The 230,686-nt window shown below is 54.3% G+C and carries 188 protein-coding genes, 2 tRNA genes and 2 riboswitches (2 of these 192 only partly in view); of the genes, 89 read left to right on the top strand and 101 right to left on the bottom strand.

All coding sequences use genetic code 11. From position 1 onward, the window contains the following. The 9 genes from LF95_RS13465 to catB all read left to right on the top strand — a co-directional run. On the top strand, nt 1–115 hold the 3' end of the coding sequence (locus LF95_RS13465) for a tetratricopeptide repeat protein (protein WP_073955566.1). The gene continues 1,604 nt to the left of window position 1, outside the view; only the last 115 of its 1,719 coding nucleotides appear in the window; its start codon lies beyond the left edge, outside the window; its stop codon occupies nt 113–115. Nucleotides 116–140: 25 nt separating this feature from the next. Continuing rightward, complete coding sequence (locus LF95_RS13460; protein ID WP_143182040.1) at nt 141–1,031, top strand: 4-(cytidine 5'-diphospho)-2-C-methyl-D-erythritol kinase; 891 nt, start codon at nt 141–143, stop codon at nt 1,029–1,031. A 134-nt stretch (nt 1,032–1,165) separates the two neighbouring features. Next, a tRNA-Gln gene (locus LF95_RS13455) sits at nt 1,166–1,240 on the top strand. A 188-nt stretch (nt 1,241–1,428) separates the two neighbouring features. Next, entirely contained in the window at nt 1,429–2,919 is a 1,491-nt protein-coding gene (locus LF95_RS13450; RefSeq protein ID WP_073955565.1) for a type I restriction-modification system subunit M, read from the top strand. Next, the gene (locus tag LF95_RS13445) at nt 2,909–4,150 is read left to right on the top strand and encodes a restriction endonuclease subunit S (protein ID WP_073955564.1); all 1,242 of its coding nucleotides are present in this window, start codon (nt 2,909–2,911) and stop codon (nt 4,148–4,150) included. Before LF95_RS13450 ends, LF95_RS13445 begins: the two co-directional genes overlap by 11 nt. Continuing rightward, on the top strand, nt 4,143–4,874 hold the full coding sequence (locus tag LF95_RS13440) for a hypothetical protein (protein WP_073955563.1): 732 nt from the start codon (nt 4,143–4,145) through the stop codon (nt 4,872–4,874). The genes LF95_RS13445 and LF95_RS13440 overlap by 8 nt, the downstream gene beginning before the upstream one ends. Beyond that, complete coding sequence (locus tag LF95_RS13435; protein WP_256359954.1) at nt 4,864–7,863, top strand: type I restriction endonuclease subunit R; 3,000 nt, start codon at nt 4,864–4,866, stop codon at nt 7,861–7,863. The genes LF95_RS13440 and LF95_RS13435 overlap by 11 nt, the downstream gene beginning before the upstream one ends. A 9-nt stretch (nt 7,864–7,872) precedes the next feature. Continuing rightward, nucleotides 7,873–8,616 carry a M48 family metallopeptidase gene (locus LF95_RS13430; protein ID WP_215905684.1) on the top strand — a complete coding sequence of 248 codons (744 nt, stop codon included), beginning with the start codon at nt 7,873–7,875 and terminating at the stop codon, nt 8,614–8,616. 203 nt (nt 8,617–8,819) lie between these two features. After that, entirely contained in the window at nt 8,820–9,455 is a 636-nt protein-coding gene (gene catB / locus LF95_RS13425) for a type B chloramphenicol O-acetyltransferase (protein WP_073956274.1), read from the top strand. Nucleotides 9,456–9,517: 62 nt separating this feature from the next. Here the strand turns inward: catB and LF95_RS13420 are convergent, their stop codons facing one another. From LF95_RS13420 to coxB, 25 genes are all read right to left on the bottom strand, one after another. Then, the gene (locus tag LF95_RS13420) at nt 9,518–10,225 is read right to left on the bottom strand and encodes a copper homeostasis protein CutC (RefSeq protein ID WP_252509760.1); all 708 of its coding nucleotides are present in this window, start codon (nt 10,223–10,225) and stop codon (nt 9,518–9,520) included. Between the two features lie 20 nt (nt 10,226–10,245). Beyond that, on the bottom strand, nt 10,246–11,175 hold the full coding sequence (locus LF95_RS13415; RefSeq protein WP_073955562.1) for an ROK family protein: 930 nt from the start codon (nt 11,173–11,175) through the stop codon (nt 10,246–10,248). A gap of 371 nt (nt 11,176–11,546) precedes the next feature. Continuing rightward, nucleotides 11,547–12,806 carry a M16 family metallopeptidase gene (locus tag LF95_RS13410; RefSeq protein ID WP_073955561.1) on the bottom strand — a complete coding sequence of 420 codons (1,260 nt, stop codon included), beginning with the start codon at nt 12,804–12,806 and terminating at the stop codon, nt 11,547–11,549. A gap of 52 nt (nt 12,807–12,858) precedes the next feature. Then, nucleotides 12,859–14,259, bottom strand: a complete 1,401-nt coding sequence (gene thrC, locus LF95_RS13405; RefSeq protein ID WP_073955560.1) for a threonine synthase — start codon at nt 14,257–14,259, stop codon at nt 12,859–12,861. Nucleotides 14,260–15,044: 785 nt separating this feature from the next. Further along, nucleotides 15,045–15,461, bottom strand: coding sequence for a hypothetical protein (locus LF95_RS13400; RefSeq protein ID WP_073955559.1), 417 nt, complete (start codon nt 15,459–15,461; stop codon nt 15,045–15,047). Continuing rightward, nucleotides 15,458–15,772, bottom strand: coding sequence for a hypothetical protein (locus tag LF95_RS13395; RefSeq protein WP_073955558.1), 315 nt, complete (start codon nt 15,770–15,772; stop codon nt 15,458–15,460). The genes LF95_RS13400 and LF95_RS13395 overlap by 4 nt, the downstream gene beginning before the upstream one ends. 298 nt (nt 15,773–16,070) lie before the next feature. Further along, a complete protein-coding gene (locus tag LF95_RS13390) occupies nt 16,071–16,487 on the bottom strand; it encodes a hypothetical protein (protein WP_073955557.1) in 417 nt (138 codons plus the stop codon). 818 nt (nt 16,488–17,305) lie between these two features. Continuing rightward, a complete protein-coding gene (locus tag LF95_RS13380) occupies nt 17,306–17,587 on the bottom strand; it encodes a hypothetical protein (RefSeq protein ID WP_073955555.1) in 282 nt (93 codons plus the stop codon). Between the two features lie 477 nt (nt 17,588–18,064). Then, on the bottom strand, nt 18,065–18,481 hold the full coding sequence (locus LF95_RS13375) for a hypothetical protein (RefSeq protein WP_073955554.1): 417 nt from the start codon (nt 18,479–18,481) through the stop codon (nt 18,065–18,067). A 478-nt stretch (nt 18,482–18,959) separates the two neighbouring features. Next, a complete protein-coding gene (locus LF95_RS13370) occupies nt 18,960–19,376 on the bottom strand; it encodes a patatin-like phospholipase domain-containing protein (RefSeq protein WP_073955553.1) in 417 nt (138 codons plus the stop codon). Continuing rightward, the gene (locus LF95_RS13365) at nt 19,373–19,570 is read right to left on the bottom strand and encodes a hypothetical protein (RefSeq protein ID WP_143182039.1); all 198 of its coding nucleotides are present in this window, start codon (nt 19,568–19,570) and stop codon (nt 19,373–19,375) included. Before LF95_RS13365 ends, LF95_RS13370 begins: the two co-directional genes overlap by 4 nt. 476 nt (nt 19,571–20,046) lie before the next feature. Then, on the bottom strand, nt 20,047–20,460 hold the full coding sequence (locus LF95_RS13360; protein WP_073955551.1) for a hypothetical protein: 414 nt from the start codon (nt 20,458–20,460) through the stop codon (nt 20,047–20,049). Then, nucleotides 20,457–22,355 (bottom strand): hypothetical protein, encoded by a 1,899-nt coding sequence (locus tag LF95_RS13355; protein ID WP_073955550.1) that lies wholly within the window; start codon nt 22,353–22,355, stop codon nt 20,457–20,459. Before LF95_RS13355 ends, LF95_RS13360 begins: the two co-directional genes overlap by 4 nt. Continuing rightward, nucleotides 22,324–23,697: a DUF4123 domain-containing protein gene (locus LF95_RS13350; protein WP_073955549.1), complete on the bottom strand. Its 1,374-nt coding sequence runs from the start codon at nt 23,695–23,697 to the stop codon at nt 22,324–22,326. Before LF95_RS13350 ends, LF95_RS13355 begins: the two co-directional genes overlap by 32 nt. Before the next feature lie 364 nt (nt 23,698–24,061). Next, on the bottom strand, nt 24,062–24,691 hold the full coding sequence (locus LF95_RS13345; protein WP_073955548.1) for a hypothetical protein: 630 nt from the start codon (nt 24,689–24,691) through the stop codon (nt 24,062–24,064). A gap of 212 nt (nt 24,692–24,903) precedes the next feature. After that, nucleotides 24,904–25,308: a cyclic nucleotide-binding domain-containing protein gene (locus LF95_RS13340; protein ID WP_073955547.1), complete on the bottom strand. Its 405-nt coding sequence runs from the start codon at nt 25,306–25,308 to the stop codon at nt 24,904–24,906. Nucleotides 25,309–25,419: 111 nt separating this feature from the next. Then, nucleotides 25,420–26,907 (bottom strand): carboxypeptidase M32, encoded by a 1,488-nt coding sequence (locus tag LF95_RS13335; RefSeq protein WP_073956272.1) that lies wholly within the window; start codon nt 26,905–26,907, stop codon nt 25,420–25,422. Nucleotides 26,908–27,056: 149 nt separating this feature from the next. Continuing rightward, on the bottom strand, nt 27,057–27,779 hold the full coding sequence (locus LF95_RS13330) for an SURF1 family protein (protein WP_073955546.1): 723 nt from the start codon (nt 27,777–27,779) through the stop codon (nt 27,057–27,059). A gap of 11 nt (nt 27,780–27,790) precedes the next feature. Continuing rightward, on the bottom strand, nt 27,791–28,159 hold the full coding sequence (locus tag LF95_RS13325) for a DUF983 domain-containing protein (RefSeq protein ID WP_073955545.1): 369 nt from the start codon (nt 28,157–28,159) through the stop codon (nt 27,791–27,793). A 58-nt stretch (nt 28,160–28,217) separates the two neighbouring features. Next, a complete protein-coding gene (locus tag LF95_RS13320; protein WP_073955544.1) occupies nt 28,218–29,018 on the bottom strand; it encodes a cytochrome c oxidase subunit 3 in 801 nt (266 codons plus the stop codon). A 69-nt stretch (nt 29,019–29,087) separates the two neighbouring features. Then, nucleotides 29,088–29,732 (bottom strand): cytochrome c oxidase assembly protein, encoded by a 645-nt coding sequence (locus tag LF95_RS13315; RefSeq protein WP_168173704.1) that lies wholly within the window; start codon nt 29,730–29,732, stop codon nt 29,088–29,090. Nucleotides 29,733–29,814: 82 nt separating this feature from the next. Continuing rightward, entirely contained in the window at nt 29,815–29,958 is a 144-nt protein-coding gene (locus tag LF95_RS22975; protein WP_168173688.1) for a hypothetical protein, read from the bottom strand. Continuing rightward, entirely contained in the window at nt 29,955–30,881 is a 927-nt protein-coding gene (locus LF95_RS13310; protein ID WP_073955543.1) for a heme o synthase, read from the bottom strand. The genes LF95_RS22975 and LF95_RS13310 overlap by 4 nt, the downstream gene beginning before the upstream one ends. A gap of 78 nt (nt 30,882–30,959) precedes the next feature. Then, the gene (gene ctaD, locus LF95_RS13305) at nt 30,960–32,549 is read right to left on the bottom strand and encodes a cytochrome c oxidase subunit I (protein ID WP_073955542.1); all 1,590 of its coding nucleotides are present in this window, start codon (nt 32,547–32,549) and stop codon (nt 30,960–30,962) included. Between the two features lie 11 nt (nt 32,550–32,560). Next, a complete protein-coding gene (gene coxB / locus LF95_RS13300) occupies nt 32,561–33,412 on the bottom strand; it encodes a cytochrome c oxidase subunit II (protein WP_073955541.1) in 852 nt (283 codons plus the stop codon). Between the two features lie 1,145 nt (nt 33,413–34,557). Here coxB and LF95_RS13295 point away from each other — a divergent pair. Further along, on the top strand, nt 34,558–35,373 hold the full coding sequence (locus LF95_RS13295) for a hypothetical protein (RefSeq protein WP_073955540.1): 816 nt from the start codon (nt 34,558–34,560) through the stop codon (nt 35,371–35,373). Nucleotides 35,374–35,542: 169 nt separating this feature from the next. Next, nucleotides 35,543–35,992 carry a DUF1801 domain-containing protein gene (locus tag LF95_RS13290; protein ID WP_073955539.1) on the top strand — a complete coding sequence of 150 codons (450 nt, stop codon included), beginning with the start codon at nt 35,543–35,545 and terminating at the stop codon, nt 35,990–35,992. A gap of 188 nt (nt 35,993–36,180) precedes the next feature. Here the strand turns inward: LF95_RS13290 and LF95_RS13285 are convergent, their stop codons facing one another. Continuing rightward, complete coding sequence (locus LF95_RS13285; RefSeq protein WP_073955538.1) at nt 36,181–36,759, bottom strand: YqgE/AlgH family protein; 579 nt, start codon at nt 36,757–36,759, stop codon at nt 36,181–36,183. A gap of 256 nt (nt 36,760–37,015) precedes the next feature. On the opposite strand from LF95_RS13285, the gene LF95_RS13280 reads away from it, so the two are divergent. After that, the gene (locus LF95_RS13280) at nt 37,016–39,277 is read left to right on the top strand and encodes a protein-disulfide reductase DsbD family protein (RefSeq protein WP_083607679.1); all 2,262 of its coding nucleotides are present in this window, start codon (nt 37,016–37,018) and stop codon (nt 39,275–39,277) included. Nucleotides 39,278–39,403: 126 nt separating this feature from the next. Further along, nucleotides 39,404–39,886: a peroxiredoxin gene (locus LF95_RS13275; RefSeq protein ID WP_073955537.1), complete on the top strand. Its 483-nt coding sequence runs from the start codon at nt 39,404–39,406 to the stop codon at nt 39,884–39,886. Between the two features lie 207 nt (nt 39,887–40,093). Here LF95_RS13275 and LF95_RS13270 read toward each other — a convergent pair whose 3' ends face one another. The 7 genes from LF95_RS13270 to LF95_RS13240 form a co-directional block, all read right to left on the bottom strand. Further along, a complete protein-coding gene (locus tag LF95_RS13270; protein ID WP_073955536.1) occupies nt 40,094–40,504 on the bottom strand; it encodes a hypothetical protein in 411 nt (136 codons plus the stop codon). A 215-nt stretch (nt 40,505–40,719) separates the two neighbouring features. Further along, nucleotides 40,720–41,670: a protein phosphatase CheZ gene (locus LF95_RS13265; protein ID WP_073955535.1), complete on the bottom strand. Its 951-nt coding sequence runs from the start codon at nt 41,668–41,670 to the stop codon at nt 40,720–40,722. A 216-nt stretch (nt 41,671–41,886) separates the two neighbouring features. Beyond that, complete coding sequence (gene gcvPB / locus LF95_RS13260) at nt 41,887–43,389, bottom strand: aminomethyl-transferring glycine dehydrogenase subunit GcvPB (RefSeq protein WP_073955534.1); 1,503 nt, start codon at nt 43,387–43,389, stop codon at nt 41,887–41,889. After that, nucleotides 43,386–44,741 (bottom strand): aminomethyl-transferring glycine dehydrogenase subunit GcvPA, encoded by a 1,356-nt coding sequence (gene gcvPA / locus LF95_RS13255; protein ID WP_073955533.1) that lies wholly within the window; start codon nt 44,739–44,741, stop codon nt 43,386–43,388. The genes gcvPB and gcvPA overlap by 4 nt, the downstream gene beginning before the upstream one ends. After that, the gene (gene gcvH / locus LF95_RS13250; RefSeq protein ID WP_073955532.1) at nt 44,741–45,118 is read right to left on the bottom strand and encodes a glycine cleavage system protein GcvH; all 378 of its coding nucleotides are present in this window, start codon (nt 45,116–45,118) and stop codon (nt 44,741–44,743) included. The genes gcvPA and gcvH overlap by 1 nt, the downstream gene beginning before the upstream one ends. A 68-nt stretch (nt 45,119–45,186) precedes the next feature. Further along, the gene (gcvT, locus tag LF95_RS13245; RefSeq protein WP_073955531.1) at nt 45,187–46,302 is read right to left on the bottom strand and encodes a glycine cleavage system aminomethyltransferase GcvT; all 1,116 of its coding nucleotides are present in this window, start codon (nt 46,300–46,302) and stop codon (nt 45,187–45,189) included. Nucleotides 46,303–46,474: 172 nt separating this feature from the next. Then, nucleotides 46,475–46,578: riboswitch (glycine riboswitch) on the bottom strand. A gap of 122 nt (nt 46,579–46,700) precedes the next feature. Then, the gene (locus tag LF95_RS13240; protein WP_073956269.1) at nt 46,701–47,255 is read right to left on the bottom strand and encodes a hypothetical protein; all 555 of its coding nucleotides are present in this window, start codon (nt 47,253–47,255) and stop codon (nt 46,701–46,703) included. Nucleotides 47,256–47,620: 365 nt separating this feature from the next. Here LF95_RS13240 and ispH point away from each other — a divergent pair, with 365 nt between their 5' ends. From ispH to LF95_RS13220, 4 genes are all read left to right on the top strand, one after another. After that, nucleotides 47,621–48,568, top strand: coding sequence for a 4-hydroxy-3-methylbut-2-enyl diphosphate reductase (gene ispH / locus LF95_RS13235; protein ID WP_073956268.1), 948 nt, complete (start codon nt 47,621–47,623; stop codon nt 48,566–48,568). A gap of 14 nt (nt 48,569–48,582) precedes the next feature. After that, nucleotides 48,583–49,557: a homoserine kinase gene (locus tag LF95_RS13230; RefSeq protein ID WP_073955530.1), complete on the top strand. Its 975-nt coding sequence runs from the start codon at nt 48,583–48,585 to the stop codon at nt 49,555–49,557. Between the two features lie 3 nt (nt 49,558–49,560). Further along, nucleotides 49,561–50,004, top strand: a complete 444-nt coding sequence (gene rnhA, locus LF95_RS13225; protein WP_073955529.1) for a ribonuclease HI — start codon at nt 49,561–49,563, stop codon at nt 50,002–50,004. 227 nt (nt 50,005–50,231) lie between these two features. Further along, on the top strand, nt 50,232–52,652 hold the full coding sequence (locus tag LF95_RS13220) for a putative bifunctional diguanylate cyclase/phosphodiesterase (RefSeq protein ID WP_252509759.1): 2,421 nt from the start codon (nt 50,232–50,234) through the stop codon (nt 52,650–52,652). 130 nt (nt 52,653–52,782) lie between these two features. On the opposite strand, the gene LF95_RS13215 is transcribed toward LF95_RS13220, so the two are convergent. Further along, nucleotides 52,783–54,855, bottom strand: a complete 2,073-nt coding sequence (locus tag LF95_RS13215) for a methylmalonyl-CoA mutase family protein (RefSeq protein WP_073956266.1) — start codon at nt 54,853–54,855, stop codon at nt 52,783–52,785. 252 nt (nt 54,856–55,107) lie between these two features. On the opposite strand from LF95_RS13215, the gene ccrA reads away from it, so the two are divergent. From ccrA to LF95_RS13200, 3 genes are all read left to right on the top strand, one after another. Then, a complete protein-coding gene (gene ccrA / locus LF95_RS13210) occupies nt 55,108–56,388 on the top strand; it encodes a crotonyl-CoA carboxylase/reductase (RefSeq protein WP_073955528.1) in 1,281 nt (426 codons plus the stop codon). 229 nt (nt 56,389–56,617) lie between these two features. Continuing rightward, nucleotides 56,618–58,285 carry an acyl-CoA dehydrogenase family protein gene (locus LF95_RS13205; protein WP_073956265.1) on the top strand — a complete coding sequence of 556 codons (1,668 nt, stop codon included), beginning with the start codon at nt 56,618–56,620 and terminating at the stop codon, nt 58,283–58,285. 177 nt (nt 58,286–58,462) lie between these two features. Then, nucleotides 58,463–60,571: a methyl-accepting chemotaxis protein gene (locus LF95_RS13200; RefSeq protein WP_073955527.1), complete on the top strand. Its 2,109-nt coding sequence runs from the start codon at nt 58,463–58,465 to the stop codon at nt 60,569–60,571. Between the two features lie 89 nt (nt 60,572–60,660). Here LF95_RS13200 and LF95_RS13195 read toward each other — a convergent pair whose 3' ends face one another. From LF95_RS13195 to LF95_RS13175, 4 genes are all read right to left on the bottom strand, one after another. Then, nucleotides 60,661–62,001: a ferredoxin reductase family protein gene (locus LF95_RS13195; protein WP_073955526.1), complete on the bottom strand. Its 1,341-nt coding sequence runs from the start codon at nt 61,999–62,001 to the stop codon at nt 60,661–60,663. A gap of 194 nt (nt 62,002–62,195) precedes the next feature. Next, entirely contained in the window at nt 62,196–62,648 is a 453-nt protein-coding gene (locus LF95_RS13190) for a hypothetical protein (protein ID WP_073955525.1), read from the bottom strand. A gap of 43 nt (nt 62,649–62,691) precedes the next feature. After that, nucleotides 62,692–63,858 (bottom strand): adenosylhomocysteinase, encoded by a 1,167-nt coding sequence (locus LF95_RS13185; RefSeq protein ID WP_073955524.1) that lies wholly within the window; start codon nt 63,856–63,858, stop codon nt 62,692–62,694. A gap of 273 nt (nt 63,859–64,131) precedes the next feature. After that, nucleotides 64,132–64,485 (bottom strand): hypothetical protein, encoded by a 354-nt coding sequence (locus LF95_RS13175; RefSeq protein WP_215905683.1) that lies wholly within the window; start codon nt 64,483–64,485, stop codon nt 64,132–64,134. A gap of 247 nt (nt 64,486–64,732) precedes the next feature. Between LF95_RS13175 and LF95_RS13170 the strand changes: the two genes are divergently transcribed. The 8 genes from LF95_RS13170 (at nt 64,733) to xylB (ending at nt 72,070) form a co-directional block, all read left to right on the top strand. Next, entirely contained in the window at nt 64,733–65,365 is a 633-nt protein-coding gene (locus tag LF95_RS13170; protein ID WP_073955521.1) for a hypothetical protein, read from the top strand. Nucleotides 65,366–65,696: 331 nt separating this feature from the next. Beyond that, nucleotides 65,697–66,446: a hypothetical protein gene (locus LF95_RS13165; RefSeq protein ID WP_215905682.1), complete on the top strand. Its 750-nt coding sequence runs from the start codon at nt 65,697–65,699 to the stop codon at nt 66,444–66,446. A gap of 287 nt (nt 66,447–66,733) precedes the next feature. Next, complete coding sequence (locus LF95_RS13160; protein WP_073955519.1) at nt 66,734–66,931, top strand: twin transmembrane helix small protein; 198 nt, start codon at nt 66,734–66,736, stop codon at nt 66,929–66,931. A 65-nt stretch (nt 66,932–66,996) separates the two neighbouring features. Further along, nucleotides 66,997–67,575: a cob(I)yrinic acid a,c-diamide adenosyltransferase gene (locus LF95_RS13155; protein ID WP_073955518.1), complete on the top strand. Its 579-nt coding sequence runs from the start codon at nt 66,997–66,999 to the stop codon at nt 67,573–67,575. A gap of 234 nt (nt 67,576–67,809) precedes the next feature. After that, nucleotides 67,810–68,559, top strand: coding sequence for an electron transfer flavoprotein subunit beta/FixA family protein (locus tag LF95_RS13150; RefSeq protein WP_073955517.1), 750 nt, complete (start codon nt 67,810–67,812; stop codon nt 68,557–68,559). A 15-nt stretch (nt 68,560–68,574) separates the two neighbouring features. Continuing rightward, nucleotides 68,575–69,510, top strand: coding sequence for an electron transfer flavoprotein subunit alpha/FixB family protein (locus tag LF95_RS13145; protein WP_073955516.1), 936 nt, complete (start codon nt 68,575–68,577; stop codon nt 69,508–69,510). A 35-nt stretch (nt 69,511–69,545) separates the two neighbouring features. Next, the gene (locus LF95_RS13140; protein WP_073955515.1) at nt 69,546–70,433 is read left to right on the top strand and encodes a 3-hydroxybutyryl-CoA dehydrogenase; all 888 of its coding nucleotides are present in this window, start codon (nt 69,546–69,548) and stop codon (nt 70,431–70,433) included. Nucleotides 70,434–70,597: 164 nt separating this feature from the next. Further along, complete coding sequence (gene xylB / locus LF95_RS13135) at nt 70,598–72,070, top strand: xylulokinase (protein ID WP_073955514.1); 1,473 nt, start codon at nt 70,598–70,600, stop codon at nt 72,068–72,070. Between the two features lie 20 nt (nt 72,071–72,090). Here xylB and LF95_RS13130 read toward each other — a convergent pair whose 3' ends face one another. Continuing rightward, the gene (locus LF95_RS13130) at nt 72,091–72,645 is read right to left on the bottom strand and encodes a TlpA disulfide reductase family protein (RefSeq protein ID WP_073955513.1); all 555 of its coding nucleotides are present in this window, start codon (nt 72,643–72,645) and stop codon (nt 72,091–72,093) included. A gap of 33 nt (nt 72,646–72,678) precedes the next feature. Between LF95_RS13130 and argH the strand changes: the two genes are divergently transcribed. The 3 genes from argH to LF95_RS13115 all read left to right on the top strand — a co-directional run bounded on the left by argH (nt 72,679) and on the right by LF95_RS13115 (nt 78,372). Further along, nucleotides 72,679–74,094, top strand: coding sequence for an argininosuccinate lyase (gene argH / locus LF95_RS13125; RefSeq protein ID WP_073955512.1), 1,416 nt, complete (start codon nt 72,679–72,681; stop codon nt 74,092–74,094). A 151-nt stretch (nt 74,095–74,245) separates the two neighbouring features. Further along, nucleotides 74,246–75,511 (top strand): diaminopimelate decarboxylase, encoded by a 1,266-nt coding sequence (lysA, locus tag LF95_RS13120; RefSeq protein WP_073955511.1) that lies wholly within the window; start codon nt 74,246–74,248, stop codon nt 75,509–75,511. Between the two features lie 158 nt (nt 75,512–75,669). Then, complete coding sequence (locus LF95_RS13115; RefSeq protein ID WP_073955510.1) at nt 75,670–78,372, top strand: DUF4175 domain-containing protein; 2,703 nt, start codon at nt 75,670–75,672, stop codon at nt 78,370–78,372. Between the two features lie 136 nt (nt 78,373–78,508). Here LF95_RS13115 and LF95_RS13110 read toward each other — a convergent pair whose 3' ends face one another. Continuing rightward, nucleotides 78,509–79,339 carry a DUF3426 domain-containing protein gene (locus LF95_RS13110; protein WP_073955509.1) on the bottom strand — a complete coding sequence of 277 codons (831 nt, stop codon included), beginning with the start codon at nt 79,337–79,339 and terminating at the stop codon, nt 78,509–78,511. 354 nt (nt 79,340–79,693) lie between these two features. On the opposite strand from LF95_RS13110, the gene ftsE reads away from it, so the two are divergent. The 4 genes from ftsE (at nt 79,694) to LF95_RS13090 (ending at nt 83,306) form a co-directional block, all read left to right on the top strand. Further along, on the top strand, nt 79,694–80,407 hold the full coding sequence (gene ftsE, locus LF95_RS13105) for a cell division ATP-binding protein FtsE (protein ID WP_073955508.1): 714 nt from the start codon (nt 79,694–79,696) through the stop codon (nt 80,405–80,407). A 63-nt stretch (nt 80,408–80,470) separates the two neighbouring features. After that, complete coding sequence (locus LF95_RS13100; protein WP_073955507.1) at nt 80,471–81,373, top strand: cell division protein FtsX; 903 nt, start codon at nt 80,471–80,473, stop codon at nt 81,371–81,373. 191 nt (nt 81,374–81,564) lie between these two features. Continuing rightward, nucleotides 81,565–82,374, top strand: coding sequence for a YdcF family protein (locus LF95_RS13095; RefSeq protein ID WP_252509756.1), 810 nt, complete (start codon nt 81,565–81,567; stop codon nt 82,372–82,374). A 119-nt stretch (nt 82,375–82,493) separates the two neighbouring features. Then, nucleotides 82,494–83,306: a lysophospholipid acyltransferase family protein gene (locus tag LF95_RS13090; RefSeq protein ID WP_073955506.1), complete on the top strand. Its 813-nt coding sequence runs from the start codon at nt 82,494–82,496 to the stop codon at nt 83,304–83,306. A gap of 123 nt (nt 83,307–83,429) precedes the next feature. On the opposite strand, the gene LF95_RS13085 is transcribed toward LF95_RS13090, so the two are convergent. The 6 genes from LF95_RS13085 to LF95_RS13060 form a co-directional block, all read right to left on the bottom strand. Beyond that, nucleotides 83,430–84,383, bottom strand: coding sequence for a DMT family transporter (locus LF95_RS13085; RefSeq protein ID WP_073955505.1), 954 nt, complete (start codon nt 84,381–84,383; stop codon nt 83,430–83,432). A 97-nt stretch (nt 84,384–84,480) separates the two neighbouring features. Then, nucleotides 84,481–85,056 (bottom strand): gamma-glutamylcyclotransferase, encoded by a 576-nt coding sequence (locus LF95_RS13080; RefSeq protein ID WP_073955504.1) that lies wholly within the window; start codon nt 85,054–85,056, stop codon nt 84,481–84,483. A gap of 55 nt (nt 85,057–85,111) precedes the next feature. After that, a complete protein-coding gene (locus LF95_RS13075; RefSeq protein WP_252509755.1) occupies nt 85,112–86,008 on the bottom strand; it encodes a DMT family transporter in 897 nt (298 codons plus the stop codon). 225 nt (nt 86,009–86,233) lie between these two features. Beyond that, complete coding sequence (locus LF95_RS13070) at nt 86,234–87,235, bottom strand: prephenate/arogenate dehydrogenase family protein (RefSeq protein WP_073955503.1); 1,002 nt, start codon at nt 87,233–87,235, stop codon at nt 86,234–86,236. A 1-nt stretch (nt 87,236) separates the two neighbouring features. Beyond that, a complete protein-coding gene (gene hisC, locus LF95_RS13065) occupies nt 87,237–88,334 on the bottom strand; it encodes a histidinol-phosphate transaminase (protein ID WP_073955502.1) in 1,098 nt (365 codons plus the stop codon). 37 nt (nt 88,335–88,371) lie between these two features. Then, entirely contained in the window at nt 88,372–89,262 is an 891-nt protein-coding gene (locus tag LF95_RS13060) for a chorismate mutase (protein WP_073956263.1), read from the bottom strand. A gap of 164 nt (nt 89,263–89,426) precedes the next feature. Between LF95_RS13060 and LF95_RS13055 the strand changes: the two genes are divergently transcribed. The 4 genes from LF95_RS13055 (at nt 89,427) to LF95_RS13040 (ending at nt 92,548) form a co-directional block, all read left to right on the top strand. Then, nucleotides 89,427–90,584: a homoserine O-acetyltransferase MetX gene (locus LF95_RS13055; RefSeq protein ID WP_073955501.1), complete on the top strand. Its 1,158-nt coding sequence runs from the start codon at nt 89,427–89,429 to the stop codon at nt 90,582–90,584. Between the two features lie 4 nt (nt 90,585–90,588). Beyond that, the gene (gene metW / locus LF95_RS13050) at nt 90,589–91,263 is read left to right on the top strand and encodes a methionine biosynthesis protein MetW (protein ID WP_073955500.1); all 675 of its coding nucleotides are present in this window, start codon (nt 90,589–90,591) and stop codon (nt 91,261–91,263) included. A 72-nt stretch (nt 91,264–91,335) separates the two neighbouring features. Next, entirely contained in the window at nt 91,336–92,217 is an 882-nt protein-coding gene (locus tag LF95_RS13045) for a hypothetical protein (RefSeq protein WP_143182036.1), read from the top strand. Nucleotides 92,218–92,257: 40 nt separating this feature from the next. Beyond that, nucleotides 92,258–92,548 (top strand): hypothetical protein, encoded by a 291-nt coding sequence (locus LF95_RS13040; RefSeq protein WP_073955498.1) that lies wholly within the window; start codon nt 92,258–92,260, stop codon nt 92,546–92,548. Between the two features lie 21 nt (nt 92,549–92,569). Here the strand turns inward: LF95_RS13040 and LF95_RS13035 are convergent, their stop codons facing one another. The 7 genes from LF95_RS13035 to LF95_RS13005 form a co-directional block, all read right to left on the bottom strand. After that, nucleotides 92,570–93,019, bottom strand: a complete 450-nt coding sequence (locus tag LF95_RS13035) for a molybdenum cofactor biosynthesis protein MoaE (protein WP_073955497.1) — start codon at nt 93,017–93,019, stop codon at nt 92,570–92,572. 19 nt (nt 93,020–93,038) lie between these two features. After that, entirely contained in the window at nt 93,039–93,590 is a 552-nt protein-coding gene (gene pgsA / locus LF95_RS13030) for a CDP-diacylglycerol--glycerol-3-phosphate 3-phosphatidyltransferase (protein WP_073955496.1), read from the bottom strand. A gap of 170 nt (nt 93,591–93,760) precedes the next feature. Continuing rightward, nucleotides 93,761–95,074 carry a uracil-xanthine permease family protein gene (locus LF95_RS13025; RefSeq protein ID WP_073955495.1) on the bottom strand — a complete coding sequence of 438 codons (1,314 nt, stop codon included), beginning with the start codon at nt 95,072–95,074 and terminating at the stop codon, nt 93,761–93,763. A 628-nt stretch (nt 95,075–95,702) separates the two neighbouring features. Further along, nucleotides 95,703–97,619: an excinuclease ABC subunit UvrC gene (gene uvrC / locus LF95_RS13020; RefSeq protein WP_083607678.1), complete on the bottom strand. Its 1,917-nt coding sequence runs from the start codon at nt 97,617–97,619 to the stop codon at nt 95,703–95,705. A 435-nt stretch (nt 97,620–98,054) separates the two neighbouring features. Beyond that, nucleotides 98,055–98,480 (bottom strand): dihydroneopterin aldolase, encoded by a 426-nt coding sequence (gene folB, locus LF95_RS13015; RefSeq protein ID WP_073955494.1) that lies wholly within the window; start codon nt 98,478–98,480, stop codon nt 98,055–98,057. A 69-nt stretch (nt 98,481–98,549) separates the two neighbouring features. Continuing rightward, entirely contained in the window at nt 98,550–99,320 is a 771-nt protein-coding gene (locus tag LF95_RS13010) for an SDR family oxidoreductase (RefSeq protein WP_073956261.1), read from the bottom strand. Nucleotides 99,321–99,404: 84 nt separating this feature from the next. Then, nucleotides 99,405–100,367, bottom strand: a complete 963-nt coding sequence (locus LF95_RS13005; RefSeq protein ID WP_073955493.1) for a calcium/sodium antiporter — start codon at nt 100,365–100,367, stop codon at nt 99,405–99,407. A 456-nt stretch (nt 100,368–100,823) separates the two neighbouring features. On the opposite strand from LF95_RS13005, the gene LF95_RS13000 reads away from it, so the two are divergent. Next, nucleotides 100,824–102,587: a cation:proton antiporter domain-containing protein gene (locus LF95_RS13000; RefSeq protein ID WP_073955492.1), complete on the top strand. Its 1,764-nt coding sequence runs from the start codon at nt 100,824–100,826 to the stop codon at nt 102,585–102,587. Between the two features lie 123 nt (nt 102,588–102,710). On the opposite strand, the gene phoB is transcribed toward LF95_RS13000, so the two are convergent. The 6 genes from phoB to LF95_RS12970 form a co-directional block, all read right to left on the bottom strand. Beyond that, complete coding sequence (gene phoB / locus LF95_RS12995) at nt 102,711–103,409, bottom strand: phosphate regulon transcriptional regulator PhoB (protein ID WP_073955491.1); 699 nt, start codon at nt 103,407–103,409, stop codon at nt 102,711–102,713. Nucleotides 103,410–103,413: 4 nt separating this feature from the next. Continuing rightward, the gene (phoU, locus tag LF95_RS12990; protein ID WP_073955490.1) at nt 103,414–104,145 is read right to left on the bottom strand and encodes a phosphate signaling complex protein PhoU; all 732 of its coding nucleotides are present in this window, start codon (nt 104,143–104,145) and stop codon (nt 103,414–103,416) included. A 20-nt stretch (nt 104,146–104,165) separates the two neighbouring features. Continuing rightward, nucleotides 104,166–104,972 (bottom strand): phosphate ABC transporter ATP-binding protein PstB, encoded by an 807-nt coding sequence (gene pstB, locus LF95_RS12985; RefSeq protein ID WP_083607677.1) that lies wholly within the window; start codon nt 104,970–104,972, stop codon nt 104,166–104,168. Nucleotide 104,973: 1 nt separating this feature from the next. Next, nucleotides 104,974–106,320 carry a phosphate ABC transporter permease PstA gene (gene pstA / locus LF95_RS12980; RefSeq protein WP_073955489.1) on the bottom strand — a complete coding sequence of 449 codons (1,347 nt, stop codon included), beginning with the start codon at nt 106,318–106,320 and terminating at the stop codon, nt 104,974–104,976. Then, nucleotides 106,313–107,692: a phosphate ABC transporter permease subunit PstC gene (gene pstC, locus LF95_RS12975; RefSeq protein ID WP_073955488.1), complete on the bottom strand. Its 1,380-nt coding sequence runs from the start codon at nt 107,690–107,692 to the stop codon at nt 106,313–106,315. The genes pstA and pstC overlap by 8 nt, the downstream gene beginning before the upstream one ends. A 143-nt stretch (nt 107,693–107,835) precedes the next feature. Continuing rightward, complete coding sequence (locus tag LF95_RS12970; RefSeq protein WP_073956259.1) at nt 107,836–108,867, bottom strand: PstS family phosphate ABC transporter substrate-binding protein; 1,032 nt, start codon at nt 108,865–108,867, stop codon at nt 107,836–107,838. 515 nt (nt 108,868–109,382) lie between these two features. Here LF95_RS12970 and LF95_RS12965 point away from each other — a divergent pair. Beyond that, on the top strand, nt 109,383–109,712 hold the full coding sequence (locus tag LF95_RS12965) for a hypothetical protein (protein ID WP_073955487.1): 330 nt from the start codon (nt 109,383–109,385) through the stop codon (nt 109,710–109,712). Nucleotides 109,713–109,770: 58 nt separating this feature from the next. Here the strand turns inward: LF95_RS12965 and LF95_RS12960 are convergent, their stop codons facing one another. From LF95_RS12960 to pyc, 4 genes are all read right to left on the bottom strand, one after another. Continuing rightward, a complete protein-coding gene (locus LF95_RS12960) occupies nt 109,771–111,240 on the bottom strand; it encodes a heterodisulfide reductase-related iron-sulfur binding cluster (RefSeq protein WP_073955486.1) in 1,470 nt (489 codons plus the stop codon). Further along, a complete protein-coding gene (gene glcE, locus LF95_RS12955; protein ID WP_073955485.1) occupies nt 111,241–112,512 on the bottom strand; it encodes a glycolate oxidase subunit GlcE in 1,272 nt (423 codons plus the stop codon). A gap of 93 nt (nt 112,513–112,605) precedes the next feature. Beyond that, the gene (locus LF95_RS12950; protein WP_073956258.1) at nt 112,606–114,090 is read right to left on the bottom strand and encodes an FAD-linked oxidase C-terminal domain-containing protein; all 1,485 of its coding nucleotides are present in this window, start codon (nt 114,088–114,090) and stop codon (nt 112,606–112,608) included. Between the two features lie 12 nt (nt 114,091–114,102). Beyond that, complete coding sequence (pyc, locus tag LF95_RS12945) at nt 114,103–117,570, bottom strand: pyruvate carboxylase (RefSeq protein ID WP_073955484.1); 3,468 nt, start codon at nt 117,568–117,570, stop codon at nt 114,103–114,105. Nucleotides 117,571–118,025: 455 nt separating this feature from the next. On the opposite strand from pyc, the gene LF95_RS12935 reads away from it, so the two are divergent. From LF95_RS12935 to LF95_RS12925, 3 genes are all read left to right on the top strand, one after another. Further along, nucleotides 118,026–119,429 carry a cache domain-containing protein gene (locus LF95_RS12935; protein WP_083607676.1) on the top strand — a complete coding sequence of 468 codons (1,404 nt, stop codon included), beginning with the start codon at nt 118,026–118,028 and terminating at the stop codon, nt 119,427–119,429. A 118-nt stretch (nt 119,430–119,547) separates the two neighbouring features. After that, entirely contained in the window at nt 119,548–120,222 is a 675-nt protein-coding gene (locus LF95_RS12930; RefSeq protein WP_073955482.1) for a response regulator, read from the top strand. Between the two features lie 152 nt (nt 120,223–120,374). After that, nucleotides 120,375–121,100: a Crp/Fnr family transcriptional regulator gene (locus tag LF95_RS12925; protein ID WP_252509754.1), complete on the top strand. Its 726-nt coding sequence runs from the start codon at nt 120,375–120,377 to the stop codon at nt 121,098–121,100. Nucleotides 121,101–121,131: 31 nt separating this feature from the next. Here LF95_RS12925 and LF95_RS12920 read toward each other — a convergent pair whose 3' ends face one another. The 3 genes from LF95_RS12920 to LF95_RS12910 form a co-directional block, all read right to left on the bottom strand. After that, on the bottom strand, nt 121,132–121,836 hold the full coding sequence (locus LF95_RS12920; protein WP_073955481.1) for a hypothetical protein: 705 nt from the start codon (nt 121,834–121,836) through the stop codon (nt 121,132–121,134). 320 nt (nt 121,837–122,156) lie between these two features. Beyond that, nucleotides 122,157–122,465, bottom strand: coding sequence for a hypothetical protein (locus LF95_RS12915; RefSeq protein WP_073955480.1), 309 nt, complete (start codon nt 122,463–122,465; stop codon nt 122,157–122,159). Nucleotides 122,466–122,614: 149 nt separating this feature from the next. After that, nucleotides 122,615–123,721, bottom strand: coding sequence for a hypothetical protein (locus tag LF95_RS12910; protein ID WP_252509753.1), 1,107 nt, complete (start codon nt 123,719–123,721; stop codon nt 122,615–122,617). A gap of 534 nt (nt 123,722–124,255) precedes the next feature. Between LF95_RS12910 and LF95_RS12905 the strand changes: the two genes are divergently transcribed. From LF95_RS12905 to LF95_RS12890, 5 genes are all read left to right on the top strand, one after another. Further along, nucleotides 124,256–125,998, top strand: coding sequence for an ABC transporter substrate-binding protein (locus LF95_RS12905; RefSeq protein WP_252509752.1), 1,743 nt, complete (start codon nt 124,256–124,258; stop codon nt 125,996–125,998). Between the two features lie 45 nt (nt 125,999–126,043). Next, nucleotides 126,044–128,410 (top strand): ATP-binding protein, encoded by a 2,367-nt coding sequence (locus LF95_RS12900; protein WP_073955477.1) that lies wholly within the window; start codon nt 126,044–126,046, stop codon nt 128,408–128,410. Nucleotides 128,411–128,480: 70 nt separating this feature from the next. Continuing rightward, complete coding sequence (locus LF95_RS22820) at nt 128,481–128,720, top strand: hypothetical protein (protein ID WP_143182035.1); 240 nt, start codon at nt 128,481–128,483, stop codon at nt 128,718–128,720. Beyond that, nucleotides 128,693–128,908: a hypothetical protein gene (locus LF95_RS12895; protein WP_073955476.1), complete on the top strand. Its 216-nt coding sequence runs from the start codon at nt 128,693–128,695 to the stop codon at nt 128,906–128,908. Before LF95_RS22820 ends, LF95_RS12895 begins: the two co-directional genes overlap by 28 nt. A gap of 195 nt (nt 128,909–129,103) precedes the next feature. Next, nucleotides 129,104–129,337 carry a hypothetical protein gene (locus LF95_RS12890; RefSeq protein WP_073955475.1) on the top strand — a complete coding sequence of 78 codons (234 nt, stop codon included), beginning with the start codon at nt 129,104–129,106 and terminating at the stop codon, nt 129,335–129,337. A gap of 149 nt (nt 129,338–129,486) precedes the next feature. Here LF95_RS12890 and gltB read toward each other — a convergent pair whose 3' ends face one another. Beyond that, complete coding sequence (gene gltB, locus LF95_RS12885) at nt 129,487–134,037, bottom strand: glutamate synthase large subunit (protein WP_073955474.1); 4,551 nt, start codon at nt 134,035–134,037, stop codon at nt 129,487–129,489. A gap of 31 nt (nt 134,038–134,068) precedes the next feature. Next, complete coding sequence (locus LF95_RS12880) at nt 134,069–135,502, bottom strand: NAD(P)-dependent oxidoreductase (RefSeq protein WP_073955473.1); 1,434 nt, start codon at nt 135,500–135,502, stop codon at nt 134,069–134,071. A 266-nt stretch (nt 135,503–135,768) separates the two neighbouring features. Between LF95_RS12880 and LF95_RS12875 the strand changes: the two genes are divergently transcribed. From LF95_RS12875 to LF95_RS12860, 4 genes are all read left to right on the top strand, one after another. Then, nucleotides 135,769–136,599, top strand: coding sequence for an undecaprenyl-diphosphate phosphatase (locus tag LF95_RS12875; RefSeq protein ID WP_073955472.1), 831 nt, complete (start codon nt 135,769–135,771; stop codon nt 136,597–136,599). Between the two features lie 160 nt (nt 136,600–136,759). Continuing rightward, a complete protein-coding gene (locus LF95_RS12870) occupies nt 136,760–137,077 on the top strand; it encodes an ArsR/SmtB family transcription factor (protein WP_073955471.1) in 318 nt (105 codons plus the stop codon). Then, nucleotides 137,074–137,460, top strand: a complete 387-nt coding sequence (locus LF95_RS12865) for an SRPBCC family protein (protein WP_215905681.1) — start codon at nt 137,074–137,076, stop codon at nt 137,458–137,460. The genes LF95_RS12870 and LF95_RS12865 overlap by 4 nt, the downstream gene beginning before the upstream one ends. 40 nt (nt 137,461–137,500) lie before the next feature. Then, nucleotides 137,501–138,115 (top strand): ATP-dependent Clp protease proteolytic subunit, encoded by a 615-nt coding sequence (locus LF95_RS12860; protein ID WP_073955470.1) that lies wholly within the window; start codon nt 137,501–137,503, stop codon nt 138,113–138,115. A gap of 79 nt (nt 138,116–138,194) precedes the next feature. Here the strand turns inward: LF95_RS12860 and LF95_RS12855 are convergent, their stop codons facing one another. The 4 genes from LF95_RS12855 to LF95_RS12840 form a co-directional block, all read right to left on the bottom strand. Continuing rightward, nucleotides 138,195–138,548, bottom strand: a complete 354-nt coding sequence (locus tag LF95_RS12855; protein ID WP_073956254.1) for a VOC family protein — start codon at nt 138,546–138,548, stop codon at nt 138,195–138,197. Nucleotides 138,549–138,598: 50 nt separating this feature from the next. Continuing rightward, complete coding sequence (locus LF95_RS12850; protein WP_073955469.1) at nt 138,599–138,874, bottom strand: DUF3572 domain-containing protein; 276 nt, start codon at nt 138,872–138,874, stop codon at nt 138,599–138,601. A 9-nt stretch (nt 138,875–138,883) separates the two neighbouring features. Continuing rightward, a complete protein-coding gene (locus LF95_RS12845) occupies nt 138,884–139,375 on the bottom strand; it encodes a phosphatidylethanolamine N-methyltransferase family domain-containing protein (RefSeq protein WP_252509750.1) in 492 nt (163 codons plus the stop codon). A gap of 436 nt (nt 139,376–139,811) precedes the next feature. Next, nucleotides 139,812–139,900, bottom strand: a tRNA-Leu gene (locus LF95_RS12840). Nucleotides 139,901–140,159: 259 nt separating this feature from the next. On the opposite strand from LF95_RS12840, the gene LF95_RS12835 reads away from it, so the two are divergent. The 3 genes from LF95_RS12835 to LF95_RS12825 all read left to right on the top strand — a co-directional run bounded on the left by LF95_RS12835 (nt 140,160) and on the right by LF95_RS12825 (nt 142,719). Continuing rightward, on the top strand, nt 140,160–141,551 hold the full coding sequence (locus tag LF95_RS12835) for an autotransporter domain-containing protein (protein ID WP_143182034.1): 1,392 nt from the start codon (nt 140,160–140,162) through the stop codon (nt 141,549–141,551). Nucleotides 141,552–141,704: 153 nt separating this feature from the next. Beyond that, complete coding sequence (gene bluB, locus LF95_RS12830) at nt 141,705–142,421, top strand: 5,6-dimethylbenzimidazole synthase (RefSeq protein ID WP_073955466.1); 717 nt, start codon at nt 141,705–141,707, stop codon at nt 142,419–142,421. 52 nt (nt 142,422–142,473) lie between these two features. After that, nucleotides 142,474–142,719, top strand: a complete 246-nt coding sequence (locus tag LF95_RS12825) for a hypothetical protein (RefSeq protein ID WP_073955465.1) — start codon at nt 142,474–142,476, stop codon at nt 142,717–142,719. 26 nt (nt 142,720–142,745) lie between these two features. On the opposite strand, the gene LF95_RS12820 is transcribed toward LF95_RS12825, so the two are convergent. The 3 genes from LF95_RS12820 to mutT all read right to left on the bottom strand — a co-directional run bounded on the left by LF95_RS12820 (nt 142,746) and on the right by mutT (nt 144,387). Next, nucleotides 142,746–143,081 (bottom strand): hypothetical protein, encoded by a 336-nt coding sequence (locus tag LF95_RS12820; protein ID WP_073956253.1) that lies wholly within the window; start codon nt 143,079–143,081, stop codon nt 142,746–142,748. Nucleotides 143,082–143,129: 48 nt separating this feature from the next. After that, nucleotides 143,130–143,891 carry a competence/damage-inducible protein A gene (locus LF95_RS12815; RefSeq protein ID WP_073955464.1) on the bottom strand — a complete coding sequence of 254 codons (762 nt, stop codon included), beginning with the start codon at nt 143,889–143,891 and terminating at the stop codon, nt 143,130–143,132. Between the two features lie 64 nt (nt 143,892–143,955). Then, complete coding sequence (gene mutT, locus LF95_RS12810) at nt 143,956–144,387, bottom strand: 8-oxo-dGTP diphosphatase MutT (protein ID WP_073955463.1); 432 nt, start codon at nt 144,385–144,387, stop codon at nt 143,956–143,958. Between the two features lie 132 nt (nt 144,388–144,519). On the opposite strand from mutT, the gene LF95_RS12805 reads away from it, so the two are divergent. Continuing rightward, nucleotides 144,520–145,392, top strand: coding sequence for an alpha/beta hydrolase (locus LF95_RS12805; RefSeq protein WP_073955462.1), 873 nt, complete (start codon nt 144,520–144,522; stop codon nt 145,390–145,392). Between the two features lie 82 nt (nt 145,393–145,474). Here LF95_RS12805 and secA read toward each other — a convergent pair whose 3' ends face one another. After that, complete coding sequence (gene secA, locus LF95_RS12800; protein WP_073955461.1) at nt 145,475–148,195, bottom strand: preprotein translocase subunit SecA; 2,721 nt, start codon at nt 148,193–148,195, stop codon at nt 145,475–145,477. Between the two features lie 316 nt (nt 148,196–148,511). On the opposite strand from secA, the gene LF95_RS12795 reads away from it, so the two are divergent. The 7 genes from LF95_RS12795 to LF95_RS12760 all read left to right on the top strand — a co-directional run bounded on the left by LF95_RS12795 (nt 148,512) and on the right by LF95_RS12760 (nt 157,570). Further along, complete coding sequence (locus tag LF95_RS12795) at nt 148,512–149,642, top strand: hypothetical protein (protein ID WP_073955460.1); 1,131 nt, start codon at nt 148,512–148,514, stop codon at nt 149,640–149,642. A gap of 40 nt (nt 149,643–149,682) precedes the next feature. Beyond that, a complete protein-coding gene (locus LF95_RS12790) occupies nt 149,683–150,774 on the top strand; it encodes an EF-hand domain-containing protein (protein ID WP_073955459.1) in 1,092 nt (363 codons plus the stop codon). Nucleotides 150,775–151,010: 236 nt separating this feature from the next. Further along, complete coding sequence (locus LF95_RS12785) at nt 151,011–151,850, top strand: peptidylprolyl isomerase (RefSeq protein WP_073955458.1); 840 nt, start codon at nt 151,011–151,013, stop codon at nt 151,848–151,850. A 173-nt stretch (nt 151,851–152,023) separates the two neighbouring features. Further along, nucleotides 152,024–153,253, top strand: a complete 1,230-nt coding sequence (gene argJ, locus LF95_RS12780) for a bifunctional glutamate N-acetyltransferase/amino-acid acetyltransferase ArgJ (protein ID WP_073955457.1) — start codon at nt 152,024–152,026, stop codon at nt 153,251–153,253. Nucleotides 153,254–153,566: 313 nt separating this feature from the next. Next, nucleotides 153,567–154,787, top strand: coding sequence for a response regulator (locus tag LF95_RS12770; protein WP_073955455.1), 1,221 nt, complete (start codon nt 153,567–153,569; stop codon nt 154,785–154,787). Nucleotides 154,788–154,814: 27 nt separating this feature from the next. Continuing rightward, nucleotides 154,815–156,131 (top strand): HD domain-containing phosphohydrolase, encoded by a 1,317-nt coding sequence (locus LF95_RS12765; RefSeq protein WP_073955454.1) that lies wholly within the window; start codon nt 154,815–154,817, stop codon nt 156,129–156,131. 5 nt (nt 156,132–156,136) lie between these two features. Further along, nucleotides 156,137–157,570: a two-component system sensor histidine kinase NtrB gene (locus LF95_RS12760; RefSeq protein WP_083607674.1), complete on the top strand. Its 1,434-nt coding sequence runs from the start codon at nt 156,137–156,139 to the stop codon at nt 157,568–157,570. 42 nt (nt 157,571–157,612) lie between these two features. Here LF95_RS12760 and LF95_RS12755 read toward each other — a convergent pair whose 3' ends face one another. Together LF95_RS12755 and LF95_RS12750 are read right to left on the bottom strand one after the other, a co-directional pair. After that, the gene (locus LF95_RS12755; RefSeq protein WP_073955453.1) at nt 157,613–157,930 is read right to left on the bottom strand and encodes a YnfA family protein; all 318 of its coding nucleotides are present in this window, start codon (nt 157,928–157,930) and stop codon (nt 157,613–157,615) included. Between the two features lie 100 nt (nt 157,931–158,030). Beyond that, nucleotides 158,031–159,035 carry an asparaginase gene (locus LF95_RS12750; RefSeq protein ID WP_073955452.1) on the bottom strand — a complete coding sequence of 335 codons (1,005 nt, stop codon included), beginning with the start codon at nt 159,033–159,035 and terminating at the stop codon, nt 158,031–158,033. A 236-nt stretch (nt 159,036–159,271) separates the two neighbouring features. Here LF95_RS12750 and LF95_RS12745 point away from each other — a divergent pair, with 236 nt between their 5' ends. Further along, nucleotides 159,272–160,114: a hypothetical protein gene (locus LF95_RS12745; protein ID WP_073955451.1), complete on the top strand. Its 843-nt coding sequence runs from the start codon at nt 159,272–159,274 to the stop codon at nt 160,112–160,114. A gap of 85 nt (nt 160,115–160,199) precedes the next feature. Here the strand turns inward: LF95_RS12745 and LF95_RS12740 are convergent, their stop codons facing one another. Beyond that, nucleotides 160,200–160,673, bottom strand: coding sequence for an Lrp/AsnC family transcriptional regulator (locus LF95_RS12740; RefSeq protein WP_073955450.1), 474 nt, complete (start codon nt 160,671–160,673; stop codon nt 160,200–160,202). Nucleotides 160,674–160,836: 163 nt separating this feature from the next. Between LF95_RS12740 and phhA the strand changes: the two genes are divergently transcribed. Beyond that, nucleotides 160,837–161,787: a phenylalanine 4-monooxygenase gene (phhA, locus tag LF95_RS12735; protein WP_083607673.1), complete on the top strand. Its 951-nt coding sequence runs from the start codon at nt 160,837–160,839 to the stop codon at nt 161,785–161,787. 104 nt (nt 161,788–161,891) lie between these two features. Here phhA and LF95_RS12730 read toward each other — a convergent pair whose 3' ends face one another. Further along, on the bottom strand, nt 161,892–162,311 hold the full coding sequence (locus tag LF95_RS12730) for a response regulator (protein ID WP_073956250.1): 420 nt from the start codon (nt 162,309–162,311) through the stop codon (nt 161,892–161,894). 505 nt (nt 162,312–162,816) lie between these two features. Continuing rightward, nucleotides 162,817–162,931, top strand: a riboswitch (cobalamin riboswitch). Nucleotides 162,932–163,041: 110 nt separating this feature from the next. Between LF95_RS12730 and LF95_RS12725 the strand changes: the two genes are divergently transcribed. The 3 genes from LF95_RS12725 to meaB all read left to right on the top strand — a co-directional run bounded on the left by LF95_RS12725 (nt 163,042) and on the right by meaB (nt 168,409). Continuing rightward, a complete protein-coding gene (locus LF95_RS12725) occupies nt 163,042–165,096 on the top strand; it encodes a methylmalonyl-CoA mutase family protein (RefSeq protein ID WP_073955449.1) in 2,055 nt (684 codons plus the stop codon). 2 nt (nt 165,097–165,098) lie between these two features. After that, complete coding sequence (gene scpA / locus LF95_RS12720; RefSeq protein ID WP_073955448.1) at nt 165,099–167,255, top strand: methylmalonyl-CoA mutase; 2,157 nt, start codon at nt 165,099–165,101, stop codon at nt 167,253–167,255. A gap of 113 nt (nt 167,256–167,368) precedes the next feature. Then, nucleotides 167,369–168,409, top strand: a complete 1,041-nt coding sequence (gene meaB, locus LF95_RS12715) for a methylmalonyl Co-A mutase-associated GTPase MeaB (RefSeq protein WP_252509749.1) — start codon at nt 167,369–167,371, stop codon at nt 168,407–168,409. 9 nt (nt 168,410–168,418) lie between these two features. On the opposite strand, the gene LF95_RS12710 is transcribed toward meaB, so the two are convergent. After that, nucleotides 168,419–169,198, bottom strand: a complete 780-nt coding sequence (locus LF95_RS12710) for a hypothetical protein (protein WP_143182033.1) — start codon at nt 169,196–169,198, stop codon at nt 168,419–168,421. 464 nt (nt 169,199–169,662) lie between these two features. Here LF95_RS12710 and LF95_RS12705 point away from each other — a divergent pair, with 464 nt between their 5' ends. From LF95_RS12705 to LF95_RS12695, 3 genes are all read left to right on the top strand, one after another. Further along, nucleotides 169,663–170,160, top strand: a complete 498-nt coding sequence (locus LF95_RS12705; RefSeq protein ID WP_252509748.1) for a P-loop NTPase family protein — start codon at nt 169,663–169,665, stop codon at nt 170,158–170,160. Between the two features lie 97 nt (nt 170,161–170,257). Next, a complete protein-coding gene (locus tag LF95_RS12700) occupies nt 170,258–171,556 on the top strand; it encodes an SDR family oxidoreductase (protein ID WP_073955446.1) in 1,299 nt (432 codons plus the stop codon). Then, a complete protein-coding gene (locus LF95_RS12695) occupies nt 171,553–172,020 on the top strand; it encodes a DUF2269 family protein (protein WP_073955445.1) in 468 nt (155 codons plus the stop codon). Before LF95_RS12700 ends, LF95_RS12695 begins: the two co-directional genes overlap by 4 nt. Nucleotides 172,021–172,073: 53 nt before the next feature. On the opposite strand, the gene LF95_RS22970 is transcribed toward LF95_RS12695, so the two are convergent. Further along, the gene (locus LF95_RS22970; RefSeq protein ID WP_168173703.1) at nt 172,074–172,226 is read right to left on the bottom strand and encodes a hypothetical protein; all 153 of its coding nucleotides are present in this window, start codon (nt 172,224–172,226) and stop codon (nt 172,074–172,076) included. A 490-nt stretch (nt 172,227–172,716) separates the two neighbouring features. Here LF95_RS22970 and LF95_RS12685 point away from each other — a divergent pair, with 490 nt between their 5' ends. Beyond that, nucleotides 172,717–173,712 carry a tRNA dihydrouridine synthase gene (locus tag LF95_RS12685; protein ID WP_073955443.1) on the top strand — a complete coding sequence of 332 codons (996 nt, stop codon included), beginning with the start codon at nt 172,717–172,719 and terminating at the stop codon, nt 173,710–173,712. A 22-nt stretch (nt 173,713–173,734) separates the two neighbouring features. Next, complete coding sequence (locus LF95_RS12680; protein WP_073955442.1) at nt 173,735–174,196, top strand: GNAT family N-acetyltransferase; 462 nt, start codon at nt 173,735–173,737, stop codon at nt 174,194–174,196. 64 nt (nt 174,197–174,260) lie between these two features. Here LF95_RS12680 and fdhA read toward each other — a convergent pair whose 3' ends face one another. The 4 genes from fdhA to LF95_RS12515 form a co-directional block, all read right to left on the bottom strand. Next, a complete protein-coding gene (gene fdhA, locus LF95_RS12675; protein WP_073955441.1) occupies nt 174,261–175,451 on the bottom strand; it encodes a formaldehyde dehydrogenase, glutathione-independent in 1,191 nt (396 codons plus the stop codon). 511 nt (nt 175,452–175,962) lie between these two features. Continuing rightward, nucleotides 175,963–199,047 (bottom strand): M10 family metallopeptidase C-terminal domain-containing protein, encoded by a 23,085-nt coding sequence (locus LF95_RS23540; protein ID WP_143182032.1) that lies wholly within the window; start codon nt 199,045–199,047, stop codon nt 175,963–175,965. Between the two features lie 245 nt (nt 199,048–199,292). After that, nucleotides 199,293–200,597 (bottom strand): HlyD family type I secretion periplasmic adaptor subunit, encoded by a 1,305-nt coding sequence (locus tag LF95_RS12520; protein WP_073955440.1) that lies wholly within the window; start codon nt 200,595–200,597, stop codon nt 199,293–199,295. Further along, the gene (locus tag LF95_RS12515) at nt 200,594–202,942 is read right to left on the bottom strand and encodes a type I secretion system permease/ATPase (RefSeq protein ID WP_073955439.1); all 2,349 of its coding nucleotides are present in this window, start codon (nt 202,940–202,942) and stop codon (nt 200,594–200,596) included. The genes LF95_RS12520 and LF95_RS12515 overlap by 4 nt, the downstream gene beginning before the upstream one ends. Before the next feature lie 634 nt (nt 202,943–203,576). On the opposite strand from LF95_RS12515, the gene LF95_RS12510 reads away from it, so the two are divergent. The 3 genes from LF95_RS12510 to LF95_RS12500 all read left to right on the top strand — a co-directional run bounded on the left by LF95_RS12510 (nt 203,577) and on the right by LF95_RS12500 (nt 205,990). After that, nucleotides 203,577–204,449, top strand: a complete 873-nt coding sequence (locus tag LF95_RS12510; RefSeq protein WP_083607671.1) for a M48 family metalloprotease — start codon at nt 203,577–203,579, stop codon at nt 204,447–204,449. A gap of 181 nt (nt 204,450–204,630) precedes the next feature. Beyond that, a complete protein-coding gene (locus tag LF95_RS12505; RefSeq protein ID WP_073955437.1) occupies nt 204,631–205,389 on the top strand; it encodes a MarC family protein in 759 nt (252 codons plus the stop codon). A gap of 55 nt (nt 205,390–205,444) precedes the next feature. Further along, nucleotides 205,445–205,990, top strand: a complete 546-nt coding sequence (locus LF95_RS12500; protein WP_168173702.1) for a GNAT family N-acetyltransferase — start codon at nt 205,445–205,447, stop codon at nt 205,988–205,990. Between the two features lie 80 nt (nt 205,991–206,070). On the opposite strand, the gene LF95_RS12495 is transcribed toward LF95_RS12500, so the two are convergent. Beyond that, entirely contained in the window at nt 206,071–208,371 is a 2,301-nt protein-coding gene (locus LF95_RS12495) for a transketolase (RefSeq protein ID WP_252509807.1), read from the bottom strand. A 615-nt stretch (nt 208,372–208,986) separates the two neighbouring features. On the opposite strand from LF95_RS12495, the gene LF95_RS12490 reads away from it, so the two are divergent. Further along, nucleotides 208,987–210,033, top strand: coding sequence for a hypothetical protein (locus tag LF95_RS12490; RefSeq protein WP_073955435.1), 1,047 nt, complete (start codon nt 208,987–208,989; stop codon nt 210,031–210,033). Between the two features lie 85 nt (nt 210,034–210,118). On the opposite strand, the gene LF95_RS12485 is transcribed toward LF95_RS12490, so the two are convergent. Continuing rightward, nucleotides 210,119–211,363, bottom strand: a complete 1,245-nt coding sequence (locus LF95_RS12485) for a methionine gamma-lyase (RefSeq protein WP_073955434.1) — start codon at nt 211,361–211,363, stop codon at nt 210,119–210,121. 223 nt (nt 211,364–211,586) lie between these two features. Here LF95_RS12485 and LF95_RS12480 point away from each other — a divergent pair, with 223 nt between their 5' ends. The 8 genes from LF95_RS12480 (at nt 211,587) to LF95_RS12445 (ending at nt 219,152) form a co-directional block, all read left to right on the top strand. Beyond that, nucleotides 211,587–213,215, top strand: a complete 1,629-nt coding sequence (locus tag LF95_RS12480) for a sigma 54-interacting transcriptional regulator (protein WP_073955433.1) — start codon at nt 211,587–211,589, stop codon at nt 213,213–213,215. 198 nt (nt 213,216–213,413) lie between these two features. Then, nucleotides 213,414–214,196, top strand: coding sequence for a 3-hydroxybutyrate dehydrogenase (locus LF95_RS12475; protein WP_073955432.1), 783 nt, complete (start codon nt 213,414–213,416; stop codon nt 214,194–214,196). A gap of 105 nt (nt 214,197–214,301) precedes the next feature. Next, nucleotides 214,302–214,580 (top strand): helix-turn-helix transcriptional regulator, encoded by a 279-nt coding sequence (locus LF95_RS12470; RefSeq protein ID WP_168173701.1) that lies wholly within the window; start codon nt 214,302–214,304, stop codon nt 214,578–214,580. A 1-nt stretch (nt 214,581) separates the two neighbouring features. After that, nucleotides 214,582–215,886 (top strand): type II toxin-antitoxin system HipA family toxin, encoded by a 1,305-nt coding sequence (locus LF95_RS12465; RefSeq protein WP_073955430.1) that lies wholly within the window; start codon nt 214,582–214,584, stop codon nt 215,884–215,886. A 70-nt stretch (nt 215,887–215,956) separates the two neighbouring features. After that, nucleotides 215,957–216,382, top strand: coding sequence for an MbcA/ParS/Xre antitoxin family protein (locus tag LF95_RS12460; RefSeq protein ID WP_073956243.1), 426 nt, complete (start codon nt 215,957–215,959; stop codon nt 216,380–216,382). Further along, nucleotides 216,379–217,095 carry an RES family NAD+ phosphorylase gene (locus LF95_RS12455; protein ID WP_215905680.1) on the top strand — a complete coding sequence of 239 codons (717 nt, stop codon included), beginning with the start codon at nt 216,379–216,381 and terminating at the stop codon, nt 217,093–217,095. The genes LF95_RS12460 and LF95_RS12455 overlap by 4 nt, the downstream gene beginning before the upstream one ends. A 426-nt stretch (nt 217,096–217,521) precedes the next feature. Next, nucleotides 217,522–218,058 carry a hypothetical protein gene (locus tag LF95_RS12450; protein ID WP_073955429.1) on the top strand — a complete coding sequence of 179 codons (537 nt, stop codon included), beginning with the start codon at nt 217,522–217,524 and terminating at the stop codon, nt 218,056–218,058. Further along, complete coding sequence (locus LF95_RS12445; RefSeq protein ID WP_073955428.1) at nt 218,055–219,152, top strand: DUF262 domain-containing protein; 1,098 nt, start codon at nt 218,055–218,057, stop codon at nt 219,150–219,152. Before LF95_RS12450 ends, LF95_RS12445 begins: the two co-directional genes overlap by 4 nt. Here the strand turns inward: LF95_RS12445 and LF95_RS12440 are convergent, their stop codons facing one another. Continuing rightward, nucleotides 219,153–220,028, bottom strand: a complete 876-nt coding sequence (locus LF95_RS12440; protein ID WP_073955427.1) for a LysR substrate-binding domain-containing protein — start codon at nt 220,026–220,028, stop codon at nt 219,153–219,155. A gap of 124 nt (nt 220,029–220,152) precedes the next feature. On the opposite strand from LF95_RS12440, the gene LF95_RS12435 reads away from it, so the two are divergent. The 3 genes from LF95_RS12435 (at nt 220,153) to LF95_RS12425 (ending at nt 223,295) form a co-directional block, all read left to right on the top strand. Beyond that, a complete protein-coding gene (locus LF95_RS12435) occupies nt 220,153–221,292 on the top strand; it encodes an S-(hydroxymethyl)glutathione dehydrogenase/class III alcohol dehydrogenase (RefSeq protein ID WP_073955426.1) in 1,140 nt (379 codons plus the stop codon). Between the two features lie 60 nt (nt 221,293–221,352). After that, entirely contained in the window at nt 221,353–222,204 is an 852-nt protein-coding gene (gene fghA, locus LF95_RS12430) for an S-formylglutathione hydrolase (RefSeq protein WP_073955425.1), read from the top strand. 179 nt (nt 222,205–222,383) lie between these two features. Continuing rightward, on the top strand, nt 222,384–223,295 hold the full coding sequence (locus LF95_RS12425) for a hypothetical protein (RefSeq protein ID WP_073956241.1): 912 nt from the start codon (nt 222,384–222,386) through the stop codon (nt 223,293–223,295). Between the two features lie 3 nt (nt 223,296–223,298). Here the strand turns inward: LF95_RS12425 and LF95_RS12420 are convergent, their stop codons facing one another. From LF95_RS12420 to ureC, 12 genes are all read right to left on the bottom strand, one after another. After that, complete coding sequence (locus LF95_RS12420) at nt 223,299–223,907, bottom strand: energy-coupling factor transporter transmembrane component T family protein (RefSeq protein ID WP_073955424.1); 609 nt, start codon at nt 223,905–223,907, stop codon at nt 223,299–223,301. Then, nucleotides 223,904–224,578 carry an energy-coupling factor ABC transporter ATP-binding protein gene (locus LF95_RS12415; protein ID WP_073955423.1) on the bottom strand — a complete coding sequence of 225 codons (675 nt, stop codon included), beginning with the start codon at nt 224,576–224,578 and terminating at the stop codon, nt 223,904–223,906. Before LF95_RS12415 ends, LF95_RS12420 begins: the two co-directional genes overlap by 4 nt. 73 nt (nt 224,579–224,651) lie before the next feature. After that, entirely contained in the window at nt 224,652–225,197 is a 546-nt protein-coding gene (locus LF95_RS12410; protein ID WP_073955422.1) for a biotin transporter BioY, read from the bottom strand. Between the two features lie 161 nt (nt 225,198–225,358). Beyond that, complete coding sequence (locus LF95_RS12405) at nt 225,359–225,691, bottom strand: hypothetical protein (RefSeq protein ID WP_143182030.1); 333 nt, start codon at nt 225,689–225,691, stop codon at nt 225,359–225,361. A 53-nt stretch (nt 225,692–225,744) separates the two neighbouring features. After that, nucleotides 225,745–226,179, bottom strand: a complete 435-nt coding sequence (locus LF95_RS12400) for a hypothetical protein (RefSeq protein ID WP_073955420.1) — start codon at nt 226,177–226,179, stop codon at nt 225,745–225,747. Nucleotides 226,180–226,423: 244 nt separating this feature from the next. Next, entirely contained in the window at nt 226,424–226,675 is a 252-nt protein-coding gene (locus tag LF95_RS22810) for a hypothetical protein (RefSeq protein WP_143182029.1), read from the bottom strand. Nucleotides 226,676–226,938: 263 nt separating this feature from the next. Beyond that, nucleotides 226,939–227,184, bottom strand: a complete 246-nt coding sequence (locus tag LF95_RS12390) for a hypothetical protein (RefSeq protein ID WP_073956240.1) — start codon at nt 227,182–227,184, stop codon at nt 226,939–226,941. A 226-nt stretch (nt 227,185–227,410) separates the two neighbouring features. Then, nucleotides 227,411–227,929, bottom strand: coding sequence for a hypothetical protein (locus LF95_RS12385; RefSeq protein ID WP_143182028.1), 519 nt, complete (start codon nt 227,927–227,929; stop codon nt 227,411–227,413). A gap of 134 nt (nt 227,930–228,063) precedes the next feature. Next, nucleotides 228,064–228,681, bottom strand: coding sequence for an urease accessory protein UreG (ureG, locus tag LF95_RS12380; protein ID WP_073955417.1), 618 nt, complete (start codon nt 228,679–228,681; stop codon nt 228,064–228,066). Then, entirely contained in the window at nt 228,678–229,400 is a 723-nt protein-coding gene (locus LF95_RS12375; RefSeq protein ID WP_073955416.1) for an urease accessory protein UreF, read from the bottom strand. The genes ureG and LF95_RS12375 overlap by 4 nt, the downstream gene beginning before the upstream one ends. Beyond that, the gene (locus LF95_RS12370) at nt 229,390–229,998 is read right to left on the bottom strand and encodes an urease accessory protein UreE (RefSeq protein ID WP_073955415.1); all 609 of its coding nucleotides are present in this window, start codon (nt 229,996–229,998) and stop codon (nt 229,390–229,392) included. Before LF95_RS12370 ends, LF95_RS12375 begins: the two co-directional genes overlap by 11 nt. 12 nt (nt 229,999–230,010) lie before the next feature. Further along, nucleotides 230,011–230,686 carry the 3' portion of an urease subunit alpha gene (ureC, locus tag LF95_RS12365; protein WP_073955414.1) on the bottom strand. The gene runs 1,034 nt beyond the window's last position, so 676 of the gene's 1,710 nt are visible here — the last part of the coding sequence; its start codon lies beyond the right edge, outside the window; the stop codon is at nt 230,011–230,013.

The following is a 230,686-nucleotide window of genomic DNA, read 5'->3' as shown; positions in this document are numbered from 1 at the left end:
GGAATTTCAATGGCGACGGTCGCTGTCATTTGATCCATCTGCGGACCTGCGCAAGGAAGTTCTGGCAAAACTGAATGGCAAAAAACCCGCAACCGGTACGGCTGCAACCAATTAACCTGTTATAGAAAATGGGCAGGGCCATGCACAACCAGTTGATCGAACCGGCACAGGCCAAGATTAACCTTTTCCTGCATGTCACCGGCAAACACGACGATGGCTATCATACCCTCGATAGCCTGGTCTGTTTTGCCGATTGCGGCGATGCCATTCGCGCCCGCCCGGCCGATGACGATACCCTCACCCTTGCCATCACCGGGCCAATGGCCCCCGCCCTGGCCGATGCCAGCACCGCCGATAACCTCGTGATGCGCGCAGCCACCCTGCTGCGGGATCGTTTTGGCATTCGCCAGGGGGCGGAACTTATTTTGGAAAAAAACCTGCCCGTGGCCTCGGGCATTGGCGGGGGATCGGCCGATGCCGCCGCCACCCTGCGGGTTTTGTGCCAGTTATGGGGCATTCCTGCCCGCCCGGCGGATCTCGCCCCGCTGGCGCTGGAACTTGGGGCCGATGTGCCGGTCTGCCTTGAAGGCGGCACGGTATTAATGCAGGGCATTGGCGAACAGCTTATCCCGCTGGCCCCGCTGCCCGGTTTTTCGCTGGTGCTGGTTAATCCCGGCAAGGCGGTTTCGACCCCGGCAATTTTCAACGCGCGGGATGGCGACTTTACCGAGGGGGATTTGTGGGCCAGGGACCAATCCTTTGCCGATGTCACGTCGCTGGCCGATGCCCTGCGCGACTGCCGCAATGATTTGACCCTGCCTGCCGTCACCCTGCTGCCGGAAATTTGCGATGTGATGGATGCCCTGGCCCGCGCCGATGGCTGCCTGCTGGCGCGCATGTCGGGCAGCGGGGCGACCTGTTTTGGCCTCTATCCCGATGCACAAATGGCTGCCAGTGCCGCCAGCGCCATTGCACATGCCAATCCCGGCTGGTGGGTCAGGGATTGCAAAATTGCGCCCGCGCAGGGTTAAGCCCCATACATCACCCCCGCCAAACCCCTGAAAACGCAGCCAAAGCAAAAAAATCCGCCGCAAAGAAAAAAGGATCAAAATAGAGGGTTGCACTTGGCGGAATAGGACGCTATTTTCCGCGCCACACACGCTGATGGGGCGTGGCCAAGTGGTAAGGCATCGGTTTTTGGTATCGTGTACCGTAGGTTCGAATCCTACCGCCCCAGCCAAGACAAACCCCTTTGAGGTTTTCCTCAAAGGGGTTTTCTTTTGCCGATATCTTTGCACAATCTTTGCCCGAGCAAGGCTGCAAAATCCCCATCCCTCGCCTACCTAACCAATTGCGAAAAAACCGCTATGCGCTATGGTGTTTCCCTAAACTTTTAGCGTGCCTTAGTTGCAGGGAAATAGCGGTTACATGTCTCAGTTGACACTTCAGGAACTTGAATCACACCTTTGGGGGGCGGCCAATATTCTGCGCGGCTCCATCGATTCAGGGGATTTCAAACATTACATTTTCGGCCTTTTGTTTTACCGCCGTCTTTGTGATGTCTGGGAGGAGGAATATGAACGCAAACTGGGCCAGTATAGCGATAGCGACCTTGCCGCCGACCCCGACGAGCACCGTTTTCACATTCCCGAAGGCCATTTCTGGCGTGATGTGCGCCAGCACACCACCAATATTGGCGAACATTTAAACGCTGCCTTCCATGCCATCGAAGACGCCAATTTGCGCCTGCGCGGCGTGTTTCAGGATGTGGATTTCAACAATAAACAGCGTTTCCCCGATGCCACCCTTGAAAAACTGTTGCAGCATTTTGAAAAGCACCGCTTTCGCCATGCCGATGTCGAAGCCGATATGCTGGGCAATGCCTATGAATATCTGATTGCGCAATTTGCCGATGATGCGGGCAAAAAGGGCGGCGAATTCTATACCCCCAAGATGGTCGTGCGGCTGATTGTCGAATGCCTCAAGCCCGACGAAGGCATGTCGGTCTATGACCCGACCTGTGGCTCGGGCGGGATGTTGCTGGAATGTTTTCATCATCTGGAACGCCAGGGCAAGAACCCGCGTTCCCTGTCGCTCTATGGTCAGGAAAAGAACCTCAATACATGGGCGATCTGCGCCATGAACCTGTTCCTGCATGACATTGATGATGCCTTTGTCGAACGTGGCGATACCTTACTTGATCCCAAGCATCTGGTGGGTGATGGCACAAAGGCGATCCGTACCTTTGATCGTGTCCTTGCTAATCCACCATTCTCCCTGAAAAACTGGGGACATGATGTCTGGTCAACCGGGGACAAGTTCGGACGCGATACCTATGGCTGCCCACCGCAATCCTATGGTGATCTGGCCTTTGTGCAACACATGCTCGCCAGCCTCAAGGAAGAGGGCATGTTGGGGGTGGTTCTGCCGCACGGCATTCTGTTCCGGGGCGGGGCAGAGGCGAAAATCCGCAAAGGACTTCTGGAAGATGACCTGATTGATGCAGTGATCGGGCTGGGACCGAACCTGTTTTATGGTGCGGGTATTCCGGCCTGTATCCTGATCATTCGCAGGAATAAACCAGCAGAACGCAAGGGCAAGGTTCTGGTGATCAACGGCACTCAGGAACTCGTTGAAGGCAAAGCCCAGAACCACCTCTCGGACGCCAATGTGAAGCGTTTCGCCGATGCGTTCACTGACTTCAAGGATGAAGACAGGTTCGCCCGCGTGGTGGGCCTGGATGAAATCCGCGAGAACGACCACAATCTCAACATCTCGCGCTATGTCAGCACAGATGAAGACGAGGACGAGATCGATGTTGCAGCAGAAGTCGTTAAACTGAATGCTCTGCGCCAGCAGCGTGATGAAGCCGAAGCCAAGATGATGGGTTTCCTCAAGGAGCTTGGCTATGACGCATGAAGTTCCTGAGGGGTGGGAAACAAGTTCGTTTGGTAGCCGTTGTCGCGTCCAGTCTGGTTACGCCTTCAAGAGTGCTGACTTCGTTGATGAAGGGGCGAATACGGTTCCCGTTATAAGAATGAGCAACTTAAAATCAGGAACGATTACACTTGAAGATTCAAAATATGTTGATGTTGCCAAAGTTTGGGGATTAGAGAACTTCCGCTTGAGCCAAGGGGATTTTCTCTTTGGCATGTCAGGCAGTATCGGCAACTATGGTGTTGTAACAAAGCAGGCTGACGGTTCGTATCTGAACCAACGGGTCGGGAGGTTGATGGTTCAGGATGGCTTCCCCCAGTTCTTTCAATATCTCTATCTGTCGCAAGGTTTTCAAAATATCCTGAAGGGAAAGGCAGCGGGGAACGCTCAGGTAAACATTAGCTCCAAGGATATTCAGGCCATTGAGGTGACTATCCCCTCCCTTCCCGAGCAGAAGAAAATCGCTGAAGTTCTGTGCAGCGTTGACGAGGCCATTGCCGCGACCAAAGCCGTCATTGACCAAACCAAACAGGTCAAAAAAGGACTGCTTCAAACCCTCCTCACCAAAGGCATCGGCCACACCAAGTTCAAACAAACCGAATTGGGGGAGATTCCTGAGAGTTGGGAGGTCAAGAAACTCTCAGAGATTGCGAGAGTTATTGATTGCAAACACCGGACGCCAAAATATTACGACGAAGGCTTTCCTATAGTTCGCCCGAGGGATGTGAAAGAAGGGCCTCTCGAACTATCCAACTGCATCAAAACTAGCAAAGAAGAATACCTAGACCTCATAGAACCACATAAACCTGAGCAAGGAGATATCGTTTTCAGCAGAAATGCAACTTTTGGTATTGGTGCTATTGTCGAAAGCGAACAGACTTTTGCTATTGGTCAGGATGTCTGTATCATTCACGGGCAGACTTTGAGCGGTTCACTACTTTTTTACATCATTAACTCGCCGGTGGTCCAAAATCAGCTAAAAAAACTCTCATCCGGATCAACCTTTAAGAGAATAAACCTCAAAGATATCCGCAATCTATTGTTGCCTGAAGTCCCTCCTAAGGAGCAAGACTACATCGTCAAAAGATTACGTGCCATTGACAACTTCTCAATGGCAGAGATGAGTAAACTGAAACAGCTTGAGATTGTAAAATCTGGCCTCATGTCTGATCTGCTCTCTGGAAGCAAACGCGTGGAGCTACCAGATGCCTGAAGAAAACCAACATCCACCGCTTGGAGACACATCAACCGCCAAAGCGTTGAGGATTGGAGCAAGTGCAGCGGGTGCAATGCCATTTGCTGGTTCAATCATCCAGACCGTTCTGACAGAAACTATCCGAAATGTTCGCGCCGAAAGGGCCGAAGACTATATCCGATATCTTCAAGACCAGATTGACGAACTCAAGCTGAAGATCGCATTGGATAAACCCGAAGGGCTCGACCTTTTTGAAGAGGGACTCTGGCAATCTGCCCGTGCGTTAAGCGATAATCGTAAAAAGTACATCGCCGAACTGGTTACAAAAGGACTTCAGGAGACGGGCCTTGAACAACAAGAAACGCGACACTTTATGCGTATTCTGGAACAGCTTGATGATCGTCAGATCATTCTTTTGGCAGAGTATCATCCTGCGAGTTCCCCAACCGTTGGAAACGAGCAAGGCACAAGGTTTCATGAGGTAAACCGAAATGTGGTGCAGCCGGGTCATACTGTTGAAGACATCGTTGATCATACTGGTCGAGAAGAAGCCCAAAGAGGTTCAAGACTAAACGAAATAATGCGTAGACACCTTTCTTCTCTTGGCCTACTGGAGAGAGACCAGATGTTTATTAGCATCGAAATACAGCCAAGTTCTCAACGTTACCTAATTAGTGAAGCAGGTAAGGACTTTTTGAGGTGCATTGGCGCAATATCATCCGGCGGTGACAATGGGCAGTGAATGGCAATTGGCGGAAAAGCCAACAATCCAAGCCTTGAAAGGGATGGGCTACACAATCGTGACCAAGGCAGAGCACGAAGCCCTGCGCGATGGCGATAACCAAGTTCTGTTCCGCCCGCATCTGGTTGACGCCATCAAACGTTTGAACGGCTTGTCCGATGAAGATGCCCAAGCTGCCTATGTCGAACTGGTTGGCAAGACTGACAATGAGGAATGGCTGCATATTTTGCGCGGTAATTACAGCCGCAAGGTGCAGGGCCAGGCAGAGCACAAGACCATCCGCGTCATTGATTTTCTGCACCTGGAAAAAAACCATTTTGCTGTGACCAACCAGCTTTATGTGAAGGCGGAGAAATCGCGCATTCCTGATATTGTGGTATATATCAACGGTATTCCCGTGGTGGTGATCGAGGCGAAATCGCCGATCAATGCCAAGGACAAAACCGGTGAAGCGTTTGAGCAGATCAAACAATATGAACGCGATATTCCCCGGCTGTTTTTTGCCAATTGTTTTAACATTCTGACCGATGGCACCAATTGCCTGTATGGCACCACCGGCAGCCCGTCGCGATTTTATGGATCGTGGGGCGACCCGTGGCCGCGCCCGGAAGGCGATTTTACCAATAAGCTGGACAAGGGGTTATGGTGCCTGCTGTCGCCCGCGCGCCTGCTGGATTTAATTGCCCATTTTATTGTGTTCGAGAAGGCCGATGTCGGCAAAATCAAGAAGATGTGCCGCTATCAGCAGTTTCGCGCGGTCAATAAAATTGTCGAACGGGTGGTTGAAAACACCCATCGCAAGGGGCTGGTCTGGCATACGCAGGGGTCGGGCAAATCGCTGACGATGGTGTTTGCCGCCCTGAAGCTGAAAACCCATTTGACCGAGGCCTCGCCAGAGCTGGCAAACCCCAACCTGATGGTGCTGACCGACCGGATTGATCTGGATGACCAGATCAGCGGGACGTTTCAGGCCTGCGGCCTGCCCAACCCGGTGCGGGTGGAGAAAGTGGACGAGCTACACAAGCTGATTGGCAGCGGCATTGACGGCATTACCGCCCTTTCGACGATTTTCAAATTTCAGGGGTCGAAAAAGCCTGTTGCCCATTCGCAGAACTGGATTGTGATGGTGGATGAATGCCACCGCACCCAGGAAAAGGATTTGGGCGCCTATTTGCGCGCAACCCTGCCCGATGCGCGCTTTTTTGGCTTTACCGGCACGCCGATTAAAAAATCCGACAAGAACACCTATAAAAACTTTGGCATTGTTGGCGAGGGGTATCTGGACAAATACGGCATTGACGATGCCGTGGCCGATGGCGCAACGGTGCCGATTTATTATACCGGGCGCAAAACCGACTGGCATATTGACGAGGCCAAGATCGACATTCTGTTTGATCAATGGTTTGCCGACCTGCCCGATGACAAGCTTGAAGAGCTTAAAAAACGCGGTGTCAGCTTTGCCGATCTGGTCAAGCATCCGAAACGGGTGGATTTGATTGCCTATGACATCTGGACCCATTTCAGGGAACATGCTGCGCCGGACGGGTTTAAGGCGCAAATCGTTGCCATCGACCGCGAGGCGGTGATTTTATATAAACGCGCGCTGGACCGGGTGATTGCCGAGGATTTGATCTCGCAAGGATTATCGCCCGAAGATGCGCAAAAGCAGGCTACGTTAAAATCGGCCTGTGTTTATTCAAAATCGCAGGAAGACAACAAACCATCGGAAGATGCGCATATTGTTAAATTGCGCGAGGGACTAGAGACATATTTTCTGGACCGCGATGCCGAAACCGCCGTGAAGCAGGCCTTTGGCAAAAAGGGACAAAACCCGGATTTTCTGATTGTCTGTGACAAGCTTCTGACCGGGTTTGACGCGCCGATTGAATCGGTGATGTATCTTGATAAACCGCTTAAGGAACACACGCTGCTTCAGGCCATTGCGCGCACCAACCGGGTTGCCGATGCCAACAAGGAATATGGCCTGATTGTCGATTATATCGGTGTGTCGCAAAATCTGGATAATGCGCTGTCATCCTATCGTGCCGATGATGTGCAAAACGCGATGCAGGACCTTGATAACCTGCGCTCGCAACTCCATGCCGCCCACGCCACCGTGCTTAAAATGATGAAGGGCCTAAAGCGCAATACCGGCGATATAAAGGCCGAATATGATGCCTTTGTCGAGATGCTCAAGGCGGAAGACCAGTGGCTGACCTATCGCGCCTGCGCGCGGGAATTTATTTCCCTTTATGCCGCCCTAAGCCCCGATAAATCGGTGCTGGATTACACAAAAGACCTGAAATGGATCGCAAGTTTTTTACAATATGCCACCCAGGCGATTGATAAAAAGGAAGCCCTGGACCATCGCGAATACAGCCAGAAGATCCGTCAAATGCTTGAAGAGCATCTTGATGCCACGGGCCTGAGTGTCACGGTAAAATTGCGCGGCATTACCGACCCGGATTTCTGGCAGGATTTCGAGATGGAAGACAAACCGGAAAGCGACATTAAGACCGCCGCGATCCGCAAGGGGACGGAGCTTCGCAAAACCGTTTATGAAAAGCTTGATGATAATCCGCACCAATATGGCAAATTCTCGCAGCGGTTAAAGGAACTGCTGGAGAAAATGGATGATGCGCAGTTTTCCTGGGCCGATAAACTGAGAATGGCCGAAGACCTTGCGCGCGACCTTGAGGCGGAATCCAAAGCCCATGAAGATACGGCCATGTCACAGGCGGCCTATGGCATTATGAAGGTTCTTGAAAGCTATCAGCCAGATGATATTTCCGCCGGGGATTTGGTGGAACTGGCGGTTTTTATGGAAGGCATTTATGCCCAAACGCCGCCCCATTGGCACGAAAAGACGGAGCTTCGCAAAACCCTGCGCCAGCAGGTCCGCCAGAAGCTTCATGCAATGGGCTTTGGCAGCCTTAAACTTGTTTCCGAGGAAGTCGAAGAGTTCGCGCTTAAAGCTTTTGCAAAGTAACGATGTAAGATGATGCGCAGCCTGATCATTGGTAATACTGAAATACCCTATGCGCTAAAACGGACCGGCAGCAGCGAAAAGGCGCGCATTACCGTCACGCCTGATTTTGTCGAGGTGGTTGTCCCGCCCCACGCCACCGATGCGCAAATTGACCAGGCGATAGACCGGCGGCGACGCTGGATTTTTGAACAAACCCGCAAAATGCGCAATATCGCGGAAAATGCGCCCGCCATTTCGCGCTTTGTTAGCGGGGCGAAAATACCGTTTCGCGGGCGCATGATGCGGCTCAAGGTGGTTTCCACCGATGACAGCCTTGTCCATGTCTCCTACCGCAATGGCTTTTATATTGAATATCCCGCCTCGGCCGCCGCGCAGTCTCAGGATATGTTGATCGAGGATGCCTTGCGCCTGTGGCTTAAAAAGCGGTTGCGACAGGATGTAGACGACTTCATTCGCCATTATGGCCCCAAATACGGCCTTGTTCCCAAATCCTGGCATATCAAGGACCAAAAGCACCTGTGGGGCAGTTGCGGCAATGATGATCGTATTCATATCAACTGGCATCTGATCTTTGCGCCCAAAGCCGTGCTGGAATATGCCGTGGTGCATGAACTTTGCCATCTGCGCCACCGCAACCACGATAAACCCTTCTGGAATCTGGTGGGCTCGATCCTGCCCGATTATTCGGCCCGCAAAACCTGGCTGGATCAAAACGCGCATATGCTGGCAATCAACCGGGTGGAAACACGCTAAAGCGGCTGGACAGAATCCCGCTCTCTTTTTATGCTGACCTGACAACATAAAGTGCAGTCATAACAGGCTTTTCCATGAAATCTGCGGACCGAACCATCTGAATAGCGCCCTGGCTTTTGTGCCGGGGCGGGCGCGTGATGTGCTTTGCCATCGCGCCCTGTTGTGTTGCGCAAAAACAGCCTTTATTCAGAGAATCGCTTATCATGACCAACTATTTCGCAAGCCCGTTTCGCGGCGAAACCCTGGACCATCAAATTTCCAATCCCAATATCATCGTCGGTCGCTACAGCTATTATTCCGGCTACTATCACGGCCACCGTTTCGAAGATTGCGCCCGCTACCTTTTGCCCGATGACGGGGTGGACCGCCTGATCATTGGCAGTTTCTGTTCCATCGGCTCGGGCGCGGCCTTTATCATGGCGGGCAATCAGGGCCACCGCCATGACTGGATCAGCACCTTTCCCTTTTACTGGATGGCGGAAGTTCCGGCCTTTGCCGGGGCAGCCAATGGCTATGAACCCTCGGGCGACACCGTGATTGGCAATGATGTCTGGATTGGATCGGAAGCCATTATCATGCCCGGCATTAAAGTGGGCGACGGGGCGATTATTGGCACCCGCGCCCTTGTCACCCGCGATGTGGAACCCTATGCCATTATCGGCGGCAACCCGGCAAAAACCATTCGCAAACGGTTTGACGCGGGGCAAATCGCCCTGTTGCTGGAAATGCAATGGTGGCATTGGGACGAGGCTGCCCTGGCCCGCGCCATGCCGCTTCTGACCAGCGGCGACGTCGATGGGCTTTATCATTATTGGGCCGAAAATATCCGCCAGGCATAACGGCAGATCTGTGCGCCCGCTCCGTTCCCCGACAGGAGCGGGCGTCTTTTATTTCCCGAAAATCAGTGATCCATCGCCCGGCGCAGGGCCCGCACCGCTTTGGCATCGGTGGCAACACGGCCTTCTTCGCCCGCGCCCGCCTCGGCAATATGCTTGCAGGACGCATGAAGCTGCGAGGCCCCGGTTTTGGCCCGCAGCGTGCTGGCATTGGCCGCCGTCACACCACTGCCGGGCAGGATGATGATGCGCCCGCCCGCCCTAGCGATCAGATCGGCAATCAGGGCACAGCCTTCCTCGGCGGTTGGTTGCTGGCCCGATGTCAGGATGCGGTCAAAGCCCAGCTCCACCGCCGTTTCCAGCGCAGCAAAGGCATCAGGTGTGATGTCAAACGCGCGATGGAGCGTTTTTGCCAGGCCACCTGCGGCATCACACAGCAATTTCAGCGCCTCACCATCCAGTCTGCCATCGGCTTTACTGGCGCCAAAAACCACCCCTTGCGCCCCGGCATCGCGGGCCAGGGCGATTTCGCGGGTCATGGTTTCCAGCTCGCCAGCACTATACACAAAATGGCCCGGTCGCGGGCGGATCATGGCAAAACACGGCACCGGAATATCACGCATCCGCGCCAGTGCGCCCGGTGTGGGCGTTAAACCACCCACCGCCAGGGCCGAACAATATTCAATCCGGTCTGCGCCATTTTCAGCCGCAATCAGTGCGTCTTCAAAACTTTCAACACAGACTTCCAGTGTCATATGACTGATACGGGTCACAGGACTATTCCCTTCATTTTTCAGGCCGGCACATCATGCAGCAGGGCCGCCCCGCGCAGGCCGCCATCGGCAAAAAACTGCCCCGGCACCACCAGGGCATGGTCATATCGGCCCAGCACATTGGCCCGCACGGCGGCGTCAATCCGGGCGATCAGGCCCTGTTCGGCGGCAAGCCCGCCCCCCACCGGCACAATATCCGGGTCCAGCACATTGACCATCAGGCGCAATTGCCCGGCAACCAGATCAACAAAAACATCAATGGTTTTAAGGGCATCGCCATTGCCCGCCCGCCAGGCCGCCGTAATATCCTGACTGGGCAAATCCTTGCCATGCAGGGCGCTATGAATGCGCTCCAGCCCACGCGCAGCCCCCCAGGGGTCCAGGCAGGATGCCCCGCCACAGCCACACTGGCGCGGCTTGATGCCGTGGCGCATCAGGGGGCCGGAAATATCATTGCCATGCCCCCATTCGCCGCGTATGCCGCTGCGCCCGCCAATAAACTGCCCATCGACAACAATGCCACCGCCCACACCGGTGCCGAGGATAATGGCAAACACCGTGCGCTTACCCGTCCCCGCGCCCAACCGGGCCTCGGCCAGGGCAAAACAGTCCGCATCGTTTTCCACCCGCACCGCACGCTTTAAAATATCGCCAAGACCGCGTGTCATGGGCCAGCCCTTGATCGGCGGGATATTGGCCGAAATCACCGCGCCCGTTTCCGGGTCCAGCCCCCCGGCAAAGCTGATGCCAACCGGCGGCGGCGTGTCAGCATCCGCATCACACCCCGCAAACCGGGCATCCGCTTCCGCCACCAGCCCGGCAATCACGCTGGTAAAATCGTCGCGGTTCTCAAGCGGGGTGGCGACCTTTTGCCGATGCAGGATCCCGCCCTGATCGTCAAAAACGCCAAATTCTATTTTTGTACCGCCAATATCAAATGCGTATTTCATTGAACCTTGCCTTGCGATCCCGAACCATGCCGGGCCAACTGCAATCATCGAAGGGTATTTCCCGCCCAAGCCGCCCGGGTTCCAGCCAGAATTACCCTTTCACACAGCGCCAAACAGGCGACTTTGGCAAAGGGCACACTAAAACATGAACGGGGCGAGATATCAGACCGGGAGGGATGACAGAAAGAATGCGCACCCAAAACAGAATGCCCCACCATCTTCCCGCATTTCCCCCTTTGCAGACAAGGCACTATTTCAAAAAAAGCCAGATTATCGCTGTGCTTGCGACCGCGCCGATTATCTGCAAATACAAAAAAGGCGACTATCAATACATAGCCGCCTTTTTTTCATTTTTATCAATCAAAGTCAGATCAGGCGCAGAGCCGATCCACCAGCGTATCGTATTCCGGCATCTTGGCGACGGGGCCAAGGGCGGTGACGGTAGGTTTGCCGGAAATCAGGGCTTCGCCTGCGGCAATGACACGTTTGAGGTCGACTGCCTCGATCTTTTCCATGATTTCGGGGATGGTTTGCGGGCCGCCATGCACCTGGATCTGCCGGGCCAGCGTTTCGCAGCGGGCCGAATTGCTTTCCATGCCCATCACAACCATCGCCTTAAGCTGGGCGCGGGCACGGTTAACTTCTTCCTCCGTCAAATCGACGGTGGCGCGTTTCAGCTCGTCGCACATCACCGGCATAAGTTCGCCGAGGTCATCGGGCCCGGTGCCGGCATAGATCGAGAACAGGCCGCCATCGACATAATGCGACGAGAAGCTGTAAACCGAATAGACCAGCCCGCGTTTTTCGCGGATTTCCTGGAACAGGCGCGAGGACATGCCCCCGCCCAGTAACATGTTGAAAACCTGCACGTCATAGAAGGCATCATCGGCATAGGGAACCGTGGGCAGGCCAAAAATGACATGAGCCTGTTCAAGGTCGCGATTTTCAATGCGCTGGCCGCCTTCATAGCGCAGCTTTTCCATGTCGTGGTCTTCGTGGGTCGGCAAATTGGTGAATTTGGATGCGACCATATCGACCACATCATTATGATTCACATTGCCCGACGCCGAAAACACCATGCGTTTGGCGCTGTAGCGCCGTGACATGAAGTCAAACAGATCATCGCGTGTCAGACTGGACACATTTTCCGGGCTGCCCAGAATGGACCGGCCCAGCGCCTGATTGGGCAGGGCGGTTTCCTGGAAATAATCAAACACGATATCGTCGGGCGTGTCATTTGCCTGGCCGATTTCCTGCAGGATCACCTGGCGCTCGCGCTCCAGTTCTTTGGCATCCAGCGTCGAATTTTGCAGGATGTCGGCAATCACATCAATCGCCAGCGCCTGGTCTTCGTGCAGAACCTTGCAATAATAGGCGGTATTTTCACGCGAAGTATAGGCATTCATCTGCCCGCCCACCGCTTCGATTTCCTCGGAAATCTGAAGGGCGGTCCGTTTGCGTGTTCCCTTGAATGCCATGTGTTCGAGCATGTGGGAAATGCCATTGATTTCGGGCGTTTCATTCCGCGCCCCGACATCCACCCACGCACCCAACGCCACCGACTGCACATGTTCCAGGCGGTCCGTGGCGACAATCATGCCATTGTCAAGCTCGGTCAGCTCGACTGTCATTCAGATATTCTCCTGTTTAAACAATATGACCCCTTTCGCCATCTGCCCGGTATCAGGCCGCACGCCGGTTTTTCCGAACATGCGCCATCAGGGTATTGGCATCGTTGGCAATGGGTTCAACTTTCTCTGGTCGCTCATATAGGTCGGACAGGCGTTCGGGCAAGTCCGGATAAATGCCGCTGGCCTGTTTGACCGCATCGGGGAACTTTGCCGGATGTGCGGTTGCCAGGGCAATCATGGGAACCGAACGGTCCCGGTTGCACGCCCGCCCGGCGACAATGCCAATCACGGAATGCGGGTCCACCAGTTCACCGGTTTTCTGATACACATCCAGAATGCCCGCACGGGTCTGGTCATCATCAAGGCGATAACCGTCAAAATGTTCGCGCGCCCGGTCAAACTGGCCCTGCGACATTTCCATAAGACCGGTTTTGCGGAACTCGGTCATCAGATCGACAATCGCGGCACCGTCACGATCATACAGATCAAACAGCAAACGCTCAAAATTGCTGCTGACCTGAATATCCATCGACGGGCTGATGGTGGGGTGAACCCCATCCATTTTCATCACACCCTTGTCAAAAAACCGCGCCAGAATGTCGTTGGAATTGGCCCCCACGACAAACTGTTTGATCGGCAGGCCCATTTGCAGGGCGGCATAACCAGCATAAACATTGCCAAAATTGCCCGACGGGACCGAGAAGGAAACTTCGCGATCCGGCGCGCCAAGCTGCACACCGGCCCAGAAATAATAGGCGATCTGGCACATGATGCGGGCCCAGTTAATGGAATTCACCGCCGAGAGGCCAACTTCATCGCGGAAGGCATGATCATTAAACAGGGCCTTGACCAGGTCCTGGCAATCATCAAACGAGCCTTCGACCGCAAGGTTATGGACGTTATCGGCGATCACCGTGGTCATCTGGCGGCGCTGGACTTCGGAAACACGCCCGGCCGGATGCAGGATGAAAATATCGACATTTTCACGGTCCCGGCAGGCCTCAATCGCGGCAGAGCCGGTATCGCCCGATGTTGCCCCCACAATGGTAATGCGTTGACCACGCTTTGCCAGCACATGGTCAAACAGACGCCCAACCACCTGAAGGGCGTAATCCTTAAACGCCAAAGTCGGACCGTGGAAAAGTTCTATCACCCAGTCATTGGCCCCCAACTGCTTGAGCGGGGCAACGGCAGTGTGATTAAATCCGGCATAGGTTTCATCAAGAATGGTTTTCAGCGCATCATCATCAACAATACCGCCAGTCACAAATGGTTTGATGACCGCAAAGGCGACTTCGGCATAGGTCATGCCGCGGAACGATTTGATCTCGTCCGCTGTAAATTGCGGCCAGGTTTCGGGCACATACAGCCCGCCATCACGGGCCAGACCCGCCAGAAGAACATCATCGAATTGCAAGACGGGGGCACTACCCCGCGTGCTGATATAACGCACTTGAATGCTCCTGATACAAACATACGGTCATCAGGCAACGGGACGCGCCACGTCTTGTCAGGTTGGCGGCAGCATCACCATTTCCACAGAATATCGAGTTAGTGCGGACTTCCCCCGCCATAGTCAAGGATGAATAGCGGGCAGGAGGTCTGCGCAATTCAAAAATCCGAGAGAAGTTGAACGATAACAGGAAATTACAATTCTGTTCTGTTATCCTGACAAAGGAAAGACCAGATGAAGAACACTGATATCGTTCAGCGCGGGAATAGCGGGATTGACGAAGACATCCAGGCAATTTGACGGACGGCAAGTGGGCGTGGATCAAACCACTTCTTCCGACTGACAAACGCGGGCATCTGAAGCCGAAGGGCAGATTTATACGAGGTGATGAATACCATCCCTTGTATATAGAACGCCCTATATGATCGCCGAGATATGCCGTTAGCGAAATCCTCTCGGAGGAGGCGTTTCTTCAAAGGCGCCAAGCCATGACTGCCATTCCTCCAAATCTTCGCCTTATACGATCAGAAAGCAGGGTGGCATAATGCGCTACAAACTATCGAAAACGGAAATTTTATAATTCAGCAATCCCCACGCTACCAGAGGCGAGGCTGGATGAGGCACCCAGGACACAAAATTCAGCTTTACGACGCGTCTGGCACGGCCAATAACACCTGCCCCAATAGACCGTAGCCTGTTTTATATCTTGTCAGAAATTTATCTGAATTAATTGTTTCCGATTTAAAATTAAATTTTAAAATAATTTACAAAAATTAAACTTCTATCTATCTTGTTCCCATCGGAGGACTCGCTTTGAAGGCACTTATCCAGGATTGCCACTCATCCAGATCATCTCCAAAATCTTCATTTGCGATTCTCTCGAGACGCTTTATTATTTCTTCTCTTGTATAAAACTCCGTTACTAACATTCTTTTTCTAAGATGAGGTACAGGTCTGGTAACCAACACACTATATTTCCCGTTCGAATCAGGAGTGTCGTTCACAAGAGCTGAAATCATTGCATCTGCCTCATCCAAACAAACTCGAATGCGGTGTAATGTTGTTTCAGGATAAGTTTCCTCTAAAACTTCATATGGAACTTTTGACAACCCCGGAAAGGAAGGTGATGAAATAAGTTCATCAAATTGTTTTTTGGTCTTCTTACGTATCCGGTCTTCATAATATGAAGCGTCCTTTTTCATTGTCCCGACCTCCTTTTGTAAACACTTATATACTCGTTGGAATCTTCCAGGGCTTCGTCAAAAAGCTCTTTCAACCTGTCCGCCTCATCCATATTCCCATACTGAAACTCCTGGGCAATTCGAGGTTCGACAATCTTTCGTGTCCAATCTTGCGCTCTTGTTTCTACAATAAACTCTTCCTTATCATAGCCCAAGCTATGAGGTTTCACCCTTTTCAAATAATCATCGGCATTTCTCCCGGACTGCACCCATTGCTGAAATCTTTGTGCATGAGTTAATTCACAAGAAATTTCAGTCTTTGAAGTGAGCACCCGCAAAAGCAGTCTTGTCAGGTTTTCTCAATGGGGGAGCCAACAGTGCATCTCGAGCCCTGGAAATTGGAGACAATACGATCATGAGATGAAGAAGATGAGGAAGAGGCAAAATGCGCTAAAACGGAAGTTTTATACCCCCGACAATCGCCACTCTGGCAGAAGAGAGGCCGGATGAGGCATCCCGGATACATAATTCGTACCCCATACAGCTAACTTGAATGACGTCACCGGCAAAGCCAAGAACAACAGACCAATAAATTTAATTTTACTTAATACCAGAAAAATACTATTACATTCACTTATATCGCATTGGAGGGTTAGATTTAAAGGCTCTTATCCATGATTGCCATTCATCCAAATCATCCCCAAATTCTTCATTCGATATCCACTCAAGTTTTTTTATCATTTCTTCTTTTGTGCGTGACGCCGTCATCCGCTTACTATCTTCGAAATAAGACTTGAGGCTCACCCATGAAAAACTGTATTTCCCATTCACATCAGGAGTATCGCTCACAAGAGCTGAGATCATTGCTTCCGCCTCGCGCAAAAATATTTTAATCCGGTATAATTTCGTTTCAGCATAAACCTCCTCTAAAACTTCCTCCGGAATCTTTAAAAACTCCTGATCAGAAAGACCGGAAGTAAGTTCCTGAAGCCTTTCCCTCTCCTTCTTATATAATCTATCTTTATAGTACAATTCATCTTTATCCATCCCCCAATCTCCTTTTGTAAATACGTATATACTCGTCAGAATCCTCCAAAGCTTCGTCAAGAAGATCTCGCAACCTGCGCGCCTCATCCATATTCCCATATTTTAATTCTTGGGAAATTCGAGGCTCAACAATCTTCCTTGTCAAATTCTGAGCTGCTGTTTCTACATGGAATTCTTCCCGATCATAACCCAAGCTGGGGCGCCTCACCATTTTCCAATAATCATCGGCATTTCTCCCGGACTGTACCCATTTCTGAAATCTTTGTGCATGAGTTAATTCACAAGAAATTTCAGTCTTTGAAGTGAGCACCCGCAAAAGCAGTCTTGTCAGGTTTTCTCAATGGGGGAGCCAACAGTGCATCTCGAGCCCTGGAAATTGGAGACAATACGATCATGAGATGAAAAAGATGAGGAAGAGGAAGAGGCAAAATGCGCTAAAACGGAAGTTTTATACCCCCCGATAATCGCCATTCTGGCAGAGGCGAGGCCGGGGTGAGGCACCTCGGACACAAAATCCAGCATCGCTGTGCGTCCGGCACGACCAACCTGAATGGCGTCTCCGGCAAAGCCGATAACACCAGCCCAATAGAGTTAATCTAATTTTATATAATCATAAAGATTGATTTACTTTTTATTTTTTAAATTAAACTTTGCGTTGAGTTTAACCGACGTGCGAACATACATTCACCTATATCTCAATGGAGGATCCGCTTTGAAGGCACTTAGCCATGATTGCCATTCATCCAAATCATCTCCAAAATCTTCATTTGCGATTCTCTCAAGGCGTTTTATTATTTCTTCTCTTGTGTATGACTTCGTCACCAGTGTTTTTTTTCGAAATAATTCCCAGGCTTTATCCACGATAAATTGTATTTCCCGTTCAAATCGGGAGTGTCGTTCACAAGAGCCGAAACCAATGCATCCGCCTCATACAAACAAACATTAATGCGATATAATATTGTTTCAGCATAAGTTTCTTCTAAAACGTCATCTGGAATTTTTAAGAACTCCTCATCGGAAAGACCGGCAGTAAGTTCATCAAATTGTTTTTTGGTCTTCTTACGTATCCGGTCTTCATAATATGAAGCGTTCTTTTTCATTGTCCCGACCTCCTTTTGTAAATACTTATATACTCGTTGGAATCTTCCAGGGCTTCGTCAAAAATCTCCTTCAACCTGCGCGCCTCATCCATATTCCCATATTGCAATTCTTGGGTAATTCGAGGCTTAACAATCTTTCGTTTTCATTTTTGCGCGGTTTTTCTACAATAAATTCCTCCTGATCACAGCCTAAGCAAAATTGAAGCTTATACGACCAGAAGGAAGGGTGTCATAATGCGCTACAAACTGGTGAAAACGGAAGTTTTACAATCTAGAAATCCCCACGCTACCAGAGGTGAGGCTAGATGAAGCACCCAGGACACAAAATCCAGCTTTACGGGGCGTCTGGCACGGCCACTAACACCTGTCCAATAGACCGCATAACATCTTATATATTTTTATAATTTTTCCTAAATCAATTACTAATAATCTAAAATTCCAATTTTAAACATTTTAGAAAGGCAGCAAAATCGGCATTTATCTTGTTTCCATTGGAGGATCCGCCTTGAAGGCACTTATCCAGGATTGCCATTCGCCCAGATCATCTCCAAAATCTTCATTCGCGATTCTCTCAAGACGCTTTATTATTTCTTCTCTTGTATAAAATTCCGTTACTAGCATTCTTTTTCTAAGATGAGGCACAGGTCTGATAACCGACACAATATATTTGCCGCTCGAATCAGGAGTATCATTCACAAGAGCTGAAATCATTGCATCTGCCTCATCCAAACAAACGCTAATGCGGTGAAATGTTGTTTCAGGGTAAGTTTCCTCTAAAACTTCATATGGAACCTTTGACAACCCCGGAAAGGAAGGTGATGAAATAAGTTCATCAAATTGTTTTTTGGTCTTCTTACGTATCCGATCCTCATAATATGAAGCGTCCTTTTTCATTGTCCCGACCTCCTTTTGTAAATACTTATATACTCGTTGGAATCTTCCAAGGCTTCGTCAAAAAGCTCCTTCAACCTGCGCGCCTCATCCATATTCCCATACTGCAGCTCTTGGGCAATCCGCGGTTCGACAATCTTTCGCGTTCAGTTCTATGCTGTTTTTTCTATAATAAATTCCTCCTGATCACAGCCCAAAAAAAAATTGAAGCTTATACGACCAGAAGGAAGGGTTTCATAATACACTACAAACTGATGAAAACGGAAGTTTTATAATTCAGCAATCCCCACGCTACCAGAGTTGAGGCTGAATGAGGCACCCAGAACACAAAATCCCGCTTTACGGCGCGTCTGGCATGGCCAATAACACCTGCCCCAATAGACCGTAGCCTGTTTTATATTTTGTCAGAAATTTATCTGAATTAATTACTGCTGATTTAAAATTAAATTTTAAAATAATTTACAAAAAAGTAAATTTCTATCTATCTTGTTCCCATCGGAGGACTCGCTTTGAAGGCACTTATCCAGGATTGCCATTCGTCCAGATCATCTCCAAAATCTTCATTTGCGATTCTCTCGAGACGCTTTATTATTTCTTCTCTTGTATAAAACTCCGTTACTAACATTCTTTTTCTAAGATGAGGTACAGGTCTGGTAACCGACACACTGTATTTCCCGTTCAAATCAGCAGTATCATTGACAAGAGCTGAAATCATTGCATCTGCCTCATCCAAACAAACTCGAATGCGATGCAATGTTGTTTCAGCATAAGTTTCCTCTAAAACGTCATCCGGGATTTTTAGGAACTCCTCATCGGAAAGACCGGCAGTAAGTTCATCGAATTGCTTTTTTGTCTTCTTACGTATCCTGTTTTCATAATACGATGCGTCTTTTTTCATTTCCCCAATCTCCGTTTATAATGATTTATATACTCACCAGAATCTTCCAGGGCTTCATCAAGAAGCTCCTTCAACCTGTCCACCTCATCTATATTCCCATATTGCAATTCTTGGGCAATTCGAGGTTCGACAATCTTTCGTGTCCATTTTTGCGCCGTTGTTTCTACAAAAAGCTCTTCCTCATCATAGCTCAAGCTTGGACGTCTCATCATTTTCCAATAGTCATTGGCACTTCTTCCGGACAGCACCCATTGCTAAAATTTTTGTGCATGAGTTAATTCGTGAAAAATTTTAGTCTTTGAGGTAAGCACCCGCAAGCGCAGTCTTTTTAAAACTTCCCAATGAGGGAGGCTGACAGCACGCCGCGAGCCTTGGAAACTCAAGACAATACAACCAGAAGCGGAAGAGGCACAATGCAGAAAACTGATGAAAACGGGGGTTTTATAACCCGAAAATCGCCACTCCGGCAGAAGCAAGGCTGGAGCGATATAACCCGGATACAAAATCCAGCGTTACGACGTGTTCGGCACGGCCAACCTGCATGGCATCTCCATGCAGAAACAGTAACACAGGAACAATCAAACCCAAATTATTACATACATCCAAAAAATTATTTAAATCTTTTTAATTCAATTTTTTATTTGAAGAAAAATTGAAAATATCGTGCCATTTACTTTCTATCAGACAACAATTCTTTGAAGGCATTTATCCAGGATTTCCATTCATCGATGTCATTACCAAAATCCTCATTAGATATCCATTCGAGACGTTTTATTATTTCCTCCCTTGAGCGTGAATCAGTCACCAACGCTCTTTCTCTAAAATAAGACTTGGGTCTTATCCATGAAAAATTATATTTTCCGTTCAAATCAGGAGTGTCATTGACAAGAGCTGAAATCATTGCATCCGCCTCGCGTAAAAAAACTCTAATTCGATTCAACGTTGTTTCAGGATAAGTTTCCTCTAAAACTTCATCCGGGATTTTTAAGAACTCCTCATCGGAAAGGCCAACAGTAAGTTCGTCGAATTGTTTTTTTTTCTTCTTACGTATCCGATCCTCATAATATGACGCGTCTTTTTTCATTGCCCCAATCTCCGTTTATAATGTTTTATATACTCGCCAGAGTCTTCCAGGGCTTCGTCAAGAAGCTCCTTCAACCTGTGCGCCTCCTCCATATTCCCATACTGCAGCTCTTGGGCAATTCGAGGTTCGACAATCTTTCGTGTCCATTTTTGCGCCGTTGTTTCCACAATAAACTCTTCCTTATCATAGCCCAAGCTATGAGGTTTCACCCTTTTCCAATAATCATCGGCATGTCTCCCGGACTGCACCCATTTCTGAAGTCTTTGTGCGTGAGTTAATTCGTGAAAAATTTCATTCATCGCTATAAATTCGTTGTAGTCTCCAATTGCTGCACGACGAAGATAACGCGCCATGCCAATATCGCCGGAAACTCTAAGATTAAGCCTCGCGTTGAATGCGCTCAATTGTCCAGCACTGCCAAGAGTAATTTCCGAGATAATTTCGTCCGTCATTCTCCGGCTCATCCCCATATGGGCGGCAACCTGATAGACAAGATTTTGCGCATCCTCCAGAGAGGACACCCCACCACGCAGAGCGATGAGACCGGCTTCCCCCGCGCCCAGCTTAGCGGCCCGTTCCTGAATGAAGGACCGGTTTGAGGTGAACAAACGCAAGCGCAGTCTTGTCAGGCTTTCCCAATGGGGCGCAACAGCGTGGCCCAGGCCCTGAAAATTGAAGACAATTCGACCAGAGGGCAGGGAAGCGTAATGCGCAACAAACTGGCCAAAGCGGGCGTTTTTGACCCCGACAATCGCCATTTTGGCAGAGGCAAGGCCGGGGTAAGGTACCTCGGACACAAAATCCAGCGTCGCTGTGCGTCCCGCACGGCCAACCTGAATGGCGTCGCCAGCAAAGCCGATAACACCGGCCCCACCAAGAGTGAGGCCCAGCATTGTGAAGGCCCAGTAGCGATTGAAAGCGGCGACATCGTCATCTTCGAGAACACCAAACGCGTTCATCATGGCAAATGCGCCATCACCGAGCCACCCCGAGCCATGCGAGACTTCGTCCGGGGTGCGCCACATGTCGATGCCCTGGGTGATGGCCTCAAATCCCGCAAGGGTCATGGTACCACCCGCCACAATTCCAACCGCACTTGTACCGCCGGTTACGGCAGTCCCAACCGTTGATCCGGCGACAAGGACAACACCGCCAACAATATCGGCGGCACCGAAAACAACATTCAGGCCACCCCAAACCACCCTTGAGCGCCAATTATCTTTGAATTCTTCGTCAGCTGAGGCTCCGGGTATTCCCGAACGCACCATCCAGTCGCCCATGACGGCATTGAGCCAGTCTGCACCTTCCTCACTGGTTGGAAAATAATTCAGAAGACTTTCGTCATCTCCGAAATAAGTGGTTTCATCGATATTCCTGTCTATTCTGGACAGGATGATGATTTTGTTATTTTCAATCCGCCAATGTTTTAACTGTGATATTTTCTCATATAGACGTGACCTCTCCTCTCTTTGCCGTGCCGAATACATCGGTGTATTTGCCCCCCAATCCGCGGGGCGCATTTCCCTAAGTTTTCGCCGCAAAGCGTCAACTTCCCTGTCGGGAAACTCGTGCCATTCAACCTGATAGCCTTCCTTTTCGATCAGGGCGCAAAGAAGTTGCGCCCGTTCGGGGTATTTACGCGCAAAGCAGTCCATAACCCCATCCAGGGTCATTGGGGCCCCATCATATATCAAGGGGAAAAGCTCATCCGTGAGCGGATAACGATCAATGTTCGCCAGGCCCAAATCACATTGAATATCTGCATCACTTCCGACAAAATCGGCATCAAGTGCAGTGTTGCCAATTTGCTGGGGCACAAAAACCCCTTCGCCCGGGCAGCTTCCGCCCGCCGTGCAGTCATCGTCAGGCAGATAAAGCTCTGTTTCTTCTTCCACGATAATTCCTTACTTTACTGCCATGAAGACGCTTGATTTCGCGTGCCATCATCACAAAACGGTCTGAAACGGGCGAACGCAAATCTTCTGATATTTCTTTGATTTCCGGTGTTTCAAAATCACCATCAAGAGCGGCTGACCAATACACAAGACTTCCGATATGATAGCTGCTTTTAAATCCCAGTTTATAGTATCGACCAGCTATGGTGAGAGCCTGTTCCATTTTGGCAGCATATTCTTTACCTGATTTTGGTTTTCCTTCCAGTTCAAGATAGTTTTCCAGAAATTTCCTTACGCTTGCTTTCAAAGCCAAAAATTCAAGTACGTTCACATCTGCGATACTGGCATCCGCATTCTTAATATCCGGAGTTTTATTTACGAGAATTTTTGATGAACCGTGAGGCGACAAAACATAAAAACTGCTCACCATCATTGCGCCACCTTTTATAAAAAGATTATACGCTTTTGACGGGTCATCCTTTTCGGTCAAAGTCAGATAATCTATAAGATTGCGGCCTTCCCAAAACCTCCAAAGAAACCAGTTTCCTTTCGCTCCCTGAATACGTGTGAATTTTCTAAAGTGCCTCCAAAGCACATCAAAATCCAATCGTGAACGAATATAGATACCCGGCTCTTTATGCCATAGATGTACCGTTGTCATGAGTTCGGACATATCGGGGATGTGGGTGAACAAACGGCGCGTGAAAGGCTTATTCTGCTCAAGCTCGAAAAGATATGGCGCAGCATCTTTCAGTTCTTCCGCTGCGTCTCCTTTGAACAGACAGCGAAATGGCATGTCGCACTCTTCAAACTCGCTCAACCCAAACTGGAACTTGGCGGCATCCAGGATGGCGTAGGTCTTCATTGGCGGAACAGCCTCCGCGCTGCCGTAGTGCGTGATTTCGAATTCGGTGGGTTCCGGTTGCCCGAAAAGTGGTTCCAACAGAACGTCAGGTACGAACTTGACTGGCCAGACACCCCGCTGACCGTCCAATGGCTCTATGTCTTCGATCTCCTCGACAACCAGAAAGCTTTCCGACCTGACAGAGCTGTTGACCGCTATATCCCGTATCGGACCGAGTTCGACCGTGTGTCCGGGATGCACAGCCTTTGCCAAAGTACCGATCTGACGGTATTGCGCACTATTGCGAGAAAGGTATTGCGAAGCAGGAAGGACTTCTTCGAGCCAAAAAATTGAATAGCCAAGACGTTCAATATGGGCCAACAGAGTTGCATGGAAGCTGGTGTAATCGCATGCCCAAACAGCCACCTGACAGCGATATTCCGCATCATCAGTTTGCCGCAAATGGCAATCACCAATCCATGCTTCAAAACTGCTCATACCAAAATACCCGGTAAACCCTTGTCTTCCCTTAAAGCTCGCCTAAAAAGAAGTTGAACAATATCAATCAATACTGATCCTCCTTCGGTATCCCGGCAAATGGAAGATCAGATGTCGTGAGCAGATAACAACCTTGGCGAGCATATCCCGATAGATTTGAGATATACAAGCGATTTGCGGACGGAGAATAAATTTTCTGCGCAAGCATCCGTATAGTCCAAGACGCATCGCAAGATGTTGCTCACATTCATAAACGCTTGAAGCTGCCCCTTCCAAATAGGGCAACCCGGTCAACGAAAGGCCAATCCCCAAGCATATATCACTTAAAAACGCGCCCCCAAAAAAGCAGAGCAAACAATAAACACTACGCTGGATCGGGAGAGAACACGCTGTTCACACGCTCCATGGCTTGACCGGGGTGCAAGAAGAGCTCAAGAGCCTGAATTGCTTTTGGCTCCGCTCGTTCAGAGATTTCCCATGTCAGAATAAGTCGTTCAATAGGAACTTCATATCCTCCTTCAGAAAGATCAGGCGCGACTTCCCAATATATTCCTTTCTCAACCCAAATCATCGCAGGTTTTATCAAAGAATTTTCCTGTGCCTCCAGAACCGCTTCTTCATAAGTTATGCCATTGCGTGCAGTTTCATCGAGGACGAAATCGGGGCCAAACACCTTTTTCTGCTCAGCATACTCTTCTTCGGAAATAGGTTGATTTTCCTTCATGAGCATATTGGCGTCCCCAAGAACGCTGTAAGTTTGCAGGTTTATTTCTTTTTTTAACTTGAGAGAAATAATATCAACGACCTTTCCAAGATACATATCTTCTTCAAGCTCGATCGGACGCACTCTTGGTTTCCAATCACTTTCCACAAAACCTGACACAGATCGCAAAACGCGAAGCCAATATTGCGTCGCCGATATGTGCTGATTTACGCTTTCAAAGTATCTTTCAAACGGAAAATCAGGAACTGACGTGAATTCGTCAAGTATCATTATACATCTCCAGATGCACGCCCGGCATATATCTCCGAATCAACACGAGGCGCATTTTTCCGGCAACAAGACCGGGCGTGAATTTCCCTTCGGAATTTTCCAAACCCTTTCTCATAACCTGCGCAAAACCATTCGGGAAAGTGCTGTTTTCAGCTCTGACAGAGCTGAAAACACTTAGCCTGGCGGACCGGCCCCTACCATTATGACGGCAATCAATCCTCGAACGGAATGCCGTGTTTGCGCAACAGGGCTTCCATTTTGACGGAGCGACGGGTGATCTGGCGGTAGTTTGACAGCAAAATGCGCAAAATGGCGCGAATGAAGCGGTCGGAGGCGTTGAGTTTATGTTCAAACTGACGGCGGGAAATCGCAATCACCACAGTGCGGTCGCGGGCCCGGGCGGAGGCCATGCGCGGGGCGTCATCGATCAGGGACAATTCACCAAACAGGCCACCTGCCTCGATATGGCCCAGCACAACGTCTTCGCCGCCAGAGGTGGTTTTATAAATCTCGACAGACCCTTCCTGCACCACATAAGCCGCACCACCGGGCTTGCCCTCGCGGAAAATAATTTGTCCCGCCGCGAAAACCTGACGGTCCATTACCTTAGCTGACATCTGCGTTTCTGGTCCTGTTCGATGTATAAACGAGCCGCTGCGGCCACGGATTTCAGTAAATTGCCAAATATTATTACCCAACCGATGGCAGAAAAAACCGCTTTTCCCGTCTTATTCCCCGTAACGGGTTTGCAAATGGGTGATAAAGGCCGTGGTTTGCAAGGGCGCGCCGGTTGCACCTTGCAAAATTTCATCCGTCGTCGCACTGGAACCCCTGCCATGCACATTGGCCCGCAGCCAGGCCATCAGGGGGGCAAAATCCCCGCGTGACAGATTTTCCATCAACCCCGGCACCTGATCCCGCGCACTTGCAAACAATTGTGCCGCTGCCATGGCCCCCATCGTGTAGGTCGGGAAGTATCCCCACGCCCCGGACGGCCAGTGAATATCCTGCAAACAGCCATCGGCATCATTGGGCGGGGTGATCCCCAAAAGCGATTGCATCATGTCGTTCCAGGCGGCTGGCAAATCGGCCAGTTTCATATTGCCTTCGATCAGCGCCCGTTCAAGACGATAACGCAAAATCACATGTGACGGATATGTAACCTCGTCGGCATCCACACGAATGAGGCCCGGTTCAACCCGGGTATAAAGCCGATAAAGGTTTTCCGCCTCCCATGCCGGCCCATTGCCGTTAAAGGCCTTTTTGAACACGGGTGCGGCATAGGTCAGAAATTCCTGCGACCGGCTGGCCTGCATTTCAATCAGCAGAGACTGGCTTTCATGCAGGCTCATGCCGCGTGCCTTGCCGACCGGCTGCAAACGCCAGTCCGCGGGCAGGCCCAGCTCATACATGGCGTGCCCGGTTTCATGCAACACGCCCATAATGGCACTGGTAAAATCGGCCTCGTCATAGCGCGTGGTCAGGCGAACATCATCGGCCGTCCCGCCACAAAACGGGTGGTGTGAAATATCAAGACGGCCGTGGTCAAAATCAAATCCCACGGCCTTCATCAGCTTAAGGCCAATCGCCTTTTGCGTTTCAACCGGAAACGGCCCGTCGGGCAGCAAAGCCGGAGCTTCAGCCTTCTGCCGTTCAATCACACTGGCGGTAAAGTCCGGCAGGAAGGCTTCCAGATCGGCAAACAGCGTGTCGATCTTGGCACAGCTCATGGAGGGATCATACTGGTCCAGCAGCGCATCATAGACCGAACAGCCCAGCGCCTCGGCCTTTGCCGTCCCCGCCTCGATCGACAGGTCCAGCACGGTTTGCAATTTGGGCAACAGACCGGCGAAATCGTTTTCGGCCCGTGCCGTCCGCCAGGCCACCTCGCAGGCGGTTGAGGCCCGTGACATCGCCTCGACCAGATCGCCGGGCACGGCATTGCCATGCACCCATTCGCGTTTCATTTCATTGAGGTTGGCGCGCTGCCAGTCCGACAGGTTTTCCGTTTCGGCCTCGGCCAGAAGGTCCTTTAATGCCGCATCCTTGATCAGTTCATTGGACATGACATCCAGGGTGGCAAGCTGTTCGGAGCGGGAAGGTGCGGCCCCATCGGGCATCATCGTCGCCATATCCCAATGCAACATCCCGCCAATATCCGCCAGAACGTTCATACGGCGAAAACGGCTTTCAAGCGCAAGATAGGCTTTGGTCATGGTGACGGCTCCAATCGGTTGGCGGAAAACAGGGCAGGCAGACAGGGCCCGACCAGACAAAGGCCATTTGCGCATGTTAACTGCGCAAATGGCCGTTGCGATTCACAATCAGATTGAAAAATAGTCTGCCAGCGGGGCGCGCCGCAAGCTCATTTCGTCGAAGAATGGGGCGGACGGCGATGATAAACGACAAAAATAACAACCAGCGCAACCGCAAGGCAAAACCAGGTAATGGCATATTGCAAATGGTTGTTGGGCAGCATCACGCGGGCCTGCCCGCCAATCGGCAACCCACCCGGGTTAGGCGTGGCATCGGCTTCCAGATAATAGGGGCTGGCAAGGTCGCCCCCGGCCTCCTCGGCCATATGCGGGGGATCAACATAAAACCACTGGTTTTTAACCGGGTCATTTTCGGGTTGGGCCCAGTGGCGCGGGCGCGCAATCTGGATAACGCCCGTAACTTCGACCTTGCCTTTTATCTGCCCTTCGGGGCGGGTGGCGGGGTCGCGTTTGTCATCGGGCACCCAGCCACGATTGACCAGAATGATACGGCCATCGGCCTGTTCTAGCGGGGTGATCACCTGATAACCCACACTACCCTGCATGGTGCGCGCCATCAGATACATTTCCTGATCATGCAGGAAACGGCCATGCGCAATGGCAGCGCGAAAGGCCATATCAGGGTTGATTTTATCAACATCAACCGGAAATTCGATGGGCGACAGGGCCGAGCGGGCCTCGCGTTCCGCAATCAGGTTTTCTTTCCAGAACAGCCGTTCGATCTGCCAGACGCACAGCGCCATCAAGACAAGAAAAGCCAAGCCAGCCGTAATTGAAATTGCGACCGTGGGCCGCGATTTTAAAAGCGCCATAACGAACGGGCCTAATCCTGTTGCGTGGTTGACCGGTGACGGTATTGCAGCGCAACCATCACCCCTTTGAGGGGCCGCAACAGCACAAGGGTCAAACCGATAACGGTTGGAAACCACAGCAGCACATGCAGCCACAAAGGCGGTTGGTACGTCAATTCCACCCATAAGGCAAGGGGCACCACCAGAAACCCCAGGATGAAAATGATGAAAACCGCCGGGCCATCCCCGGCATCGTGGTTGCGCATGTCCAGCCCGCACACTTCGCAGGCTTCGCGCACCGTCAAATAACCCGAAAACAATTTTCCCCCACCGCAGCGCGGGCACTTGCAGGCAAGGCCGGTGCGAATGGGGGAAAGAGGTGGATAATAATCCAGCGTCATAGGGTGCGTTTACCAATCAGGCCAAACAGCCATTTTGGAGCCTTGGGGCGGGGCAACGTTATTGGCCGCCCCAGATGTAAACCGAGAAAAACAGGAACAGCCACACCACGTCGACGAAATGCCAATACCAGGCCGCCGCCTCAAGGCCAAAATGATGATCCGGTTTAAAATCCCCGCGGTTGGCACGGTAAAGGCAAACCGCCAAAAACACCGTCCCGACAAACACGTGGAAGCCGTGAAAACCCGTCGCCATATAGAAGGTGGAGGGATAAATCCCGTCATCAAAGGCAAAGGCCGCATGATGATATTCATAGGCCTGACAGGCCAGAAAGGCGATGCCCAGCAACACGGTCAGGGTCAGCCCCTTGACCATATTGTTTTTATCCCCCTCAAGGCAGGCATGGTGCGCCCAGGTCAGGGTACACCCCGACAGCAGCAAAACCAGCGTATTGAGGAAGGGCAGATCCCACGGATCAAGCACTTCGATCCCGGCGGGCGGCCACTGGGTAATGGCAGGGTTGAATTCCAGAAGCGCGCTTTGGAAAAAAGCCCAGAAGAACGCCACAAAGAACATCACCTCGGAGGCAATAAACAGCGACATGCCATAGCGCAGGCCGATCTGAACCACCTGGTTATGATAGATGCGCGATTCCCGCACCACATCGCCCCACCAGCGGAACATCACAAACAAAATACCGGCAATGCCAATGGCTGCCAGCCAGAAGTCGGTCAGCACCCGGTCAGAATGCATGAAATACACCATGCCTCCGGTAAACAGGCCCGCCGACAGCGATGCAACCAGCGGCCACGGGCTCGGGTCTACCAGATGGAACGGATGTTTCTGAGCATGATCACTCATTCCTCGCCCCCTCAATCCTTGAATAAATTAATTGTCAAACCACTCTCGCGCGGATGCCGCCCCACCGGATCAGCCTCCACCTGTCTTGGACCTGGCTTCTGCGTCCCTTTGCGCCGTAACGGCATAAAAGGCAAAAGACAGCTTTATTTCCGTCAATCCACGTAATGCCGGATCTTCGGTAATCGCCGGATCAACAAAAAAGCTGATCGGCATATCCACATTCTGCCCCGGTTCCAGGCGCTGCGCATCGAAACAGAAACATGCCAGCTTGCTAACATATCGCCCTGCCGCGACCGGGGTGACGCTATAGGCCGCTTCGCCGGTCACAACCCTGTCCGACCGATTATGCGCGGCATAAAATGCCAACCGGTTTTCCCCCAGCGGCACCATCATCGCGGCCTGCTCCGGGGCAAAATCCCAATCCATTGACGGGTCTGACGTGCCATCAAAGGATACTTTTATCTTCCCTGCACCAATGGCTGCATCATCGCGCGCCGTGGCCTTTTCATTCGTTTTATCACGGGCCAGGATCACCCGGCCCATTGCCGCCCCATCCACAACCGGACCGGCCGCAAGCAGGGCATTTGCCCCAATATTGTTTCTGTCCGCCCCGGCCATTGCCCCTTGTGCATCAAGCAGGACCGGATTGGCCCCGGAACCGCCATCAAACAGCCCCGGAACCAGTGCAAATTTATATCCGGCAAATCCGCCCATCAGGATCGCAGCGCAACAAAAGATCCATATCCAGACCTTTCCGCGATTTTCCTGATTTCTGCGTTTTCGCCGCCCCATGTTTTCAACCACTCATTTTCAAAATGGTGATCACAAAAAACAGAACCGCAAGTCCCGTCAGGATCGCCAGAAGAACCCAGTTTTTACGCTTGCGATTGGCATAAAACGCGGCAAGTTCCTCTTTGCTCATTTTGGGCTGTTCGGTCATGTAATAAAGCCCTCAAGCCAGATATCGGCCACCATCGCGCCAAACAGCACAAACAGATACAGAATCGAATAACCAAACATCTTTTGCGGTGCCTTTTCCTCGGCGTTGCGCAAAACACGCCAGGCATGACGCAAAAACCACAGGCCCGTCATCGCGGCCGTTGCGGCATAAAACACGCCCAAAAGCCCGGTGAAATACGGCACCAGCGTGACCGGCAACAGCAGGATGGTGTAAAACAGCATCTGCTTTTTGGTCGCCACATCACCGGCCACCACCGGCATCATCGGCACCCCGACCTTGGCATAATCCCCGCAGCGAAACAGGGCCAGCGCCCAGAAATGCGGCGGTGTCCACATGAAGATGATCATGAAAAGCGCCATCGAGTTCAGATCAACGCCACCCGTTACCGCCGCCCAGCCGATCATGGGCGGAAAGGCACCCGCCGCCCCGCCAATCACAATGTTTTGCGGCGTGCGGCGTTTCAACCACATGGTATAGACAAAAACATAAAACCCGATTGAGACGGCCAACAGGGCCGCCGCCGCCAGATTAATCGCAACCGCCATCACGGTGACGGAGACAATCGACAATAAAATGCCCAGCGACAGGGCTTCATCGGCCGGCACGCGCCCCGCCGGGATCGGGCGGTTCATGGTGCGTTTCATATGCTGATCAATATCGCGGTCATACCACATATTGATCGAGGCCGCCGCACCACTGGCAACGGCAATGCAGGCAATGGCAACCAGGGCCAAAAACGGATGAATGTGGCCTGGCGCAATCAGCAGGCCAACGGCACCGGTAAATACGACAAGCGTCATCACGCCAGGCTTCAGCAGCGTGAAATAGTCACGCACGGTGGAAACCGGCATGGCAGGAACGGTGTCGATGGTCAGTGTCTGATCAAGTGCGGTCTTGCTCATGACAGGGGCGGTCTTCTTTCTGGCTTTGGTGGTTGTCTTTCGCCGGATTATCCCGGCGAAAGACAAAAGATCGCATGGTTACTTGATGCGCGGCAGTTCATCAAAAGTATGGAACGGCGGCGGCGAGCTGACAGTCCATTCCAGGGTGTCGGCATATTCGCCATACGGGTTTGCGGCCGCTTTCTTACCACGAATAAAGGCGTGTGCCACCACACCAAGGAAGAAAATCGTCGCCGCAAACGAGATATACGCACCATAGGATGAAACAAGGTTCCAACCTGCAAACGCATCAGGATAATCGGCATAGCGACGCGGCATGCCAGCCAGCCCGAGGAAGTGCTGCGGGAAGAAGGTCATGTTCACGCCGATGAAGAAAAACCAGAAATGGATCTTTCCGCCCAGGTCGGAAATTTCGTAACCGGTCATCTTGCCAAACCAGTAATAAAAACCGGCAAAGATCGAGAACACAGCGCCGAGCGACAGCACATAATGGAAATGCGCCACCACAAAATAGGTATCGTGCAGTGGCAAATCCATGCCCGAATTCGCCAGGATCACCCCGGTCACACCGCCAACGGTAAACAGGAAGATAAAACCGATTGCCCAGAGCATCGGGGCACGAAGCTCGATCGAACCGCCCCACATTGTCGCAATCCAGGAAAAGATTTTAACCCCGGTCGGAACGGCAATCACCATCGTTGCAGCGGTGAAATAGGCCCGGGTATCCACATCCAGGCCAACAGTATACATGTGGTGCGCCCACACGATAAAGCCGACCACACCAATGGCCACCATCGCATAAGCCATGCCCAGATAACCGAAAATCGGCTTGCGCGAAAAGGTGGAGATGATGTGGCTGATAATGCCAAAGCCCGGCAGAATCATGATGTAAACTTCGGGATGACCAAAGAACCAGAACAGGTGCTGATACAGGATCGGGTCCCCGCCCCCGGCCGGATCAAAAAAGGTCGTGCCAAAGTTACGGTCGGTCAACAGCATGGTGATGGCACCACCGAGAACCGGCACAGCGAGCAACAGCAGGAACGCCGTAACCAGCATCGACCAGGCAAAAAGCGGCATTTTATGCAGGGTCATGCCCGGCGCGCGCATGTTGCAAATTGTGGTGATGAAGTTAACCGCGCCCAAAATGGAACTGGCACCCGCAAGGTGAAGGGCAAAAATCGCCATATCGACCGACGCGCCCGGATGACCCAACACACTGGAAAGCGGCGGATAAACCGTCCAGCCCGTGCCGGCACCAGCCCCGATGGTTGCCGAGAGCATCAGCAACAGAAAGGCCGGAATCAGCAGCCAGAAGGAAATATTGTTCAGGCGCGGAAAGGCCATATCGGGTGCACCAATCATGATCGGCACAAACCAGTTGCCAAAACCGCCAATCATGGCGGGCATGACAACAAAGAACACCATGATCATGCCATGTGCGGTCACAAGCACGTTAAAAAACTGGTGATCTTCGATAATCTGTGTTCCGGGATGGGCAAGCTCCATGCGGAACCAAACCGAAAACGCCCCGCCAATCAAGCCGGCCACCAACGAGAAAATCAGATAGAGCGACCCGATATCCTTGTGGTTGGTGGACAGAAACCAGCGGCTGAAAAATCCCGGCGTATGATCGTGATCATGCGCATGTGTATCAGCGTGAGCCATTGAACTCTCCCTCACTCGGCCGAAGCAACCGAAACAGCCTTCGGCAGTGTTGCCGATGCAAACTGTTCCTGGGCCTGCTTGACCCAATCTGCATATTCTTCCTTGGTCACGGCCTTAACCGCAATCGGCATAAAGGCGTGATTGACACCGCAAAGCTCGGAACACTGACCATAAAACGTGGTCCCGGCATATTCGGCCGGAATGCGGGTCCAGGTTTCGTTTGTACGCCCCGGAACAGCATCAAGTTTAATGAAAAGCGACGGCATCGCCCAGCTATGAATAACATCTTCGGAGGTCATCAGCAGGCGAATATCGGTGTCGACCGGCAGAACAACGGGATTATCCACATCCAGCAGGCGTTTTTTGCCTTCGGCAACGGCGGTATCCTCGTCAAGCATCAGCGAATCAAAGGTGAAATCACCATTGTCGGGATATTCATAGGTCCAATACCACTGCTTACCGATGATTTTCAGCGTCATGTCGGCATCTTCAACATGGTCTGCATAATACAGCAAACGGAAAGACGGGATGGCAATGATCAGCAAAATCAGGACCGGCACCACCGTCCATGCCACTTCAAGCAGGGTATGGTGCGTGGTTTTGGACGGTTGCGGATTGCGTTTTCTGCTGAAGCGAAACAGCACATATAACAGCAATACCAAAACGACGACCACAATCGCGGTCATCAACCAAACCAGCAGGGTAAAGAATTTTTTCCCCTCAACCGCCACTGGCGAAGCTGCGTCCTGAAGACCCAACTGCCAGGGCTCGGGCTGGCCTACTGCGGCAACCGCAGACGAATCCAGTCCCGTCAGAACTGCCAATCCCAGCAACAAAATGGGAAACAGCATCTTGATCGACATGCGAATCTGCCCCCTCGCATTACAACTCAAGGCATTAGTGCCATTTTCGGCAAAGCCGAACAGCGTGACATCTTTGCAATCGGGAAGACCCGATCTCTCCCCGAAAATGACCCGCCATGACATTGGACCGCGGATCGGTCCCGGATATCAAAACGATAAACGAATTAGACAAGACTAATTCTATTATTCCGTCCTGCCAAGCATATCGGCATGCGTGGCAAATAGCTCATCTTTTCAACCGGTTCCACAAAAAACCTTGCTGCGTTGCACAAATAAAATTTGTGTTTCCTCATAGGGTTTTAGCCAACTTCACGATTTTTCCAAACTTAAGCCTATGGATCAAAAGGAATATTTTCAACCAGACAACCCAACCAGAACGACCGCACCGCAATGTCGCCCTGCAATAGATACAGGATATAAAACAATGTGCGCAGGGCGTTTAACGCAACACAACTTAAAAATTTTTCTGAAATTATTTAATTCACCCTTGAGGCGTTTTACCGTGTCGCAACCTGAAATTGGCATATTTTGGTATTACTTTGCCGGAATACGCACAAAATCCTCGCGAATCGTCCGGCATTTTTCCCGTCACATCGTTAAATCGGCATTCATCACATATCACAACGCACGCAGGCCCTTCCGGCAGGGCTTGTCCAGGTGCGATTTCATCTGCACATATCAGGCGGCAGAACGTGCGATAACCACCGCTATTCCGTCCTCCTTTCGCACGCAACAACCGCTTTGATGACAGTTGAATGTCTTTTTGCCGCGAAAACATCGCGTCGCATGTTTGAACGGTATAAATGTGATATAAGCACAGTAAGTTGTGAGGGGGAAAAGCCGCGTTCCCCGGCGAAACGACCCTGCCGGGTAAATCGGGGGCCGGTATAGGGTTTAATTGGGCGTTTCAAGACCCGATTGTAGGTATTTTTTGTAAAAATTACAGGTAGTGAGCTCTTTACTTGTCGCCAGCTTTCCCCATTATCAAAGCATGGCAGGCAGTAAAGCCCGGCTTGTGCCCCTGGAATGCACAGGGGAATGCGCAGGAAAATGCACTGGCGAAACCCTGTCCTGAAGCTTTCGCACCCCGCGCTTAGGTATAGTAAAGTATAGTTAAGACAGATTTCCGCTATTGAGGTTTGCCTATGGCTCGTCAAAATCAAAAGAAGCTGTTCACCGCCGAAATGCGGCTGTTAAACAAGCTGGAACATATGAGCGACATCGTATCGCTGCCCGAACCGGCAAATTATGGTGGCGGACAGGCACCGGGAGCCACGCCAGATCTGTCGTCGCTACATAACGCGATTGAAGATTTAAAACTGGAACTGCTCTCTGACATCAAGATCATGATCGAAGAGCAGAAAAAGCTCGTGCGTGAACCTGAAGAGCAGGATGATGCCCGCAACGAATTGCGGATGCTGAAAACCGAAATTCGCGCCCTTGCCAATTCGATCCAGGAAACAAAAAAAGAAATCGCCGCCCTTTACACGGCCCCCGACGATACCAGCGGGACACGCCTGAACATCGTCAAGGGCGAGCTTGATTCCATCGTGGAAGCCACCGAGGAAGCCACGGCAAACATCCTGGAAAATGTCGAAAATATTGATACTGTCGCCCACAATATCCGCTCCAGCGCAACAGACGATTACGTGCAGGGCCTGGCCGACGATATTGTCGAACTGGTGGTCAAGGTGTTTGAATCCTGTAACTTCCAGGATTTGACAGGACAGCGCATCACCAAAGTCGTCAATACCATGAAATATATCGAGGAACGCGTGAACCGCGTCATCGAGATTTGGGGCGAGGAAGATTTCGAGGATTTCGATCTGCCGCCTGACCCGAAGGGCCTCGACAATCTCGACAAAACCGTTACCCGTGCCCCGGCCAACCAGGAAAAGAACAACCAGACGGAAATCGACCAGATTTTCTCGCAGGACGAAATCGACGCCCTGTTCGACTAAGCGAAAATCCGACCGATCAAGGCAGCGTTCCCCTAGCCGGGCGCTGCCTTTTTAGTGTCTGCAAGCCCGCCACCCTGGGCTGAAAACGCAGAGTCTGGAATATCACCAAACTTAACAGCACATGCCAGATGGCTTAGACTTTGATCAAATTGCCCAGGAGCCTGCACATATGTCGATCCCAGCCCTGCCCGCTGCACTAAGCGAAACATTTGCGCACTATCGGGCAGATGTGAACGCGCGGTTGCTGCAAATACGCAGCCTGATTTTTACAACGGCAGCGGATATGCCCGACGTTGGCCCCCTGACAGAAACGCTGAAATGGGGTGAAGCCGCCTACCTGACCGAAGCCAGCGGCAGCGGCACCACCATTCGACTGGGCACGACCAAATCGGCACCCGATTGCTGTGCGGTGTTTGTAAATTGCCAGACCACCCTGATCAGCGATTTCCGTAGCCATTTTGCCGATGATTTTATATTTGAAGGCAATCGCGCGCTGATTATTCCAGCCCATGCGCCGCTCCCCAAAGAGCCACTGATTTTATGCCTGCGTTCCGCCCTAACCTATCACCAGCACAAGAAACAAAAGGCAAAAGCAACAACCGCCGGGCTAACAGCGTAACAGGCAAAAAATTACGAGCCGTTACTGACAAATCATAGCTGTCCAGTACGCACAGGCTGACGGATCAAACGGCACATGGGCCGCTGCACGCAAACCGGTCTTTCCGGATTATCTGGCACCAAATAATGCCTCTCGAATAACAAAACGAAATCATGTCTCGCCAATGCGGTGGCACCCGAATAATCCGCTTATGCGTGCCCGGCCTCACCCGAAAGAAGTTCAGGCGCAAAGCCCAGCTTGGCAAAGGCGCGCTGCCATTTGTCCTCGCAGTCAGTGGCAAACAGCAATTCCGGGTCGGCATCGACATGAAGCCAGCCATTGGCGCGAATTTCGGTTTCAAGCTGCCCGCTGCGCCAGCCTGCATAACCCAGGGCGAGGATGCTGTTATGCGGGCCTTTATCGAGCGCGATATTTTCCAGAATATCGACCGTTGCCGTCACCGACACATCCCGGTCCACCTGCAGGGTGGCGTCATTGCGAAAATCGTTGGAATGCAGCACAAAACCACGGCCCGATTCCACCGGCCCGCCGAAATGCACCTGGATATCCGAAATGGTGGATGCCGGGCGTGCAATACCCAATTGTTCAAGCAGTTCGGGGAAGGTAATGGAATCAATCAGCCGGTTAACGACAATGCCCATCGCACCGTCTTCGTTATGGGCGCAAAGATACACCACACTTTGCGCAAAGCGTGGATCACGCATTCCGGGCATTGCAACCAATAGCTTGCCCGATAGATATTCTCCGTCGTTGCCTGCAATTGCCATTTTACGCCATCCTTGTTCCCGGTTACCCAACACTACCCTTTTAACGCGGTTTCCGCCATGCAGGGTTTCAAATTATTCGTGCGCCCTGTTCTTAATCAAAGCTGTTTGATTTTCATATGGGTATAATTCGCACGCTGCACCAGTGACCCCATAACGCGCCAGTCAGGCTAACAGGCTGGTAACATGTTCGTGGGTTGCATTGAAACAAACATCGTCGTACCCCTGCGTGCCTGACAATTTTTCGGGAATAACTGTCGTGATCAAGCGTATTCTGACCCTGTTGATCGTCATCCTGCTGCCGCATCTTGCGCAGGCCGCCCCTGCCGCAAGCGCCTGGCAGGACGAGGATTTTGCATCGGTAAGGGTAATCAGCGCACGCGACGGCGTTAAAGACGTACATACCCTGCGGCTGGGGCTGGAATTTGCCTTAAAACCGCATTGGAAAATTTACTGGCGCAGTGCTGGCGATGCTGGTTTTCCCCCCAGCATCAACTGGCAGGGATCGGAAAATATCGATAGCGCCACCGCCACCATGATATGGCCCGCTCCCATCCGCTTTTCCATTTTCGGGCTGGAAACCTTTGGCTATCAGGACCGGGTGATTTTACCCATTGATGTTCCGGTCCAAAACAGCACTGATCCTGTCGTGCTGAAAATGGCTGTCGATTATCTGGCCTGTAGCGATATTTGTGTGCCGGCAACCGCCAATCTGACGCTGGATTTACCGGCGGATCAGGGCAATATTTCCAATCATGCTCACGAAATTGAAAAATTTGCCGCCAAAGTCCCGTTAAAGGGACACAACCTGCCGATTGGCGTTTCCAACATTTGGGAAAGCAGCCAGGATAAGAACAATTTCCTGAACGTTACCCTGCGTGACATCCCCGAGGGGGTGAAACCCGATATTCTGGTCGAAGGCAAACCGACTGACAGCTTTGGTGCCCCGGTCGCGACCGGCCAAAGCCTTGCGGGTACCCCCATTTATCAGTTGGCCATTCACAACAATGCCGAGGCAGAGACCCTGGCGGGGCAAAATGTGACCGTTACAGTCCTGGCGGGCGACCTTGCCGTTGAGCAGCCTGTGACCATTGGTGATGCCCCGGCCGATGGCATGGTTACGGGGACGTTAGCACCAGCCGCCAATGAAAATGGACCCCATGATGAAGCCCAAAGCGGATTTGTCGGCCCGTCAAAAACTGCCTGGTGGGTGATTGGCGGCCTGGCATTGCTGGGTGGGCTGATTTTGAATGTGATGCCCTGTGTCTTGCCAGTGCTGTCCATCAAGGTGATGGGCGCCATTCAGCTTGGCGCGCAGGACCGTCGCGGCACACGGCGCGGATTCCTCGCCAGTGCGGCGGGCATCATGGTGTCTTTCTGGATCATTGCCGGGGCCCTTGCCATTTTAAAGCTGGCGGGCGGGTCGATCGGCTGGGGCATTCAGTTTCAGCAACCGCTGTTTTTAACCACCATGACCATCATTGTCGTACTGTTTGCCTGTAACATGTTTGGCCTGTTTGAAATTAGCGCCAATCATCTAAACAATCTGGCAAATAATGCCATTGATCAGCAAAACAGCCGGGCTGCGCAGGCTCCGGGCAATGCTGACACCCCGTCAGCACAGCACCAAAGCATGGGCGGGCATTTCCTGACCGGGATGTTTGCCACCCTGTTGGCAACCCCCTGTTCGGCCCCGTTTTTGGGAACGGCCGTCGGGTTTGCCCTGGCAGGCAGCATTTTTGATATTTTTTGGGTGTTCAGCCTGCTGGGGTTGGGGTTTGCCGTGCCATACCTGCTGATTGCGGCGCGCCCAGAAATCGCCCGCCTGTTGCCCAAACCAGGCCGCTGGATGGCAATTGTCAAATTCGTGTTGGGGCTGGCTTTGCTGGGCACGGCAATCTGGTTGCTTAGCATCCTTGCCAATCAGATTGGCCTATCAGGGGCGATTGTCGTGGGTCTTGGCCTTGCCTTGGCAAGCGGGCTGATCTGGTGGCGGCATGTCACATCACAGCAACGGCGCAAACCCGTGTTGGCCGGGCTGGCGACACTGGCCGTGCTGATGGCCCTGTTTGCACCGGGATTTTCGCGCCCGCCATCCCATGCAGCGCAAACCGCCAGCACAACTGATACACCAAACGACAATGCTCTGCCCTGGCAACCATTTGCCCCCGATAAAATCAGCCAACTGGTTGGCGAGGGCAAAACCGTACTGGTCGATATTACCGCAGACTGGTGTGTCACCTGCCAGGTCAATAAACGCCTGGTGATCGATACCGATGCGGTCCGATCCGCCTTGCAGGCCGATAATGTGGTATTGATGCAGGGCGACTGGACCCGACCGGACCCCGAAATTGCGGCCTTCCTGGCAAAATATGACCGCTATGGCATCCCGTTTAATGCCATTTATGGCCCGCAGGCCCCAGGCGGCATTTTGCTTTCCGAACTGTTAAGCAAGGATCAGGTTATTTCCGGCTTGAAGGCCGCCCAACCAAAAGAAGGGCTTGCGAACAACCAGGGTTAAGTCCACCTGTTGGGAAGCTGCTGGCATTGAATGATTTTTTAAGTCATTCTAGCCACCACATCTTCCTGCCGGAGGTATGCCGGTAATGACGGCCGCAAAGCGCGGCGTAAATTTTGGAGAATTGCCATGACCATTGCTGTAGGCGAAACACTGCCCGACGTCGTATTGCATCGCGCAACCCCCGATGGCCCGGAAGCCGTGCAAAGCAAAGAGCTGTTTGCCGGACGCAAGGTCGTTCTTTTTGCTGTTCCGGGCGCGTTTACGCCGACCTGCTCGATCAAGCATCTGCCCGGCTTTATCAACAAGGCCGACGAAATTGCAGCCAAGGGCGTTGATGAAATTTTCTGCCTTGCCACCAATGACGCCTTTGTCATGCAGGCATGGGCAAATGCCGAAAATGTTGGCGACAGCGTTACCATGCTGGCCGATGGGGATTTGAATTTCACCAATGCCACCGACCTTAAGCTGGACCTGCGCGGCAAGGGGCTGGGTGAACGCGCCAACCGTTATGTGATGGTTGTTGAAGACAACAAGGTGACCCACCTTGCTGTCGAAGAACCGGGTGCGTTTGAAGTTTCCAGTGCCGAAGCTGTCCTGGGTGCTCTCTAAAAGGGCCTCATAACCGTTAGACTGAAAACAAAACAGGCCGCCTCTGCATCCGATAGATGAGAGGCGGCCTGTTTTCATCCGTGGTGCCGTAACGCGCCCTGTTAAACATTGCCCTCTGCCCTGTCTGGCGACGGCCCCGCGACCGAAAAGCGCATTAAAGGCAAAAGGCTTGTAAAGGCGGCGACGACAGCACGATGCCTTGTGGTCTCAACGGGGCAGCAAGACAGGAATGGCGTCTTGGCTGCTGTTGAAATCGCATTCAAATACCGGCTTGATGCTGCGGGCCAAAAAGTGGACCACGCCATCGCGAAACTCGGATTTGATGGGCGACCAGCTGATGAAAACTTTGCCCCGACTTTCATAATCACGAATGTCACGATCTTCGAGCAAATCGCGAAAAACATCGCCCAGATCGTCAGCACTGCCTGCCAAAAGCCACTCTGGCTTCACGCCGCCGTGCCAAACCAGATAAACCCCACCAACGCCGTCAACATTCAATTCGCTAACATCATCTAGCATGAAAAGGCGGAAATAATCACCCCGAGGGCCTGCGCGCCACTTGATATCCTGTGCCTTGGCCTGGGTCGCATTGTTTTTTGTTGTTGACCAGAATGCCATTTATTTAGTCCTCCTGAACCTCCGGATGTGTCCCGATTGTCCATAATTTTCATACATGCGTAAGAGTGCCGCCTGTCTGGCAACATCACACACATGGCAGTTTTATAACGGTGATCTATTATAAAACTATCCTTAAGAAGGATATGTCTAATTAAGATATTGGGCGTTACATCCGGAAATAAAAGAGTAAAAAATGCTCCCGGTGTATTTTTTTGCTAATCGAACAGCTTGTCGATGTCGTCCTGGCTGATCCCTTCGCCTTCCATTTGCGGCCCATTCAACAAATCCGAATCTTCTGCCTTGGCTACGTCTTCTTCTTCCTGGGTCATCGGCAGATCGGCAAAGGCATCCTCGCCCCAGATCAAAATCATGTTGTGAACGCGTTTTTCAACGAATTCCAGGGTCTTGACCACTTTATTGATGCGCTGACCGGTAATGTCCTGAAAGTTGCAGGATTCAAAAATCTTGGTGACGATAAAGGCAATCTGTTCCACATGATCGGCGACAAAATCGCTGGTGGCAGAGTTTTTCAATGTCATCGCCAGATCGTCGATCTGTTCGGCCGATTCCAGAATGGTATGGGTTGCCATTTCGGTATCTTTGACGATGGCATCAAGCTCGCTGGCCGCTGTGACCAGGCGATCATCGGTCGCCTTGGGATGGCGCAGGGCCGCAATCTGGATTTTGGCCTTGTGGATATGTTCGTTCATTTCCTCGATCTGACCACGGATCAGTTCAAGGTCATCGCGGTCCGGCTCGCTGGCACCAGGGCGATTGGAATGCGATGGCCGGCTTGAAACCGGTTCTGGCAAAATGTCGAGCGGTTCCGATTTTGCCGGTTCAGCCAGGGCTGATGGCATATCCTCGCTGGCATGGCCCTGCCCGCCATCGACGGCAACGGCAGCACCATTTGCAATGGCATTGCGCAACTGTGCCATCTCGGCCCGCATGGCGCGAATTTCATCCAGTATTTCCTGGTTGCCACCCCCTCCATGAGGCGGAAGCGCAACCGTAGCCGGGGCGGAAGGTGCAGTTCCTCCGCCTGCCCCCATGCCTGTTTCAAGCGACGGATCAAAAAAGGAATCCGACCAGTCTTCAACAACAGCCCCCTGACGTTCACGCAAACGTCGTTCGGCTGTAAAAACTTTCTGCACGGGACGCGTCATAACAGTCATATACCTCCACCGCGGACAAAATGCCCTGGTCTCCCACTCTTGCATTCAAGGGTGCAGTCTCCCCAATTGGACCGACCAATACAAATGCACCCGGATTATAAGGGGCCAGATTGCGACGAGTCCAACGGGTTTCAAGATCAAGCCCTTGAAAAAGAACACCCCGGCCTTCCGACCGGGGTGTAAAAAATCGTGCTGCCGCATTGCGGATCAAGCGTTTGACGGGCTCCAGCGCAAAATTGGTTTGCGCGCTGCTGCCGTTTCATCCAGACGCCGGCGCGGGGTCAAATAGGGTGCATTTTTGAAGAATTCCGAATCACCCGCCTCTGCCTTGGCAACCAGTGACAGTACCGCGTCGCAGAACTGGTCAATCGATTCCTTGGTTTCGGTTTCGGTCGGCTCGATCAAAAGCGCCCCATGCACCACCAGCGGAAAATACATGGTCATCGGATGGAAGCCTTCATCAATAATCGCCTTGGCAAGGTCCAGCGTCGAAACACCGGTCCCTTTCAGGAAATCATCATCAAACAGGGCCTCGTGCATGCAATAGCCCGGAAACGCGACACTGAGTTTGGTTTTAAGGCGTGCCAGCAAATAGTTGGCATTCAAAACCGCATCCCCCGATGCCTGGCGCAACCCGTCGGCCCCGTGGCTTTTCATATAAGACAGGGCGCGCACAAACATGCCCATCTGCCCATGAAAGCCCTTCAGGCGGCCAAACGGCTTTTTACCGTCTTTTTCCTCGGCAGTTTCCACCAGATGGAAGCCATCTTCGGTTTTGACTACATAGGGAATCGGCGCAAACGGTGCCAGCGCATCCGAGAACACCACCGGCCCGGAACCCGGCCCACCGCCGCCATGCGGGGTGGAAAAGGTTTTGTGCAGGTTGATGTGCATGGCATCAATGCCAAGATCAGCCGGGCGAACACGGCCAACAATGGCGTTGAAATTCGCGCCATCGCAGTAAAAATAGCCACCAGCGGCATGAACCAGATCGGCGATCTTGCGAACGTCGCGTTCAAACAACCCGCAGGTATTGGGATTGGTCAGCATGATGCCAGCCACATCGTCGCCCAGCTTGGCTTCAAAGGCGGCCAGATCAACCCGGCCATCTTCGGTGGCCGGGATCGAATCGACCGTAAAACCACAGGCAGCAGCCGTTGCCGGGTTGGTCCCGTGAGCGGATTCCGGCACCAGCACACGACGGCGGTTTTCGCCGCGGGCATCGAGGGCGGCACGAATGGCCATCATGCCACACAGTTCGCCCTGTGCGCCCGATGCAGGCGACATGGCAACGGCGGGCATGCCGGTCAGAACCATCAGCCAGTGCGCGCACTGGTCGATCAGTTCCAGCGCACCCTGAACGGTGCTTTCAGGCTGCATCGGGTGCAAATCGGCAATGCCGGGCAACCGGGCGACCTTTTCATTCAAGCGCGGATTGTGCTTCATGGTGCACGAACCCAGCGGGAAGAAACCGGAATCGATCCCGAAATTCTTCTGGCTTAAGCGGGTGAAGTGACGCACCACCTGCGGTTCGGACAGGCCAGGAAGGCCAATTTCGCTGTTTTCATCGCGGGCAAGGCCGCCCAGGCGGCTTTTGACCGGTGCCGGGTCCGGCAGGTCAACGCCGCTACGGCCTGGCTCACCCTGTTCAAAGATCAGCTTTTCTTCAAGCACAAGGCCACGATTGCCGGTATGGGTCTGAAACGTCATGCCAGCACCTCCTTTAAGGCAGCGGCAAGGGCCGCAATATCGTCATCGGTGTTGGTTTCGGTTACAGCCACCAGCATATACTGGCCCAGATCATCGCGGTTCGGATACAGCCGCGACAATGGCACGCCAGCCAGAATACCGCGTGCCACCAGGGCTTCGACCACTTCGGCGGCCGGTTTTGAGAGCTTCACGGTAAATTCGTTAAAGAAGCTGTCATTAACCACCTCAACACAGTCAACCGCATCCAGCGCATCAGCGGTGGTCACGGCGCGTTCGTGGTTGATAGCGGCCAGCTTGCGATAGCCATCCTCGCCCAGCAGGCTCATATGCACGGTAAAGGCCAGCGAACACAGGCCCGAATTGGTGCAGATGTTCGATGTCGCCTTTTCACGGCGAATATGCTGTTCGCGGGTGGACAGGGTTAATACAAAACCACGCTTGCCGTCCTGGTCCACCGTTTCACCACACAGGCGACCGGGCATCTGGCGGACAAGTTTGCTGGTGGTGGCAAACAGGCCCACATACGGCCCGCCATAACCCAGCGCGTTACCAATCGACTGGCCTTCGCCACACACGATGTCGGCGCCAAAGCTGCCCGGCGATTTGATCGCGCCAAAGGCAACGGCTTCGGTAAAGACAACAACCAAAAGCGCGCCCTTGGCATGGCAGGCTTCGGCCAGTTTGGTGTGATCGGCCAAACGCCCAAAAACATCCGGATACTGCACAACAACACAGGCGGTCTGATCATCGATCAGATCATCCAGTTCGTCGGCCGTGGCCTGGTGTTCCGGGTGACCATCGCGACCGGCAACCTCGGTATCGCTATATTGGCAATAGGTTTCGGTGACTTCACGGTAATGCGGGTGCAAACCACCCGAGAGAACCGCCTTTTTACGGCGGGTCGCCCGGCAGGCCATCAGCACGGCTTCGGCACAGGAGGTCGCACCATCCCACATCGAGGCATTGGCAACATCCATTTCGGTAATGGAGGCCACCTGGGTCTGGAATTCAAACAGGTACTGCAAGGTGCCCTGGGCGATTTCCGGCTGATAGGGCGTATAAGCGGTTAAAAACTCGCCACGCTGGATGATGTAATCCACCGTTGCGGGAATATGGTGGCGATAGGCCCCTGCGCCAAGAAAACTGGGGGCGGATGCCGTTCCCATATTTTTGGCAGCAAGTTGCGCCATATCGCGTTCAACCTGCATTTCACCCTGATGGTGCGGCAGATCGACCGGTTCCTTGAGCAACGCCCCTTCGGGCACGTCGCTGTAAAGTTCATCGACCGAGCCCGCCCCGATGGTTTCCAGCATCGAAGCACGGTCAGCCTGGGTCAGCGGAAGATAGCGCATCAGTCCTCCAGACCTTCAACAAACGCCTTATAGGCCGCTTCGTCCATCAGATCATCAAGCTGGGAAGCATCAGACAATTTGATTTTGAAAAACCAGCCGTCATTTTCCGGCGATTCGTTGACCAGGGCCGGGTTGGCATCAAGTTCTTCGTTGGCTTCAACCACTTCGCCATCCACCGGCGCATAAACGTCGCTGGCCGCCTTGACCGATTCGACAACGGCAGCATCACCATCCTTGGCAAGCTTTTTGCCAATTTCCGGCAGTTCGACATAAACGATGTCGCCCAGCGCCTGCTGGGCATGGTCGGTAATGCCGACGGTTGCCACATCGCCGTTAATTTCCAGCCATTCATGTTCTTTGGAGAATTTTTTAGCCATTTTGATTTGTCCCTGCAAATTTGGTTGTCTGCTTAATTCTGGGTGTGGTTCGGGGCGATATCGCCACCTTAACCACGGAAATAGCGATGCGGGGCGAAAGGCAGCGCGACGATTTCCGCCGGGCGGGCCTTGCCACGGACCATCAGGTCCACCTTGGTGCCGGGCTTGGCAAATTCGATTGCGACATAGCCCATGGCAATCGGCGCATCCACGGTGGGGCCAAAACCGCCACTGGTGATTTCGCCAATGTCGTATCCATCCTTGTTAAGCACCATCGTATGTTCACGGGCGGGTGCCTTGCCTTCGGGTTTAATCCCGACGCGTTTACGGTCTGCCCCGTTGGCAAGCTGGTCGAGAATAATATCTGCACCCAGAAAGCCACCTTCTTCGCGGCGACGCTTATTGATAATCCAGTTCAGGTCCCCTTCGACCGGGGTGGTCGTGGTATCGATGTCGTTGCCATACAGGCACAGGCCCGCTTCCAGACGCAGCGAATCGCGTGCACCAAGGCCAATGGCCTCGACCTCGTCCTCGGCCAACAGCAAACGCGCCAGCTTTTCAGCATCTGCATTTGGCACGGAAATTTCAAACCCGTCTTCGCCGGTATAACCAGAACGGGTCACAAAGCACGGAATCCCGGCAATGTCGATTTCGCCAAAGGACATGAATTTCATGGTCGCAACGTCCGGGGCAAACCGGGCCAGAACATTTGCGGCTTCCGGCCCCTGAAGGGCCATCAGGGAACGATCGGTCAATTCAACCAGTTCCACACCATTATCAAGGTTGGCCCGCATATGAACAATATCGTCATCCTTGCAGGCCGCATTGATGACCAAAAACAGGCTGTCGCCCGCATTGGTGATCATAAGGTCATCAAGGATGGTACCGTCATCATTGGTAAAGGCGGAATAACGGGTACGGCCCTGCTTAAGCAGGGCGATATCACCGGGCACAAGCTTTTCCAGCTCTGCCACACGGTGTTCACCAATCAGGCGAACCTGGCCCATATGCGAGACGTCAAACAAACCGGCCTTGGCACGGGTATGAAGATGTTCGCCTTTTACACCCAGCGGATATTGCACGGGCATGGCATAGCCAGCAAAGGGCACCATTTTGGCACCCAGTTCCACATGCAGATCATAAAGGGCTGTTTTAAGAAGGTTTTCAGCGTTTGGGTCCGCCATCAGGCTCTCCGTGACAGTCGTTGAGAAATATAGCCGACCAGTGGCCAACCACATCCCCCTCTGTCTTGGAGCCTGAAAGAATCACCGTTCCGGTCGCAAAGGCGCGCCCGGCAACAGCTTACATCTTCGGCGAGGCGCACATAAATAACATGCCGCCTGCTTTCCAGAGTCCCATCTCCCCGCGGTCCATGATGCCTGAGAGTTTCCGGGGTGGTTGCTCCTTCGGCGTCCGCGCATCACTGTGAAACGATCGCGGAACTCTCCCACGGGGATCACTTGGGTATGGCCCCTTATACGGACAACAGAACCATTGCACCAGTCAAAACATTAGAAATGCGTCGCTGGATTAAACAAATTCCAAACTTCCTGTTGCCGGTCAGCGCGGCCTCAATCGCCCATCACTTTTCAAAACGACGATTATAATCCAGTTGGTCGTGGTTTAACTGGAACCCCATGTAAATTTCGTAATTGGGGCCATAATTGACATCCGCCAGCGGCACATGCAGGGCCACCTGTTCGTCGGTGTAGCGCACGCGATTGGCGTCCTTCGGGAAGGTCAGGTTCACATCAAAGACCGATTTTTGCACAAATTCGCCCGCCGGATTTTTAAGCGCCACGAAATACTGCAAATGCTGGGTCCGATCCTTTGCCGCCGGGCCCATCTGGGCGGTAAATTGCGGGCTGATCAGAATATCCAGTTCCTTGTCCTCAAGGTCATAGCTGCATTCGCCTTTGTAACCTTCCATTTCGGCGGCCAAAACCACATCGGTCAAGTCCCGGCCTTTGGGGCTGAACTCGGTAAGCTGTGCGGTATCACTTGGCAAAAAGGTCCGCGGACAGGACGGAACCGGTGTTTCACCGAACGGGTCCGAACCACAGGCAGCCAAACCGGCAGTCGCCATCAGAACCACACCAAGCGCACTTGCGCGCCGCAGATTGCATGCAATCGTCATCAAAGCCTCATTGATCAGACACGCCGAAGTCAGCACCCGGCACCGGTAGTTTGGCGCAGTCTATGCTGTTGATCTTTCCGGCACAACCCGTTGCAGCAACAATGTGCCGTCAATATATATTGCGAAATATCACCTGCGGCCGGGGATCGGGAACACCGATGATAAACACCCAATCGCTTTTTACTGCACCACCCCCGTCATAGGCGGCAAAACAGCCCGATTTACCGGCACATTTGCCCATATTCCCCCCATATTAAAACGTCGTATCATTGCACCTTTGGCACAGGCGCGTTATGTAACGCAAAACAGCTTTCAACCCGATGCCGGTCGTTGCCCGGCATCCCCGACCATTCGAGGCGGACCCCATGCCCGACAAACCAGACCTGGATATTCTTCTGGCCAACCCGCGCGGCTTTTGCGCCGGGGTGGACCGTGCCATCGAGATTGTCGAAAAGGCCCTGCAAAAATACGGCGCGCCGGTTTATGTCCGCCACGAAATTGTCCATAACAAGTTTGTCGTGGACCGCCTGCGCGACATGGGGGCTGTATTTGTTGACGAGCTTGATGCCGTGCCCGATGGCGTACCCGTCATTTTTTCGGCCCACGGCGTGCCCAAATCTGTGCCGGAAAATGCAGACAAACGTGCCCTGCATTACCTTGACGCCACCTGCCCGCTGGTTTCAAAAGTGCACCGCGAGGCCGAACGCCACCACGGCGAAGGCAAGCATATTTTGCTGATCGGCCATGCCGGGCACCCCGAAGTGGTTGGCACCATGGGGCAATTGCCCGAGGGCAGCATGACCCTGATTGAAACGGAAGACGATGCCCGCACCGTGGCCGTTGCCGACCCTGAGAATATTGCCTTTGTCACCCAGACAACCCTGTCGCTGGATGACACGGCAAAGATGATTGCCATTTTGCAGGAACGCTTCCCGGCCATTTCCGTGCCGAAAAAGGAAGACATTTGTTATGCCACCACCAATCGCCAGCACGCGGTCAAAATGATTGCCGAGCGCGCCGATGCGATTTTGGTTCTCGGTGCACCCAATTCGTCAAACTCCAACCGCCTGGTCGAAGTTGCTCGGCGCGAGGGCTGTGCGATTTCGGTTTTGGTCGAACGTGCGCGTGACATCGACTGGTCCAAGCTGGAAAATATCAAGACCCTGGGCATTACCGCCGGGGCATCGGCCCCCGAAATTCTGGTCGAGGAAGTGATTGATGCCTGCCGCGAACGGTTCAATGTCAGTGTTGAAACCATTACGCTGACCGACGAAAACGTCACCTTCAAACTTCCCCGCGAACTTGCCAGCTAAGGAATTGCCCGCTTATGGCCGTCTATACCGATGTATCCGATGAAGATATCGCCCGTTTCGTGGCGGAATATGACATCGGCAAAGTGGTCTCGTTCAAGGGCATTGCCGAGGGGGTGGAAAACACCAACTTCCTTTTACATACCGATCAGGCACCTTTCATCCTGACCCTGTATGAAAAGCGCGTAAACCCGGATGACCTGCCGTTTTTTCTGGGCTTGATGGATCATTTATCATCAAAAGGCCTGAACTGCCCGACCCCGATTCATGGCACCGATGGCGTTGCACTTCGCCGCCTGTGCGGTCGCCCGGCAGCCATTACGTCGTTTTTGCAGGGCATGTCACCCCGCCGTGTTTTGCCCCATCACTGTGCGGGCCTGGGCGATGCACTGGCACAATTGCATCTGGCCGGGCTGGATTTTGAAAATTATCGGGCCAATGCGTTGTCGGTCAAATCCTGGCGGCCATTATTTGCCAGTTGTGGAAAGGGTGGCGATGACATTATGCCCGGTCTTTCCGACATGATTGCGGCCGAACTGGATTATCTGGAAACCAACTGGCCGGCAAAGCTGCCGGCCGGGGTCATCCATGCGGATCTGTTTACCGACAACGTCTTTTTCTTTCCCGGGCAGGACAAGGTTTCGGGGTTGATCGATTTTTATTTTGCCTGCAATGATCTGCTGGCCTATGACGTGGCGATCTGCCTGAATGCCTGGTGTTTTGAACCTGACAACAGCTTTAACGTCACCAAAGCCCAAAACCTGCTGGCCCATTACACCCGCACCCGTCCCCTGGGCGCGGATGAAATTGCCGCCCTGCCGATTCTGGCGCGCGGGTCGGCATTGCGGTTTTTGCTCACCCGGCTTTATGACTGGATCAACACGCCCGAAGGCGCGCTGGTCACACCGAAAAACCCGCGCGAATATGTCAGCAAGCTGCGCTTTCACCAGAAAGTAACATCACCAGCCGCCTATGGCATCGGAGATTTGTAAGCCATGAGCCAGGATGACACCCATATCGTCAGCATCTTTACCGATGGTGCCTGCAGCGGCAACCCTGGCCCCGGCGGCTGGGGGGCCATTTTACGCTATAAGGGCGTTGAAAAGGAAATGTCGGGTGGTGAAACGGAAACCACCAATAACCGCATGGAACTGATGGCGGCGATTTCCGCCCTTGAGGCGATCAAACGCCCCTGCCAGGTCGAAATTTATACCGATAGTTCCTATGTGCGTGATGGGATTACCAAATGGGTTTTCGGCTGGCAAAAACGCGGCTGGAAAACCGCCGACAAAAAACCGGTCAAAAATGTCGAATTGTGGCAACGGCTGCTTGAGGCTGCCCGCCCGCATAAAATTGAATGGCACTGGGTCAAGGGCCATGCCGGCCACCCGGAAAACGAAAGATGTGACGAACTGGCCCGCATGGCGGTTCCAAGATAGATTTCCAAGCCGAAATTTTTCGCCTTTTGATTGAAAATTTTACATAAATACAATCATATATCCTGAATTGGGGAACTTTTTTTATTCGTAAGATTGAATTATATGTCTAAAATCAATCTTGTGTTTCACCAGCAAACAGGATTGAGATAGAACAATCTACGGATGTGTATGGTATATACGTCCAAATCGGGGGGACTACTGACCAAAAGGTCAGGCAGGAGGGATAATTGCCGTACGGGTCGCATGGCTTTTTGCAGCGTAAATCGCTTAGTAGCAGGCTGCTATTTATCGCCCTGCCGCTCGTGACCCTATGCTGTTTGATCCTGTTTATGATTTTCGGGTATGCCAGCTATATCGTGCTGCGCGACGACCTGAACGAAAAAATCGAACAGACCGCCGATATCAATGCCCGCGTGCTGGCAACACCGTTCTGGTATCTCGATGTTGATAACATCGAATCCGCCCTGAACGCCATGAGCCGCGACCGCGATATTGTTGCCGTGCGCGCGCTGGGGGCCGATGGCACCGAATTTGCCCGTACCGGGGCCTCCCAGGCCGAACTTGACGATACATTGCGCCTGTCGCGCCGGGTGTATTTTGAACGCAACAATGTGCGCCACGATGTGGGCGAACTGATCATTTATTTTACCGAAGCCCGCGTGCGCGAATTGCTGTGGCGGCGCATTGTCATCGACCTGATCCTGTTTGGTCTGCTGATCGCGGTTGTTACCGCCAGTCTGCTGATTGCCAATCAACGCTCGATCAAGGAACCGCTCTCAAGGCTTTTGCATTCCATCCGCATGACCAAACATGGCCGCCTCAGGCGCCCGGTGGAATGGAACAGTGACGATGAGCTGGGCCTGCTTATTCGCGAATATAACGAAATGGTCACGCTTCAGGGCCAGGCCCAGGAAGAAGCCCAGCGCAAACAGGCCCTTCTCGAAGCGACCCTTCATAATATCGGCCAGGGAATATGCCTGTTTGACCAGGATTTGAACCTGATGGTGTGGAACGAACGCTATATTGAGCTTTTGAACCTGCCGCGCGACCTGGTGAAAGAAGGAACGCCGCTTTCCGATATTTTGCGCTTTAATGGTGAACGGGGCGAATATGGCGAGGTGAGCATTCCCGCCCTGATTTCCGACCGGGTTGCCATTGCCAGACGGCGCGAACCCTATCGCATGGAACGCACCCGCCCCAATGGCCGGGTGGTGCAGGTGGACCATAACCCCATGCCGGGTGGCGGCTATGTTGCCACCTATACCGACATTACCGAACGCAAACAGACCGAAGCGCGCATGCGCCACCTTGCCGTGCATGACGTGCTGACCAGCCTGCCCAACCGCACCCTGTTTCTGGACCGTTTGCGACAGGCTCTTCTCTCCGCCCGGCGGTTTCAGCGGGGTGTTACGGTATTGTTTGTCGATCTGGACCGGTTCAAGGACATCAACGACCATTTCGGCCATGATGTGGGCGATTTGATGATCCAGGAAATGGGACAGCGCCTGTCACGGATCATTCGGGATTCCGACACGGCAGCCCGTTTGGGTGGCGACGAATTCGCCATTATCCAAACCGATGTACAAAATATCGAAGACACCATCGTTCTGGCCCAGCGCATCATTGACGAACTGGCCTATCCCTTTGACTGTCGCGGCATTCGCCTGCATTCGACCGCCAGTGTTGGCATTACCCTGTTCCCCGAAGATGGCGACAACCCGGAACAGTTGGTTAAAAACGCCGATATGGCGATGTATGCTGCCAAGGCCGAAGGGCGCAACAATTACCGTTTCTTCCTGCCTTCCATGCACGAGCGGGTCAAGGAACGCAAAACCATCGAAGAAGACCTGCGCAACGCGCTGGACCATAACCAGCTTGAACTGTTTTACCAGCCAAAGGTGGATTGCCTGACCGAACAGGTTGTTGGTGCGGAAGCCCTGGTTCGCTGGCGACATCCGGAACGCGGCCTGATCCTGCCTGGCGAGTTTATTTCGGTTGCCGAAGAATGCGGCCTGATCAACAAGCTGGGGGCCTGGGTGCTGCGCGAAGCCTGCCGGCAGACACAGATCTGGCGGGAAAACGGTATGCCCGATTTACGAATTGCGGTGAACCTTTCGCCCGCACAGTTTCAGGATGCCGAACTGGTTCAAACCGTAACCCAGACATTGAAAAGCACAAAACTGCCAGAAGGCACGCTGGAGCTTGAAATTACCGAATCGATCCTGATGAACAACCCGGAAAAAGCTGTTTCAACCCTGAAAGAGCTGAAAAGACTGGGTGTCAGCATTGCGATTGACGATTTTGGCACCGGTTATTCATCGCTGAATTACCTAAAAAGGTTCCCTGTCACATCGATCAAGATCGACCGTTCCTTTGTCAATGACATCAATGTGGACGAAGATGACAAAGCCATTGTCGATGCCGTAATCGGCCTGGGCCATAGCCTGCATCTCGATGTAGTGGCCGAAGGGGTGGAAGAGGTCGAACAGCTTCAGTATCTGCAAAACAAGGGCTGTGACTTCATTCAGGGCTTCCTGTTTTCACGCCCCCTTCCCGTTCCCGTCTTTGAAGACTGGTTCATGGAACGCGCAAAAACCCGGCCCCGCCTGGGCAACCCGATAAACGAACCTTCTTCGCCCCAGGAATAACCCAACGGCGCAAAACCCGCCGGGTTCATTACCACCCCTCAAATTTACCAGGGGCACGGCAGCTTAAAGCCATGTCACTCTGATCAGACCTATGTGCCTATGTGCCTATGTGCCTATGTGCCCACGCAATTCAGTAAATTGCGACTTCATCATTGGTGGAAGGCGCCTGGTCAGCCGATTGACCGGAGCGATATTGCCCTGCCCGGTCACCCACCATGCGCACCATATCGGCCATAATGCCAACCAGCTGGTAATCCTTGGGCGTATAAACCGCCGCAACGCCCATCTGGCGCAAGATCAGCATGTCTGCCTCGGGAATGATACCACCCACAACAACCGGGATATGCCCGGCCCCGGCATCGCGCAGGCCCCGCACCACATCGCGTACCAGTGCCACATGCGAACCTGACAAAATCGACAGGCCGACAATATGCGCCTTGCGCTTCAGGGCATTTTGCACCAGATCATCGGGCGTCCAGCGAATGCCGTCATATAAAACGTCAATGCCGGCCTCGGTGGCCTTCATGGCAATCTGTTCCGCCCCGTTTGAATGGCCATCCAGGCCCGGTTTGCCCACCAGCATTTTCATCCGCGTGCCCAGCTTTTGCGAAACGGCATCCACCTTGCCGCGCAGATCGGTCATTTTTTCATCCGCACCGTCATCTTCGCCCAATACCAGCGAGGTTACACCGGTTGGCGCGCGATATTCACCAAATACATCGCGCAACACCTGCGACCATTCCCCCGTTGTCACCCCGGCATGGGCACAGGCAATGGACGGTTCCATGATGTTGTCGCCCGTACGGGCAGCACTCGCCAGGTTTTCGAGGCTTTGCTTGACCGCATCATCATTACGTTCGGCACGCCATTGCACCAGCTTGGCAATCTGGTCCTGCTCTGCCATGTCATCGACCGTCATGATCGACTGAATGCCCTCTGCCGTTAACGGCGAGGGTTCGGTTTCGACATAGGCATTCACCCCCACAATGCGGGTGATGCCATTTTCAATATCAAACAGCCGTTTGGCATTGGCACGTACCAGTTCGCCCTTCATATAGCCGCTATCCACGGCGGCAATCGCTCCACCCATTGCATCAATTTTACTCAGTTCGGCCCGTGCGCCTTCCTTCAGGGTGGCAACCTTGCGTTCAATCGACGGGTTGCCATCAAACAGGTCTTCATATTCCAGAAGGTCGGTTTCATAGGCCATGATCTGTTGCAGGCGCAGGGACCATTGCTGGTCCCACGGGCGCGGCAGGCCCAATGCCTCGTTCCAGGCCGGAAGCTGCACGGCACGCGCCCGGGCATTTTTGGACAAAACCACCGCCAGCATTTCGATCAGGATGCGGTAAACATTGTTTTCAGGTTGCTGTTCGGTCAGGCCCAGCGAATTGACCTGCACGCCATAGCGAAAACGGCGGTATTTTTCATCGGCAATGCCATAACGGTCACGGGTGATTTCATCCCACAATTCGCAAAAGGCCCGCATTTTGCAAATTTCGGTGACAAAGCGAATACCGGCATTCACAAAAAACGAAATCCGCCCCACCACCTTGGCAAAGTCATCATCGGGTACCTGGCCCGAGCTGCGCACGGCATCCAGCACGGCAACCGCCGTTGCCAGGGCAAAGGCCAGTTCCTGTTCCGGCGTCGCGCCTGCTTCCTGCAAATGATAGGAACACACATTCATCGGGTTCCATTTGGGAATTTCGCGATAGGTAAAAGCGGCAACATCGGTAATCAGCTTCAGGCTGGGTGCTGGCGGAAAAATATATGTCCCGCGCGACAGATATTCCTTGATGATGTCGTTCTGGGTGGTGCCCTGCAAATCGGCACGCTTTACGCCCTGCTTTTCCGCCACCGCAATATATAACGCCAGCAACCAGGCCGCTGGGGCATTGATGGTCATGGAGGTGTTCATTTTATCAAGCGGGATGCCGTCAAACAGGGTTTCCATATCGCCCAGATGCGATACCGGCACGCCAACCTTGCCCACTTCACCGCGCGCCAGCACATGGTCCGAATCATAGCCTGTCTGTGTGGGCAGATCGAACGCCACCGAAAGCCCGGTTTGGCCCTTTGCCAGATTTTGCCGGTACAGCGCGTTGGACGCACTGGCCGAACTGTGCCCGGCATAGGTGCGAATCAGCCAGGGGCGGTCGCGTTCCGGCGATGTTGCAGTGCGTGTGCGTTCAGATGACATGGCGGCCTCGCGTACATTTGTTACCAGAACGCTTTCCAAATATTTCACAAAAACGTTCTTAAATTACCCACTGGACATTTACTGGGTAATTATATAACAATTTGTGCATCGCGATAAAAGAGAAATTACGCAAGACAGAAAAACCAACGCGTTAGACACCGCAGTTCTCGAAGACTCGCCCGCGTGTCAATGCGCCCAAACCGGCAAGCCGCCATCCCGTGCCCTACGCGGCCCGAAATAGGAGTGAAGGCCATGAATACAGCCGCTGAAGTCATTTCATACCCGGGGGGACCGGACGTCAAAGACCTTTATGAAATCGGCGAGATTCCGCCGCTGGGTCACGTTCCCAAACAGATGTATGCCTGGGCGATCCGCCGCGAACGCCACGGCGACCCCGATACCGCGATGCAGTGCGAAGTGGTGGATGTTCCCACCCTGGATTCGCACGAGGTTCTGGTGCTGGTGATGGCAGCAGGTGTGAATTACAACGGTGTTTGGGCGGCCCTTGGCAAACCGATTTCGGTTTTTGATGTGCACAACGAACCATTTCACATCGCAGGGTCGGATGCGTCGGGCATTGTCTGGGCGGTTGGGTCGAAGGTGACACGCTGGAAGGTCGGCGATGAAGTTGTCATTCACTGCAACCAGGATGACGGCGACGACGAGGAATGTAATGGCGGCGACCCGATGTTATCGCCCACCCAGCGCATTTGGGGCTATGAAACGCCCGATGGCTCCTTTGCCCAGTTTACCAATGTGCAGTCCCAGCAATTGATGCCGCGCCCCAAACATCTGACCTGGGAAGAAAGTGCGTGCTACACCCTGACTCTGGCAACGGCCTATCGCATGCTGTTTGGTCATCGCCCGCATATTTTGCGACCCGGCCACAATGTGCTGGTTTGGGGCGCCTCGGGCGGTTTGGGGTCAATGGCGATCCAGTTGATCACCACTGCCGGTGCCAACGCGATTGGCGTTATTTCCGATGAAAGCAAACGTGATTTCGTGCTGGGCCTGGGGGCCAAGGCCGTCATCAACCGCAAGGAATTTGACTGCTGGGGCCAGCTTCCCACCGTTAATGGCCCGGAATTTGGCGCCTATATGAAAGAAGTACGCAAATTCGGCAAGGCAATATGGGACATCACCGGCAAGGGGGTGGATGTGGATATTGTTTTTGAACATCCCGGGGAACAAACCTTCCCGGTATCGTGCAATGTCGTCAAACGCGGCGGCATGGTGGTGTTTTGCGCCGGCACCACCGGCTTTAACCTGACATTCGATGCGCGTTTTGTCTGGATGCGGCAAAAACGCATTCAGGGCAGCCACTTTGCCAACCTCAAGCAGGCTTCGCAGGCCAACAAGCTGGTGATCGAACGGCGTATTGACCCCAGCATGTCGGAAGTCTTTTCATGGGACGATATTCCGCGCGCTCATATGCAGATGATGCGCAACCAGCACAAACCGGGCAACATGGCCGTGCTGGTCCAGGCCAAACGGCCGGGCATGCGCACCCTTGAAGACGCGGTCGAAGGATAATCCCACAGGCGGGGATGTGGCTTTCCCTCTGGCTGCATCCTGATGCCCCTTCGATTGTGACAGGCGTGATCCTGCCTGACATTCGCCCAATTCAGGCAGGATCACCCGACCACTTTGACTGTGACCGTCTCTTAAACAAAGATACCATTCGATGCTGCTTGATGCCGCTCGAGGAAAGCCCCAACCCGCATCGTCCATGCGCGCCAGACAGGATAAAGCCATGAATGCCATGACCGACAATGCCCTGATCCCCGATTTGAAAACTCTTTGCGCCGGGGCGCTTGGCGCACTGGAGCCGCTTTATGAGGTCACGCGCGATGCGGTGAAAAATACCGTATGCGAAAACGGCAAAGTTGATGCCGGGCGCATGGAAGACCACCAGTTTGCCGCCCACGGCTTTGCCTGGTTAGCGACCTATACCAATGCACTTCGGCAAATGAATGCCTGGGCCATCCGCCTGGAGGAACAGAGACGATTGGGACGATTGGAACAATTGATCACCCAGGCGGCGTTTGGCGAATATCTGGCGCAAATTTGCGGTGGCATTTCCATGTCGCAAGGTGAAATTATCCGCCTTGGCGCACTGGGTACACCCGACGACGCAATTGAAAATTTTGCCAAAAATGCGGCTGTCAAAGCCCTGATTGCCCAGGGCAACAGCGATGCCACCCGCCGCGCCATTGCCGAGGAAATCAATGACAGCCTGTCCAGCGGCCGATTTGGCGATAGCGGCATGGAAGACGACACCCTGGATATGGTGCGCGACCAGTTCCGCCGTTTTGTCGATGAAAAAGTCACCCCCCACGCCCATGGCTGGCACGAACGCGACGAGCTGATCCCGATTGAAATTGTGAATGAAATGGCCGAACTGGGCGTATTTGGCCTGACCATCCCCGAAGAATTTGGCGGGCTTGGCATGGGAAAAACCGCCATGTGCGTTGTGACCGAGGAACTCTCGCGCGGATATATCGGTGTAGGGTCGCTTGGCACGCGGTCTGAAATTGCTGCGGAGCTTATTCGTCTGGGCGGTACGGATGCGCAAAAGGAACATTACCTGCCCAAGCTGGCATCGGGTGAGATATTGCCCACCGCCGTGTTTACCGAACCCAATAATGGCTCAGACCTTGCCAATTTGCGTACCCGTGCGATTCGGGATGGCGATACCTACAAGATAACAGGCAACAAAACCTGGATCACCCATGCGTCGCGGTCTGATTTGATGACGCTGCTGACCCGCACCAATCCCGACGAAGCCGGATATCGCGGCCTTTCGATGTTGCTGGCGGAAAAACCGCGCGGTACCGACGCAACCCCGTTCCCGGCGGAGGGCATGAGTGGCGGCGAGATTGAGGTTTTGGGCTATCGCGGCATGAAGGAATACGAGCTTAGCTTCGATGGTTTCACCGTTCCGGCAGAAAACCTGTTGGGTGGGGTGGAAGGCCAGGGCTTTAAACAATTGATGGCAACCTTTGAATCCGCCCGCATTCAAACCGCCGCCCGTGCCGTGGGTGTGGCGCAAAATGCGCTGGAAATTGGCATGCGCTATGCGCAGGAACGGGTGCAATTTGGCAAACCGCTTTATGCCTTTCCGCGGGTTTACGGCAAAATCGCCTGGATGGTGGTGGAAACCATGATCGCCCGCCAATTGACCTATTTTTCTGCGGTGGAAAAGGACCAGGATATCCGCTGTGATATCGAGGCCGGTATGGCAAAGCTGCTGGGCGCGCGCGTGGCGTGGTCCAATGCCGATAATGCCCTGCAAATTCATGGCGGCAACGGCTATGCCACCGAATACCAGATCAGCCGGATTCTGTGTGATGCCCGTATCCTGAATATTTTTGAAGGGGCTGCCGAAATTCAGGCGCAGGTCGTAACCCGCGGATTACTTGGCCGCTGACGCGCCAAAACCGAACCGGGGCCAACTGGCCCAGCCTTGCGGGTGCCAGGTATTGGCACCCGTTTTTTTACATGCCCCTAAAGTTCAATATGACTTTGGCCCCCATATGGGGCTAGGCTACATGACAAGAAAATGAATTACCGGGCCAAACCGGTAAATCAACAGGAGACGTTCCTCATGGATATTCGTCAGGCATCCCCCGGTGCTGCTTCCCAAGCCCATGCTCTTGTCGCTTTTGACATTGTTTCGCCCCACCTTGACCAAATCGCACAGGAATTTTGCGATACCCTGCGCGATTCCGGCAATTCTGCCTCGCCGGACCTTGGGGCTGAAATGGCGCAATACTGGCAAAACCTGCTCAGTGCCAGTGGCCCGGAAACCATTGCCCGCGACCTGGGTAAAAACCCGCTCGCAGGTCTGTCACATGCACCTTCTGCCACAAAAATTCTTGCCGCCTATGACGGGGTTATTGCCAATGCACTGCGCTTGGTGTCCACCCGCTTGCGCGCCAGCAAGGCACAGGCCTGCTGTGATGCGCTGCGCACCACTCTCTGTACCGATATGGGGGCGCTTTTGGGGCGCCTATTGGCGCAAAATGGGGGCGAAAACCGCGCACACAGCGAAATACAGGCGATTTCCGAAATCATTGAACGCGAAACCGACAATATCATTTCCGAGGTCGGTTTTCAGGCTGGCCGGATGAAAGACGTTTCCCTGACAATGGAAACCGACTCGCGCGAATTATCCCAGTTGGTGGAACGGATCACCGAAACCACCGGCATTGCCACCGGCAATATCGCCACGGTGGCCTCGGCGACCGACCAGTTGCAATCCTCCAGCCAGGAAATCGCCCAGCGCATCCATCGGACCAGCGATATTTCAAGCCAGGCCGTATCGCGCGTTGAAGAAACAACCAGCACAATGGCAAGCCTGTCAACCACCGCCGATGAAATTGGCAAGGTGGTTGATATCGTCAAACGCATATCCGACCAAACCAAAATGCTGGCCCTAAACGCCACCATCGAGGCCGCCCGTGCTGGCGAAGCCGGAAAAGGCTTTGCCGTGGTCGCCAACGAGGTCAAAAACCTGGCGACACAAACGGAAAAGGCCATTTCCGACATCAATGACCAAATTCAGGCCATCCAGCGGGCAACATCCAGTGCCGTTGGCGCGATCGAGGGTATTGGCGGCTCCATTGACGAAGTCAATCGCCTGTCGATTGACATTTCCGACGCCATCCAACATCAAACCACCGCGATAGAGGACATTTCAGCCAGCGCCAAAGAAGTTTCCAGCCACATGCAGGGCATTACCGATGATATTGGCACAGCCCATATCAAGGCCCGCAATGCCCGTGACACATCGGAAAACCTCCGTGGCCTTGCCTCCACCATCCGCCAGGATGTAACCGAAATGGATGAACGTTTTCGTGCCGTTCTGCGCACAACCAACGCAACAGAACAATCGAAAAACACATCGGGAACCACAATGCACCAGCGTGTGCCAATTGCGGTTGATATTGAACTGGATTTTGGCAAAGGCGACCGCCGCACGGGGGTTACGGCCGATATGTCAACCGCAGGCCTTCTTGCCCGGATTGACGCCAACGAGAAAGATGCCGGAAAACCGGTTGCCATTACCCTGGAAAAGGACACTCACCTGCATGGCAGGATCAAGGCTGTTTCAAGCCTGGGCGCGCATATCCAGTTTGACCAGCTAACTCCAGAGGCCCACAGGGTGATTGACGGCATGCTGGTCAAAACCCGCGCCCATGACGAAAAAATAGCCGAACTGGGCAAACCGCTGGCGCAACAACTGGGCAAACTGTTTGACGAGGCCGTGCGCAAGGGCGATCTGAAACTTGAAGATTTGATGCGCCCGAAATACCAGCTGATTGACGGTACCGACCCCAAACAATTTACCACACCGTTCCTGGATTTTACCGATAGCCGTTTTGCCCCACTGCAAGAAGCCGCCCTGGGCAAGGACCCACATGTCGTATTTGTCGCCGCTGTAGACCAAAATGGCTATCTTCCCACCCACAACAAGGCCTTCAGCCAGCCACAGCGCCCCAATGACCCGATGTGGAACATGGGCAATGCCCGCAACCGCCGTATTTTTGATGATCGCGCCGGGCTGATGGCGGCGCGCAATACCAAGCCGGTTTTACTGCAAACCTATTTCCGCGATATGGGCGACCGGGTGGTTTTCATGAAGGAATGCGACGTGCCGATCATGGTTAATGGCAAACATTGGGGCAATCTGCGAATCGGTTACCGCGCCTGACACCAAGCCCCGTCTTGACTCCCTCCAAAAACCAAACAGGCAGCAAAGCCGGAATGCTTTGCTGCCTGTTTTTATGCACTCAGCCGGTTCTAGCGGAACTCGAACAGCTCCTGATGGAACCGCTTGGATGGCAGGCCATTGCCCGTCAAATCACGATAAAGGGCATTGCCAAACTGACGCGGCCCGCAAAACCAGAAACTGGCACTTTTCCAATCCGCAACATCACGACGCAATCTTGCGCCGGTCAATAAATCATCCCGTCCATCAATGATGACATGCAATGTCACTCCTGCTTGCCGGGCCAGCATTTTCAGGCGGGCCGACAGAGTTTCATCCTCCACCGGGATCGCATGATAAAGGTCGATATTCTGGCGTTGTTCGACTGGCAGTTCGGCCAGTTCCTTCAGGCGGGCCAGAAACGGGGTGATGCCGATGCCACCACCAATCCAAACCTGACGTTTTCCCGGTGCATCAAAGGTAAAGGCACCATAGGGGCCTTCGATCCGCGCACGGGTACCAACCTTTACATGGTCGGGCAAGGTGCTTGTGTAATCACCCAGGGCCTTGATCAATATGGTAAGACGACGGTCACCGGCATTCCAGGGTGTTGCGATGGTAAAGGGATGTGCGCCTTCCTGCCGATCAAAGGTAACAAAGGCAAACTGCCCGGCCCGATGCCCCTGCCATCCCTGATCCACCTTCAGGGTTACTTCCAGCGATTTGATGGCCGGGAAATAGTCGGTTTTCTCAAGTGTCGCAATCGCGGTGGATTTACGCCCGACACGGCCTGTCAGCACCAAAACGGCACTATAGGCCCCTGCTGCTAAAAACACGGACAGCAACACGCCACCTAGCCCGGCCCAATCGTCAAAGTTAAACAAAACCACCGCATGAAACACCAGGGCCAGATAGGCAAACGCAATGAATTTATGGGTTTTGGCGAACCAGCGATACGGTACCAGTTTGACCAGCGCGATCACCATCAATGCCACGGCAATATAAAAGCTCCATTCGCCAATCCCCTCGGCCAAATGACGCTGCGATGCCAGGAATTCCTGTAACGGGCTCCAGCCTTCCTGCGAGGGGCGCGGGGGACGCCTGAAATCCAACAGTCCGAGTCCCTTTAGCCATTTGGGCCCCTCTTTCCACAGCCAATGAATGACCGCCAAACTCAACGCGGCAATACCCAGCCATTTGTGCAAGCGATATGTTTTATCCAGCCCGCCTACATAGGGTTCAAGCCATTTGGGCCGGGTCGCGAGGATCATGATCAGGCTCATAACCGAAATTGCCATCACGCCGCTTAGCTGCAAAAACTGATTGCGCAGCAAAATGACATTGTCTTGCGCCCAAAATTCAGGGTGTTCCGCCACCCACAGACCGCCAATGCCGACCAGAAAAAACCAGAAAATCCATTTTATCGCACGCATGATGGTGTCCTTTGCCTCTAAACGGCCAACTCGGCGGGCCTTTGCCCATAGGCCGGTTAAACCACATCATGGTCGCAGAACTATGCCGGATTACGAAAAAATTGTAAGAAAATGTATCAACCAAGTATCTGATATTGCGACTGTTTTTAAGACACATTCCAGTCTTGGCGTGAAGCTGTATCACCGCATCACATTCAGGCGATTTCGCCAACATCAACCCGGTCAACATCGCGTTGCAGAACCCGTTTATAAGCAATCAATTGTGACCGGGCCATAACCGGAAGGGTGCAATTGGCAACACGCCGCCATTCTGCCGCGGCATAGTCAATGGTCAGCGCACACCATTCGCCCGTCGCGCCATTTTGAATAAGCGGACGGTCATCGCTGCCAATTTCGATTTTAATGCCGTCATAAACTAGCTGCACATAGGTCAAATCCCAGCCTGCTTCGCGCTGGCGAATGGCGGGTTTACGAATGTAACGGTGCAAATTATCGACCAGCGGGACGAAATCGGCCGCCGGGATAAACAGGTCGATATCATTTAGCGGACGCGTCCCGCCATAGGCCTGCACGGCCAACCCACCACAATAAAGCCGCAGGCACCCGGCATGGCGGAGTCTTTCTTCGATCCATTCCAGTGCTTTCATCGGAAACCTGCGGCCTTTTACGTATGTTTTGCGGTGATCTGGCCTAACTGTGCGATGCCAAAATTCGCTGGGCGATTTCAACTTCCAAATCGGCAGGGTAATCCCAGAAACCAGGCTTGAACGATGCCGCCCCACCAGATGCCAGCCAGTCAATGCCGCGCAGCAAAATGGCCGAGAACGGATCAAACAAATCCTTGCCCGAGCCGCCCATGCCCGGTGCAAGGTTAAGCAGGCTGCCGCGATTTAACAGGTAAACCTGTTTGTTTTCATCAAGATCAAACCGTTCAATATGGCGGCGCATACGGGTGCGCGGCAGGGTATCAAGCCAGGCCACATCAATTTCGGTGTTGGAATGGCCGACATTGACCAAAACCGCCCCGCGCCGCACCTGTGAAAGCTGCGCCTTGCCCAAAATGCCCGAAAGACCGGTCGCCGTTACAATGATGGCATTGTTTTTAAGGCCGGTTTCCAGGTCCACCACCGCACAACCATGATGCTGGGCTTCAAGCGCACGGACCGGGTCGCGTTCGGCAACCGAAACAACCGCACCCAAATTGCGTGCCCGTTCGGCCACCCCGCGCCCGACCGGGCCAAAACCAATGACCAGCACCGTACGGCCATACAGGGCCAGACCGGTTACATTGGAAAAGACCGGCCACATTTCCTGGGCGACATGGTGGCGGTTATGCAGGCGGTCCTTGATCGCAATATCGTTCCAGTTAAACACCGGAAAATTCAAATCCAGCTTTTCCACCCGGTGCACACCGGTTGTGGTGGCTTCCAGCGCACCTTCCACCTTGTGGCCCTTTTTCACAAAGGCCTCGATCAGCTCGCCGCCCATATCGGCAATGATGTCAGCGGGCTCATCGCTTAAAATATCAATGCTTTTGGCATATTCGTCGGGGGTCATGCCGGAAAAGGCATGAACCTCCACCCCGTTTGCCGCCAGATAGGCCGCTGCCGCATCATCCGTGCTATCGGGGTTACAGGCTCCAAGCTTTACCTGCGCCCCGGCCTGCACAAAAGGCAACAGGGTGGGAATGGTATCTTCCAGCACATGCTGGAAACTGACGATGGTTTTGCCCCGCAGGTCACGCTTGGCAACATAACGACCATAGGCCGCCGTGACCGGGCAAATCACCTCGCGCCAGGCAAGGGTTTCGGGGGTGATATTGGCTGCCAGGGCAGCATCCTTAATGCGGCTGGTCATGGTGTGGGGCCCATATTGAAATTGATCCTGCCGTCTTGGTAATCGCTCCGCACCGGAATGAAAAGCATCCAGATCATATCGGGCTGAAAATCAACCGGCCCACAACCGGCATTTTACCAGATCATCCCTCAAAGGGGCATGCCGCCCTTTGCCGATCCAGCCTTTCACGCGCATCATCAGAATCGCGACATGCAAAACGCACCAAGGCAGAGCCGTTTCGCGACACTGTTGGCAATGACCCGCTGCGCGGCCGGATCATTGCCCAAGCCACCCCTATCCCCGATTGACGCTGAAAATATTGGTCAGCGCCCGACTGGACAAGCCATAAGTCTGACGGATTTCTTCGCGGTTCATGCCCTTGGAATAATCGCCCATAATCATGGCCCGACGAATGGATTCCGACACCCCCCACGGTGACGGAATTTCGACATAGCCACTGCTGCTGGAAAAATGCAAAATCCGGTCATGCAACCTATGCGAGATATCCAGGTCCATTTTCCGGGCCAGATCGGCACGATCATTCTTCAGATAAATCTTGCGCCCTCCGTGCTTGTAAATAAATTCCAGTGCCACCCGAAACCCGAAATCCTCGATCAGCTCCGACACCAGCCACGGCATTGAAGCCATTATCAATGAACGGTTTTGGTTAAATAACTGCTCCAGTTTCGCAAACGCCACCTGATCGTAAATAGGAAAACCCTTAAACATATAACGGTCCATTTTACTGCCCTTGGTTATGGTTTCCACCTCCGACACACTAGAAGTATTCAGAGCTTAAACTCAGTGGAACAGTTCCCGTTATACGCGAAATTGGTTAATGCTATTTCTGTCGGCGAGCAAAATGCTCAGACAATAAATTTTTCAGGAGCACATCATGGATTTCACCCTTACCCTCAATTTCGACCCAAAAGACCTAGAAGTCATCAATGGCGCACAGCAGAAAGTTGCCCTGGCAAAACCGGTCAGCAATTCTTCGGCAAATGTGATCTGGGTGGCTTTCGACCCGTTTGAAAGCAATTCCATTCAGTGGTCGGAAGAATACTGGATTTATGCCTCGACCGCATCGGCCGGGAAAAACGGCGAAAAGATCACCAAATTGTCCGAAGTCCAGCCTGGCCCGGCCATGACCGGGTCAATCTACACCTTTGGTCAAACAGCAACCTTTGGCGAGCCGGTCAAAAATCCCACGATCGGTTCCGGGACTTTCGCCGCCCAAAACGACATGCCCTATGACAAATATCCCAGCCTGACCTTTGGTCTGTCACAGACAGCCCAGGTCAACCAGCAAATCCAGGATCGCAAACCGATTTCAGCCACATCGGTCCTCGCCACCCAGCAGATCCAGGCAACCCCTTACACCTACGTCTATATCTGGCTGGAAGGCCATTTCGAAAGCTCCACCATTGTCACCGACGTGACGGGCAAACAGACGGTTGCCAAATTTGGTGGCGGCGTGACGGAAATCGACATGTCCTATGACGGAAAAAGCGGCCTGTTTCATCAGTAAATAACAGCCTGACCGTTTCTGCCGATAAACCGGGGCCTCCCCTGCCCCGGTTTTGGCAGACCGACCATGTCTTCGTCATGAAAACATAAGCGAACAAACCTGAAGCCAGCGAACCCCGCGCTGGCTTCTTTTCTGTTTTTGCATGCCAACGTTTTTATTCTGGTTGACGCAAAACCCACAACTCAACCCAAGGTTACATAAAACTTGATCATATAGACGTACTGGTGCACGCTTTATGCCCAACTAACACTTAACGAACGACGAGACGAAGCAGGCATCATTTCGATCAACAGACAATTGCGTAACGACCGCACATCTGAACCAGAAAATCATGTTCAGCCCCCCCAAACGCAGGCCGGCTTCAACGTCTTTACGTCCAATCTGCAATATTACTCAGACAATAAATTTCTCAGGAGCCATCATGAATTTCACCCTCACCCTCAATATTACCCCCAAAGACCTCAACGTTATTTTTGACGCACGGCAGAAAGTCGCCCTGGCGAAACCAGTAAGCAATTCGTCAGCAAATGTGATCTGGACTGCCTTTGCCCCCTTCGAGCACAATTCCATTCAGTGGTCGGAAGAATACTGGATCTACGTTTCCACCTCATCGGCCAACAAAAACGGTGAACAAATCAAAAAAATGTCCCAAACCCACCCCGGACCCGCCATAACCGGGTCTATCTACACTTTTGATCAGAAGTCAGGCTTCAGTCAGCCAGTAAGAGATCCCAATGTGGGGGCCGATACCTTTGCCGCGCAAAACGACATGCCTTACGATCAATATCCCAGCCTGACTTTTGGCCTCGCACAAAGCGTTCTGGTCAACCAGAAGATTGAAGAACAAAATCCGATTTCGGCCGCCTCTGTGCTGGCCACCCAGCAGATTCAGGAAACCCCTTGCTCCAATGTATATATCTGGCTGGAAAGCGATTTCGGAAGCGGCACCATCATCACCGCTGACACTGATGCCAAACGCCTCAAAAACGTCAATGGCAAAAAGTCTGTTGCCAAATTTGGCGGCGGCGTGAACAAAATCGAAATGACCTACGATGGCAAAAGCGGCCTGTTTCTTCAATAAGCCACACCTCTAAGCCCGCGCCCGGCGCCAGCTTTTTTATGCCATCCATAATGCGGCAAAAATGCCAACTGCCCCACCAATGAATGCAGGTGAATGCAGGAATTTTTGCCTTCCCGTCACAGCAAACCTTGCCCTGCCCGACAGATTGACGCAGCATACCCGACCGGTTCCCAACCAGATGGGATATGGCGCACGCCATATCCCTGCAGCATCCTGTAACTGGCTAGGCACCTTGCTGAAATACCGTGCCAGATTACATGTCTGGCAGGTTTTAACGGAGAAGGAAGATGGCAGCGTTTTTGCAAATCGGTGTTTTGCTGGCGATGGCGGCTGTTGGCATCATTCTGGTGCTGGGCATTGTCACAATGGCCCGGGGCAAAAGTGCACGCACCTCCAATAAACTGATGCAGTGGCGCATCATCGCCCAGGCCGGCGCGATTGTCCTTCTGCTAATCCTTTCAGCCCTTGCCATCGGGCATCACTAGGGCAGAATGCTTCCTTCTGCCGGTAACGGGTTCGTCCACAAATCAACGGAAAACAATCCCACAACATGGTTCAGCTTACACGCATTTACACCAAATCAGGCGACAAGGGCAAAACCGCCCTGGGCAACGGAAAACGGGTTGCCAAAAACCATATTCGCGTTGCCGCCTATGGCACGGTGGATGAAACCAACGCCATCATCGGGGTTGCCCGCCTGCACAGTGCCAATCATGCCGACATCGATGCCATGCTCGCCCGTATTCAAAATGACCTGTTTGATCTGGGCGCCGATTTATGCACACCGGGTGACGGCAGCGATGACAGCCCCGACCAACCGGCCCTGCGCATTACCGCCCGCCAGACAGAACGGCTGGAGCAGGAAATTGATACCATCAATGCCGGGCTGGAACCGTTAAAATCCTTTGTCCTTCCCGGGGGAAGCGCCCTGGCCGCACAATTACATGTTGCACGAACGGTCTCGCGCCGGGCAGAACGCCTGATTGTCGAACTTTCCGAAATGGAAACCATCAATCCCGAAGCGGTCCGATATATCAATCGTTTATCGGACCATATGTTTGTCCTCTCGCGCCACGCCAATAATGGCGGCGAAGGCGATGTTTTGTGGCAACCGGGCCTGACACGATAGTGAAAAAGCTGGACGAAATCTCTGTTCAAGCCGGATTTTGTCCCTTATCAAGATGGGCAAGCGTTAAGTATTCCCAGTAAAGAAGTTACCGTTAACGTTAACCCCTTTACGTAAATTGACAATCCTGTGGATGGCAATTATTGTGCATCGCAGGGAAAACAGTAACACCGGGCGTATCAGGCCATTAAGGTTGATATGCTCATTGGTTAGACAACAAAAACGAACAGGTCTGTCATGAAGGTTCTTGTCGCCGTTAAGCGCGTTGTGGATTACAACGTCAAGATCCGTGTCAAACAGGACCAGTCAGGCGTTGAGCTTAGCAACGTCAAGATGTCCATGAACCCGTTTGACGAAATTGCCGTTGAAGAAGCCGTCCGCCTGAAGGAAGCCGGTACCGCCACCGAGGTGGTCGCCGTATCCCTGGGTGTGAAGCAGTCCCAGGAAACGCTGCGTACCGCCCTTGCAATGGGTGCGGACCGCGCCATTCTGGTCGAAAGCGACGATGAATTGCAGCCGCTGGCCGTTGCCAAGCTGCTGAAGGAAGTTGTGGCCAAGGAAAGCCCGGATCTCGTGATCCTGGGCAAGCAGGCCATTGACGATGATGCCAACCAGACCGGCCAGATGCTGGCGGCGTTGCTGGGTTGGCCGCAGGGTACCTTTGCCTCCAAGGTTGCTGTTGCTGATGGCAAAATGGATGTCACCCGCGAAGTTGACGGTGGCCTGGAAACGGTGAAGCTGGACCTTCCGGCGATTGTCACCACTGACCTTCGCCTCAATGAACCGCGCTATGCCTCGCTTCCGAACATCATGAAAGCAAAGAAAAAGCCGCTTGAGACCATGACACCGGCCGATCTTGGCGTTGAGACGGCACCGCGCCTCAAAACGCTGAAGGTGACGGAACCGCCAGTGCGCGAAGCAGGCATCAAGGTTGGCGATGTTGCCGAACTGGTCGACAAGCTTCGTAACGAAGCCAAAGTAATTTAAGCGGGGGCAGGTCCTATGAGCATTCTTGTTATTGCCGAACACGACAATACCGAATTGAAGGGCGCGACCCTTTCCACCATCGCGGCGGCCAAAAAAATTGGCGGCGACATTACGGTTCTGGTTGCCGGTGAAAACTGTGCCGCCATCGCCGACACGGCGGCCAAGGCCGAGGGCGTTTCCAAGGTTCTGCTGGCAGACAATGCCGCCTATGGCCACGCGCTGGCGGAAAACCTGGCAGGCCTGGTCATGGAACTGGCCGGTGATTACAGCCACATTCTGGCGGCATCATCGACCACCGGTAAAAACTTTATGCCGCGTGTTGCCGCCCTGAAAGACGTCGCGCAGATTTCCGACATCATCGATGTTGAAAGTGCCGATACCTTTGTCCGCCCGATTTATGCGGGCAACGCCCTTGCCACCGTGCAGTCCTCCGACAGCCTGAAACTGATCACCGTGCGCACCACGGGCTTTGATCCGGTCGCGGGCGAAGGCGGTTCGGCCAGCGTTGAAAACGTCTCGATTGCATCCGATTTTGGCAAATCCAGCTTTGTTGGTCAGGAATTGACCGAGTCGGAACGCCCGGAACTGGCGGCAGCCTCGGTTGTGATTTCTGGTGGCCGCGGCATGGGGTCAGCCGAAAACTTCCATCTGATCGAGCCGATTGCCGACAAACTGGGCGCAGCCATTGGCGCATCACGCGCTGCGGTTGATGCGGGCTACGCCCCGAACGACTGGCAGGTTGGGCAAACCGGTAAAGTTGTTGCACCGCAGCTATACATTGCGGTAGGCATTTCAGGTGCTATTCAGCATCTTGCCGGCATGAAGGACAGTAAGGTCATTGTCGCGATCAACAAGGACGAAGATGCGCCGATTTTCTCGGTCGCCGATTATGGCCTTGTTGCGGACCTGTTCGAGGCCCTTCCCGCACTGGCGAGTGAACTCGACAAATAGTCATATCCTTTTTGGATAAGGATGAGTGGGGAAACATGGCTTCATTGGAAGATATCAAAACAATCGGCGTAATCGGTGCCGGTCAGATGGGCAACGGAATTGCCCATGTGGTCGCACTGGCCGGTTATGACGTCCGCCTTCTTGACGTATCTGAAGAGGCGCTTGAAAAGGCGCTGGGTCAGATTGGCAAGAATATGGACCGTCAAGTCAGAAAAGAGATGATTTCAGAAGCAGACAAGGAAACGGCCCTGTCCCGGATTACCACCGGGGTGGAATATTCGTTCCTGTCTGATTGTGATCTCGTTATTGAAGCCGCGACCGAAAACGAAGAGATCAAAAAGCAGATCTTCAAGTCGCTGTGCCCGGTCCTGGGGCCGGACGCGATTATTGCGACCAACACATCGTCCATTTCGGTCACGCGTCTCGCATCCTATACCGACCGCCCGGCGAAATTCATGGGCATGCACTTCATGAATCCGGTGCCGCTGATGAAGCTGGTTGAACTAATCCGTGGCATCGCCACCGATGAGGCAACCTACCGCACCATTCATGAACTGACGAAGAAACTGGGCAAGGACACGGCAAGTGCCGAAGACTTCCCGGCCTTTATCGTCAACCGCATCCTGCTGCCGATGATCAACGAAGCCGTCTATACCCTGTATGAGGGTGTGGGCAATGTGCAATCGATCGACACCGCATTGCGCCTTGGCGCAAACCACCCGATGGGCCCGCTGCAACTGGCGGACTTCATTGGTCTGGATACCTGTCTGTCGATCATGCACGTCCTGCATGATGGCCTGGCCGATACCAAATATCGTCCGTGCCCGCTTCTCGTCAAATATGTCGAAGCTGGTTGGCTGGGCCGCAAGGTGGGCCGCGGTTTCTATGATTATTCCGGCGACGAACCAGTCCCGACCCGCTAATCTGGGCACACAAAAACATCAAAGGCCATCGTTCCCCGGGACGATGGCCTTTTTCATTTTGCCTGCCATCGGCATCATTGCCGAACTTTCACAATCAAAGAGGTTGATATTACGGGCTAAAGTTGTACTCCTGTAAGCAATAAAACCAGCGGGAGGCAGACCTCATGTTCATGGGAATCGATGTTGGGACATCAGCGGTCAAGGCGCTGCTGATGGATGACACCTCGGCCATCGTCGCCGAGGCCGATATGACCCTGCCGATTAGCAATCCGCAGCCATACTGGAGCGAACAGAACCCCGCCGACTGGTGGGAGGCCACCCTGCAGGCCATTGACCTGATCATGAAGGACAATCCGGCGGCCCTGGCAAAAGTCCGCGCCATTGGCCTTTCCGGACAAATGCACGGTGCCGTGGTTTTGGGGGCCGATGATACCCCGCTCCGCCCCGCCATTTTATGGAATGATGGCCGCGCCAAGGCCGAATGCGACGAACTGGAAACCGCCCTTCCCGGCCTGCCTTTGCGGGCTGGCGTGGTTGCCATGTCGGGCATGACCGCACCCAAAATCATGTGGCTGCGCAAGCACGAACCCGATGTGTTTGATGCGATTCGCACTGTCCTGCTGCCCAAGGATTATATCCGCCTGTGCCTGTGCGGGGAAAAGGCCACCGAAATGTCCGATGCGGCAGGCACCCTGTGGCTGGACGAGGAAACCCGCACCTGGAACGATGATGCCATTGCCGCCACCGGGCTTAACCGGGACCAGATCCCGGCCCTGTTTGAAGGCAGCGACCCCACCGGCACGCTGCGCACCGACCTTGCCGAACGCTGGGGCATGGCAAAGAATGTCATCATTGCCGGGGGTGGTGGCGACGCGGCAACCGGCGGCATGGGGGCCGGGGCCGTGACGCACGGGGCGGGCTTTATTTCGCTTGGCACCTCGTCACAGCTTTTTGTCGCCTCCGACCGCTATCGCCCAAAACCGGAATTGCTGCTGCACAGCTTTGCCCATGCCATCCCGGATCGCTGGTTTCAGATGGCAGTGCTGTTAAACGGGGCCAGTTGCCTGGCCTGGATTGCGAAAATTCTGGGTGAGACCGATATCGGCGACCTTCTGACCCGCACCGAGGCCCAGCATAAAAAACCATCCGACCTGATGTTTTTGCCTTATCTGAGTGGCGAACGCACCCCGCATAACGACCCGTATGCGCGCGGTGTTTTCTTTGGCCTCGGCACTAACACCAACCGCGAACATATGGTCCAGGCCGTGCTTGAAGGTGTTGCCTTTGCCCTGGCCGATGCACAATCCTGCCTGCATGCGGCGGGCACCTATTGCGAATTGCCCGGCGTCATTGGCGGGGGCGCGCGCAGCCTGTATTGGACGCAAATGATAGCCGATATTATGGGAACACCCCTTGCCCGCTATCAGGGTGGGGCCAAGGGCCCGGCCTTTGGTGCAGCAAGGCTGGCGCGGCTGGCCCTGCGCGATGGCACGATCGCGGAAATTTGCACCCCGCCCGCCATCGAAGACATTTTAACGCCCGACCAAAACCGCCACGCCCAATATCAACCCCGGCTGGCAAAGTTCCGCCGCCTGTATAATGCCCTGCGCGACGAATATCAGGACAACGCGGTTTAAACCGCGCTGTCCCCACACCTTCAATCCTCTGTCAGACGGGTGAAATAATCCACCACCGCCGGGTCGGTCCAGGGGGCAATGCCTTCGATATAACCGATGATATTGCCATCCCGCCCGATCAGAATGCTGGTGGGTAAACCGCGCACCTTAAAGGAACGTGCCATCACGCCTTTGGGGTCAAGGGCGGTGCTGAGATTATGGATGTCGTTTTCTTTATAAAACGTCTGTACATCCTTCGCCCCGCCCCGATCCTGGCTGATAGCAAGCACCCGAAACGGTTTATTGGCCATTTTATCGGCCAGCTCGTTCAAATCGGGCATTTCTTTTACACACGGGGCACACCATGTCGCCCACAAATTGACCAAAAGCACAGTGCCCCTGAAATCTTTCAGGTCGTGTATATTGCCGTTTTCATCGCTAAACGCCGTTTTATCGGGTAACGGGCCCGCATGTGTTTGGCTGTCAAGTTTGGAAAGTTCATCAGGGACATCCACATTGGCAAAGGCAGGGCTTGCATAAATGGCAGATATGGCGACAATCACGCCAAGTTTCATATATTGAAGCAGTGGCTTCACAACAAACACCTTTCAGACCAAAGCGAAAACAACATGACCGACCAGACCTCTGCCGACCAGAAAAACGCCAACGCCCTGTGGGGCGGTCGCTTTGAAGCAGGCCCTTCCGCCATCATGGAAGAAATCAATGCTTCGATCGGGTTCGATAAACGCCTGTATGCCCAAGACATTCAGGGGTCAAAAGCCCATTGCGCCATGCTGGTCAAACAAAACATCATTCCGGCTGAGGATGGCGATAAAATCATCGAAGGTCTAGACCGCATTCTTCAAGAAATCGAGAGCGGCCATTTCGTCTTTTCAACCGCACTTGAAGATATTCACATGAATGTCGAAAGCCGCCTGCGCGACCTGATTGGTCCGGCGGCAGGCCGCCTGCATACCGGCCGGTCACGCAACGACCAGGTTGCCACCGATTTCAAGCTTTGGGTACGCGACGTTGCCTTAAACGACCTTGAAGCCGGCCTTGCCGGGTTGCAGGAAGCCCTGATCGGCCAGGCGGAAAAGCATGTTGATACCGTGATGCCGGGCTTTACCCATTTGCAGGCAGCCCAGCCGGTGACCTTTGGCCATCATATGCTGGCCTATGTGGAAATGTTTGGCCGGGACCGCTCCCGCGTGGCGGACTGCAAGGCCCGCATGAACGAAAATCCGCTGGGCTCCGCCGCCCTTGCCGGAACCCCCTATCCGATTGACCGTCACTTAACGGCAGAAACCCTTGGCTTTGACCGTCCGACCGCCAATTCGCTGGATGCCGTATCGGACCGGGACTTTGCCCTGGATTATCTCAACGCTGCCTCCATTACCGCCATGCACCTGTCGCGCCTGGCCGAGGAAATGGTGATCTGGTGTTCGGCCCAGTTCAAATTTATCGGCATGTCCGATAAATTCTCCACCGGTTCGTCGATCATGCCGCAAAAGCGTAACCCCGATGCGGCCGAACTGATCCGTTCCAAAATCGGCCGGATTGTCGGCTGTTATAACTCGCTGATGCTGTCGATGAAGGGCCTGCCGCTGGCCTATTCCAAGGACATGCAGGAAGACAAGGAACCGGTGTTCTTTGCCCATGACCATTTGGGGCTGTGTGTTGCCGCCATGACCGGCATGGTCGCCGATATGAAGGTTTTTGCCGATAACATGCGCAAGGCTGCCGGCGCCGGTTACATCACCGCAACTGACCTTGCCGACTGGCTGGTGACCGAACTGGGCATGCCGTTCCGCGATGCACACCATGTGGTGGGGGCCACCGTGAAACTGGCCGAAACGCTGGGCTGTGATTTGGACCAGATCCCGCTGGAAGAACTCCAGAAGATCGAGCCGAAAATTACAGCAGCCGTTTTTGATGTGTTGACTGTGGAAGCATCGGTTGCGGCGCGCAAAAGTTTTGGTGGCACCGCCCCGGAACGTGTACGCGAGGCAGTTGCTGCGGCAAAGGAAAGGTTTTTAAAATGAAAGATCTGAAAATGACCCGCCCGGGCACGCGCGCGCTAATTTTGGCGCTGACAGTGACCATGGGACTTGCTGTTGCCGCATGTGGCAAAAAAGGCCCACTTGAACCGCCAACGGATGCTGGCAAAGATTATCCCCGGAGCTATCCCAGCCAATGAACCATTTTGACTATATTGACGGTGTTCTCAGCGCCGAAGGTGTTTCGATTCCTGACCTGGCAAAGCAGGTCGGCACCCCGTTTTATTGCTATTCCACTGCAACGCTTGAACGCCATTACAAGGTGTATGCCAGCGCGTTTGACGGGCTGGATGCCACGGTGTGTTATGCGCTGAAGGCCAATTCAAACCAGGCCGTGATCAAAACACTGGCAAGGCTGGGGGCCGGGGCCGATGTGGTGTCGGTTGGTGAAATGCGCCGGGCATTGCGCGCCGGTATTGCGCCGTCCAAGGTGATTTTTTCGGGCGTTGGCAAGGCCGATGCCGAAATGCGCGAAGCCCTGGAAGCAGACATTGCCCAGATCAATGTCGAATCGATCCCTGAATTGATCGAACTAAACCGTGTTGCCCTGGATATGGGCAAAAAGGCCCGCATCGCGCTGCGCATCAACCCACATGTTGATGCCAAAACGCATGAAAAAATCGCCACCGGCAAGGCCGAAAACAAATTCGGCATCGACTGGACCCGTGCGATTGAGGTTTACCGCGATGCAAACGCGATGGATGGTATCGAAATTACCGGCATTGCCATGCACATTGGTTCGCAATTAACCGACCTGACCCCGTTCCGCGAGGCCTTTACTCGCCTGGCTGGCCTGGTCGAGGAACTGCGCACCCACGGGATCGAGATTAAAAACCTGGATCTTGGTGGCGGGCTGGGCATTGCCTATCAGGGCGAAACACCCCCTCTGCCCGATGCCTATGGCCAGATGGTCCGTGAAACGGTGGGCCATTTGGGCTGCCATATCACGCTGGAACCGGGCCGCCTGATTGTCGGCAATGCCGGAATTCTCGTGGCGCGCGTCATGTATATCAAAGAAGGCGAAGCCAAGCGTTTTGTCATTCTGGATGCCGCCATGAATGACCTGATCCGCCCGACCCTGTATAATGCCTATCACGAAATCATCGCCGTGAACAAAACCGGCGACGGTGACGAGATGGCGACCGTCGATGTGGTCGGCCCGGTTTGCGAAACCGGCGATACCTTTGGCAAGGACCGTAAATTGCCCGATAACCTGCAACCGGGTGATCTGGTGGCAATCTGTTCGGCCGGGGCCTATGGCGCGGTCATGTCATCGACCTATAACACCCGCGCCTTAACGCCGGAGGTTTTGGTAAGTGGCGAGAAATTTGCCGTTATCCGCGAACGCCAGTCCATCGACGAACTGATAGGCCTGGATAAAATCCCGGGCTGGCTGGATTAAGGGCACCTTGCGCGACATCCGCCAAACAGCATGAACCTGACAAAGGACCGTGATTTCCGCGGTCCTTTTTCTATCTGCTCACACTCTCTTTGCTTGACCTTGCGTATTACCTGTCCACACTGTGAAGCAGGATCCACGACAGGACCGTATGCGTGAATATGTTGGTCACTTCCGCCCGGCTGGAACGCCGCCTGACGATTGCACGTCATATTCTGACGTGGGAAAAGGTATGGCCACGCCTGATCCCCGTACTGGCGGTCATGGCGACTGTTTTCGGTCTGGCCCTGACCGGTATTCTTGCCCTTCTGCCGCCGCTTGTTCATATCGCCCTTCTGGCCGTGGCCTTGATCGGCATTATTGTCGGCGCTGTCTTTGTCTGGCGGGCATGGCAAGCCCCCACCGCGTTTGAGGTAATGGCACGCCTGGAAGCTGCCAATCATTTGGCCCACACCCCAATCCAGAACCAGCGTGATACCATTTTACCATCGGACGATACGCTGACATCCTATTTATGGCAGCGGCAATTGCGCACAAACGCGGCACGAACCCAAAAACTGCATTTGCCGCGCCCGCGTGCCGTTCTGGCAAAAATGGACCCATTCGGGCTAAGTGTTATTCCGGTTTTATTGTTGTTTGTTGGAATCCTTAGCGCCAATGGCAAATATGGCGAACGCCTTAGCGCCGCCTTTGACCCGATCGGACGCCTTGGTACAGCCCAGTTTAGCGCCAAGCTGTGGGTAACCCCGCCAGCCTATACAGGTAAAATCCCCCGCACCATTAATCCGGCCACCGAAAACAACATCACCTATTTCACCGCCAATGACACCGGTTTTACTGCCTCCCGCACAACCGGCGGCGCAGCCGGTTCACGCTGGAACCAAAACCCAGCGCCATCAAACGAATTATCCGCGCAAAAGCGGGTTTCTTCATCTGGTGAAATCAATTACGGCTTTGGCACCTTGCGGGGCAACAACAACGCCAATGACAACCCCGATAACGCCAGGAACACAGATGCCAGCAACTCCAATCGGCATGTCCATTTGCGCGTTCCTGCGGGGACCCTGCTATCGGGCAATATTGTCAGTGCCTGGAAACCTACCCTGATCGCGCCGGACGGACATGAACGCGCCCTAGGGGAAGAAAGTGGCAATCATACCTATAGCGTGGCGACACCGCTGAATGTGCCGGGGGACTGGAATGTCACGGTTTGGGGTACCAGCCGCCTGACACTCAGCGTTGACATCATTCCCGATATGCCGCCAGTACTGGCATTTATCGCCCCGCCCACGGCAACCAAACGCGACCATGTGCATCTCGATTACATCGCCAATGATGATTATGGGATGCGCAAACTGGAACTTGTCGTCCGCCCGCGATTTGAGGCCACACCATCCGCCCTTTATGGCCGGACCGACGCCATCACCATCGACCTGACAGGGCCGCGTGCCGAAGATGAGAGCGATGATCGCATCGCATCAGACAATAGCGGGACGGTGACGGCCTCTGCTGTGGCTGGTACTGCTCCCGCGCCGGCCGCGCGCGAAGAATATTTGCCTGCGGTCAACAATTTACACGGGCCGTATTTTTTAAATCTCGTCGCGCATCCCTGGGCCGGGCTGCCGGTTAATTTACAACTGGTGGCGACCGATAATGCCGGACAAACAGCCAAAAGCGACATTCAGTCCATCGTTTTACCAGAACGAAAATTTACCCATCCCGTTGCCCGCAAGCTAATCGATATTCGCAAATTACTACTGCGCTATCCTGGCCGGGTCCGCGAATGGCGTAATAGCCTTTACCCCGTTTTGAACGCCCCGCAGGCTTATGGGGGTGATATTGGCATCTTTCTGGGGCTTTCGGTGGCAACAGCCCGTTTATCCGCGCATCTTGATGATATTGTCTATCAGCAGAATGTCGGCGAGCTTTTATGGCACATTGCCGAACAAATCGAACGTGGACAATATGGCCAGGCCGAACGCAACCTGATCGAGGCCGAAGAAAATCTGCTAAAGGCTCTGTCCAACCCAGACATCAGCGAACAGCAAATTTCCGACCTGATCGAACGCTATCGCCAGGCCCTGAATGAATATATGTCGGCCCTGGCCCAACAGGACCAGCCCCAACAATCGCAAAACGCCCCGCTTGGCAAAATGATCGAACAGCAGGACCTGTCGCGCGTGATTGACCAAATCGGCGATCTGATGCGTTCGGGGGCACGCAACGAAGCCCGCAACCTGATCGAACAACTTCGTCAGTTAGTAGAAAACATGCAAGTCAGCCCTGAAGGCCAGGGGGAGGACATGGCCCGCCCGCTGCGCCAGATGCTTGATGGCATGCGCGACCTGGCACGACGCCAGCAGGACCTGATGGACCAGGGCGACCAGCGCAGCAATGACGCCCCCAGCAGCCAAAGCCGCGCACGCAGCCAGCAACAGCTTTCAGATGACGCCAACGCCCTGACACAAAATGAAAGTTTTGACCGCTTTGGGCAGAGCAGCGGCCTGCAAAGCGCGATTGATGCCATGAAACGCGCCACCGAGGCCCTAACACACGGGCGCCAGCACGAAGCCCTGCAACAGCAACAACAGGCTCTGCAAAACCTGCGCAATGGCATCGGCACGCTCGGCCAGGCGCTTGAAGGTCTAAGCAAGATGATGCCGATGCTTGATGAAATGGGTACATCGGGCCAGCGCGACCCGCTGGGACGCCCGGTTGATGGCGGCAATGGTGTGCGTATCCCCGATGCCGACACCCTGAACCGGACCTGGCGCATCCTGCAGGAATTGCGCCGTCGCTCCAGCGATCCACAACGCCCTAAAATCGAACATGACTATATCGACCGGCTACTCAAGCGGTTTTAATGCGATTTGCCTTTAACAGCAAAAACCCCAAAGCATTGTCCCGGCAAGACGCTTCCCTGATAGACAAGATAAGGCAAAACAAAACAGGCGGCCCTGATACAAGGCCGCCTGCCGGTAATCTGCCCGATTAAAAACCTTATTGATCAACCGCCTCGCGCGGGTCAAGGAAGGTAACTTGCAGGCGTGTTGCTGTCGGGTTCGGTTTGCGAATTTTGGTTTCCACATTCAGGGTTTTGCCAACCGGCAAAATCTGTTCCTGAATTGGTGCACTCGGGTCGCTCTGAACCGCACTTTTATCATAAATCAGGGCAACTTTTTTGCGTTGCACCACACGGTCCAGCGGATCAAGCAGCTCGATCAGCAAATAGGGCAAAGGCCGGTCGATGCTACTGACATTGACGATTTCCGCCCGCACCACCAAAACATCGACACCGTCTTCCTCTTCACGGGTCGGGGGCATTTCCTTGATATCAAGGCCCTCGCCGACATGAGGCACATTCAGCCCTACCATCGAATAAACCTTGGCAATCGGCGGCCACAGATTGATCAACGTATCCTTGGCAAAAAAGGCACCGGCCCCGACACCGGCCAAAACCAGAATCAGAATGATCCAGCCGATAATGCCCTTTTTCGATTTCGGGGCAACATCGTCGTTATTTGCCAATTGGCGCGGAAAGGGTGGCGGATCAGGAATGCGGTCCGCCCCGTCAAAGCCGGCATCCACATCACCATCATACTGCGAACTGCCCGCATCACCGGTTTGCGACATGGCATCCTCAAAGGACGATGGCGCGCTTTCCTGTGCCGGGGATGGCGCAGGTGCGACCGGTGCCGCCGGTTTTGCACCGGGCGGGTCCTGATGCCAGCTATTGCCGCAATTCTTGCAGCGCACTGTTCTGCCTTTCGGGCCAATTGACTCGGCCTTTACAGAGTATTTTTTAGAACATTCTGGGCAAGTTATGATCATTGCAAACCTGGCATAAAGCTGTCAGCAGCTGGAATTCGGACGCAAGGGATACAGTAAAAACAGCCGACGAACACCCCCCGCTTTTCGTCGCCCTATACTATATGTAAATAGCGCCGATTTAACAGACTGTTAAGTAAAGATAACAGAAGCTCGCCCCGGCGGGGAATAATCTGCGCTTTAAATCACCTCACAGAGGGGCAAAACACGCCTTCGGGTACTCTTTTTTTATGTTAAAACAGGGCCATACCGTCTTTTGCAAGGCCTGGCTTTGCAAATCCACGCATTTTTAAGGCATTTTCAGATATAAGGCTGTTTGTGCCATGATCGCGGGTTGCCCCGCCACAAACGACCGGGATGATCCCATTCGCAGTCAGGAGGACGCAGGTGAACGAAGTTGTCAGTTTTCGCAATGTCGGGGTCCGTTATGAATCGGGACCGGAAGTTCTGCGCGAACTGAATTTTTCCCTGACACGCGGCAGCTTTCATTTTTTAACCGGGGCCTCGGGTGCGGGCAAATCCACACTGATGCGCCTGCTTTATCTGGCCCTGCGCCAGACACGCGGCGAAATCAGCATTTTTGGCCGCGACAATATTCGCATCCCGCGCGACGAATTGCCCGCCATCCGTCGCAAAATCGGTGTGGTCTTTCAGGATTTCCGCCTGATCAACCATTTAACCACCTTTGAAAATGTCGCCCTGCCCTTGCGTGTGGCCGGGGTGGAAGATTTGCAAATCCGCAAAAACGTGACCGAGCTTCTGGAATGGGTAGGCCTTGGCGACCAGATCAACGCCGTGCCGTCGCGCCTGTCGGGCGGGCAGCAACAGCGCGTTGCCATTGCACGCGCCGTGATCAGCCGCCCGGCCCTGCTATTGGCGGACGAGCCCACCGGCAATGTCGATGACCGCATCGCCATGCGCCTGTTATACCTGTTCGAGGAACTTAACAAACTGGGCACGACCGTTCTGATTGCCACCCATAACCGCAACCTGATAAGGCGTTTCGGGCACAAGCACTGGCTGCTTGAGGGGGGCACCCTTCACGACCTTGACCATCGCCCGCAGGCATAAACCAACACAACGCCCTGCAGGCGCGAACCGATAAAGACCCCAAACAGGATATAACCAGGCATTATGGCATTCCGTTCACGTCCATCGCATTTGCCCCTTGAGAACGACTCCTCAGGCCGGTTTTTGCCCAGTATCGTTGCGCTGATGGTCGCATTGCTGACATTTTCCATTGTCGGCCTTGCGGTGCTGCACGATACCGTGGGGCGCTGGACCAGCCAGATTGACGGCAGCCTGACCATTCAGGTCCCGCCAACCGGATTAACACAACTCGATCCCAAAGACCGGGAAGCTGCCCTGGAAAAACGGGTACAATCCATCATTGATACCGTATCAGGCCAACCGGGCATTGCCCGCATTGCCGAACTCAGCCCCGATAAAATGGCCGAATTGCTGGAACCCTGGCTCGGCCCCAATGAAATGATCAGCGACCTGCCAATCCCGCGCATCATTGAAATCACCCCCAAAAGCGGGTTTGATTTCAGCGTGCTGGAAGCAACCGTTTCGCGCACCGCCCCCGAAGCCGTGCTGGATGACCATCGCATCTGGCTTGAACGCATCAGCGATGTTGCCGTCTCGGTCGAAATGGCGCTGGTTGCCCTAATTGGCGTTTTATTTGCCGCAACGGTTCTATCGGTATTTTTTGCCACCCGCTCCGGCCTCTCAATTCATCGTTCCATCATCGAGCTGTTACACCTGATTGGTGCAGCGGATAGTTATATTGCCAAACAATTTGCCCGCCATTCCATGCGGCTGGCATTTTTGGGCAGCCTGATTGGCATTGCCATCGCCCTGCCGGTTTCGATCATGATTGGCTATCTTGGCCTGCGCGCCGGATGGCAAATTCCCGACAACCTTCATTTACCGCTGTTTTTCATCCTGGTTCTTATGGTGCCGGTGGCAATTTCGGCAGTGGCCTGGTTAACAGCAAAACGTACTGTGCTGCGGGTTTTGCGAAAAATGTTGTAAGCACAGCATTGATTTCAGGGTGTTTTACCCTCTACACTTCGCCCGCAAACCTGCCTGGCACCGCTAGACAACCCCACCCTGAATATGCGTAAAGTGCACATTCGCGCTCAGGCGACCAAAATGTGTTCTGCAATTAGTAATGGGAGACCCAAGATGCGGCTGCGTCCCGGCGCCCATAAAGGCACACCGGAATGAAAAAAAACCGTACTGCCCCCCGGTCGATCCAGAACCGTCGCCGGTCGCGCCGCGTGCGTTTCCTGTTTTCGACGCTGATCATGCTGGCTGTTGTGTGGTCATTCGGCTTTTTCTGGTTTGTTTCACAAATTCCCGACCGGGTCGCCAATCCGTTTCAAAAAACCGATGCCATTGTCGTGCTGACAGGGGGCAGCGAACGGCTGAGCGAAGGCCGCCGTCTTCTGACCCGGCATTTGGCCAGAAAACTATTCATTTCCGGGGTTTATCGTGGGGTGGAGGTTGACGAGCTTCTAAATGCCGGTAATGCGGACCCCAATTTGGTGGCCTGTTGTATCGTTTTGGGTCATATCGCGGAAAACACCCGTGGTAATGCCATTGAGACCGCCACCTGGGTTTATAAGCATGGCTATCGCAGCCTGCGCATTGTGACGGCCAATTATCATATGCCGCGCTCGCTGCTGGAATTTCATAACCTGATGCCCGATGTCGAGATTGTGGCCCACCCGGTCTTTCCGGAAAATGTCAAAGTCGATGACTGGTGGCGCTGGCCCGGCAGTGCCGCGCTGATTGCCAGTGAATATAACAAATATCTGTTTGCGGCCCTGCGAAACAAAATTCTTGAATGGTTCCCGGCAACGCGGCGAAGCCTCCCACCCGCCCCCGACATGCCCGCAGATGACAACCAGCTTTCGGCGGGAAACCCGATGTCGCCCGCCAATAGCCCGGCTGCAGCCCCCGTCATCCCTGCTGAACCGGAAGAAATACCCACCCCGGCACCGTCTTTAAATGACGCAGGCCGGGGATAACAGGCCAGGGTGCTTTGCCCACTTTGCCAACGTCATCGATGTGAAGCATTTGTTTCACATTACGAAGAAAACCCCCTAAAAGACCAAGACGCAATGTATCTGGCTTAAAGGACGTAAAGATGAGCACAGTTCGTGCCCTGATTTTCAACATCCTGTTTTTTGGCGGCACCGCAGTCGAATGCCTGGTGTTATGGCCCTTCCTGTTTTTTGGCCCCAAAATTGGTCAGAAAACCGGTCGATTTTGGTGCAAATGGGTGCAATGGCTGCTGAAGGTAACGGTCAAACTTGAACCGCGCGTGGTGGGTGAACAGCACCTGCCCGAAGGGCCGTGCATTCTGGTTTCCAAACACCAGTCAGCCTGGGAAACCCTGACCTTCCACACCCTGCTGCATGACCCGGCCTATATCCTGAAAAAGGAACTGATCAGCATCCCCGTCTTTGGCCTTTTTCTTAAATATTCCGGCCAGATCCCGGTGGACCGCTCGGCGGGGGGATCGGCCCTTAAGGAAATGATCAAGGGAGTGGATCGCGCCCTGAAACGGGATGCCCGTGTGGTGATTTTCCCCGAAGGAACGCGCACCCCGCCGGGGTCCGACACCCCCTATCACCCCGGTGTTTATGCCCTTTACAAGGCATTCCCCAATGTTCCCATGATCCCGGTTGCGCTGAATTCCGGCATGTTCTGGGGCCGGGCAAAATTTATGAAATATAGCGGCAAGGTGACACTGGAATATCTTCCGCCGATGGAACCGGGCCTGGATCGCAAAACATTCATGCGCGAAATCAAAAGCCGAATTGATGATCGCACCCGCGAGCTGGAAAAACTGGCGCAGGTCGAATTCAACCTGCCTGCCCCACCACCCACACCGGGCATTGACGATGATGCCAAGGCAAACACCGGCAAAGACGCCCAGGATCGCAGCACAGCATAAAACACCCAAAACCAGATACAGCAAAGGCCGGTCAGAAACCCCTGACCGGCCTTTTTCTCTTCCTTTCCATGTCCGTCTGCTGCGCCACACGAACGGCGCAGCAACACAGGCACGTACTTACTGTTATTTTGCAGGTGCGGGCACTGCTACACGCTTTGTCGCCCGCCAAATCCCCACCGCAATCAGGGCGATGCCGCCCAGATGATACAGATGCAATTCTTCGCCCAGGAAAATAACGGCCAAAACACTGGCAAAGGCGGGCATCAGATACAGGAATACCCCGGCATTGGCCGCCCCCACCATGCCAACCCCGCGATTCCAGAACAAATAGCCCAAAAAGGCAGGCCCCGCGCCAATATAGGCAATTTTCAGCATGTCCGGCCAGGCCGGGTCCTGCCAGGTAAAATAGGGGTCGCTATTGACCACAATGCTCCATAGGTAAATCGGGGTCAGATACAACATCCCGACCATGATGGAGCCGAAAATAAGGCTAAACGGATGAATGCCGCGCGGGGCGTATTTCAGCAACATGGAATAGGCCGCCCAGATCATGGCCGAGATCAGGGCAAACAAATCCCCGGAGACAAAGTTCATTTGCAACAAGACGTTCATATCGCCCTTGGCAATAATCACCGCCGTTCCCAGACCCGCAACCAGAACCCCAATCCATTGCTGCAGACGGGGTTTATCGGCTGTCAACAGGGCGGCAAACAGCAACACCCAAATCGGGGTGGTGGCATTCAAAAGGCCGGTATTCACCGCCGTGGTATTATAGGCCGCCAAATAAATCGCAATGGTAAACAGGAAGGTGCCGGTCGTACCGATTACAAAGATGATTTTCCAGTTCTGCCACAACACGGCCCAGTCACGGCGCAAATAGCACGCACATACCGGTGTTAACAACATCAAAGCCACCATCCAGCGCCAGAAAGCGAGCGCGGGCAAAGGCACGCTGGCATTCACACCGCGCGCCACCACATGGTTGGACCCCCACATCAATGCGCAGGCAATCAACAGGATATAGGCAATAACGGGAACACCCCCGGCCTTGCCCGTCGCTGTGCTAACATGTGACATTCCGTCCCCCAATTTTCCCGGAAAATGTATTTCGGGTGTTTCCCCGTCAGTCCGGGTTTGTTTATTGCATCTGGTCCACCCTAAAATCAGGGGCAGATCAAATACCGGCCCCCATATTCAGTTCGCCATATTCACGGCGCACCAAGTCCATCAGATCGTGCAGGGGCGGGTCAACAATGCCCATTTCGTCCAAATGGTGCACGGTATTTTCCAGATATTCCAGATTGGGGCCAATACTGCCATGTGCCGCGACAATAATTTCAACGGCCTCGCGCACTGGCAGGGTCCCCGCATATTGCTGATGGGTGGGATCGGCAACATAGGTGTGCGCAATCACATGTCGGCCATCGGCCAGCTTCACTTCTACATCGGCAGGGATATAAGTGTTTGTCACCAATTCGCGTTCATCCAGATAGGCTTTAACCTCGGGCCATTTTTCCGGCGCGATGCGAAAGGCATTGCCGACACATTCCCCCCCGGCATTCAGGCCCAGCACCAGCCCCGGATTTTCCGGCGTCCCGCGATAATGATGCGAATAGATACAAAAAGACCGGTGATAGCCCCGCAGCAATGCCTGTGCACGTTCGACAAAATCAAAACCCGGCCGCCATAACAGCGAGCCATAACCAAAAACCCATTTTTCCTGATTTTGTATCTGTGTTTCGTCTGCCAACTGGTTTTCTCCGGTCCTGGTCTGGCCGCGTTTGAAAGGGTCTATAAATTGCAACCTAACGCTTTGCCATCACCAATGCCACCCCAAGTGCGGCAACAGCAAAACCCGCCAGGCCGATAAAACCAATATGTTCGTCAAACAGCAACCACGCCAATGAGGCCGCCGTTGGTGGCACCAGATAAAACATGCTGGCGACCCGGGTAGCTTCGCCCTGTTTGATCAACACCATCAACAGCATGATCGCACCAATCGACAAAACCAGCACCAGCCACCCCATGACCAGCACAAATTCCGTTGTCCAATTAATCTGGAAACTTTCCCCCGACATCAGGGCAAACAGAAAGACAACAATGCTGGCCGCAACATATTGAATAACCGTGCCGGTACGCAAATCCATACCGGTGCAAAACCGTTTTTGATACAGCGTACCTGCCGTCATCCCGAATAATGCGCCCACAGCCAGCAAAATGCCAACCGGCGTAATGCCTGAACTGCCACCAATTTTGGGCCCCAGCACCAGCCCCACCCCGACCAGGCCCAAAGCCAGCCCCATCCATTGTCGGCGGGTCACATGTTCGCCCAAAAGCGCCCCCACGACAGAGGCGGTTAAGACCGGCTGCATCCCGACAATAAGGGCCGATAACCCGGCAGGAAGCCCCTGGGCAATGGCGGCAAAAACCCCACCCAGATAAATGCCATGTACCAGCATGCCCGCCACGGCAATATGCAAGGCATCACGCAGGCGGATGGGCCATTTGGCCCCCAACAGCCACACCACCGGCAACATCAGGGCAATAACGATCAGAAACCGTGCCAGCAAAAAAACAAATGGTTCCGCATAAGGCAGACCAAACTTCGCACCAACGAACCCCGTGCTCCAGAGAAACACAAAGACAAACGGCATGAAGCGGGCAAAAGCCGGATGACTGGAAACATTTTTGGCAAACGCCATAACACAATCCTGCTGGAATAGAGGAGCAATGGCACAAGCGGCCACAAGATATGGATATAGATCGGGCCCTGAACCAAAAAGACGGTCAAAACCAGAGGCAGATCCCGGCCACAAACCCCAAATCAGGCTAAAGGCCATTTAAGGGGACATACATGCCGCAAAAACAGGCCAGAACACCCCTTGGCAAACCGGCAAGGGGTGTCCTTTACCTGCATATCTTTGGTTCTATTTATCTGGCGTCGCGGCTGCTTCTGCGCCTGCTTCTTTCGGTTTCTTGCTGCCCGTCTGGTCCGACTTGCGGTCTTCACCCTCGGCCGAAAAATTGGTGAAATACTGCCCGGCATCGACGATACCACGGCGAACTTCGCGGGTGCGCGAAAACAGGTCAAACAGCTTTTCACCCTCGCCCCAGCGAATGGCCCGCTGAAGCGCCATCAAATCTTCCTGAAAACGCCCCAAAACTTCCAGCACGGCTTCGCGATTGTTTAAAAACACGTCACGCCACATGGTCGGGTCGGATGCCGCAATACGGGTAAAATCACGAAAACCCGATGCGGAAAACTTGATCACTTCCTGACGCATCGCATCTTCAAGGTCGGTTGCCGTGCCCACAATCGTGTAAGCAATCAGGTGCGGCAAATGCGAGGTAATGCCCAAAATACGGTCGTGATGATCCGCATCCATACATTCCACGCGCATCCCGCAGGCTTCCCACAGGGCCTGAACTTTGGCATTGGCTTCGTCGGGAACACCGGGGATCGGTGTTAGGATACACCAGCGCCCCTCAAACAATTCGGGAAAACCCGCATCCGGGCCGGAATGCTCTGTCCCGGCCAGCGGATGGCCGGGCACAAAATGCACCCCTTCGCCCAGATGCGGGGCGATATCGCGAATAACCGCCTGCTTGACCGAGCCCACATCCGAAACGATGCAGCCCGGTTTCAAGTGGCCTGCCAATTGTGCGCCAACGGTTTCATTCACCCCCACCGGCACACACAGCATAACAAGGTCCGCATCTTCAACGGCTGATGCAATGTCACAATAGGCATAGTTGGCAATGCCCAGTTCCAGAACCCGGTCACGGGTGGCTTCGGAACGCACGGCACAGCTAATGGAACCCGCCAGGCCATCGCGGATCATGCGGCGCGCCATAGAGGAACCAATAAGGCCCATGCCAATGAATGCAACTTTGTCAAACAGCGGGGTCGTCGATACGGAACTGGTCATTTTAATTCGCTATAAAATCTTTGATTGTTTGCAGACAGATCTGCATTTCTTCCTGGGTGCCAATGGAAATACGCAACATGTGCGACAAACCATAAGCGCCGATTTTGCGCGGAATCACCCCACGCGCCATCATGAATTCGTTCGCGGCATCGGCGTTTTTACCCTCAACCTTGGGGAATTCAACCAGCACAAAATTGCCATAGGACGGATGCGCCGTAAGGTCCGCAAGTTTGTTGATTTCCTCGCGGAACCATTCGCGGGTTTCAAGGTTATGGCGCACACAGGCATCAAAAAAATCGTCATCTTCAAGGGCGGCAACACCTGCTTCCTGCGATGGCAGGCTGACATTAAACGGGTTGCGCAAACGCTGCAGCACATCGGCAATGGCAGGCGGCGCATAACACCAGCCCAAACGAATCCCCCCAAGACCATAAATCTTGGAGAATGTCCGCGTCATGACGGTATTGTTACCCGCGGCCACCAGTTCGGCCCCGGCACTGTAATCTTCCTGACCGGTCATAAATTCGGCATAGGCGGCATCCACCACCAGCACGATATCTTCGCGCAGGCCTGCACGCAGGCGGGCCACTTCATCGGTGTTAATATAAGTCCCGGTCGGGTTGTTCGGATTGGCAACAAGAACAATTTTGGTTTTGTCGGTCACGGCCGCCAGGATGGCATCGACACTGGTGGTCATGTTGGTTTCGGCCGCCGTCACGGGCACCGCCCCCACACCCTTGGCGACAATCGGATACATCAAAAAGCCATGCTGGGAATACAAAACCTCGTCACCCGGCCCGGCATAGGCCCTGATCAAAAGCGTGATCAGTTCATCCGAACCGGCACCACACACAAGCTGGTCAAATTCCAGATTATATTTTTCCGCCAGTTTCGCGCGCAAAACATCACACCCGCCATCGGGATATCGATGCAGCCTGCTCGCCGATTTTTGCAATGCCTCGATGGCCTTGGGGCTGGGGCCAAGCGCGCCTTCGTTTGACGAAAGCTTGATCACACGGGCAGCACCCGCAGAGCCAGATTTGCCGCCAACATAAGGGGCGATATCAAGAATACCGGGACGAGGGGTGGGCGCAGTCATAACAGGAAACTCCCTGGGGAAACAGTCGTATGGTCGTTTACATTTCGTCAGCAGGAATGGGCACACCATAGGCCCCCAATACCCGCACATCACCACATTTCAAACCATGATCCAAAAGGGTGTGTCGAAAAATTTCACCCTGATTACAAAGGAATCCGGGCACATCAACAAGGACAAAACAGTGATTTTCGCCCTCGGGCGCAAAAACGCCAAGGATTGCCGAACCGGGGCAGGCTTTGGCAAAATCTTTGCGCAAGGTGTCGGTTTCTATGGGCTGATCCACCCGAACCACAAACAGGGTGCGGTCATCACCACTTTCTTCAAGCTCGATCGCGGCCAGAACAAAACCTTCGGTATCCTCTCCACGCCCGACCGGGCGGCCGCCAAAGGGCAGCTTTGACACCACACGCACCGCGCTATCGGGTTCGATTAACGGCCACCAGGAATGGCCTTCACCCGGCACTGGCGCGGGGAAAACCCCCACGGCCGCCCGGCCATCTTCCAGGGCGTGAATGGCATCCAACTGAGTATCAAATTCGATAATTTCGTTCAGGCAGCCAAAATTAAGGCGTGCGAGTTCCCAGCAATCCTGCCCGTCGGCATCGCGGCACAGGGCAACGGTATAGGGGGCTTCCAGGCGGGTCCCTGCGGCAATCAATTCCCGCCAGATCTGGATCAGGGCGGTTTTGGGAAAAGCCCCTTCATGGCTGCGCACCAGATTACGCATGATCCGTGCTTCACGCGCCGGGCGATAGGGCACATGGACCTTGCTGCCCTGTGCAATTTGCCGGTCCTTGAACGCGCCAACCGCCTGCACCACACGGGTACGGCGAATGATCAGGTCGTGCATGGCGCGGTCGATTTCATCGATTTCCGCCCGCAACCCGTTCAGGTCAAGATTTGCCAATTTTTCGTCGATTTGCGCCATGATCCACTCTTTTGCCAAACGGGGCTCAGTTTTAGGGAACTGCCCGGCATTTGCAAAGAAAAGATTGACTAAAAGCATGCCTGTTCCTAACTGGAACAGTCAAAAAAACAGGCGAAGCCGCAATTTGGAACTTCACCGTTGCCCTACAAAGGAATACAGCGTCCATGTCCAACCCTGTCCCACATTCTCGCCGCGCCCTGCCTGGCCATCAGATTGTGCTGGGGGATCGCGACAAATTGCGCCTTGATAGCGGCATTGAATTTGGCCCCTTTACCCTGGCCTATCAAACCTATGGCGAACTGAATGCCGATAAATCCAACGCCATTCTGGTGTGCCATGCCTTAACCGGCGACCAGTATGTTGCCGATGATGTGCACCCCATTACCGGCAAGGAAGGCTGGTGGCGCGCCATTGTTGGCCCCGGCAAAATCATTGATACCGAAAAATATTTCATCATCTGCACCAATGTGATTGGCGGCTGCCTTGGCAGTACCGGGCCCAAAGAAATCAACTCCGAAACCGGCAAGCCCTGGGGGCTTGATTTTCCGGTCATCACCATTGGTGACATGGTACGTGCGCAAACCATGCTGATTGACCATTTTGGCATCGACAGCCTGTTTGCCGTGATTGGCGGGTCAATGGGGGGCATGCAGGTTCTGGAATGGTGCAAAAGCTATCCTGAGCGCGTTTTTGCCGCCGCCCCGATTGCCACATCCTATCGCCATTCCGCGCAAAACATTGCCTTTCACGAAGTCGGCCGCCAGGCCGTGATGGCCGACCCCGACTGGTGCGGCGGCAATTACCTGCTGGAGGGTAAAAAACCCGCCCGTGGTTTGGCCGTGGCCCGCATGACCGCCCACATCACCTATCTGTCCGAACCGGCCCTGCATCGCAAATTTGGCCGCAAGCTGCAAAATCGCGGCGGCATTACCTATAGCTTCGATCACGACTTTCAGGTCGAAAGCTATTTGCGCCATCAGGGCAAATCCTTTGTCGACCGGTTTGATGCCAACAGTTACCTCTATATCACCCGGGCCATGGATTATTTCGACCTGTCCGTCGAATTTGATGGCCGCCTGGCCGAGGCCTTTCGCGGCTCCAACACCCGGTTCTGCGTCATTTCGTTTTCATCGGACTGGTGCTTTACCACCGCCGAAAGCCGCCGTTTGGCCCATGCCCTTAATGCGGCATCGTGCAATGTCAGTTGTGTGGAAATTGAAAGCGACAAGGGCCACGACGCCTTTTTGCTCGACGAACCCGATTTCCACATGGTCCTGAGCGGCTTTATCGAGGGGGCCGCCGAAGCGCGCGGGCTGAAATAACATCATGACACAGACACCCACCCAAAAAGCCGCCACCGTCGCCACCGCAACAGCTGCGGCAACACCGTCAGATCGTATCCGCGTTGATTTGCAATTGATTGCCGACATGGTTGAACCGGGCACCCGCGTGCTCGATATTGGCTGTGGCGACGGGGAATTGCTGGCCTATCTTAAACGCACCAAAAATGTCGATGGTCGCGGGCTTGAACTGTCCAACGAAGGGGTGCGCAATTGCGTGGCCCAGGGCCTGCCCGTCATGCAGGGCGATGCGGATCGCGACCTGCTGGATTACCCCAACGGGGCGTTTGATTATGCGATTCTCAGCCAGACTCTGCAGGCCACCAACCGCCCACGCGATGTTTTGGGCGAATTGCTGCGCATTGGCCGCAAGGCGATTGTCTCCTTCCCCAATTTCGGCCATTGGCGGGCACGGTTTGATTTGATGTTTCATGGTCGGATGCCACAAAACCCCAACCTGCCAATCATGTGGTACGAAACCCCCAATATCCATTTCTGCACCGTGCGCGACTTTGTGGCCCTGTGCAAAGACATGGACCTGGTGATCGAACGCTCGATGGTCCTGAATGAAAGCGGCTCCAAGGTCAGCCTCGGCAGTCATTCCGCCCTTGCCAATTTCTTTGGCAACCAGGCTTTGTTCATGCTGCGCAAAAAGGGATAAGGCCCCCTTTCGCATCACAAATTTCCCCGCGCCCCGTCTGCAAGGCAATGAATGCAAACCGGGGAGATCAGGGTGCAACACACGATCCTCAAAAAAGGCGGCCAGCGCGGCATTGTACTGCTTATGCTGGGCCTGCTGGCGGCCTGTGCGCAAAAGGCGGATGCAATTAAACTTTCCGCCCATCAATTCAGCCTGGCAGCGGACAGGGCAATTACCTCGCTGGATGACATGCGCACAGCCGAATTTGCCGCAACTGTGCAAAGCAAGGATGCACAGGAAGCGGAATTTATCGCCAACCTGAACGATTTTACCGGCATATTAACGGCGAACAATATTCCGATCCTGATAAATCCCGATACCATCACCATTGACCCGGATGTGAATGCCAAATGGCAGCAGGATATGGCGAACCTGCGCCATCAATATCAGCAGTTCGCCGTCATCTTTAACGATATGGGCGAAGACACCCTGTTTGGCATGGGCGCGATCCACAAGGCCGGGCCGATTTTGCAAAAACTGCGCCGCCAGCTTGCCACGCTGGGCCAGACATTGGGTACAAGCCCACCGGTTTTTCTGGTGCGGCGTGATGCGCTGGTGGCGGCTATCAACAAAATCCACGATGACAAATCCACCCCTGCCGATACCCGCACCGGCCAAATCAAGGCCTGGTGGCAACAATGGCAGCAATTGCAGGCCGATGAACAGCAAAGCTATCACACCGCCCTGCAGGACTTTGTCATTGCAGCGCAATTGGGCGCACAGCTTCAGAACCAAATCGCCAATTACAGCAAAATCAGCACGCAATCGGTGCTGAAAGACATTGAAGATGGCCTGACCTTTGTTGCCGAAAATCAGGGACTTGGCATGAAGCAGTTAAAACACAAGGCAGACAGCATGATTTTGCAAACCCTTGCCGGTCAAAGCGATACGGGGCCTACCACAACGACCAAATAACCCGCCCTCACCGCGCTTTTATCTGACGAACGGAGCCCCCATGTCTGATCTGACAATGCTGATCGCGGCGGCCATTTCCGCCTTTCAGGCGATTGACGCAAAATATTACAAGGCCGACATGAACACCAGAGCCACATTGGCAGATGACCGCAACAAGGCCGCCAATGCCGTGCTTAAATTGCGGGACAAACAGATCGAACTCGACACCACCATCAATGCCGCCGACATTGCGGAAATGAACAAGCTGGCGGCAGATGTAAAAGACGGCGCTGACCTGCAAGGCGACATCACAAAACTTATGGGAATTTTGGCAAAATACGTTCCGGTTTAGGGAAGGCACACCGGCAAAATATTACCAGCGATCTAAATCAGCCTCGTCACTTTGCTTGGCGGCAACCCATTTTTCGCCGCTATCTGTTTCTTCGCGTTTCCAGAACGGCGCACGGCTTTTGAGAAAATCCATGATGAAATCGCAGGCTTCAAACGCAGCCCGACGATGGGCGGACAGAGTAATGACCAGCACAATCCGCTCCCCTGCCAGCAAGCGGCCATAACGGTGAATGATGCGCACATCATCAAGCGGCCAGCGTTCGGCAGCATCCCTGGCAATTTTTTCAAGCTGGCGTTCGGTCATGCCGGGATAATGTTCCAGCGTCATCGCGCTGACGGCTTCCCCCCCGGCGATATCGCGCACCAATCCCACAAAGCTGACGGCCGCGCCAATATCAGTTCGGCCCTCGGTCAGGGCAGCAAGCTCTGCACCGGGGTCAAAATCGTTTTCCTGGACCGTAATATGCGCCATATGCGCCCCTGAAAATGGATCAGTCGAGATGTTTAAGCCCGGTCCGCAGATAAATATAACCCGTCTGTACTGTCACAATACCGGCAATCCACAGCAAAATATCCCCAATCAGGATCGACGGGATGATATCAGGCGAGGCATCGCCAACCAGCAAAAAGCCAATCGCCAGGATCTGGGCCGTGGTTTTCCATTTGGCAAGCACCGTCACAGGCAACGGCACCTTGAGCTCGGCCAAATGTTCGCGCAGGCCGGACACCATGATCTCACGACACATAATAATCACGGCGGGCAACACGGCCAGACCGGAAATGCGCCCAAACGCCACCATCATCATCAGGGCGGCAGCAACCAGAAGTTTATCGGCAATCGGATCCAGGAAGCGCCCCAGTGGAGACACCACATTCATGCTGCGCGCCAGATAACCATCGAAAAAGTCCGTCACCCCGGCAAAAGCAAACAGGGCAAACCCGATCCAGTTCCCCACCGGTCCGTCGATATAAAACGACAGCACCAGTGCCGGGATCACAATGATGCGCGACAAAGTCAGCAGATTTGGAATCTGGTTTTTCATTAACGGGCCTGTATACGGGTATTTGGGATGCTTAACTGGGTGATCGTCATCAATTCGCAGGGTCATGCGACCCCAAGACGCCCAATTAGTAAAGGCTTGTGCGGGCAACCACAAGGGCCGTGTTGATTTGCCATAAAACGAAAACACGACCCTTGTAGCGACAGATAAATTTAGTCCTCTTTTGCCGCCTGCGCAGCCGCACGATCCACCTTGCCACGCCCGATGCTCAGCACCTGATAGAGAATAATCGCCGCCAGGGTTGCGGTCCCGATTCCGCCAATGGCAAAGCCTCCCACCTTGACGGTAAAATTCCCGGCCCCGAAAATCAGGGTGATGCCCACGGTGAACAGATTGCGCGGATCGGAAAAATCAACCCGGTTATCCACCCACAAACGCACCATTGCCGCCGCAATCAGGCCAAATACAGCCACACCAAGACCGCCAAGAACGGGCGCAGGAATGGTATGCAGCAACGCGCCAAATTTGGGCGAAAAACCCAGCAGGATGGCAATCACGGCTGCAATCACAAAAATCAGGGTCGAAAACACACGGGTGACGGCCATAACACCCATATTTTCCACATAGGTCGTCACACCCGTGCCACCGCCAGAACCTGCCAGCATCGTTGCCAGACCATCGCCGATAAAACCACGGCCGATATAACGATCCATGTTTTGTTTGGTCATGCCGCCGATGGCCTTGATATGCCCCAGATTTTCTGCCACCAGAATGAACGCCACTGGGGCAATCATCACCATAGCCGAGCTTTCAAAGCGCGGCGCAACAAAATTGGGCATCCCCAACCAGGCGGCTTGCGACAATGCGCTAAAATCAATGGCGGGCATCAGACCCAAACCATTGCCCAGGATCAAAACCAGTACATAGCCCAACAAAATACCGGCCAAAATCGAAACCCGGCGCAAGGCAATTGGCGCATAAACCGATACCAAAGCCACCGATAGCAGGGTTAACAGGGACACCAGCATATGAATGCCATCGCCGGAAATGCCATTGATCCCAACCGGTGCCAAATTAAGACCAATCGCGGCACCAACGGCCCCGGTCACAGCGGGTGGCATCAGTTTTTCGACCCAGCCAGTCCCCGTCGCCATCACAATTACGCCAATCAGGACATAAAGCGCACCTGCGGCAATAATCCCGCCCAGTGCCCCGCCGATATCAGGATTGGGGCCTGTGCCCGCATAGCCGGTGGCGGCAATGACCACCGCAATAAAGGCAAAGGACGAGCCCAGATAACTTGGCACGCGCCCGGCCGTGCAGATAAAGAAAATCAGCGTGCCGATACCGGAAAACAGAATGGCCAGATTGGGGTCAAACCCCATCAGCAACGGACCCAGAATGGTGGAACCCGACATCGCCACAAGATGTTGCAAGCCCAGCGGAAACATGGTTCCCCACGGCAGGCGTTCGTCAGGCAATACAGTTGAAGACCGGGTCAAGGACCAGGAAGGAAAATAGCGCATCTTTGATCAGCCGATATTTATGTATGTTTCGCGCGAAGCCGCCCTGCCACGGCAGCAAGACGCATCGGGTATCGCGCCCCTGAGCGAAAAAAGCAAGGTGAGATAAGGTGTTATCTTTGGTGTTTTTTACCGTTGGCGCGCCCAAAAGCGAAATATTACGCCCAACGGATCAATCAGAAGGCCCTCCGTTTGGCCCCCGGCAACACCGGCCACATCGGCTACATCGGTTACGCAACGCAAAACGCGTTTGCCGATCTGCTTCATCGTTCTGTTTAAGGAACGCACAGTTGCCACATTACCGGCTATGCCCTGCCCGCCCCAATCGGTAGGTTAGGAACATAAGCAAGCCCATCTAACGAAACGAAGGAGGCTGCCCTTGAAAATACTTAGGAATGCAATGTGACAACCCCTTGCGGTATGTGCCCATGTGCTGCTTTGGTTGATTTCCCCGCATTGCCACTTCCCTGAACGTTTTCTCTTTCCTTTTTTGTCGTGGTCAACTTCCCCTCCCCCGACCCCGCGACCACGGCAGATACAAACGGTCCCCTTCCTCAGGGGGGCCGTTTTTCTTTGGGAATTCATGCCGCAAAAAGCACTGCGCATCACCACGCTTGTGCCTTACATTCCCTTAATTGTCGCCGTGGAAATGGTCATAGATTTTTTTGGCAATCGCCGCACTGATGCCATCAACGGCTTCCAGATCAGCCAGGCCCGCATCGGCCACCCCACGGGCAGAGCCAAAATGATGTAGCAACGCCTTTTTGCGTGCCCCGCCAATGCCCGGTACGGCATCAAGCACACTTTTGCCAATCTGTTTTGACCGCTTGGCGCGGTGCGTGCCAATGGCCCAGCGATGGGCCTCGTCGCGCAGGCGCTGGATGAAATACAGGATCGGGTCTTTCTGGTCCAACCGCACCGGCGGCTTACCGGGAATATGCAACACTTCCTTGCCCGCGTTACGGTCCACCCCCTTGGCAACGCCGACCAGCATCACATCTTCAATGCCCAGATCTTCCAGCACCTGTCGCGCCACACCCAGCTGGCCCAAACCACCATCGATCAGGCACAGGTCGGGCCAGGTGCCATTTTCGCGGTCCGGGTCTTCTTTTTGCGCACGGGCAAACCGACGGGTCAGGACTTCGCGCATCATGGCAAAGTCATCGCCCGGGGCGATGTCGCCCTTGATGTTGAATTTACGATAGGCGTTTTTCATAAACCCTTCCGGCCCGGCCACTATCATGCCACCCACCATGTTGGTTCCCTGAATATGGCTATTATCGTAAACCTCAATGCGTTCCGGCGGGCTATCGAGGTCCAGCTTGTCGGCCAGGCCATCCAGCAATTTACGCTGGGACGCGCTTTCGGCCATGCGGCGGCCCAGTGCCTCGCGCGCGTTGGTCAGGGCATGGTCCACCAGCTTGCGCTTTCCGCCGCGCTGGGGCACCAGTAATTCCACCTTGTGGCCGTTATTGATGCACAGGGCTTCCTCTACCAGTTTCTGACCTTCGATCTCATGGCTTAACAGCACCTGGCGCGGGGCAGGCTTGTTGGCGTAAAACTGCCCGACAAAGGCCGACAGAATTTCCGGGATTTCCGCCGACTGTTCATGCCGGGGAAAATAGGACCGGTTGCCATAGTTCGAGCCGGAGCGGAAAAAGAATACCTGCACGCAGCTTTGCCCGCCTTCGTGATGCAGGGCAATCACATCGGCTTCTTCCAGCCCTTCCAGATTGATATCCTGATGTGACTGGATTTGCGACAGGGCGCGAATACGGTCGCGATACATGGCCGCCTTTTCAAATTCCATCTGCTCGGAGGCATCGAGCATGCTGGCTTCGAGCTGCTTAAGAATGGCCTTGCTGCGCCCCGACAGAAAATCGCGGCAAATATCCACCAGCCCGTCATATTCGGGTTTGGAAATGCGATCCACACACGGACCAGAACAACGCTTGATTTGATACAACAAACACGGGCGGGACCGGTTAGCAAAAACCGCATCGGTGCAGGACCGCAGCAAAAAGGCGCGTTGCAAATGATTAATCGTGTTGTTCACCGCCCAGGCCGAGGCAAAGGGACCAAAACAGCTGCCATCCTTGGCCCGTGCCCCGCGATGTTTGACAATGCGGGGATAGCCGTGATCCTCGGTGATCAGAATATAGGGAAAGCTTTTATCGTCACGCAGCAGGATGTTGTAACGCGGCTTGAGCTTCTTGATCAGGTTTGATTCAAGCAGCAGGGCTTCGGCTTCGGTATGGGTCGTGATAATTTCCATACGGACCGTTTGCGCCACCATCCGCGCGATGCGTATCGCCAGGCGGGAAATATGGGTGTAGCTCGTCACCCGCTTTTTCAAATTCTTGGCCTTGCCGACATAAAGGACCCGGTCCTTTTCATCGATCATGCGATAAACGCCGGGCGATCCTGGCATGGTTTTAAGCGCATGTTTGATTGCCGTAACACCACGTCCCGCTTTTCCGTCATGAAGATCGTCCAGCGACAGCTCAATATCGCGCGGTGTGGAAGAGGGCGTTGCCGGGGAAGTCATCAAAGCATCCTGGATTGTTCAAGAAACAAGCAAACACGGCTTGTCTGCATATTTTTCTATACGATGGTCTAGCCGAATCTAATTAGAAAATGACAGTTTCATGAGGGAATCGCCCCCGGGAAAAGTTTCCACCAAGCCTGTGGATAAGTATGTGGGTAATAGGGGGGCTGAACTCTAGACCCGTTGAGAGTCTTAACGTTCTGTGAATTGCCCATATTTTAAGCACAAACACTAAGTTGTTGATTTTATTTGGTAAAAATACTGTCAACCTGAAAACAATCCGTAACCTTAACGTAAAATATCTTTTTTCCTCTTTGTTTTTGCCAATAAGAATGCTTGTGCATAAACGGCCCAAACGATTCGCCCCAAGGGAATCACAGATTCGCCATGATAATGGGCCTCTTATCGAAATTTATTCACTTCCAAACCGCGATATCACCGCGCGAGATTAAAGCGTTCGATTTCGACCCCGACCGCACCGACATCTTCAAACACGTCGAGTTTTTCAACCCGCACACACACCCTGCGCACCCGTCGGTCGGTCAGGCACATGGCAGCTATGTTTTCACTGAGTGTCTCGACAAGGTTTACGTGGCCATCTGCACAAATTGCGCGCACCCCTTTGACCAGTTCCTCGTAGCACAGCACATTATCAAGGTCGTCATTCTTGGGGCCTTCACCCTCGACAACGGAAAGATCAAGATTAATGCGCACCCGTTGCGGGGCTTCTTTTTCAAAATCATAAACCCCGATTGAGGTATTGATCACCATGTCGCGCACAAAAACGCGCCGCAAGCTGCCTGCCTGATCGGCATAAGGCAGGGTGGTAATATTATCGTCCTGTTTCAGACCTGCGGTCATATTATGAGTATCCTTCGTGCTGTGCTGTGAGGGAACAACTGGCATCAACCACCAGCCATCGGTGGTCGGTTATTCGACAGGCAAATCGTCTCTGTCGGCGGGGGCCCAATTCATATGTTGTCCACCATCAAGGGCTAACATTTGCCCCGTGACGGCCGGTGCTGCAAGGAAAAACCGTATCGCGTCGCAAATCTGCTGCGGAGATGTCCCAATGCCCAACGGGGTTTTACGGCACTGGGCATCGAAATCTTCCTGGCTTTGCCGTACACTGGGCAATACCGGCCCCGGACCAATGGCATTGACCCGGATGCGCGGCGCAAGCCCCAGCGACAGGGTTTGCGTCAGGGTCCACAAGCCGGCTTTGGACAGGGTATAAGTGGTAAAATGCGGTGTTAGGTTCCAGACACGCTGATCAATAATATTCACAATCAGCCCGGATTGGTCTTCTGGCAGCAGACGGGCAAATTCCTGCGACAGAACAAACGGTGCGCGCAAATTGACATCCATGTGAAAGTCCCAGCTTTCACGGGTCGCCGATTTGACATCGTCATATTCAAAGGTGGATGCGTTATTGACCAATAATCCCACCGGCCCCAGGGCGTCGGTCGCCTCGGCCACGATACCGGCCATTGCGGTTTCGCTGGCAAGGTCGGCACACACCACATGGCATTGACGCCCCATTTCACGAATGTCACCGGCCAGTTCTTCGGCCGCCCCGCGTGACCGGTTGCAATGCAGAACAATGTCATGCCCCCTTGCAGCCAGATCAAGTGCGATAACCCGGCCGATCCGTTTGGCTGCCCCGGTGATCAGGGCTGTTGCGGGCACATTTTCAGTCATACTGTCACCATCCGTTTCCTGCGAAATCCAGGTGCCGTCCTGCACAGTCGCATGACGGCACCTGGATTTTCGTTGTGAGTATTTTTAACCGGCAAACAGCGCACCGATATAGGCGGCATAGACCGCCATGAAAACAACACCGGCAATGCGACCAATACGCCGCGCACAATAAGCCACAACCAAAAGCGCCACGGTCACGCCCAGCATCATCCAGATATCAAACGCGGCAATTTGTTCGGGCACGATAATGGGTGAAATAACCGAAACACCGCCAATAATTGCCAACAGGTTCAAAAGGTTCGAGCCCAGAACATTGCCCAGCGCCACATCGGAATGTCCACGAAATGCGGCCACCATCGATGCTGCCAGTTCGGGCAATGACGTGCCAACAGCCACCAGCGTCAAACCAATCACGGCCTCGGACACACCAAATTCGCGTGCCACCGTCACACCGCCCTCAACCAGAAGGTCTGCCCCATAGGTAAGAGCGACGATACCAACAACCGTTACAATAACCGGTTTGATCCATCCCACCGGGGTTTCGCCCACTTCCTCGGCCTCGCTTTCATGCAGCGCACTTGCGGCATCCGGGCTGTTTTTATCGTGTTTATAGGTCAAATACCAGATCACCACCAACACCACGAGCATCAACGCACCTGCCCAGCGCTCGATCACCCCAAACTGACAAAGACCGATAAACAGCACCGCGCCCAGCAGCATCGCCCCGCCATCACGCACCGTGGTGGTGCGGCTGGCCGCGATCGGCTTGAGAATGGCCACAGCCCCCAGAATAAGCAGGATATTGGCAATATTGGACCCCACGACATTGCCCATCGCAATATCGCCCGACCCGGCAAGGGCGGCATTTAACGACACGACAAATTCGGGGGCCGATGTGCCCGCAGCAACAATCGTCAATCCGACGATCGCCTTGGAAATCCCCATTAACAGGGCCAGGCCGACTGCGCCCCGCACCATAAATTCGCCCCCGGCCGTTAAAAGAACAAGTCCGCCAACGATTTGCAAATAGGGTATAAGCTGTTCCAAAATTGGTCTGCCATTGATGATTTAAAAATACGCCCTGCCTATGCGAGAGAGCATTACCGCGCAAGATGGCAGTGCGCCCTGTTAAACGCAAGCGATCTCGCCCCAAATAATGCGACGAAAGCCGTCTTGCAAAGGGGCATATTTGCCTATTGTTATCCAAGACACAGCCAGGAGACAAAGGATATGCCAATAGATATCGGGAGTGAGACCGCATGCAATGCCAATCACGGGTGCTTTCCACTTATCCTGTCACACACTGTCCTGTCCCCGCATCAAATACCAAAAGGCCTCATACGCATTCGTCCCCCGACGATTATGAAGACAAACCGTTTTTACCGCTCCATAACCATGCCCAAAGTCAGATTCGCATCATGTCTCCACCCTATTGCGCTATGGTCGCAATAACCGGGAACGTGTATGACTGGCCCTAAAGTTAACGCCCCTGGATGAAACCTGATGCCCCATAGCACTGTGCTCTTCGAGCTATTCCTGATCCTGAGTGCTGCCGTAATTGCCGTGCCAATTGCGCAGCGATTAAAGGCCAATTCCATCATTGGCTTTCTGATTGGCGGCCTGGTGATCGGACCCTTTGGGCTGGGACTTATTCCCGATAATCGCGATATTTCCACCGTTGCCGAACTGGGTGTTGTCTTCCTGCTTTTCATGATCGGGCTGGAACTATCGCGCGAACGGTTGCGCGTAATCGGCGGCAAGTTTGCCGCTTTGGGGGTTTTGCAAATAACCGTGACGCTGGGCATTGGTTTTGTCGTTCTGATGGCCATCGACCTGCCCTTGCCCAGCGCGCTGGTGATTGCCGGGGCCCTGGCCCTTTCGTCCACCGCGATTATCCTCAAGCAGCTTTCAGACGAACGACAGCTTCACACCCGTTTTGGCCGGGCCGCCCTGGCAGTTTTGCTGCTTCAGGATGTGGCGGTTGGCCCCTTTCTGATCATGGTACAGGCGGCGGGCAATACCGCCAGCACCACCAGCCCGTGGGTCAGCATCCTCGCCGGTGTGGGGGCCGTTGCCGTATTGCTGCTGGCCGGGCGCTTTTTGCTGCGGCCCATGTTTCGCGCCATTGCCGCCCTGCATAACCCGGAACTATTTGCCATTGGCACCCTATTTGCCGTGCTGGCCGCCAGCACCTTGACGGAAATGGCCGGTCTTTCGATGGCATTAGGGGCGTTTATCGCCGGGGTGATGCTGGCCGAAACCGAATTTCGCCATCAGATCGAAGCCGACATTGCGCCATTTCGCGGCGTGTTTTTGTCCCTGTTTTTCATGTCGGTCGGCATGTCGGTGGATGTCGGGGTGGTTTATCATCATGCGCTGACCGTCATTTTGGGGGTTTTGGCCCTGTTGCTGATCAAGGGGGCGATTTTGTTTTTACTGTCCCTGGCAACACGGTTTGACCGGGCGGTATCGATGCGCATTGCCCTGGGGCTGGCGGGCGGCGGTGAATTTGCCTTTGTGATGTTTTCGCTGGCCGCGCAAAATGGCGCAATCACCCCGCAACTGGCGGCTATTCTGGTGCCGATTGTCGCCATTTCAATGGCCCTGACCCCCAGCATGATTGGCCTTGGCAAAAAGCTGGAGGATATTTTTCATCCACGCGAAACTGACCAACTCGGTGAAATCGAGGCCCATACCGATGGGGTCGCCCATCATGTTCTGATTATCGGCTGTGGGCGTGTGGGCCGGGTATTGGCCCGTTTGTTAAGAACCCGCAACATTCCCTTTATCGTTCTGGATTCCGATGCCCAGCAGGTGGCGCGTGGTCGTGCCGAAGGCCTGCCGGTTTATTTCGCCGATGGGTCCCGACCGGAAAGTTTCCGGGCCGCCCACACCGATCAGGCACATGTTGCCGCCGTTGCGATGGGTTCGCCGCATGAAACCGAGAAAACCGTAGCCTTGCTGCGCCAGCATTACCCGCACCTGAGAATTTTTGCCCGTGCCCAGGATATTTCCCATATCGGCGCGCTGTCACGCAGCGGGGCGAATGCCGCCATCCCCGAAGTGCTGGAAACAGGCTTGCGCCTGTCGGACCATGTGCTTTCCGCCTGCGATGTTCCACAAGATGAAATTGATAGCGAGATTGCCAAATTCCGCCGGGCCGACATGCTGCTGATGAATGAGCTGGCCCCACGTTCGCCTTCTCATTCATCCGCCTCCGCAACGAAACCGGCTTCGGCAACCAACGAACCGGAACACAAGGCATAAAAGGCATTGGCAAAGCCCGCCTTCCACACCGCATAAAACAAGGCCCTGCCATTATGACAGGGCCTTGTATTTTCAGTGTAAATTGCGAATTTCTGTCACAATTTGACGAAATAAAAAAGCCGCTTACGCCGCCGCATCGTCATCCAAAGCATAACCCGCGGCACGCACAGTGCGGATCACATCCTTGGTGCCTTTAACGTCATTCAGGGCCTTGCGCAAACGGCGGATATGCACATCCACCGTGCGGGTTTCGACATAGATATTCGGCCCCCAAACAGCGTTAAGGAGCTGTTCGCGCGAAAAAACCCGGCCCGGATGTTCCAGGAAATACCGCAAAAGACGAAATTCCGTCGGCCCCAAATGAATGGGTTTGCCGCTGCGATTGACACGATGTGCCGCCAGATCCATTTCGATATCGGAATAGATCAACTGCCCCTGTGGTTGCGCCGGACCCGACCGGCGCAAAAGCGCACGGATACGGGCCAGCAATTCGCCAATGGCAAAGGGCTTGGTCACATAGTCATCCGCCCCGGTATCAAGGCCGCGAATGCGGTCGCCTTCTTCACCACGCGCTGTCACCATAATCACCGGCAAATCGCGGCTTTCCGGTTTACGGCGGATCTGACGGCATACTTCGATCCCGGACATGACCGGCAGCATCCAGTCCAGCAGGACCAGATCGACATGGGTTTCAGCCATGATTTTCAGGGCTTCGTCCCCGTCACCGGCTTCCACAACATTCATGCCTTCCCGTTCAAGGTTGTAGCGCAACATCGTGACGATGGCGGCTTCATCCTCGACAATAAGAACCGTAGGATCCATCCTGTTATTCCCCTGCCTCGTTGGGTTCAATCACGGCAAAATTGGCAGCATCGTTTTTGGGACGGCCATCCACCGGCAGATCCTCGCCCTTGATGCGGTAATAGATCGTTTCGGCAATATTGGTGGCATGGTCGCCGATGCGTTCGATGTTTTTGGCAATGAACAAAAGATGGGTCGATGCGGTAATGTTGCGCGGGTCTTCCATCATGTAAGTCAGCAATTCGCGGAACAGCGAATTGTACATATCATCCACTTCCTGGTCACGGGCCCACACGCGCTGGGCTTTTTCCGCGTCATTCTCGATATAGGCGTCCAGAACATCCTTGATGATTTCCTGTGCCAGACGGGCCATGTTAGGAATGACCTGAACCGGGCGGATCGGCGGGATCTGGTTCAGAACCTGGGCGCGCTTGGCGATGTTTTTGGCAAGATCACCAATGCGTTCCAGATCATTTGACAATTTAAGCGCGGTTACAACCTGGCGCAAATCATCGGCCATTGGCTGACGCAGGGCCAGAACACGCACAGCGAAATCCTGAACTTCCTGTTCCAGCTTGTCGATGCGCAGGTCTGAAACAATGACCTGTTCGGCCAATTCGGAATCGCGCTTGGAAATCGCGCGGATCGCCGAAATCAGCTGGCTTTCGGCCAGGCCGCCCATCTGGGATATGATATTGTTCAACCGGGTCAGTTCTTCGTCGAATGAACTGACAATATGGGTTTCTTCTTTTCTCATGGAATTACCTCCTGCCCGGATTAACCGAAGCGACCAGTGATATAACCCTTGGTCCGTTCATCTCTCGGGTTGGTAAAGATTTGGTCCGTTTCGCCGACTTCCACAAGTTTACCCAAGTGGAAAAAGGCCGTGCGCTGCGACACACGCGCGGCCTGCTGCATGGAGTGTGTGACGATGACAATTGTGTAGTTCGAACGCAGCTCGTCGATCAGTTCCTCGACCTTGGCGGTCGCAATCGGATCCAGCGCGGAACACGGTTCATCCATCAAAATAACTTCGGGGCTGACCGCAACCGCACGCGCAATGCACAGGCGCTGCTGCTGACCACCGGAAAGACCCGTCGCCGGTGATGCCAGACGGTCTTTGACTTCTTTCAGAAGGCCAGCCTTTTCCAGCGAGGTCATGACGATTTCGTCAAGTTCGTCGCGGGAATTGACCAGACCATGAATGCGCGGGCCATAGGCCACGTTATCGAAAATCGATTTCGGGAACGGGTTGGGTTTCTGGAACACCATGCCGATGCGCGCCCGCAACTGCACCACGTCGATTGATTTATCGTAAATGTCGCGTTCATCCAGTGTGACCTTGCCATTGATGGTCACGCCATCAATGGTGTCGTTCATGCGGTTAAGGCAACGCAGGAAAGTGGATTTGCCACAACCCGACGGACCAATCAGCGCGGTGACTTCACGTTCAACAACATCCAGATTGACATCATAAAGGGCCTGATTGTCGCCATAAAACAGGTTGAGGTCACGGGCCGCCATTTTGGATTTGCCGCGCGTTTGCGAAGCGTTTGTCATTGCGTCAGCAGTTACAACAGCCATTTTACCACTTCCGTTCAAATTTCTTGCGCAGGAACACAGCCAGCCCGTTCATCAGGATCAGGAAGGCCAGCAATACCATGATCGCCGCAGAGGTTTTTTCAACAAAGGCACGCTCGGGGCTATCTGCCCACAGATAGATCTGCACCGGTAAAACCGTTGCCGCATCCATCGCACTGCCCGGAATATCAACAATAAAGGCCACCATACCAATCATCAAAAGCGGTGCCGTTTCACCCAGTGCCTGGGCCATGCCAATAATCGTCCCGGTCAAAATACCCGGCATGGCCAGCGGCAGCACATGATGGCTAACCGTTTGCACCGGCGACGCCCCCAGGCCCAAAGCGGCCTGACGAATTGACGGCGGAACCGCCTTGATCGCGGCACGGGCGGCAATGATGATGGTTGGCAGGGTCATCAAGGCCAGGGTCAAACCACCCACAACCGGGGCAGAACGCGGCAGGTGCATGACATTGAGGTAAAGCTCAAGGCCGAGCAAACCAAACACGATGGACGGCACCGCTGCCAGATTGTTGATATTGACCTCAATAATCTGGGTCAGACGGTTTTTCGGGGCAAATTCCTCAAGGTAAATGGCAGCAGCCACCCCAATCGGAAAGGACAGGATCAGTGTGACAAACAGGGTATAAAAAGAGCCAACAGCCGCCCCCCATATACCGGCCAATTCCGGTTCGCGGGAATCGCCGTTGGTGAAAAAGCGGGTATGGAACCGTTTTTCAATTGCCCCGCTATCGGTTAATGCCTGAAACCACGAGATCTGGTCGTCATCAAGGCGGCGGCTCGATTCTTTGGTATCAGCACTGATATAGCCCTTGTTGAGCATATCAAAATCATCGCCAGCAATCAGCCAGACCTTGCGGGTCTGCCCGATCAGGGAGGGGGTTTCCATCACCCGTTCGCGCAAATCATAGGAAGCACCGCTTGAAACGATGTCATATAGCTTGCGTTTTTCTGACCGCGACGTGACATCTGGAAACTGCTTGCGCAGGGCTTCCTTGATCAGCGCATCAAAATTCGCCCGGCCAATAACCGCCGGATCACGGGTTCCATCCGGGTCGATGACTGCCGGATCAAACGTAACCTCAAGCTGCACATAAGTCTGGACAAAGGCGCTATAGCCCTTGGACACAATCGAATAACCCAGCATAAGCAGTGCCGACAGTGCCAGCAGAATCGCAACCAGACCATAGGTCTTAAATCGCCGTTCGGCAGCATAGCGTTTTTTGACATTGCGGGTAATTTCGGCACTGTCCCAGTCAACCGGCTTACGCATGTTGGCAGCATCGGAACCAGCGGCGCGATCTTCCATAAGAGATGCCATATCAGTCATATTTCTCGCGATACTTCTGCACAACCTTCAGGGCAAAGACATTCAACCCCAGGGTAACAAGGAAAAGAACCAGACCAAGAGCAAAGGCCGACAGGGTTTTGGCACTGTCAAATTCCTGGTCGCCGACCAGCAGGGTCACAATTTGTACCGTAACCGTAGTTACAGCCTGAAGCGGATTTGCCGTCAGGTTTGCGGCAAGACCAGCGGCCATCACCACAATCATGGTTTCACCAATTGCCCGGGAAACCGCCAGCAGGATGGCCCCAACAATACCGGGCAAGGCCGCCGGAAAAATGACCAGACGAATGGTTTCCGACTTTGTCGCGCCCAAACCATAGGAGCCATCGCGCAGCGACTGGGGCACCTGCGACATCACGTCATCCGACAGTGAGGACACAAACGGAATAATCATGATGCCCATCACCAGGCCCGCCGCCAGCGCACTTTCCGAACTGACACTCAGCCCGAGAACGGCACCGCTATCGCGCAGGAAGGGGGCAACCGTCAGGGCCGCGAAAAAGCCGTAAACCACGGTTGGCACACCGGCGAGAATTTCCAGGGCCGGCTTCGCCCAGGCCCTAAAGGTCGATGACGCATATTCCCCCATATAAATGGCGGAAAACAGGCCAACCGGAACCGCTACCAGCATCGCAATAAAGGTAATCAACAGCGTCCCGGCAAAAAGCGGGATCATGCCAAAGGCACCCTCGGACGCCACCTGGTCGGCGCGGATCGCGGTTTGCGGGCTCCATTCCAGACCAAACAGGAAATCAACCGGGCTGATTTTGCTAAAGAAATGCAGGGCTTCAAACAACAGCGAAAACACAATGCCAAGCGTTGAGAGAATGGCGATGGCCGAACAGCCGATCATGAGATACCGCACGATCCGTTCGACATTGTTGCGCGCCCGCATGTCGGGAAAAATACGGCGATAAGAAAGGGTCAAGCCCAGCAATGCAACCGACAGCAACACCACAATCAGTGCGCTGTTGGAAATGGTGTGCAGAGTTGCCAGCCGCTGCCCGGCTTCAACAACTTCGGGGGCAACATCCAGATGGGCGGCATTGTCGGCCGCGATCAGGGAAATGGCATTCAGCGCCAAAGACAACTTGCCCGGATCCGAGGTGATGTCGGCTGGCAGATCACTGACGATCAGCGCCTGTACCACGGAGCCCTGCAGCGCATACCACACAAACAGCAAGGCAAGTGCGGGCAGACCACACCACAAAGCGGTATAGGTGCCATAATGAACAGGCAGCGAATGCAGGTTGCTATAGCGTCCGCCGGAAAGGGCGACGGCTCTCTGTCGTCCAAAGACAAAAGAGAGCGCAGAAAGCAGCGCAATCCCCAGCAACAAGAAAGTCAAAGACATTATGTTATTCCATTTGCCTGAAGGAAACCGTCCCGGAATGGGCATTCCCAGTGCGTGTGGGCAAAATAGTCAAAAAATACAGTTTTTAAACAAAGAAACCGGCGGCAGCCCAAAACAAGGGCCGCCACCGGCAGGATATCAAATTACATGCTGAGCGGGGTCAGGTTTTTCGCAGCTTCGCGAACCTGTTCACGTTCAGCTTTTTCCATCGGGATCAGGCCACGATCCGCAAGGTAGCCTTCATCGCCCCAGGCTTTGTCCGAGGTGAACTGGGCGACATATTCTTCCATGCCCGGAATGGTGCCGACATGGGCGTTCTTGACATAGAAGTACAGCGAACGCGAAACCGGGTAAGACCCATCGGCAATGGCTTCAAAGGTCGGCGAAACGCCACCAATTTTGGAACCATGCAGCTTGTCGCCATTCTGGTCGAGGAACGAGAAGCCGAAGATGCCCAGAGCAACCGGGTTGGCTTCAAGTTTCTGAACGATCAGGTTGTCGTTTTCACCAGCTTCGATATAGCCACCGTCTTCACGTACACCGCCACAAACGGCTTTGTGCTTGGCTTTGTCGGCTTTTTTCAGCTCGGCAATGACCGGGAATTCGTCACAGGCTTCTTCAAGTACCAGCTCGGTAAAGGCATCGCGGGTACCGGAGGTCGGCGGCGGCCCGAGGACTTCGATCTTTTCGTCCGGCAGGGACGGATCGATTTCTTTCCAGTTGTTATACGGGTTTTCGATCAGTTCCTTGCCATCCTTGGACGGAACGATTTTCGCCAGCGCCAGGAAGATCTGTTCCTTGCTCAGTTCAAACTGCGGTGCAGCTTTGGAGTTGGCAAGAACGATGCCGTCATAACCGATTTTAACTTCGGTAATCGCTTCAACGCCGTTTTTGGCGCAGGTTTCAACTTCGGACTTTTTAATGCGGCGCGAAGCATTGGTGATGTCGGGTGCCTGTTCCCCAACGCCTGAACAAAACAGCTTCAAGCCACCGCCGGAACCGGTCGATTCAATAACCGGCGTTTTGAAAGAAGTGGTCTTGCCGAATTCTTCCGCGACAGCGGTTGCGAACGGAAACACAGTGGACGAGCCAACGATACGAATCTGATCGCGCGCATGTGCGGCGCCGGTCAAGGCAACGCTCGCGAGTGCTGCAATAGCGAGTGTCTTCTTCATGTAAATCCCCATTTGTGTGTTCCATCAAGGAACGGTGCAACGATCTGCGAGGCGGACTTTACAGTTATGCTCTTACCGTATTGCGTCAGTTTTATTAAGGTTATGTTACAGTGATTCAGAACCGCAAAAACCGGTATTTTTATATTTAAAAACAAATCATTAACCACGCCCCAAAACCGCCGGAAAACTGCGTCTCCCCCAAATTCCCGCGCACACAAATGGTTGTATGACATCAAATGTGACAAAGCATAAACTCAACCAAAAGATCATGCGCTCTATGAGTCGCCCACCTTTTAATTAAAATCGCCACTCTCCCCCACAACCGCCCAACCATTTTAAGCCGTGTCAGCTTCTTACCGGAATGGGCAATTTTCGCGCAAAAGAGCCAAAAAATTTTATCGCAATCGTTGTATTCGGATATATTGCCCAGCAGGGACAGCCCGACAAAAAACAGGGCAAGCAAAAGCAACAATAACGACCAGGCCGCAGAGCCCATTCAGGACAGGGAGAGAAACGTGACTAAGCAGCTTGAGGCGCTAAAGGAAAGCGTCGATAAATTGTCGGACGAGATGGGCGAAATGTCCCAAATGGCGGCCCGGCATTTTGATGAATTGCATAATGCGGTCAATAATGTCGCAAGCCATACCGTGGCAATGGAAGCCATCATTTCGGCGATGCTTGCCAGAATCGAGGTTGACCCACAGGCGGTTAGCAACTGGATACGGGCCAAAACAGCCGAATTTTCGGTCCCTGAACAAGGTGAATCTGTTGCCGAATCCATTGCCCGCGATTTTCTGAACAATAATATGGCATCAACCCGCACCAGCACCCCGAACATGCCCTAAGCTGCAGGAACCCAAGTTTCCCCAAGGACATAGGGGAGCATCGGCCCTGCTTGCACCTTTATTGCGAAAGCTTTAGCGGGCGCGGCCCGCCGGTCGCCCAATCGAGAAGCTGGACAGTGTGAATAACCTTCAGGTCATCGGTTTCAAGCTGGATCATGCAACCAATATTGCCGGTTGCCACGATGTCGGGTTTGGTATTGCGGATATTGGCCTGTTTACGATCACGCAACTGGGCAGAAATTTCAGGTTGCAGCAGGTTATACACCCCGGCAGAGCCACAACATAAATGCGCCTCGGCAATTTCAAGCACTTCGAACCCGGCCTTACGCAGCAAATCACGCGGCGGATGAATAATTTTTTGCCCATGCTGCATCGAACAGGCGGAATGATAGGCAACCCGCCATTTTCGCGCTGCGACAGGAGCAGACGCGGCCGTCATCTTCCCGCCGGAAGGCGATGAAACATCACGAACCGCCCCCTCCAAAACCGAGGCGGGCGCAGGCGATGGCGCGGTTTTCGGCATCGATATCTGCTCGTTTGCCAAATGATGCTCAACATCAACTGCCTCGGTCGTGTGGAGTGGCGAGATCAAATGAGCCGGAAGATCAATCCGGGCAAGATATTCGGTAATATCGCAGGCAAGACCGGCAATTTTGGCCGCCTTTGCGGCCCATTGGCTATCCTGGGCCAGCATGGTGCCGTAATCCTTCACTGTCGTGCCACAGCCCGAGGCGGTAATCACAATCGCATCCAGCCCCTCGCCGCCCGCTTCGGCCAGTTCGCCATGCCATGCAGCAATATTGGCAATCGCCTGGGCGTGGGATTGCGCCTCGCGGCCCATATGATGCACCAGCGACCCGCAACACCCGGCCCCCTTGGCCACCACAATTTCTATCCCCAACCGGGTCAGCAGCCGAACCGTGGCCTCGTTAATTTCGGTTTCCAAAACCTGCTGGGCACAGCCGGTTAAAATGGCGACACGGCCCTTGCGCGGCCCCTGTGCAGGAATCACCTGTGGCCTATCCACCCAACTGGGCGGCGGCAAGGGACGCGCGCCCATCTTAACCATACCGCGCAAACGCCCCGGCATCAGGCCCGCAAAGGGGGCCGCCAGTTTCGCGCCCAGCAGAGAGATGCGAAACAGCGACGGACGCGGCACCACCCAGGCCAGAAGTTTGCGCAACCAGCGATCGCCAACCGGGCGCCGATAGGTTTTTTCAATATGGGCGCGGGCATGGTCAATCAGGTGCATGTAATCCACCCCCGACGGGCAGGTCGTCATGCAGGACAGGCAGGAAAGGCAACGATCGAGATGCCGGACAACACGCTCATTGGCCGGTTTGTCATTTTCCAGCATGTCCTTGATCAGGTAAATGCGGCCCCGCGGGCTATCAAGCTCGTCGCCCAGCGTAACAAAGGTGGGGCATGTGGCGGTACAAAAACCGCAATGCACACATTTGCGCAAAATCTGTTCGGACTGGGCCATCGCCGGATCGGCAAGCTGCTGAGACGTAAAATTCGTTTGCATTTATGCCCCCGCGCCCTGATGTGCTGGTGCCATGCGCCCGGGATTAAGAATGCCGAACGGATCAAAATTTTCGGAAATTTTTTGGTTAACACGCACAATTTCAGGTGAAAGCGGCTGAAAAACCGGAATTTCCCGACGTATATCCTCTGGCGCACGCACCAGCGTGGCATTGCCACCCGCCTGTTGCACAATCTCGCGGATGTGCGCCGCCATTGACGCATCGCATTGTGCACATTCTAGCCAAACCAGCCCCCCGGCCCAATCCAGCATCACATCCAATTGCCCCAAACCAGCCAGCCTCCGCAATGCCCCAACCACAGCAGCCCCGGATGCGGGCGGAACGGATATACGCCATAAAATGCCATCACGCCCCTGCAAGGGTGTTACATCGGCAATCGCCTGCCACAGGGGCAGACTATCGGCCACCGGCAAAATGGCATGCTCCCCGATCGTGCCCAATAACCGCGACAGGGCATCTGCCCGCCAATTCACCGACTGCTCCGGTCCTTCCAGTCGCAAGGCAAGGCAGTTTTGCGACTGTGCCGCAATTTCCAGAATGGCCGCATCCTTGCAGTCATCAGCAATTTCAGCAATTAGGGACGCTGGCACCCAGGCCGCCCCCGAGACTTCGTTTTCGCTGCCCATTGCCGCCGTCATTGCCTGCCCGGCAGATGAAACATCATCACAGGCAATAATGACCGTGCGGGTTGTTTCGGGCTGCGGCATCGCCTTTAGTGTTATGGTGTGCATGACTGCCAGTGTGCCAAACGACCCCGCCATCAATTTGGACAGGTCAAAGCCGGTCACGTTCTTCATCACCCGGCCACCGGATTTAAAATCTTCCCCCCGGCCACTGATAGCGCCAAAACCCAAAACATGGTCCCGCGCCGCCCCCACCTTTAACCGGCGCGGGCCCGATAAATTGCAGGCAACCAGCCCGCCCAATGTCCCGGACCGGGAACCTGCCCCATCGCCCAGCAACAAAGGAAAATCGCCCGGTTCAAACTGGAATTGCTGGTTATTTTCAGCCAATACAGCGGCAATTTCGGCAAGCGTTGTGCCAGCATGGGCGGAAATTACCAGTTCTTCGGGCTGGTAAAACAAAATGCCGGTCAGCTTTGAAAGGTCCAGTACATGCGATGCCGCAACCGTATGACCATAAGCACGTTTGCTGCCCTGCCCGATAATTTCCAGCGGCACTTTGTCCGCGACGGCCCAGGTGATGGCCTCTCGCAATTGCACCGGGCTGGTCGGGGTGATTGTTTCAGCCATATCGGCTTCCTCTCCTGGGACGCGATGCCGGTTTTGCGGGGCCGGGCACGGCGTTTTTGGCGTTTATTATGCGTATTTCCGGCTTTGTGCCGGTTAAAATCGCGGAATATCGGGAAATTTTGCCGCAACAGACCGGGCATGCAGGGTTTTAAGCTCCCCACAGCCATGCAGAACCGGAAAAACCTTGCCGGGATTAAGCAACTGATCCTCGTCAAAGGCCAACTTCAGGCGCTCCTGATGTTTTAAATCATCCTCGGTGAACATTTCCGGCATCAGGTCACGTTTTTCAATGCCAATGCCATGCTCGCCCGACAGGCAACCACCAACCTCGACACATAATTTCAAAATATCGGCGCCAAAGGCCTCGGCCCGTTCCAACTCGCCGGGCTGGTTGGCATCAAACATGATTAACGGGTGCAAATTGCCATCCCCGGCATGAAACACATTTGCCACCCGCAAGCCATGCCGTTGCGCAAATACCTGCATTCCAGCCAAAACATCGGACAATCGCCCACGCGGAATAGTTCCGTCCATACAGATATAGTCCGGCGAAATACGACCAATCGCAGGAAAGGCATTTTTACGGCCCGACCAAAACAGGGCGCGTTCTTCCTCGCTTTCGGAAATGCGCGAATAAACGGCACCACATTTTTGCGCGATGTCGCCCACCCGCCCGATCAGATGGTCCACCTCAATTACCGGGCCATCCAGTTCCACCAGCAGCAGCGATTCCACATCTAGCGGATAACCGGCATGGACAAAATCCTCGGTCGCGCGGATGGCGGGCGCATCCATCATTTCAAGGCCGCCGGGGATAATGCCGCTGGCAATGATTTTTGCCACGCAATCCCCACCGGACTGATTATCGGGGAAACCCAGCAGCATGGCGCGTGCGGTTTCGGGTTTGCGCAAAATGCGCACGGTAATTTCGGTCACAATGCCCAAAAGCCCCTCGGACCCGGTAATGATCCCCATCAGGTCATAACCCGGTGTATCAAGGCCCTTGCCGCCAAGGCGCAAAATGTCCCCTTCGACGGTGACCATTTCAAGACCCAGCACGTTATTGGTGGTCAGCCCGTATTTCAGGCAATGCACCCCGCCGGAATTTTCGGCGATATTGCCGCCAATGGAACAGGCGATCTGGCTTGATGGGTCCGGGGCGTAATAAAACCCGCGATGTTCCACCGCACGGGTGATACCCAAATTCGTCACACCGGGCTGAACGACACAGGCACGATTATCCCAGTCAATATCCAGCACCCGGTTGAATTTCATCATGCTAATCGTAATGGCATCGGCCATGGGCAGGGCACCGCCCGAAAGGCCGGTGCCAGCCCCGCGCGGTACCACGCGAATTTTGTTTTCATGGCAATATTTCAAAATTGCCGCGACCTGCCCGGTATTTTCGGGCAGCACCACAATCATCGGCAATTGGCGATAGGCCATAAGCCCATCGCATTCATATGGCCTGAGCGCATCTTCCTCGGCAATAACCGCACCGGATGCGGGCACAATGGCCCGCATCGCTGCGATAATTTCCTTGCGCCGGGCAAGAACGGATTGGTCCGGCTCAGGCATTTTCAGCATCGATTACTCCGTCAGTTCAACCAGCAGGTCCTTGCTATCGACCTGCGTGCCCGCCGGGGCGTGAATTTTCGCCACCGTCCCGTCTTTTTCGGCATGCACGGCAGTTTCCATTTTCATCGCTTCCAGCGCGCAAATCACATCGCCCGCCTTCACCTTCTGTCCTTCGGTCACGGAAACCTCAACCACCAGGCCCGGCATCGGGGCTGCGATATGCAGGCCATTGCCATCTTCGGCCTTGGGCCGTGATTTGCCCGAAACTGCCAGTTTGTTATCCGCCACCTTCACGGTACGCGGCTGACCGTTCAGCTCGAAAAACACGGTGCGCTGGCCTTCATCGTCGCCAAATTCCGACGTTGCCAGATAGCGAATGACAAGGGTTTTGCCCTTTTCGATATCGACCGAAATTTCTTCGCCCTGGCTCATGCCATAGAAGAAAACCGGGGTTGGCAAAATCGATACATCGGCATTGTGGCTGCGATGTTCGGCATATTCCAAAAACACCTTGGGATACATCACATAGGATGCGACCTCGGCATCGCTGATATTGCGATGGGTTTTCTTTTCGATCTCGGCCTTGGTGGCGGCGAAATCAACCGGCTTCATATGCTTGCCCGGCCGGTCCGTCAGGGCTTCGCCGCCCTTTAGCACCTTGCGCTGCAAGGCTGGCGGGAAGCCCCCCACAGGCTGGCCAATTTCACCGCGGAAAAATGAAATCACGCTATCGGGGAAGGCGATGTCCTTTTTCGGGTCCAGCACATCCTCCTCGCTCAGGCCCGATGTCACCATCATCAGGGCCATGTCGCCCACCACCTTGGAACTTGGCGTGACCTTGACGATATCGCCAAACATCTTGTTGACCTTGGCATAGGCCTTGGAAACTTCGGGCCAGCGTTCCTCAAGCCCCACTGCACGGGCCTGATGGCGCAGGTTGGTATATTGGCCGCCCGGCATTTCATGAACATAAACATCGGACGTACCGCTGCGAATGTCGCTTTCAAAGCCGGTATAATAACGGCGCACCTGTTCCCAATAGGTCGAAACCTCGCGCAGGGCCTCGTAACTCAGGCCCGGATCACGTTCCATGCCGCGATAGGCTTGCGCAATCGAACCAAGATTGGGCTGCGATGTCAGGCCCGACATGGAATCAAGCGCGCCATCAACCGCATCAACGCCCGCATCAATCGCCGCCATCACGGTGGAGGCGGCAATACCGCTGGTGTCATGGGTGTGGAAATGAATTGGAATATTGACCGTATCCCTGAGCGCCTTAAACAGCGTGGTTGCCGCCGCCGGGCGCATCAAACCGGCCATATCCTTGATGCCCAGAATATGCGCGCCGGATGCCTCAAGCTCCCGGGCCATTTCAAGGTAATAGTCCAGGTTATATTTCGACCGGTCCTTGTCAAAGATGTCGCCGGTATAACAAATCGCCCCTTCGCACAGCTTACCGGTACGCAGCACAGACTCCATCGCCACCTTCATGTTTTCAACCCAGTTCAGGGAATCAAACACGCGGAACAGGTCCATGCCATGTTCGGCGGACTGCTTGACGAAATAATCCACCGCATTATCGGGATAGTTGGTGTAGCCCACCGCGTTAGACGCCCGCAGCAGCATTTGCGTGAGGATATTGGGGACCTTTTCGCGCAGCTTGACCAAACGGTCCCACGGGTCTTCTTTCAAAAACCGCATGGCCACATCAAAGGTCGCCCCACCCCAGCACTCAATCGAAAACAGGTCCGACAGGCCATGGGCATAATAAGGGGCGATTTTCAACATATCGAAGGTCCGCATGCGTGTTGCAATCAGGGACTGATGAGCATCACGCATGGTGGTATCGGTCATCAAAACGCGCTTTTGGTCCTTCATCCAGCGCGCAAAACCTTCCGGCCCCAATTGATCGAGCTTTTGTTTGGTACCGGGGCGGATTTCCTTAAGGTCGATGGATTTGGGCATGACCGGCGGGTTGAAATTGGCCGGTTCGGCCCGACCTGCCACCTCGGGATTACCATTGACGCTGACTTCGCCAATGAAACGCAGCAGGCGGGTTGCACGGTCGCGGCGACGGGCGAATTTGAACAGTTCCGGCGTTTCATCAATAAAGCGGGTGGTATAATCACCGGCGCGGAATTTGGGATGGTTGATCAGGTTTTCAAGGAAGGCGAGGTTGGTTGTCACCCCGCGAATACGAAATTCGCGCAGCGCACGGTCCATACGGTCCACCGCTTCGCGCGGGGTACTGCCCCAGGCGGTGACTTTTTCCAGCATCGAATCATAAAAGGGCGTAATGACTGCGCCGGAATAGGCCGTGCCGCCATCCAGACGAATGCCAAAACCATTCGCCCCGCGATACACCTTGATCCGCCCGTAATCGGGGACAAAGCTGTTTTCCGGGTCTTCGGTCGTAATACGGCATTGCAGGGCGTGGTCACGCAGCTTGATTTTTTCCTGCCACGGAATACCCGTTTCGGACGGGAAGCCAATACGCCCGCCCTGCGCGATCAGGATTTGCGCCTTCACCAGGTCAAGACCGGTAACGCATTCCGTCACGGTGTGTTCCACCTGAATGCGGGGGTTAACCTCGATAAAATAAAACTTGGATGTATCCACATCCATCAGGAATTCGACAGTGCCAGCATTGACGTAATTTGCTGCCTTGCCCAGGCGCATCGCGGCTTCGCACAGCTCGGCCCGCTGGTCTTCATCCAGATACGGGGCCGGGGCACGTTCCACCACTTTCTGGTTGCGGCGCTGCACCGAACAGTCACGCTCAAACAAATGCACCAAAGTCCCGTGAGTATCGCCCAGCATTTGGACTTCGACATGGCGGGCCCGGCGGATCAGTTTTTCAAAGTAAATTTCACCATTACCAAAGGCGGCTTCGGCCTCGCGCCGTGCGGCCAGCACTTGCTTTGCCAGATCCTTGCCATTTTCAATAACGCGCATGCCGCGGCCACCGCCGCCCCAACTGGCCTTGAGCATAATCGGATAACCGACCTGCTTGGCAATTTTGGTGACTTCGTCCATGTCCTCGGGCAGGGCAGCCGATGCCGGCATCACCGGCACACCGGCCTTTTCGGCCAGGTTGCGCGCGGCAACCTTGTTACCCAGGGTGCGCATCACTTCGGAATCCGGGCCGATAAAGGTGATCCCGGCATCGGCACAGGCATCGGCAAAATCGGGGTTTTCCGATAGAAAGCCATAACCCGGATGAATGGCATCCACCCCGGCATCGCGGGCAACGCGCAAAATATCCTCGATATCCAGATAGGCACGAATGGGTTTGTTACCCTTGCCCACGCCATAGGATTCATCAGCTTTGAACCGATGCAGGGCAAAACGGTCTTCATCAGAAAAAATTGCGACTGTGCGTATGCCAAGTTCGTTGGCGGCACGTAAAACGCGAATCGCAATTTCACCGCGATTGGCAACCAGAAGTTTACGGATTTTCTTGGGTGCTGGACGTGACATTTACGACCGGACTCCTACCAGATATGAATGGCAAAAGCGGCCCTGAACGCCCCTGCCGAAAGCCAAGAGATACGCCACGATACGGTCCTGTAACGTGTTGCGGTGCGGAAACCCGGCAACACCGTATCCTGAGTGGCGAACGCAGATATGAATGAACGTTAAACGCGCATTCCATACCCGAAGTTCCTGGCGCCTGGTGGGCAGGCGACGCTTTTGATATATGCCCATTGCCCGGCCTCTGTCAAAACAGTTATTTCAATTGGTATTACCAATTTAACATTTTCAACGCCACAAGCTTTCCACGATGTGAAAACACCCTGCTGCAAAAACCGCAAAAAACGAGCATTTTATGACGTTTTTGCATTCTCGCACACAGACATGGCCTGCTTTTATGCTATTGTCTCGCCGCTTTGAGGGAGCCTTTCCATTATTCTTTAGTTGAAAACCGCCCAACCATGCCCAAGCTGAATTTGCGCCTGAAGTTTTTGTTGCTGTCAATTTTGCCATTGCTGTTGGCAGCAAGTGCAATTTCCGGGCTGGTCTTTGCCCAGGCGGAACGGTTGGCCAAGGCCGAAACCCGCACCTTTGAGCGCAACATTGTGGAAGCGCGCAAAGAAGAAATCAAAAGCTACATGCAATTGGCGATGGCGTCGATCAACCACATTTATTCGGTGGCAAGCCCGCTTGATGCCGTGTCAAAGGAGCGTGTCAAAACCATCATTGGCGACCTTTCCTATGGCAAAGACGGGTATTTTTTTATCTATGACAGCGACGGTACCGCGCTGGTGGACCCGCCAGAACCGTGGCATGTTGGGAAAACATACTGGAACCTGCGCGATATCAACGGCAATCTGGTTATTCAGGAACTGCTGAAAAATGCCGAAAATGGCGGCGATTTCCTGCGCTTCATCTGGGACAAACCCTCGACCGGCAAACCGGCCGAAAAGCTCGGCTATTCGCTGATGCTTGATAAATGGGGCTGGGTGATCGGCACCGGGATTTACATCGACGATATTTCCCAACAGGTCACAGAAATCGAAACCGAGGTCGCCGCCCATATCCGCGAAACCACCATTTCCATCATCGGCATTACGGTGCTGGCGGTCTTGCTGGTGGGCATTTCCGGCACGGTTGTCACCCTGTCCGAACGCAAACTGGCCGATGCGAAACTAAAAGAACTGGCCCATCGCGTGGTGGATGTGCAGGAAGAAGAACGCCTGCGCGTCTCGCGCGAATTGCATGATGGCATCAGCCAAATACTGGTGTCGGTGAAATATTCCATCGAACTTGCCAGCGACCGCATGCGACAAAACAAGGCCGATGCCGCCACCCACATCGAAAAAGCCGCCCAACGGTTAAAGGATGCCATACAGGAAGTGCGGCGTATCTCGCGCGATTTACGCCCCGCCGTGCTTGATGACCTGGGCCTGAAACCAGCGATTGAAAGCATGTGCACCGAGCTACAGGACCGATCCGGTATCCAGATTATGGTGAAATGCGACCCGGTTGAAAATGCGCTCACACCCGCCAAGAAAACCACGCTGTACCGTGTATTGCAGGAAAGCCTGACCAATATTGAACGCCATGCCGATGCCACTCATGTCAATGTGCGCATTCGCCGCGATAATGGCAGCGTGGTGATGACAGTTGCCGACAATGGCATTGGCTTTGAAACCAAAAGCTTTATTCGCAATCGCGACCCGCGTGCGGGCATCGGGCTTCGCAATATGCGTGAACGCATGGAATTTCATGGTGGCGGCCTGAGTGTGACATCCGAACGCGACGATGGCACAACCGTCACCGCCTATGTCCCTGTAACCCCCGGCACACCACCTTTGCCGCCAGCACTAAGGGCATAAGAAGCATTTTTTTGGCATTTTGCTGCTGCACCGCGGGCAATTTTATGCCTAATTGAATCTTCCCCGGTAACTTCGTCACGAAAACGCACCAACATACCGACAGGGACCGACACCAAAAATGGCACAAGACACTATCGTTTTTTCTTCGGAACGCCCGATCCGCATTTTGTTATGCGACGACCATGCCCTTGTGATGGATGGCATCCGGTCGCGCCTGGAGTGCTACGACCATATCTCGATTATCGGCGAAGCTGGCAACGGGCAACAGGCCCTGGAAATTGCCGGCAAGCAGCACCCCGATATCGTGCTGATGGATATTTCCATGCCAATTATGAACGGCCTTGAAGCCGCCGAACGTTTTCGCGAAACCCTGCCCGATATCAAGGTCATCATGCTGAGCATGCACGAAAACCCGGAATATCTGCGCACGGCAAAACAGGCCGGTGTGCGGGGTTTCATCCTTAAGGATGTTTCGTCAAACGATATGGTCCGTGCGCTTGAAACCATCGCCAATGGTGGCGAAGCCTATAGTCCGTCTTTTGATAAAATCGACATTACCGAAGAAATCAGCGAAGACGGCACGCCTTTAACCACGCGCGAACGCACTGTGCTGCGCCTGCTGGCCCGTGGAGCCAGCAACAAACATGTCGCCCGCGAACTTGATATCAGTGTCCGTACGGTTGAAACCCACCGCCGTAACATCAAACGCAAGCTCGATATCGACAGTTCGGCCGGCCTTGTTCGCTATGCCATCGAAAAAGGCCTTGTGACCCTTGATAGCGCCGCAGGATGATAAACAGCCCGGTTTTTGGCAGCCGTCTCTGAACTGTTATGAAAAACGGGCGATTGAATTTGATTTAACTAATGCTAAATAGTACAGCAGATTGAAGTGATTTCGTCAGTCTATCAGATCAGGGCTGACCTTGGCCCGAAAGGGGGGTATTCGTGTCCCAGAACGCTTTTCCCAAGCCCAAACCCGACATGCTGCGCTGTAAAAGCTGCGGAGTGCGACAACTGGCGCTGTTTACCGACCTGACAGACGAGGACTTTAAACTGGTTCACCAACCGGTTGATGAGGTTCGGGTTGCCAAGGGTAATGTTCTGTATCATGCCGATGACCGGGCCGACTGCCTGTTTACCCTGCGTTCCGGCCTGATCAAAATCACGCATTATTTGGTGGATGGTTCCCAGCGTGTCGTCCGGCTGGTGCGCCCCGGCGGCACCCTTGGCCTGGAGGCATTGGTTGCTGGCAGGTTTGCGCAAAATGCCGAAGCCCTGCAGGACAGTATTTTATGCCGCATTCCGGTTTCGGTTGTCGAAAAACTGGACCGCGAAAGCCCGCGCCTGCACAAACAGGTGCTGACCCGCTGGCACCAAACCGTTATGGATTCCGATCAATGGTTAACCCGGATGTGCACCGGGTCGGCACGCGAACGTGTGGCACGGCTATGCCTGTTCCTGGCCGAAGATGATAATGGCGAGCCCAGTGCATGCCATTTACCCGGGCGCGAAGACATTGGCGCCATGCTGGGCATTACAACCGAAACCGCCAGCCGCGTGATTGCAGATTTTCGCCGTCAGGGATTGTTAACCACGCATTCGCGCCGCGAATTCTCGGTTAATTTGGCCAGCATGCGCGATCTTGCCGGGGTTGAGGATTGGGCGGCATAATTTTCAGCCGTCAAAATATATATGCCGGGGTCTAACGGCGCATCGCGGCAGGCAGTGTTGTCTGAAATGCGGAATTTGGGCCGCAGGCATGGGACAATCGGCCATATTCCTCGGCGGTATCGATTTTGGCATGATCACGCTGGCGTCTGGCATCGATCTTTGCCAGCAAGGCCTTAAATTCAAGGCCATATTTCGACAAAAGACTGCGAATACGCGAGGATGCCATTTGAGCCGACAGAGGTGACATCCGGTCAAAATCATCGGTCACCTGATTTAAAAAATCCGGCAGTGCCTGGCGAATATCCAGCTCCATATGCTGATTAATCGCAACATGCTGGCCTTCATGGGCATAAACCACATCATATTCACAACTGCCCTTTTCAAGTTCGCTGGCAATGTAAACCAGATGCTCTGTCACGCTGACCGTCGGATGAATTAGCGCGGGTTGCAGGCAATAACGACCATTTCCAAGCGGAACCGGTTCGATGCGCATTTCAAATCGCGCCTGCATGGCATAACTGGTCAACCCGGTCACAAACCAGTTGGTATTGTGCGCATGTTGGCTGTTCAGCCAGCGCACCGAACGATGACGGTCCAGCTGTGGTGATTTTGGCTCAAAATCAAAGGCGATTTTGGGCGGTGTGACCGCAGGACAAGTGGCCGCATGCGCGGCCTGCCTGCCCGCCAACCCCTGCATCACCGTCATCAACAGGGCAAGAAGGCAGGCCGTCATCATAGACTGCCCGGTCTGAGGTCTTCTATTGGCACGGTCTCGCAGGCCCCTGTGTGCCCGCGATTTGCGGGCAGGTTTGGACCATAATCGATACAACAAAGCACTCACCCCGGCCAACCCCGTCCTCTCTGGCTGATAATGATCGGATGCAGCCCGCAAAAGCGGTTTAAGCCAACACATGACAGAAGCGCGCCTGATAACAATCCCCTTCAGGCCCGTGGCCACATCACAACAGAAAAATAAAGATGGGAACGATACCGGATATAACAATGCCCCAGCCATGCGCGAAACGATGCGCAATCGGGTAAAATAAGGCAAAGGGTTTAGGATTTCTCGTTCAGCCAGCGTCGCAACACCGCAATAACGCGGTCAGGTTCGGCATCAACCAGGGCACTGGCCCGTTTAACCAGATTTTGCTCTATACGGCCCTCGATACCATCCAGTGCCACGGTCACGGCGGTATCGGCATTGGCATCAGGCATGAGAGCAGACGGCGTACCCGGCGCAATCGACCTGCCCGGCCCGGCCACAGGCGTTAAAAATGGGGCGCGCCCAGGCAATTCGCGCGGCAGGGGCGGCGCGGGTTTGGCGGCCAGGGGCATAACCGGCCTATCGTCATCATCGCGGTTCATAAATGATTGTTGCGCCGATACCCGCCCAAAACAAGTGAATTGTCACGCATGGGAGATACTGCCAAACCGTTTGACACCCCCGAAAACCAGCCATCGTTACGCCTGAACCCCACTTTGCGCGCAGGCGTAACGACTGGTCGGCAGCCCTCTTAATGCAGGGTATGGCGGCGCTTTTTACCCGACGCACAATCACCGCAGGCGGCAACCAGCTTTTCCATTGCGGCGTCGGCTTCGTCATCATCAAGGTGATGCGACTTCATATTTTTCTGGATCTTGCGGCACAGTGACGGGCCTTCAGGGAAGGTTTCGTCGGTCCAGAAACATTTGGCCGGATCAAAATAGCCAATCTCGTCGAGGAACGAGACACCGTAATAATAGGCCGCCCCGACCGAGTTATAAAAACTGGTATCGTCGATAAAGCCGCCGTCGGCCGTCATCGACACATTCAGGCACCAGTCAAGCAGGTCGCCAATATCGGTGCTGGCCTGCTGGTGGGCCGCATCATCAACATGGGGCCAGCCCTGGGCAAAAATTTTGGCAACATCATAATTATTATGGTTATTGAAATCGCCGTTATGCTTCCAGCCATAAGGATATGTGCCGTCGCGCAACGCCAGAGTCGTGGCAAAAATCTGCGGCCAGCAGGCAACCTTGCCATGCTGATAGGAAATATTGTGGAAGGTCAGGCTCAAATCGGTACTTTTAACCAGCGGCCCGTCAGCCTGTTCAAACCAGGCGCCCCAATATCCGGTTTCGGAATCCTGCCAGTCATCCAGCCAGGCCTTATAAGCCGCGATATAGGCGTCGCTCAGGTCAAAGCCCTTCACATACTGGCGAAAATAATCGCGAATTTCACTTTTGAAGCACATCTCGGACAGGGCTGCCGTGACAGCTCCCAGCGCATCGCGCCGGTCCAGGCCATCGGCGTAAATCTTCGACGTCCGCTGATCATTGAGCCAGCTTTGCATCTTTTCAACAGTGGCGACCGGGGCCATAAAATCAAACGGATATTGCGGGGCAATGCCCTCGTCCGCCAGTTCATTAACCGCATCGATCATGGCATCGACCTTTAAAAACCACTGCGTATAACAAGGCCCCCATGATCCATCGACAGAGGATTGCCCTTCGGCCCAGTCCTGGTCGGTGTTCTTAAGCGACTCGGAAAGGCCCACGATGGCTTCTTCCAGCCCTTTCCAGTTTGCCGTGTATTGCAGCAGCCATTTACACTCTATCATCCTTTGGTCTGATGCTGCCATGCTGTTTCCCCGCGCCTGAAGGTCAGAAAGCTTCTTTTCCAAGGGTGACAGCCGGGCAGCATATTTTTTTTGTTCTGAAATATAACTTTGATCAAAAGCACAAAACTGCTTATTAATCATATCGTTGCAATCTATCATCTTAACTCGTCCTTAAATGGTGTTGCCCGCCAAATAACCGGCACATGTCGTTTCCAGACGCCACTTTTATAAAAACATTCCAGACATCTTTTCGCGAACACAATCGATTGCGTAACATCAAAACTTTACCCTGCGGCACTTTTTCTGTATTCACCACTTATGGATAGTCGGTACAATACCTAGCCGAATTTTGCGATACAAAAGAATAAATTAGTGGAGCCGCATGTGCCTCGAATAAAGTTGCCGAACCACATTTTAGTAATGGCAGTGGCACTCGCATTTGTTGCTGGCGCAAAAAGCAGCCAGGCCGCAAAGTTTGGACAGGCGCCTCAATTTGAGGCCGAAGTACAAAACCATCATTTGCCCCCAACGGAAAACCGCCTGCCGGTTATCCCGATGATTGTCTCCCCCGTAGACAGCCTTGGTCACTATGGCGGCACATGGCATATGGCGCAGCTAGCAAAGCGCGACTATGCCCTTTTGATCAGAACAATCGGCTATGAACCCCTCTTGCGCTGGACCCCGCAATGGACGGGGATCACACCAAATGTTGCGCTTTCCTATGACACAAACAGCACTGCAACCGATTTCACATTCCGGTTACGGCCAGGCATGCGCTGGTCTGACGGGGAACCTTTTAACGCTGACGATATTATGTTCTGGTACCAGGACATTTTGCTTAATCCGCAACTAAGCCCGCGCATTCCCGACTGGCTAACCAGCAAAGGCGAGCCTGTCGAGGTGGAAAAAATTGACGATACGACCGTCAAGTTTCATTTCACAGCCCCCTATGGCTTGTTCCCGACATTTCTTGCGCAACCAGAAGGTGTAGAACCGGTGTCCTATCCGGCACACTATCTGAAAGAATACCTTCCGAAATACAACCCCGATGCGGCGGCAGAAGCCGCCAAATTGGGCTACAAAAGCTGGCAGGAACGCTTCTTTGCCGTCTTTGGTCATCCTGGCAGCATTGACGAACCGTCGCGCTGGATGAACCCCAAGGTCCCGACGCTGAATGCCTGGGTTATGACCGGTGCCTATGGCAAACAGGACCCGTTAATTGCGGTACGCAATCCCTATTACTGGAAAATTGACCCGACCGGACGCCAGCTTCCTTATATCGACAGGGTTTCCTTCAAACTGGTCGACAGCAAATCCGATGCTGTCAAACTGGCGATGGAAGGCAAAATCAATATGCAGGAACGCCATATCAGCAACAGCGCCGAAGAAATTTTGGCCGTTCGCAAGGATATGTCCTCCTTCACCCTGATTGAAAGCGACATGAACAAACTGACCCTGTCGCTTAACCTTAATCATCAAAACAACGTCTTGCGGCCCCTGTTCCAGGACAAAAACTTCCGGATCGGCCTATCCCATGCCTTTGACCGCGATGCCATCATAGACCAGTTCATGCCCGACGCCGTGCCCCACCAGGCAGCACCGCGCCCGGAAAGCCCGCTTTTCCATGCGGTACTGGCACGACAATATATCACCTATGACCCCGACCTTGCCCTGGACTATTTCGCCAAGGCTGGCCTGACCAACCGGGATGCGCAGGGTTTTCTGCTCACTTCTGACGGGCACAGGGTAACGTTTAGCATCGATACAGTCGGTTCAACCCGCTTTGATACATTACAGGCAGTCGTGGCCTATTGGCGGGAACTTGGCATTGATGCGACGGCACGCGACCTGCCGCGGGACCAGTTTTATCAGATCCGCAAAAACAACCGGTTTGATGCCACCGCCTGGGGGGGCGATGGCGGATTGGATGCCATGCTGTTTCCCGTAAATTATCTTCCAATTTCAAAGGATTCGTGGTTCGCACCGGGCTGGGCGGCATGGTATGGTGATCACGATAGCAAAGACGCCACTGTGCCGCCGCAAATTGTGCAAAAACAGATGTCGTTTTACGACCGACTGAAATCGACTGCAGCCCCGGAACAGCAAAAAAGCCTGATGCGGGCGATACTCGACATCAGCGCGGATCAGTTTTATGTTATGGGGGTTGCATTACCGCCAAATCGCAAAGGTATAGTTGCGAACAATTTTAAAAACGTACCGAAAGTAATGCCTGCCGCCTGGAGTTTTGCCACACCGGCACCAACAAACCCGTCGCAGTATTACATTGAGGAAAAGTGATCAAGAATCGCCGGGGGACGACCGGATCAGGGCGTAGAGGGTAGCTTGAAAAAACTGTTCGACCGGCTGTTTGGGAGTCTGGCGTTCAAAATCGGTTTTGCAATTGTCATTGTCGAAACCATTTTTCTGGGTCTGTTTGGTGGATATTACATCCAGTATTTCGGGGCGGAAATTGATCGTCGCACAGCAGAGCAAATCAGTGCTCCTGGAAGGTTAATCCAGGAAGAGCAGCTCAAGATTTCCATTATCAGCGACAAGGTACAATTGCGCCGGTTGCTGGGCCCGCATGTCATCGATGCAATGGCGGTTGGCTTTGACGGAACCATTTATCATGCAATGGACCCAGGCCTGATTGGCAAAAACATTGCCAATCTCAAGGACTTTCCGACCGACTGGTTTGGCCCCGACCTTGTCGAACCCCGGCTTTTTACCATTAACGATGCTGGCGGACGCCAAATGGTCAGCATCACCCCGCTTTTCAGCCTCAATGCGACCCAGCCCTTCATGTTTGTTTATTTCAAGGTCTCCACCGTTGGCCTTGAAGAAAGCCAGCAACGCATGCAGTCGGTCCTGTTGATCGGGTCTGTCATGTGCCTGATTCTGACATCAGGGCTGATCTTTTTGCTGATGCAACAAACCGTTTTACGCCGCCTGAGCACGATGGCGCATTTTGTCAGCGATATTCAGTTTGGCAAAATCGGTGCGCGGTTGCGCCCTACCAGCCGCGATGAAGTCGGCGCGCTGGAATGCGGCCTTAATTCGATGGCCGAAAGCCTGGAGCGACGCACCACCCAGCATCAAACCGCACAAGACGCCCTGCGCGACAGCGAAGAACGGTTTCGCGATTTCACCCTGTCCTCGGCCGACTGGTACTGGGAAATGGGCCCAGACCTGCGCATTACCTTTGCCTCGTACAAATTTTACCAGTTGATCGAGGAACTGCATGGCTCCCCCCAAGGGCAGCGGTTTGATACACTGGGCCTGACGGCACGCGACCATGAAAGCTGGGGCGTGCTGATGAGCCGCCTTGAAAGCCACCTTGCCTTTCAGAACTTTGAATTTTCCTGGCAGGGCAAAGACCGCGAAACCCATTTTGGCCGCATTAACGGCGTGCCGGTTTTTGACATTGACGGCGGCTTTAAGGGCTATCGTGGCACCGGCAGCGATGTGACAGCCCAGCACAAGGCCACCGAAGAACAGCACGCCTTGCAGCGCCAGCTGGCCACATCGCAAAAACTCGAAGCTGTCGGCCAAATGGCCGGGGGTGTTGCCCACGAATTCAACAATTGCCTGGCAGGTATTCTCAGCTTTGCCGAGGTCGCCCGCGCGCGTATCGACGATCCGGCCCGTGTCGAAGAATATATCAATCACATTATTTCACTTGGTGAACGGGCCACCAGTGTTGCCGACCAGCTTTTGATGTTTTCACGTCGCAAGGTGGAACAGCCAACTGTGGTACAGGTCAACGAAGCTGTTCTGGAAATGGAGAAGCTGCTGACAACCCTGCTGGAACACCGCATCGAGCTTGAAATCTGGACCAGCGAAACACCGCTTTATACCCGCGTTGACCCGACCCAGCTTTCGGCCTGCATCCTCAATCTTGCCATCAATGCCCGCGATGCCATGCCGCATGGCGGGAACCTTCAAATAAGCTGCTCCTACGGCACTGTGCCCGCCCTTGACCAGCGCGACCCAATGGACGAAATCACCTATCCCGATTGCAAACCGGGTGATTATGTCGTCATCACGGTACAGGATACCGGAACCGGCATTCCTGACGAGATTCTTGACCATATTTTCGAGCCCTTCTATTCCACCAAGGAACCGGGCAAGGGTACGGGGCTGGGTCTGTCCATCGTTCACAACTGGGTCGAAGAATCCAATGGCTGCATTGATGTGGAAACGGTCGAGGGGGAAGGCACAACCTTCTCCATCTATCTGCCACGTTGCGAGGCTGGCACGGCAATAACCCCGACCATCAACAGCATCAGCTATCACCCGGGCAATGGTGAACGGGTTTTGATTGTCGATGACGAACCGTCGCTTAGAACCACGGCAAAGATCATTCTGGAAGATGCCGGCTTTAACGCCGTTTCGGCCGAAAATGCCGAAGCCGCCCTAAAAATTCTTGCCGCCCAAACAGATGGTGAGAAAATTGACGTTATTCTAAGCGATGTTGTGATGACCGGACTAAGCGGGCCGCAGCTTGCCATTGAAGCATTACGCCAATACCCGCATCTTAGCATCGTTTTCATGTCCGGTTATCCTGCCCGCACCCGCCAGGAAATGGAAAAAATGCTGGGCGAATATATTTTCGTCAAAAAACCATTCCGGCCAGCACAATTGCAAAAGGCCATTCATGAAGCCCTGGTGCAAAAGGCGGAACGCCGCCGGGATTTAAAGAGTAACTGATCACGCTGGCTCCATCCGCAGATGCAAAACGGCATAACAAACAGGCCGCGTCTTGAAACGGTGCAGCCTGATGCCCGTGCATTTCGATGAAAACGGGCCTTTTCGCCTCAAAATCAGCCAAACAGATTTTTCTTATACTTTTTCTTATACCTTTGTGACCGCCGTCACTTTAAAATGGTTAAGAAAGCCTTATATTCATTATAAAGCATGGCATTGCCCGCAAGCCGCTTTGCAACAAATTTCAAACGGCTTTACAGGGCAACGAATTAGGAAGCGCACAAAATGGTTAGTTCAATTGGTTCAGGTTTGAATTCTGCACAGCAGGCATTGTCTGACAGAGTGACACCGCAACGCGCCGAAGGCGCGCCATTGAGCTCCGCCGGTGCGTCGATGAAAAAGGCTGAAGGCCTCATGGAAAGCATCGCCTCGATCGTCACGGATTATCAGCCGCTTGAAACCAGCGGTCCTCGCGGAACACGCGTGAATATCGTGACATGACATCCCCGTTTCATGACCTCCCTCCCCGTTGGCTTCCACTGGGACAGCGTTAGGCGCTGTCCCTTTTCTTTTTAACCGCGCCGTTTTTCTGATCGTCTTCCGCGCGCCATATACAGAAACATGCCCGGCAAACTGAATGGTTCAGATTTTAATCAAAATCCCCTAGAATGAACCAAAGACAACAAGGGAATGAGAATGGCGTTACCCCCACTTGGCAGTTCACGCACCAGTACTGGCGACATTGCCGAAGCCCCGAACCGGTCCGGTCCGGGACGCACGGTCACGCCCGGCGCAAGACGTGCCAGTGTTGACCGCCCGTCAAGCGAGCTTGATATTCTCAGCCAGCTTGCCCGGTTACGCAATCTGATCGCCGCCGACCAGATCGACCATTCCGCCCGCCGTGGCACCTATCTGGATTTGCTGCTGTAAAGGCTGGCTGCAGAGCGCACTCAATCCTCGCCCTGTACACAATTCCCAGAAACAAAGCCCCAAAAAAGAAACCCCGCACCAAGATGCGGGGTAAGTTGGTTTGTCCGGGTGTTTGGACAAGGGAGCTTACGCAAGCTGCGTGATCGAAATCACGCAGTTGCCTGGTCTTCGCTCTCGGAGCGAATGGGGTGTTCCAGCTTGTCGACGATTTCTTTTGGCACAACCTGCCAGAAATGCCCGCGCTCGCGATCCCAGTTATCAAGGATGTTACGGGCGAAACCACTGTCGGTTTCAGCAACATGTTCCTCGATCAGGCTGCGGCACACATCGTCCCAATGCTGGGTTTCAATACGTTGATACAGAACCGACCCGTCATTGACGACGTCACCAAAGCTGTTTTCACGGTCATAAATAAAGGCCATGCCACCGGTCATACCGGCACCAAAGTTTTCGCCAACAGCGCCCAGGATAACAGCGGTACCGCCGGTCATATATTCACAACCGTTGGAACCACACCCTTCGACCACCACCGTCGCACCGGAGTTACGCACACAGAAGCGTTCCCCCGCCTGACCGGCGGCAAACAGCTTGCCCGCCGTTGCCCCGTAAAGAACGGTGTTACCAATGATGGTGTTTTCGTTGGTCTTGAGCGAGCTTGACGGACGCGGACGCAGAACAATGGTCCCGCCCGAAAGACCCTTGGCGACATAGTCGTTGGCATCGCCATGCACTTCGATTTTAAGGCCCTGAACCGAAAACGCACCAAGGGACTGACCGGCCGAGCCGCGCAGACGCACATGCAGATGCCCGGGTTTCAGGCCAAACATGCCGTATTTCTGCGTGATCAGGCTGGAAATGCGGGTGCCAATGGCACGCTGCGTATTCTGAATATTATACTGCAGCTGCATTTTTTCGCCGTCATCCAGCAACGGACGGGCATCCTTGATCATTTGCGCATCAAGGGTATCCGGCACTTCATTGCGGCCTTCGGTGGTGCAGTAACGCGGGTGCCCTGCGGCATCGGCCTGTGCCAGAAGCGGGTTCAGGTCAAGGTCAACAAGGTCCTTGGCCCCACGGTGAACCTGCTGAAGCAGGTCTGAACGGCCAATCACATCCTGCAGGTTGTCATAACCCAGTTCCGCCAGCACATCCTTGACCTCTTCGGCCATGAAGGTGAACAGGTTGACCAGCTTGTCTGCCGTACCGTTGAATTTGGCACGCAATGCCGGGTCCTGGGTACAAACGCCCACCGGGCAGGTATTGGAATGGCACTGACGCACCATGATACAGCCCAGCGCGATCAGGGAAGCCGTACCGATACCGAATTCTTCGGCACCCAGCATGGCGCCAATCACAACGTCACGGCCGGTTTTGAAACCACCATCGACACGCAGCTTCACGCGGTGACGCAGGTTGTTAAGCGTCAGAACCTGGTTGACTTCGGACAGGCCCATTTCCCAAGGAATACCGGCATATTTGATCGAGGTTTGCGGGCTGGCCCCCGTACCCCCGTCATAACCGGAAATCAGGATCACGTCGGCCTTTGCCTTGGCAACACCCGCGGCAATCGTGCCCACACCCGAACGCGACACCAGCTTCACGCACACGCGGCAACGCGGGTTGATCTGCTTAAGGTCGTAAATAAGCTGGGCCAGATCTTCGATGGAATAAATATCGTGATGCGGCGGCGGCGAAATCAGGGTCACACCCGGCGTTGCATGACGCAGCTGTGCAATTTCAACCGTGACCTTAAAGCCCGGCAACTGCCCGCCTTCACCCGGTTTTGCACCCTGGGCGACCTTGATCTGAATTTCTTCGCAGTTATTCAGATATTCGGCCGTCACACCAAAGCGACCCGATGCCACCTGCTTGATCGAGGAACGGGCATTATCACCGTTGGAGCGCGGACGGAAACGTTCACGCGATTCCCCGCCTTCACCGGAATTCGATTTCGCACCGATCCGGTTCATGGCAATAGCAAGGGCCTCGTGGGCTTCGGTCGAAAGGGCACCATGCGACATGCCGGGCGTAACAAAACGCTTGCGGATTTCGGTGATGCTTTCGACTTCTTCCTGGCGGACCGGTTTACGATCAGAACGGAAATCCAGCAAGTCACGCAGATGCAGCGGTTCGCGCTGGCGCAGACCTTCGCTGAATTTGCGGAACGTATTATAGCTGCCGGTGGTGACAGACGACTGCAGCGTATGGATCAGCGGACCGGTCCAGACATGGCGTTCACCACTGCGGCGATATTTATACAGACCACCAACCGGCAGGCTGACAACATTACCGGCAAAGGCATCCTTGTGCTGGGCAATGGTGCGGCGCTGAATACCCTGAAGGCCGATCCCCGAAATACGCGAGGGCATACCCGGGAAAAACTCTGCCACCAGCGAACGCGACAGCCCAATGCTTTCAAAGTTATAGCCGCCCCGATAGGAGCTGATGATCGAAATGCCCATTTTGGACATGATCTTGAGCAGGCCCTGGTCAATCGCGGTTTTAAACCGTTGCATGACTTCGGCAGTGCTGTGGATGTTGGGGAACAGGCCACGGGCATAACGATCCAACAGGCCTTCCTGTGCCAGATAGGCGTTTACCGTGGTCGCCCCCACACCGATCAGAACGGCAAAATAATGCACATCCATACATTCAGCCGAACGCACGTTGAGCGAAATATAAGTACGCAGCGAGTTTTTAACCAGGAAGCTGTGAACGCCGCCAACTGCCAGCACCATCGGAATGGCAGCATGGTTTTCGTCAATGCGCTCGTCGGTCAGAATAACGTGCAGGGCACCGCCACGCACGGCGTCTTCGGCTTCTTTCTGAATGCGGGTAATCGCATCGCGCAGGGCCGACGGACCGGCATTGATGTCAAAGGTAGTGTCGATTTCAACCGCACTATCGCCCATATAACCGCGCATGGCTTCATATTCGCCGGTGGTCAGAACCGGGCTGTCAAGCTGCAACAGGTCACACTGGTTTTCGTCTTCTTCCAGAATGTTACCCAGGTTGCCCAGGCGCGTTTTCAGGCTCATAACGCGGGCTTCGCGCAAGCTGTCAATCGGCGGGTTTGTCACCTGCGAGAAGTTCTGGCGGAAGAAATGGTGCAAACCGCGATAACGGTCCGACAGGATCGCAAGCGGGGTATCATCGCCCATTGACCCAATGGCTTCCTTGGCGTCCTCGGCCATCGGATGCAGGATGAGTTCCAGGTCTTCATGCGAAAGACCCATTGCCTTTTGCATCCGCAAAAGCTGTTCTTTGCTGAAATTGGCCGGTTCGGATTTTTCCGGTGATACCAGATCATCCAGAACCTTGGTCCGGCCCACCCATTTCGACCAGTCGCGACGATGTGCGAGCTTATCCTTGAGCTCGGTATCGTGGTACAACTTGCCTTCTTCCAGGTTGACCGCAATCATCTGGCCCGGCCCAAGGCGGCCTTTTTCAATGCAGCTTTCCTCGTCGATATGCACCATGCCGGTTTCCGACCCTGCAATCAGCAGACCATTGCCGGTAACGGCATAACGCAGCGGACGCAAACCATTACGGTCCGTCCCACCCAAAAGCCATTTGCCACCATAAGCCGCCAGTGCCGCCGGGCCGTCCCACGGTTCCATCACCGCGTTGCAATAGGCATAAAGGTTTTTATAGCTGTCGGGCGTGCTGGCCTTTTTCGACCAGGCTTCGGGCACCATCATGGTTTTCACCATCGGCAGGTCACGACCGGCCCGCACCATCAGTTCAAACACGGCATCAAGAGCGGCCGAGTCCGATGAACCAGGCTGAATAACCGGTTTGACATCCTCGATGGTGCTGGAGAATGCCTCGTGCCCCATGCGGGCCTCGTGGCTTTTCATCCAGTTGACGTTCCCGCGCAGCGTGTTGATTTCGCCGTTATGGGCCAGCACACGGAACGGCTGTGCCAGCGGCCAGCTGGGGAAGGTGTTGGTCGAATAACGCTGGTGATACACGCAGAAATTGGAAACAAAGCGTTCGTCGCGCAGGTCTGGATAGAAAATATCAACCTGTTCGGCAAGGAACATGCCCTTGTAAATGATCGACCGGCAGGACAGCGAACAGATATAGAAGTCCTTGATCGATTCCGACATCACCGCCTTTTCGATGCGGCGACGAATGACATACAAATCGACTTCAAACTGTTCTTCATCGATGGTGGCAAGACCACCGACCAGTACCTGTTCGATTTCAGGGCGGGTGGCATTGGCCTTTTCACCAATCACCGACACATTGACCGGCACCTGGCGCCAACCCAAAATCGAATAACCCATTTTCAGGATTTCGGTTTCCACAATCGCGCGGCAGCGCTCCTGGGCGGCCATGTCGATACGCGGCAGGAAAACCTGGCCCACGGCAATCATGGAATCCGGGGCTTCCTGATTGATCAGTTTCAGGTGCGCCTTGAAAAAGTCCTGCGGGACCTGCAGGTGGATCCCGGCACCGTCGCCGGTTTTGCCATCGGCATCAACAGCCCCGCGATGCCAGATCGATTTAAGCGCCTCGATACCGGCCTCGACAACTTCGCGGCGCGGCTTGCCATCGATGGCACCAATCAGGCCAACGCCACAGCTGCTGTGTTCGTCTTCCACATCATACAGGCCGGTTGCCGAAAGGTGTTCGGCGTTCCGCTCGAACCGGGCGATTTCCTCGGCACCGTGATCCTTGATCATTTCGTTCATGGCTTTGTCTCTCCAAAATGCGGCAGCGGGCTTAGGCGGCAGCTTCTTTCCGCGCCAGCAAATATTCGTCAATGCGATCGGCAGCATCGCGACCATCACGGATCGCCCAAACCACCAGCGACGCACCCCGTGCAATGTCCCCAGCGGCAAAAACGCCATCCAGGTTGGTCATCATCGAACGGAAATCGATCTTCACGGTACCCCAGCGTGAAACACCCAGTTCCGGGGCTTCAAACAGGGTCGGCAGGTCTTCGGGTTCAAAGCCAAGGGCGAGGATCGCCATGTCGGCTTCCATCGTATAGCTCGACCCTTCAATAATTTCCGGGCTTTGGCGACCACCGGCATCGGGTGCCCCCAGGCGCATTTTCACGGCGCGCACACCGGTAATTTTGGTGTCATCACCGACAAAGGCTTCCGGGTTGGTCAGCCAGACAAATTCAACACCTTCTTCCTCGGCATTGGCTACTTCGCGCTGCGAACCGGGCATATTGGCGCGGTCACGGCGATACAAGCACTTCACCGACTTCGCCCCCTGGCGGATCGCAGTACGCACGCAATCCATTGCGGTATCGCCACCGCCAATGACAACAACATGCTTGTCCTTGGCATTCAGCGTGCCGTCTTCATAAGCCGGCACACTATCGCCCAGGCCATGACGGTTCGACGTGGTCAGATATTCCAGCGCCGGATAAATGTTTTTAAGGCCAATACCCGGCACCTTAAGGTCACGCGCCTTGTAAACGCCCGTTGCGATCAAAACACTGTCATGTTTACGGCGCAGTTCCTCTAACGAGGCATCCCGGCCCACCTCAAAATTGGTGTGCATGACAATGCCAGCTTCCTCAAGAAGCTTGATGCGGCGTTCAACGATATGTTTTTCCAGCTTGAAGCCCGGAATACCATAAACCAAAAGCCCGCCCATACGGTCATAACGGTCATAGATATGGACTTCATATCCTTTAATGCGCAGCTGTTCGGCTGCCGCCATCCCGGCAGGGCCACCACCGATGATGCCCACCGACATGCCGTTTTCCTTGCCCGGCACCGGGGCCTTGACCCAGCCCTTTTCAAAGGCGGTATCGGTAATGTATTTTTCAACCGAGCCGATGGTCACGGCCCCGTGCGTGGATTGTTCGATCACGCAATTGCCTTCACACAGGCGGTCCTGCGGGCAAATTCGGCCGGTAATTTCCGGCAGGTTGTTGGTTGCCGATGAAATGGCATAGGCCTCTTCCATCCGGCCTTCGGTGGTCAGGCGCAACCAATCGGGAATATTATTATAAAGCGGGCAATGCGCCTGGCAGAACGGAACGCCACACTGCGAGCAGCGCGCGGCCTGATCGGCTGCAGCCTCGGGCTCGAAACCGGAATAAATTTCGTCAAAATCCGTCCGGCGTTCAGCAGCTTCACGCTTCTGAGGATATTTTTGTTCAAGATGGACAAATTTGAGCATCTTTTCTGTCATTGAGGTCCCCAAAAAAGCTGTTTTGTTGCGGGAGTGGGCTTTTATATACCTGCCGACGGAAAGAGAATCCAGCACAAAATTCACGATAGGTCAATATTATTGACCAATTTAACAAAAAAGCCTGACAAATGCTAGGGTTTTACGGTCCCTTCCGGCTGTCTCAAAAGTTTAATTAGTACCAAAATGGTACTAATTCAGTTATTCGCCTAGAGAAAACAAGCTGCTATAAGCACAATCTCCTTTCAAAAATCAGCACCGAGGCAGGTGTGACTCTTCAGCACATAATCCTTCTTGCAGTCGTTCAGGGTATCACTGAATTCCTGCCCATCAGCTCATCTGGCCATCTTGTTCTGACCCCCGCCATTACCGGCGCCGCCGATCAGGGCCTTTTGCTGGATGTTTCTGTTCATGTCGGAACGCTGCTTGCGGTTCTGATCTATTTCTGGCGCGATGTTCTGGCCATGATCATTGGCTTTTTCCGCCTGTTTACCGGCCGCATGACGCCGGGCGCCCGCATGGCATTACATATTATTGTCGCGACCATTCCAGTGGTGGCGGTTGGCTTTTATCTCAAGGAATCCGGCATCGAAGAACAGATGCGCTCCGTCGAGATCATCGCCTGGACCACCCTTGTTTTTGGTATCATCCTGTGGGTGGCCGACAAGGTCGGCATGACGATCAACCGGATCGAGCATATGGGCTGGGCCAGTTCCATTGTTATTGGCTTGGCACAGGTTATTGCCCTGATCCCCGGTGTCAGCCGGTCGGGCATCACCATGACGGCAGCTCGCTTCATGAGCTATGAACGCTCCGACGCCGCGCAGTTTTCCATGCTGATGTCGATTCCCGTCATTCTCGGGGCCGGTCTTCTGGCCGGGCTGGACCTGCATAAGGCCGGCAATATGCAGCTGAACCGCGAAGTCATGATGGCGATCGGGTTTTCCTTCATTACCGCGCTAATCACGATTGCGGTGCTCATGTCCTGGCTTAAGCGCGCCAGCTTCACGCCCTTTGCCATTTACCGCATCATCCTGGGCGCGGCCCTGCTGGTGTGGGTTTATGGCTATGGCACAGCACCGCTTGATACCCTGTTTTAGGCAAAATCACCTGCCCGTTACCGGGTAAAAGATATCGCAGAAGCGATTTCGGGCGCGAATCCTTTGGGTTCGCGCCTTTTTCATGTCCTGCTGACGCGCCATGACACGGGTATCATAAATTGGCTTGGACAAACACATAAGTGTGTGCTTATGTGTTTGCATGATGGAAAATCACATATTCAAGGCCCTCGCCGATCCGACCCGGCGGATCATTTTTGAAAAACTCGCCAATGCCAATGGCATGAATGCCAGTGCGCTTCGCGAAGGCATCCCTATAAGCCAGCCTGCCATGTCACAACATCTGGCGGTATTGCGCGATGCCAGGCTTGTGCAGGAAGAACGCCGGGGACGGTTCGTAAACTACCGGATCACCCCCGAAGGACTGGACATGATTGTGCAATGGGTGGCCCGATACAGCACCTTCTGGCCGGACCGGGTGGACGCGCTGCGCAAAACCCTAAAGGAGATGGACCAGTGACTGACCACAAAAACAGCAAAAGCAACACATCCAAAACCGAAAAACACGCCTCGGCGCACCGTCTGGAGCTGGAATACAGCCTTGATGCACCAAGCGAAAAGGTCTGGCGGGCGATCAACATTGCCGAAATTCGCGAAAGCTGGCTACCGGGAGAAAATTTGCGCCATGCCAAACCGGTGCGAGCCATTCCCGGCAAGGAAGTCACCTATCAAATGCGCGACACCGCCCCACCCTACCTGAACAGCATTGTCACGTTCCGCCTGACACCAACAGGGGAAAACAGCACGCATCTTCGCATCATTCACGACCTGACGGATGCAAGATTCACCCCAATCCCCAAAGCCGCCAACAGCAATATGCCTGAAATGATGTGTGCCGCCTGATCCCACTTAGTCCACCCTGCCCTAAACCCGGAGCCCGGACATGTGTAACATGATGCAGTTAATCCCGATGGTGGTTGAACAAACCAGCGCGGGCGAACGATCCTTTGATATTTATTCCCGCCTGTTGCGCGAACGCATCATCTTTCTCAATGGCGAAGTGAATGACACGATCTCATCGCTGATCTGTGCACAGCTTTTGTTTTTGGAAGCGGAAAATTCCCAAAAACCAATCCACCTTTACATCAATTCTCCGGGCGGGGTCATCACAAGCGGCATGGCAATGTACGACACCATGCGCTACATCAAATCGCCGGTTCATACCCTGTGCATGGGCACCGCGCGGTCAATGGGATCGTTCCTGTTAATGGCGGGTGAACCGGGCCATCGGGCCGCCCTGCCCAATGCCAGCCTGCATGTCCATCAACCCCTGGGCGGCTTTCAGGGCCAGGCATCGGATGTGCTGATCCATGCTGAAGAAATGCGCCTGACCAAACAGCGCGTGATTGCCCTTTATGCCAAACATTGCGGCCGCAGCACTGGGGAAGTTGAACGCACGCTTGACCGCGACCGCTTTATGACCGCCGAACAGGCGCTGGAATGGGGCCTGATTGACCAAATCCTGGAGCATCGTGGCGCAAATGATGATGCGCAATAAAACAGGATAAAACAGGGCAGCCGGTGCCCGACTGGCTACCTTCTTACCCCGGCAGGCATCAAAAGCAAGAAGCGGCTGTCTAACCGGCGTGCGACAAAATATTGAGCAAACGACCAAACGGGTCGCGGACAAAGAACCGGCGCACGCCCCAGCTTTCAGTCACCGGCCCGTATTCCGGCACAATACCGGCAGCACGAACACGGCGCTCGGCTTCCGCAATATCGTCAACCTCAATGGACAGGTCGGGAACCGGGGTGCCAGCACCCCCTTCGCTTGCGATGCTAAGCTGCACCGTCATACGGGCCTGATTGCCAAATGTCACGATCCAGCCGTGATCCATCAAAATATCCAACCCCAGAATATCACGATAAAAGGCCGCAGCCTTTTCCAAATCCGGTGAGGCAATATTGGCAACGATGCGACGTACCTGCATGGCGGTCCCCATTCTGGCTCTTGGCGCGAAGGCCGCAAAACAAAGCAGGTTTAATCCTGCCAGATCGGCCCGCCGGACAAAACCATATGCGCCTGTGCCGGCATTTCCGGGCGGCAATCAATTGCCTCGACCAGGCGCATTAAAAACGGTTCGTGGGATAACAAAAATTCCAGCACGCCACGCTGCACATCGCGGTTGCCAATCCCGGCGCGCAAATCGTTCAAATCCATGCCGGTCTGCATCAACAGCCCCTGTAACAATTCTTCATCGCCCGCAACGAAGGCAATGGCCTGAATGGCAAGGGTTTCGGCTGCGTCACTATTCATTCTTCTCGCCTATTTCAACCAGTTGGCCTTTGCCAGCGCCCGCCAGATCACAAGCCCGGCCACCAGAATAACCCCGGCAGCCACAAACCCCAAACGGGTTCCCGCCAACAAGACCAGGCCCCAAAACCCGATGGTGCCAAACCCGATAGCAAGACTTAGGAAGGCGGCCTTGGCCAGGCTGTCCTGTCCTTTTTGGGCGGCCTCGGCCCGTTTGATCTCATCAACAACTTCATACCATGCCAATTGTTGCCAGCGGGTATATTTCAGCCCGCTTTTGGGGCCTTTGCGTAAAAAATCATCCAACTGGCGCACGACATTGGTCGCCCGTTCTTCGGGCGCAACATATTTGCCAAACCGTTCTTTTTTACGCAGCTGATCGTCGTCATTTTCCGCCATTGTCGTGTCGGCACCCCTGTTATCATCCCCTTTTCCCGGCACAGTGACGCGCAACGCCTTTACATCCGGTAAATCTGCCACACTTGCAAAGTGGGGCGATTGCAACTTTCCGCATCGCGACATATCTGTTAATTTGCAAATGAACCGAATAAACCCGGTTTGCAACCTGCAAGGTACCGCATCGGTCCTTGCATCATGTGGTGTGGAAAACAATGCGTTCCAGGGGGACCGTGCTCCGCCGCCACATTTGCCTGTCAATGGCGGGCGCAAATAATCCCGCCACGATAAAGCCGCCATTGCAGATGGCGCACAATAATATAGGCAGGCAATTTTTGGGAAGAAACCGTCGCGTTGGCGTTTCGATGAAACCGCCAAACGCGAAATTTGTGTGTCCTGTGCAGACCCGCAAACGATTTTGGGAATGCTCAGTCACATGCCCCCGGATCAGCCGGAGCACCACAAAAACCGCGAATCGGCCCAACAGCCAACAGGCGTTTTATCCAAAGGAGACGGTAAAACCAGCGACGGGAAGAAAAAAAGATGGTGCGGGCGGCCGGACTTGAACCGGCAAGGTCTGTTAGGACCGGCGGATTTTAAGTCCGCTGCGTATACCAATTTCGCCACGCCCGCAAGAACTTGGCAGAAAAGCCAGGGGACGAAACGCCCCAAAGACAGGACAGGTTTCTAGCGCGCCTTTGCGCAGGACGCAACATTCTATTGCAGGGATTTATCATTCGGTAACTCCCCTAAGCTATCACCAAAATGATAGCAGCTATCAAAATGGGGCAAAGACCCCAGACAATTTCAAGAATTTCGCTGCCAGAACCAACCGGCAGCACCAATGACGGGCGGCATTTTGCCGATAACCGCGAGCCGAGACACAAAAACAATGACACTGCGCTGGAGCATCATAGCCATCGGCACAGCCTGCTTTGCCGTTTCAACCCTGTCGCCCGACAGGGGTGTTCCGCCGTGGATCAATCGCGCCTTTGCCGCCCAGGACAAAAACCTGCGCACCATCGAATCCCCGATCCTGCGCACCGAAACCATGACACGCACGCAAAACCGGCTGGGGCATCTTGACCGCCTGTCCGACCGGCTGGACGGCACTCTGGTCAATAACACCCTGCAACCGCTGTTTCTTGATGACAGCAAACCCGCCAGCGAACAGCCGCCCGGCGCCCTGGCAATGGGCACCGAGGTCGCCTCTCAAATCGAAAGCTACAGCGGCCGTGATGCGCTGGGGTCCCTTGCCGAACGAATTGACTTTGACAGCGCCAATGGCTCTTTCCCCACGCAGGATCGGGCCACCGAACGGGCCATCAGCATCTGGGTGCATGGCACACGTCAAAACATTGATAACCGCGTTGCCGATGACGGCTTTAACCCCGGGCTGAATGGTGATGTGATTGCCGTTGATACCGGGGTGGATTACCGGGTTGATACATCGACCATCATCGGCCTTGCGCTGGGCTGGGGCAGCACCGCCAGCGACATTGCCGCCCGCCAGACGCTGTATCGGGAAAACAATGTCACCTTTTCCCCCTATTTTCTCACCCGCATGACGGACTGGCTGAAACTCAATGGCAGCCTGGGCATTGGCAGCAGCGACATCACCCGCACCGGCCTTGCCAGCAGTTACGAAAATACCAGCTCCAGCATGACCTATTCCGGCTCACTTGGGTTTGATGCCGAACAGAATTTGGGCCAAACACCCCTAAGCCTGCGCCTAAAGGGCAATTTGATCAGCGCACGCGAATCTTATGGCAAGCATTTCTCGCCAAATGGCGAAATTGTCTCGGGCCATGTTGCAACATCAACCCTGTTTGATTCCGAGGCCGAAGCCCGCTATCGCATCGAGATGGGTGAACATATCTTTACCCCCTTCTTTGGCGAAAACCAGACCATGTCGGTTCTGAATGAAGGCTTTGGCCGCGATCAGACCCGGCGCTATTATACTGGCACCGACTATGCCTTTAGCCCGTTTTCGTTAAATGCGTCCTTACAGGCATTTCGCGAATTCAACCCGGGAACAGACCCCTATGAAGGGGTTAAGGGAGAATTGAGATTTTCCACCACCCTGCCGCGAGACTACGGCACCATTCAGCCTTTCCTTAATACCGAACGCGATAATGATGCCGTCAAACTGGGGGGGGGATTTGATCATTACTGGACGGACTTTGCTGGTCATGTTGGCCTGGAAATCAATCAGACGCTGACCTTTGATCAAACCGACAAAGACCCGCTTTCTGGCCTTGTCACCATCAGTTTCAATATGTAAGTCACCAAAGCCCGCTCGTTATCCATGCCATTCTAACGACAAAGCTGTGAAATGGATGGCACGGCTGGCGATAAATCGAAACTCACGGCTTCTCATGACGGGCAAAAGCCCCTAGGGTGCGACAAGACATGATTTACCCTTTAGGTATCCTGCATGACCGAAACCGAAAGCACTAAAATCCCACACGATTCGGCCAGTAGAGCAGACGCCAACCCCACAGGCAGCAACCAGCTCACACCGCCGGTCTTTGACCAGTCCTTTCAGCAGCAATTTATTGATTTGCTGTTATGGCGGCGCGACGTGCGGCGCTTTCGCACCGATCCGATCCCCGAAGCCGATATTGACGGCCTGATTGCCGAAGCCTGCCTGGCCCCCTCGGTTGGCAATTGCCAGCCCTGGCGTTTTGTAAAGGTCAACACCCCCGAACGCCGCCGCGCCATTCGCGACAGTTTTGAACGCGCCAACCAGCAGGCGCTGAATGATTATGAAGGCGAGAGGGCAAAACTTTACGCCTCGCTGAAATTGCAGGGCATGGACCAGGCCCCGGTGCAGCTGGCCGTTTTTGCCGACGAAGAAACCGAAGCCGGCATGGGCCTTGGCCGCAAAACCATGCCGGAAATGCTGGATTATTCCGCCGTTGCCGCCGTGCAGCTTTTATGGCTGGCCGCAAGGGTCAAGGGCATTGGCATGGGCTGGGTCAGTATTCTGGAACCCAATGTGGTGCAACAGGTGCTTGATGTGCCAGAACACTGGCGGCTGATTGCCTATTTGTGCATCGGCTACCCGGAAGAGGATAATGTCGTACCCGAACTGGTGCGCCACGGCTGGCAGGACCGCATCAACCCGCGCGACGTCACGCTGGACAGATAACAGATAACCGCCAGCGCGACTTGGCGTCTTTAAAACATCAGGGAAAGACAAAATGACAGGCGAACCGGCCGGACAAAAACCCGACACCCAGGACAAGAAACTGCCAAACGGCCATTATTTCAAAATCATGGGCTATCTGCTAACCGCGTGCTGGGTGGGTTATATCGTCATGATCACCCAAGGCGACACCAGCGACCCGATGTTTGACTATATCTTTTCCGTACCGCTGGTCTGCTGGATTGTCGGCATGGTGATTGCCCATTTCGTCCGCAAAAAGGCCGGTGGCGACCGCCCGTAACAGGCACATAAAATGACGCAAACACATCAGTTTGCGTCGTCATCCTTGTGATTATAACGACGTTCATCGTCATAGTCGTCATTGTCGGAAAAACCACCCAGCATCATCACCCCGGCCCCCATGCTGATACCGCCAAAGGTGATGAACATGCCAAAAAACAGCAAAAAGATAAAAATCAGTGTATCGCGCGAGGCGGATGCGAGAGTCCAGATGCCGCCAATATCGAAATAAAGCACCAGCACCCCAAAAACGACCGATCCAACACCGCCATACATCATGTGGGTCAGCATGAATTTGACGATTTTCCATTCATCGCCTGGTTTTTTCGACCTCTGCCCGAAACCGGGCTTTTCCTGTATCATGCTGCAAACCTCGCTGATGCCGGACAGGCCAATCACGCCCCCGGGCGGTTATGAGGCATCGTCTTCGGCAATCACTTCACGACCAAAACCAATAATCGCATCGGTAATCCGCACAATGGCGGCATCGACATCCGCCTGTTCCTCGCCCCGTACCACCAATGTGGTCCCAAGCCGGCCCTCCCGCAAGAAGGGATAAGACCCTATATCAGTATTTTTGAATTCATCCTGAATTTTGCCCAAAGCCTCGGCAATGGTGCCTTCGGGAATATAACCGCCAACGGAGCGCGACATCATCGGGCGGCCGCCCACAAGCTGGTGTTTAATGCCCTGGAACATGGCCTGCATGATCATGGGCACACCAGCCATGACATAAACATTTTCCATGCGATAGCCCGGCGCCTTGCTGACCGGGTTATCAACCAGTTCTGCCCCGCGCGGGATGCGTGCCATGCGCAAACGGGCTTCATTCAGGTCCACATCCGGGTTGGCATAATTGCTGCGCAGCAATTTGACGGCTTCATCATTCAAATCCAGCGGCACGCCAAAGGCTTCGGCAATACAGTCGGATGTAATATCGTCATGGGTCGGGCCAATGCCGCCCGTGGTGAAAACGTAATCAAACTTTGCCCGGCATTCATTCACCGTATCGATTATGATTTGGGCAATATCGGGAATAACCCGTGCCTCGGCCAGGCGAATGCCCAGGTCGTTTAACTGTTCGGCCAGATAGGGCAGGTTTTTATCATGGGTGCGGCCCGACAGGATTTCATTGCCAATAATCAGCAAACAGGCACGAACGGTTTTGGACATAACACCCTCATTCTATGAAAATCACCATGCCGGGACCAGCGCAGCACAGCAGACAAGACAAACCTTACAAAAAGTCGCGCAGCATCGCCACCAGGGGCACATCGGCCGGTGGCATCGGATAATCGCCCAGGCGTACCGGACGCACCCATTTCACCTGCTGGCCTTCCATCGGGCGAATTTCGCCTTTCCAGACACGGCATAAATAAAGCGGCATCATCAGATGAAAATCGTCATAGGTGAAAGAGGCAAAGGTAAAAGGGGCCAGGCAGCTTTCGGTAATGTCAATATTAAGCTCTTCTTTCAGCTCGCGCACCAGGGCCATTTCCGGGGTTTCACCGGGTTCAACCTTACCCCCGGGAAACTCCCACAGCCCGGCCATGGATTTGCCTTCCGGACGCTGCGCAATCAGCACACGGTGATCAATATCAACCAGTGCCACGGCACTGACAAATACGGTACGTTCAGGAACGCGGCCCTGACGCAAATCGACTGACATGCAGCCGCTATCTGGTTTTTGAACTGTCATGACACGGTTTTATCGTGCCGACGATGCCGCGCCAAGAGGGGATGCAATCCTTTTAATGATTTTTCGCGTATATAAAACAAATCCATAACCATGAAGTCTGCCATGCCCCGTCCCCGTTTGCTTGTTCTTGCCTCCAACGCCCTGATGGCGACCCTGCTGCTTGCCGGATGTGACCGTCTTGGTGCCTTTAACAGCCTGCAGGCCGGTGACATCAAACCGGCCATAACCGACCTGCCCTATGGCCCCGATGCCCGGCAAAAAATGGATATTTACCTGCCAACCAGGGCACAGCGCCCGGCACCGTTAATGATCTGGTTTTATGGCGGCGCGTGGCGGTCGGGCGACAAGGCCAAATATGCCTTTGTTGCAAAACGATTTACCGACATGGGCTATGCCGTTGCCATCCCCGATTACCGGCTGGCCCCCAAGGTGACGTACCCGGCCTTCGTTCAGGACAGCGCACAGGCAGTCAAAACTGCAAAGGCCTTTGCCCAGGAACATCCTGCCGATATCAGTGGACAAAAACTGATACTGGCCGGGCATAGTGCCGGAGCCTATAACGCCATGCAGCTTGTCGCACGGCAAACCTTTCTGCAAAAGGTCGGCTTAACCCGCGATGATATCGCTGGCATCATCGGCCTGTCCGGGCCCTATGATTTTTATCCCTATGATGTAGAAAGCACCCGTTCCGCCTTTGACGACACGCCGGGAAGGGAAAGCCAGCCGGTCAATCAGGACCTCGCGACCATGCCGCCCCTATTGCTGATCACCGGAGAAGCTGACCACACGGTTTTGCCGCGCAATTCCATCCGCCTGGCCAAATTGGCCCCCAACGCTACACTGGTTAAAATCCCCGATATGAGCCATGTCGGCACGGTGGTGGCCCTGGGCACATTTTTAACCGGCGATGCGCGTGTGACAAAGCCGATTGACCAGTTTCTGGCAAAGGTCGCCCCCATCAAGGTAGCGAAATAATCCAGGCACCGTAAATCAAGACACAAAAAAACGCGCTCCCCACAAGGCAGCGCGTTTTTTCGTTCATTTCACAAGCCGGATCTTACGAAACCTGACCGTGGCAATGTTTATATTTTTTGCCCGACCCACACGGGCACGGTGCATTGCGCGAAACGCGGCCCCAGGTTGCAGGGTTGTTCGGGTCCACCGTGCCACCGGCCTGACGGGACTGCACGGTTTCCTGCACCCGTTCCTCGGCGGCGGTTGCGGCCGTCGGGTCGCTTTCAGGCGACGGATGGTTCTCGTGCATTTCCTGCGTTTGGCGCGGCTCGAGATCCTCGGGGCGCGGGGCGGACTGCAATTCAACATGCGAAAGCATTTGCGTCACACGTTCGCGCAGCATTCCCAGCATCTCTTCAAACAGGTTAAAGGCTTCGCGCTTGAATTCGTTCAGCGGGTCGCGCTGACCATAGGCCCGAAGACCAATGCCCTGACGCAAATGGTCCAACGCCAAAAGGTGCTCTTTCCAGGACTGGTCAAGCAATTGCAGCAGCAGGCTTTTTTCAACCTGTCGAATGATATCTGCCCCATAATTGGCAACCTTGGATGCCATTTTGGACTCGACAGCCTTGGCAATGCGCTCATGTACCATCGACGGATCAATGCCTTCTTCCTTGATCCAGTCTTCGACCGGCAGATCAAGGCCGAACAGGCGCAGGCATTCTTCATGCAGGGATTTGGCTTCCCACTGTTCCGGATAAACCTTTTCCGGGCAATGACGTTCCACCAAGCCCTCGATCACCTCGGAACGCATTTCGGCAACGTCTTCGGCCACATCCTTGGCCTGCATCAAATCGCGGCGCTGATCATAAATAACCTTACGCTGGTCATTCATGACATCGTCAAATTTCAACAGGTTCTTACGAATGTCGAAGTTGCGGCCCTCAACCTTTTGCTGGGCTTTTTCCAGCGCCCTGTTGATCCAGGGATGGTAAATGGCTTCGCCTTTTTCCAGACCCAGCTTTTGCAGCATGCTATCCATGCGCTCGGACCCAAAAATGCGCATCAGGTCATCTTCCAGCGACAGGAAGAATTTCGATGCCCCCGGGTCACCCTGACGACCGGAACGGCCGCGCAACTGGTTGTCGATACGACGCGATTCGTGGCGTTCGGTACCGATCACAAACAGGCCACCAGCTTCATGGACCTTTTGCTGGTCTGCCAGGACTTCTTCACGCAGGCGCGCAATACCGGCTTCGCGCTTGGAATCCTCGACATCGACCAATTCCAGTTCGGCCCGCATTTCAACGTTACCGCCCAGCTTGATGTCCGTCCCGCGACCGGCCATGTTAGTGGCAATCGTGATCGCGCCCGGCGCACCGGCCTGGGCCACGATATAGGCTTCACGTTCGTGCTGCTTGGCGTTCAGAATTTCATGTGGAATGTTACGCTTTTTCAACAGCGCACTCAGCATTTCCGATTTTTCAATCGACACCGTGCCCACCAGGGCCGGCTGACCACGACCGTGGCATTCCACCAGAAGATCGGCAATCGCTTCCCATTTTTCGGCGGCGGTCCGATAAATCTCGTCGTCATAATCCTTACGGGCAATCGGACGATGGGTCGGAATTTCAACAACCTTCAGGCCGTAAATTTCTTCAAATTCCTCGGCTTCGGTCATGGCCGTACCGGTCATGCCGGCCAGCTTCGGATACAGACGGAAATAGTTCTGGAAGGTGATCGAGGCCAGGGTCTGGTTTTCGTTCTGGACTTCAACCCGTTCCTTGGCTTCCAGCGCCTGGTGCAGGCCATCCGAATAACGACGGCCTTCCATCATGCGACCCGTAAATTCGTCAATGATGACAACCTTGTTGTCCTTGACGATATAGTCGGTATCGCGCTGGAACAGCTTGTGTGCCCGCAAGGCCTGGTTGGTGTGATGCACCAGATGAATGTTATTGATGTCATAAAGGGTTCCTTCGGTCAGGATTCCCATTTCTTTCAATAACTGTTCGGCATGCTCCGTCCCTTCTTCAGTCAGGGTAACGGCACGGGCTTTTTCATCTTTTTCGTAATCTTCGTCTTTCAGCTTGGGAATAAGCTGGTCCACCGCCTGATACATGGCGGAACTGTCTTCAGCGGGGCCGGAAATGATCAGCGGGGTCCGGGCTTCATCAACCAGGATCGAGTCAACTTCGTCAACGATGGCATAGTTGAATTCGCGCTGAACCATGTCTTCCAGACGGAATTTCATGTTATCGCGCAGATAGTCAAAGCCCAGTTCGTTATTGGTGGCATAGGTAATATCACACCGATAGGCCGCCCGGCGCTGGTCGTCGGTCATGCCGTGCATGATCACACCCACCGACATGCCAAGGAAACCGTAAACCTGCCCCATCCATTCGGCGTCGCGGCGTGCGAGATAATCGTTGACCGTCACCACATGAACACCCTTGCCTTCAAGCGCGTTCAGATAAACCGGCAGGGTGGAAACCAGCGTTTTACCTTCACCGGTTTTCATTTCGGCAATTTTGCCATCATTGAGAACGATACCGCCCGTCATCTGCACATCATAATGACGTTCGCCGCGCACGCGCTTTGCCGCTTCGCGGACGGTGGCATAGGCATCGGGCAGAACCTGGGCAAGAGTCTCGCCATTTTTGAGACGATCGCGCAGCCAATCGGTGCGGGCGCGCAGATCTTCGTCAGACAGTTTCTCGACCTCGGGTTCCAAGGCGTTGATTTGCTCGACCGTGGCCCGAAGGGCTTTGATTTCACGATCGTTAGCTGAACCGAAAATTTTCCGGGCAATGACGCCGAGCATTAAAACGTTCCTGGATAAAATGAAAATAACAAACAGACGGGTTCCGGGATAATACCGGGCCCGATCACAGATAGAACCCTGACTTTGATCTGTCAACGGAACGAACACCTAACTTGCATTTGTAATGCACACATTCGTGTCATTCCCTGTCAAACATCCCTGTTTTTGGCCCTTGAGCGACGCGCAAAAACGTTTTATGATAAAACCATAGGGTGTCACCCTTACATTTTTGATATTCGGGCAAGTAGCCCAAGCATGTCGCGTGATCGGAAAACGGCCAAATCCCGGCGACTGCATGCCTCAGGAGGAGGATACTATGGCGGACATATCCGCGTTCGGCCCGCTTCGCGCGGCCTCAATCCCGACAACCGACCCCCGCTTTGCCAAGGGGCACGGCGCCGAATCCGGTGCAGGATCACAGCTTGGTCGCCCGGCACAGCAATCGGCTGACAATGTTTCACTGTCGCCCCGTGCCCTGGATGCCGTTAAGGACAGTGACAAGGCAGGCAAACCCGATACCGGCAAACAGGTTGCAGCCAGCGGGCTGGGCAAAGACGCCCTTTCAATGGCGCTGGAAAAAATACGCGACAACGTGACCGAGATGTTTGCGCTGACAGGCATGAGCGACGAAGCCGCCAAAGTAGCAACCGAAAGCCTGTTTACAAATATCAAGGATCAGGCCGCGAAATCATCCAGCTTTGATTTTTCTTTCCAGCAGGCAGTTGCGTCTCATTCCCAGGCCGCAGTTGCCTATAGCGACGGCAATTCCGCCGCGACAGGTTACAGCACGTCGGACGTCTATGCCGCCCATTCGCTTAATATCAGCATCGATAAAAACTCGGGCGATTTTTCATTTAGCTACAGTTCCAAAAAGCTGGAAGTTTCGCGTATGGCCGTTGTTGCCACAGGCAATAGCGGAGCATCCGTGATGAATGCGTTTAACACCGCGCTGGATGCGCTGGGTGGCAACAACCTTGTCAATAGCTTGGGCCAACAGGCCGGGGCGGACCAGGGCGGCCTGCTGTTTGACATGAATGACAGCGGCGTTGCCGATTTCATCAAGGATCTTTTGGAAAAAACCACTGGCGATTCCAGTGCCGCCACCCGGGCTGCCAACAAGGATAAAAATCCTGACGGCACCACAAACACCGATGCGGCAAACCAGCCAGCATCCAACGCCCCCAGTGCCGCCGATCTGGCCCTTAAACAGGCCAACGACCTTCATGCACAAATCATGAAGCAGGCTGCGGTCATCGTCCGCAATGTTCAGGAAATGATGCAGCCCGATACAAATGGCGTGGATCGTCCTGTACTGAACCTGAGCATCGACCTGTTAATGCCGCTGGGACGTGCCGGGAATGACGGCAATTCGCCAACATTCCATATACCCGATGGTGAAAAGGTCAAGGTGACACCGGATGCCCAAACATCCGACGTAACAGCCTGAACCGCCTTTTCCCGTAACGCTGTCACAATGGAGACAGCCTATGACATCTCTTGGCATTCACAGCGCGGCTCAAAGCCGCGCAAACGCCCTTCTTATGCCTCCACAGGGGGCAAAAAAAGGCATCGAACAGCTTACCAGCAGCGTCACCGCAACACGCGAAAATCTTGTTTCCCGCGGCCAGACAGCCCGCCAGCAGCAAACCGGTGGTAGTTCCGGCAGCAATCCTGGCAGCCATCCCAGCCTGCGCGAACTGGAAGCATCGGTCCGTGCTGAAATAGCATCGTCCGTATCACAAATGCGCCCCATGTCGGTCAGTGGCAGCGGCGTGATCGATGATGCGTCCAGCCGCATGAGTCGCGACGTATTGATCATCTTTACCATGCTGGGCATCCCGCTCGACAAGGCCCGCGAAATGGCGCAGCAACTTTCAGACACCGCCAGCAACGTCGCAAACCCGGACGATCTTCAAGCCTCCTTGCGCAATTTTGACCTGCAGGACCGTAACCTGTCACTGATTGCCAGCAGCATCGAAATCAATTTCAGCCAAACCGACCTGCAAATGACCAGCCAAAATGGCACCATAACCGGCGTTTCCGTGACCGATTTCCAACTGCGCATTGAGCAGATTCGTATGGAAATCAGCAATGTCACCCAGCAGGACCCGCTGATTTTAGACCTAGATGGCAACGGCATCGATATTACCAGCCTGCGCGACAGGGCGATTTTTGACCTGGATGGTGATGGCCGCAAAGACCGCGCTGCCTGGATTACCGGCAAGGATGCCCTGCTGGCCCTGGATAAAAACAAAAACGGCAAAATCGATGATGGCAAAGAACTGTTTGGCGACCAGAATGGGGCCAAAGACGGCTTTGCCGAACTGGCAACCTATGACGATAATGGCGATGGCAGCATTGATGCGCAGGACAAGGTCTTTTCGTCACTGATCCTGCTGCATGCCGATGGTTCACAATCAAGCCTTGCCGACGAAGGCATTACCAGCATTCGTGTTTCCGCGATTACCCCCTTATCCCAACGCCTGATTGGCGGCACCCTGGCCGCAAAAGGAGAGTTTGTAAGGGATGATGGCAGTGTGGGCACCACGGGCGAAGTCCTGCTCGATATGCAGGCCTGAATACGGAAAAACGGCCTGAAATACACCCTATTGGCACGTAACCTCCCTTAAATTGCCGCATTATGCCGATAGGAAGGGCGAAATAGCTGTCGCATTATCACGTTTCTGTCAGTCAGCCGGAAAAAACCGAGACATCAGCGGGCTGGCTCTTGTGCCGTGGTAAAGGATATGATTTATCCGTAGGATATCAGGAACAGGGCCGTACTGGCCCCGAAATCAATAAATCTGGAGAAAACATGCTGCGTAAAACCCTTCTTGCTGCCTCGCTGGCCTCGGTCCTTCTTGCATCACCGGCCTTGGCGCAGGATTCCGCCCCCGCTCAAGACAAGGTTCTGGCAACCGTCAACGGCGAAAAAATCATGGAATCCGAAGTCCGTGCAACGCAGCAGGGTCTTCCGGCACAATACCGCCAGTATCCGTTTGAAGCCCTGAAACCGATGCTGCTGGACCGCGAAATCAGCCAGCGTCTGTTGACAATGGCGGGCGAAAAATCCGGTCTGAATGACGACAAAGAGGTCAAGGAACGTGTTGCCGCCATGAAGCGCCGCATCGTTGCCGAAACCTATCTTGACCGTCAGATCGACAAGATCGTCACCGAAGATGCGGTTAAAAAACGCTATGAAGAATTCGTCAAAACCAACGAGCCGGAAAACGAGGTTCACGCCCGTCACATCCTGCTGAAAACCGAAGATGACGCAAAAGCCGTGATCAAGGAACTGGATGGTGGTGCCGATTTTGCCGAACTGGCAAAAGAAAAATCCACCGGTCCGTCCGGCCCCAATGGCGGTGATCTGGGCTTTTTCACCCACGAACAGATGGTCCCGGAATTTGCCGATGCCGCCTTCAAAATGGAACCGGGCACCTACAGCAAAGAACCGGTCAAAACCCAGTTTGGCTGGCATGTGATCAAGGTGGAAGAAACCAAAAAAGGCGAACAGCCGACCTTTGAAGAAAAGCGTAACGAGCTGGCCGCCGAAATGACCCAGGAAGCCTATAAGAAAATCATTGCCGATCTTCGCGCCGATGCGAAAATCGACAACACCCTGGAAACCCCGGAAGCCAAAGAAAGCAAATAAGCCAGCGCGCGTGCCATAAGGCACCCGATTGGCTTTATTGCAGACGATGAAACGGGGTTGGCCCAAGGGCCGGCCCCGTTTTTTATACAAGACAGCCCTTTGGTTACTAACGCATACTGGCAACCAAATTCGCATTGCCGGCAATAACCGGCCAGACAAGGGACATTATACACATGGCTGCACATTCCGTTTCACCGCTTGCCCCGGCTTCTTTTCCCGACCTGCCCGAAATTGACGGCGTGAAACTGCACACCGCCACCCTTGGCATTCGCTATAAGGGGCGCCCGGATGTGCTGCTGGCCGAACTGGCCGAAGGCACCAGTGTTGCCGCTGTTTTCACCACATCGACCACGGCATCGGCCGCTGTGCGCTGGGGCCGCGAAGCCCTGCGCGGGGGCAAGGCCCGGGCGTTTCTGGTCAATGCGGGCAATTCGATCGCCTTTACAGGCAAGGCAGGTGAACAGTTTGTCGCCGACGAGGTTGCCGCCACCAGCGCGCTTCTGTCTTGCGAAAAGAACGAGGTTTTCACCGCCTCCACCGGTGTGATCGGCGAACCCGCCACGGCGAACCGCATTACCGATGCCCTGCCCGCCATGCTGGAAGAAACCGCCACCTGGAGCAATGCCGCCCGCGCCATCATGACCACCGACACCTTTGCCAAAGGGGCAACCGCCAGCGCCGAAATTGGTGGCAAGGTTGTGAAAATCGCCGGTATTGCCAAGGGGTCAGGCATGATCGAACCCAACATGGCAACCATGCTGGCCTTCGTCTTTACCGATGCCAATATCCCGCATGCCACCCTTCAGGCAATGCTGGCGGACTGCAATGGCCGCAGCTTTAATGCCATTACGGTGGATAGCGACACCTCCACATCCGATACGCTGCTGTGTGCGGCAACCGGTGTGGCGGGCAACCCGGAATTTGATGATCCCGATGGTGCGGACCTGGCCGGTTTCAAAACCGCACTGGAAGCCGTGCTGGTCGATCTTGCCCATCAGATCGTGAGGGATGGCGAAGGGGCCAGCAAATTCATCACCGTCAATGTCACCTCGGCACTCAATGACGCCGAAGCCAAAATTGCTGCCAAGGCCATTGCCAATTCCCCGCTGGTGAAAACCGCCATTGCCGGTGAAGACGCCAACTGGGGCCGTATCGTTATGGCAGTTGGCAAATGCGGTGTGATGGCCGACCCCTACAAACTGACCGTATCCATCGGCGGCATTCCGCTGGCCCACAAGGGCGAACGTGTTGCCGATTTTGATGAAGCCCCGGTCACTGCCCATATCAAAGGGCAATATGTCGATATTGACGTTGATCTTGGTTTTGGCAATGGCAGTGCCACGGTCTGGACCTGCGATCTGACGCATGGCTATATCTCCATTAATGCCGATTACCGCAGCTGATTTCCAGCATCGCCGTTTTTGGCAACTGTCAAAGATTTTCGATAATTCCCCGTGTTTTCTAACGGTTTCAAAGGCGCCTTCGGGCGCCTTTGTCGTACCATGTCAGGCTTGGCTGTATCGGCTTTCTCCCCGCCTTTTCCTTGCATTTGATGTGATTTCAACCAATAATTAACAACTACAACAAAAAAACATCCATAAGGCGAAAATTTAACATATACGGCAAAGTCAGTATTTCCATTGCCCTTCCTTTTTTTCTGTACCGCGAAACCCCAAATACTCAAGGACAGGATGCAGTGTTTGGCAGGGCCAACAAATGGATAGAGTGCTGTTCGTCGATGATGACGAAAACATACTGAACGGATTACGCCGTCGGCTTCACGCCCGGCGGCCGGCATGGAAAACCCATTTTGCCACCAGCGGCAAAATGGCACTGGAAATATGTGACAGCACCGATATGGATGTCGTGGTAAGCGATATGCGCATGCCCAGCATGGATGGCTCCGCCCTGCTGGAGAAAATCCGCATTTCCCATCCGGCCACAACGCGCATCATTCTTTCCGGTTTTGCCGAAGACGAGGCGATTTTGCGCACCGTCGGCCCGGCCCACCAATATCTGGCCAAACCCTGTGACGAAGAATTGCTGGTCAGCACAATAGAACACGCCCTTGAACTGAAGGACATGTTGCAAAGGCCGGCCCTGCGCGCCTTGATGTCGGGTATTGATGCCATTGCCTCCCCGCCTGACACCTATATGCGGCTGGTCGAAGCCCTGGAAGACCCGATGGCCGGCAATGACAAAATTACCGCCATTGTTTCGGCCGATATTGCGCTAACAGCCGAAGTCTTAAAACTGACCAACTCGGCCTATTTCGCGATTACACAAAAAATCAGTTCGGTTTCCCACGCCATTCGCATGATCGGCATGGATACCCTGAAATCCCTGGCGCTGTTTATTGGCCTGTTTCAAAGTTTCACGGGGCCGTCACATGTAACCACGCGCCTGAAACGGCTTTGCCATCGCAGCCAGCAAATCGGCGTTACCGCCGCCCTGATTGCCGAGGCAGAAGGACTGGACAAACAAATTACACTGATGGTGCCATCCGCAGGAATGTTAAGCCATATCGGCAGCCTGGTTTTGATGATGAACAAACCCGACGAGATGCAGGACGTTATGGCACGGGTGGAAAGCGAAAACATCTCGATCATTGATGCCGAAACCGAACAGTTCGGGGCGGCCCACCCTGAAATCGGCGCATATCTTTTGGGGTTATGGGGCTTTCCCGGGCCGGTCGTGCAGTCTGTTGCCTTCCATCACACCCCATCGCGGGTGCCAGAACGCACCATGACACCCCTTGCCGCCATTTATGTCGCCCAGCTTTTATGCCGTGACATCAACAATGAAAAACGGGCCAAACCCTTCGCCGAGCAGATCGATATGGCCTATCTCGCCGAAATTGACAAAACCAACAGACTGGAAACATGGCGGCAAATCGCCATCACGGTAAACGACCAATACAAAGCCCTGACCAAATGACCAGAAAAGCCAGAAAAGGAGGGTGCGATGGAAACGGACAAGGTTCTTTTTGTTGATGACGATGAAAACCTGCTGCGTGGCGTTCGTCGCACCATGCGCGGCAAGTTCAATATGTCCATCGCCGTTGGCGGCGAACAGGCCTTAAAAACACTGGCCGAAGACGGTCCCTTTGCCGTCTGTATTGCCGATATGCGCATGCCCGGCATGACCGGTGTTGAACTGCTCGAAACCATTTCCAAAAAACACCCGGAAACCGTTGGCATCATGCTGACCGGCAATGCCGACCAGGGCACGGCCATCGAAGCAATCAATCGTGGCAGCATTTTCCGGTTTTTCAACAAACCCTGTGACGATGCCCTGCTTGAAAGCGGCATTCGCGCCGCCCTGCGCCAGTATCAGTTGATCACGGCGGAACGCAACCTGATCGAACAATCACTGGCCGGCAGCATCAAGGTACTGACCGATGTTCTCGCACAGCTGAACCCAACCATTTTTGGCCGCTCCATGCGCGTAAAACGGTGGTGCGACCAGGCTTCATCCGCCATCGAATATCCTCAGCCCTGGGAACTGGGGCTGGCTGCTCTGCTATGCCCAATCGGGATGGTCTCTCTGCCGCCCGACCTTCTCAGCCGCATGACAGGCGACAAACCGCTGCAACCACTTGAACGTGACATTGTCAAACGCACCCCCGAAGTCGCCGCCAGGCTGATTGCCAATATCCCCCGGCTCGAGAATGTTGCGGAAATTGTCGGTATGCAGAACCGTAATTTTGATGGCACCGGCTTTCCCGACAAAGGCCCGGCAGGCATGGACATTCCGCTTGGCGCACGGGTTTTGCGCATTCTGAATTCACTTGCTGAACGCACACAAAGCGACACCCTGGTGACGCAGGATTTTGACGAACTGCTTTATCACAAACACCGCTATGACCTGGACTTGCTGTCCCGGTTGCGGTCGCAACTTGCCACTGTTGATTCGGTTTATGATGAAACCATCTATCCCGACGGCCAGGAACTGACCATCGCCATCAAGGAATTGCGGGTGGGGGATTATCTTCTGACCGACCTTGAAACCACCGAAAACCGCATTTTGCTGACCCACGGAAACTTCATTTCCGAGGTCCAGTTGCAACGCCTGCGCATATTTGAACGGATTCACAAATTCCACGAACCAATTGATGTGCGCCGGGGAGGGAGCGGGTTAAAACGCAGCACCGACAGCCCCAAACCCGCCCCGGCGGGCAAAGCCGGGTCCGCTGCGACCAGCAGCACCACCGCCACACCACACAGCCAGGCTGCTCCATCCGTTGGACCGTCATCGCATGCGCAAGAACCAAAGGGCTGACACACATGACTGCTTCTGCCGCCATCCCCGAAACCGCCCTTGAGACGCCTGCGGAAACAAAAAATTTTTTGTCCTCCAATGACAAGGCCGATTTTGACCTGATCGCAGCCGTGCGCGAACTGGGCCTGCCCGATGACATTGCGGCACGGGTAGAACTGCTGATCGAAGCGCAGAAAAAACGCGAACACGAATCAGCCCAGCGCCTGCAAACCATCCTTGATAGTGTGGTGGAGGGCATTCTCATTGTAGATGGCGTGGGGCGCATTCAGGATTGCAACAAATCGGCCTGTGTGTTGTTGCGAACCGAACATGACCATCTGGTCAATTCCGGTGCCGATGAAATGTTCATCGACCGCAAAAACACCGTGCGCCACAAATTGCTGAACCGCTGCATCAATATCAGCAGCGGTATTTTGCGTTATGACTATACCGAAACAATGGGCCAGCGCCGCGATGGCGACAGCTTCCCGATGGAAATCATTGTCAGCCCGGCCCATTTCATGGGGGAAAACAGCTTTCTCTACATTTTCCGCGATATTACCCGGCGCAAACAGGCCGAAGAATCGCAAAAAAAGCTGGAAGGCGAATTGCGCGAAGCCCTGAAACTGGAAGCCATCGGCCATCTTGCCGGTGGCATTGCACATGAAATCAACACGCCCAGCCAATATATCCGCGATAACCTGAAATTCCTCAATGATGGTTATGGGTCTTTATCCCGCTTGTTGGGATCGGCGCTTAATACACTGTGGAAACATCGTGATGCCCTGCCTGAAGGCACATTTCGCGAATTTTCCAAACAGATGCGCGATGCCGACCTTGAATTTCTGCTGGATGAAATTCCCCATGCCACCCAGCAATCGCTAGATGGGATTAACCAGGTGGCGCGCATCGTGCTCTCGATGAAGGAATTTTCGCACCCAGGCAGCAGCGAAAAAACCGCCACCGACATCAACCGTGTCCTGTCCAACGTGATTGTGATTTCGCGCAACGAATGGAAACACAGTGCCGAACTGACCGAGGAACTTGACCCGGAATTGCCGCATATTCCGTGTTTTGTAAATGAAATTAACCAGGTTTTCCTGAACCTGATTGTCAATGCCGCCCAGGCGATTGAAATGTCAGGCAGAAGCGTTGAAGAAGGGCATATTCACGTTAAAACCACTGCGATTAATGATCAGATCCTGGTTAGCATCAGCGATAATGGCACCGGCATTGCCAAGGAAAACAGGTCCAAAATCTTTAACCCGTTTTTCACGACCAAGGAGGTCGGCAAGGGCACGGGTCAGGGCCTGTCGATTACCCACGATATTGTACAAATTAAACATGGCGGGCGGATCTGGTTTGAAACCCAAATGGGCAAAGGCACCACCTTCCATGTTCTGCTCCCCGGCGAGGACCGTAGTGGCGCCAAAACACCTGCGGCTGATAAAAAGAAATAAGGATGCGATGCCAAAACGCTGTAAAATTATTCAAAGCGCATCTTAACGCGGGGCGAACAAAATGATCATTGCCCCGGCAATGCACAGGCTGGCCCCGGCCAGGTCCCACCGGTCGGGACGCATGCCTTCGATCAGCCACAACCAGCCTAATGAAGCGGCAATGTAAACCCCGCCATAGACCGCATAGGCCCGCCCGGCAAAGGCGCTGTCCACCCGTGTCAGCAAAAGGGCAAATACCACCAGCGACACAATGCCAGGCAACAGCCACATCGCCGATTTTCCCGCCCGCAACCATGACCAGAAGGCAAAACAGCCGGCTATTTCGGCAAGGGCTGCCAAAATATAAACCAATATCGACATCGGCCTTCTCTCCGATCATGTACAAAAAAGGGCCTTTGATATGTTGCTGATCGCGTTCAAAGGCCCTTTCAATCATTTCATTGCGACGGTTTAATAAATGTTAGAAAGCCGGGCGCAAATCACCGGCATATTTACCGGCCCAGTTGGTCAGAACCGGGGTCAGGCAATCCTTCAGGGTTTCGGCCCGGGCATCGTCAATCACGCCATGACGGCGCAACAATGCCCCCATGGCAACTTCGGCCCCGCGCTGGGCACCATCATCGATCTTAAGGGCAACGCCCAGCCCCTGTTTGGGAAATGCTGCGCAATAAACGCCTTCCGCCCCAACCTTGACCAGGGCATCTTCACCACACACTTCCATCACCTTAGTGCAAAAACGGCCTGTGCCCGCCACCATAAACGGATCCGCCGCACAGCCCTTACGAATGCGTTCAATCGCCTTTTTCCGGGTATCCGACAGCCCTGACGGATCCGCCATGCGGGCCATTGCCAGGCCCAGATCGCGCAGGCGCATGCCAATAACCGGGATACCACAGCCATCAATACCGCGCGGGGTATCGGACAAATCGCAATCACCCATTTCTTCAAGCACGCGAATAAGGCGCTGCTGCACCGGATGGGCTTCTTCAATATAACCTTCCGGGTCTTCACCCAAATGCACCGCCGTCGTCAAAAAGCCCGAATGCTTGCCCGAACAGTTATTGTGCGCCTTGGTCAGTTGCACATGGTCTACCGCCTGTTCAATGGCCGATGCCGGGCGCAGCGAATAATGCGGCGCACATGCAAGCGTTTCAACCGACAGTCCCAGCTTTTCCAGCCATGCCGCCACAGTATGGGCATGGCGTTCCTCGCCATTATGCGATGAACAGGCCAGGGCAATATGCTGGTCTTCCAGATCAAAGGCATCGGCAGCGCCGCTTTCGAGCAGCGGAATGGCCAATAGCGGCTTGATGGCAGAGCGCGGATACATCAGCGCGTCAATATCGCCGCCCTGCTCGATCATCGTGCCATCGGCCTTCATCACCACATAGCGGCCCCGATGAAAACTTTCGACCATCGTGCCCCGGGTCGCTTCGGCAAGAATGGGATTGGCAATATTCGACATAAAAAGCTCCGCACTTATCGGGAGGACGCAAAAACAGCATATCTGCCCTCTCCTATGCCTGAAATGACCGGCAAAAGGCAAGAACCGTTACAAACCACAGTGCAGCAAAAGTGCAGCTTTTTCCGTGTTCATTCCCGCCTTACGCCAACAAGGGAACGATGCCCATGTCGCAGTCATCAAAACACGCAAAAATAGATATATAATTAGAATTTAATCAACCTTAACAGGAAGCAGAAATGAAACGCATGCTTTTTGCCATTTGCATCATGATCATAGTGCAGACTTTTACCGGGCCCGCCTATGCCGAGGACAAATGGCTTAATCCCCAGGACGCCATCTCACAGCTCTGGTCTGCCCGTGCCCCAGCGGGAGAAGGCAAGAACTGGCCGGTTGACCAGTGCAATAATTGGAATGCCTTGCCTGCCAACATTAAGGCCGCGTCAACCAGAACAAATTCCGGCCTGGTCATTCCCACCGTGGGTATTGATCGCGCAGTACTGACCAATGGCCTAAAACAAATGGCAACATCGCTACTGGCCTATGACCTGGACGAAACAGAAGCTGGCCATTTCTACCCAACGGCAGACATCGATGGCCCGTTAAATATGGATGCCAGATTTTGGCAAGTTGCGGCCCGTTCCCCGCATGGCAATGCACTGGATCATCTGCCTGTTGTCAATATCTCAAACTTTCAGAACCAGCTTCATATGACAGAAGTCCTGAAAGATAAAAACAGAGCCGAGGTCATGGATACGCTTAATCATACCGGTAACATGTCCAACAGTCAGCGATGGAACTATTACGCCGCGCGGTTTTCCAAGGTAGGCAAGGACACCATTCCGCTCACGGGGTATGTCGAATTTACGCAAAATGAAATCTTCCAGGATAACCAGTATGCGTATGCCGAAGCCGATGGGCGCATCGTCTATGACTATGTCAATAAAATCGTCTATTATACCCCCGCCCATTACAAACTTTGGAAAAAGGCGGATTTCGCACCAGACAATTCACCGGCATATGACTGCAATCCGGCTGGAACATGCTGCGATGCGTTCTTTAAAATAGCCGATACAAAATAACATATTTGCCATGTTAGACCGGACAGCAATCATGCCGATCTGTCCGGTCATCACCTGCCTTTGAAGCGCCACGCATTTCGGATCATTACGAAACCACGGGTATCGCTGTTTCGTTTTTATATTCCTTCAATACCAGGCTGGACTGCACATCGCGCACATTGGGCATGGACAGCAATTTGTGCGTTACAAAATCGCCAAAACTTTCAATATCGCGGGCCAAAGCCATTAATAAAAAATCCTGCCGCCCCGTCATCGCCCAGCAGGACAAAACTTCCGGCAGGTCATTCATGGCGCGGGCAAAATCCTCGGTCCCGACCTCGGTATGGCGTTGCAGGCGGACCTGCACCGTTGCCAGCACCCCCAATCCCATTTTTTTACGGTCCAGCAACGCAACCGTTTTACGAATCAACCCTGCCGCCTCAAGCTGCTTGACCCTGCGCAGGCACGGTGATGGCGACATTCCCACAAACTCGGCCAGTGCCACATTGCTGATCCCGGCATCCTTTTGCAGAATATTCAGGATTTTCACATCGGTGGCAGACAATGTTATTTCGGTCATTTTTACCTCAATATTCCAATTATCATGTCACATTATGACACACAACCCGCAAAACCACATCCACTTCGCCGGGAAATGACGCCGAATTTGATGTAAAATTGAAAGCCTGAAAACAGCAAAACCGGTCCCAGAATGCCGGGCAAAAACGATCAGTGAGGACGTCATGAACAAGTTTCAGGCCGAAAAACCATTCGCCCCCAGCGAGGATCCTTCCTTTAGCAAGGTCGATTCCACAACCGACCAAACGGCACATCAACCGCCCGCCCCAAATTTGCGCGGTGATTACAGCCAGGTACATGACGATTACACCGTCGATCAGGACTGGGAGAAATATACCGACGCCGAACATGCCCTGTGGCGCGAACTTTACCAGCGACAAAGGGCGATTTTACCCGGCAAGGCTGCCGATGATTTTATCGCCAATCTGGCGCGCATGGATGCGGCAAATGCGATTCCCCGCTTTGATAAAATCAGCGAACAACTTTTTGCCGCCACCGGCTGGCGGCTGGTCGCGGTACCCGGCCTGGTGCCCGACGATAACTTTTTTGGCCATCTTGCCAACCGGCGTTTTCCCGTCACGGTGTGGCTGCGCAAACCCGAAGAAATCGACTATCTGGTGGAACCCGATATTTTCCACGATTTTTTCGGCCATGTGCCGATGCTGTTTGATCCGGTCTTTGCCGATTATCTGGCCGCCTATGGCGCAAAGGGACCCGAAGCCATCCGCCAGGGTGCGCTCAAGCAGCTTGCCCGGCTGTACTGGTACATGGTCGAATTTGGCCTGATCAAAACGAAAGACGGTCTGCGCGCCTATGGTGCGGGCATGTTATCGTCAAAAAGCGAGACTTTATATTGCCTTAACGATCCAAAACCCAATCGCATCGGATTTGCACTGGAACGTGTGATGCGAACAGATTACAAGATCGACGATTTTCAAAAAACCTACTTTGTCCTTGAAAGCTATGACCAGCTTTTCGAGGCCACCTTGCAGGATTTTGGAGATCTCTATACGCGGCTGGCCGCCCTGCCGGTGATTCCACCTTCCGGGGTATTGGCATCAGACCGCGTGTATCACTTCGGTAACGAAGGATACGCCTTCGATGGCACCAATTAAAACCAGGTGCCTGGACAAGGGAGCTTGCCCGCCGGTTGCTGCAATGTGACCGGCGGGTTTTATTTTGCCAGGTAGAACCGGCACAAAAACCATCAGACTACCGGTTAGTGACTTATCACATTTTCCAGAACACGATTAAGCTGTGCAACCACCACCATCGGGCTGGAATCCTTGCTGATAAAATCGGCCGCCCCCAGGGCCTCGGCCTGGGCACGGGTATCGGCATCAAAATGGGCAGAGAAAAACAGAACCGGTACATCGCAGGAGCGCGGAAACCGGCGGCGTATTTCACAAAAGGCTTCAAAGCCGCTCATGCCGGGCATTTCCAGATCCAGAATGATGGCGCGCGGCGCCAGGCCATCCAGGGAATCGATCAGGTCATCGGCGCAATCAAATCCCGCAACCGCGTAACCGGCACGGCGCAAAACCGTTTCAAGGGCGGCTTTGGCACTCGGGCTATCATCTGCAAAGGCAACCAGACCCGACAGGTTGGGATAAGGTCGCACGGCGCTTAGCGCGTTCATGAATGGCTTCTCTCCGAATTTCAGGACATCCCGACCATAGACACTGAAAATGTCGAATTGGTTAAATGTCGAAATTTTGCCGCAATTAAACGGCTTGTTCGTTTCATCCTGCGGCAAACTTGAGCAAATCTGCCATTTTCGGCCAAATTCCCCGAACGGGAAAAATCATTTGCAACGCTTCTCACCCCCGTCACACAGCTTTGACACCCCTATTTGACAAGAACTTTGTTAATTCAAATTCCATCATGTCCCCGCAAACGCCCCTGCCAAAACCGGCCTCTGCCACCAAAGTCTGAGACCGGCATTTCTATTTTGCGATGTCCGCTGCTTTCACCGATTTTGGGGCACCGCCCTATTGAACATTGAGATTAAAGGATTTTCTCGCCCCGTTACGGCAACTTTGCCGCCCCTATCCGGATAAATAGGTATTTCCATGCCTATTTACTGAATTGAGGGAGGGTGCTATAAACAGGACCGTCGCAACAAGGCGACATGAAACCTTTTCCGGGAATTCGGTGCGGCATCTGCCAAAGCCGAAACTGCCCCCGCAACTGTTGGTTCCGTACCGTCAGACCAAAAAAACAGGGCCTGTCATCACGATGGAACAAGTCAGATTACCGGGAATGTTTCGCTCTCTAGCTGGCCGGGCGGGGTGTACCGGGCGACGGGGACCCACAGCACCGCATATGACCATGCCGGTGTTTCCTATCGACCGCGACCGGGAGCAACCATGACCGATCAGAGCTTGAAACTGGCATCTGAATTTCCGCCTGCCGATTATGCGGCCTGGCGCAAACTGGCCGAAGCCGCCCTGAATGGCGCGCCGTTTGACAAAAAACTGGTCACGCATCTGCGCGACGGTTTTGACATTCAGCCCATTTACACAGCCGACGATCTGGATGGTGACACGGCACAAATCCATGCGGGCCTGGTTGACACCCACCAACAGCTTCCCAGCGGCGACGATGCTGCCGCAACCGGCTGGGACATTCGCCAGCTTCATGCCCACCCGGACCCCAAAGCCGTTAATTCCGCCATTCTCGAAGATCTGGAAAATGGTGTGACATCGGTTTTGCTGCGCCTGGATCATGCCGCGCGCTTTGGCAATGCCCCCAGCGGCGATGATGCCGGGCTGGGCGGTGTGATGGTTTATAACCTTGATGATCTGAATAGCGCACTTAAAGGTGTTTACACCAACCTGGCCCCCATCGCGCTGGATGGCGGGGCGGCGGCCATTCCCTTTGCCGCATTGCTGGCCGCGCGCATCGCCCAGGACGAAAGCAGCAAAGATGCTGCCCCGGCCTTTAACCTGGACCCGATTGGCACGCTTGCGCGCGAGGGTTACTGCCCCACCAATATCGAGGATGCGCTGGAACAGGCAGCCTCCTTTACCAAAACCATTTCAACAACGCTGCCCCATGCCACGGCAATCAATGTCAACAGCACCGGCTGGTACAATGCCGGAGCCACCGACAGCATGGAACTTGCCATTGCGCTCGCAACCGGGCTTGCTTATTTCCGCGCACTGGTCGAAGGCGGCATGGACGGGGCCAAGGCAGCAGCCAGCATCACCTTTACCACCGCCATTGGCAGCGACTTTTTTGCCGGTATCGCCAAGCTGCGTGCCCTGCGTTTGATGTGGCGGCGTGTTTTGCAGGCATCGGACGTTAAAGATGGCACGGTTTCGATAACCGCGATGTCGGCCGAACAGGTGATGACCAAGGTGGACCCGTGGGTGAATATGCTGCGCACCACAGTCACCAGCTTTGCTGCCGGGCTGGGCGGGGCCGATAGCGTGATATGCCTGCCCTATGACCATGCCATTGGCCTGCCTGACAGTTTTTCACGCCGCATTGCCCGCAACACGCAACTGATTTTGCAGGAAGAAAGCAATGTGCACCGCGTCATCGACCCGGCTGGGGGTTCGTGGTTTATTGAAAACCTCACCCGTGATCTTGCCCTGAATGCCTGGCAGAAATTCCAGGAAATTGAGGGCAAAGGCGGCATTGTCAGCGCCGTTGAAAATGGCAGCCTGGCCCGTGAAATTGCCGATCTGTGGCAAAAGCGCGAATCGCGTGTTGCCACACGGCGTGAACCATTAACCGGTGTGTCCGAATTCCCCAATATTGACGAAGCCGCCGTAACCTGCGAGGTACCCGATATCGCAGCCCTTCGCGCCGCTGCCGCATCTCGCTCCGGCACTGCCGATGATAAAATCGGCCATGACTTTGCCGATCTGGTCAAGGCCGCAAAAAACGGGGCCAGCATCGCGCAGCTTTTTACCGCTCTTTATGGCGGCGCAACACCAACCCGCATTACCCCACTTCCCCAGCATCGCCTGTCTGAAGCCTTCGAGGGCAATCGCAGGCGGGCATCGGCCCACAAGCAGGAAACCGGCACGGCACCACAAATTTTCCTGTGTAATATTGGCCGTGTTGCCGAACATACGGCGCGGGCCTCCTTTTCCCGAAATTTCTTTGGCGCTGGCGGGATAGAGGCAATTGCCAATAATGGCTTTGCCAATGGTCATGATGCCGCCAAAGCCTTCGGCGATAGCGGGGCCAAAGTCGCCATCATTTGCGGATCAGACACCCAATATGCCGAACATGCCGCCAAAATGGCAAAGGCCTTAAAGGCGGCCGGGGCCAGCAGAATTTACCTTGCCGGGCATCCCGGCGATAATCGCGCTGCCTTTGAGGCAGCAGGCATTGATGATTTCATTTTTATGGGGTCGGATGTGATTGCCACAACCACCGCCACCCTTGACCATCTGGGAGTGAAATAACCATGACCCGGATCCCCGATTTTTCCGACCTGCCCCTGTTTGACAACACTGGTGATGCGCCCAAAGCCCCCGCATCGGGCGTGCCGTGGCATACCCCCGAAGGCATTGATGTAAAGCCGGTTTATGGCAGCGATGACCTTGCCGGGCTGGACCATTTGCACACCATGCCGGGCATGCCGCCCTTTTTGCGCGGCCCCTACCCCACCATGTATGTGCAGCGCCCCTGGACGATCCGCCAATATGCCGGTTTTTCCACCGCCGAGGAATCCAACGCCTTTTACCGCCGCAACCTTGCCGCCGGGCAAAAGGGCCTGTCCATTGCCTTCGACCTTGCCACCCATCGCGGCTATGACAGCGACCATCCCCGTGTTGCGGGCGATGTCGGCATGGCCGGTGTGGCAATTGACAGCATCTATGACATGCGCACCCTTTTTGATGGCATCCCGCTCGATCAAATGTCGGTGTCCATGACCATGAACGGCGCGGTTTTGCCGGTGATGGCGCTTTATATCGCCGCGGCCGAAGAACAGGGCGTTAAACATGCCCAGCTTTCCGGCACCATCCAGAACGACATTCTCAAAGAATTCATGGTGCGCAACACCTATATCTATCCGCCCAAACCCTCGATGCGCATCATTTCGGATATTTTTGCCTTTACCTCGCAAAACATGCCGAAATTCAATTCCATTTCGATTTCCGGCTATCACATGCAGGAAGCCGGGGCGACGGCGGACCTGGAACTGGCCTATACCCTGGCCGATGGCGTGGAATATGCCCGTGCGGGCATGGAAGCCGGGCTGGATATTGATAAATTCGCCCCGCGCCTGTCGTTTTTCTGGGCGATTGGCATGAATTTCTTTATGGAAATTGCCAAAATGCGCGCCGCCCGCATGATCTGGGCCAAGCTGATCAAACAGTTTGATCCGCAAAGCAACAAGTCGCTTTCCCTGCGCACGCATAGCCAGACATCGGGCTGGTCACTGACCGCGCAGGATGTGTTTAACAATGTGATCCGCACCTGTGTCGAGGCCATGGCCTCCACCCAGGGCCACACCCAGTCGCTCCATACCAATGCGCTGGACGAGGCCCTGGCCCTGCCGACCGATTTTTCCGCCCGCATTGCCCGCAATACCCAACTGTTTTTGCAGCAGGAAAGCGGCACCACCAACGTGATCGATCCGTGGGGCGGCAGTTATTATGTCGAACGTCTCACCCGCGATCTGGCCGAAAAGGCCTGGGCCCATATCGCCGAGGTCGAAGAACAGGGCGGTATGGCAAAGGCGATTGAAGCAGGCATCCCGAAAATGCGCATCGAAGAAGCCGCCGCCCGCACCCAGGCCCGTATCGATAGTGGCCGCCAGTCACTGGTCGGTGTGAACAAATACCGCGTCACCGATGACCGCCCGGTGGATGTTTTGCAGGTTGATAATGCCGAAGTCCGCCGCCAGCAAATTGCCAAGCTGGAACGTTTGCGCGCCGAGCGTGACGATGCAAGTGTTGAAAGTGCCTTGACCGCGCTGACCAACGCGGCAGGTGAAAAATCGGGCAATTTGCTGGAACTGGCCGTGCAGGCCGCCCGGGCAAAATGCACGGTTGGCGAAATTTCCGACGCGCTGGAAAAGGTTTATGGCCGCCATCAGGCCGTCATCCGCTCCATTGCCGGGGTTTATAAAACCGAGGTCGGGGCCAATAACGCCGCACTCGAAAAGGTTGCCAAGCTGATTGACGCCTTTAACGAGGCCGAAGGCCGCCGCCCGCGCATCCTGATTGCCAAAATGGGCCAGGACGGCCATGACCGGGGGCAAAAAGTCATCGCCACCGCCTTTGCCGATTTGGGCTTTGATGTGGATATTGGCCCGCTGTTCCAAACACCGGAAGAGGCCGCCCGCCAGGCGGTTGAAAACGATGTGCATATTGTCGGTGCAAGCTCGCTTGCCGCAGGTCACTTAACCCTGGTGCCGCAATTGCGGGCCGAGCTGGATAAACTGGGCCGCGAAGACATCATGATTGTGGCGGGGGGCGTGATTCCGCCACAGGATTTCGACAAACTGTTTGCCGCCGGGGCCGAGGCGATTTTCCCGCCCGGCACCGTCATTGCCGAAGCCGCCAGCGAGTTGCTTGAAAAGCTGCTGGAGGGGGAAACATCTGACGCGGCATAACCCACTAGAAAAGGTCGAGCCCGGTGAAAACATAAAACCGCCGGGCTTGCCGATACAATCGATGCCGCCTTATGATGCAACACGACGAAATTGCGCGACAAAAAGGATTCCCGGTGAAGGAAACCCTGCGAACCATTCCCGGCACCAGCAGCACCACCAGCCCGCGCCCCCGGGCCAAGCGGCGCGTTCTAAGCACCGATGACATTGTCGAAGGCATCCTTGCGGGCAACCGCACCATTCTGTCACGCGCCATTACCCTGGTTGAAAGCCGCAAGGCCGAGCATTTTGTCCAAGCACAACAGGTGCTTGAACAGCTCATGCCGCATACCGGCGGGTCTCGGCGCATCGGCATTACCGGCGTACCCGGTGTTGGCAAATCCACCTTTATCGAGGCCTTTGGCACCAAGCTAACCCGCGAAGGGCACAAAGTCGCCGTGCTGGCGGTTGATCCGACCAGTGCACGGTCTGGCGGGTCCATACTGGGTGATAAAACCCGGATGAACGATTTGTCGATTGACCCGAATGCCTATATCCGCCCCTCGCCCAGCAGCGGGTATTTGGGCGGGGTTAACCGCATGACGCGTGAAACCATTTTGCTGTGCGAGGCCGCCGGGTTTGACGTGGTGCTGGTCGAAACCGTCGGGGCCGGGCAAAGCGAAACCATGGTTTCGCAAATGACCGATTTCTTTTTGGTGCTGATGCTGCCCGGTGCGGGCGATGAATTGCAAGGCATCAAAAAGGGTGTGCTGGAAATTGCCGATTTAATCGCGGTCAATAAATCCGACGCCGACCCGGCCAAGGCCCGCGAAGCAAAGCGCGAATATTCATCGGCCCTGCGCATTTTACAACCTTCCAGCCACCTCTGGCGTCCGCAATCCATGATGGTGTCCTCGCTAACGCGCGAGGGGCTGGATGAGGTCTGGGACCTGATCAAACAGCACCGCCAGATCATGGAAAAAGAAGGCGAATTTGCCGCCAAACGTGCCCGCCAGCAACATGACTGGATGTGGACCATGCTGCGCGACCGCCTGCTGGAAACCTTCACTCGGCGCGAGGATGTCAAATCACGCCTGAAAACACTGGAAAGTGGCGTTCTGGATGGCACAATCAATCCAACTTCCGCTGTCGAAGAACTGTTAACGATAATCTCTTAACCAGACTATTTAAGATGGAGGAGGGAGACATTTCATTACAGCATCATACGCTTGAGTAAGCATAATAATTTTACCATACAAGCTAGATACTCTATCAAACCCTGAATCGAGGGAAATAATTTTTTTAATAGTTTCAGTCATCAATTCTTCCAGTCTTTTAATTCTCGAATCACCAGAACAATAAACACTACTCCCCTTGGAAATATACAAATCTTTGTGAATAATATAAATAGAATCAATCACGCTAGATGAGCCAAAAAATTCATAATAATTAAGACAAAACCTCAACCTCTCTAAACCGTTAGATATAGAATATTTAACAAATTCATTCAACTCACCATCCCTCATGTAATCTGAATAAAATTCTTCAAAATCGGCTAAAATTTTACTTACATCGTCTTCTTTAAGAACAAAAATAGGAAAAACTCTATTCATCTCACTTGATACCGCCCGTAATCTAGCAACATCAATATCTCTAATTATAGATTTTGAGATATTGTTAAACACCTTATTTAAATTTGGCGCGTCAAAAAGATGCATTAACCTTTCGCAAGAAGATTTGACTTCATTCACAACGTCACGATCGACATGATCCTCATTCAGATAATCAAGCAAAAACAAAAGCTCAACTATTCTCTCTTTATATATCTCACAAGCAAGAAGCGGGTTCTCGAACTTATTAAACATGGAAATCAACGCAGAAATAACATTTTCATTTGAAGAAATTTTAGCATCTCTAATACTGAGGCACATGCTTGAAACCTCTTTTGCCAAGTTTGTCCTTTTCATACAGTCCTCCCAAAAAAAATTATGCGAAATATTTCATTAAACCAAAAACAGAAATTTCAGCATGCGAAGGCTGAAATTTAAAATCACACAGGATAATTTACCATACGATTCCATTTCCAAGTAGATACTTTATGCTGGAAAAATCACGCCCAATCAATTCTTTTCACCGTTCATGAATATTTTTTCTGAAGTTGTCAGACAATTTACACCGACATTCTCCAACACGCATCAAAAAACCAGATGACAATGCCTTTTATATTCATCCTTAATACCAGAAAAACAGTCAAAGGAATATCGGCACACCTTTGCCAACTAATTTTTTAATAACGACAACTATTTTTTCTTGCAAAAATAAAATTTTTCGATGAAAGGTCTGCCCCCTAGAAGCAACTATCCTCGTGATACAGGAAGTCATTTTACTCTGCTAAGCTAATGCTGTTGGCCTAGTGCTTATGATCCCGCAAATGACCGATTTCTTTTTGGTGCTGATGCTCCCCGGGGCGGGCGATGAATTGCAAGGCATTAAAAAGGGTGTGCTGGAAATTGCCGATTTAATTGCGGTCAACAAATCCGACGCCGACCCGGCCAAGGCCCGCGAAGCCAAACGCGAATATTCATCGGCCCTGCGCATTTTACAGCCTTCCAGCCACCACTGGCGTCCGCAATCCATGATGGTATCCTCGCTCACGCGCGAGGGGCTGGACGAGGTCTGGGACCTGATCAAACAACACCGCCAGATCATGGAAAAAGAAGGCGAATTTGCCGCCAAACGTGCCCGCCAGCAACATGACTGGATGTGGACCATGCTGCGCGACCGCCTGCTGGAAACCTTCACCCGGCGCGACGATGTCAAATCACGCTTAAAAACACTGGAAAATGGCGTTCTCGAAGGCACAACACACCCCACTGCGGCTGTCGAGGAATTACTCGGCCTGATCCATTCAGCAAACCAGGGCCGCTAATTTCTCCGTGCTTTTATCGTCCCGATCACGCTAGAACTCTCACATCGCCTTAGGGTCATGACCCTAGCTGATCGACGTGAATGGGAGCCAGCGGCACATGAAAAAGAAGGTCTATGTGTTGGGCGCCTACGGACTGATTGGATCAGCCTGTGTGCGCCACCTTCTTCACGCCGGTTTTGATGTAACGGGCGTGGGACGATCCCTTGGAAAAGGCCTGCAAAGCAATAACCGGATAAATTGGTGTATCGCGGATATTGCCAGAGCTTCTGTATCTGACTGGTCGGAAATGCTCAAAGAGGCCGACATCGTGGTAAATGCCGCCGGTGCGCTTCAGGATGGCGGCCGGGACAACCTTGAGGCCATTCATGTCACGCTGATCGAAAACATCACCCGCGCCCTTGAGGGGCGAGATGTGCAGTTCATTCAAATATCCGCTGCCGGTGCAACCGAACAGGCTTCGACATCCTTCATGCAAAGCAAGGCACGCGGCGACCGGATACTGATCAATAGCCACCTCAACTGGCAGATATTTCGCCCATCCCTTGTCATTAGCCGGGATGCCTATGGTGGCACGGCACTATTACGGGCTGCTGCAGCCTTTCCGTTGATCAATTTTCAGATATTTCCGGACACCCCGATACAAACGGTCTCGATTGATGACGTGACCTATGCGGTTGTCAAAGCGGCGAACGGTGTAATCCCGGCGGGAACCATTGCCGACCTTACCGAAGAGGATTCACATCGTTTTGACGAACTCAAAGCGGCCTTTCGTCAATGGCTTGGTTTGCCTGCATGGACGATAAACGTGAAAATCCCCGACGCCATAACGCGCTTGCTGGGGAAATGTGCCGACCTTGCCGGGTTGCTGGGATGGCGTGCACCTTTGCGCACGAATGCCCTGAAATCCTTGCAGGATGGCATCATCGCTGATGCAGATAGCTGGCAAAAAACCGGCAACCCGCCATGCCGGTCGCTCGAAGATACGTTATCAGCCATGCCTGCAACCGTGCAGGAACGCTGGTTTGCCAGGCTCTATATGATGTTGCCCCTGGCAATCGGCATCCTGTCTTTGTTCTGGATTGCAAGTGGCGCCATCGGTCTTTACGCGCTGAATGATGCCGGGCACATTCTGGTTGATCGTGGCATGTCGTCAGAGGCAGGCACGTTTCTGGTGATCATCGGGGCGGTTGCCGATATTGCGCTTGGCACAGCAGTGCTGGCGCGCAGGTTCAGCAAATATGCGTGCCTTGGCATGATTGCCGTGTCTGCCGGATACCTTATCAGCAGCCTGGCAACAGCACCCGACCTCTGGCTTGACCCGCTGGGGCCTTTAGTGAAGGTCGTGCCTTCCATCATCCTGACATTGTTTACCCTTAGCATTCTGGATGACAGATGACATATCATATACTGCTTTATGCCCATATCATTGGTGCATGCGTATTGCTGGGAACCGGCGCCGGTATCGCGTTCTTTTTCGTTGTCTCAAATTACTGGGGAACGCCCGAGATGATCGGGCATGTCGGGCGGATTGTCGTTCTGGCCGACACCGTATTTACCGCGACCGCTGCGGTAATTCAGCCCATTACCGGATACTTTCTTGCCCAAGAAGCAGGCTGGTCGCTTGGCGAACCCTGGATCATGCTCTCGCTGGGGCTTTATGTCATTGTCGGAATATTCTGGCTGCCGGTCGTCTGGATTCAAATACGCCTTCGCAATATGGCGCAGGAAGCCGCACGGCTTGGAACTGGCCTGAATGAAAACTATCGGAAGCTTTATCGTATTTGGGTAATCTTCGGCTTTCCGGCCTTCATCGCCGTCATGCTGATCGTTTGGCTGATGATTTCAAAACCATATATCTGATGCGTGCAGGCCTGTTACATCAACGCCTGCACGCATCAAAAATTCACAAAGACTTACTTGCTCTCGGATTCCTTAAGCTTTTCCTTAAGCATCTTCAATTTGTCGACGGCTTCCTGAATTTCGCGATCAACATGGGAATAGCTTTCCCGTTCGTCACGCGGCATGGCTTCGAGTTCATCCAATGCTTTTTCCACGATATACAGCATCGCTAGGATCCTCCAAATTTTGACTTATGCAATCTTTTATAATCAAACCAATTCCAAACGCCTGCAAAACAGCCGCAGGCCAGCTTCGTTCTATTCTATCGGCCTATCAGATAAATAGGGCTTTGCAATAAAAATAACCAGTCTTGATCACTTCGTTTTGACCACCAAAAGGGTAGCTATCCATCTTTCCCGATACCAAACCAGATAGGGTATATAGACCGACGACTTTACCATACCGAAACGCGCAAAATGACGCTGCGCAATGCCATACCAGATTATAACGCTTTTTGCACTGTACCAGTTACTGCCCATTTGTTCTTTTTTTACCCAAACTCCGCTTGACGATCCTGCGCGACACCGGCAAAACACGGATTGATACTGGCACACGGCGTGATACAGAAAAAACGGCCCTTGCGCCTGTTGATCCGCCTGCATGACGGTCCGGCTACACCCTGATCGCTACTGGAAATCGGCTTTAGGAACATAGAAAATGACGCAGTTGGTGCTGGCACCAATGGAAGGGCTTGTGGACTGGCGCGTTCGGCAATTGCTGAGTGCGGTGGGCGGCTTTGACCAATGCGTGACCGAATTTATCCGGGTGTCCCAAACCCTGTTTCCCGCCCATGTGTTTTATCGCTATTGCCCCGAATTGCACCAGGGCGGCCAAACCGCCAGTGGACAGCCCGTTCTGGTCCAGCTTATGGGCCATGACCCTCAATTATTGGGTGAAAATGCCGCCTTTGCCGTTGAACTGGGGGCACCGGGCATTGACATCAATTTTGGCTGTCCGTCCAAAACGGTTAATAAACGCGAAGCCGGGGCATCGCTGTTAAAATGCCCGGAAAACCTGTTTAACATTGTACGGGCCGTGCGGGCCGCCGTGCCCGCCCACATCGCGGTGAGCGCCAAAATCCGCCTGGGTTATGCCGATAAAACCCTGTTTCTGGAAAACGCCCGTGCGGTTGAAGAAGGCGGTGCCCAGCATTTAACCGTCCATGCACGCACCAAAATGGAAGGCTACAAGCCCCCCGCACACTGGGAATATCTGGCCCGCATCCGCGAAGTCCTTTCCATCCCCATGACCGCCAATGGCGAGATCTGGACCATCGAGGATTATATCCGCTGTCGCGATATTTCCGGCTGCACCTCCTTTATGCTGGGGCGCGGGGCGATTGCCTGCCCGGACCTGGCCGCCCGCATCAAGGCCTTTGAAAGCGGCAAAACCCCATCAAAGCAAAGCTGGGCTGATGTTTTAGGCATCCTGCTGGCCTATATCGACCTTCTGGCCGCAGACGGTGCCACCGAAAACCACCAGGCCGGGCGCATCAAACAATGGGTTTCGATGATGCGCAAAGGCCACAGCACCGCCGCGACCTGCTTTGACGAAATCAAACGCATTCGCGATATTCATGACCTTCGCGCCAAACTGACCGAAGACCGTGAAAAACCCGAAAACAGGCATCATGACAAGCTGATCGCAGCTTAACATCGCCGATAATTGAGCCACCATGTCTTTGTCAGCTCTCACCATACGCCCCTATGAACCACAAGATTGCGAACAATTGCTCGAAATCTGGCTGGCCGCATCGCGCCTGGGACATGCCTTTTTGGGGAAAAGCACGTTGTTGGATCAACGCGCCATCGTGCGCGATGTCTATTTGCCGCAAGCGGAAAACTATGTGGCCCTATCGGGCCAAACCCCGGTCGGATTTATCGGTTTGCTGGACTGTTTTATCGGCGGTCTTTTTGTCGATCCGGCCTTTCATGGCAAAAATATTGGCCGGGCCCTGGTCGAACATGTCAGCCCGTTCAAACCGTGGCTGGAACTTGAGGTTTACGCCGCCAACCCGCTGGCCCCGCCCTTTTACCGCAAGCTGGGTTTTCACGAAATATCGCGCCGCGCCAACGATGATGAAGGCCGCCCGTTTGAACTGATCCGTATGCAGCGTGAGCAACAACAACAGGTCTAAAAATGGAAATCCCCGCCGGTGACGGGGATTTCCGTTAAATAAAACGGGTCAAACCGGGCAACCCCTAGCTTGCCTTGGCCAGCATCCCGTGCGGGTCGAGCACGAATTTCTTGGCTGCCCCCTGATCAAAGCTTTTATAACCCTGTGCCGCATCTTCCAGCGAAATAATCTGGGCATTAACGATGTCGGCAATGTTCAGACGATCATGCAAAATCGCCTGCATCAGTTGGCGGTTATATTTGATCACCGGGGTTTGACCGGTATGGAAGGACTGCGCCTTTGCCCAGCCCAGACCAAAACGCAGCGACAGGCTGCCCTGCTTGGCCGCATCATCCACCGCACCGGGATCTTCGGTGACATACAGGCCCGGAATACCAATGGAACCCGCAGCCCGGGTGATTTCCATCATCTGGTTCAACACAATCGCGGGCTGTTCGCCGCCGCTGTGCCCCTTGGCCTCAAAACCCACAGCGTCAATGGCGCTGTCCACTTCGGGGCTGCCGGTGATTTCGGCAATCATTTCGCCCAGACGATCGCTTTTCGACAGGTCAACCGCCTCAAAACCAATATTGGACGCATGGGCCAGCCGGTCCTTGTTAAAGTCGCCAACCATGACAACCGCCGCCCCCAAAATACGGGCCGATGCCGCCGCCGCCAGGCCCACCGGGCCAGCACCGGCAACATACACAATGGACCCAACGCCAACACCGGCCTGCACCGCACCATGAAAGCCGGTCGGCAAAATATCGGACAGCATGGTCAAATCACGGATTTTCGCCATTGCCTGATCGCGATCGGGGAATTTCAACAGGTTGAAATCGGCATAGGGCACCATCACATAGCGGGCCTGCCCGCCGATCCAGCCGCCCATATCGACATATCCATAGGCCCCACCGGCACGCGCCGGGTTCACCGTCAGGCACACACCGGTATCCTGGGATTTGCAGCACCGACAGCGCCCGCACGCCACATTGAACGGCACGGAAACAATATCGCCAATTTCAAGCTGTTCGACATCACTGCCTTTTTCAATGATCTCGCCGGTAATTTCGTGACCCAGAACCAGGCCCGGTTCGGCCGTGGTACGCCCACGCACCATATGCTGGTCCGAGCCGCAAATATTGGTGGAAATTACTTTCAGGATAACGGCATGGTCCAGCTTGCGCCCGTCCGGCGCGGCCATCACCGGGTCGTCAATGTTGCGAACCTCAACCTTGCCGGGTCCGACATAGACCACACCTCTGTTATTGCTCATCTGTTTCCTCCTCCGACTGAAATGCCCCTGATTTTCGGGGCTTTGGATTGTTGAGTGTTCTGGCACTTTCACAGGCACGGCATGCAATTGACAAATCGGTTTTTAAGGCAGCTTGAAGGATACGGGGTCAAAGACAATAAAGGACGCCTGAAAACCTGACGGGTCCACCACCAGAAGGCCATTTGACAACTTGCCGTCAAACCTGGCTTGTGACTGCAACGAGAGGAATCAGCCTTCATCAAAACCGGGACAAAACCAAAACGCCGTGGTCAATTTTTAAAACCGTATCAGAACGCACATGGGAAAAACCGGAACTTTGCGACATTTGCTTTGTAAATTTGCGCAAAAAGCGATTCTTTTTCACTCACCACTATTTTGCGTTGCAGCAATAGTGCCCCGTACTCACAGGTCAGACTGGCCCGGTCAACCAGCATCACGGACAAGGCAAAACAAAACCCGCAAATGCCGGGCATCTGCGGGTTTCATATTTTAAGCTTGGACGATAGCCACGCTAGCCGTGGAAATTGAAATCATCCGCTTTCAGGGTGTGGTCAACGCCCATCAGCGTGATCGAGGCATCATGGCCCAGATCAATCACCAAATTCTGGCCGCTGGCATCAAGGTGCATATCGGCTTCGATCTCGCTGAAACTGCTATAGTTCCATTCGCTCAGATCAATGATGTCCTCGCCTTCGGTAAAGTCGGTAATCACGTCATGGCCGGTCACATTCCCCGCCACAAACTGGTCCCAGCCACTACCACCACTCAGGGTATCATCGCCAAGGCCACCATAAAGCGTATCATTCCCGGCCCCGCCGCTTAACACATCATCACCGGCATTGGACCAGATCACGTCATTGCCATTGCCACCATTGATCGTTACATCGCCATAGCTTTCGTTCTGGCTGGTCAGATCAACAATGTCGTCGCCGTCACCGGCATCAATCACCTCGATCCCGGAAATGCGCGGCGAAATGCCCGGATCACTTGTTGTATCATCCAGGAACAGGGCATCGTTACCACTTGTCAATTGCAGGGTATCGTGCCCGCTGCCACCTTCAAAAATGTCGTTGGACTGGTTGTAACCATCCAGATTAACCTGATCCCCGGTGCCCGCATCGCCACTATCACCATGACCATGCCCATTGCCATGATGGAAGAAATGCCCCCAGCCGCCCGTATGACTGTGGCTGTCTTCTCCCGGTGCGCCGTCATTCAGGGCATACCACTGATTGCCCCAGTGACCATCGGCGTTATATTGCAACACGTCATCGCCAGCGCCACCATCAAGCACATCCTGCCCGGCCCCGCCCGAAAGCTGGTCATTGCCGCTGCCGCCATGCAGGGTGTCATTGCCTTCCCCGCCAATCAGCACGTCATTACCGGCATTGGACCACAAAACGTCATCGCCCGTGCCACCATCAATGGTGACATCGCCATAGCTGTTGGTGGAACTGGTCAGATCAACAATATCGTTACCGTTCCCGGCATTGATCACCTCGATACCGGAAATACGCGGTGATGTTCCCGGTTCCGACATATCGTCATGCAGGATCAGCGCATCATTGCCCGACGACATCACCAGCGTGTCGTGGCCTTCGCCGCCCGCAAAAATATCGTTGGACTGATGATACCCCGCCAGATTGACCTGGTCATCGCTGCCTGCGGCATTGGGGTCGCCCGCATCATGCACGACTTTGCCGTAACCCCAAACCTGATCATCATGATATTGCAGCACGTCATCGCCCGCACCAGCATCAAGCTGGTCCTGCCCGCTGCCGCCCCACAAGGTGTCACTGCCATCACCACCAAACAGATGGTCATCGCCCGAACCACCCCACAGGGTGTCATTCCCGGCACCGCCCAGAAGGTCGTCATCGCCGCCACCGCCCGACAGCAAGTCATCGCCATTCAGGCCCGACAGCAGATTGGCCCCTTCGTCGCCAAATAGCGCATCAGAGAAATTCGATCCGATCAGATCTTCAATCGAGCTCAGGAAATCCTGACCGGCCCCGCCATTGGCCGTGTGAACCGACAAATCTGCCGCAACCGCAGCACTGGAATTGGCATAGCTTGCCGTATCCCGGCCCCATCCGCCATCAAGACGGTCATTTCCGGCCCCGCCCGTCAGCGTATCATCGCCATTGCCGCCCCACAGGCGGTCATTGCCATCGCCACCATCCAGAACGTCGTTGCCATTATCCCCCATCAGGCTGTCATCACCGGCCTGACCATACAGGGTATCATCACCATCCTCGCCCCAGATGCGGTCATTATTTTCACCGCCATCCAGCAGGTCATGGCCGGTGCCGCCTTTGATGGAATCATCACCGGAACCGCCCAAAATGGTGTCGTTGCCATCCTCGCCAAACAAACGATCCTGGCCCTGGCCGCCATCAAGGGTGTCATCCCCGGTGCCGCCCAACAGGCTGTCATCACCATCATTGCCCAGCAAAACATCGTTGCCATCGCCACCGTAAACGCGGTCCTGGCCGCTACCCCCTTCAAGGCGATCATTCCCCTGATCACCATACAGACGGTCGTCGCCATCATCGCCATACAGGGTATCGTTGCCATCCATCCCGCGCAGGGTATCCTGCCCGCCCAGGCCATAAACGGTATCGTCCCCTGCCAGGGCGGCGATGGAATCATCATTGCTGGTGCCGTAAAGCACATCGCGATATTCGGTCGGGCCTGTGCTGCCGGTTACACCGTCAAAATCATCGGCCGACAGATCATCAAGGTCAATGCCCTGCAGGGTCAGGGTCCCCTCGCCGTCAAGGTCAATGACAACATCATTGCCAACCTGTGACATGTGATCGGCCAAATCATGCCATTCGGTTATACCCATCGCCGCCAGCGAGATTTTATCCTCGCCAATGGTAAAGTCGGTCACAACCTTGTTGCCCGCATTGTCGCTGAGAAGAATGGTATCGCTGCCCGCACCGCCGGTCAGGGTGTCATTTCCGACCCCGCCATCCAGCGTATCATCACCGGCACCGCCCAACAGAGTATCATTCCCGGCACCACCAGAAAGGGTGTCGTTGCCATTGTCACCCGACAGGGTATCGTTACCGGCACCGCCAAAGATCACATCGTCATTGTCACCGCCCGAAGCGACATCGTCGCCATCGCCGACCTCGATCCGGTCATTGCCGCCCGAACCCAAAAGGGTGTCGCTTTCGGCCCCGCCGATCAAATGATCGTTGCCATCCTTGCCGTCGATATAATCCTGGCCGCCTTCACCATCGATAACATCATCCCCGGCACCGCCAAACAGCGTGTCATTGCCATCGCCGCCGGAAATGCTGTCTTCGCCATCTTCCCCGTCGATCCAGTCATCGTCGCTGCCGCCATAAAGGGTATCGTTGCCGTCATTACCGATCAGGGTGTCATCACCGGCACCGCCATAAACCGTGTCATTGCCCGCCAGTGCATCGATATAATCGCCCGCCGATGTGCCCGACAGCACATCATCATAAGGTGTCGCCCCGACAAATCCGTTTACATCGGCAAAGGTATCGGCGGTGATATCACGCAGATGCACACCGCGCAGGGTCAATGATCCGTTTTCACCCAGATCAATCACCAGGTCACCATTCACCTCGGACAGGCGCGAGGCCAGGTCCGACCATTCGGTAATGCCCACACCTGCCAGCGAAACACTGTCTTCACTGGTGTTAAAGTCGGTTACAACCTTGTGGCCGTCGACACTGGTAACAACAACCTGGTCAGCCCCCGATCCCGTATTAAAGGTGTCGTCGCCCGCACCGCCATCAAGGACGTCGTTGCCGGACCCGCCATTCAGGATATCGCGGCCATCACCGCCAAACAGGGTGTCACTGCCGTTTTCACCATGCAAAATGTCGTCTCCGGCACCGCCATAAACGGTATCGTCGCCAGCCCCGACCCAGATGGTGTCATTGCCATTGCCGCCATCGATGGTGTCAGTACTGACATCGGTTTCGATATTATCGAAAACATCGTTGCCATCGCCCAGATCAACCACATTATCCTGGCTGTTGCCATAAATGTAATCATCATGGGCAGAGGCAATCACCCGTTCAATCCCCGACAGAATATCGCCCGCGGCATCACCGGTAAGGCCTTCATTGGCCGCACCTGTATTGCGGGCATGGCTATCGGTTGCACCCAGATAAACCTCAACACCCTGGGCGGAATGGCTGTAATCGACGGTATCGATGCCATCCCCCCCGATTAAGGTATCGGCCCCTTCACTGCCGATAAGGGTGTCATTGCCCGCACCACCATCAACAATGTCATTGCCTTCACCACCATCCAGCACATCATTGCCGTCCCCGCCAGACAGAGTGTCATCCCCCGCCCCGCCGGAGAGAAGGTCATCGCCTGCGCCGCCATCCAGAATGTCATTGCCGCCATCGCCGGACAGAACGTCATTATCCGCCCCGCCCGAAAGGCTGTCGGCACCGTCGCCCCCCCACAGGGTATCATTTCCGGCATCGCCCGAAAGGATATCGGCACCGGTGCCGCCGCTCAGGGTATCATCGCCCGCCCCCCCGATCAGGGTGTCGGCACCATCACCACCATTGAGCTGGTCGTTTCCGGCCCCGCCATCAATGCGGTTGTCCCCGGCATTACCGGTCAGAATGTCGTTTTTCGACGAACCAACAAGATCCTCGATCGAAACCAGACGATCCGTTTCCGACCCGATCTGCGCGCTACCATTGGCAAGGTTGGCAACAACCCGGCTATCAGACGCACTGTAGTCTGCCGTATCGCGGCCATCGCCACCAATCAGGGTGTCATTCCCGGCCCCGCCTGCCAGCGTGTCATTCCCGGCACCACCATCGAGGATATTGACCGATCCATTACCCGTGATCGTATCGTCAAAGTCGGAACCGACAACATTTTCAACATATTGCAGAACGTCATTGCCCGCCCCGCCGGTGGCGGTATTGGCCGACAGATCCACATTCACACCGGAAATGGCATCGTCATACAAAACGGTGTCGGTATCGCCACCGCCATAGATGGTATCATCCCCCAGGCCACCGCGCAGGGTATCGGCACCAACGCCGCCAATCAGGTAATCGTTGCCCGATGCCCCGTCGAGCATATCCTTGCCCGACCCGCCATCAAGCGTATCATTCCCGGCACCGCCATAAAGGTTGTCATTGCCATTACCGCCCAAAAGCGTGTCATTCCCGGCATTGACCCACAGGGTATCGTTACCATTGCCGCCATCAATCATGACATCGCCATAGGACAGATGGTCGCTGGTCAGATCAACCACATCATTGCCATCACCGGCATAAATGTTTTCAATGCCGTCAATCTGCGCACCCGTTGGTGTTTCGGGCAGGGCATCAAAACTGATCGAACGCACGAAATAATCGCTGCTATCACTGCCCTGGCTGCCATCGGCATAGGGTTCGGCGGCAAAGGAAAGATAACGGAAGGCAATTGGGTGGCCGCTGCCATCCAGCACCGAAATTTCCGCCGTGCCCGTATTGCCATTGGTGTACTGAATGGTGTCGCCATTCAGCTCGCCCGTGGCAACCAGGTTGCCATCGGCATCAAAGGCCTGCCAACTGCCGGTTTCACCGCCATGTTCCGAGCGCATCATGTTGGAAACCTGCACCGTGGCCCGGACGGAATTCGCCCCCAGATCAACAACGATGCTTTCGCTTTGTCCGGTCTGGGCATCATGGTTGATCTGATCGCCGGCCGGTTTCCCGCCGCTATTGCCAATACCATATTTGTCATAGGCGATGGCATCAGTCCCGGCGGCCAGATTCAGCTTGCCACTTTCATCCGTGACCGACACGCCAAAGTCATAGGCATAAAGCCCGGCACCCGACCATGCCGCTTTGACCTCCGCATCACTGCCAGAACCCGTCAGGCCAAAATTGCGGGTTTCGGTTGCACCATCCCCACCCAGGCCCAGTTTGGCGCCGTCCAGCGCCAGTGCATCATTGCCACCCGAAAGCTGCAGGGTATCGTTGCCTTCTCCGCCGACAAAGCTGTCCGCGCTCATGGCATGATTGCCAATATCGGCCAGATCACCCGTGCCAGCGACACCCGGGCTGCCCTGGTTTTCCGTCGTCGTGCCCGTCGGGGCTGTATCATCGCCATTAAATTGCAGGACGTCATCGCCCGCACCACCGTCGATCTGGTCGGTACCTTCGCCTCCGCCCAGGGTATCATTGCCGTCACCACCGCTTAGCGTGTCATCGCCAGAGCCGCCCGACAGGCTGTCATCCCCGGCGCCACCGGACAATGTATCATTCCCGGCATCGCCCGACAGACTGTCATTGCCGTCACCGCCATTCAGCGTGTCGTCACCGGCCCCGCCCGACAGGGTGTCGTTTCCGGCATCACCGCCCAGCGTATCGTCGCCGCTACCGCCAGAAATGGTGTCATTCCCGTCCAAGCCGTCAATTTCGTCATCCCCTTCGCCACCGGCAAGGGTATCGTCAAAATTGGTGCCGCCATCGGCGATATTGACAAAATCATCCGCCCCCAGGCTGCCAAGTGCCACGCCCTGCAACAGAATGGTACCGCCCGCTGGCAGGTTGATGATGGTATTGCCATGCCCGTCATCATGCATCTGCTCGCGCAATTGCGTCCAGCTGACATAGCCGCTATCGGGCAGGGAAATGGTATCTTCGCCCGGTGTGAAATCGGTGACAACATCATGATCCGTGCCATCAGCGAAGCGGAAAATATCGTTTCCGTCCCCACCGGTCAGGGTGTCATTGCCCAATCCACCATCGAGCAGGTCATCACCGGCCCCACCAAACAGCGAATTGGCCCCGGCACCGCCCAGAAGCGTGTCATTGCCGGTACCGCCAACCACATTTTCAAACCCCGAAACCGTGTCATTGCCGGTCGAGGCACTGCTGGCCTGGCCTGCGGCAAGGTCGACACTGACCGGACCGGAAGCGCGGCTCATATCCAGGGTATCGATCCCGGCATCGCCGTTCAGGATATCATCACCGGCACCGGCATAAACCCAGTCATCGCCGGTTCCGGCATCGATGCTGTCATTTCCGGCTGCGCCATCAAGCACGTCACTGCCGCTGCCGCCAATCAAATGGTCGGCCCCGGCACCACCGGTGATCACGTCATGTCCGGCACCGCCATCCAGGCGGTTGCCAACATCATTCCCGGTCAGGAAGTCACGCCCGGCGCCGCCGGTAACATTCTCAATCCCGCTTAGGGTATCATTACCAGTCTCGTTCGAGGACGCGGTACCATCGGCAAGGTTCACCACCGCGCCGGACTGCGCCTGGGACATATCCAGGGTATCAAACCCGCCATCACCCGAAAGGGTATCATCCCCGGCACCGGCCACCAGCGTGTCATTGCCAGCACCACCCGAAACAACGTCATTCCCGGCACCATCGGCAACAATGTCCTGGCCATCGCCACCCGACAGGCTGTCATTGCCAGCCCCGCCATCAAGGGTGTCGTCACCCGCACCACCGGTCAGGATGTCGTTGCCATCACCACCGGCAAGGCTGTCATTGCCAAGGCCACCATCAACGCTGTCATCGCCGACGCCACCATTGAGGCTGTCATTCCCGGCACCGCCCAAAACCGTATCATTCCCGGCCCCGGCATGTACCGCATCATTGCCATCACCGGCAGCAATGGTGTCGTTGCCCTGGTTGGTCCACAGCGTATCGTTGCCCGTGCCGCCATCAACCGTAACATCGCCATAGCCGAATTTGGACGATGTCAGGTCCACCACGTCATCGCCCGCGCCGGTATTGATGACTTCAACATCAACAATACCCGGGGTGCCGGTGCTGCCTGCGCTGTGATCATTATCAAGGATAATCGCATCCTTGCCCGATGTGCCCATCAGGGTGTCAACACCTTCACCCCCGTCAAAGACATCGTCGCTCAGGCCCGCATCCTTCAGGCTGGCAACGTCACCGGTTCCGGCAACGCCAGGGCTCCCAACATTGTTGGTGCTGTCCGCATTTGTGCCGGTATGATCATGTTCAAATTTCAGGACATCGTCGCCGGCACCGCCGGAAACGGTATCGCGGCCTTCGCCGCCGCCCAGCGTGTCGTTGCCATCGCCGCCCGCAACCGTGTCATCGCCACTGCCGCCGTCGATGGTGTCGTCACCAGACCCGCCATCCAGCGTGTCGGAACCATCGCCGCCGCCCAAGCTGTCATTCCCGTCACCACCATCGATGGTATCGTCACCGGCATCACCGCCCAGCGTGTCGCTGCCATCGCCACCGCTCAGGGTATCGTCGCCCGAACCGGCATCAATGGTGTCATCACCGCTGCTACCATCCAGGGAATCATCCCCCTCGGTGGCACTGTTGCCAACACCAACGAAACAATCGGCATTCAGGTTTTCCAGGGCCACACCGCTCAGCGTTACCGTTCCGCCCATCGGCAGGGTAATCACCGCATCACCGGCATCATTGCTGCCCAAAAATGGCTGCAGTTCAGCCCAGGTAGTAACGTTGCTGTCGGGCAGGGAAATCACATCTTCGCCTGGCGTAAAGTCGGTCACGATGTCTTGATCGGTGCCATCGCCAAAAACAAATGTGTCATTCCCGGCCCCGCCGGTAAGCACATCATTTCCGGCTCCACCATCAATGACGTCATTGCCATCACCGCCCAACAGACGGTCATCCCCGGCGCCACCATCCAGGCTGTCGTCACCCGCACCACCGTCGATGGTATTGGCTCCGGCATCACCGGTAAGCTGGTCATTCTGTGCGGACCCGGTAATGTTTTCAAACCCGCTGATCTTGTCCGACCCGGTTTGATCGCCATTGGCGGTCCCGGCGGCAAGGCCAACCGTTACATCGCCCTGCGCATTTGAAAGGTCAAGCGTATCAACGCCGTCGCCACCTTCAAGGGTATCGTCACCGGCATCAATTGCCACCACGTCATCGCCGCTGCCCGCCATGACATGGTCATCACCCGCCCCGGCAGAAATGGTATCATTGCCTGCCCCGGCATCAATGGTGTTGGCATCATCACTGCCGGTAATGGTGTCATCCCCATCGGTGGCAGTCACATTTTCAAAGCCATCAATGCTGTCCGTGCCCGTGGCATCGGACGATGCCGTCCCGGCGGCAAGGTCAATCTGTGCGCCGTGGGCATCGCCCATATCCAGGGTATCGCGGCCCTCACCACCCGAAAGCACATCATCCCCGGCACCGGCTTTAATCACATCATCGCCAGCACCACCGTCAATCACATCATTGCCGGTGCCGCCATCCAACTGGTCGTTGCCAGCGCCGCCCAGCAGGGTATCGACACCCTCGCCGCCCAGCAGCACATCATCGCCCGCGCCACCATCCAGCACGTCATCACCAGTGCCGCCCGCAAGGGTATCGTCACCGGCACCACCCTTCAGGGTGTCATTCCCGGCATCACCGGCAAGCGTATCATTGCCTTCGCCGCCATCGATGGTGTCATCCCCGGCCCCGCCGCGAATGGTGTCATTGCCGGTTCCGCCCGAAATAACATCATCGCCATCATTGGCCCACAGCACATCATCGCCCGCACCGCCATCGATGGTGACATTGCCATAGCTGAATTTTTCGCTGGTCAGGTCAACAACGTCGTTGCCGTCACCGGCCTGGATATTTTCAATATCGACAATCGATGGCTGGTACGCGCCGCCATTGGCATGGTCGCGATCCAGGATAATGGCATCATCGCCATCCCCCGCCACCAGGGTGTCGTTGCCCTCGCCACCAACAAAGCTGTCAGCCGACAGGTTTTTGCCGGAAATATCGGCAATTTCGCCCGTGCCCGCATGGGTCGGACTGCCAACATTGTCCGTGCTGTCACCTTCATCGGCAACGGCATCACCTTCAAATTTCAGGACGTCATCACCCGCCCCGGCATCAATCAGGTCGGCCCCCAGGCCACCGGCCAGGGTATCGGCACCATCACGGCCAAACAGGCTGTCATCGCCTGCCCCACCGGTCAGCACATTATCGCCATTCGACCCGGCAAGGGTATCATCCCCGGCGCCACCGGTCAGACCTTCAATGTCCGTCAGGGTATCGTTACCGTCTGCCGTATTGGCCGTGCCATCGGCCAGGTCGGCCTCAACCGGCGTGGTGCGATCACTATAATCGGCAATATCGCGGCCATCGCCACCGACCAGCGTGTCATCGCCGCTACCGGCTTGCAGGGTGTCGTTGCCCGCGCCGCCCAAAAGGGTGTCGTTGCCTGCACCGCCCGAAAGCTTGTCATCCCCGGCGCCACCGGAAATAACGTTATCCTGGTCATTACCGTTTAGGGTGTCGTCAAAATCCGAACCGTCAACATTTTCAAAGCCCGACAGGGTATCGTTCCCCGCCGCCCCTGTCGCGGTTCCGGCAGCCAGATCAACCGTGACACCACCCTGGGCATCTTCGTAAGAAACGGTGTCGTTACCCACGCCGCCAATCAGCGTATCATCGCCACCAGCGCCCAGAACCGTATCATCCCCGGCACCGCCATCCAGAATATTGGCGTTTTCATCGCCAGTCAGAACGTCATCGCCCGCCCCGCCGGTCGCATTTTCAATGCTGTCCAGAACGTCATTACCCGCGGCACCGCTTGCCGTACCAGCCGCAAGATCAACCGTAACCGGGTCATTCTCGGCACTGTAATCGGCGGTATCGTTGCCTTCGCCACCGCGCAACGTATCGTCACCCGCGCCGCCAATCAGGGTATCATCACCCGCACCGGCATTAATAACATCATCACCATTTTTGCCATCGATAACGTCATCACCAGCCAGCGCATTAATCTCATCGCCAAGCTGGCTGCCATTCAGGACATCATCAAATTCGGTCCCTTCGATGGTGCTATAGCCATAGAAATTACCCGGCCCCAGATCGTTGATATCAACGCCTTCAAGGGTCAGGGTTTCATCAGGAGAGAGGGAAATAACCACATTGCCCGACGCATCGGTAAATATCCGATCCGACAGTTCTTCATAGGTTTCAATGCCATAGGCCGAAAGGTCGATTTTGTCATGTTCGGGGTCAAAATCGACAACATTGTCGCTACCGCCACCGGGCTTAACGACAACCATATCATTGCCATCGCCGGTAATGATCACGTCATCGGACGCCCCGCCGATCAGGGTGTCATCGCCCGACCCGCCATCCAGTGTGGTCACACCATCGCTGCCAATCAGGGTATCGGCATAGTCGGTGCCAATCACATGTTCGATATTGCGCACAATATCATTGCCCCCGGCACCGGTGGCATACTGGTTTTTCAGGTCAACAACAACCGGGCCATCGACTTCGGAATAGTCCGCCGTGTCATGGTCGCCCTCGCCGCCATCAATGATGTCGTCCCCGGCATCACCGTAAATCCAGTCCTGCCCGTCATTGCCCTGCAGAACGTCATCACCCTCGCCGCCGCGCAGGGTGTCGTTGCCCGCCCCGGCATCGATCGCGTCATCGCCCGCACCACCCGCAATGGTGTCGTTACCGGCCCCGGCATTGATGTCATCGGCACCCGATCCGGCATCAATCACGTCATCACCATCACCGGTATCAATGGCGTCATTACCACCGCCAGCCATGATGGTGTTGTCCGCCGACGAGCCAACAATCACATCATTGAAATCCGAACCCGTAACATTCTCGACGCTATCTAGCGTATCAGTGCCCTGGCCGGTGGCAGTACCTTGGCCCAGATCAACATGAACACCCTGATTGGCGGCCGAGAAATCGGCCGTATCGCTGCCATCACCGCCCAAAAGGGTGTCGTTGCCCTCGCCACCTTCCAGCACATCATCGCCCGAAAGACCGCTTAGGACGTTATCGCCTGCATCACCTTGCAGGGTATCTTCAAACACCGTGCCGGTAATGTTTTCAATGCCATCAAGGGTATCATTCCCGTCCCCGCCGGTAACGGTATTGTCCTGCAGGCTGGCCGAAATACCGCGGCTTTCATTGGCGTAATCGGCGGTATCAATGCCGTCGCCCCCTTGCAGGTCATCATCACCCGCCCCCCCGGCCAGGGTATCATTCCCCGCGCCACCATCCAGGGTATCATTGCCGCCGCCGCCAATAACGCGGTCATCGCCCAGGCCTGCCGAAACGGTATCATCCCCGTCCAGCGCATTGATCACATCGCTGCCATCGGTGCCGGTCAGGATATCGACCTCATCGGTGCCAAGCTGAACATCAACACCCTTGAAGTTATCCGCGCTCAGGCTGTCGGCATTGACATTCAGAAGCGTGATGCTGTCACGGCCATTCAGGCTGATGGTCAGATTCCCGTTGGCATCGGTGCCAAACATCGATTTCAGGGCATCAAAGCCACCAATGTTAAAGGCCGTCAGGTCAATAACATCGCCGCCAACCTCGAAATCGGTAATCGTGTCGTTGCCATCACCGGGATTAAAGACAACCGTATCCTTGCCCGCCCCCAGCGTGAGGCGGTCATCGCCAGTACCGGCATCAAACCAGTCATCCCCGGCACCGCCGATAAAGGTATCGCTGCCCGAACTGCCGAGGAAGCTGTCGGCATTGTCCGTACCTTCAACAATTTCAATATTGCTGAGCTGGTCGAGCCCGGCCTGGCTGCCACTGACCGTACCGGCGGACATATCCACCATGACCGATCCGTCAACATTGCGATAGGACGCGGTATCAATGCCGTCCCCGCCATCAATCGTGTCGTCACCGGCACCGGCCATAATCACGTTGGCACCATCATCCCCGGTGATAATATCGTTACCATCCCCGGTGGTGATGTTTTCAATATTGGCGATGCTGTCGGTCTCACCGTCAATGGTCACTGTGCCTGCTGCCAGATCAACAACCTGGTCACCGCCCTGGGCCGATATATCAAGTGTATCAACGCCCGCGCCACCATCCAGGGTGTCAACACCCGCACCCCCCGAAAGCGTGTCGTCACCGGCACCGCCCAGCAGCACGTCATTCCCGGCACCACCCGACAATATGTCATTGCCTGCCCCACCGGTCAGGACGTTATCGCCGCTATCGCCGCTCAGCACGTCGTCAAAGGCCGAACCATCAATATTTTCAACATTGATCAGACGGTCGGAATCACCGCCGCTGACCTGCCCGGTGGAAAGGTCGCCTGTTACGCCCGAAGTTGCTGTATCGTAACTGACAGTATCAATGCCATCGCCGCCATCAATGGTGTCGGCCCCGGCCCCGCCACGCAAAAAGTCATCGCCGGCATCGCCAACCAGCACATCATTGCCGGCCCCACCCGAAATGGTGTCATTGCCAGCCCCGGCATGCAGGGTATCGGCAGCAGCACTGCCGCTAAAGGTATCGGCATAATCGGACCCGATAACTTCCTCGATCCCGCTAAAATGGTCCTGGCCGATATCGCCACCGCTGGCCGTTAATGTATCCAGGTTGATATTCAGCCCGCCATTGGCATCGCTGTAATCCAGCACATCGTGGCCTTCGCCGCCGATATAGGAATCATCCCCCGCTTCGCCAAGGAAGCGGTCATCCCCCGCCCCGCCATCCAGGATGTCATTGCCCGCACCGCCGGTCAGCGTATCGTCGCCCTCCCCGCCCGAAAGCACGTTATTGGCATCGTTACCGGCCAGAACATCATCAAAACCCGAGCCGATGACATTTTCAAAACCGGACACAACATCATTGCCATCGGCACCGCTGGCGGTTCCCGCCGCCAGATCAACATTTACCGCCCCATTGGCAGCACTATAATCCAGGGTATCGTTGCCAGTACCGCCATCAAGAATATCGTCGCCAGCACCACCCGAAACGGTGTCATTCCCCGCCCCGGCATCGATGGTATCGTTACCTTCACCGCCGAAAACAGTATCGTTGCCGCCCAGGGCATTGATGGTGTCATTCCCGGCACCACCACGCATGATATTGGCCGCACTGGTCCCCGAAAGCTGGTCGTCAAACGCGCTGCCGGTTACATTTTCAATACTGTCAAGCGTCTGGTTGCCAAAGTCACCAATGGCCGTGCCATCCGCCAGATCAACATTCACCCCGGAACCGACATTGCCATAATCAACCGTGTCATTGCCTGCGCCACCCTGCAATACGTCATCGCCAGCACTGCCCAGCAGCGTGTCATTCCCCGCCCCGCCTGACAGCGTATTGGTGGCATCGTTACCGCCCAGAATGTCATTCCCGGCCGAACCAATCAGGTTTTCGATATTGCTCAGGCTGTCGGTACCACTTGTCGTAACAGCGGTGCCAAGCGAAAGATCGGCGACAACACCCTTGCCCTGTTCACCGGCATAGCTGACGGTATCAACGCCATCGCCACCATCGATCACATCCGAACCGGCACCGCCATCAAGCATGTCATCGCCAGCACCGCCCAGCAGGGTGTCATCACCCTCGCCGCCCGACAGGGTATCATTGCCGTCAAGACCGCTTAGGATATTGGCCTGTTTATCCCCCGTTATGGTGTCGTTAAACCGCGACCCGCTGGCATTTTCAATCGATTCAAGACTGTCGGTGCCCATCCCGGTCGCGGTACTCTGCGCCAGGTTAATGGTCATCGCCCCGCTGGCATTACCATAAGCAACGGTGTCCGTTCCCGCCCCACCCCGCAGGGTATCATTGCCTTCACTGCCAATAATCGTGTCATCACCATTATTGGCGGAAATCACGTTATCCACCGTGCTGCCGGCCAGAATATCGTTAAACTGGCTGCCGGAAATATCCTCGATATTGACCAGGGTATCGTTGCCATCTGCCCCGGTGGCGGTCATGTTTTCCAGATCAACATTTACCGACCCGCCTGCCGCACGGTAATCGGCCATATCCTTGCCGCTCCCGCCAAACAGGGTATCGTCGCCGCCTGCACCAGCCAGCGTATCGTCCCCGGCACCACCATCGAGAATATTGCTGCCGCCATCACCGCGCAAAATGTGGTTGCCGGCACCGGCAACCACATTTTCAATGCCGGTCAGGGTGTCGCTCCCCTCGGCACCGCTGGCCGTTCCCTGCGCCAGATCGACGGTTACATTCCCATTGGCATCATCATAATGGGCGGTATCAGTCCCCGCGCCCCCATCGATGAAATCGTTCCCGGCCCCGCCGGTCAGCTGGTCATCACCATCCCCGCCCAGCATGAAATCATCACCATCCAGGCCGATCAGGGTGTCATTGCCTTCCAGGCCCGACATGGTGTCATTGCCAGACGTTCCGATCAGGATATCATCGCCCGACGTGCCGGAAATATCGTGAATACCGACAAAATTGGATGCCGAAATATCGTCCAGACCCACACCCTGCAGGGTCATGCTGGTGCCGTCACCCAGGTCAATCACCAGATTGCCGTCACCATCGACGGTCATGTTTTCGCGCAGGCGACCATAGGTATCAACGTCCAGTTCACCCACATCGATACGGTCGGTTGCGACATTGAAATCGGTAACAACGTCATGCCCGTCATTCGCCGCAACCTTATACAGGTCCGCCCCGTCACCGCCCGAAAGGGTGTCATCCCCGGCCCCGCCGCGCAAGGTGTCGTCCCCTGCGCCTGCCGAGATCACATTGACCCCGTCATCACCGGTCAAAACGTCGCTTCCGTCCGATCCGGTAATGTTTTCAATGCCGCTTAGGGTATCATTGCCATCGGCACCACTTGCCGTTCCGGCCGCGAGGTCAACCGTCACACCCTCATTGCCAGCATTTTCATAGCTGACGGTATCGTTCCCCGCGCCGCCCGTAATCGTGTCATCGCCCAGCCCGCCCGAAAGGGTATCGTCTCCACCACGCCCGTCAAGCACATCATTGCCAGCACCGCCCGACAGAACATTGTTCTGGTCATCCCCGGCCAGCACATCGTCAAAATCCGACCCGGTCAGATTTTCGATATTGCGAAGGCTATCCGTGCCATCAACCCCGGTGGCCTGGCCCGTCACAAGGTCAGCAGTTACACCGCCGCTGGCATCGTCAAAGGTAACCGTATCGTTGCCGTCGCCGCCATCGATGCTGTCATTACCCGCACCGCCACGCAGCAGGTCGTCGCCCGCCCCGCCCGACAGGCTGTCATCACCCGCCCCGGCCGAAAGGGTGTCATTGCCCGCACCACCGTCCAGGGTATCATTGCCGGTGCCCCCATCCAGGCGGTCTGCACCGTCTCCCCCCGAAAGCATGTCATTGCCAGCACCACCGGAAAGACTGTCATTCCCGGCATTGCCCAAAAGCGTATTGTCAGCATCATTGCCAATGATCGTATCGGCCGAGGACGACCCGTTCACATCCTCGATCGAGGTCAGACTATCGGTTTCGCCCCCCTGCAGGGTCGCCGTGCCATCCGCCAGATTAACCGTAACCCCGCGCCCGGACGCATAATCGACCATATCCTGTCCGCTACCGCCATCCAGGCTGTCATTGCCCGCACCGCCCTCAAGCGTATCATTACCCGCACCACCCAGGATAACATCGTCCCCGCCACCGCCGGAAATCACGTCATCCCCGGCCAGGCCATCAATCATTTCGGCAAAATCGGTACCGGTGAGGGTGTCGGCATTTTCGGTAGCCCCCAGCGAGGCAATATCGTTGAAATTCGCGGCACTCAGCGCATCGGGCGACACACCGGTCAGGGTCAGTTCCTGCCCATCCAGGCGAATAACCGCATCTCCGGCCTCATTGCTGCCAATGGCCAGGCGCAAGGCTTCCCAGTTCGGCAGACCAAAGCCCGACAGATCGATCATGTCTTCTGCCGGATTGAAATCGGTAATCGTGTCGTTGCCTTCATCCGGCCCGAACACAAACTGGTCGGCACCGCTGCCACCGGTAAGCATATCATCGCCAGCACCACCCGCCAGCGTATCGGCCCCGGCACCACCAATCAGGGTATCATTCCCTTCAGCGCCCGAAAGGGTGTCATTCCCGGCCCCACCCGACAGGATATTGGCCTGATCATTCCCCTGCAAAATGTCGTCGCCATTACCGGCGGTTACATTCTCAATGTCGCTCAGGGTGTCATTGCCCGCGGCCCCGGTGGCTGTTCCAGCGGTCAAGTCCACATTCACCGAACCATCGGCATCACTGTAATCGGCATTATCACTGCCCGTGCCGCCCCGCAGCACGTCATCACCAGCCCCGCCATACAGGGTGTCATTACCAGCATTGCCCGACAGAATATTGTCCCCGGCATCGCCTGAGAGAATGTCATCAAAACCGGAACCATCCAGGTTTTCGATATTGCTCAGGCTGTCATTCCCGGCGGCACCAGTGGCGGTACCATCTGCAAGGCTGACATTCACGCTACCCGTGGCGTTGCGATATGTCGCTGTGTCAGTACCATCGCCACCATCAATAATATCGTCACCGGCACCACCGGAAATAACGTCACTGCCATCCCCTGCAGCGATGGTATCGGCACCGTCATCCCCCGACAGGGAATCATTGCCCGCACCACCATCAATGATGTCGTTACCTGCATCACCCGAAACGACGTCGTTGCCGTCGCCGGCCGAAATCATGTCATTGCCATCACCGCCGCTGATCGTGTCATTGCCGTCGCCACCGATCAGGCTGTCATTCCCGGCAAAACCGTTAATCGTGTCATCTGATGCCAGACCATCAATCACATCGCTGCGATCGGTGCCGTTCAGAATATCGGCATCCGGCGTGCCCTCCAGCGAGCGAATACCGGCAAAATTCCGGTATGTCAGGTCATCCGGGCTGACATTTTCCAGCGTAATGACGCTATCGCCCACGGTAATGGTGGCAAAGCCATCGGCATTTTCGCCAATCATCGGCGCAACGTCGGAAAACAGCTCCAGCCCGTCCAGCCCCTGAAGGTCCAGCACATCCTGGCTCGGGTCAAAATCGGTAATCAGGTCATTGCCGCTCTCGGCCGAGACAACAAATGTATCCGCCCCGGCCCCGCCCGACAGCACGTCATCACCAGCCCCGCCATCAAGGGTGTCGTTGCCCGCCCCGGCGCGGATGGTATCACTGCCATCGCCACCAACCAGGGTATCAGCCCCGGCGGAGCCCTCATATTCTTCAAAACCCGAGAAACGGGTAACATCACCGCCAACAGTGGCCGTACCATTGCCAATATCGAGGCTCACGCCATCAACATCGCCAAAGGACAGGGTATCTCGACCGCTGCCACCCTCGAGTACATCCGAACCTGCACTGCCAAAGACCGTATCATTGCCAGCTCCGGCATCGATAGTATTGGCCCCGCCATCACCATGAATGATGTCATCACCACTGCCGGCAATCACATTTTCAATGCCCGACAAGGTGTCATTGCCCTCGCCAGTGGCGGTTCCATCGGCAAGATTGATCGCCAAATCCGCAGTGCTGGCCGAATAATCAACCGTATCGGAGCCCGAACCACCCTGCAGGGTATCATCGCCACCCCCGCCGCTCAGGGTGTCGTTACCGGCACCACCCGCAAGGATATTATCGTCCTCATTCCCGGCAATAATGTCATCGCCATTTGACCCGATGACATTTTCAATATTGAAAAGTGTCTGATGGCCCGATGCCAGATCAGCCGTGCCTGCTGCCAGATCAACATGAACCGCCTCGCCACCCGCATAGCTGACGGTGTCATTGCCTTCGCCACCGTCGAGCACATCGTTGCCGCCACCGCCCGACAGCACGTCATCGCCAGCGCCGGTCTGAATGACGTTATCCGCACTATTGCCTATAACGACATCATTACCACTGCCGGTCGTGATGTTTTCAATACCGCTCAGGCGATCAACCTCGCCCGTGGCACTGTCCGTGGCTGTCCCGGCGTTCAAGTCAACGTTCTGTGCGGCTTCCCGCGCGCTCAGATCAAGGGTATCGGTCCCACTGCCGCCAATATAGGTGTCATTGCCAGCTTCGCCAAAGAAGGTATCATTCCCGGCTCCGCCATCCAGCACATCATTGCCACCAGCCCCGGTGATCACATCATCGCCAGCCCCACCCTGAAGCTGGTTAACACCATCATCCCCCGTAATGGTATCGTCAAAATCCGACCCAATGACGTTTTCAATGCGGTCCAGCACATCATTACCCGCCGCACCCGTTGCGGTGCCTGCGGCCAGGTCAACGGTCACACTGCCCGGCGCATCGGAATAATCAACTGTATCAGTACCCTCTTCGCCGCGCAGGGTATCATCGCCCGATCCGCCGCTTAGGGTATCGTTGCCATCCCCGCCAGACAGCACATCATTGCCTTCGCCGCCCTGCAGGGTATCGTCACCCTCGAAACCATAAATAGCATCGTCGCCTCCGGTCCCCGCCACCGTATCGTCGGCATCATCGGCAAAGATCCGGCCAAAGCCACGGAAGCTGTCCTGGGTCAGGCTCGATGATTCAACATTTTGCAGCGTCAGCGTACCGTCATCGCCAAAATCAATCACGGTATTGCCGTTGCCGTCATCCTGCATCATGCCCTGCAGGGTGGCAAAATCCGGTACCGCCAGACGTGACAGGTCAATAATATCGGCCCCGACTTCAAAATCAGTTACCGTATCGTTGCCAAAACCTTCGGTCAGTTGAATGTCATCCACCCCGGCACCGCCGGTCAGGGTATCGTCGCCCGCCCCGCCGGTCAGGGTGTCAATGCCATCCCCACCCGACAGCACGTTATTGCCATCATCGCCGGTCAAATGGTCGTCAAAGGCGGAACCCTGGACATTTTCAACCATCTGGACAATATCATTGCCCGCACCACCCGTGGCGGTTTCATGAGCCAGGTCAACCCGCACACCGGAAACAGCGTCGCTATAATCAACCGTATCGGTCCCGGCGCCGCCCTGTAGCTGGTCATCACCCAGACCGCCGCGCAAATAATCGTCGCCAGCCCCGCCCTGAACAACGTCATCACCGGTGCCGCCAATCAGGCTGTCATTACCAGCCCCGCCCTGAACGATGTCATTGCCCGCACCGCCGTCCAGCAGATCGTCGCCATCGCCACCCTGCAAAACGTCATCGCCATTGCCACCGACGGCTGTGTCATTCCCGTCGCCGCCCTGCAAAATGTCGTTGCCATTGCCACCATCGAGAACGTCGTCGCCATCCCCGCCTTTCAGCGTGTCATCACCATCAGCACCGGCGAGGGTATCGGCCCCGGTGCTGCCATGCACAACATCGCGCCCGCGGGTCGGCTCATTATCGTTTTGCGTCGTGCCGTCTGTGCCATCCGAACCATCTTCGGCCTGCGCATTGCCGCTGTCGCTCTGGCCGGTCTCGCCACCGGCGGAGCCATCATCAGACGTTTCATCACCCGCACTGCCAGATGTATCCCCAGACGCATCGCCAGCCCCGCTTTCAGTGCCCGCATCATCGCCCGTCGCATCCGAACCCGTCGTGTCCTCCCCCGAAGACCCACTGGTCGCGTCACTGCCCGACTCACCCGACGCAGTACCATCACCTGACGTTGCATCGCCTGTATTGCCGGACGTCTCCCCCGATCCATCCGTGTTGCCGCTATCCGAACCCGCACCGTTGTTTTCCGCGCCGTCCGAACCACCCGCATCGCCGCTGCCAGAGCCCGTTTCGGTGCCGCCATTGTCGCTTGATCCGGTTTCTCCGCCGGTCGTGCCGGACCCTGTGGTGTCATCCCCCGAAGACCCACCGGTCGCGTCACCGCCCGACTCACCCGACGCAGTACCGTCACCTGACGTTGCATCGCCTGCACTGCCAGACGTATCCCCCGATCCGTCCGTGTTGCTGCTATCCGAGCCAGCACCGTTGTTTTCCGTGCCGTCCGAACCACCTGCATCGCCGCTGCCAGAGCCCGTTTCGGTGCCGCTATTGTCGCTTGATCCGGTTTCTCCGCCGGTCGTGCCGGACCCTGTGGTGTCATCCCCCGAAGACCCACTGGTCGCGTCACTGCCCGACTCACCCGACGCAGTACCGTCACCATCACCCGATGTTGCATCGCCTGCACTGCCGGACGTATCCCCCGATCCGTCCGTGTTGCCGCTATCCGAACCCGCACCGTTGTTTTCCGTGCCGTCCGAACCACCCGCATCGCCGCTGCCAGAGCCCGTTTCGGTGCCGCCATTGTCGCTTGATCCGGTTTCTCCGCCGGTCGTGCCGGACCCTGTGGTGTCATCCCCCGAAGACCCACTGGTCGCGTCACTGCCCGACTCACCCGACGCAGTACCGTCACCATCACCCGATGTTGCATCGCCTGCACTGCCGGACGTATCCCCCGATCCGTCCGTGTTGCCGCTATCCGAACCCGCACCGTTGTTTTCCGTGCCGTCCGAACCACCCGCATCGCCGCTGCCAGAGCCCGTTTCGGTGCCGCCATTGTCGCTTGATCCGGTTTCTCCGCCGGTCGTGCCGGACCCTGTGGTGTCATCCCCCGAAGACCCACCGGTCGCGTCACCGCCCGACTCACCCGACGCAGTACCGTCACCTGACGTTGCATCGCCTGCACTGCCAGACGTATCCCCCGATCCGTCCGTGTTGCTGCTATCCGAGCCAGCACCGTTGTTTTCCGTGCCGTCCGAACCACCTGCATCGCCGCTGCCAGAGCCCGTTTCGGTGCCGCTATTGTCGCTTGATCCGGTTTCACCGCCGGTCGTGCCGGAGCCTGTGGTGTCTTCCCCCGAAGACCCACCGGTCGCGTCACTGCCCGACTCACCGGATGCAGTACCGTCACCTGACGTTGCATCGCCTGCACTGCCAGACGTATCCCCCGATCCGTCCGTGTTGCCGCTATCCGAACCCGCACCGTTGTTTTCCGTGCCGTCCGAACCACCTGCATCGCCGCTGCCAGAGCCCGTTTCGGTGCCGCTATTGTCGCTTGATCCGGTTTCTCCGCCGGTCGTGCCGGACCCTGTGGTGTCATCCCCCGAAGACCCACCGGTCGCGTCACTGCCCGACTCACCCGACGCAGCACCATCACCCGACGTTGAATCGCCTGCACTGCCAGACGTATCCCCCGATCCATCCGTGTTGCCGGTATCCGAGCCAGCATCGCTATTATCCGTGCTGCCCGAACCACCTGCATCGCCGCTGCCAGAGCTGGTTTCGCTACCACCATTATCGCCCGAAGTGGTATCGCCGGAACCGGTTTCACCGCCGGTCGTGCCCGATCCTGTGGTATCATCCCCCGAAGACCCACCGGTCGCGTCACTGCCCGACTCACCCGACGCAGCACCATCACCCGACGTTGAATCGCCTGCACTGCCAGACGTATCCCCCGATCCATCCGTGTTGCCGGTATCCGAGCCAGCATCGCTATTATCCGTGCTGCCCGAACCACCTGCATCGCCGCTGCCAGAGCTGGTTTCGCTACCACCATTATCGCCCGAAGTGGTATCGCCGGAACCGGTTTCACCGCCGGTCGTGCCCGATCCTGTGGTATCTTCCCCCGAAGACCCACCGGTCGCGTCACTGCCCGACTCACCCGACGCAGCACCATCACCCGACGTTGAATCGCCTGCACTGCCAGACGTATCCCCCGGTCCGTCCGTGTTACCGGCATCAGAGCCAGCCCCGTCATTTCCAGCGGTTCCGCCGCTATTGGCGCCGCTGTCAACCGGATCAACGTTGGCATTTCCGGTTTTGTTATTTTCCAGCGCATCACCCGCAGCACCATCGCTTGAGGGGCTATTGGTTTTGTTGGTGACTTCCCCCTGACCAGAGCGCATATCGGCAACAACACCGCCCGTTGAATCGCTGTAATCCAGAGTATTGTTGCCAGTGCCGCCATCAATCCGGTCGTTGCCACCGCCGGGCGAAAAAGTATCGTCGCCACCGGCCCCTAACAGGATATTGTCGTTGCCATCCCCGCGCAAAATGTCCGCTCCGCTGGAACCGGCAACATTACTGATATTGGAAAACGATGCCGTGTCCGACCCGGAGGAACTGCTGGCCGTGCCTGCGGCAAGATCGACTTTGCCCCCCCCGACCTGTCCCCAATAGGACAGGGTATCATTCCCTGCACCGCCATCAATGACATCATTGCCACCGCCGCCAGAGATGACATCATCCCCCGACGTCCCGGTGATAACATCGTCACCGGCGGTCCCCTGAATGGGATTAAGCGCGGAAAGGTCAGGCAGGTTAACCGCGCTGCCATCGGCCAGGCCCACAGCATTGCCCGCATCAATAATGGAAACAGTCTGCAAATCGGACAGGCTGAGATTTTGCAGAACAAGCACATCGCCGTTTGGCAGGGTGATCACGACATTGCCTGCATCTTCACGGGCAAGGCTGATGAGGTCCTGGGCCGAACCAATACTGCCATCGCCAAAAGACAATGAATCCTGCGAGGGGTCAAAATCGGTAATCGTCGTCTGGCCAAATCCCTGCTGCAACACAAACAGGTCACGGCCCGAACCACCCGTCAAATGATCGCTGCCTTCACCTGCAACAAGCGTATCATTCCCGGCACCGCCATTCAGGCTCAGCGTCTGGTCATCGGCAATCAGCACATCGTTATAGGCGCTGCCAATGACATTTTGAATGTTGGTGAAAACCTGGGTGGCAATAGATTGGGGAACGGCAGACGGGGAGGCTCCGGGTGATTTTGCGGCACCAGAATCAGCTTCTCCCGCAGCGGAGGAGCCATTCTCCGTGCGGATATCAAGCACATCTTCCAAACCGGGATTGGTAAATCCCGCGCCATCATCCTGATTGGCTGCCGTTGTCACTTTTGAATCTCCCTACATGGGATTATCCGGCACCCCCTGCCAGACAATTCTCACAACTTCCCATATACGGCAGTATATTTAACAGGCACCCCAACAGCAACAGCTTAGGGGCCGGAAAACCGCAAGTTTTCGCCTTTTTAACCCCACGTCCCAAGGATCGGCTATTTACACAAGGAAATTGTCAGATTGTGTCAGAATCGCACATCCACAAGCGGCATTTTCAATCCAAAAACATGCGACTCGAGCTATTCTTCGCGGAAGGCTCGGTGGAAACTATCCGTGATCGGCTCGAACAAATAGGCCAAAATCGTGCGCGCACCAGTAACAATCTCAAGTTGCGCTGCCATCCCCGGCGACAGAACCATGCCCTCATGTTCAGCCAGGCTTTCGGTGTCGATTTCCACCATCGCCCGAAAATAGGGGCGACCATCGCCATCCGTCAAACGGTCGGGCGAAACATCAACCACCTTGCCCTTTACCGGCGCAAACCAGCGTTGGCTAAAGGCCGTGACGCGGATATTCACCAGCAACCCGGGCGAGACCACATCGATGTCATTGGGTGAAATACGCCCTTCAATCACCAACTGGTCATCATGGGGCACAATTTCCATAATCGGTGCACCAGGCGGAATAACGCCCCCAACGGTGGTAAACTTCAAATCCGTCACCGTGCCTTCGGACGGCGCAACGATGCTGGAACGCGACAGCACGTCTTCGGCGGAACGCAGCCTTTCCGTCAGGTCCGATAAATCGGCCTGAACATCACGCAATTCGGTATTTACCGTTTCAAGATGATCACGTTTGAGCTGGGCCTGGCTGGCGCGCACCTGCTGGATTTGCTGCTCAATGCGCGACATATCGGCCGAATAGCGGCCAATATCGCCCAGATTATCCACCAACCGGCTTTCAAGCTGCAACAACCGGGTCCGCCGCGCATAGCCCTTTTCCACCATCGGCTTCACCATCGCCAGTTCTTCCTTGACGATGCCAACCTGCTGCTGTGCGGCTATTTTTTGCTCATTGGTGGCAGAAATTTCGTTGCGCAGCTCTTTGATACGTTCGTCATATAATTGCAGCTCGCCGCGAAAGGCATTTGTACGGCTGTCAAACAAATCCTGCTGGGCCGACACCAGATCGGGATGCTGTGCCGGGTTTAACGCGGCAGGCCACACCACATGCGTAAATCCCTTACGCTCCGCATTCAGCCGCGCCTGGGTCGCCAGGGCGTTCAAATGCCGCTTGTAAAGCAGGTCATAACTGGCCCGTGCCCGCGTATCATCCAGCTCGATCAGCGTTTGCCCAGCCACAACCCGTGCGCCGTTTCGCACCAGAATTTTGCGGATAATCCCGCCTTCCAGATGCTGCACGGTTTGCCGCCCGGAAAAGGGCGCAACCACCCCGCTGGCAATGGCAGCCGAGTTAATACGCGCCGTTGCCGCCCACAAAAAAACCGAGCCAAACCCCAAAATCAGAATCACAAGCCCAAGCCGCACCAGTGGCTTCACATCGGTTTCAAGGGTGCGCACTGTTGGCAATTGAATACCGTTCACCGCCCGCCCCCTTGCTGACGACGCCCGGCAGAGCCTTCAACCACCCGCAATTGCGGTCGGCCATCGGCCCCGGTTTTCACACGCGGCTGGCGGTTTTGGGCCGCACGGGCATCAGGGGTCGCAGAGGTCGCAGGAACCTCATTGGCCTTGCCCCCGGCCCCTTCCTGCCGCGCTGCTACCTGACGGGCCGTTTTCTGCTGGCTCAGGCGAGCAGTTTGCCGTTTTTTGGCGTCGGCCTGTTTGCGCCGTGCCACATCCTGCGGGCTTTCCCCCCGGTCCAAACCTTCATCCACACGCTTTGGCGGCGCAATCGGGCGTGTCACCTTCATCGTACCACTTGCAGTGCTGCGCACGGCCTGCTTTTGCCCCGACGGCACATTTGCCAGCGTGTTTTCGGCATCGGGTCTGGCAGTTTGACGGGCAGCCGCCTTGCGGCGGGTGCCATCACGGTTCATGCCCGCATCCGGGTGCTGGCGGCGCGGGGCCTCGGGGTTGGGCATCGCAATTTTTTGCGGCGTAATGCGCATTTGTCCGCCCCCGGCAAAGCCGTCATTGCCTTCGCGCATGGCGGCGGGCATTGGCGGCGCGGCAGGGGTTGGCAGGGCTTCATCCCCGCGCGGTCGCGGGGCACCGGGCGTGGCTGGCATGGCTGACTGCATCCGCCCGATATTAACCGGCACCACCTTTATCTGCCCGCCCGACAACGCAATAATCGCATCAGCCCGTTTTAAAACTTCACGTTCATGGCTGACGATAAAGGCGGTAATACCCGCACGGCGAACAATATCAATCAGGTTGGTCACGTATTCCATCCGCCCTTCATCAAGCGCGGTTGTTGGTTCGTCGAGCATCAAAAGGCGCGGCTTGCCATAGAGGGCGGCGGCGAGCGCCACAAGCTGACGCTGCCCGCCCGACAGGTTCGTGCCACCCCGATCCAGGTGGGTATCGTAACCATCGGGCAAATCGAGGATAAATTTATGCGCCCCGGCCAGTTCGGCCGCCTGGATAATCTCGCGCGGGTCGGCCGAGCCCAGCCGGGCAATATTTTCGGCAATGGTGCCGGGAAACAAAAACGGGTTTTGCGCCAGATAGCCAATTTGCGGGCCGATCTGGGCACGATCCAGCTTGGAGGCCTCAACCTCGTCAAGCTTGACCGAACCCGATGCCGGGGCCCAAATCCCCATCAGCAATTTCAACAGGGCGGTTTTCCCCACCCCATTAAACCCGGCAATACTAACGACCTGGCCCGCCCCAACCTTGAAGGAAAACCCCTTGAACAACACATTGCGGCTGCCCGGTGGGGCAAAAACCAGCCGGTCCACCGTCACCGACATCCCCTTGGCCTTGGGGGCCGGGGCGGGCACACGCGGTTTACGTTCCAGCAAAATCCGGTTCAGGCGCTCAAACGATTTACGGGTTGCCGACCAGGACCGCCAGGCCGCCACTGCCCCGTCAAACGGGGCCAGGCCGCGCATGCCCAAAATCATCGAGGCCACCATAATGCCAATCGTGATGCTTTCGCTAAGCACCAGATACGCCCCGGTGCCGATAAAACACACCTGCATGGACAAGCGCACAAAATGCGATAGGGTGGTAGAGGTTCCCACCCGGCGACTGGTTTGCCCTTCCCAATACAGCGCATCGGACTGATCCGCCTGCCAACGCGCCCGAGCAGCGGGCGTCATGCCCATGGCTTCCATCGCCTCGGCATTGCGGATATAGGTTTCTTCCTGGGCAATGCCCCGGTTTTGCGACTGTTCAGACCGATCCACCGAAATACGGCCGGCGGCCTCGTTGGCAACGGCAATCAAAATCAGGATCACCGCACCGCCAAAGGCAACCATGCCCAAACGAATATCAAAAATAAACACCACGCCAATATAAACCGGCGCCCACATGAAATCGATCAGGGCAAACGGGCCAGACCCGGTTAAAAACCCGCGCAAACCATACAAATCGCGCAAGGGGCGCTGCCGGTTGGGCATCCCGCGCGAGGATTGCTCTACCACATGGGCAAACAGATCACCCCCCAGCCCCAGATCAAGCCCGGTTCCGACACGTATTAACACGCGAGATCGCAATTGCTCCATCGCGGCGATAAAAACCAGCACGATGGCAATGCCGAGCGTCAGCAAAAACAGGGTATCGAAACTGCGCGAGGACAAAACACGGTCAAAAACCTGCATTGAATAAATCGGGATCACCATATTCAGCAGATTGATCACCATGCTGAAGCCGCCGACAATACCAATCGACCGCCAGAACATCCGTTCTAGCGGTGTACGATCACCTTCTCGGTTGCGTCCGGCCAATATGCCGGAGCGGGCTTTGTTCGGCTGGGCCATCCTGATCCCGTTTTACAGGGCCGCAATCCTGCGGCCGATCCCCCAAGGCAGTTATCCCGATGTCAAAAACAACGGGACATATTATACGATTGCATGAAACATACCGCCCTATTCTAGCGAAACTTGATAAAGATGCGTTAACGAAATCATTGCTTTTGGCGCTCTGCTTCATCAATTACCTCAATTTATGGCCCTTCTGGCGCTGTCAAGGACGTGCCATGCAAAAAAGCAGCCTTAAAAAGCTTGAATAAGCGATCAAACTCGACAATTTTCGTTTTTCCAATTTCAAAAATGATTGCGAGTCCCCATGACAGCACAACAGAACTCCAGCCTTTTTAAAAAAGCCCTCCTGGCCATTATGGCGCTCTCTGCCATCGGCTATGTTGCCTTCTGGTTTAGCGAAATGGTGTTTTAAGGTGCCATCGTGAATCCATGCCCGTATTCACCATGCGATGCGGGCATGCTTTTCTCCACCAGCCCCCGCCTGAAATCCATCCGTCATCACGTCTGGTTTAATCCCGCCCCTTTAAACATGCCCATATTGGCATATTTTCAGGGTAAGATTTGATCCGGCCCAAGGCAACTTGCCCGGTCATACGATAAACCAGCCTGCATGATGCAAAGGATTTGGCGAATGGCACAAATACCCCCTTCTGTCCTGCAGTTTCTGGCCCTTCGGGCAGGCAGCACCACCCATACCAGCGGGCTTATGGCCTGTATGGCAGCGGTTTTATCAATATGCGCCTGGCTTCTGGGCGGCCCGGTCATGATGATGTCGGCCCTGTTTGCCATCATCCTGCTATTATTGCTCGGCCCGATGGTCTCATCGGAAATGATCATGAAACTGCTGCGCGCCAGCGAACTGCCCCAAAAGCAATATACCGCCCTTTATGAAATGGCGGCCCTGTTGGCACAGCGGGCGGGCCTTGCCTATGTGCCGCGCCTGTATATGTTGCCGGGCAAAGGGGTCAATGCCGTGACCACCGGCAAGGATGACACCACCATCATCGCCCTGTCGCGCGATGCGCTGAGCAGCCTGTCACCCCGGCAGTTGCGCGCTGTTCTGGCCCATGAAGTCGCCCATGCCTGGCATAATGATACCCGCATCCTGATGATGACCGATATTCTCTATCGCGCCACATGGACGCTGGCCGTTTTTGCCCTGATCATGTTCTTTTTTGGCGTGCATAACCCACCGGGCTGGCTGATCATTGTGCTGGCAACCGCGCCGACGCTTAGCTTCATTTTGCAGCGTGCCGTAATTCGCGACCGCGAATTTGCCGCCGATCACGGGGCCAGCGACCTTTTGGGCGGACCGGAAGACATGATCGACGCGCTGACCCATATCGAACAGATCAACCGCCGCACCCTGCGCCTGCTGCCCTATCGCAGCACCGAACCACCCGCCCTGCTTGATACCCATCCCGTGATCAAGGCCAGGATCGAGGCCCTTAAGGCCCTGCCCCCTGTTTTTAATGGCGATTTCTTTCGCCGCTCCAACCGATGATGGCACCTCCCGCCTGGCCAAAACCGGAAAAAACGGAACCGGCCATTTACCTTTGACGCTCAAACGCGTAAATCAGACCGGACATTTCCGGCACATCCGCCATCTGCCAGCTTAACCCGACAGCGTGACAGGCGGGCCCACCCGGCCCCTTTCACCGATCATCGCCCACAAGGATTATGTCATGCCCGATATTAGCATGTTAAGCGAACTGATCGCTGCCTTTGTCACCCTGTTTGTCATTGTTGACCCGGTGGGGCTGGTGCCGGTTTTTCTGGTCCTCACACAGGATACCAGCACGGCACATCGCCGCCGCATGGCGATCCGGGCCTGTATCACCTCGTTTCTGATCCTTACCGCCTTTGCCCTGCTGGGCGAAAGCCTGTTGGGCATTTTTGGCATACACATGCCCGCCTTTCGCATTTCCGGCGGCACGCTGTTGTTTTTGATCGCCCTTGAAATGCTGTTTGAACGACGTGGCAAAAAACGTAACGAGCGCGCCGAACAGGTCCATCAGGAACTGGAGCACGAGGAAGAAGACGAAAACGGCAATATCACGACCGCCAGCACCACCAACACCACGACCACCGCCAGCCCGGCCAGCCTCCAGAACGAAACCCTAGCCGCCAAAGCCGACGAAGACGAACCCGATGACGTCTCCATTTTCCCGATGTCGATCCCGTTTTTGGCCGGTCCCGGCTCGATTGCCACGGTGATGCTCCTGATGGGCAAATATCAGGACAATATCGTCATGCAAACCGGCGTGATCACGGTTGTTGCCCTGGTGATGGTCTGTGCGCTGATGATGTTCCTGCTGTCGGGTCTGGTCGCCAAACGCCTGAGCCCGACGGTTGCCACCGTCATTTCCCGCCTGCTCGGCATGATCCTCGCCGCCCTTGCCATCCAGTTCATTATCGATGGGATTAAGCAGGCGTTTTTCTGAACCCGGGAATGACCATATCCGTACATCCCCACAAAACCGGCAACCCAACCAACGCATGGCACAGAACATCCGCATCCAATACATCCCTGAATACGAAATCACAGCGCAAAATACGACCGCGCTCGCAACATTGCTCGACAACTGCTTCCCCGACACCTTTGACGGCAGAACCTATTTCAAACAACTGCCGCACTTCCGCTATCTGGCATTTGACGGCGAAACCCTGATTGGCCAGATGGGCGTTGATCACCGTGTCATCCGGGTTGCAGGAGAAATCATCAAAATATTCGGCATCATCGATCTTTGTGCGGCGCAAACACATCGCAATGCAGGCATTGCCACCAAACTTCTTGAACAATTGGAAGGCCTCGCAACACCATCCAATGTCGATTTCCTGGTCCTGATGGGCGATATCGACACCCTCTATCTCAAAAATGGCTTCCAGCACGTCACTCCGGCACCGACAAAATGGCTCGCCATCGAGGATATCGAAACTTTTTCCGTCATCGAGCGCGACCTCTCGGACTGTTTTCTGGTCAAACCCTTAACCAACAAACACTGGCCCGGCGGTCAGATCGATATGCTTGGATACCTTTTTTAACGACGCCCCTGCGTAACGGGCAATGATACAAAAAGGGAGGACCGAAGCCCTCCCTTTCGTCGTCCCGGTTGACCGGGGGATCAGTCCCACCGCTTGGCCGCGCGCAGGATGGCTGCGGTGTCGATCTGGTAGTGTTTATACAGATCAATGCTGTCGCCGCATTGACCAAACGCATTTATTCCCAAAGGGGCCACCGCATGGCCGCGCACCGCGCCCAGCCACGCAAGGGCTGCCGGGTGGCCGTCAATCACGGTTACCATGCGGGCATCCGGTGCCAGCGGTTTGAGCAGGTCTTCGATATGGGCCGTTTCGCCCCCGGCCCTGCCTTCCAGACGCGCACGTTCCAGATCCTGCCATTCATTATACAGCCGGTCCGTCGAGGTCACGGCCAGAAGGCCCATGCCGGGATGATCGTCCCTAAGCTGTTCCCAGGCGGCAATGGCTTCCGGTGCCATCGCCCCACAATAGGCCAGCACCATTTTGCAATTTTCGCCCGGTTCGCACAGCCAATACCCCCCGCGCACAATGGCGGAGCGGGTGGCTTCATCAAGGTCGCGTTCCGGCTGATCCACGGGCTTGGTGGACAGGCGCAAATAAACCGATCCGCCATCCTGGTCCTGCATATGGTTAAACGACCAGCCCATCACGACAGCCAGTTCATCGCCAAAGCTGGGTTCAAAGCTGGTCAGGCCCGGCTGGCCCATGCCGATCATGGGCGTGCCAATCGATTGATGCGCCCCGCCTTCCGGGGCAAGGGTAATCCCGCTGGGTGTAGCCACCACCATAAAACGCGCATCCTGATAACAGGCATAATTCAGCGCATCGAGGCCCCGGGCAATGAACGGATCGTACAATGTGCCTACCGGAAACAGGCGCTGGCCAAACAGGCTGTGCGACAGGCCAAGGGCGGCGAGATTAAGGAACAGGTTGTTTTCGGCAATGCCGAGTTCCACATGCTGGCCCTTGGGGGTGCGGATCCATTTTTGTGCCGAGGGAACCTTGCGGTCGCGAAATTCATCGGCCAGATTTTCCCGGGCAAACAGGCCGCGCTGGTTTACAAAGCCACCAAGGTTGGTCGAGACCGTCACATCGGGCGATGTGGTGACGATACGGTCGGAAAAATCGCTGTTTTTGGATTTCGCCAGTTCATTGAGGATTTTGCCAAACACTTCCTGGGTGCTGCTGGTATCGGCCCGCTGATAGGGCATTTCCGGCACGGTAATAATTTCGGCAAATTTCTGGCGCGGCTGGCGGTTGTTAAAGGGGGCACCATCAATAAAGGCCCGCACATCCTGTGCATCACAGTCCAGCCCGGCGGTCATGTCCCATTCATCGCCTTCGGCAATATTGTTGGCTTTGCGGAACCCTTCCATCTGCGCCACATTCATCAGGCCGGCATGGTTATCCTTATGGCCCTGAAGCGGCAGGCCATAGCCCTTGACGGTATAGGCAATAAAGACGGTCGGTTTGTCATTGGGCACATTTTCAAAGGCGTTCAAAATCGCCTCCATGCAATGCCCGCCCAGATTGGTCATCAGGTCATGCAGCGCATCATCGTCATAATCGGCCAGCAGGCTGGCAAGGGCATTGTCGCCCGGCATGTCGGCCAAAATCTGTTTGCGCCAGGCCGCCCCGCCCTGAAAGGTCAGCGCGGAATAGACATCATTGGGCGATTCATTCAGCCATTTTTTCAGCGATTTTCCGCCGGGCCGGGCAAAGGCCGCGTGCAGTTTGCGGCCATATTTGATGGTAATCACATTCCAGCCGACCGCGCGGAAAAACCGGCCAATCACGCGGAACAGATGCGCATCAATCATGCCATCCAGGCTTTGGCGGTTATAGTCAATCACCCACCAGACATTGCGAATGTCATGTTTCCAGGTATCAAGCAGGGCTTCGTAAATATTGCCTTCATCAAGCTCCGCATCGCCAACCAGGGCGACCATGCGGCCGGGCTTTTCGCCCTTGGGTAGCATTTCTTTATAGCGCAGATAATCCTGGGTCAGGGCGGCGAAATTGGTGACAGCCGCGCCAAGACCAACGGAGCCGGTTGAAAAATCCACCGCATCGCCATCCTTGGTGCGCGAGGGATAAGACTGCGCCCCGCCAAAGGCCCGGAAATTTTCCAGCTTTTCACGCGACTGGCGACCAAACATATAGTTAATGGCATGAAAAACCGGCGAAGCATGGGGCTTTACCGCCACCCGGTCCTGCGGGCGCAACACATTGAAATAAAGCGCCGTCATCAGCGTGGAAAGCGACGCACAGCTTGCCTGATGCCCGCCCACCTTGATGCCATCGCGCTTGGGCCGGATATGGTTGGCATGGTGAATGGTCCAGCTTGACAGCCAGCGCACCTTTTTCTCCACCGCCCCCAGCATTTCAAGCTCTGTGGCCGAAACCCTGCTGCCTGCCGTGGCCTCGATAATTTCGCCGGTCATTGTGTTATCGCCATGTGCTGCCAATGTCAGTCTCCCGTTTCTTGAAGGCGGACCTGCCCTGATGCTTCCGGCCCGCTGTTATTTTGGTACCTGAATGCGCATTTTTAAAAACCGGCCCCTTCAGGCAAGCGATTTTGCCAAAATTCGCAGAACCAGCGACAGTTTTGAAAAATCTTCGATCATTTCGCGCAAGATTTTTTAAAATCCTCGAATCACAAAAACAGCTCCTTATCCATTAAACCGGCCTAAATGGCGATTCGGCTTGTCCAAGCCCCCCCCCAACCGCGAGCCCCAAAAATCTTAATACTCAATATCCTTTGCCCTACTTGAGCGAGAGCAACTCAAACAACCGCATAGGACTGATAGCATTGACCCTCAATCCTTACCCCAGCCTAGAAGAAACCACGAGAAGTACTTTTGTAGCGATAAAGCGCTTTCAGAAGAACCAGAGCATGAAAAAAGCATGTAAATATTAACCGACCCCAAAACTTTCAGTTGACGCAAATACCATCAGCAATATCTAATTGAGGTTCAATCAAGGGTTGAGGGGATTTGATGAGCTTAGAAAATCTACAAACAGGTGATCTCTCGATACATTTTGACATCCCCTCTCATGGTTTACCCCTGCAAACATTTATCGAGACTGCTTCCTCGACGGAACACGTTGTCGAAGCGTTGGTCGAGAAAGTTTTTAACGGCGGCATCGAATACAAGATAATTGTACTCCCTCCCGAAGTCGGCTCATTCAAAACCCATTTAAAAATAGCCGTCATTTCAATTGGAGCTACGTTAGGTCCTGCTCTTCTCTCTGACTTCACTTCTGGTTTCATTGAAGGATTGACCAAAAGCACCCCCACTGAATGGGGGAAAATTGCTGGACAAGAATTAAGAGAATTATTTTCAAGTGAGGCAATCGCTAACGAAGAAACTGAAAAAGATGAACAAGATCATCAAACAAAAAATGCCAAAGACTGCATAGCAATCGCCAAAATTCTCGCTTCAGCCACTCAAAATTTCATGCAAAGCTCAACTAAAATTTTGATCGAAAAAGACGTCACACCGCACGAATTTCGAGATGCCTATTCTGCTCGTAATGATTTTTATAAGTCATGTCTTGAAAATCAGACGATTCAAGGGGTGAGCTTTTTTAACAATGAAAAATTTGAAATACCGAGAAGTGCATTCATTGACTTACAGACGATAATCCCACCAAAACATGAACCCTATGACAAGTTACCTTGGTATGTTGAAATAACAACCATTGTAGTGACGTCACCAAATTGGGAAAAAAACGATAATCGAAGGCAATGGAAAGGCAAAGATACAGATGGTCATGATAGATATTTTATGATTGAAGATGATGCTTTTTGGTTTCTTGCCGAACATGAACTTCTAAACTTTCATTTCGCAGATCGACTTCGCGTCCAGATAAAATACAATCTAGTTGACGACAGAAAAATACACAACATCGTTTTAAAAGTAATAAAATATAACGACCGCCCAGTCTCCACACCTTTATCACAATCGGAGCTTGAGGAATTTATTGGAGATTACAAAGAACCTGAGAAAAAAAATGAACAGCTAAGACTGTTCGAAGAATGAAAAAATGTACGAAAAATAAATATCAAACAAAAGGCGCGGATCTATTTTCCCTTAAAACAGTATCCGCGCCACTTATTCTAAATTTTCATTCCGCCGCCATCTTCATCGTGCCGCCATCGAGCGCATTTTCGAGATCGGCCAAAATGTCATCAATGCTTTCCAGCCCGGCGGAAATGCGGATCAAACCATCGGTGATCTGATATTCGGCGCGTTCTTCGGCACTATAGGTCGAATGCGTCATGGAGGCCGGATGCTGGATCAGGGTTTCCGCATCGCCCAGGCTTACGGCACGGGCAATCATTTGCAGGCTGTTCATCATTTTACGCCCGGCCTCGATCCCACCTTTCAGTTCAAAGGCGATCATGCCGCCAAACCGCGCCATCTGTTTTTTGGCAAGGTCATGCTGGGCGAAACTTTCAAGGCCGGGATAATAAACCTTGTCCACCTGCGGGTGGGCTTCGAGAAAATCGGCAATTTTTTCGGCATTGTCACAATGGCGCTCCATGCGCAGTTCCAGGGTTTTCAACCCGCGCAAGATCAAATTGGCATCCTGCGGCGACAGCACCGCCCCGGTCATGTCCTTTAACCCCACCAGGCGAATGTCGGTTAAATCCTCTGCCGACCCGATAATCGCCCCGGCGGTCAAATCGCCATGACCGCCCAGATATTTGGTCGCCGAATGCACCACAATATCCGCCCCCATTTCCAGCGGGCGCTGCAAATAGGGCGTACAATAGGTGTTATCCACCACCACCTTGGCCCCGTGTTTATGGGCAATGTCGGAAATCGCGGCAATGTCGACCAGGCGCATATTCGGGTTGGCCGGGGTTTCAAAATAAACCACCTTGGTTTTATCCGAAATCACCGCTTCCAGGTTTTTCGGGTCCGACAAATCCACATGGGTATGTTTGACGCCAAACCGCTCCAGCCCGTGGCGGAAATAGGCGAATGTGCAGCCATAAAGGGTGCGATCGACAATCACCTCGTCGCCCGGGGAAATCAGCGTCCAGAAAACCGAGGTAATTGCCCCCATGCCCGAGGCGGTGGCAATCGCGGCCTCGCCGCCTTCCAGGGTTGCCAGGCGGTCTTCAAGCAAGCTAAGCGTCGGGTTGCCAATACGCGAATAAATATAGCCCCCTTCATCCCCGGCAAACCGGCGGCCGCCCTGCTCTGCACTATCAAAGGCGAAGGTGGAGCTCATGTAAACCGGCTGGTTCAACGCGCCATTATGGCTGGCCGGGTTATAGCCATGATGAATGGCGCGGGTGGCAAAACCGGCCTTGGCATTGCGCTTGGCATTAGGATGGCTGTGGTTGTTTGACGCAGACATGTGGGCACTCCCGTTTTTAAAACTGTTCTACCCAACCCGTCGCAATCGCCATGCCAGTTATGCTTTTTACTTTAAATTCAAGCCATTAGGCATTTTGGTCATTTTATGATTGTAAATTAAAGTTTACAACCCACTCCTGAAAACCGATAGAACACCTTGAATATCGGGGAATCAGTGCTTTATAAGTGTATATAATACTTTCCACTGTAAAGATTTTGATACAATGCGTTTTGAAATCACGGCCGAAAACCGCCTGGGCATTACCCGCGATGTGGTGGATAACCTGACATCACGGGGGCTGGATATTCGCGCCTTTGAAGTCACGCCACATCATATCTATGCCGATATTCCCGCCCTGTCCCCGGCCCGGTTTGACGAACTGGTCACGGGGTTGAGGCACGTGCCGGGCTTTCACAATGCCAAACCGATTGACCATCTGCCAACCGAACGCCGCCGCGCCCAGCTTCACGCCACCCTGGCCGCCCTGGGCGACCCGGTGATTGCCGTGCATGCCAATGGCCTGATTGCCCAGGTCAACCCCGCCGCGCAATCCATTGCCGGCACGCCAAACCAGTCTCTGCGCGACCAGCCGCTTGCCAGCATTTTATCGGACCCGGATATTGAAACATTGCGCCAGTCCGGTTTTTCGCAAGGCGACCGCGAAGTCACCCTGGGTGGGCAAACCTACCTGTTGCAGGTCGAACCGATTGGCCGGGTCGATGATGGCAGCCCGGTGCATGATGGTGGCCCCGGCGAGGATGACGCCCCCTGGGGTGGGGTTTTGATTTTCCATCGTGCCGCCCGGTTGGGACGCGTCCTGACCGCACTGAATGAACACAGCCATACCGGCTTTGACGATATTATCGGCACCAGCCGGGCAATGCTGCGGGTGAAAAATCAGGCGCAGCGTTTGGCAATTGTCGATGCACCGCTGCTGATTTTAGGCGAAACCGGCACGGGCAAGGAACTGTTTGCCCGCGCCAGTCACCGCGCCAGCAAACGCCATGATCAACCCTTTTTGGCCCTTAACTGTGCGGCCCTGCCCGAGGGATTGGCCGAAAGCGAACTGTTTGGCTATGCTGCCGGGGCCTTTACCTCTGCCCGGCGCGGCGGCAAGCCGGGGCTTTTGGAACTGGCCGATGGTGGCAGCCTGTTTTTGGATGAAATTGGCGAATTATCGCCCTATCTGCAGGCCAAATTATTGCGTGTTTTGCAAGATGGCCGCTTTCGCCGGGTGGGTGGGACCGATGAAATATCGGCCGATGTGCGCATTATCAGCGCGACCAATCGCAATCTTGAGGAAATGTCGCACAATGGCAGCTTCCGCGAGGACCTTTATTTCCGCCTCAATGTGCTGAGCATCACCCTGCCTGCGCTGCGCGACCGGCGCGAGGATATAGACGCGCTGGCACATTATTTTGTCACCCGCACCGCCCGCCAGACCGAACGCGCCACCCCGCATATTGCGCGCGATGCCCTGCAATGGCTGCGCACCCGGGAGTGGAAAGGCAATGTGCGCGAACTGGAAAACACCCTGTTTCGTGCCGTTGCCCTGCTTGATGGCGATATTCTGGCGGCATCCGACCTGCAATCGGCCACCAGCCCGGCACCGACCGACGAGGCCGCCACCGCCCGCCCGGCATCCGGCCAGGCATCCGCCCCGCCCCATCATGATGTGGTCGCACAGGCATTACTGTGTGAAAATCACGGCGAAGCGATGGATATGCTGGAAAAAAACCTTCTGGAGCAGCTTTATCCCGATTATCCCAGTTCGCGCAAGCTGGCCGCGCGGCTGGGCCTGTCCCATACCGCCATTGCCAACAAATTGCGCAAATATGGCATTGGCGGCTAAACGGCACGCCCCCCTGCACCGGGCAGGCGGCCCCACCGACATTTTGCAGCGCACAGCACGCAAGCAGGTGAAATATCACCCCTTCCTGCAAAACCCCAACGTGATTCCTTGCCTGGGTGATTGCGCTGCGGCATGATCGGATTACCTCATAACCATAAGCCCACCCAACGCCCCCTTATCGGATAATGGAGACTGACCATGCTAAAAGGCAAACATGCACTTGTGACCGGCTCAACCAGCGGGATTGGTCTTGCGATGGCCAAGGCCCTTGCCGGACAGGGGGCCAATATCATGCTCAATGGTTTTGGCGATGCCGATGAAATCGAAAAAATCCGCCAGGGCATCGAAAGCGATTTTGGCGTCAAGGCGCTGTATAGCGGCGCGGACCTGTCCAAGCCTGAAGAAATCGAAGACATGATGAAGATGGCTGCCAGCGATTTTGGCGGGGTGGATGTTCTGGTCAACAATGCCGGCATTCAATATACCGCTCTGGTCGAGGATTTTCCGGTTGAAAAATGGAATGCCATTATCGCGATTAACCTGTCTTCGGCCTATCACACCACCCGCCTGGCCGTGCCACATATGAAAAAGCAAAACTGGGGCCGAATCATCAATACCGCCTCCGCGCATGGCCTGGTGGCATCGCCGCAAAAGGCCGCCTATGTGGCCGCCAAACACGGCATTGTTGGCCTGACCAAGGTGGTCGCCCTTGAAACCGCCGAAACCGGCATTACCGCCAATGCAATCTGCCCTGGCTGGGTGCGCACCGAACTGGTGGAAAAACAGATCAAGGCCCTGGCCGAGAAAAACGATGTCTCGGTCGAGGAAGCGGCAACCGAGCTGGTATCGGAAAAACATCCGTCCAAAACCTATGTCACGCCAGAGCAAATCGGCCAGACCGCCGTTTTCCTGTGCTCGCCGGGTGCCGACCAGATGACCGGCACCACCCTGTCGGTTGATGGCGGCTGGACGGCGCAATAAAGCCCAAAATGATACCGTTTGGTGTCATAATGATCAAAAGCCTTGAATGACACCGACTGGTTACATATACTGCCCTTTCGCATTATGAAACCGATCGGTGTCATCATGATCATCCGAAACCCGGCCGACCTGCAAAATGCTGTTCGCACCCTGCGCAAGCAACGCGGACTAACCCAGACCGAGGCGGCACAGCTTATCGGCCATAGCCGCAAATGGCTGTCCTCGCTTGAAACCGGCGCCACCCAGCCGCCGGTAGATATGGTGATCAATCTGCTGGTTTTATTGGGTGCACCGATCCATCTCGACATGCCCGGCGAAGCTGCCCGCCCCGAACGAAACGATAAAACAACCTCCGATTTGCTGGATATTGACGAGGGGCTGTAACATGGCACGGGTCGCATTTGTCTGTTTATACGATAAAGTAATGGGTGAACTTGCGGCCGGAAACGACGGACGGCTTCAATTCCGCTATAATGCCGATTTTATTGCCCGCCATCATGCAGGCGATGTTCATTGCCATCCCCTATCCCTGTCGCTGCCCGTCCCCGACCATTACAGCGAAAATTTCTGGTTTGATGATCAACAATGCGGGCCGTTTTTTGCCGGATTGCTGCCGGATAACAAACAAACCCGTCGCCGTCTGGCGCAAATTTTGGGCAATCGCCACGCCATAAATGCCAATGACGAATTTGCAATGCTGTTTGCCCTGGGCCGGGACTGCCCCGGTGCAGTTTCCCTGATCGCATCTGACGCCGACCCCGATGATTACGATCCCTATCATCCCCAATACCGCATCCTGAGCAAGGCCGAGCTGGCCCGACATATTCGCGAATTGCCAACCCGCCCGCTTTTTGCCGATGACGCAGGTGAAATCCGCATTTCGCTGGCCGGCGTGCATGACAAGGCCGTGGTGATCCGGGTGGGTGGCGACATCGCCCTGCCGCTGGGCCGCACACCCAGTTCACACATCCTCAAGCCCGACATTCGCGGCCTGCCCGGCTCGATCCGGGTGGAGCATTTCTGCCTTGAGGTCGCCCGCGCCCTTGGTCTTGCCACCCCGCGCTCGCACATTATGCAGGCCGAAGAGCAAACCTTCATGTTGCTGGCCCGGTATGACCGCGCCCTGCACGAAAAATCCGGCACGCGCTATCTCACCCGCCTGCATCAGGAGGATTTCTGCCAGGCCACCGGGCATTTCCCGGATCAAAAATACGAACGCGATGGCGGGCCGGGCTGGCACAGCCTGTTTGCCATGCTGCGCTACAGCCACGACCCGGCGCATGACCGGCGCGAGCTCCTGCGCCGCGCCATTTTCCAGTATCTGATCGGCAATCCCGACGCCCATGCCAAAAACTATAGCCTGCTGTGGCGCAATGGTACCCTGCGCCTCGCCCCGCTTTATGACATTAATAACGCCAAGGCCTTTGCCGGATTTTACAAGCAACAGCGCATCAAACTGGCAATGGCCATTGGCGGCGAACGCAATCCCGCGGCGCTGACAAAGGATCACTGGACCCAATTTGCCAAAGAAACCGGCCTTGGCCCCCAACTTGTGCTAAGCGAACTTGACACCCTGCGCCGCCAAATCGGCCCCGCCGCGCAAGAAGTCCGCAACCGCCTTGCCAACAGCCAGGCCGATACCCAGCTTCTGGATCTGGCCCTTGAGGATATTCTCAGCCGCTGCCCCTAAGTCCCTGCCCCAAACAGATTGCATTTTTCTTATCATATGATAAGGTATATCCCATCCGATGGAGGGAAAAATGCTTTATCCCATTGCCCCAGACGCCCCCAAAGACGAAACCGGCATTGTCCGCCCGATCACGGAGCGCGCTAAAATTGCTGTTTTGGTCAAGGCCGTGGTGCGCACCGCCGATGCCTGGGGCCTGACCAATGCCGAGGCCGCCGCCCTGTTTGACGTCCCCACCGCAACTTGGAGCCGCATGAAGGCCGGTAGCTTTCACGGCAAACTGGATCAGGATAAAGTCACCCGCGCCAGCCTGCTGATTGGCCTGTTTAAGGGCTTGCGATTACTGTTTAACGGTCCGCTGACCTATGGCTGGCCCAAAACCCCCAATAAGGGGCCGGGCTTTAACAACAAAACCCCTATTCAGGTCATGCTGGAGGGCGGCATTCCCGCTATGATGCAGGTGCGCCAGCATATTGATGCGCTGCGAGGTGGGGTTTGATTCATGCTAGCGACCTTGAATGCCGGGATTTTGTCGCCGAAAGCACAATCCGCCTGATCCCGACCGCCTATATTGATGAACCCGCCCTAAGCCCCCTTGCCGATGACGACGCAGAACTTGACCTTCTTGCCGAAATCGAAGGCCTGACATCGGCCCGCCTGCAACCCTCCCTGCCGATCCCGGGCGGGCTGGCCCCGGCAGAACTGCAAAGCCCCGCCAATGGCTATGGCTGGAGCTATGTCAACGCGGCCTTTTGTTATACCCGCGCCACCGGCAACCGCTTTAATGGCCCACATCGCGGGGCCTGGTATGCCGCCTTTGGCAATAATGCCAGCCAAACCGCCCAGGCCGAAGTCGCCTGGCATTTAACCCGCGAGCTTGAAAATACCGGCATTTTTGAAAACACCACCGCCTATCGCGAACTGATGGCCGGGTTTAATGCCCCATTCCATGATTTAACACCCCATAGCACGGCAACAGCCATCCCCCTGCCCCTTGATCCCGTGCCGGAACGCGCCTATCCCGCCGGGCAGGCACTGGCAGGCGATATTCTGGCATCCGGCGGCAATGGACTTCTTTACCCCTCTGTTCGCCATAAAGGCGGGCACTGCCTCGTCGCCCTGCGTCCGTATCTCGTGCAAAATATCCGCCAGGGCGACCAATGGGTTTTCACCTGGTCGGGCCATCCCGACCCCGACATCACCCCAGCTTGAACCCTTTATAAATTTTCATCAAACCATTGCAAATTAAAGATTTCTGGTGCTCATTCTGAAATCTCAATACTCAAACTAAAAATAGCAATTCATTCTGGCGAAACTCTAAACTGCACCTATGCACCACTTTCTGACATCAAAATTGCCCGAACCTTTAGCAACTTCAAACAGGAACACGGTGCCAAACTGGCTACGCTGACTCGCAGCGAAACACCGCATTTTACTGACACTTAGCTCCAACAAAGAATCGTACACGGATAAAACTTATGCTATCTTACCCACTATATAGGAGACTAAACCTACTTAACAACAGAACGCTACATGACTGCCTCACTAAGGAATTCCAATTAGAAATCTCAATTTAAATTAGAGAGGGCAGATAAATTTTAAAAATAAAATCTGAACCATAATTCTAATAGAGGAAAAATGAACAGATTTATCGGCTCGCAAGAAGAATTTCTAACGGATCATGCATCTTATTTTCTCGACAAAAAATCTTTATATCTTGAAATCAAGAAATCAATCGCTGAAGAAACGAACTTTCCGTTATCTATGATTCGCATTTGCGGGTCCGCATATTGGGGGAAAAGCTTCAAGGAAGGGAGAGCATTTACACCTGGAGTTTCTGACTTGGACGTAGCAATCATAGATGCAAACGCTTACGTCAAGCTCATGAGTGAAACAAGAACCATCACAAAAGGATTTACTGATCTAACACAGTTCCCAGCGTATGGAAACTCCGTCGACAGATTCAAGGAATACGCAATAAAAAAAGGGATAATAATAACAAGCATGATGCCCAGAACAAAAACAAAAAAGATTCTAGACAAAGCTTCCCATACAATATCAAGAAAATATATAGAGCACTTCTCGAAAATAAGTTTTTTAATATACGATACAGAAATATCTTTTACAGACAAACAAGCCCCCGCTTTTAAGAAATTCAACGAGGAAAAAATATGATAAAATACCAAGTCAGATCAAAAGAATTAATCGACATGATCAATGACATAAAAACCGAGAGACTAATAATAAGCCCATATTTCCAAAGAAACCTTGTCTGGAGGGAAACGCACCAAAAAGATTTCATTGAAACGATTTTGAAGGGCTACCCCTTTCCGCAAATATTCATCGCCAGAGGAGACATAGATGTCGAAACGATGACATCAAAATCATGCGTAGTTGATGGTCAGCAGCGAATGAACGCCATAAAACAATACATAAATGGCGACTTTGAAGTTGGGGGAAAGAAATTCCAAGACTTAGAAACAACAGAAAAAGAACAATTCCTGACATATCAAATACCAGTAATTGACCTCGACATTAAAGCGACTGACCCAACCATAATTGATATATTTAAAAGACTAAACCGAACATTCTATGCGCTTTCTTCCATTGAAAAAATGGCAACCGAATATGCTACCGTCGACTTCATGCTTATTGCAAAATATTTATGCGGGCTTCTTTTGACCAAAGAAAAAGGTCAAGATGAAGAAGATGACGAACTAACGCACGATCCCAACATGCCTAAGGACTTCATATCTTGGGCCCAGAAATTCAACATCGAAAACTACAAGAAGCTTATCCTAGAGGAAAAGATATTCAGTCCATATGAGACATCGCGTATGGTGCACTTAATGTACACGCTAAACTTAATAGCAACAATAAACAAAGGATACTTCAACAGAAATGAAAAAACCCGGGAAATACTAGAAGAAAAAGATGAAAACATCAAAGAAAGAGATGTGATTTTATCAAAATTTAACGATGTATCAGAATACATAACAAGCCTGAACATAAAACAAAAATCCATGTGGTGGAATAAATCAAATTTTTTCACTTTATTTGTTTCTATATACTGGAATATTGAAAAAATAAAATCAGAAAAAAAAGAAAAAATAATAGAATCTCTGGAGAAATTTGAAAAAGAAGTTCCGGAGCAATATGCTCTAGCTGCTAGAGAAGCCGTAAACAACAGAAAACAAAGAATTGAGCGCCATAGATATGTTACGCAAATTTTAGGAATAGATTCAGAAGAAAAACCCATTGACCTTTGATCACCCCAAATACCGCTCCAAATGCTCCACCAGCATGCGCACCTTTGACGATAAATGCCGGTTGGCGGGGTAAAGCGCCCAAATGCCTTCATCGGAGGGCTGATACCGGGTAAGGATCGGCACCAGTTCGCCGCTGGCGATATGGGGATCAACGTAAAAATCGGGCAATTGCACAATACCCAGGCCCTTGCGCGCGGCATCAAGCAGGGCCTGGCCGCTATTGGCCGTGATATTGCCGTGGATGCGAATGGTGCGTTCGCGCCCCTCTTCCTCGAACCGCCAGTAATCCAGCGTGCCGGGCAGGCAGTTATGCCGGGCCAGTTCCGACAGGCTGTGGGGTTCCCCTCGCTTTGACAGATAAACCGGGGCCGCACAGACATAAAGCCTGCGCGATGATAACCGCTGGCTCATGATCGCACTGGGCGTTCCCTCCAGCCGCCCCAGGCGAACCGACAGATCATAGCCCTCCAGAATCAAATCCAGCTTCTGGTTGGTAAAACGGCATTGCACCTCCAGGTCCGGATAGCGGGCGACAAAATCATTGATCAGCGGGGCAATCACGCTTTCGCCGTAAGTGGTCGGCGCGGTCAGTTTTAATTTCCCGCGCGGGGTATCCTGCAAACTGCTGATCGCGCGTTCGGCATCTTCCAGGCCATCGCGCAACTGGCGGCAATGCTGGTAATAAATTTGCCCGGCTTCGGTTAATGTGACTTTGCGGGTGGTGCGGTAAAACAGTTTGCTGCCCAGCCGGGCTTCAAGGGCCGTGATTTGGCGGCTGACATGGGCGATGGAAACGCCAAGCTGCGCTGCCGCCCCGGTAAAGCTCTGGCATTCCGCCACCGCAATACATTCACTAATGCCGTCCCACGCGCTCATTATTACCACACTGTAAAAGTCATTTGCATAATTACGGGATTAACATTTTTTCAGAAACAAATAAACTTTGCTTCATATCTTTACATCCCTTCATGCGTTTTCGCTGGTCTGAAAAGGATTTACCATGACTGCACAAACCATCACCTGCAAAGCCGCCATTGCCTGGGAAGCGGGCAAGCCGCTGTCGATTGAAGAAGTTCAGGTTGCGCCGCCCAAGGCCGGTGAAGTGCGCATCAAACTGACCGCCACCGGCGTTTGCCACACCGATGCCTTCACCCTGTCGGGCGATGATCCCGAAGGCATTTTCCCGGCCATTCTGGGCCATGAAGGCGGCGGCGTTGTGGAATCGATTGGTGAAGGTGTGACAAGTGTTGCCGTGGGCGACCATGTTATTCCGCTTTACACGCCGGAATGTGGCGAATGCAAATTCTGCAAATCGGGCAAAACCAACCTGTGCAGCAAAATCCGCGAAACCCAGGGCAAAGGCCTGATGCCCGATGGCACCACACGCTTTTCGCAAAACGGCAAACCGATTTTCCATTATATGGGCTGCTCGACCTTTTCCGAATATACCGTTCTGCCGGAAATTTCGGTCGCCAAAGTCAATAAGGCCGCCCCACTGGAGGAAGTCTGCCTGCTCGGTTGTGGTGTGACCACCGGCATGGGCGCGGCCACCAACGCGGCCAAAGTGAAAAAGGGCGATACCGTTGCCATCTTTGGCCTGGGTGGTATTGGTCTGTCGGCGATTATCGGCTGCCAGATGGCAGGTGCGGAACGCATTCTTGCCATCGACATTAACGAAAAGAAGTTTGATCTGGCCAAGCAGTTGGGGGCAACCGACTGCATCAACCCGAAAAACTTCGACAAGCCGATCCAGCAGGTCATTGTTGATATGACTGATGGCGGCGTTGATTACAGCTTTGAATGTATCGGCAATGTCAATGTCATGCGCTCTGCGCTGGAATGCTGCCACAAGGGCTGGGGTGAATCGGTGATTATCGGTGTAGCCGGGGCCGGGCAGGAAATTTCCACCCGTCCGTTCCAGCTTGTCACCGGGCGCGTCTGGCGCGGCACCGCCTTTGGCGGGGTCAAGGGCCGTTCCGAACTGCCGACCTATGTGGAACGGTATCTGGCGGGTGAATTCAAACTGTCGGACTTCATCACCCACACCATGCCACTTGAAGAAATCAATCATGCCTTTGATCTGATGCACGAAGGCGAAAGCATTCGCAGCGTCATCCATTATGCACCGGCTGCCAAATAAGTCGCCGAAACAACGGGCCGGAAACCTTTTTCCGGCCCGAACGCATATCTGGAGGATAAAATGAGCATCGAAAACATTTCCAGCGCCAAAAGTTTCGGCGGCTGGCATAAACAATACAGCCACAAATCATCGACCCTTGGCTGTGACATGCGCTTTGCCATTTACCTGCCGCCCCAGGCAGGTAACGGCACCACGGTCCCGGTGATGTATTGGCTATCGGGCCTGACCTGCACGGATGAAAATTTCATGCAAAAGGCGGGTGCGCACCGCATTGCTGCCGAACTGGGCATTGCCATTGTCGCGCCCGATACCAGCCCGCGCGGCGACCATGTGCCCGATGATGAAAACGAAGCCTATGATTTTGGCAAGGGGGCCGGTTTTTACGTGAATGCCACCCAGGAACCCTGGCGGCAAAATTACCGGATGTATGATTATATCCTGTCAGAACTCCCGGCCCTGATTGCCGAACATTTCCCGGTCAATGACAATACCGTCATTTCCGGCCATTCCATGGGCGGACATGGTGCCCTGATGATGGCATTGCGTAACCCTGGCAAGTTTCGCTCCGTCACCGCCTTTTCGCCTATCTGCAACCCGGTCAATGTGCCCTGGGGCCAAAAGGCGTTTGAAAACTATCTCGGCCCCAAACAGGCCGACTGGGCCGAATATGACAGCTCGATGCTCATGAGCACCGCCCAACCCACCGCCTTCACCCCCGCCCTGGTTGACCAGGGCGATGCCGATGGCTTCCTCAAAGACCAGCTTAAACCCGAAACGCTGGAACAGGCCGCCAAAAACAGCGGCTACCCGCTGACGCTCCGCATGCAGGAAGGCTATGATCACAGCTACTATTTCATCGCCAGCTTCATCGAAGACCATATCCGGTTTCATGCGAAGCATTTGGGGCTTTAATAGCACCAAATGGTCACACAAACAATTGAGCATGCTTGTTATTATTCTAGTGGCAACAAGCAAAGAATATATCGAGCATGCTCATTTCCTTGAAAATAAAACTACATAAATCACAATATCACTTTACATATTACTCCTTCACCGAGATCATATGTTTTGGCCTGATAAGAGGGAAAAGCATGAACAGCAACTCAAAAACACCAGAGCAATACAGCCTAGATCTTGGAATAGAAATCGAAAAAGATATCGGCGGAATTGAAATGGGAGTCCTGCAAAACGGCATCCCATACCTCACTCAAAGAGGAATTGCTAATATTTCTGGAGCAGCAAGAGCGACGATATTCGAAATAACTCAAGAATGGGAAGATAAATTTAACGACCCAATCCTCGACAAAGGAAGAAATTCATTTTTTAAAGACTACTTGTTTAAAAATGGCTATAAAGAAAACAGATTATTTATAGAAATTTCTCGAAATGGCTCCCCATACTACGCTTATCCAGACGTAGTTTGCATGGCATTCATCGAGTATTTTGCCTTTGAATCACAGTACGCTAACCAGATAGCGATGGAGAACTATCGAAGACTAGCACGATTAGGTCTAGAAAAATTTATATACAATGCGTTAAATTACTCTCCAGAAGACAAATGGAAGTACTTCAACGACAGAGTATCAATACTACAAGACAGTGCACCACCAGAACACTTCACCCTTTTCTCAGAAACAACGGGCTTAGCTGTTGACTTAATTAACGCGAGCTTAGTCGTAAACGACAAGACTTTACCTGACATTAGCGTGGGGTTAGCATGGGGTAAATATTGGAATGACAACAAATTATCCAAGACGTTTGGGGAACGGATAAAATACAGCCACAATTTTCCTTCCTATTACCCACAAGCTGCCAGCAACCCTCAAAGTCCTTGGGCTTATCCAGACGCAGCATTGCCCTTATTTCGCAAATGGTTTCGGAACGAGTATCTCCCAACAAAATTCCCTAAATACATTTTATCAAAAGCAGACAGTCTTAAAGGCGGAAAAACGGAAGCAGCACAAATTGCCTCTCTGTACGAAAATAAAAAAACATTAAAATAACTGTCAATCGGGATCATAACTCCGTGCCTCAATCGCATCGGCGACGTCATCGGCCATTTTAAGGGTGCGGATGATCAGTGGCACGGTCAGGGCCAGCATGTTGCGATTCAGCCCCCGCGCCTTTTGCGCCTCGCGCACATCATGGGAAACGCTGGCAATAACGGGAATAAAGCGCAGCACCAGCGAAAAGGCCAGGCCGACCTTTTCCGGGTTAACACCGACAAAGCGTAGCGGCTGCATGGCGCGTTCCAGGGCTTCGAGCATTACCGAAACCCGCGTTGTCAGCGTTACAAGGGCAGCAAACAGCACAACGATGGCAAGGCGCGTGACCACCACAAGGCCTGCCTGCCAGTCATTTAGCCAAAGCTGCACGGCGAAGAACACGACAAGCAACCACAATAAGGGCCGGATTTGCGCCCATAAAATTTGCGGTGAAAACCGCGCCAGCCCATACAGGCCAATAACAACCGCCAATATGCCCAGCAGAATTTGCCAGCTAGGAATCACAAACACCGCCGTGCCCAGCGCCACAAGGGCGAGCACCTTAAACCCGGCAGGCATCCGATGGAGCAGCGAGGCGCGATCCTGATACAGGCCGCTGGCAACGTTCATGACATCAGATCCACATAAAAAGGCAGCGCCTTTTGTGGCACATCGTCACACACCACCTGCCCCTGATCGATCACCAGAATGCGGTCATAATCGGCCAGAAGGTCGAGATCATGCGAGACCATAATCACCTGCTGGTCCAGTGCCGCAATCGCCTGTGCTACCCGGTTGCGATTGCGCAAATCGAGCAATGTGGTGGGCTCGTCAAACACAATGCAGGCGGGTTCCATGATCAAAACACCACAAATTGCCAAAAGCTGCTTTTGCCCGCCACTTAACTGGTGGCTGGGATGGGTGCGATAGGCGCCAAGATCATAGCGCGCCAGCATGGCATCAATCCGGCGGCTGACGTCATCCTTGGGCAGTTTCAGGGGTTTCAGGCCAAAGGCAAGGTCTTCCTCGACCACGGGAAAGACGATCTGATTATCCGGGTTTTGAAACACAAAGCCGACACGGGCACGCACCTTGCGACCCTCGCTGGCAGTATCAAGGCCATCAACCAGTACTTTGCCGGAACTTGGCACCAGAAGCCCGTTGAGTAATCGCGCCAGCGTGCTTTTGCCCGATCCATTGGCACCCACAATGCCAATCCGGCGTTCCCCCAATGACAGGGAGATGTCCGTTAACACGCTTTGCACCCCGTAACGCAGGGTGACATTCTGCAATTCGATCATTGGCCTCTCATATTCCGCCCAGCAAAAAGCCGCCTGTAGTCATCCCACAGGCGGCGCAATTAAAGCACGCATATCAGGCGGGCGAAACCAGCGGATAAGCCCGGCGCACCGCAAGGGCCGCCCCCGTGGCAACAAAAACCTTCAGGGCATCGCCAATCAGAAACGGTGCCGCCCCCACCGTGGCTTTCCAATAGGAAATATCAACCGCCACCGCAACCCAGGCATTTCCCAGCGCGTAAAGCACGACAATACCGCCGAAGCCAATAATCGCCGCCGTGTTCACCACATTCAGGCGATCCCAAAATTTTTCGATCAGATAGCCAATGACAAAGGCCGACACGGCCCAGCCCAGCATGAAACCGCCCGTCGGCCCCAGAAACACGCCAAAGCCACCGCGCCCACCGGCCAACAGCGGCAAACCCAGAGCGACCAGAACCAAAAACAGCACCACAGAAAGCCCGCCACGCCGCGCCCCCAAAATCGCCCCGGCCAGCATCGGCGCAAGCGACTGTGCAGTAATAGGAACACCCGTCACGGGCAGGGTGAAGGGCGGAAACAGCCCCAAAACAGCCATCAGCGCCGCAAACAGCGCGATATAAACAATGTCCCTGGTCTTCATCCTGATCCCTCACGTTCGGGTCATCAATCTCAGCAGCAAGGGATAGCGGCAAATCGCGGGTTTTCCAAGGAAAATGAAGCTGCGCGATTTTTACGCTCGACGGCACCAAACCAGGGAATTGGCCCCTTATTTGAGAGCACAATATGTTTCCCCATCAATGTCTACAAACGATCAAGGTAATTTTTTGTTTTAGAAACAAGATCCTGTATATTTTCCCAAGCATCAGGATTCACATTCATTTCCCTCTCGGCCGCCTTGTTCAAAACCTCCATAAACGCGGCAAAGCCAAGGCGAACCTCTTCGTTACTGGAATATTCCCAGAACTCGATATACTTGTAATCCTGAACAGTACCGTCTTCATCCTCGACAATATCAGACGGAAAAAAACACGTCATATCCTCTGGATTATACCCCAGACCCTTTGAAAAATCGCCAAGTGCCACCATGAATTCTTTATGGTTCAGTCTATTAAAAAATGCTTCAAAAGGGTACATGTTAAAATTCAACCCAAGGCGCTCAATACCAAAAAATTTAATTCAGATAACAATCAATCCAATGTAACATAGACAGCTTCATCGTTATCTACGATAACGCGCGCCCACCCCTTTCCCAGGTCTTTCCGGTCTGATATTATTAAATTCCAATTTTGCGCAACTTTGCTAGCGATTGAAACCGCTTCGCTGGTTTCAATTCCTTCAAAAATATCTGAAATTCCAACCAGATTCATCCAAACCTGAATGTCCTTACCTGAACGCCCTGCAGAAACATGCTCTTGATAGTTTTCATCAGAGAAAATTAAATTTAAAAACAGATATCCATCCACCTCCTTAAAAGACGGGCAAATCAAATCCAAAAAACAAAAAGCCAAATCAAAACTTAATTTTTCATTTAAGAATGTTGCATGTATATAGTCCAATTCATCGAAAGACACATCGGAGTTCAATTCTTTATATGCTAAATATGACATATCACTAACTGCCATCACTTGTATCCTTTTGGAATTTCTTCCGGCTTGACGACTAGGCTATGCGCCTCATCTTTCTAACACATCATCAAAACCTTTAAATAATTTCGTAGAAAACCCTTTCAAGATGAATCAATGAAATATTTTATTTCAAAGGTTATCTCAAAATAAACCTTTAGGGCATCCACCAAAATTATCTTAAATCCCAGACAATCTCCGCTCCAGATCCAGCCCAATTTTACGGACTAACTCCTCGCTTTCCTTACTTACTGATGGCAACGATCATATTCCCATAAGGATCGTCATGTTGCAGCTCAAAATCGCACCCTTCAGAACTAAGTATCCAACGCCGTGCGTCAGGCCCATCTATTTCTTCCAAAACTTCAACGTTATATTCATTCTTCAGGAACTGAACAAGCTTGTTGAAACCAGCTCGATCAGAAATCGCGCACACATCCACTCTAAGAAAATAATTATATTCTTCCCAAAAGGTGACATTTTTCACATTTGACATATTTATTTTACCTTAACTAAGGCCAATGCGAATTTCTATTTTCTAGTTCACTCCGACACTCTCCACCAAAATCGCAACTGAAGCGCGTTACCGGATAAAAAAATTATAATATCAGATCGCGGATCAACCAACAGCTGGGTAAAGCTATTTATCATCATCAACAATCACTCGCGCAGAGCCTTTTCTCAATTCCAATTACGTAAAATATTATTGTAAAATCTCCTTTCTTTCAATTTACCGATCCTTATGATCTCTTCACGATATCAAACCTCTATTTCATCAAGAATCTTTTGTAGCTTTTCCGGGTCCGCTACGCTTCCAAAGTAATATTCTTTTCCACCATCTTCTCTTAAATCTTGCGGTGATTTCATTTCATATAAAACGTCATACTTGTCGGAAAGAAGATCCTCCAAAGCATCAGCGTCATTCCACACTGAAACTCGGATATAAGGCCCTGACAATTCGTCAAAGAAAACGACAATTCTCTCGCCAGTCTTAGAATCTATCATCGCAATCACCAATCAATGCTATCAAACCATTCCAACTCTTCTTTTGTTGGATCTCTTTTAATACCCATTTTATCCAGAGCGCCTTCAAAGCGCTTTGGCCAAGTTCGATCCGGCTTATATGGGTTTATTCCCGTCTATTTGGGAACCTTCGTAAATGTCAGCTCAAACTTTTCTTCCATCGACATTGTTGCTACATTGCGCCCCTTCAATGTCGAGAGGACGGGCGTCAAACGGTGTTTGATTTTTTCGGGAGCGGTTGCGCTAGCCCGGCGCTCATCCGCAATTTCAAGCACCAACCAGGTGCCTTGGGCGACAATGCGGCCAACATCACGTGCCATATCCAGGTCATTGCGCGGCACCATGGTGCCGCGCAATGACCTGGATAGGCGCTATAGCTGCGGACCCGATCCGCAATAGTTTGCGGGTCTTCAATGCTACCGCAGGTTTTGGCGTCAAAGCGGTTTAGCTGGCCGAAGCTGAGGCGGCGACCAATCAGCAGGATCGCGCCATTGCCGCGCAATTCAACAATTTCTGTGGGGCCTAACACATCCTTCTCCTGACAGGTCCAAACAACCGGCGGATGAACCGGACCGTTTAAGGCTACTGCCAGGGGTTGAGCAGCGTCTGGCGGAAAATTGCAGAATTGGCGATTTTTATAAAAACCCGGCAATGATTTGAAAACAAAAAAGTATTTCCATTCTTGCCGGAAATGGCACCGCCGCAAAACGGGCGGATTTTCGCCCACCCGGGCGGAAATCCGCCCGATGGCAGGAAAAATGGCCCGACTCACGTCCGGCGCACAAATAAACAAACACCCGACCGTTTCGGGTCGGGTGTTTGCTGAACTCCCATCATCTGCGATTTTCTGCTTGTTCTATGTCACGCAGCAGATTGACGGAGCCCCCCTGATTCGATGATAAAATTCTTCACATCCTCAAGACCTTCCATCGCCTTGAGATTGGTGAAAACGAATGGCCGGTCGCCACGCATTTTGCGTGCATCCCGGTCCATAACCGCCAGATCGGCCCCCACCAACGGGGCGAGATCGGTTTTATTGATAATCAAAAGGTCTGATCGGGTAATGCCCGGCCCGCCCTTGCGCGGAATTTTATCGCCTGCCGATACGTCAATCACGTAAATCGTGATGTCTGCGAGCTCCGGCGAAAAGGTGGCCGAGAGATTATCCCCGCCCGATTCAATAAAAATCGCCTCGAGCCCCGGATGTTTGGCCGACATATCCTCGACCGCCGCAAGATTGATCGAGGCATCCTCGCGAATGGCGGTATGCGGGCAGCCGCCGGTTTCCACCCCGGCAATGCGATCGGAGTCCAGCGCGCCCGAGCGTGTCATGAATTCAGCATCTTCGCGGGTGTAAATGTCGTTGGTAATTGCGGCGATGTTAAATTCATCGCGCATCGCCTTGCACAAACGTTCCAGCAATGCCGTTTTGCCTGAGCCAACCGGCCCGCCAATGCCAATACGAAGCGGTGACGTCATGATCGGAACAACCTTGTATATTGGGTTTCGTGTTTCATCGAGGTCCAATCCACCAAAGGCGCACAGGCCCCGATATCTTCCGGCTCGGTCGCAATAGCACGCTCAACCGCCATTTCGACCGCCTTTTCAAGGGCGGCCACCGCCCGGATGCCATCTGTCTGCCCCAACGGCACCAGACGCACCGCACTTGAAACCAGATTGGCCGCCATCGCGTGGAAAAACGCGGTGAGCGCACTGCGCAAATCAACGCCAATGCCCGCCGCCGCAATGCCAACCGCCACCGGATAGGACGGCAAACGGTCCACCCCGCGCAAGGACGCTGCCCAGCCGTCGAGCAACGGATCATCCCACACCTGGCTAACGGTGGAAACAAAGGCCCGCCCCTGCGCCGTTGCCTCCAGCGCCATTTCGGCCGTGCCCCTGCGGCAATCGGCATCGATGCCAATCTCGACCAGCGCATCCAGGTCACCCTGTTTTGCCGCTTCGTAAGCCTGGCAAAACAGCACCCCGTCGATCCGCCCGGCGCCAAAGGCCAGCACCCCTTCGATCCAGGCAATCACGCTGTCGCGGGTGTGAACCCGGCCATCCTCGATCGCATATTCAACACCATGCGAATAGGTATAAGCCCCGACCGGAAAAGACGGCCCCAGCCATGTCATCAGGCGCATCAACCCGGCCGGGTCAAGCTGCCCTGCCGGAGCGACTTCCTTAATGCTCATGCTTGCCCCCGCTTGCAGTATCCTGCGGATGGGCATGAGAATGGGAAGAGGCGTTTGCGTGTGCGTGGGAATGATCGTGCGGACGATCATCATCGTCAGCATGGGCGAAAAAATCGTGGTCATGGCCATGATGATGGCCGTGCTCGTGCGCATTGCCGCCCAGGCCGTGATAGGCCCCGCGTTCCGGGTCAAAGGGCGCGATTTCGGCATCCACCACACCGCCCAAGCCAATAATCATTTCGCGCAAAACATGGTCATGGACAATGCGCAAACGGCCATCCTTTAAAACCTGCATCGGCGTATGCCGGTTGCCAATATGCCAGGCCATGCGGGCCGTTGCCACCGGCCCGGCACAGGTAATGGTCATCACCGGTTCGGCGGCGGCGCGCACCACAATCACCCCGCCCTCCGCCAAACGCAAAAAATCGCCATCGCCCAAGCGCACCGCGTGTGGCAGATCGAGCAGAAAAGGGTCGCCAGCATCATCCATCAGCCGGAAACGGCGACGGTGGCGGTCGGCAAAGGCCAGCGTCACCGTCCCGCGCAGTTCGGCGGCAGATGTTTGCCCAACGGGGATATGTTCAATCGCGCGCCGCATGAAAACCGATCCTTAAAACAGGAAATAACGCTGTGCCATCGGCACTTCGGTGGCCGGTTGGCAGGTGAGATGCACGCCATCGGCATGGACCTGATAGGTTTCCGGGTCCACATCAATTTTTGGCAGGGCATCATTGAGCTTCATGTCCTTTTTGCCAATATTGCGGGTGTTGGAAACCGCCAGCAATTGCCGTTGCAGGCCAAATTCGGCGGCAATACCCGCATCAATCCCGGCCTGGGAGGCAAAAGTAAAGCACGATTGCGTTAATGCCCGGCCATAGGCGCCAAACATCGGGCGATAATGCACCGGCTGCGGTGTCGGGATTGACGCATTGGGGTCGCCCATGGCGGCCCCCATAATCATGCCGCCCTTTAAAATCATGTCGGGTTTGACGCCAAAGAACATCGGCTTCCACACCACCAGATCGGCGATTTTACCCACCTCGATCGAGCCAACATGGCGCGAAATGCCCTGCGCAATTGCCGGATTAATGGTGTATTTGGCGACATAGCGTTTGGCGCGGAAATTATCATTGCCCGGCCCGTCTTCGGGCAGGCTGCCGCGCTGTTTTTTCATTTTATCGGCCGTTTGCCAGGTACGGCAAATCACCTCGCCCACGCGGCCCATCGCCTGGCTGTCCGATGAAATGATCGAGAACGCGCCAAGGTCGTGCAAAATGTCTTCGGCG

Origin of the sequence: Thalassospira sp. TSL5-1 (assembly GCF_001907695.1) — a bacterium.
Classification (GTDB): Bacteria; Pseudomonadota; Alphaproteobacteria; order Rhodospirillales; family Thalassospiraceae; genus Thalassospira.
Note: the sequence above shows the minus strand (reverse complement) of the source record. Positions and strands in the feature narration are given on the sequence as shown.

Excerpts from the sequence above, each read along its gene's own strand:
- LF95_RS12760 (WP_083607674.1), top strand. The coding sequence starts at position 156,137 with ATGACTGCTTCTGCCGCCATCCCCGAAACCGCCCTTGAGACGCCTGCG.
- LF95_RS12480 (WP_073955433.1), top strand. The coding sequence starts at position 211,587 with ATGCGTTTTGAAATCACGGCCGAAAACCGCCTGGGCATTACCCGCGAT.
- LF95_RS12915 (WP_073955480.1), bottom strand. The coding sequence starts at position 122,465 with ATGAACCGCGATGATGACGATAGGCCGGTTATGCCCCTGGCCGCCAAA.
- LF95_RS13085 (WP_073955505.1), bottom strand. The coding sequence starts at position 84,383 with ATGTCACATGTTAGCACAGCGACGGGCAAGGCCGGGGGTGTTCCCGTT.
- LF95_RS13010 (WP_073956261.1), bottom strand. The coding sequence starts at position 99,320 with ATGACTGAAAATGTGCCCGCAACAGCCCTGATCACCGGGGCAGCCAAA.
- LF95_RS12750 (WP_073955452.1), bottom strand. The coding sequence starts at position 159,035 with ATGTCGAATATTGCCAATCCCATTCTTGCCGAAGCGACCCGGGGCACG.
- LF95_RS12415 (WP_073955423.1), bottom strand. The coding sequence starts at position 224,578 with ATGATCGAATTGCAGAATGTCACCCTGCGTTACGGGGTGCAAAGCGTG.
- LF95_RS13000 (WP_073955492.1), top strand. The coding sequence starts at position 100,824 with ATGCCCCATAGCACTGTGCTCTTCGAGCTATTCCTGATCCTGAGTGCT.
- LF95_RS13195 (WP_073955526.1), bottom strand. The coding sequence starts at position 62,001 with ATGCGTGCGATAAAATGGATTTTCTGGTTTTTTCTGGTCGGCATTGGC.
- LF95_RS13175 (WP_215905683.1), bottom strand. The coding sequence starts at position 64,485 with ATGGCTTCAATGCCGTGGCTGGTGTCGGAGCTGATCGAGGATTTCGGG.
- LF95_RS12405 (WP_143182030.1), bottom strand. The coding sequence starts at position 225,691 with ATGTACCCTTTTGAAGCATTTTTTAATAGACTGAACCATAAAGAATTC.
- LF95_RS13055 (WP_073955501.1), top strand. The coding sequence starts at position 89,427 with ATGTCCAACCCTGTCCCACATTCTCGCCGCGCCCTGCCTGGCCATCAG.
- LF95_RS12805 (WP_073955462.1), top strand. The coding sequence starts at position 144,520 with ATGCCCCGTCCCCGTTTGCTTGTTCTTGCCTCCAACGCCCTGATGGCG.
- LF95_RS13265 (WP_073955535.1), bottom strand. The coding sequence starts at position 41,670 with ATGACGCGTCCCGTGCAGAAAGTTTTTACAGCCGAACGACGTTTGCGT.
- LF95_RS13435 (WP_256359954.1), top strand. The coding sequence starts at position 4,864 with ATGGGCAGTGAATGGCAATTGGCGGAAAAGCCAACAATCCAAGCCTTG.
- LF95_RS12460 (WP_073956243.1), top strand. The coding sequence starts at position 215,957 with ATGCTTTATCCCATTGCCCCAGACGCCCCCAAAGACGAAACCGGCATT.
- LF95_RS13040 (WP_073955498.1), top strand. The coding sequence starts at position 92,258 with ATGTCTGATCTGACAATGCTGATCGCGGCGGCCATTTCCGCCTTTCAG.
- LF95_RS22810 (WP_143182029.1), bottom strand. The coding sequence starts at position 226,675 with ATGTCAAATGTGAAAAATGTCACCTTTTGGGAAGAATATAATTATTTT.
- LF95_RS12905 (WP_252509752.1), top strand. The coding sequence starts at position 124,256 with ATGATTGTCTCCCCCGTAGACAGCCTTGGTCACTATGGCGGCACATGG.
- LF95_RS12400 (WP_073955420.1), bottom strand. The coding sequence starts at position 226,179 with ATGGCAGTTAGTGATATGTCATATTTAGCATATAAAGAATTGAACTCC.
- LF95_RS13430 (WP_215905684.1), top strand. The coding sequence starts at position 7,873 with ATGATGCGCAGCCTGATCATTGGTAATACTGAAATACCCTATGCGCTA.
- LF95_RS13025 (WP_073955495.1), bottom strand. The coding sequence starts at position 95,074 with ATGCGCTATTTTCCTTCCTGGTCCTTGACCCGGTCTTCAACTGTATTG.
- ctaD (WP_073955542.1), bottom strand. The coding sequence starts at position 32,549 with ATGGCTCACGCTGATACACATGCGCATGATCACGATCATACGCCGGGA.
- LF95_RS12510 (WP_083607671.1), top strand. The coding sequence starts at position 203,577 with ATGGCACAAATACCCCCTTCTGTCCTGCAGTTTCTGGCCCTTCGGGCA.
- mutT (WP_073955463.1), bottom strand. The coding sequence starts at position 144,387 with ATGTCAGTCGATTTGCGTCAGGGCCGCGTTCCTGAACGTACCGTATTT.
- LF95_RS12490 (WP_073955435.1), top strand. The coding sequence starts at position 208,987 with ATGAGCTTAGAAAATCTACAAACAGGTGATCTCTCGATACATTTTGAC.
- LF95_RS12710 (WP_143182033.1), bottom strand. The coding sequence starts at position 169,198 with ATGAAAAGGACAAACTTGGCAAAAGAGGTTTCAAGCATGTGCCTCAGT.
- LF95_RS12485 (WP_073955434.1), bottom strand. The coding sequence starts at position 211,363 with ATGTCTGCGTCAAACAACCACAGCCATCCTAATGCCAAGCGCAATGCC.
- glcE (WP_073955485.1), bottom strand. The coding sequence starts at position 112,512 with ATGGCTGAAACAATCACCCCGACCAGCCCGGTGCAATTGCGAGAGGCC.
- LF95_RS12370 (WP_073955415.1), bottom strand. The coding sequence starts at position 229,998 with ATGCGGCGCGCGATTGAACATATCCCCGTTGGGCAAACATCTGCCGCC.
- LF95_RS12390 (WP_073956240.1), bottom strand. The coding sequence starts at position 227,184 with ATGATAGATTCTAAGACTGGCGAGAGAATTGTCGTTTTCTTTGACGAA.
- LF95_RS13155 (WP_073955518.1), top strand. The coding sequence starts at position 66,997 with ATGGTTCAGCTTACACGCATTTACACCAAATCAGGCGACAAGGGCAAA.
- LF95_RS13440 (WP_073955563.1), top strand. The coding sequence starts at position 4,143 with ATGCCTGAAGAAAACCAACATCCACCGCTTGGAGACACATCAACCGCC.
- phoB (WP_073955491.1), bottom strand. The coding sequence starts at position 103,409 with ATGGATCCTACGGTTCTTATTGTCGAGGATGAAGCCGCCATCGTCACG.
- LF95_RS13100 (WP_073955507.1), top strand. The coding sequence starts at position 80,471 with ATGGCATTCCGTTCACGTCCATCGCATTTGCCCCTTGAGAACGACTCC.
- LF95_RS12495 (WP_252509807.1), bottom strand. The coding sequence starts at position 208,371 with ATGCTGGGGGCGGTGGAGAAAAAGGTGCGCTGGCTGTCAAGCTGGACC.
- bluB (WP_073955466.1), top strand. The coding sequence starts at position 141,705 with ATGACCGAAACCGAAAGCACTAAAATCCCACACGATTCGGCCAGTAGA.
- LF95_RS13380 (WP_073955555.1), bottom strand. The coding sequence starts at position 17,587 with ATGAAAAAGAACGCTTCATATTATGAAGACCGGATACGTAAGAAGACC.
- LF95_RS12515 (WP_073955439.1), bottom strand. The coding sequence starts at position 202,942 with ATGGCCCAGCCGAACAAAGCCCGCTCCGGCATATTGGCCGGACGCAAC.
- LF95_RS13215 (WP_073956266.1), bottom strand. The coding sequence starts at position 54,855 with ATGTCATCTGAACGCACACGCACTGCAACATCGCCGGAACGCGACCGC.
- LF95_RS13350 (WP_073955549.1), bottom strand. The coding sequence starts at position 23,697 with ATGAGCAGTTTTGAAGCATGGATTGGTGATTGCCATTTGCGGCAAACT.
- LF95_RS13310 (WP_073955543.1), bottom strand. The coding sequence starts at position 30,881 with ATGAGCAAGACCGCACTTGATCAGACACTGACCATCGACACCGTTCCT.
- gcvT (WP_073955531.1), bottom strand. The coding sequence starts at position 46,302 with ATGGCGGACCCAAACGCTGAAAACCTTCTTAAAACAGCCCTTTATGAT.
- LF95_RS12755 (WP_073955453.1), bottom strand. The coding sequence starts at position 157,930 with ATGTCGATATTGGTTTATATTTTGGCAGCCCTTGCCGAAATAGCCGGC.
- lysA (WP_073955511.1), top strand. The coding sequence starts at position 74,246 with ATGAACCATTTTGACTATATTGACGGTGTTCTCAGCGCCGAAGGTGTT.
- LF95_RS12795 (WP_073955460.1), top strand. The coding sequence starts at position 148,512 with ATGGCGGACATATCCGCGTTCGGCCCGCTTCGCGCGGCCTCAATCCCG.
- LF95_RS13115 (WP_073955510.1), top strand. The coding sequence starts at position 75,670 with ATGTTGGTCACTTCCGCCCGGCTGGAACGCCGCCTGACGATTGCACGT.
- pstB (WP_083607677.1), bottom strand. The coding sequence starts at position 104,972 with ATGGCTGTTGTAACTGCTGACGCAATGACAAACGCTTCGCAAACGCGC.
- LF95_RS12410 (WP_073955422.1), bottom strand. The coding sequence starts at position 225,197 with ATGAAGACCAGGGACATTGTTTATATCGCGCTGTTTGCGGCGCTGATG.
- LF95_RS12740 (WP_073955450.1), bottom strand. The coding sequence starts at position 160,673 with ATGACCGAAATAACATTGTCTGCCACCGATGTGAAAATCCTGAATATT.
- secA (WP_073955461.1), bottom strand. The coding sequence starts at position 148,195 with ATGCTCGGCGTCATTGCCCGGAAAATTTTCGGTTCAGCTAACGATCGT.
- LF95_RS12705 (WP_252509748.1), top strand. The coding sequence starts at position 169,663 with ATGACCGATTTCTTTTTGGTGCTGATGCTCCCCGGGGCGGGCGATGAA.
- LF95_RS13145 (WP_073955516.1), top strand. The coding sequence starts at position 68,575 with ATGAGCATTCTTGTTATTGCCGAACACGACAATACCGAATTGAAGGGC.
- LF95_RS12935 (WP_083607676.1), top strand. The coding sequence starts at position 118,026 with ATGCCCAAGCTGAATTTGCGCCTGAAGTTTTTGTTGCTGTCAATTTTG.
- LF95_RS13450 (WP_073955565.1), top strand. The coding sequence starts at position 1,429 with ATGTCTCAGTTGACACTTCAGGAACTTGAATCACACCTTTGGGGGGCG.
- LF95_RS12420 (WP_073955424.1), bottom strand. The coding sequence starts at position 223,907 with ATGAACGTTGCCAGCGGCCTGTATCAGGATCGCGCCTCGCTGCTCCAT.
- LF95_RS13390 (WP_073955557.1), bottom strand. The coding sequence starts at position 16,487 with ATGGATAAAGATGAATTGTACTATAAAGATAGATTATATAAGAAGGAG.
- LF95_RS13240 (WP_073956269.1), bottom strand. The coding sequence starts at position 47,255 with ATGACGATTGCATGCAATCTGCGGCGCGCAAGTGCGCTTGGTGTGGTT.
- LF95_RS12825 (WP_073955465.1), top strand. The coding sequence starts at position 142,474 with ATGACAGGCGAACCGGCCGGACAAAAACCCGACACCCAGGACAAGAAA.
- LF95_RS13340 (WP_073955547.1), bottom strand. The coding sequence starts at position 25,308 with ATGTCAGCTAAGGTAATGGACCGTCAGGTTTTCGCGGCGGGACAAATT.
- LF95_RS22970 (WP_168173703.1), bottom strand. The coding sequence starts at position 172,226 with ATGCTGTATATCGTGGAAAAAGCATTGGATGAACTCGAAGCCATGCCG.
- LF95_RS13295 (WP_073955540.1), top strand. The coding sequence starts at position 34,558 with ATGGCTCGTCAAAATCAAAAGAAGCTGTTCACCGCCGAAATGCGGCTG.
- pstC (WP_073955488.1), bottom strand. The coding sequence starts at position 107,692 with ATGTCTTTGACTTTCTTGTTGCTGGGGATTGCGCTGCTTTCTGCGCTC.
- LF95_RS12870 (WP_073955471.1), top strand. The coding sequence starts at position 136,760 with ATGATGGAAAATCACATATTCAAGGCCCTCGCCGATCCGACCCGGCGG.
- LF95_RS13445 (WP_073955564.1), top strand. The coding sequence starts at position 2,909 with ATGACGCATGAAGTTCCTGAGGGGTGGGAAACAAGTTCGTTTGGTAGC.
- LF95_RS12855 (WP_073956254.1), bottom strand. The coding sequence starts at position 138,548 with ATGCAGGTACGTCGCATCGTTGCCAATATTGCCTCACCGGATTTGGAA.
- ureG (WP_073955417.1), bottom strand. The coding sequence starts at position 228,681 with ATGACGTCACCGCTTCGTATTGGCATTGGCGGGCCGGTTGGCTCAGGC.
- LF95_RS12850 (WP_073955469.1), bottom strand. The coding sequence starts at position 138,874 with ATGAATAGTGACGCAGCCGAAACCCTTGCCATTCAGGCCATTGCCTTC.
- LF95_RS12950 (WP_073956258.1), bottom strand. The coding sequence starts at position 114,090 with ATGCCTGAGCCGGACCAATCCGTTCTTGCCCGGCGCAAGGAAATTATC.
- LF95_RS13200 (WP_073955527.1), top strand. The coding sequence starts at position 58,463 with ATGGATATTCGTCAGGCATCCCCCGGTGCTGCTTCCCAAGCCCATGCT.
- metW (WP_073955500.1), top strand. The coding sequence starts at position 90,589 with ATGACACAGACACCCACCCAAAAAGCCGCCACCGTCGCCACCGCAACA.
- phoU (WP_073955490.1), bottom strand. The coding sequence starts at position 104,145 with ATGAGAAAAGAAGAAACCCATATTGTCAGTTCATTCGACGAAGAACTG.
- gltB (WP_073955474.1), bottom strand. The coding sequence starts at position 134,037 with ATGAACGAAATGATCAAGGATCACGGTGCCGAGGAAATCGCCCGGTTC.
- LF95_RS13090 (WP_073955506.1), top strand. The coding sequence starts at position 82,494 with ATGAGCACAGTTCGTGCCCTGATTTTCAACATCCTGTTTTTTGGCGGC.
- LF95_RS13335 (WP_073956272.1), bottom strand. The coding sequence starts at position 26,907 with ATGACCAAAGCCTATCTTGCGCTTGAAAGCCGTTTTCGCCGTATGAAC.
- LF95_RS12435 (WP_073955426.1), top strand. The coding sequence starts at position 220,153 with ATGACTGCACAAACCATCACCTGCAAAGCCGCCATTGCCTGGGAAGCG.
- LF95_RS13320 (WP_073955544.1), bottom strand. The coding sequence starts at position 29,018 with ATGAGTGATCATGCTCAGAAACATCCGTTCCATCTGGTAGACCCGAGC.
- LF95_RS12725 (WP_073955449.1), top strand. The coding sequence starts at position 163,042 with ATGACCGATCAGAGCTTGAAACTGGCATCTGAATTTCCGCCTGCCGAT.
- LF95_RS12730 (WP_073956250.1), bottom strand. The coding sequence starts at position 162,311 with ATGAACGCGCTAAGCGCCGTGCGACCTTATCCCAACCTGTCGGGTCTG.
- ccrA (WP_073955528.1), top strand. The coding sequence starts at position 55,108 with ATGAATACAGCCGCTGAAGTCATTTCATACCCGGGGGGACCGGACGTC.
- LF95_RS13410 (WP_073955561.1), bottom strand. The coding sequence starts at position 12,806 with ATGACAGTCGAGCTGACCGAGCTTGACAATGGCATGATTGTCGCCACG.
- LF95_RS12700 (WP_073955446.1), top strand. The coding sequence starts at position 170,258 with ATGAAAAAGAAGGTCTATGTGTTGGGCGCCTACGGACTGATTGGATCA.
- LF95_RS12890 (WP_073955475.1), top strand. The coding sequence starts at position 129,104 with ATGGCGTTACCCCCACTTGGCAGTTCACGCACCAGTACTGGCGACATT.
- LF95_RS13270 (WP_073955536.1), bottom strand. The coding sequence starts at position 40,504 with ATGGCATTCTGGTCAACAACAAAAAACAATGCGACCCAGGCCAAGGCA.
- fdhA (WP_073955441.1), bottom strand. The coding sequence starts at position 175,451 with ATGAGCAATAACAGAGGTGTGGTCTATGTCGGACCCGGCAAGGTTGAG.
- LF95_RS13460 (WP_143182040.1), top strand. The coding sequence starts at position 141 with ATGCACAACCAGTTGATCGAACCGGCACAGGCCAAGATTAACCTTTTC.
- LF95_RS13095 (WP_252509756.1), top strand. The coding sequence starts at position 81,565 with ATGAAAAAAAACCGTACTGCCCCCCGGTCGATCCAGAACCGTCGCCGG.
- LF95_RS13325 (WP_073955545.1), bottom strand. The coding sequence starts at position 28,159 with ATGACGCTGGATTATTATCCACCTCTTTCCCCCATTCGCACCGGCCTT.
- LF95_RS12970 (WP_073956259.1), bottom strand. The coding sequence starts at position 108,867 with ATGAAGAAGACACTCGCTATTGCAGCACTCGCGAGCGTTGCCTTGACC.
- LF95_RS12445 (WP_073955428.1), top strand. The coding sequence starts at position 218,055 with ATGATAAAATACCAAGTCAGATCAAAAGAATTAATCGACATGATCAAT.
- argJ (WP_073955457.1), top strand. The coding sequence starts at position 152,024 with ATGGCTGCACATTCCGTTTCACCGCTTGCCCCGGCTTCTTTTCCCGAC.
- LF95_RS13205 (WP_073956265.1), top strand. The coding sequence starts at position 56,618 with ATGACCGACAATGCCCTGATCCCCGATTTGAAAACTCTTTGCGCCGGG.
- LF95_RS13345 (WP_073955548.1), bottom strand. The coding sequence starts at position 24,691 with ATGATACTTGACGAATTCACGTCAGTTCCTGATTTTCCGTTTGAAAGA.
- LF95_RS13140 (WP_073955515.1), top strand. The coding sequence starts at position 69,546 with ATGGCTTCATTGGAAGATATCAAAACAATCGGCGTAATCGGTGCCGGT.
- LF95_RS12375 (WP_073955416.1), bottom strand. The coding sequence starts at position 229,400 with ATGAGCATTAAGGAAGTCGCTCCGGCAGGGCAGCTTGACCCGGCCGGG.
- LF95_RS12770 (WP_073955455.1), top strand. The coding sequence starts at position 153,567 with ATGGATAGAGTGCTGTTCGTCGATGATGACGAAAACATACTGAACGGA.
- LF95_RS13075 (WP_252509755.1), bottom strand. The coding sequence starts at position 86,008 with ATGGCGTTTGCCAAAAATGTTTCCAGTCATCCGGCTTTTGCCCGCTTC.
- LF95_RS13360 (WP_073955551.1), bottom strand. The coding sequence starts at position 20,460 with ATGAAAAAAGACGCGTCATATTATGAGGATCGGATACGTAAGAAGAAA.
- LF95_RS13035 (WP_073955497.1), bottom strand. The coding sequence starts at position 93,019 with ATGGCGCATATTACGGTCCAGGAAAACGATTTTGACCCCGGTGCAGAG.
- LF95_RS12450 (WP_073955429.1), top strand. The coding sequence starts at position 217,522 with ATGAACAGATTTATCGGCTCGCAAGAAGAATTTCTAACGGATCATGCA.
- LF95_RS12765 (WP_073955454.1), top strand. The coding sequence starts at position 154,815 with ATGGAAACGGACAAGGTTCTTTTTGTTGATGACGATGAAAACCTGCTG.
- rnhA (WP_073955529.1), top strand. The coding sequence starts at position 49,561 with ATGAGCCAGGATGACACCCATATCGTCAGCATCTTTACCGATGGTGCC.
- fghA (WP_073955425.1), top strand. The coding sequence starts at position 221,353 with ATGAGCATCGAAAACATTTCCAGCGCCAAAAGTTTCGGCGGCTGGCAT.
- LF95_RS13170 (WP_073955521.1), top strand. The coding sequence starts at position 64,733 with ATGGATTTCACCCTTACCCTCAATTTCGACCCAAAAGACCTAGAAGTC.
- LF95_RS12960 (WP_073955486.1), bottom strand. The coding sequence starts at position 111,240 with ATGCAAACGAATTTTACGTCTCAGCAGCTTGCCGATCCGGCGATGGCC.
- LF95_RS12910 (WP_252509753.1), bottom strand. The coding sequence starts at position 123,721 with ATGGCAGCATCAGACCAAAGGATGATAGAGTGTAAATGGCTGCTGCAA.
- ftsE (WP_073955508.1), top strand. The coding sequence starts at position 79,694 with ATGATCCCATTCGCAGTCAGGAGGACGCAGGTGAACGAAGTTGTCAGT.
- uvrC (WP_083607678.1), bottom strand. The coding sequence starts at position 97,619 with ATGACTTCCCCGGCAACGCCCTCTTCCACACCGCGCGATATTGAGCTG.
- folB (WP_073955494.1), bottom strand. The coding sequence starts at position 98,480 with ATGACCGCAGGTCTGAAACAGGACGATAATATTACCACCCTGCCTTAT.
- LF95_RS12470 (WP_168173701.1), top strand. The coding sequence starts at position 214,302 with ATGATCATCCGAAACCCGGCCGACCTGCAAAATGCTGTTCGCACCCTG.
- LF95_RS12680 (WP_073955442.1), top strand. The coding sequence starts at position 173,735 with ATGTCTTTGTCAGCTCTCACCATACGCCCCTATGAACCACAAGATTGC.
- LF95_RS13160 (WP_073955519.1), top strand. The coding sequence starts at position 66,734 with ATGGCAGCGTTTTTGCAAATCGGTGTTTTGCTGGCGATGGCGGCTGTT.
- pstA (WP_073955489.1), bottom strand. The coding sequence starts at position 106,320 with ATGACTGATATGGCATCTCTTATGGAAGATCGCGCCGCTGGTTCCGAT.
- LF95_RS12465 (WP_073955430.1), top strand. The coding sequence starts at position 214,582 with ATGGCACGGGTCGCATTTGTCTGTTTATACGATAAAGTAATGGGTGAA.
- LF95_RS13185 (WP_073955524.1), bottom strand. The coding sequence starts at position 63,858 with ATGACCAGCCGCATTAAGGATGCTGCCCTGGCAGCCAATATCACCCCC.
- LF95_RS12930 (WP_073955482.1), top strand. The coding sequence starts at position 119,548 with ATGGCACAAGACACTATCGTTTTTTCTTCGGAACGCCCGATCCGCATT.
- LF95_RS13415 (WP_073955562.1), bottom strand. The coding sequence starts at position 11,175 with ATGAAATACGCATTTGATATTGGCGGTACAAAAATAGAATTTGGCGTT.
- LF95_RS22820 (WP_143182035.1), top strand. The coding sequence starts at position 128,481 with ATGCCCGTGCATTTCGATGAAAACGGGCCTTTTCGCCTCAAAATCAGC.
- phhA (WP_083607673.1), top strand. The coding sequence starts at position 160,837 with ATGAACAAGTTTCAGGCCGAAAAACCATTCGCCCCCAGCGAGGATCCT.
- LF95_RS13370 (WP_073955553.1), bottom strand. The coding sequence starts at position 19,376 with ATGAAAAAAGACGCATCGTATTATGAAAACAGGATACGTAAGAAGACA.
- LF95_RS12790 (WP_073955459.1), top strand. The coding sequence starts at position 149,683 with ATGACATCTCTTGGCATTCACAGCGCGGCTCAAAGCCGCGCAAACGCC.
- LF95_RS22975 (WP_168173688.1), bottom strand. The coding sequence starts at position 29,958 with ATGACCGAACAGCCCAAAATGAGCAAAGAGGAACTTGCCGCGTTTTAT.
- LF95_RS13400 (WP_073955559.1), bottom strand. The coding sequence starts at position 15,461 with ATGAAAAAGGACGCTTCATATTATGAAGACCGGATACGTAAGAAGACC.
- catB (WP_073956274.1), top strand. The coding sequence starts at position 8,820 with ATGACCAACTATTTCGCAAGCCCGTTTCGCGGCGAAACCCTGGACCAT.
- LF95_RS12745 (WP_073955451.1), top strand. The coding sequence starts at position 159,272 with ATGAAACGCATGCTTTTTGCCATTTGCATCATGATCATAGTGCAGACT.
- pyc (WP_073955484.1), bottom strand. The coding sequence starts at position 117,570 with ATGTCACGTCCAGCACCCAAGAAAATCCGTAAACTTCTGGTTGCCAAT.
- LF95_RS13375 (WP_073955554.1), bottom strand. The coding sequence starts at position 18,481 with ATGAAAAAGGACGCTTCATATTATGAGGATCGGATACGTAAGAAGACC.
- LF95_RS12920 (WP_073955481.1), bottom strand. The coding sequence starts at position 121,836 with ATGATGACGGCCTGCCTTCTTGCCCTGTTGATGACGGTGATGCAGGGG.
- LF95_RS12440 (WP_073955427.1), bottom strand. The coding sequence starts at position 220,028 with ATGAGCGCGTGGGACGGCATTAGTGAATGTATTGCGGTGGCGGAATGC.
- hisC (WP_073955502.1), bottom strand. The coding sequence starts at position 88,334 with ATGACTGCGCCCACCCCTCGTCCCGGTATTCTTGATATCGCCCCTTAT.
- ispH (WP_073956268.1), top strand. The coding sequence starts at position 47,621 with ATGCCCGACAAACCAGACCTGGATATTCTTCTGGCCAACCCGCGCGGC.
- coxB (WP_073955541.1), bottom strand. The coding sequence starts at position 33,412 with ATGTCGATCAAGATGCTGTTTCCCATTTTGTTGCTGGGATTGGCAGTT.
- xylB (WP_073955514.1), top strand. The coding sequence starts at position 70,598 with ATGTTCATGGGAATCGATGTTGGGACATCAGCGGTCAAGGCGCTGCTG.
- LF95_RS12860 (WP_073955470.1), top strand. The coding sequence starts at position 137,501 with ATGTGTAACATGATGCAGTTAATCCCGATGGTGGTTGAACAAACCAGC.
- LF95_RS13315 (WP_168173704.1), bottom strand. The coding sequence starts at position 29,732 with ATGGGCGGATTTGCCGGATATAAATTTGCACTGGTTCCGGGGCTGTTT.
- LF95_RS12815 (WP_073955464.1), bottom strand. The coding sequence starts at position 143,891 with ATGTCCAAAACCGTTCGTGCCTGTTTGCTGATTATTGGCAATGAAATC.
- LF95_RS13165 (WP_215905682.1), top strand. The coding sequence starts at position 65,697 with ATGTTCAGCCCCCCCAAACGCAGGCCGGCTTCAACGTCTTTACGTCCA.
- LF95_RS13060 (WP_073956263.1), bottom strand. The coding sequence starts at position 89,262 with ATGGCGCAAATCGACGAAAAATTGGCAAATCTTGACCTGAACGGGTTG.
- LF95_RS12505 (WP_073955437.1), top strand. The coding sequence starts at position 204,631 with ATGCCCGATATTAGCATGTTAAGCGAACTGATCGCTGCCTTTGTCACC.
- LF95_RS13285 (WP_073955538.1), bottom strand. The coding sequence starts at position 36,759 with ATGGCAATTGCAGGCAACGACGGAGAATATCTATCGGGCAAGCTATTG.
- LF95_RS12695 (WP_073955445.1), top strand. The coding sequence starts at position 171,553 with ATGACATATCATATACTGCTTTATGCCCATATCATTGGTGCATGCGTA.
- LF95_RS12895 (WP_073955476.1), top strand. The coding sequence starts at position 128,693 with ATGGTTAGTTCAATTGGTTCAGGTTTGAATTCTGCACAGCAGGCATTG.
- LF95_RS12880 (WP_073955473.1), bottom strand. The coding sequence starts at position 135,502 with ATGACAGAAAAGATGCTCAAATTTGTCCATCTTGAACAAAAATATCCT.
- gcvH (WP_073955532.1), bottom strand. The coding sequence starts at position 45,118 with ATGGCTAAAAAATTCTCCAAAGAACATGAATGGCTGGAAATTAACGGC.
- gcvPB (WP_073955534.1), bottom strand. The coding sequence starts at position 43,389 with ATGACGTTTCAGACCCATACCGGCAATCGTGGCCTTGTGCTTGAAGAA.
- LF95_RS12475 (WP_073955432.1), top strand. The coding sequence starts at position 213,414 with ATGCTAAAAGGCAAACATGCACTTGTGACCGGCTCAACCAGCGGGATT.
- gcvPA (WP_073955533.1), bottom strand. The coding sequence starts at position 44,741 with ATGCGCTATCTTCCGCTGACCCAGGCTGACCGTGCTTCGATGCTGGAA.
- LF95_RS12785 (WP_073955458.1), top strand. The coding sequence starts at position 151,011 with ATGCTGCGTAAAACCCTTCTTGCTGCCTCGCTGGCCTCGGTCCTTCTT.
- LF95_RS12685 (WP_073955443.1), top strand. The coding sequence starts at position 172,717 with ATGACGCAGTTGGTGCTGGCACCAATGGAAGGGCTTGTGGACTGGCGC.
- LF95_RS12835 (WP_143182034.1), top strand. The coding sequence starts at position 140,160 with ATGACACTGCGCTGGAGCATCATAGCCATCGGCACAGCCTGCTTTGCC.
- LF95_RS13275 (WP_073955537.1), top strand. The coding sequence starts at position 39,404 with ATGACCATTGCTGTAGGCGAAACACTGCCCGACGTCGTATTGCATCGC.
- LF95_RS12500 (WP_168173702.1), top strand. The coding sequence starts at position 205,445 with ATGGCACAGAACATCCGCATCCAATACATCCCTGAATACGAAATCACA.
- LF95_RS13290 (WP_073955539.1), top strand. The coding sequence starts at position 35,543 with ATGTCGATCCCAGCCCTGCCCGCTGCACTAAGCGAAACATTTGCGCAC.
- LF95_RS12820 (WP_073956253.1), bottom strand. The coding sequence starts at position 143,081 with ATGATACAGGAAAAGCCCGGTTTCGGGCAGAGGTCGAAAAAACCAGGC.
- LF95_RS12425 (WP_073956241.1), top strand. The coding sequence starts at position 222,384 with ATGAACAGCAACTCAAAAACACCAGAGCAATACAGCCTAGATCTTGGA.
- LF95_RS13070 (WP_073955503.1), bottom strand. The coding sequence starts at position 87,235 with ATGACCAGTTCCGTATCGACGACCCCGCTGTTTGACAAAGTTGCATTC.
- LF95_RS13230 (WP_073955530.1), top strand. The coding sequence starts at position 48,583 with ATGGCCGTCTATACCGATGTATCCGATGAAGATATCGCCCGTTTCGTG.
- LF95_RS13330 (WP_073955546.1), bottom strand. The coding sequence starts at position 27,779 with ATGGCGCTTTTAAAATCGCGGCCCACGGTCGCAATTTCAATTACGGCT.
- pgsA (WP_073955496.1), bottom strand. The coding sequence starts at position 93,590 with ATGAAAAACCAGATTCCAAATCTGCTGACTTTGTCGCGCATCATTGTG.
- LF95_RS13150 (WP_073955517.1), top strand. The coding sequence starts at position 67,810 with ATGAAGGTTCTTGTCGCCGTTAAGCGCGTTGTGGATTACAACGTCAAG.
- scpA (WP_073955448.1), top strand. The coding sequence starts at position 165,099 with ATGACCCGGATCCCCGATTTTTCCGACCTGCCCCTGTTTGACAACACT.
- LF95_RS13110 (WP_073955509.1), bottom strand. The coding sequence starts at position 79,339 with ATGATCATAACTTGCCCAGAATGTTCTAAAAAATACTCTGTAAAGGCC.
- LF95_RS13190 (WP_073955525.1), bottom strand. The coding sequence starts at position 62,648 with ATGAAAGCACTGGAATGGATCGAAGAAAGACTCCGCCATGCCGGGTGC.
- argH (WP_073955512.1), top strand. The coding sequence starts at position 72,679 with ATGACCGACCAGACCTCTGCCGACCAGAAAAACGCCAACGCCCTGTGG.